The sequence below is a fragment of the Phaeobacter sp. G2 genome (assembly GCA_025163595.1).
In the GTDB taxonomy this organism is placed as follows: domain Bacteria; phylum Pseudomonadota; class Alphaproteobacteria; order Rhodobacterales; family Rhodobacteraceae; genus Pseudophaeobacter.
This window is the reverse complement of sequence record CP104100.1, coordinates 908,200-1,138,885: the sequence shown is the minus strand read 5'-3', so window position 1 is coordinate 1,138,885 and position 230,686 is coordinate 908,200. Positions and strand designations below refer to the sequence as shown.

Annotated in this window: 201 protein-coding genes, 5 tRNA genes, 3 rRNA genes and 3 pseudogenes (2 of these 212 running past the window's edge); 109 read left to right on the top strand and 103 right to left on the bottom strand. The window is 59.5% G+C overall.

The features are described 5' to 3' along the window. Positions 1-616: the 3' portion of a hypothetical protein gene (locus tag N1037_05540; GenBank protein UWS80487.1), read on the top strand. The gene continues 86 nt to the left of window position 1, outside the view; 616 of the gene's 702 nt are visible here — the last part of the coding sequence; its start codon lies off the left edge, out of view; it ends in the stop codon at positions 614-616. Positions 617-697: 81 nt separating this feature from the next. Then, the gene (locus tag N1037_05535) at positions 698-1,213 is read left to right on the top strand and encodes a pyridoxamine 5'-phosphate oxidase family protein (protein UWS80486.1); all 516 of its coding nucleotides are present in this window, start codon (positions 698-700) and stop codon (positions 1,211-1,213) included. 8 nt (positions 1,214-1,221) lie between these two features. Here N1037_05535 and N1037_05530 read toward each other — a convergent pair whose 3' ends face one another. From N1037_05530 to N1037_05520, 3 genes are all read right to left on the bottom strand, one after another. Continuing rightward, positions 1,222-3,507, bottom strand: a complete 2,286-nt coding sequence (locus N1037_05530; protein UWS80485.1) for a right-handed parallel beta-helix repeat-containing protein — start codon at positions 3,505-3,507, stop codon at positions 1,222-1,224. 409 nt (positions 3,508-3,916) lie between these two features. Further along, positions 3,917-5,566, bottom strand: coding sequence for a lysine--tRNA ligase (locus tag N1037_05525; protein ID UWS80484.1), 1,650 nt, complete (start codon positions 5,564-5,566; stop codon positions 3,917-3,919). A 127-nt stretch (positions 5,567-5,693) separates the two neighbouring features. Beyond that, positions 5,694-6,587 (bottom strand): LysR family transcriptional regulator, encoded by an 894-nt coding sequence (locus tag N1037_05520; protein ID UWS80483.1) that lies wholly within the window; start codon positions 6,585-6,587, stop codon positions 5,694-5,696. Positions 6,588-6,736: 149 nt separating this feature from the next. Here N1037_05520 and N1037_05515 point away from each other — a divergent pair, with 149 nt between their 5' ends. The 3 genes from N1037_05515 to N1037_05505 all read left to right on the top strand — a co-directional run bounded on the left by N1037_05515 (position 6,737) and on the right by N1037_05505 (position 10,016). After that, the gene (locus tag N1037_05515; GenBank protein ID UWS80482.1) at positions 6,737-7,213 is read left to right on the top strand and encodes a cupin domain-containing protein; all 477 of its coding nucleotides are present in this window, start codon (positions 6,737-6,739) and stop codon (positions 7,211-7,213) included. A 129-nt stretch (positions 7,214-7,342) separates the two neighbouring features. Continuing rightward, complete coding sequence (locus tag N1037_05510) at positions 7,343-7,765, top strand: tellurite resistance TerB family protein (protein UWS80481.1); 423 nt, start codon at positions 7,343-7,345, stop codon at positions 7,763-7,765. A 196-nt stretch (positions 7,766-7,961) separates the two neighbouring features. Further along, the gene (locus N1037_05505) at positions 7,962-10,016 is read left to right on the top strand and encodes a molybdopterin-dependent oxidoreductase (protein UWS80480.1); all 2,055 of its coding nucleotides are present in this window, start codon (positions 7,962-7,964) and stop codon (positions 10,014-10,016) included. 95 nt (positions 10,017-10,111) lie between these two features. Here N1037_05505 and dacB read toward each other — a convergent pair whose 3' ends face one another. Continuing rightward, positions 10,112-11,623 carry a D-alanyl-D-alanine carboxypeptidase/D-alanyl-D-alanine-endopeptidase gene (dacB, locus tag N1037_05500; GenBank protein ID UWS80479.1) on the bottom strand — a complete coding sequence of 504 codons (1,512 nt, stop codon included), beginning with the start codon at positions 11,621-11,623 and terminating at the stop codon, positions 10,112-10,114. Between the two features lie 225 nt (positions 11,624-11,848). Then, entirely contained in the window at positions 11,849-12,460 is a 612-nt protein-coding gene (locus N1037_05495) for a nicotinate-nucleotide adenylyltransferase (GenBank protein ID UWS80478.1), read from the bottom strand. 200 nt (positions 12,461-12,660) lie between these two features. On the opposite strand from N1037_05495, the gene ettA reads away from it, so the two are divergent. The 4 genes from ettA to N1037_05475 all read left to right on the top strand — a co-directional run bounded on the left by ettA (position 12,661) and on the right by N1037_05475 (position 16,218). Further along, positions 12,661-14,328 (top strand): energy-dependent translational throttle protein EttA, encoded by a 1,668-nt coding sequence (ettA, locus tag N1037_05490; protein ID UWS80477.1) that lies wholly within the window; start codon positions 12,661-12,663, stop codon positions 14,326-14,328. Between the two features lie 12 nt (positions 14,329-14,340). Then, positions 14,341-14,898, top strand: coding sequence for a hypothetical protein (locus tag N1037_05485; GenBank protein UWS80476.1), 558 nt, complete (start codon positions 14,341-14,343; stop codon positions 14,896-14,898). A 537-nt stretch (positions 14,899-15,435) separates the two neighbouring features. Further along, a complete protein-coding gene (locus N1037_05480; protein ID UWS80475.1) occupies positions 15,436-15,807 on the top strand; it encodes a DUF4157 domain-containing protein in 372 nt (123 codons plus the stop codon). A 195-nt stretch (positions 15,808-16,002) separates the two neighbouring features. Then, positions 16,003-16,218 (top strand): hypothetical protein, encoded by a 216-nt coding sequence (locus N1037_05475; protein UWS80474.1) that lies wholly within the window; start codon positions 16,003-16,005, stop codon positions 16,216-16,218. A gap of 29 nt (positions 16,219-16,247) precedes the next feature. Here the strand turns inward: N1037_05475 and N1037_05470 are convergent, their stop codons facing one another. Then, positions 16,248-16,676, bottom strand: a complete 429-nt coding sequence (locus N1037_05470; protein ID UWS81313.1) for a thioredoxin domain-containing protein — start codon at positions 16,674-16,676, stop codon at positions 16,248-16,250. Positions 16,677-16,829: 153 nt separating this feature from the next. Here N1037_05470 and N1037_05465 point away from each other — a divergent pair, with 153 nt between their 5' ends. Together N1037_05465 and N1037_05460 are read left to right on the top strand one after the other, a co-directional pair. After that, positions 16,830-17,411, top strand: a complete 582-nt coding sequence (locus N1037_05465; protein UWS80473.1) for a L,D-transpeptidase — start codon at positions 16,830-16,832, stop codon at positions 17,409-17,411. A gap of 277 nt (positions 17,412-17,688) precedes the next feature. Continuing rightward, a complete protein-coding gene (locus N1037_05460) occupies positions 17,689-17,895 on the top strand; it encodes a cold-shock protein (protein ID UWS80472.1) in 207 nt (68 codons plus the stop codon). A 64-nt stretch (positions 17,896-17,959) separates the two neighbouring features. Here the strand turns inward: N1037_05460 and N1037_05455 are convergent, their stop codons facing one another. Beyond that, a complete protein-coding gene (locus N1037_05455) occupies positions 17,960-18,625 on the bottom strand; it encodes an arylesterase (GenBank protein UWS80471.1) in 666 nt (221 codons plus the stop codon). Positions 18,626-18,675: 50 nt separating this feature from the next. On the opposite strand from N1037_05455, the gene N1037_05450 reads away from it, so the two are divergent. Beyond that, complete coding sequence (locus N1037_05450) at positions 18,676-19,383, top strand: ABC transporter ATP-binding protein (GenBank protein ID UWS80470.1); 708 nt, start codon at positions 18,676-18,678, stop codon at positions 19,381-19,383. Further along, on the top strand, positions 19,380-21,947 hold the full coding sequence (locus N1037_05445) for an FtsX-like permease family protein (GenBank protein ID UWS80469.1): 2,568 nt from the start codon (positions 19,380-19,382) through the stop codon (positions 21,945-21,947). The genes N1037_05450 and N1037_05445 overlap by 4 nt, the downstream gene beginning before the upstream one ends. 107 nt (positions 21,948-22,054) lie before the next feature. On the opposite strand, the gene N1037_05440 is transcribed toward N1037_05445, so the two are convergent. Continuing rightward, a complete protein-coding gene (locus tag N1037_05440) occupies positions 22,055-22,534 on the bottom strand; it encodes an Rrf2 family transcriptional regulator (GenBank protein UWS80468.1) in 480 nt (159 codons plus the stop codon). A gap of 106 nt (positions 22,535-22,640) precedes the next feature. On the opposite strand from N1037_05440, the gene N1037_05435 reads away from it, so the two are divergent. Next, positions 22,641-23,210 (top strand): gamma-glutamylcyclotransferase, encoded by a 570-nt coding sequence (locus N1037_05435; protein UWS80467.1) that lies wholly within the window; start codon positions 22,641-22,643, stop codon positions 23,208-23,210. A gap of 242 nt (positions 23,211-23,452) precedes the next feature. Here N1037_05435 and gltX read toward each other — a convergent pair whose 3' ends face one another. Then, positions 23,453-24,778 carry a glutamate--tRNA ligase gene (gene gltX, locus N1037_05430; GenBank protein UWS80466.1) on the bottom strand — a complete coding sequence of 442 codons (1,326 nt, stop codon included), beginning with the start codon at positions 24,776-24,778 and terminating at the stop codon, positions 23,453-23,455. 353 nt (positions 24,779-25,131) lie between these two features. On the opposite strand from gltX, the gene N1037_05425 reads away from it, so the two are divergent. Further along, on the top strand, positions 25,132-26,064 hold the full coding sequence (locus N1037_05425) for an MBL fold metallo-hydrolase (GenBank protein UWS80465.1): 933 nt from the start codon (positions 25,132-25,134) through the stop codon (positions 26,062-26,064). 63 nt (positions 26,065-26,127) lie between these two features. On the opposite strand, the gene N1037_05420 is transcribed toward N1037_05425, so the two are convergent. Both N1037_05420 and N1037_05415 read right to left on the bottom strand, forming a co-directional pair. Continuing rightward, the gene (locus tag N1037_05420) at positions 26,128-27,438 is read right to left on the bottom strand and encodes an FAD-binding oxidoreductase (protein UWS80464.1); all 1,311 of its coding nucleotides are present in this window, start codon (positions 27,436-27,438) and stop codon (positions 26,128-26,130) included. Between the two features lie 195 nt (positions 27,439-27,633). Next, complete coding sequence (locus N1037_05415; GenBank protein UWS80463.1) at positions 27,634-29,292, bottom strand: NAD+ synthase; 1,659 nt, start codon at positions 29,290-29,292, stop codon at positions 27,634-27,636. 195 nt (positions 29,293-29,487) lie between these two features. Here N1037_05415 and N1037_05410 point away from each other — a divergent pair, with 195 nt between their 5' ends. Continuing rightward, complete coding sequence (locus N1037_05410; protein UWS80462.1) at positions 29,488-30,939, top strand: 2-isopropylmalate synthase; 1,452 nt, start codon at positions 29,488-29,490, stop codon at positions 30,937-30,939. A 425-nt stretch (positions 30,940-31,364) separates the two neighbouring features. Next, positions 31,365-32,939 carry a 2-isopropylmalate synthase gene (locus tag N1037_05405; GenBank protein UWS80461.1) on the top strand — a complete coding sequence of 525 codons (1,575 nt, stop codon included), beginning with the start codon at positions 31,365-31,367 and terminating at the stop codon, positions 32,937-32,939. Positions 32,940-33,034: 95 nt separating this feature from the next. On the opposite strand, the gene rlmJ is transcribed toward N1037_05405, so the two are convergent. Then, a complete protein-coding gene (rlmJ, locus tag N1037_05400; protein UWS80460.1) occupies positions 33,035-33,823 on the bottom strand; it encodes a 23S rRNA (adenine(2030)-N(6))-methyltransferase RlmJ in 789 nt (262 codons plus the stop codon). Positions 33,824-34,103: 280 nt separating this feature from the next. Between rlmJ and N1037_05395 the strand changes: the two genes are divergently transcribed. The 7 genes from N1037_05395 to N1037_05365 all read left to right on the top strand — a co-directional run bounded on the left by N1037_05395 (position 34,104) and on the right by N1037_05365 (position 41,280). Beyond that, positions 34,104-35,153, top strand: coding sequence for a rod shape-determining protein (locus tag N1037_05395; GenBank protein UWS80459.1), 1,050 nt, complete (start codon positions 34,104-34,106; stop codon positions 35,151-35,153). Between the two features lie 64 nt (positions 35,154-35,217). Further along, positions 35,218-36,183, top strand: a complete 966-nt coding sequence (mreC, locus tag N1037_05390; GenBank protein UWS80458.1) for a rod shape-determining protein MreC — start codon at positions 35,218-35,220, stop codon at positions 36,181-36,183. Beyond that, complete coding sequence (locus N1037_05385) at positions 36,176-36,715, top strand: rod shape-determining protein MreD (protein ID UWS80457.1); 540 nt, start codon at positions 36,176-36,178, stop codon at positions 36,713-36,715. Before mreC ends, N1037_05385 begins: the two co-directional genes overlap by 8 nt. Beyond that, a complete protein-coding gene (mrdA, locus tag N1037_05380; protein ID UWS80456.1) occupies positions 36,712-38,658 on the top strand; it encodes a penicillin-binding protein 2 in 1,947 nt (648 codons plus the stop codon). Before N1037_05385 ends, mrdA begins: the two co-directional genes overlap by 4 nt. Further along, positions 38,655-39,794 (top strand): rod shape-determining protein RodA, encoded by a 1,140-nt coding sequence (gene rodA / locus N1037_05375; GenBank protein ID UWS80455.1) that lies wholly within the window; start codon positions 38,655-38,657, stop codon positions 39,792-39,794. Before mrdA ends, rodA begins: the two co-directional genes overlap by 4 nt. 152 nt (positions 39,795-39,946) lie before the next feature. Next, complete coding sequence (locus tag N1037_05370) at positions 39,947-40,357, top strand: VOC family protein (protein ID UWS80454.1); 411 nt, start codon at positions 39,947-39,949, stop codon at positions 40,355-40,357. Next, positions 40,354-41,280 carry a glyoxylate/hydroxypyruvate reductase A gene (locus tag N1037_05365; GenBank protein ID UWS80453.1) on the top strand — a complete coding sequence of 309 codons (927 nt, stop codon included), beginning with the start codon at positions 40,354-40,356 and terminating at the stop codon, positions 41,278-41,280. Before N1037_05370 ends, N1037_05365 begins: the two co-directional genes overlap by 4 nt. A 131-nt stretch (positions 41,281-41,411) precedes the next feature. Here the strand turns inward: N1037_05365 and N1037_05360 are convergent, their stop codons facing one another. From N1037_05360 to N1037_05330, 7 genes are all read right to left on the bottom strand, one after another. Then, positions 41,412-43,427, bottom strand: coding sequence for a M3 family metallopeptidase (locus tag N1037_05360; protein ID UWS80452.1), 2,016 nt, complete (start codon positions 43,425-43,427; stop codon positions 41,412-41,414). Between the two features lie 122 nt (positions 43,428-43,549). Beyond that, positions 43,550-43,900 (bottom strand): hypothetical protein, encoded by a 351-nt coding sequence (locus N1037_05355; protein UWS80451.1) that lies wholly within the window; start codon positions 43,898-43,900, stop codon positions 43,550-43,552. A 19-nt stretch (positions 43,901-43,919) separates the two neighbouring features. Further along, positions 43,920-44,963: a HesA/MoeB/ThiF family protein gene (locus tag N1037_05350; protein UWS80450.1), complete on the bottom strand. Its 1,044-nt coding sequence runs from the start codon at positions 44,961-44,963 to the stop codon at positions 43,920-43,922. Next, a complete protein-coding gene (dut, locus tag N1037_05345; protein ID UWS80449.1) occupies positions 44,963-45,418 on the bottom strand; it encodes a dUTP diphosphatase in 456 nt (151 codons plus the stop codon). Before dut ends, N1037_05350 begins: the two co-directional genes overlap by 1 nt. An 84-nt stretch (positions 45,419-45,502) precedes the next feature. Continuing rightward, complete coding sequence (gene coaBC / locus N1037_05340; protein UWS80448.1) at positions 45,503-46,717, bottom strand: bifunctional phosphopantothenoylcysteine decarboxylase/phosphopantothenate--cysteine ligase CoaBC; 1,215 nt, start codon at positions 46,715-46,717, stop codon at positions 45,503-45,505. A 124-nt stretch (positions 46,718-46,841) separates the two neighbouring features. Further along, positions 46,842-47,708: a ChaN family lipoprotein gene (locus N1037_05335; GenBank protein UWS80447.1), complete on the bottom strand. Its 867-nt coding sequence runs from the start codon at positions 47,706-47,708 to the stop codon at positions 46,842-46,844. Between the two features lie 137 nt (positions 47,709-47,845). Further along, the gene (locus N1037_05330; protein ID UWS80446.1) at positions 47,846-48,724 is read right to left on the bottom strand and encodes an RNA polymerase factor sigma-32; all 879 of its coding nucleotides are present in this window, start codon (positions 48,722-48,724) and stop codon (positions 47,846-47,848) included. A 286-nt stretch (positions 48,725-49,010) separates the two neighbouring features. On the opposite strand from N1037_05330, the gene cobU reads away from it, so the two are divergent. The 4 genes from cobU (at position 49,011) to N1037_05310 (ending at position 52,566) form a co-directional block, all read left to right on the top strand. Next, on the top strand, positions 49,011-49,529 hold the full coding sequence (cobU, locus tag N1037_05325; GenBank protein ID UWS80445.1) for a bifunctional adenosylcobinamide kinase/adenosylcobinamide-phosphate guanylyltransferase: 519 nt from the start codon (positions 49,011-49,013) through the stop codon (positions 49,527-49,529). Continuing rightward, positions 49,526-50,107, top strand: a complete 582-nt coding sequence (locus N1037_05320) for a histidine phosphatase family protein (protein ID UWS80444.1) — start codon at positions 49,526-49,528, stop codon at positions 50,105-50,107. Before cobU ends, N1037_05320 begins: the two co-directional genes overlap by 4 nt. Before the next feature lie 83 nt (positions 50,108-50,190). Then, a complete protein-coding gene (locus N1037_05315; protein ID UWS80443.1) occupies positions 50,191-50,874 on the top strand; it encodes a glutathione S-transferase in 684 nt (227 codons plus the stop codon). A gap of 183 nt (positions 50,875-51,057) precedes the next feature. Beyond that, the gene (locus tag N1037_05310; protein ID UWS80442.1) at positions 51,058-52,566 is read left to right on the top strand and encodes a YifB family Mg chelatase-like AAA ATPase; all 1,509 of its coding nucleotides are present in this window, start codon (positions 51,058-51,060) and stop codon (positions 52,564-52,566) included. Here N1037_05310 and N1037_05305 read toward each other — a convergent pair. From N1037_05305 to rsmI, 4 genes are all read right to left on the bottom strand, one after another. Next, entirely contained in the window at positions 52,555-53,475 is a 921-nt protein-coding gene (locus N1037_05305) for an alpha/beta hydrolase (GenBank protein ID UWS80441.1), read from the bottom strand. The genes N1037_05310 and N1037_05305 overlap by 12 nt on opposite strands. After that, positions 53,475-54,410, bottom strand: coding sequence for a glutathione synthase (gshB, locus tag N1037_05300; protein UWS80440.1), 936 nt, complete (start codon positions 54,408-54,410; stop codon positions 53,475-53,477). Before gshB ends, N1037_05305 begins: the two co-directional genes overlap by 1 nt. A gap of 84 nt (positions 54,411-54,494) precedes the next feature. Continuing rightward, positions 54,495-54,869 (bottom strand): YraN family protein, encoded by a 375-nt coding sequence (locus tag N1037_05295; GenBank protein ID UWS80439.1) that lies wholly within the window; start codon positions 54,867-54,869, stop codon positions 54,495-54,497. Between the two features lies 1 nt (position 54,870). After that, entirely contained in the window at positions 54,871-55,728 is an 858-nt protein-coding gene (gene rsmI, locus N1037_05290) for a 16S rRNA (cytidine(1402)-2'-O)-methyltransferase (protein UWS80438.1), read from the bottom strand. Positions 55,729-55,814: 86 nt separating this feature from the next. On the opposite strand from rsmI, the gene N1037_05285 reads away from it, so the two are divergent. The 3 genes from N1037_05285 to murJ are packed head-to-tail and all read left to right on the top strand — an operon-like array spanning position 55,815 to position 61,367. After that, positions 55,815-56,987: a penicillin-binding protein activator gene (locus N1037_05285; GenBank protein ID UWS80437.1), complete on the top strand. Its 1,173-nt coding sequence runs from the start codon at positions 55,815-55,817 to the stop codon at positions 56,985-56,987. Further along, a complete protein-coding gene (locus N1037_05280) occupies positions 56,947-59,781 on the top strand; it encodes a [protein-PII] uridylyltransferase (protein ID UWS80436.1) in 2,835 nt (944 codons plus the stop codon). The genes N1037_05285 and N1037_05280 overlap by 41 nt, the downstream gene beginning before the upstream one ends. Then, positions 59,778-61,367, top strand: a complete 1,590-nt coding sequence (gene murJ, locus N1037_05275; GenBank protein UWS80435.1) for a murein biosynthesis integral membrane protein MurJ — start codon at positions 59,778-59,780, stop codon at positions 61,365-61,367. The genes N1037_05280 and murJ overlap by 4 nt, the downstream gene beginning before the upstream one ends. 143 nt (positions 61,368-61,510) lie before the next feature. Here murJ and N1037_05270 read toward each other — a convergent pair whose 3' ends face one another. Beyond that, positions 61,511-62,197 (bottom strand): rhomboid family intramembrane serine protease, encoded by a 687-nt coding sequence (locus N1037_05270; protein ID UWS80434.1) that lies wholly within the window; start codon positions 62,195-62,197, stop codon positions 61,511-61,513. Between the two features lie 160 nt (positions 62,198-62,357). Between N1037_05270 and trpS the strand changes: the two genes are divergently transcribed. Both trpS and N1037_05260 read left to right on the top strand, forming a co-directional pair. Next, entirely contained in the window at positions 62,358-63,386 is a 1,029-nt protein-coding gene (gene trpS / locus N1037_05265; protein ID UWS80433.1) for a tryptophan--tRNA ligase, read from the top strand. Between the two features lie 276 nt (positions 63,387-63,662). After that, a complete protein-coding gene (locus N1037_05260) occupies positions 63,663-64,079 on the top strand; it encodes a VOC family protein (protein ID UWS80432.1) in 417 nt (138 codons plus the stop codon). Positions 64,080-64,165: 86 nt separating this feature from the next. Here N1037_05260 and N1037_05255 read toward each other — a convergent pair whose 3' ends face one another. Genes N1037_05255 through paaG form a run of 4 tightly spaced genes read right to left on the bottom strand, consistent with a single transcriptional unit; the run spans position 64,166 to position 67,333 of the window. After that, a complete protein-coding gene (locus tag N1037_05255) occupies positions 64,166-64,762 on the bottom strand; it encodes a TetR/AcrR family transcriptional regulator (protein ID UWS80431.1) in 597 nt (198 codons plus the stop codon). Positions 64,763-64,782: 20 nt separating this feature from the next. Then, the gene (paaF, locus tag N1037_05250) at positions 64,783-66,093 is read right to left on the bottom strand and encodes a phenylacetate--CoA ligase (protein ID UWS80430.1); all 1,311 of its coding nucleotides are present in this window, start codon (positions 66,091-66,093) and stop codon (positions 64,783-64,785) included. 14 nt (positions 66,094-66,107) lie between these two features. Further along, entirely contained in the window at positions 66,108-66,533 is a 426-nt protein-coding gene (gene paaI / locus N1037_05245) for a hydroxyphenylacetyl-CoA thioesterase PaaI (GenBank protein ID UWS81312.1), read from the bottom strand. Between the two features lie 14 nt (positions 66,534-66,547). Beyond that, positions 66,548-67,333 (bottom strand): 2-(1,2-epoxy-1,2-dihydrophenyl)acetyl-CoA isomerase PaaG, encoded by a 786-nt coding sequence (paaG, locus tag N1037_05240; protein ID UWS80429.1) that lies wholly within the window; start codon positions 67,331-67,333, stop codon positions 66,548-66,550. Between the two features lie 186 nt (positions 67,334-67,519). On the opposite strand from paaG, the gene paaZ reads away from it, so the two are divergent. The 6 genes from paaZ (at position 67,520) to nagA (ending at position 73,866) form a co-directional block, all read left to right on the top strand. Next, positions 67,520-69,550, top strand: coding sequence for a phenylacetic acid degradation bifunctional protein PaaZ (paaZ, locus tag N1037_05235; GenBank protein ID UWS80428.1), 2,031 nt, complete (start codon positions 67,520-67,522; stop codon positions 69,548-69,550). Positions 69,551-69,620: 70 nt separating this feature from the next. After that, positions 69,621-70,424, top strand: coding sequence for a PaaX family transcriptional regulator (locus N1037_05230; protein ID UWS80427.1), 804 nt, complete (start codon positions 69,621-69,623; stop codon positions 70,422-70,424). Positions 70,425-70,469: 45 nt separating this feature from the next. Continuing rightward, positions 70,470-71,435 (top strand): alpha/beta hydrolase, encoded by a 966-nt coding sequence (locus N1037_05225; protein UWS80426.1) that lies wholly within the window; start codon positions 70,470-70,472, stop codon positions 71,433-71,435. Positions 71,436-71,559: 124 nt separating this feature from the next. Then, positions 71,560-71,636, top strand: a tRNA-Met gene (locus N1037_05220). 161 nt (positions 71,637-71,797) lie between these two features. Continuing rightward, positions 71,798-72,706, top strand: a complete 909-nt coding sequence (locus tag N1037_05215; protein ID UWS80425.1) for an ATPase — start codon at positions 71,798-71,800, stop codon at positions 72,704-72,706. Continuing rightward, positions 72,703-73,866 carry an N-acetylglucosamine-6-phosphate deacetylase gene (gene nagA, locus N1037_05210; GenBank protein UWS80424.1) on the top strand — a complete coding sequence of 388 codons (1,164 nt, stop codon included), beginning with the start codon at positions 72,703-72,705 and terminating at the stop codon, positions 73,864-73,866. Before N1037_05215 ends, nagA begins: the two co-directional genes overlap by 4 nt. Positions 73,867-73,883: 17 nt before the next feature. Here the strand turns inward: nagA and N1037_05205 are convergent, their stop codons facing one another. Next, positions 73,884-74,792 (bottom strand): LysR family transcriptional regulator, encoded by a 909-nt coding sequence (locus N1037_05205; protein ID UWS80423.1) that lies wholly within the window; start codon positions 74,790-74,792, stop codon positions 73,884-73,886. 192 nt (positions 74,793-74,984) lie between these two features. Here N1037_05205 and N1037_05200 point away from each other — a divergent pair, with 192 nt between their 5' ends. The 3 genes from N1037_05200 to N1037_05190 all read left to right on the top strand — a co-directional run bounded on the left by N1037_05200 (position 74,985) and on the right by N1037_05190 (position 78,373). Beyond that, positions 74,985-75,611, top strand: coding sequence for a glutathione S-transferase (locus tag N1037_05200; protein UWS80422.1), 627 nt, complete (start codon positions 74,985-74,987; stop codon positions 75,609-75,611). Between the two features lie 120 nt (positions 75,612-75,731). Then, on the top strand, positions 75,732-77,864 hold the full coding sequence (locus tag N1037_05195) for a pyridoxamine 5'-phosphate oxidase family protein (GenBank protein UWS80421.1): 2,133 nt from the start codon (positions 75,732-75,734) through the stop codon (positions 77,862-77,864). A 41-nt stretch (positions 77,865-77,905) separates the two neighbouring features. Beyond that, entirely contained in the window at positions 77,906-78,373 is a 468-nt protein-coding gene (locus tag N1037_05190) for a nuclear transport factor 2 family protein (GenBank protein UWS80420.1), read from the top strand. Between the two features lie 62 nt (positions 78,374-78,435). Here N1037_05190 and N1037_05185 read toward each other — a convergent pair whose 3' ends face one another. Both N1037_05185 and N1037_05180 read right to left on the bottom strand, forming a co-directional pair. Next, positions 78,436-81,540 (bottom strand): efflux RND transporter permease subunit, encoded by a 3,105-nt coding sequence (locus N1037_05185; protein ID UWS80419.1) that lies wholly within the window; start codon positions 81,538-81,540, stop codon positions 78,436-78,438. A 1-nt stretch (position 81,541) separates the two neighbouring features. Next, on the bottom strand, positions 81,542-82,891 hold the full coding sequence (locus N1037_05180) for an HlyD family efflux transporter periplasmic adaptor subunit (GenBank protein ID UWS80418.1): 1,350 nt from the start codon (positions 82,889-82,891) through the stop codon (positions 81,542-81,544). A gap of 434 nt (positions 82,892-83,325) precedes the next feature. On the opposite strand from N1037_05180, the gene N1037_05175 reads away from it, so the two are divergent. From N1037_05175 to N1037_05145, 7 genes are all read left to right on the top strand, one after another. Continuing rightward, positions 83,326-84,351, top strand: coding sequence for a BMP family protein (locus tag N1037_05175; GenBank protein UWS80417.1), 1,026 nt, complete (start codon positions 83,326-83,328; stop codon positions 84,349-84,351). Positions 84,352-84,366: 15 nt separating this feature from the next. Continuing rightward, on the top strand, positions 84,367-85,911 hold the full coding sequence (locus N1037_05170) for an ABC transporter ATP-binding protein (protein ID UWS80416.1): 1,545 nt from the start codon (positions 84,367-84,369) through the stop codon (positions 85,909-85,911). Continuing rightward, on the top strand, positions 85,901-86,950 hold the full coding sequence (locus N1037_05165) for an ABC transporter permease (GenBank protein UWS80415.1): 1,050 nt from the start codon (positions 85,901-85,903) through the stop codon (positions 86,948-86,950). Before N1037_05170 ends, N1037_05165 begins: the two co-directional genes overlap by 11 nt. A gap of 1 nt (position 86,951) precedes the next feature. After that, a complete protein-coding gene (locus N1037_05160) occupies positions 86,952-87,896 on the top strand; it encodes an ABC transporter permease (protein UWS80414.1) in 945 nt (314 codons plus the stop codon). After that, complete coding sequence (locus N1037_05155; protein UWS80413.1) at positions 87,896-89,182, top strand: amidohydrolase family protein; 1,287 nt, start codon at positions 87,896-87,898, stop codon at positions 89,180-89,182. Before N1037_05160 ends, N1037_05155 begins: the two co-directional genes overlap by 1 nt. Positions 89,183-89,287: 105 nt before the next feature. Next, positions 89,288-89,860: a hypothetical protein gene (locus N1037_05150; GenBank protein ID UWS80412.1), complete on the top strand. Its 573-nt coding sequence runs from the start codon at positions 89,288-89,290 to the stop codon at positions 89,858-89,860. 314 nt (positions 89,861-90,174) lie between these two features. Continuing rightward, positions 90,175-91,563, top strand: coding sequence for an MATE family efflux transporter (locus N1037_05145; protein UWS80411.1), 1,389 nt, complete (start codon positions 90,175-90,177; stop codon positions 91,561-91,563). A gap of 68 nt (positions 91,564-91,631) precedes the next feature. Here the strand turns inward: N1037_05145 and N1037_05140 are convergent, their stop codons facing one another. The 5 genes from N1037_05140 to N1037_05120 all read right to left on the bottom strand — a co-directional run bounded on the left by N1037_05140 (position 91,632) and on the right by N1037_05120 (position 96,179). After that, entirely contained in the window at positions 91,632-92,321 is a 690-nt protein-coding gene (locus N1037_05140) for an ABC transporter ATP-binding protein (GenBank protein UWS80410.1), read from the bottom strand. Then, positions 92,318-93,082 carry an ABC transporter ATP-binding protein gene (locus tag N1037_05135; GenBank protein ID UWS80409.1) on the bottom strand — a complete coding sequence of 255 codons (765 nt, stop codon included), beginning with the start codon at positions 93,080-93,082 and terminating at the stop codon, positions 92,318-92,320. Before N1037_05135 ends, N1037_05140 begins: the two co-directional genes overlap by 4 nt. Continuing rightward, the gene (locus N1037_05130; GenBank protein UWS80408.1) at positions 93,075-94,058 is read right to left on the bottom strand and encodes a branched-chain amino acid ABC transporter permease; all 984 of its coding nucleotides are present in this window, start codon (positions 94,056-94,058) and stop codon (positions 93,075-93,077) included. The genes N1037_05135 and N1037_05130 overlap by 8 nt, the downstream gene beginning before the upstream one ends. Before the next feature lies 1 nt (position 94,059). Continuing rightward, the gene (locus N1037_05125) at positions 94,060-94,980 is read right to left on the bottom strand and encodes a branched-chain amino acid ABC transporter permease (protein UWS80407.1); all 921 of its coding nucleotides are present in this window, start codon (positions 94,978-94,980) and stop codon (positions 94,060-94,062) included. Positions 94,981-95,042: 62 nt separating this feature from the next. Then, the gene (locus N1037_05120; protein UWS80406.1) at positions 95,043-96,179 is read right to left on the bottom strand and encodes an ABC transporter substrate-binding protein; all 1,137 of its coding nucleotides are present in this window, start codon (positions 96,177-96,179) and stop codon (positions 95,043-95,045) included. A 909-nt stretch (positions 96,180-97,088) separates the two neighbouring features. On the opposite strand from N1037_05120, the gene N1037_05115 reads away from it, so the two are divergent. After that, entirely contained in the window at positions 97,089-97,778 is a 690-nt protein-coding gene (locus N1037_05115; protein ID UWS80405.1) for an NnrU family protein, read from the top strand. Between the two features lie 39 nt (positions 97,779-97,817). On the opposite strand, the gene N1037_05110 is transcribed toward N1037_05115, so the two are convergent. The 3 genes from N1037_05110 to N1037_05100 are packed head-to-tail and all read right to left on the bottom strand — an operon-like array spanning position 97,818 to position 100,879. Beyond that, positions 97,818-98,534, bottom strand: coding sequence for a GntR family transcriptional regulator (locus N1037_05110; GenBank protein UWS80404.1), 717 nt, complete (start codon positions 98,532-98,534; stop codon positions 97,818-97,820). After that, positions 98,535-99,683 (bottom strand): acetylornithine deacetylase, encoded by a 1,149-nt coding sequence (gene argE / locus N1037_05105; protein UWS81311.1) that lies wholly within the window; start codon positions 99,681-99,683, stop codon positions 98,535-98,537. A gap of 11 nt (positions 99,684-99,694) precedes the next feature. Further along, complete coding sequence (locus N1037_05100) at positions 99,695-100,879, bottom strand: M24 family metallopeptidase (GenBank protein UWS80403.1); 1,185 nt, start codon at positions 100,877-100,879, stop codon at positions 99,695-99,697. A gap of 163 nt (positions 100,880-101,042) precedes the next feature. Between N1037_05100 and N1037_05095 the strand changes: the two genes are divergently transcribed. The 3 genes from N1037_05095 (at position 101,043) to N1037_05085 (ending at position 104,108) form a co-directional block, all read left to right on the top strand. Next, positions 101,043-102,419, top strand: coding sequence for an aspartate aminotransferase family protein (locus N1037_05095; GenBank protein ID UWS80402.1), 1,377 nt, complete (start codon positions 101,043-101,045; stop codon positions 102,417-102,419). Positions 102,420-102,631: 212 nt separating this feature from the next. After that, a tRNA-Ser gene (locus N1037_05090) sits at positions 102,632-102,721 on the top strand. A 148-nt stretch (positions 102,722-102,869) separates the two neighbouring features. Then, positions 102,870-104,108, top strand: coding sequence for a tyrosine-type recombinase/integrase (locus N1037_05085; protein ID UWS80401.1), 1,239 nt, complete (start codon positions 102,870-102,872; stop codon positions 104,106-104,108). Here the strand turns inward: N1037_05085 and N1037_05080 are convergent. The 13 genes and pseudogenes from N1037_05080 to dctP all read right to left on the bottom strand — a co-directional run bounded on the left by N1037_05080 (position 104,089) and on the right by dctP (position 115,745). Further along, a complete protein-coding gene (locus N1037_05080) occupies positions 104,089-105,021 on the bottom strand; it encodes an IS5 family transposase (protein ID UWS80400.1) in 933 nt (310 codons plus the stop codon). The genes N1037_05085 and N1037_05080 overlap by 20 nt on opposite strands. Before the next feature lie 12 nt (positions 105,022-105,033). Continuing rightward, a complete protein-coding gene (locus tag N1037_05075) occupies positions 105,034-105,405 on the bottom strand; it encodes a hypothetical protein (protein ID UWS80399.1) in 372 nt (123 codons plus the stop codon). Between the two features lie 10 nt (positions 105,406-105,415). Then, positions 105,416-106,202: pseudogene (locus tag N1037_05070) on the bottom strand (3-hydroxybutyrate dehydrogenase). A 58-nt stretch (positions 106,203-106,260) separates the two neighbouring features. Beyond that, a complete protein-coding gene (locus N1037_05065; GenBank protein ID UWS80398.1) occupies positions 106,261-107,160 on the bottom strand; it encodes a DMT family transporter in 900 nt (299 codons plus the stop codon). A 2-nt stretch (positions 107,161-107,162) separates the two neighbouring features. Then, positions 107,163-108,053 (bottom strand): isocitrate lyase/PEP mutase family protein, encoded by an 891-nt coding sequence (locus N1037_05060; GenBank protein ID UWS80397.1) that lies wholly within the window; start codon positions 108,051-108,053, stop codon positions 107,163-107,165. A gap of 14 nt (positions 108,054-108,067) precedes the next feature. Continuing rightward, on the bottom strand, positions 108,068-109,174 hold the full coding sequence (gene leuB, locus N1037_05055; GenBank protein ID UWS80396.1) for a 3-isopropylmalate dehydrogenase: 1,107 nt from the start codon (positions 109,172-109,174) through the stop codon (positions 108,068-108,070). 15 nt (positions 109,175-109,189) lie between these two features. Next, entirely contained in the window at positions 109,190-109,795 is a 606-nt protein-coding gene (gene leuD, locus N1037_05050) for a 3-isopropylmalate dehydratase small subunit (GenBank protein UWS80395.1), read from the bottom strand. Between the two features lie 13 nt (positions 109,796-109,808). Continuing rightward, a complete protein-coding gene (gene leuC, locus N1037_05045) occupies positions 109,809-111,212 on the bottom strand; it encodes a 3-isopropylmalate dehydratase large subunit (GenBank protein ID UWS80394.1) in 1,404 nt (467 codons plus the stop codon). 16 nt (positions 111,213-111,228) lie between these two features. Beyond that, entirely contained in the window at positions 111,229-112,143 is a 915-nt protein-coding gene (locus N1037_05040) for an FAD-binding protein (GenBank protein UWS80393.1), read from the bottom strand. Position 112,144: 1 nt separating this feature from the next. Beyond that, positions 112,145-112,834, bottom strand: coding sequence for an electron transfer flavoprotein subunit beta/FixA family protein (locus N1037_05035; protein ID UWS80392.1), 690 nt, complete (start codon positions 112,832-112,834; stop codon positions 112,145-112,147). A gap of 52 nt (positions 112,835-112,886) precedes the next feature. Next, on the bottom strand, positions 112,887-114,164 hold the full coding sequence (locus N1037_05030; protein UWS80391.1) for a TRAP transporter large permease: 1,278 nt from the start codon (positions 114,162-114,164) through the stop codon (positions 112,887-112,889). Further along, positions 114,164-114,673, bottom strand: a complete 510-nt coding sequence (locus N1037_05025; GenBank protein ID UWS80390.1) for a TRAP transporter small permease — start codon at positions 114,671-114,673, stop codon at positions 114,164-114,166. The genes N1037_05030 and N1037_05025 overlap by 1 nt, the downstream gene beginning before the upstream one ends. Positions 114,674-114,749: 76 nt before the next feature. Then, a complete protein-coding gene (dctP, locus tag N1037_05020) occupies positions 114,750-115,745 on the bottom strand; it encodes a TRAP transporter substrate-binding protein DctP (GenBank protein ID UWS80389.1) in 996 nt (331 codons plus the stop codon). A 207-nt stretch (positions 115,746-115,952) separates the two neighbouring features. On the opposite strand from dctP, the gene N1037_05015 reads away from it, so the two are divergent. The 3 genes and pseudogenes from N1037_05015 (at position 115,953) to N1037_05005 (ending at position 120,643) form a co-directional block, all read left to right on the top strand. Continuing rightward, positions 115,953-116,405, top strand: coding sequence for an Lrp/AsnC family transcriptional regulator (locus tag N1037_05015; protein ID UWS80388.1), 453 nt, complete (start codon positions 115,953-115,955; stop codon positions 116,403-116,405). A 247-nt stretch (positions 116,406-116,652) separates the two neighbouring features. Beyond that, positions 116,653-120,111 (top strand): indolepyruvate ferredoxin oxidoreductase family protein, encoded by a 3,459-nt coding sequence (locus N1037_05010; GenBank protein ID UWS80387.1) that lies wholly within the window; start codon positions 116,653-116,655, stop codon positions 120,109-120,111. A 13-nt stretch (positions 120,112-120,124) separates the two neighbouring features. Beyond that, positions 120,125-120,643 (top strand): annotated as a pseudogene (locus N1037_05005) (acyl-CoA dehydrogenase family protein). 1 nt (position 120,644) lies between these two features. Here the strand turns inward: N1037_05005 and N1037_05000 are convergent. From N1037_05000 to N1037_04980, 5 genes and pseudogenes are all read right to left on the bottom strand, one after another. Beyond that, positions 120,645-121,139 (bottom strand): annotated as a pseudogene (locus N1037_05000) (IS5 family transposase). Between the two features lie 449 nt (positions 121,140-121,588). Next, the gene (locus N1037_04995; GenBank protein ID UWS80386.1) at positions 121,589-122,623 is read right to left on the bottom strand and encodes an IS110 family transposase; all 1,035 of its coding nucleotides are present in this window, start codon (positions 122,621-122,623) and stop codon (positions 121,589-121,591) included. Between the two features lie 129 nt (positions 122,624-122,752). Further along, positions 122,753-123,085, bottom strand: coding sequence for a DUF1801 domain-containing protein (locus N1037_04990; protein UWS80385.1), 333 nt, complete (start codon positions 123,083-123,085; stop codon positions 122,753-122,755). Position 123,086: 1 nt separating this feature from the next. Continuing rightward, entirely contained in the window at positions 123,087-123,482 is a 396-nt protein-coding gene (locus tag N1037_04985; GenBank protein ID UWS80384.1) for a VOC family protein, read from the bottom strand. Positions 123,483-123,530: 48 nt separating this feature from the next. Further along, positions 123,531-124,244 (bottom strand): AraC family transcriptional regulator, encoded by a 714-nt coding sequence (locus N1037_04980; protein ID UWS80383.1) that lies wholly within the window; start codon positions 124,242-124,244, stop codon positions 123,531-123,533. A gap of 475 nt (positions 124,245-124,719) precedes the next feature. Between N1037_04980 and N1037_04975 the strand changes: the two genes are divergently transcribed. The 15 genes from N1037_04975 (at position 124,720) to N1037_04905 (ending at position 139,171) form a co-directional block, all read left to right on the top strand. Further along, positions 124,720-125,142, top strand: a complete 423-nt coding sequence (locus tag N1037_04975; GenBank protein UWS80382.1) for a MerR family transcriptional regulator — start codon at positions 124,720-124,722, stop codon at positions 125,140-125,142. Then, a complete protein-coding gene (locus N1037_04970; protein UWS80381.1) occupies positions 125,117-125,500 on the top strand; it encodes a carboxymuconolactone decarboxylase family protein in 384 nt (127 codons plus the stop codon). The genes N1037_04975 and N1037_04970 overlap by 26 nt, the downstream gene beginning before the upstream one ends. 575 nt (positions 125,501-126,075) lie before the next feature. Then, positions 126,076-126,390 (top strand): hypothetical protein, encoded by a 315-nt coding sequence (locus N1037_04965; protein ID UWS80380.1) that lies wholly within the window; start codon positions 126,076-126,078, stop codon positions 126,388-126,390. A 375-nt stretch (positions 126,391-126,765) separates the two neighbouring features. Further along, positions 126,766-127,176, top strand: a complete 411-nt coding sequence (locus tag N1037_04960; GenBank protein UWS80379.1) for a GFA family protein — start codon at positions 126,766-126,768, stop codon at positions 127,174-127,176. Between the two features lie 876 nt (positions 127,177-128,052). Continuing rightward, entirely contained in the window at positions 128,053-128,865 is an 813-nt protein-coding gene (locus tag N1037_04955; protein UWS80378.1) for an RNA ligase family protein, read from the top strand. Beyond that, entirely contained in the window at positions 128,858-130,009 is a 1,152-nt protein-coding gene (locus tag N1037_04950) for an AAA family ATPase (protein UWS80377.1), read from the top strand. The genes N1037_04955 and N1037_04950 overlap by 8 nt, the downstream gene beginning before the upstream one ends. A 714-nt stretch (positions 130,010-130,723) precedes the next feature. Next, positions 130,724-131,215 carry an Lrp/AsnC family transcriptional regulator gene (locus tag N1037_04945; GenBank protein ID UWS80376.1) on the top strand — a complete coding sequence of 164 codons (492 nt, stop codon included), beginning with the start codon at positions 130,724-130,726 and terminating at the stop codon, positions 131,213-131,215. Positions 131,216-131,379: 164 nt separating this feature from the next. Next, on the top strand, positions 131,380-132,519 hold the full coding sequence (locus N1037_04940) for a glycine cleavage system protein T (GenBank protein UWS80375.1): 1,140 nt from the start codon (positions 131,380-131,382) through the stop codon (positions 132,517-132,519). A 27-nt stretch (positions 132,520-132,546) separates the two neighbouring features. Beyond that, positions 132,547-132,996 (top strand): OsmC family protein, encoded by a 450-nt coding sequence (locus tag N1037_04935; protein UWS80374.1) that lies wholly within the window; start codon positions 132,547-132,549, stop codon positions 132,994-132,996. A gap of 20 nt (positions 132,997-133,016) precedes the next feature. Then, a complete protein-coding gene (locus N1037_04930; GenBank protein UWS80373.1) occupies positions 133,017-133,817 on the top strand; it encodes an enoyl-CoA hydratase in 801 nt (266 codons plus the stop codon). 3 nt (positions 133,818-133,820) lie between these two features. Beyond that, positions 133,821-135,488, top strand: coding sequence for an acyl-CoA synthetase (locus N1037_04925; protein ID UWS80372.1), 1,668 nt, complete (start codon positions 133,821-133,823; stop codon positions 135,486-135,488). A gap of 558 nt (positions 135,489-136,046) precedes the next feature. Continuing rightward, positions 136,047-136,613: a type II toxin-antitoxin system PemK/MazF family toxin gene (locus tag N1037_04920; protein UWS80371.1), complete on the top strand. Its 567-nt coding sequence runs from the start codon at positions 136,047-136,049 to the stop codon at positions 136,611-136,613. Next, positions 136,610-137,056: a hypothetical protein gene (locus N1037_04915; GenBank protein UWS80370.1), complete on the top strand. Its 447-nt coding sequence runs from the start codon at positions 136,610-136,612 to the stop codon at positions 137,054-137,056. Before N1037_04920 ends, N1037_04915 begins: the two co-directional genes overlap by 4 nt. A 198-nt stretch (positions 137,057-137,254) precedes the next feature. Next, positions 137,255-137,467, top strand: a complete 213-nt coding sequence (locus N1037_04910; GenBank protein ID UWS80369.1) for a hypothetical protein — start codon at positions 137,255-137,257, stop codon at positions 137,465-137,467. Between the two features lie 48 nt (positions 137,468-137,515). Then, positions 137,516-139,171, top strand: coding sequence for a recombinase family protein (locus N1037_04905; protein UWS81310.1), 1,656 nt, complete (start codon positions 137,516-137,518; stop codon positions 139,169-139,171). Here N1037_04905 and N1037_04900 read toward each other — a convergent pair. The 9 genes from N1037_04900 to N1037_04860 form a co-directional block, all read right to left on the bottom strand. Next, positions 139,128-139,204, bottom strand: a tRNA-Met gene (locus N1037_04900). The two genes, N1037_04905 and N1037_04900, sit on opposite strands and share 44 nt — an antisense overlap. A 95-nt stretch (positions 139,205-139,299) precedes the next feature. Next, a 5S ribosomal RNA gene (rrf, locus tag N1037_04895) occupies positions 139,300-139,414 on the bottom strand. Between the two features lie 194 nt (positions 139,415-139,608). Further along, positions 139,609-142,436: ribosomal RNA gene (locus N1037_04890) — 23S ribosomal RNA — on the bottom strand. 449 nt (positions 142,437-142,885) lie between these two features. Further along, a tRNA-Ala gene (locus N1037_04885) sits at positions 142,886-142,961 on the bottom strand. A 21-nt stretch (positions 142,962-142,982) separates the two neighbouring features. Then, positions 142,983-143,059: transfer RNA gene (locus N1037_04880), tRNA-Ile, on the bottom strand. A 259-nt stretch (positions 143,060-143,318) separates the two neighbouring features. Next, positions 143,319-144,778, bottom strand: a 16S ribosomal RNA gene (locus N1037_04875). The 16S, 23S and 5S rRNA genes sit together here with 3 tRNA genes alongside, the layout of an rRNA operon. Before the next feature lie 833 nt (positions 144,779-145,611). Continuing rightward, entirely contained in the window at positions 145,612-145,962 is a 351-nt protein-coding gene (locus tag N1037_04870; protein ID UWS80368.1) for a RidA family protein, read from the bottom strand. 93 nt (positions 145,963-146,055) lie between these two features. Continuing rightward, positions 146,056-146,451, bottom strand: coding sequence for a hypothetical protein (locus N1037_04865; GenBank protein UWS80367.1), 396 nt, complete (start codon positions 146,449-146,451; stop codon positions 146,056-146,058). A gap of 97 nt (positions 146,452-146,548) precedes the next feature. Then, a complete protein-coding gene (locus tag N1037_04860; GenBank protein ID UWS80366.1) occupies positions 146,549-147,421 on the bottom strand; it encodes a MurR/RpiR family transcriptional regulator in 873 nt (290 codons plus the stop codon). Between the two features lie 159 nt (positions 147,422-147,580). Here N1037_04860 and N1037_04855 point away from each other — a divergent pair, with 159 nt between their 5' ends. The 7 genes from N1037_04855 to N1037_04825 all read left to right on the top strand — a co-directional run bounded on the left by N1037_04855 (position 147,581) and on the right by N1037_04825 (position 155,690). Beyond that, positions 147,581-148,366 (top strand): N-formylglutamate amidohydrolase, encoded by a 786-nt coding sequence (locus tag N1037_04855; protein ID UWS80365.1) that lies wholly within the window; start codon positions 147,581-147,583, stop codon positions 148,364-148,366. Further along, positions 148,359-148,955: a TRAP transporter small permease subunit gene (locus N1037_04850; protein UWS80364.1), complete on the top strand. Its 597-nt coding sequence runs from the start codon at positions 148,359-148,361 to the stop codon at positions 148,953-148,955. Before N1037_04855 ends, N1037_04850 begins: the two co-directional genes overlap by 8 nt. Next, positions 148,955-150,457: a TRAP transporter large permease subunit gene (locus N1037_04845; protein ID UWS80363.1), complete on the top strand. Its 1,503-nt coding sequence runs from the start codon at positions 148,955-148,957 to the stop codon at positions 150,455-150,457. The genes N1037_04850 and N1037_04845 overlap by 1 nt, the downstream gene beginning before the upstream one ends. A 78-nt stretch (positions 150,458-150,535) precedes the next feature. Further along, complete coding sequence (locus tag N1037_04840) at positions 150,536-151,570, top strand: TRAP transporter substrate-binding protein (GenBank protein UWS80362.1); 1,035 nt, start codon at positions 150,536-150,538, stop codon at positions 151,568-151,570. A gap of 59 nt (positions 151,571-151,629) precedes the next feature. Beyond that, a complete protein-coding gene (locus tag N1037_04835; GenBank protein ID UWS80361.1) occupies positions 151,630-152,991 on the top strand; it encodes a glutamine synthetase family protein in 1,362 nt (453 codons plus the stop codon). 76 nt (positions 152,992-153,067) lie between these two features. Further along, positions 153,068-154,450: an aldehyde dehydrogenase family protein gene (locus N1037_04830; protein UWS80360.1), complete on the top strand. Its 1,383-nt coding sequence runs from the start codon at positions 153,068-153,070 to the stop codon at positions 154,448-154,450. Between the two features lie 94 nt (positions 154,451-154,544). Further along, positions 154,545-155,690 (top strand): iron-containing alcohol dehydrogenase, encoded by a 1,146-nt coding sequence (locus tag N1037_04825; GenBank protein UWS80359.1) that lies wholly within the window; start codon positions 154,545-154,547, stop codon positions 155,688-155,690. Between the two features lie 101 nt (positions 155,691-155,791). Here the strand turns inward: N1037_04825 and N1037_04820 are convergent, their stop codons facing one another. From N1037_04820 to N1037_04810, 3 genes are all read right to left on the bottom strand, one after another. After that, complete coding sequence (locus N1037_04820; protein ID UWS80358.1) at positions 155,792-156,796, bottom strand: LacI family DNA-binding transcriptional regulator; 1,005 nt, start codon at positions 156,794-156,796, stop codon at positions 155,792-155,794. 296 nt (positions 156,797-157,092) lie between these two features. Continuing rightward, complete coding sequence (locus N1037_04815; protein ID UWS80357.1) at positions 157,093-157,548, bottom strand: SRPBCC domain-containing protein; 456 nt, start codon at positions 157,546-157,548, stop codon at positions 157,093-157,095. Then, complete coding sequence (locus N1037_04810) at positions 157,541-157,876, bottom strand: metalloregulator ArsR/SmtB family transcription factor (protein ID UWS80356.1); 336 nt, start codon at positions 157,874-157,876, stop codon at positions 157,541-157,543. The genes N1037_04815 and N1037_04810 overlap by 8 nt, the downstream gene beginning before the upstream one ends. A 335-nt stretch (positions 157,877-158,211) precedes the next feature. Between N1037_04810 and gap the strand changes: the two genes are divergently transcribed. Both gap and N1037_04800 read left to right on the top strand, forming a co-directional pair. Beyond that, entirely contained in the window at positions 158,212-159,213 is a 1,002-nt protein-coding gene (gene gap, locus N1037_04805; protein UWS80355.1) for a type I glyceraldehyde-3-phosphate dehydrogenase, read from the top strand. Between the two features lie 75 nt (positions 159,214-159,288). Next, entirely contained in the window at positions 159,289-161,349 is a 2,061-nt protein-coding gene (locus N1037_04800) for a cache domain-containing protein (protein UWS80354.1), read from the top strand. Positions 161,350-161,554: 205 nt separating this feature from the next. Here N1037_04800 and N1037_04795 read toward each other — a convergent pair whose 3' ends face one another. From N1037_04795 to N1037_04760, 8 genes are all read right to left on the bottom strand, one after another. Then, positions 161,555-162,931: a sigma-54 dependent transcriptional regulator gene (locus N1037_04795; protein UWS80353.1), complete on the bottom strand. Its 1,377-nt coding sequence runs from the start codon at positions 162,929-162,931 to the stop codon at positions 161,555-161,557. A 68-nt stretch (positions 162,932-162,999) separates the two neighbouring features. Further along, positions 163,000-164,232 (bottom strand): formate dehydrogenase subunit gamma, encoded by a 1,233-nt coding sequence (locus N1037_04790; protein ID UWS80352.1) that lies wholly within the window; start codon positions 164,230-164,232, stop codon positions 163,000-163,002. 99 nt (positions 164,233-164,331) lie between these two features. After that, positions 164,332-164,925, bottom strand: a complete 594-nt coding sequence (fdh3B, locus tag N1037_04785; GenBank protein ID UWS80351.1) for a formate dehydrogenase FDH3 subunit beta — start codon at positions 164,923-164,925, stop codon at positions 164,332-164,334. Between the two features lie 12 nt (positions 164,926-164,937). Beyond that, positions 164,938-167,832, bottom strand: coding sequence for a formate dehydrogenase subunit alpha (locus tag N1037_04780; GenBank protein ID UWS80350.1), 2,895 nt, complete (start codon positions 167,830-167,832; stop codon positions 164,938-164,940). A gap of 133 nt (positions 167,833-167,965) precedes the next feature. Then, positions 167,966-168,157, bottom strand: a complete 192-nt coding sequence (locus N1037_04775; protein ID UWS80349.1) for a twin-arginine translocation signal domain-containing protein — start codon at positions 168,155-168,157, stop codon at positions 167,966-167,968. An 84-nt stretch (positions 168,158-168,241) separates the two neighbouring features. Continuing rightward, positions 168,242-168,871 (bottom strand): molecular chaperone TorD family protein, encoded by a 630-nt coding sequence (locus N1037_04770; protein UWS80348.1) that lies wholly within the window; start codon positions 168,869-168,871, stop codon positions 168,242-168,244. A 35-nt stretch (positions 168,872-168,906) separates the two neighbouring features. Next, positions 168,907-169,590: a DUF3306 domain-containing protein gene (locus N1037_04765; GenBank protein ID UWS80347.1), complete on the bottom strand. Its 684-nt coding sequence runs from the start codon at positions 169,588-169,590 to the stop codon at positions 168,907-168,909. After that, the gene (locus N1037_04760; protein ID UWS81309.1) at positions 169,587-170,126 is read right to left on the bottom strand and encodes a DUF3305 domain-containing protein; all 540 of its coding nucleotides are present in this window, start codon (positions 170,124-170,126) and stop codon (positions 169,587-169,589) included. Before N1037_04760 ends, N1037_04765 begins: the two co-directional genes overlap by 4 nt. 422 nt (positions 170,127-170,548) lie before the next feature. Between N1037_04760 and N1037_04755 the strand changes: the two genes are divergently transcribed. From N1037_04755 to N1037_04740, 4 genes are all read left to right on the top strand, one after another. Further along, positions 170,549-172,522, top strand: coding sequence for a 4Fe-4S binding protein (locus N1037_04755; protein UWS80346.1), 1,974 nt, complete (start codon positions 170,549-170,551; stop codon positions 172,520-172,522). Positions 172,523-172,732: 210 nt separating this feature from the next. Then, positions 172,733-173,800 carry an Mrp/NBP35 family ATP-binding protein gene (locus tag N1037_04750; GenBank protein UWS80345.1) on the top strand — a complete coding sequence of 356 codons (1,068 nt, stop codon included), beginning with the start codon at positions 172,733-172,735 and terminating at the stop codon, positions 173,798-173,800. After that, a complete protein-coding gene (locus N1037_04745) occupies positions 173,797-174,498 on the top strand; it encodes a DUF4444 domain-containing protein (GenBank protein ID UWS80344.1) in 702 nt (233 codons plus the stop codon). Before N1037_04750 ends, N1037_04745 begins: the two co-directional genes overlap by 4 nt. 2 nt (positions 174,499-174,500) lie before the next feature. Then, positions 174,501-174,980, top strand: a complete 480-nt coding sequence (locus N1037_04740; GenBank protein ID UWS81308.1) for a DUF6505 family protein — start codon at positions 174,501-174,503, stop codon at positions 174,978-174,980. Between the two features lie 388 nt (positions 174,981-175,368). Here N1037_04740 and N1037_04735 read toward each other — a convergent pair whose 3' ends face one another. The 5 genes from N1037_04735 to phnC form a co-directional block, all read right to left on the bottom strand. Continuing rightward, positions 175,369-175,983 carry a chloramphenicol acetyltransferase gene (locus tag N1037_04735; GenBank protein ID UWS80343.1) on the bottom strand — a complete coding sequence of 205 codons (615 nt, stop codon included), beginning with the start codon at positions 175,981-175,983 and terminating at the stop codon, positions 175,369-175,371. A 78-nt stretch (positions 175,984-176,061) separates the two neighbouring features. Then, positions 176,062-177,441 (bottom strand): phosphonate ABC transporter, permease protein PhnE, encoded by a 1,380-nt coding sequence (phnE, locus tag N1037_04730; protein UWS80342.1) that lies wholly within the window; start codon positions 177,439-177,441, stop codon positions 176,062-176,064. Next, the gene (gene phnE / locus N1037_04725; protein UWS80341.1) at positions 177,438-178,307 is read right to left on the bottom strand and encodes a phosphonate ABC transporter, permease protein PhnE; all 870 of its coding nucleotides are present in this window, start codon (positions 178,305-178,307) and stop codon (positions 177,438-177,440) included. The genes phnE (N1037_04730) and phnE (N1037_04725) overlap by 4 nt, the downstream gene beginning before the upstream one ends. Positions 178,308-178,424: 117 nt before the next feature. Continuing rightward, entirely contained in the window at positions 178,425-179,327 is a 903-nt protein-coding gene (gene phnD / locus N1037_04720; protein ID UWS80340.1) for a phosphonate ABC transporter substrate-binding protein, read from the bottom strand. 70 nt (positions 179,328-179,397) lie between these two features. Then, positions 179,398-180,210 (bottom strand): phosphonate ABC transporter ATP-binding protein, encoded by an 813-nt coding sequence (phnC, locus tag N1037_04715; GenBank protein UWS80339.1) that lies wholly within the window; start codon positions 180,208-180,210, stop codon positions 179,398-179,400. 183 nt (positions 180,211-180,393) lie between these two features. Here phnC and rpe point away from each other — a divergent pair, with 183 nt between their 5' ends. Further along, entirely contained in the window at positions 180,394-181,083 is a 690-nt protein-coding gene (gene rpe, locus N1037_04710; GenBank protein ID UWS80338.1) for a ribulose-phosphate 3-epimerase, read from the top strand. Between the two features lie 388 nt (positions 181,084-181,471). Continuing rightward, on the top strand, positions 181,472-183,412 hold the full coding sequence (locus N1037_04705; GenBank protein ID UWS80337.1) for a methyl-accepting chemotaxis protein: 1,941 nt from the start codon (positions 181,472-181,474) through the stop codon (positions 183,410-183,412). Positions 183,413-183,474: 62 nt separating this feature from the next. On the opposite strand, the gene N1037_04700 is transcribed toward N1037_04705, so the two are convergent. The 12 genes from N1037_04700 to N1037_04645 form a co-directional block, all read right to left on the bottom strand. Beyond that, positions 183,475-184,968: an acyl--CoA ligase gene (locus tag N1037_04700; protein UWS80336.1), complete on the bottom strand. Its 1,494-nt coding sequence runs from the start codon at positions 184,966-184,968 to the stop codon at positions 183,475-183,477. Between the two features lie 74 nt (positions 184,969-185,042). Beyond that, positions 185,043-185,825 carry an enoyl-CoA hydratase family protein gene (locus tag N1037_04695; protein UWS80335.1) on the bottom strand — a complete coding sequence of 261 codons (783 nt, stop codon included), beginning with the start codon at positions 185,823-185,825 and terminating at the stop codon, positions 185,043-185,045. Beyond that, positions 185,822-186,289, bottom strand: coding sequence for a PaaI family thioesterase (locus tag N1037_04690; GenBank protein UWS80334.1), 468 nt, complete (start codon positions 186,287-186,289; stop codon positions 185,822-185,824). The genes N1037_04695 and N1037_04690 overlap by 4 nt, the downstream gene beginning before the upstream one ends. Next, positions 186,270-187,412: an acyl-CoA dehydrogenase family protein gene (locus tag N1037_04685; protein ID UWS80333.1), complete on the bottom strand. Its 1,143-nt coding sequence runs from the start codon at positions 187,410-187,412 to the stop codon at positions 186,270-186,272. Before N1037_04685 ends, N1037_04690 begins: the two co-directional genes overlap by 20 nt. Next, positions 187,409-188,608: an acyl-CoA dehydrogenase family protein gene (locus tag N1037_04680; GenBank protein UWS80332.1), complete on the bottom strand. Its 1,200-nt coding sequence runs from the start codon at positions 188,606-188,608 to the stop codon at positions 187,409-187,411. Before N1037_04680 ends, N1037_04685 begins: the two co-directional genes overlap by 4 nt. A 108-nt stretch (positions 188,609-188,716) precedes the next feature. Next, positions 188,717-189,892 carry an acetyl-CoA C-acyltransferase gene (locus tag N1037_04675; protein ID UWS80331.1) on the bottom strand — a complete coding sequence of 392 codons (1,176 nt, stop codon included), beginning with the start codon at positions 189,890-189,892 and terminating at the stop codon, positions 188,717-188,719. Positions 189,893-189,897: 5 nt separating this feature from the next. Then, positions 189,898-191,985 (bottom strand): FAD-dependent oxidoreductase, encoded by a 2,088-nt coding sequence (locus tag N1037_04670; GenBank protein UWS80330.1) that lies wholly within the window; start codon positions 191,983-191,985, stop codon positions 189,898-189,900. A 532-nt stretch (positions 191,986-192,517) separates the two neighbouring features. Next, positions 192,518-193,756, bottom strand: coding sequence for a Tm-1-like ATP-binding domain-containing protein (locus N1037_04665; GenBank protein UWS80329.1), 1,239 nt, complete (start codon positions 193,754-193,756; stop codon positions 192,518-192,520). Positions 193,757-193,858: 102 nt separating this feature from the next. Beyond that, a complete protein-coding gene (locus N1037_04660; protein UWS81307.1) occupies positions 193,859-195,226 on the bottom strand; it encodes an aldehyde dehydrogenase family protein in 1,368 nt (455 codons plus the stop codon). Then, a complete protein-coding gene (locus N1037_04655; GenBank protein ID UWS80328.1) occupies positions 195,208-196,827 on the bottom strand; it encodes a tripartite tricarboxylate transporter permease in 1,620 nt (539 codons plus the stop codon). The genes N1037_04660 and N1037_04655 overlap by 19 nt, the downstream gene beginning before the upstream one ends. A 15-nt stretch (positions 196,828-196,842) precedes the next feature. Continuing rightward, a complete protein-coding gene (locus N1037_04650) occupies positions 196,843-197,373 on the bottom strand; it encodes a tripartite tricarboxylate transporter TctB family protein (protein UWS80327.1) in 531 nt (176 codons plus the stop codon). Between the two features lie 69 nt (positions 197,374-197,442). Continuing rightward, on the bottom strand, positions 197,443-198,387 hold the full coding sequence (locus tag N1037_04645) for a tripartite tricarboxylate transporter substrate binding protein (protein ID UWS80326.1): 945 nt from the start codon (positions 198,385-198,387) through the stop codon (positions 197,443-197,445). 173 nt (positions 198,388-198,560) lie between these two features. On the opposite strand from N1037_04645, the gene N1037_04640 reads away from it, so the two are divergent. Both N1037_04640 and N1037_04635 read left to right on the top strand, forming a co-directional pair. After that, the gene (locus N1037_04640; GenBank protein UWS80325.1) at positions 198,561-199,340 is read left to right on the top strand and encodes an IclR family transcriptional regulator; all 780 of its coding nucleotides are present in this window, start codon (positions 198,561-198,563) and stop codon (positions 199,338-199,340) included. Between the two features lie 60 nt (positions 199,341-199,400). After that, complete coding sequence (locus tag N1037_04635) at positions 199,401-200,756, top strand: aspartate aminotransferase family protein (protein UWS80324.1); 1,356 nt, start codon at positions 199,401-199,403, stop codon at positions 200,754-200,756. 198 nt (positions 200,757-200,954) lie between these two features. Here the strand turns inward: N1037_04635 and N1037_04630 are convergent, their stop codons facing one another. Further along, positions 200,955-202,244, bottom strand: coding sequence for a glutamine synthetase family protein (locus N1037_04630; protein UWS80323.1), 1,290 nt, complete (start codon positions 202,242-202,244; stop codon positions 200,955-200,957). A 166-nt stretch (positions 202,245-202,410) separates the two neighbouring features. Then, positions 202,411-203,670, bottom strand: a complete 1,260-nt coding sequence (locus N1037_04625) for a cytochrome P450 (GenBank protein ID UWS80322.1) — start codon at positions 203,668-203,670, stop codon at positions 202,411-202,413. A gap of 79 nt (positions 203,671-203,749) precedes the next feature. Between N1037_04625 and N1037_04620 the strand changes: the two genes are divergently transcribed. Further along, on the top strand, positions 203,750-204,454 hold the full coding sequence (locus N1037_04620; protein ID UWS80321.1) for a type 1 glutamine amidotransferase: 705 nt from the start codon (positions 203,750-203,752) through the stop codon (positions 204,452-204,454). Positions 204,455-204,539: 85 nt separating this feature from the next. On the opposite strand, the gene N1037_04615 is transcribed toward N1037_04620, so the two are convergent. The 5 genes from N1037_04615 to N1037_04595 form a co-directional block, all read right to left on the bottom strand. Beyond that, positions 204,540-205,190 (bottom strand): GntR family transcriptional regulator, encoded by a 651-nt coding sequence (locus N1037_04615; protein ID UWS80320.1) that lies wholly within the window; start codon positions 205,188-205,190, stop codon positions 204,540-204,542. A gap of 122 nt (positions 205,191-205,312) precedes the next feature. Next, positions 205,313-206,449 carry a nitronate monooxygenase gene (locus N1037_04610; protein ID UWS80319.1) on the bottom strand — a complete coding sequence of 379 codons (1,137 nt, stop codon included), beginning with the start codon at positions 206,447-206,449 and terminating at the stop codon, positions 205,313-205,315. Beyond that, positions 206,446-208,428 (bottom strand): ATP-grasp domain-containing protein, encoded by a 1,983-nt coding sequence (locus N1037_04605; GenBank protein UWS80318.1) that lies wholly within the window; start codon positions 208,426-208,428, stop codon positions 206,446-206,448. The genes N1037_04610 and N1037_04605 overlap by 4 nt, the downstream gene beginning before the upstream one ends. Positions 208,429-208,445: 17 nt before the next feature. Continuing rightward, on the bottom strand, positions 208,446-210,062 hold the full coding sequence (locus N1037_04600) for an acyl-CoA carboxylase subunit beta (protein ID UWS81306.1): 1,617 nt from the start codon (positions 210,060-210,062) through the stop codon (positions 208,446-208,448). Between the two features lie 94 nt (positions 210,063-210,156). Further along, positions 210,157-211,962, bottom strand: a complete 1,806-nt coding sequence (locus N1037_04595; protein ID UWS80317.1) for a DUF1446 domain-containing protein — start codon at positions 211,960-211,962, stop codon at positions 210,157-210,159. A 279-nt stretch (positions 211,963-212,241) separates the two neighbouring features. On the opposite strand from N1037_04595, the gene pcaF reads away from it, so the two are divergent. The 20 genes from pcaF to N1037_04495 all read left to right on the top strand — a co-directional run bounded on the left by pcaF (position 212,242) and on the right by N1037_04495 (position 229,374). Next, entirely contained in the window at positions 212,242-213,444 is a 1,203-nt protein-coding gene (gene pcaF / locus N1037_04590) for a 3-oxoadipyl-CoA thiolase (protein UWS80316.1), read from the top strand. Positions 213,445-213,474: 30 nt separating this feature from the next. After that, positions 213,475-214,452: a 1,2-phenylacetyl-CoA epoxidase subunit A gene (gene paaA / locus N1037_04585; protein UWS80315.1), complete on the top strand. Its 978-nt coding sequence runs from the start codon at positions 213,475-213,477 to the stop codon at positions 214,450-214,452. Next, positions 214,449-214,928, top strand: coding sequence for a DUF3291 domain-containing protein (locus N1037_04580; GenBank protein ID UWS80314.1), 480 nt, complete (start codon positions 214,449-214,451; stop codon positions 214,926-214,928). Before paaA ends, N1037_04580 begins: the two co-directional genes overlap by 4 nt. Before the next feature lie 4 nt (positions 214,929-214,932). Beyond that, on the top strand, positions 214,933-215,217 hold the full coding sequence (paaB, locus tag N1037_04575; protein ID UWS80313.1) for a 1,2-phenylacetyl-CoA epoxidase subunit B: 285 nt from the start codon (positions 214,933-214,935) through the stop codon (positions 215,215-215,217). After that, the gene (gene paaC, locus N1037_04570) at positions 215,217-215,990 is read left to right on the top strand and encodes a phenylacetate-CoA oxygenase subunit PaaC (protein ID UWS80312.1); all 774 of its coding nucleotides are present in this window, start codon (positions 215,217-215,219) and stop codon (positions 215,988-215,990) included. Before paaB ends, paaC begins: the two co-directional genes overlap by 1 nt. A 149-nt stretch (positions 215,991-216,139) precedes the next feature. Then, positions 216,140-216,613, top strand: a complete 474-nt coding sequence (gene paaJ, locus N1037_04565; protein UWS80311.1) for a phenylacetate-CoA oxygenase subunit PaaJ — start codon at positions 216,140-216,142, stop codon at positions 216,611-216,613. A gap of 10 nt (positions 216,614-216,623) precedes the next feature. Next, entirely contained in the window at positions 216,624-217,697 is a 1,074-nt protein-coding gene (locus N1037_04560; protein UWS80310.1) for a 2Fe-2S iron-sulfur cluster-binding protein, read from the top strand. 24 nt (positions 217,698-217,721) lie between these two features. Then, the gene (locus N1037_04555; protein UWS80309.1) at positions 217,722-218,483 is read left to right on the top strand and encodes a phenylacetate-CoA oxygenase subunit PaaI; all 762 of its coding nucleotides are present in this window, start codon (positions 217,722-217,724) and stop codon (positions 218,481-218,483) included. 311 nt (positions 218,484-218,794) lie between these two features. After that, entirely contained in the window at positions 218,795-219,658 is an 864-nt protein-coding gene (locus tag N1037_04550; protein ID UWS80308.1) for a branched-chain amino acid aminotransferase, read from the top strand. A gap of 283 nt (positions 219,659-219,941) precedes the next feature. Continuing rightward, positions 219,942-220,397, top strand: coding sequence for a universal stress protein (locus N1037_04545; protein ID UWS80307.1), 456 nt, complete (start codon positions 219,942-219,944; stop codon positions 220,395-220,397). A 233-nt stretch (positions 220,398-220,630) separates the two neighbouring features. Next, positions 220,631-221,194 (top strand): NifU family protein, encoded by a 564-nt coding sequence (locus N1037_04540; protein ID UWS80306.1) that lies wholly within the window; start codon positions 220,631-220,633, stop codon positions 221,192-221,194. Between the two features lie 96 nt (positions 221,195-221,290). Beyond that, complete coding sequence (gene tsaB, locus N1037_04535) at positions 221,291-221,887, top strand: tRNA (adenosine(37)-N6)-threonylcarbamoyltransferase complex dimerization subunit type 1 TsaB (protein ID UWS80305.1); 597 nt, start codon at positions 221,291-221,293, stop codon at positions 221,885-221,887. After that, positions 221,880-222,305 carry a ribosomal protein S18-alanine N-acetyltransferase gene (gene rimI / locus N1037_04530; protein UWS80304.1) on the top strand — a complete coding sequence of 142 codons (426 nt, stop codon included), beginning with the start codon at positions 221,880-221,882 and terminating at the stop codon, positions 222,303-222,305. Before tsaB ends, rimI begins: the two co-directional genes overlap by 8 nt. 171 nt (positions 222,306-222,476) lie before the next feature. Continuing rightward, positions 222,477-223,475, top strand: a complete 999-nt coding sequence (locus N1037_04525; GenBank protein UWS80303.1) for a BMP family ABC transporter substrate-binding protein — start codon at positions 222,477-222,479, stop codon at positions 223,473-223,475. A 17-nt stretch (positions 223,476-223,492) separates the two neighbouring features. Further along, a complete protein-coding gene (locus N1037_04520) occupies positions 223,493-223,846 on the top strand; it encodes a nuclear transport factor 2 family protein (protein ID UWS80302.1) in 354 nt (117 codons plus the stop codon). Continuing rightward, positions 223,843-225,372, top strand: coding sequence for an ABC transporter ATP-binding protein (locus N1037_04515; protein ID UWS80301.1), 1,530 nt, complete (start codon positions 223,843-223,845; stop codon positions 225,370-225,372). Before N1037_04520 ends, N1037_04515 begins: the two co-directional genes overlap by 4 nt. Then, a complete protein-coding gene (locus tag N1037_04510; protein ID UWS80300.1) occupies positions 225,373-226,467 on the top strand; it encodes an ABC transporter permease in 1,095 nt (364 codons plus the stop codon). It begins immediately after the preceding gene. Beyond that, positions 226,467-227,474 carry an ABC transporter permease gene (locus tag N1037_04505; protein ID UWS80299.1) on the top strand — a complete coding sequence of 336 codons (1,008 nt, stop codon included), beginning with the start codon at positions 226,467-226,469 and terminating at the stop codon, positions 227,472-227,474. Before N1037_04510 ends, N1037_04505 begins: the two co-directional genes overlap by 1 nt. A gap of 188 nt (positions 227,475-227,662) precedes the next feature. Continuing rightward, the gene (locus N1037_04500) at positions 227,663-228,583 is read left to right on the top strand and encodes a sulfite exporter TauE/SafE family protein (GenBank protein ID UWS80298.1); all 921 of its coding nucleotides are present in this window, start codon (positions 227,663-227,665) and stop codon (positions 228,581-228,583) included. A gap of 2 nt (positions 228,584-228,585) precedes the next feature. Continuing rightward, positions 228,586-229,374 carry a TIGR02186 family protein gene (locus N1037_04495; GenBank protein UWS80297.1) on the top strand — a complete coding sequence of 263 codons (789 nt, stop codon included), beginning with the start codon at positions 228,586-228,588 and terminating at the stop codon, positions 229,372-229,374. A 376-nt stretch (positions 229,375-229,750) separates the two neighbouring features. Here the strand turns inward: N1037_04495 and N1037_04490 are convergent, their stop codons facing one another. Beyond that, positions 229,751-230,503: an SDR family oxidoreductase gene (locus N1037_04490; protein UWS80296.1), complete on the bottom strand. Its 753-nt coding sequence runs from the start codon at positions 230,501-230,503 to the stop codon at positions 229,751-229,753. Then, positions 230,500-230,686: the 3' portion of an AAA family ATPase gene (locus N1037_04485; protein UWS80295.1), read on the bottom strand. It continues 1,352 nt past the right edge of the window; only the last 187 of its 1,539 coding nucleotides appear in the window; its start codon lies off the right edge, out of view; the stop codon is at positions 230,500-230,502. The genes N1037_04490 and N1037_04485 overlap by 4 nt, the downstream gene beginning before the upstream one ends.

The following is a 230,686-nucleotide window of genomic DNA, read 5'->3' as shown; positions in this document are numbered from 1 at the left end:
GGATACCGGCTTTGCCGCGACCAGCTTTACCCAGCGCAGATCTGACCAGGGGTTGGTAAGCGAGTTTGGCTATTACCGTGATTTTGGCCTCTCCGCGCGATTTGATCTGGGCATTGATCTGAACCAACAGGACAGCCAATCCGGTCATGTCCTGATCTTTGCCCGCCTGCCACTGCGCCAGGGGGCGGACAAAACCCAAATCGCCGCCGAATTCGCACTTGGTGGCAATCACACCAACCTGCAATGGCACCCGATGTACCGGCTCACCCTGTCTGCCGGACGCAGCAAGCCCACCCGGATCGGGACGCTCTGGGGTTCCCTAGATCTGAGTGTTGAACAGCGCGGCGACGCGGCCCACCCCCTGGGGAAACTGGACGCCAGTTTTGGCATAGATACCAACCGCGCTCTCTCACCGCTTTTGCAGATTGAAACCAGCTTTGGCCAGGGGACCGATTTTGCCTACGCCATCACGCCTGGCCTGCGCATCAAGCTTGCTGGCCTGTCCTTTGCCAAGAAACCCATATTCGAAACCAGCGAGCTGACCATCGGGCTTGAATATCGGCGCGCAAACACGCAGAGTCTGGGCCTCAAGATAGCCCTGTGGCAGCGCTTCTGACCCAGGCCCTCGCCAGATTTGGCCCCGCTCCCCCGATCCCAAAATTCCTGACGCAAGTTCCTCAGCCCAAAGACTGGTGCCATGACATCGATCCCCCCACAGGCCACCCCGAACACAAACCCGATCCGCCTGACCGACGATGAGGCCCGCGCCCTGGCGCAAAGCCTGATGAGCCAGGCCCGCTTTGCCGCTCTGGCCACGCTGGATAGCAGCGGCAGCCCGCTGGTAACACGGGTTGCCTTTGGCCTGTGCGCTGCAGGCCAACCAATCAGCCTGATGTCCAGCCTCGCCCAACACAGCCAGAACCTGGCAGCCAACCCCGCCTGTTCACTGCTGGTCGGAGAGCCCGGCCCAAAGGGAGACCCGCTCACCCATCCCCGGCTTAGTCTGGTTGGCACGGCGCAGTTTGTCAGCAACCAAAGCCCGGAACATCAGGAAATGGCCACGCATTACCTGCGCAGCCATCCAAAATCCAAACTCTACATCGGCTTTACGGATTTCTCTTTTGTCCGTTTTTCTGTGCGGCTGGGCAATCTGAACGGCGGTTTTGGTAAGGCTTTCACCCTTACGCCAGACGACCTGTCCCCTCCCAGCTAGGCTCTGGCCTACTTATCGACCCGCACCACCACCTGCACCTCACCACGCAGGGATTCGCCCCAGTTCAACTTGACCTCGTCCCGGTTGCTGCCCTGTTCCAGCTGCACCCAGGGGCGTGGGTATTGATAAGTGCCGCTGGAATTGCGCATGGGCCCAATGGCCACCACCGCATCCACCGCCCGCGCACGCCCCTGGAACGGCATGGCCCCGGCGGTCGAAACTGTCCAAGTGCTGGCAACCGTGGCTTGCTCATGGCGGATCCGCAGCGGGCTGGCCACCGCAGTGGAGATCCCGTGGAAGGTATTGCCTTCAAAAAACACCGATTTGCTACGACTGAAATCAAGATCGGAAAAGCTGGTATCCACCCGGTCAGCCCGGTCAATATTGCCATTGATCGACCGGAACTTATTGCCAGAGATGCTCACCCCATTCAGGAAATGCCCGGTGCCATAGGGTTTGATCACCACATAGCTGAACCAGGGCGCCACATCGCTGGACAGGAACACATTGTCGGTGATCGACAGCGCACTGAACGAAAACCCACCCGTGAAATTCGGGGTTGGATCCTGCTCGTTGGTCCATTCAATAAAGCAGTTGTCGACGTAATTGTCCGAAATGGTGCTGGCACAATAGGTCGAGGCCATAATCAGCCCCGCCGTGCGCACGCCCCCCGCGATACTGTCCCCCTGAAAGAAGTGATTTCCGGTGATGGTGTTATTGGCCCCCGCGAGCAGCGCAAAATGGCGAAACTTGGTCACCCGATTGTTGCGCAGCTTGGCGTCATTGGCATTGACGTTGATCCCAACACTGCTGCGGTTTGGTACAGTTGCGGCCTCTTCCGCCGACAGAAACTGGCAATTGTCCACCAAAATGCCCTGACACCCCGACCCGATCGAGGTAATGCCGCGATCCTTGGGCCGCGAAATAAAGCAATGGTCCAGGCTGAACACCGTCCCAGCCGAGGGCAGGCGCAGCGCGCTGCAGTGGGAGTTGCACTGGATTTCCACCTCAGTCATGCCAAATTTGCTCAGGGCGCTAAAGCCGCTGAAATCGAGCATGTACTTGAAATCCTTGAAGGTGAACACCTGGGTGCCCGCCGCATCATAAAGCGGCGCATTCAGGGTGATCTCACCAGCGCCGGTATTTTTGCTGCGCACGTAGATCTCGCGGCCGACACCAGCGCCCTCCACCAGCGCCCCCACCGGGATATTGGCGATATTGTTGACATTTTTTAGCTTGCGCGGGTCATTGGGATCATAGGTGGCCTGCTCATTCCAGGTCTCAGTATCCCAGGCCGCCCCACCCGAGGCCGCCAGCTGGCCGTTACGGATCACCCGCCGCGTCGAATAGGAGCTGCGATTGGGCACCGCCGCCTGCATATCAATCGGCGCCGTCACCGTCACCATCCGCCCGGCCAGATCCAGCGATTCATGATCCGCAGAATTCAGCAAAGCTTGAAAGGCCTTTTTGAACCCCTCTTCCTCATTGCCAAAAGCCGCCGCATAGGAGGGAAAGTCAAAACTCTTGCGCAGCAGCAGCATCTTATCCACCGGCATCCGCAGGCTGCCTTCAAAAAACACCGGACTATTTAACGAGACGGTCTGCGCCAAAAAGTACTGGCCGGCAGGCACCAGGATCTGCCGACCCGCCGCCGCCGCATCCGCGGCCTCAAAGGCTGCGGTGTTATCCGTCACATCGTCCCCGATGGCGCCAAAATCCGTGACATCCACCACGCTCACCATATCGCGCAGGAAGGCGCTGGTCAGATCGGTGATCTCGATATCGTCGATGCGGACCACGCCACCATTGGGGCCAATCAGATCCAGTCCAAAGTGACCATAGGTGGCCGCCAGCCCCCAGGGCATATCAACGCCCGCGCGGCTGCCGGTGCCGATGATGGCGCTCACCTCCACCACCGTGCCATAGGCGGTAAGCGTGGTGCTGCTGCCCACCTCAATCACCCCTGCAACGTGGCTATCGCTGCTATCCCCGGCCCAGGCGGCAATCCGCACCGTTGGCAGGGCGCCGCTCACCGCCTTGATCCGGGCCTTCACCTGCAAATAGCAACCGGGCAAAAGCGGCGTTTTCCCCATGTAGCGCAGTTTCTGCGTGCTCGCCAGTTTCTGCAACTCTAGACAGCCGGCAAAATCCGCATCCGCCACCACAATCGCCGCATTGGGAACCCCGTCATATGTGTCAGAGCCCGGCGTGCCCTCACCGCTCGACCAGACATCCAACCCCGCTTCAAACTCTGGCGGCATCAGCTCAAGACCCGCAGTAATCACCTTGTTCATCCCAAAACCCTTTCCAAGAGCGCGCATGCATATCGCTGACAAAAGCTAGAGATCCCGGTTTAAAACCGCCCGATCACGGCGCGCGCCACCCCTGCACCCCCCTGATCCCCTGCACCCGGACTTTGCTTTGGAGCCTGTCCCTCGCCTGAGGGCCGCCCGGCAGGGAAAGGTGGCTGCCCCAGACCAAATCGCCGAGGGGCCCCGCCTCTTCAGGCGGGGATGCGGCTATTTTGTTTGGGATGCAGCCGCCGCCCCCTGCCAGGACCTCAGATCAGGTGAGGGGCAGATCTTCAAAGCTTTGCTTGGGTGGGATCCTGAGCCGAAAACACCCCTTCAAAACAAAAAAGAGAGCGCCCAAAGGGCGCTCCCAATTCTTCAAAGCGAGGCGTCACACCAAAAGGGCGTGATCTCAATCCGCCAGGGCCCGGTCCATCAGAGCACGGTCAATCAGCGCAATGGTCTCATCGACGCCATACAGCGCGATAAAGCCACCAAAGCGCGGTCCCTGGCTGGCGCCCAGCAACACCTCGTAAATGGCGGTAAACCAATCGCGCAGCGGCTCAAACCCGTGGATTTTACCAATGGCAAAGACCACCGATTGCAGGAATTCCTCATCGGCAAAATCGGCCTCTGGCAGGGGCTCATCCTTGCCCAGAATGTCGTTCTTCTTGGCAATCGCCGCCAGCGCCGCCTCTGCCGATTTCAATGCTTCCGCCAGATCCTGCAGCGCTACACGTTCCTGATCACTGGGGGCGCGGAACACCTTGGTTGGTTTGACGTAATCGTTGAAATAGGCCACCGCAAAACCCGCCGCCTGATCCATCGTTGGATTGCTCTGCGGCGTCGCATCCGGGGCATATTTATTGATAAAGCCCCACATGGTTTCCTTGTCCTCAGCACTGGAGGCTGAGGCCAGGTTCAGCAACATCGAAAACGGCACCACCATATCCGATTCCGGCACATCGCCGGCGTGGATATGCCAGACCGGGTTGTTGAGCCGGGCCTTGGTGTCCTGGGTCGCATAGGCCCGCAACTGCTGATGATATTCATCAACTGCCTTGGGGATCACGTCAAAATGCATCCGCTTGGCGGTCTTGGGCTTGAGGTACATGAAATAGGACAGGCTCTCGGCGCTGGCATAGGTCAGCCACTCGTCAATCGAGATACCGTTGCCAGAGGTTTTGGAGATCTTCTGCCCATTGGCATCCAGGAACAATTCATAGGTGAAATGGTCCGGCGCCCGGTGCCCCAGGATGCGGCAGATTTTGTCATAGATCGGCGTATTGGTGCTGTGATCCTTGCCGTACATCTCAAAATCAACCCCAAGCGCCGCCCAGCGCGCGCCAAAGTCCGGTTTCCACTGCAGCTTCACATTGCCACCAGTAACCGGCACGGTCCATTCCTTGCCGTCTTCATCGTCAAAGGTGATGGTGTGGGTCTCGGCGCAGACCTTTTTCATCGGCACATAGAGCACCCGTCCGGTTTCCGGGTGAAACGGCAAAAAGATCGAATAGGTCTGGCGCCGCTCTTCGCGCAACGAGGCCAGCATCACCTCCATGATCTCATCATATTTTTCAACGGCGCGTTTCAGCACCTCGTCAAACTGGCCCGAGCCATAAAATTCGGTGGCCGAGTAGAACTCATACTCAAAGCCAAAGGTATCCAGGAACCGGCGCAGCATGGCATTGTTGTGATGGCCAAAGCTCTCATGGGTGCCAAAGGGATCCGGCACCGATGTCAGCGGTTTTTGCAGATGTGGCGTCAGGCTGTCGGCATCGGGCACATTGCCCGGCACCTTGCGCATCCCGTCCAGATCATCGGAAAAACAGATGAGCTTGGTTGGAATATCGCTGATCACCTCAAAGGCGTTTTTGATCATGGTGGTCCGGGCCACCTCGCCAAAGGTGCCGATATGCGGCAGGCCAGAGGGGCCATAGCCGGTTTCGAACAGGACATAGCCCTTTTCTGGCGCGCCCTTGGCATAACGTTTGAGCACCCGGCGGGCTTCTTCAAACGGCCAGGCCTTGCTCTTGAGAGCGGTGTCGCGCAAATCAGACATTGCTGTTCTCCATCAGCGGCCCCTGTGGCCGCCTAAATCCTGTCCCGCTGCCCTATGCAGCAGGTCGGCCCGGTCTATTGCGCAGATGCAGCATGAGTCAATGAACAGAGCCGGGCTTGCCTCGGTTTCAGTCGTTAAATTGCGCCTTTTCGACAATCCAGTCCAGAATTTGTCGCACATCCTGCCGCGCGGCAGCCCCGTCCCGCAGCCCGGCAAAATAGCCGCGCGCCGATATGGTGGTGGGTGCCTGCAAGCGCAACAGGGCGCCGGTCTCGGTGAAACTGTCCAAAATCCCGCCCCAGGCAAGAAAGACCCCCTGCCCCGCCAACCCGGCATTGACCAGCATGGCATAGGAGTTGAAGTCCAGCACCCGCGCCCCACGCGGCATCACCTGACCTGCGGATTTGAACCAACTTGGCCAGTCATGCCACTGGCTGCGCGCCGTCTCCATGGTCAGAAAGGTCATGCGGGAGAAATCATAGCCCTGCGCCGTCATGCCGAGGCGCGCCAGATAGAGCGGACTGGCTGCTGCATAGACCTCATTGCTCAGCAGACGCGCCTCTGCCTCACCGCCGCCACCGGGCAGACCAAAGCGGATGGTCAGGTCCCCGGGGCGCACTGCTTCGCCATACTCCTGGCTTATGATACGAATCGTCACCTCAGGAAAGGCCTGCTCCAGCTCTCCCAGATGTGGAATCAGCCAGAAACCAACAAACCCAGATGGTGCCGTGACCGTCACAATCCGGGTTTCTGCAGCTTTTCTGATTTGTGAGACCGCGTCTTCGATCTGGCCAAACCCACTGTGCAGCGCCTGCAAAAGCTCCTTACCTGCATGGGTTATTCGAGCTGGTTTATGGGTCCTGTCAAACAGGTTACTGCCCAGATCGGCCTCCAGTGTCGCGATCCGACGCGAAACTGCCGGTTGCGAAACATTCAGCTCCTCTGCTGCCGCAGTCAGTGTCCCATGGCGGGCGGCGGCATAGAAAGCTGTGAGCCCTGAAAAGCTGGGTAAACGCTCCATCTAACATAACCTCAACGTATATTACATTGCAGCTTTAGCGCATTGAATGAAACAGAAAAAGCCCCTTATCTGAAACCACTCGCCACCCACTCACACAAACCCTACGGAGGCCTCAGCACATGCAACAGGAATTGCCCCAGGATATTGCAATGGACATTACCACCCTTGCCACTGATCTCAGCGACACCGAACAGCTGCATCAGGCCTCCAATCTGCCCCATCCCCCGCAGGACCACCTGATGGTGGTGGATGCCGCACAGGTGCCTCTGGCAGGCGGCACCGATGCTGCCTTTGGCGAGGTCCGCTGGCGCACCCTGATCAACAGCTGTTCTGAGAAATCCCGTGATATGGTGCTGGGCATTGCCGAGTTTGAACCCCATGGCCGCCTGCTGCCCCATCGCCACGATCCGGCCGAGTTTTATTTGGGCCTCGAAGGTGCCGGCACCGTGACCATCGACGGCACCCCCCATGAGATGCGCCCCGGCATCGCCATCTATGTGCCCGCCAATGCCGAGCACAGCACCCAGGCTGGCCCTGACGGTCTGCGCTTTGCCTATGGTTTTGCCGAAAGCAGCTTTGAACAGATCACCTACCGCTTTACCGGCGCAGAAGAGGCCCAGGCCTAAAATCGACCCGGTTCCGGCTGTTTCTCGCCAGTTTCGCAGCAATTTCACATCAATAGGCCAGAGGCAGGAGTTGAACCCGTCTCTGGCCAAGCCTATCCTTGGGTTTGAAATGCGCACAAAGGATCTGCCATGACCGAGAAAAACGCACAATCCATGTCCCAGCAGGACTGCCTCGTGGCTCTGATGGTGGCGGTCTCTGCTTCGGACGAAAACATCCGCACCGCCGAGCTGATCAAGATCCAGTCTGCCGTGAACATGCTGCCGGTCTTTGCCGATTACGACATTGACCGCATGACCCGGATTTCCAACACCGTGCTGGATCTGTTTGAACAGGAAGACGGTCTGGAGGCCCTGTTTGGCCTGATCCGCGACGACCTGCCGGAACGTCTGTATGAAACCGCCTATGCGCTGGCCTGTGACGTGGCGGCCGCCGATGGAAAACTGGCTGAAACCGAGCTCGAGCTCCTTGCAGAAGTGCGGTATGAGCTCAATATCGACCGACTGCATGCCGCCGCCATCGAACGTGGCGCCCGCGCCCGCCACATGGTCTAACCCAGACAGACGATCTTACCAGATCATCCTGCTGCGTTTGCCCCGGGCTTAAGATCCAGAGCCGCCCCCCGTTTGGCGCCTCTTCGCCGCGCCGGTTTCAACAAAATTGGTCTGGTCAGATTGTGCGGTTTTGGCCCTTAAAGACAGCCCGACTCCACCATTAAACTGGCTCCAACATCGCCTTTGGAGCCAGTTTATGAACAAGCCACTCGACATCCGTACCGTGCCTTCGGTCTGCCCGCTGGACTGCCCCGACACCTGTAGTCTCAACGTCCAGGTCCAGGGAGATACAGTGGTCGCGGTCAAAGGCTCCACCGCGAACCCCTATACCGCCAATGTGATCTGCAACAAGGTGGCGCGCTACTACCCCGCGTTTGTGCATGGAACAGCCCGGCTCACCCATCCGCTCAAACGGGTGGGGCCACGGGGCTCTGGTCAGTTTGAGCGGATCAGCTGGGACGCAGCACTGGATATGGTGCATGCGGGGTTCAGCAAGGCGATCGCGGACCATGGTCCCGAAAGCGTGCTGCCCTTCAACTATGCCGGCCCCCATGGCGAGCTGGCCGGGGGCTCAATGGATCGGCGGTTCTTTTACCATATGGGGGCCAGCCTGCTCAACCGTGGCCCGCTATGCGGCGGGGTGCGCGGGGGCGCCTATGCCAGTCTGTTTGGCGCCGCCCCCGGCATGCCACCGGTACAGATTGAGCATTCCGATCTGGTGCTGGTCTGGGGCAACAATGTCACCGTTTCCAACCTGCATCTGGCGCCACTGCTGAAAAAGCTGCGGGCGCGGGGCGGCACTCTGGTGGTGATCGACCCCAAGCAGATCAAGATCGCCGAACAATGTGATATGTTCCTGCAGATCAAACCCGGCACCGATGTGGTGCTGGCCATGGGGCTTGCCGCCGAGCTGGAGCGGCGCCAGGCGCTGGATGAGGCCTTTATCGCTGAATGGGTTGCAGGCTTTGATCCCTATATGACCCAGGCCCGGCAGTATGGGCTGGCGCGGGTTGTTGAAACCTGCGGTATCAGCGCCGCAGAATTTCATGCCCTCGCCGATGTGATGGTGGCGGCAAGAAATATGGCCTGCGCCTTTGGCAACGGCATTGAGCGTGGCCGGTCCGGCGGGTCAGCCCTGCGCGCCGGCATGGCGCTGCCTGCGCTGCTGGGCCACCATGGGCGGCTGGGCGCCGGCGTCATGGCCAAATCCGGCGGCGCCACCCCAAAGACCCAGGCGCGCCTGCACGGCGACCATTTGATCAAGCCCGGAACCCGGATCCTCAACATTGTTGATCTGGCCAATATCTTGCAGGACGACAGCCTGGAGGTCCCGATCAAAGCCACCATGATCTACAATCACAATCCGGTGGCCACCCACCCGGATCAGAGCAACCTGATGCGCGCTCTGATGCGCGAGGATTTGTTCATCGCTGGCTGTGACGTGGTGATGACCGACAGCATGGCCTATTGCGATGTAATCCTGCCTGCTGCCTCACATTTTGAGTTCGACGACATCTATGGCGCTTACGGTCAAAACTACCTGCAACGGGCCGCACCGGTGATCCCCTGTGTCGGAGAAAGCCTGCCCAACACCGAGATCTTCCGCCGCCTGGCCGCCCGGTTTGGCTATGATGATGCCCTGTTTCAGGCCAGCGACAGCCAGCTGATGGATGAGGCCATCGACGAAACCCACCCGCAGCTAGAAGGCAAACGCCCCAGCGAGATCGCCCTGGATCGCGCCATCGAAATGATGGCCCCCGACGGCGAACCGCTGGTGATGTGCAAAAACGTCACCCCGGCCACCCCGTCGGGCAAGATTGAGCTGTTCAGCCAGGACTATGAGACGCGCTATGGCTTTGGCGTGCCGCGCTATGACCCGGTGCCACAGGCCCTGCCGCTGACACTGATTACCCCCAGCTCAGCCAAGCGGACCAATGCCACCTTTGGCAGTGACCCGGCCTCCGCCGGGCCGGAAATGCTGGAGATGCATCCCAAAGACGCCCAGAAACGGGGCTTGCAGGATGGCGCGCTTGTCTCGGTCTGGAACGCGCTTGGCACTGTCACCCTACAGCTCAAAGTCACCGAGGCCACCCGCCCCGGAGTGCTGTACTCCCCCAAAGGCACCTGGCGCGGCAGCTCGCAGACCGGGTTCACCGTAAATACCCTGATCCCAGCAGATATCCGCACCGATATCGAGGATGGCGCCTGCTATCATGAGACTTTTGTCGAGGTGAAACCTGCCAAGGCATAGGCTTGGGAATAAAGCGCGCAGAACAGGGCTTGGGCTCCATATCCCAAGGGGAATACGGCACTTTTCCTGCCGCCGGTCACCATAGGCGGCAGGCCTCAGGTGCCGTAGCTTTGTCCCCAACGCTCGATCAGCTGTTGCTGCAGACGCTTGGCCCTTTTGTTCCAACTCCGGGCGCCGGCCGGGCGCTCGCGTTCTGCCCGGCTGATGCGCGCCCGCGCCTTGGTATCGGCGGCAAAGATCACAAAGGCCAGAACGGTGCCGCTGGAGGTGGCCAAGAACCCCCCCAACCCAGAGACAAAATTCAGGGTTCCCGTTTTGGCGGTCACCTTGATCGGGTGGTTTTTGACAATCCGGCCATTGCCATCGCGCATCGGGAAGCTCTTGAGCAGCGGCTTGAGCCTGCCAGCTTTGTAGGCGGTGACCAGCACCTTGAGCAGGGCATTGGGGGCGACCCGCGAGGCCTCTCCCAGGCCGGAATGATCCACCATGTGGATCGCGCTCACACCGTATTTGGCACGCACCCAACGCGACATTTCAGCCGCCGAATCCTTCAGCCCTCTGGGGCGCTTGCCGCGTTTCGCTGTGGCCGTCATGCCGATCATTTCAGCCATCAGATTGTTGGAGTATTTCAGCATGGCCTTGAGCATCAAATCCAGCGGTGGGCTGTGATGCTGTGCCAGCAAGGTGGCGGTTGGCAATGATGACACCCTTTTGGCCGCCTTTAGCTTGATGCCATGCGCGCGCGCCATGGTGCGAAACACATCTGCGGCATAGTCCGCAGGGCGGCGCACCGGCAGCCAGCGCGACCCGCCTTTGCCAAGCGCCTGGGAGGCCACGGTCCAGCTGTCCTTCCCGTTGCGATCTGCATAGGTATAGACAGGCAGGGCCCGATTGGCGACTTTCATCCGCGCCATGCTGACCTCGGGACGATACTTTGTAGTGCGGGCGTCCATAGCGACGCTCCAGCTTTTACCAGCCCGTTTCCATTCAAAATGCACCCGGTTAAAATTCAGCGCGATACCAGCAACCGCGGGGCTATAGCCCACATGATCGGGCTGATCTGCATCAATGGTGGAAATGCGCGGCAGCGCCCCGTCCCACACCATGAACCCACCGCGCACTTCGCGAACGCCTGCCTTTTTCAGCGCCGCCGCCAGCTGCGCCAGATGATCGGTGTTCAGCATCGGATCGCCGCCACCGGCCAGGATCAAATCGCCCTTCAGCACCCCGCCCGACAGGGTGCCAGTTGACAAAATCTGCGTGGTGAACCGGTAATCTGCTCCCAGACTGTCGAGCGCATAAAGCGCTGTCAGCGCCTTGGCGACGCTGGCCGGCGGCAGTTCCTCTTCGCCCGCATGAGATTCCAGTTCTTTGCCACTTGTGACCTCGGCAACGGCACAGGCGACCCGTCCGGACAGGTCAGACCGCGCCAAGAAGGTCTCCAGGCTACCCGCGGCACTGGCGCGGCTGGCAGCCGCGCCGCCAGAGCCAAGCCCGGCTGTGGCACGGGCCTGGGGCCGCAACGAGGTTTTTGGCGCATTGGCCAGAGCCGCTGGCGCCGCCAGAGCCGCTGCGGCGGCAGAAAGGAAAAAGCGTCTCGAAAACATGTCAGTCAATATCTAATAAAATTGCTACCAAACGGCAAATGAAGACCATATCTACTATTTGCGCCATATCTCATACCTTATCTGCGGCAAAATCACCTGCAAAAATGCTCCCAGCCTGACGGTCTCTCTGCCAAAGGGAGCCGCAAGTCAGGCCAGTTTGGCACGGCAAAGGGCCGTTAAAAAGGCGGCAATTGGCTCTTTTCGAGTCGATCTCACACCAGATTCTCACCCTTTGGCTGACGACCAGCCCCCCGTTGCCCGGATTGCGGTAGAACTCTCCGCGATCATCGGCACATTGACAAAGCACCAGGCCGGGGCCGTTGATCGGGCCAAAATCTGGCTCTGGCTGTCCTTGACCATCTGGCGGCGGTAGATTCGCGCCGCAGGGGACAGGCGCGCAGAAATCCGGTCTCCGGGACGCGCCAGAACGCCAATCGGCACGGTTTCCATAATCTGCTGCCAGTCCTTCCAATGGTGAAAATGCGCCAGATTATCCGCCCCCATCAGCCAGGTGAACCGCACCTGGGGGTAAAGCCGCCGCAACGCCCGCAGAGTTTCGGCGGTGTAGCGGGTGCCCAGCCGCGCCTCGACATCGCTGATCCGCACCCTTGGGTGATCCATCAGCGCCTGTGCGGCTGCAATGCGGCGTTCCATACTGGCAGGTGCACGGGTTTTCAGCGGATTACCCGGCGAAACCAGCCACCAGAGGCAATCCAGGTCAAACCGCTGCAAGGCGGCCCGACTGATCTGCACATGGCCCTGGTGCGCCGGATCAAACGACCCGCCGAGCAAGCCCACGGTCATGCCGGGGCGCAGATATGGAAACCCCTGCCTCATCTGAGGCTTGATGCACATAAATCACCGGAATTCCAAGCCCCAAGCACAGGGTGATACCTCAGGCGCAGAACAGGCCACTGCATGCCCCAAGAATACTGGATGACCTTTTCCATATCTCATGATCAACGTGACATTGCCCCTTGGCCTGCCATCCGCTATCACACCAGCCAGCACGAATTTCCCCATCATGGAGCAGTCACATGGCCGCCTATCAATACGTCTACCACATGCAGGGTGTCTCCAAGACCTACCCCGGTGGCAAAAAATGCTTTGAAAACATCCACCTCTCCTTCCTCCCCGGCGTGAAAATCGGTGTCGTCGGTGTCAACGGCGCCGGTAAATCGACCCTGATGAAGATCATGGCCGGTCTCGACAAGGATTTCACCGGCGAAGCCTGGGCTGCCGAAGGCGCGCGCGTTGGCTATCTGCCGCAGGAGCCCAAGCTCGACGAGAGCCTGACGGTGCGTGAAAACGTCATGCTGGGTCTGGCCGAGAAAAAGGCCAAGGTGGATCGCTTTAACCAGATCGCGGTTGAGATGGCAGAGAACTACACCGACGAGCTGATGGAAGAGATGACCGCGCTGCAGGACAGCATTGACGCGGAAAACCTCTGGGATCTGGACAGCCAAGTCGATGTTTCGATGGAGGCCCTGCGCTGCCCCCCCGATGATGCCGAGATCGCCAATCTGTCGGGCGGTGAAAAACGCCGGGTAGCCCTGTGCAAACTGCTGCTCGAAGCGCCTGACATGCTGCTGCTCGATGAACCCACCAACCACCTGGATGCGGAAACCATCGCCTGGCTGCAACAGCACCTGATCGACTACAAAGGCACCATCCTCTGCGTCACTCACGACCGTTATTTCCTGGATGACATCACCAGCTGGATCCTGGAACTGGACCGCGGCAAGGGCATCCCCTACGAGGGCAACTATTCCGCATGGCTGGAACAAAAGGCCAAGCGCCTGGAGCAGGAAGCCCGCGAGGACAAGTCCAAGCAGCAGACCCTGCAGCGCGAGCTGGAGTGGATGCGCCAGGGCGCCAAGGCCCGTCAGGCCAAATCAAAGGCCCGGATCAACGCCTATAACGATCTGGCGGAACAGTCCGAACGCGAAAAGCTCACCCGCGCCCAGATCGTCATCCCCAATGGTCCCCGTCTGGGCAGCAAGGTGATCGAGGTCGAGGGCATCTCGAAACACTATGGCGACAAACAGCTGGTGGAGAACCTCTCCTTTGATCTGCCCCCCGGCGGTATTGTCGGTGTGATCGGCCCCAACGGCGCCGGTAAATCCACCCTGTTCCGCATGCTGACCGGCCAGGAACAGCCCGACAGCGGCTCGGTTTCTTATGGCGACACGGTAAAGCTCTCTTATGTGGATCAGTCCCGCGATGACCTGAAAGACAATGAAACCGTCTGGGAAGCCATCTCTGGGGGGGCTGAAATCATTGAACTCGGCGACGCCCAGGTGAACTCCCGCGCCTATTGCTCCTCGTTCAACTTCAAAGGCGGCGATCAGCAAAAACCGCTGAACCTGTTGTCCGGTGGGGAACGTAACCGTGTCCACATGGCGCGCCTGCTGAAAGAGGGCGGCAACGTGCTGCTCCTCGATGAACCGACCAACGATCTGGACGTGGAGACCCTGCGGGCGCTCGAAGACGCCCTGGTAGATTTTGCCGGCTGCGCCGTGGTGATCTCCCACGACCGTTTCTTCCTCGACCGGATCTGCACCCATATGCTGGCCTTTGAAGGCGACGCCCATGTGGAATGGTTCGAGGGCAACTTTGAGGATTACGAGGAAGACAAGAAACGCCGTCTCGGCGCCGATGCCCTGGAGCCAAAGCGGTTGAAGCACAAGAAATTTGTGCGGTAAGGAAACAACTATATGTCTACTGGGAAAGAGAGTGACAACTTCTACGACAATTTTCAACGCAACCTGCGTTCAGTCGAAGAGCGTCTCTCTCTTCCCAAAGGATTTATTGTGGACGCTATAAATAAGGGAGATGATTGGAGCCTCGCCATGAAGGCAGGAGCTATAGTTGAAGGTGCAATTAATTCTGCTCTTGAAGAGTATTGGTCTTCTGCAATTGGGGATTCAAGTGTGAGCACAACTTTAAACCGTTGGATAACCAAGCACTCTGTGAACGGCGCCAACGGCAAACTTGAACTTTCCAAAACACTGGGAATTTTCACGAAATCCCAACTACAGTCTGCTCGCCGCATCTTTACGATTAGAAACGAGTTTGCACACAAAGCTTCGTCAGCAACCAAATCCTTGCATAGCGTTTACCAGGGCCTTGAGAGCGGTCCAAAGTTGGAAATTTTTGATGAGTTCATTGGGAAGGTTGATGTTTTAGGCAGCTTCCCAGTCGAAGTGAAATTTCGCCTCGCTTTCGGCGTGGATTTATTATTATTCATTTCGAATGAAACGGTTACTAGGTAGTCAAGCGACCTATGTAAACACAGTACATTACCAATCAAAAGACCCACGCCTGACCTTGGGGAGGTGCGAAGCGCCTTCCCGGGGGGAAGGTCAGGCGCGGGCCTAGCGGCCCAGGGACAAGCCCGCAACTGTCACCTTCCAAAGTAGCCCACGCTAGCGAAGGGCTCCGCCCGTCCACACTTCAAACAGTGCCCCGCACTGTTTGTCCCTGCGGGAGCCAGTGTGAACTCCACGAGGGGAAGGTCAGGCGCGGGCCGTGCGGCTTGCGCCTCACGTCCCAGGGATATCCTCTAGAGTTCGGGCTTTGGGTTGCGCTGCTGGGTGCGAAGGGCTCCCCCTGTCCCTGCCTCTGTGAGCGGCAGCGCAAACGGGTTGAATTTCATCTTTCCAAAAATATTCTCACAGAAGGCAAAGCGGGGTGGCGTGCGCTCGCCGTCCCGCTCTTCCTTGCATTTTGCCTTTTGCTCCTCTTGCGCTAGGCTGGACAGACCTCACGCCGGTCTGTTGCCGTGTTATTCGTTTGAAAGGGTCCCTCCCATGCCGATCACCGCCGAAGAAATCGCTGCCAAGATCGAGGCCACCAAGGGCAGAAAGGCCAAGCGCAAAAGACTGACCACCGCGCCCGAAGGCACCAAGGGTAAGAAACTGCCCAGCGATCTGCGCAAGGGGCTGGAGGCGCATTTTCGCAGCAAGCTCTCCAAAGTTCAGGTTCATATCGGCGGCAATGCCAAGGACCTGTGCAAGGAGCTGAAAGCCAAGGCCTTTACCATTGGCAACGATGTCTATTTCGCCCGACCCGCCAGCGCTAAAAACACCGACCTTTTGGTCCATGAGCTTGCGCATGTGTTGCAACAGGGCCGTGGCAAGATGCCAAAACCCCGCGATGGTCAGGCCTTGGTTTCAAAATAGACCGCCCAAATACCGTGACCAAGCCCTCGTGAACCCAAACAATTTTTCTTGGTTTTTTGGGGTTTTGGACACAAATCCATTCTTCGAAGCCTTAGATCGCGCAAGGTTTGAACAAAATCTTAACCATTTGTCGCTGTATTGGAGTGGCGGTGCCGCGTTAAGTTCTGGCTGCGGCCTTTGTAGGGGAGAAACGTTTTGGCTTTTGTGAGTATCATGCTCGGCTCTGTCTTTGGGCTGCTGTCTGCCGTCACCGGCTTCGCGCTGTTCGACTTACACGTCTGGCAGAGCCTGCTGCTTTACTCTGGGTCCGGCGTCCTGTTTGCGGTTCTGTCAATCACCATCCTGGCTCTGCGCAGTGGCTTCGCGGCAAAATCGCCCAACCTGGAAAACCAAGCAGCCATTGGCGCCTGATTTTAGGCCCTCGCCCGGACAGGAAATCCCTAGCGGGCCTTAACCCAGCTGACAATCTGACCTTCCCGCAAAGCGCCTGACTGGCGCTTTTTCTCTTTGCCGCGCTCAAAAGCAACCAAGGTCGGGATGCCTTTGATCCGATAGCGCCCGCCAGTGGATTGATGTCTCTGGGTGTCCAGCTTGACCAGACGCGCCTGACCCGCCAGTTTACTGGACGCCTTGGCATATTCCGGCCCCATCATCTTGCAAGGGCCGCACCAGGGGGCCCAAAAGTCCACCACCAAAGGCAGGTCATCGTTCTGTGCTGCCTTCTGCAGCACCGCCGGGTCCACATCCACGGGCCGTTTCGGCAGCAGCGCCGCGCCACAGCCGCCGCATTTTGCCCCGGCCATCAGTTTCGCCTCCGGCACCCGGTTCAGCTGCGCGCAGGACAGGCAGGTCAAGGTTTTCATCGCCATCTGTTGCGCCATCACGTGCTCTCCAGTGTATTGTATCCCCGAGATATAAGCGCTGTCTGGGCTTCTGCAAGCCAAACAACATGGCGACAGGCTTGACCCCACCGTGGGTGACACGCAGACTGGCCAGGACTTGTTCCAACATGTGAGGCCCAGATGATTTCTCGCCGCGCGTTTTCCAGCTCTGCCCTGGCGGGTTTTACCGCCGCAGCGCTGCCCGCTCTGTCCCGACCAAGCCCGGCCCTGGCCAAAGAGGCCCCGGTGTTTGATCCAACACCGCAATATGTGCGGATAAAAAAAGAGTTCCTCCCCGGTGAGATCCTGATCCTGACCCGGTCATTCTACCTGTATTTTGTGACCGAAAAACGCAAAGCCATTCGCTATGGCGTCGGGGTCGGCAAAGCCGGGCTGGAGTTCACCGGCAGCGCCACCATCCAGCGCAAACGAGAATGGCCCAGCTGGCGACCCACCCAGGAAATGATCGAACGCAGTCCGCGCAGCTATGGGCGGTTTGCCGATAACAGTTATGTTCAGCCCGGCGGGCCGGACAATCCCCTGGGGGCACGGGCGCTTTATCTGTATCAAAACGGGGTGGACACCTATTTCCGCATCCATGGCACCACCCAGCCCGAAACCATTGGCTCATCCGCCTCCAATGGCTGCATCCGGATGTTGAACGAACATGTAACCGATCTTTATAATCGGGTCCCTATCGGCACCAAAGTCACGGTTTTATAGCCGCCGCCAGTCCAAACCACGGGATAAAAGCGCCGCCCAAGCGCCTATTTGCCCTCTTGGTGCCCATCACGCGCGCAAGATGCAACGCTTGCTGCAGTCACAGCAAAGACTACAAGATTTTTTCTTGCGTGAGGGCTTCTTCTGTCCAATGCTGTCACCGCGAGGTCATAAAAGGGGTGCAAATGGACCCTGATGGGGGGCGCTCCCCCAGAATGAACGCGCCATACTGCCGCATGCTGCGGGCAGAGCACGTGAGAAGAAACTAGGAGAAGAGACGATGGCAACTGGCACCGTCAAATGGTTCAACACCACAAAAGGCTTCGGCTTTATCGCCCCCGACAGTGGCGGAAGCGATGTATTTGTTCACATTTCTGCGGTTGAACGGTCCGGCCTGACCGGCCTCGCAGACAACCAAAAAGTCAGCTACGAAATGCAGCCCGGCCGCGACGGTCGTGAATCCGCTGTAGATCTCGCGCTGCTTTAAGCCGCCAAAGATGACCCATTCTGGCGGCCCCTGTTTCGGTCGGGGCCGCTTTTGATTCCTGGACCTAGCTCTTGGCTGCGGCAGCTTCAATCCGGGCTGCCAGCTGCAGTACCACAGGGCCCAGCGCCGCCACATTCAAGGCCACCCCCTTGGCATTGGGGTGAATATTATCCCCCTGCATATAGGCCTGCGCCGCCGCCGGATCATCGCCCGCAACCGCGCGAATTCCGGCAAAGGCATCCGGGTGCAGCAGGGCACCAAACTCCTGCGCCAGCTCTGAATAGATGCTGTCAAAACGTGCCTTGTAATCGGGTCCAAAATTCCCCGGCGCCTGCATCCCGATCAACAGCACCTCAACCTCTTGCGCCTGTGCTGCCACCAGGATCTGACGCAGGTTTTCACGCGCCTGCAGCGGCGGCAGACCGCGCAGCAGATCATTGCCCCCCAACAGCACAATCAGGCCCTGCGGCTGATCCGCCAGCGTCCAGTCGATCCGGGCAGCGCCGCCAGCGGTGGTATCGCCGGACACCCCTGCATTGGTCAACCGGACCTCAGCTCCCTGTTCTTGCAGCCAGTGTTGCAATTGCGGCACCAGCCCGTCGCCCTGGGGCAATCCATAGCCCTGGACCAGACTATCTCCAAAGGCCGTGATCCGCAGGTCCTCGGCGCGCGTATCAGAGGCGTAGGTCACGAGAAAAATCATCCCAAACAGGGCTAATACCTTGTGCATTGCAGCAAATGCTCCATATCCGATAGAGTATATTTAACAGGCGCAGCTTCATGACAGAAACAGATAGACCCGTTCTTCACCTTCAAGATGCGTCTTTAACGCTGAATGGCAATACCGGACCGGTGCGAATTCTGCAGGATATCTCTTTGGATGTCGCACGCGGGGAAACCCTGGGCCTGATTGGCCCCTCGGGGTCGGGCAAGTCGTCGCTGTTGATGTTGATGGGCGGGCTGGAGCTGGCGACCGGCGGCCATATTTCTGCGCTGGGGCAGGATCTGACCGCCATGGATGAGGACGCTCTGGCGCGGTTTCGCCGCAATCACATGGGGGTGGTGTTCCAAAGCTTCCATCTGATCCCAACCATGACAGCGCTGGAAAATGTCGCCACCCCGTTGGAGCTGGCAGGACGGCGCGACGCCTTTGACGTCGCCCTGGCTGAGCTTGAAGCCGTGGATCTGGGCCATCGCGCGGGTCATTTCCCGGCGCAGCTGTCGGGCGGGGAGCAACAACGTGTTGCCCTGGCCCGCGCCCTGGCACCGCGCCCTGAGATCCTGCTGGCGGATGAGCCAACCGGCAATCTGGATGAGGCCAATGGCGCCGCTGTGATGGATCTGCTGTTTGACCTGCGCGACCGCTCAGGCGCCACATTGATCATGGTGACCCATGCGCCGGAACTCGCCAGTCGCTGTGATCGGGTGATCCGCCTGCGTGATGGCCGGCTGGCAGACCCCTCAGCCGCAAGTGAGGCGGCAGAATGACGGGCCAGTCCCGCAGCCAGTCCCGCAGCCAGTCCCGCACGCCCGCTTCCTCACTCCGTCTTGCCTGGCGCTTTGCCCTGCGTGAGCTGCGCAGCGGCGTCAAAGGCTTTCGCATCTTTCTCGCTTGTCTGGCCCTTGGGGTGGCGGTGATTGCCGCCATTGGCTCGATCCGCGCCTCGATTGAGGCCGGCTTGACCCAAGAAGGCGCCAGTCTGCTGGGCGGCGACGCTGAACTCACCTTTACCTATCGCTTTGCCAATGACGAAGAGCGCGCCTGGATGGCAACCCACTCCGAGGCGGTCTCGCAAATTGTCGAGTTCCGCTCGATGGCGACCTTAGGCGACGAACGCGCCCTGACCCAGGTCAAAGCGGTTGATAATGCCTATCCGCTGACCGGCAGCCTGACGCTGCAACCCGACATCCCCCTGGCGCAGGCGCTGGCGGGCAATGGCACGCTGCCCGGTGTGGCGATGATGCCGGTTCTGGCGGACCGGCTGGGGCTCAAGCCCGGGGATACGGTCCGCTTTGGCACCCGCGACTTTGTGCTGATGGCCACCATCAAAACCGAGCCAGACGCCGCCGCCTCAGGCTTTGCCCTGGGGCCGCGTACCCTGGTGGCCCGCCCAGCCCTGGAAGGCTCCGGTCTTTTGGCGCCCGGTTCGCTCTATTCCACCAAATACCGGCTGGCGCTGGCCCCGGACACCGATCTCGACGCGCTGCAGGCCGAGGCCCGCGCCCAGTTTGAGGACAACGGCATGCGCTGGCGTGATGCCCGCAACGGCGCCCCCGGCATTGCCACCTTTGTCGACCGTCTGGGCGGGTTTCTGGTGCTGGTCGGGCTCTCTGGTCTGGCGGTGGGCGGCGTTGGCGTATCTGCTGCTGTGCGCGCCTATCTGGCCACCAAGACCGAAACCATCGCCACCCTGCGCACCCTTGGCGCTGAACGGCAGGTGATTTTCCTCACTTATTTCTTGCAGATCGGCGCCCTGACCCTGCTGGGGGTCAGCATCGGGCTGCTGCTCGGCGGGTTGGGGCCAATCCTGCTAGGGCCGATGATTGCGGCGCAACTGCCCTTCCCGGCGGTTTTTGCGGTCTACCCCTCCACCCTGGTTGAGGCGGCGCTTTATGGCTTTCTCACCGCCTTTATCTTTGCCCTGTGGCCCCTGGCCCGGGCCGAGCGCATCCGCGCTGCCTCGCTGTTTCGCGGCGCCTTGGGCGAGGTAAGCCGCCTGCCGGCGCTCCGCTATATTCTGGCAACCGCCCTGGCACTGGTCCTGCTTGTGGGCTCGGCCGCCTGGTTCTCTGGCGCCGCAAAGCTGACGCTCTGGACCGCAGGGGGGCTGATGGGCGCCCTGCTGGTGCTGTTGATTGCCGCCCTGGGTCTGGGTTGGCTGGCACGGCGTGGTTCCCACATCACCCGTGGCCGCCCGGCGCTGCGATGGGCACTGGCCGCGATTGGCACCGCCCGCGATGGCGCCGTGCCTGCGGTCCTGGCGCTGGGTCTGGGGCTGACGGTTCTGGCCGCCATTGGCCAGATCGACGGCAATATGCGCCGCGCCATCGCTGGCAATCTGCCCGATGTGGCGCCCTCTTATTTCTTTGTCGACATTCAGCGCGATCAGATGCCCGCCTTCCTAGAGCGTGTCGAAGGCGACCCGGCTGTCAGCAAGGTTGAAAGCGCGCCAATGTTGCGGGCGGTCATTACCAAGATCAACGGCACCCCCGCACAGGAGGTCGCAGGCGATCACTGGGTGGTGCGCGGCGATCGTGGCGTTACCTATGCAGCAGCACAGCCCAAAGGCACCGAGGTGGTGGCAGGCAGCTGGTGGCCCGAGGATTACACCGGCCCGCCGCAGGTCAGCTTTGCCGCTGAAGAGGCCGAGGAACTGGGCCTGGACCTGGGCGACACCATCACCCTGAACGTGTTGGGCCGTGACATACAGGCCGAAATCACCAGCTTTCGCAATGTCGATTTCTCCACTGCCGGCATGGGCTTTGTGCTGACCCTGAATGAGGCGGCACTGGCCGGTGCGCCGCATAGTTTTATCGCCACGGTCTATGCCGAAACCAGCGCAGAGGCGCAGATCCTGCGGGATCTGGCGCAGGAAATGCCCAATATCACCGCCATCCGGGTCCGCGATGCCATTGACCGGGTCTCTGATATTTTGCGCCAGCTGGCCGCTGCCACCAGCTATGGTGCCGCTGCCACCCTGATCACCGGGTTTCTGGTCCTGCTGGGCACCGCCGCCGCCGGAGAGCCCGCCCGGCGCTACGAGGCAGCCTTGCTCAAGACCCTTGGGGCCTCTCGCCGCAAAATCCTGCTGAGCTTTGCCCTGCGGTCTATCATTCTGGGCGCAGGCGCTGGGGGTGTTGCCCTGCTGGCAGGCGTTGCCGGCGCCTGGGCGGTGAATATCTATGTCTTTGAGACCGCCTATGTGGTGATCTGGCCCAATGCGCTGGCGGTGGTCTCTGGGGGCATCGCAACCACGTTGCTGGCCGGGTTGATCTTTGCCTGGCGCCCACTGGCCGCCCGTCCCGCCCGTATTTTGCGAGCCCGTGAATAAAGCAAGCGCGCGAAAGCGCCTTTTGCCTTCAGGAACAGATACCCCCCAAGCCCATTCCCCCCCAGGCCAAATCAGGCCCGGCTTGGCCAGCCATGTTTTTGCCAGGCTTAGCCCGCTGCAGCCGTCGCGACACCTGTCGTGGAACCTGCGCAGGCAACCGGCTGCAAGATCCGCATCAGGTCGTGATTTTCGCAGATCAGCGCTTCCAGGGTGATGTCGTCCAGCGACGCATAAAAAGCCTGTGCCGCATCCGCAAGCGCCACCTTCAGGCGGCAGGCACTGGAGAGCGGGCAGGTGTTATCAGCATCGGCAAAACACTCCACCATTGGCAGCGCGCCTTCGACATCGCGAAACACCTCGCCAATCTGGATCTGTTCAGGTTGACGCCCCAGGGTCATGCCGCCGTTGCGCCCGCGCTGGGTATGCAGGTAGCCAAGCTGGCTCAGCTGGTTGATGACTTGGGCCAGATGGTTTTCCGAGATATTGCAACACTCGGCGATCTCGGCCTTGGTGACCAAACGATCCGCGTTTGCTGCACAATACATCAGCAGTCGGACGGCGATATTGGTCCTTTTTGTAATGCGCATAATCCTGGCTCCCGCTACTTTCAGCTAGGGGTTTATTGCACAACTCGGCAAAAAGCGGTTTGACATACATCAATTGCCCCGGCTTCAAAAATGGAATGACGATGAAATGATGCCCCACCCTCCTTATTTCTTTGGCTATGGCAGCCTGGTAAACACCGCCACCCACGACTACCTGGATCCACAGCCCGCGCGGCTCCGCGGCTGGCGGCGCAGCTGGTGCCACACCCCCCTGCGTGATGTGGCCTTTCTCACCGTCGAACCCGCGCCGCAGGTTGAAATCGACGGGTTGATCGCCGCCGTCCCGAATGCCGACTGGCAGGCGCTGGACGCGCGCGAGTTTGCCTATGACCGCCTGCCCGCAGATCAACAAGTCCGCCATGCCCTGCCTGATCATACCGAAATTTCCTTCTATGCGGTGCCGACAGAGGCGCAAAACCAAGGCAGCCATCGCCACCCCATCTTGCTGAGCTACCTTGATGTGGTGGTTCAGGGCCATCTGCAGGTCTTTGGTACGGCGGGCGTGGATGCGTTTTTTGCCAGCACTGCGGGCTGGGACGCCCCTATCCTGAACGACCGGCAACAGCCACGCTATCCCCGCCACCAGGTTCTGTCCGCCACCGAGCAGCAGCTGGTAGACCGCCATCTGACCCAGCTGAACGCCCAGGTGCTGAGCTAGCTCTTTTCCCCCGCAGGCCAAGGTTCCGCCACACCCAAAAGGCGCGATACAATCGCTCCGCGCGCCGGGCAAGGCCCGGCGCGCGGCCCAACTGTGTCGTTCCATTCTTTGAATGGGGCTGAACAGGCGGGAGCCCCCCCTTCCCTGTCCCAGCGCACAAAAAAGGCGACCCTCCTTCAGGGTCGCCTGCTGTTTGTTGCGCTGTCGCCAGCCAGGTTGTTTGCCAGGTCGTTTGTCGCGATTTAGCCGCGCGCTTGCACAACCGACATCAGCGCCAACAGCGCGCTCATGTCTGGTCCGCGCTCGCGCCCGGTGACCGCCTTGCGCAGCGGCATGAACAAGCCCTTGCCCTTGCGGCCAGTGGCCTCTTTCACTGCGGTGGTCCAGCTCTTCCAGCTCTCATTATCATAGGGACCTTCCGGCAGCAGTTTCATCGCCTCAGCGATGAATTCCGCATCCTCATCGGCGATCAGCGGTGCGGCACCGTTTTGGCACAGATCCCACCAGCCCTGCAGATCTTTCAGCGTGGTGATGTTTTCCTTGGCCATTGCCCAAAAGCCCTCTTGCTTGTCTGCAGGTACGCCCAGGGCCTCTACATGAGGTTTCACCTGGTCCAGCGTCAGCGACTGCAAATAGCGTGCGGTCAGCGGATACAGATCCTCCACATCAAACTTGGTGGGCGCCGCGCCAAAGCGGTTGATGTCAAAGCCCTCAACCAGCTCCGCCATCTCAGCGCGCACTTCAACCGGATCCGAAGACCCCAACCGGGCCATCAGACTCAGCAATGCCATGGGCTGCACGCCTGCTTCGCGCAGGTCGCGCAGCGCCAGGGTGCCAAGCCGTTTGGACAGCGCTTCGCCCTGGGGGCCGGTCAACAACGAGTGATGAGCAAATTCGGGCACCGCGCCGCCCAGCGCCTTGATGATCTGGATCTGAGTGGCGGTATTGGTCACATGGTCCGATCCCCGCACCACATGGGTGACGCCCATTTCGGTGTCATCCACCACCGATGCCAGGGTATACAGGAACTGACCATCGCCCCGGATCAGTACCGGGTCGGACACCGACGCGGCATCAATCGAGATATCGCCCAGCACGCCGTCTTTCCACTCTATACGCTCATGGTCCAGCTTAAAGCGCCAGACACCATCGCCGCGTTCCGCCCGCAGGGCAGCTTTTTCATCCTCGGACAACGCCAGGGCTGCGCGGTCATAGACCGGTGGCTTGCCCATGTTCAGCTGTTTCTTGCGCTTCAGGTCCAGCTCGGTTGGGGTTTCAAAGGCCTCATAAAAGCGGCCAATGCTGCGCAGCTCATCCGCGGCAGCAACATAGCGTTCCAGCCGTTCGGACTGGCGCTCAACCCGGTCCCAGGTCAGGCCCAGCCATTCCAGGTCCTGTTTGATCGCATCGACATATTCTTCCTTCGAGCGCTCAGGGTCGGTGTCATCAATACGCAGAATGAACTCTCCGCCGGCTTTGCGGGCGATCAAGAAATTCATCAGCGCGGTGCGCAGATTGCCGACGTGGATATATCCAGTGGGCGACGGGGCAAAACGAGTGGTTGTCATTAGATATCTCCTGTTGCCCTGCCCATCTCACATAGGGCTGGCTTTGTCCAGTTTTTGCCACCTGCCGCACCGCATCCTCGCCGCGGCAATCGCCGCAGATATGCGCCATGCTTTGCCCCGACTAAACCCGCCACAGGCCAGCGCCCCGAGCCATAAAACACCCAGCTACAAGGCACCCCCGCTTAAAACGCCGACACACAGTTGCGTGAGGTTTGCCTTAAACCTCTTTGATTTGCGCCATGCTCGGCTAGGCTCTCAGCGACGATCAAGACGCGAACCTTCCAAGTGACCCTTTGAATTCGCCAAACCGGCGACATCCAATCCATCGCCACCTTGGCAGAAAGGACTTCCCTATGACCGTAAAATTCACCCGCCGCACCGCCCTGACCGCCGCCGCAGCCCTGCCGCTGGCCGCAACCGCCCGCAGCGCCAGTGCCAGCGCCGAGCTGGCCAAAGCGCCCGCGTCCCACACGCGCAGCTTCAAACTTGGCGACTTTACCGTCACCACATTGCTGGACGGCAGCCGACCCGTCGAAAACCCGCAGCCGATTTTTGGCGGCGGTGCCAGTGATGCCGAGTTCGCCGCCACCTCGGCCCAGAACTTCATTCCCACCGACGTGGCGCAGTTCTTCTTTACCCCAACACTTGTCGACACTGGTCAAGAGAAGATCCTGTTTGATACCGGCCTGGGCCAGGGCGGCATTCAGATGGCGCTGGCCGAGGTGGGCCTGACCCCGAAGGATATCGACGTGGTTGTGCTCACCCATATGCACCCGGATCATATCGGTGGCATGACCACGGCGGGGGCAGAAACCTTCTCAAAGGCGCGCTATATCACCGGGCGTCAGGAGTTTGATTTCTGGGGCACACAGGCAGAAGGCAACCGCATAGGCGATCTGATGGCCAAGAAAGTGACACCGTTTGCCGAAAAGCTCTCGTTTCTGGAGGATGGCGGCTCGGTTGCTTCCGGGATCAGCGCGGTGGCCAGCTTTGGCCATACCCCCGGCCATATGGGTTACATGCTTGACAGCGGCGGGCAGCAGCTGATGCTGACCGCAGATCTGGCCAATCACTATGTCTGGTCCTTTGCCCACCCGGACTGGGAGGTGAAGTTCGACATGGACAAAGAGGCCGCGACCGGCGCGCGGCGGAAAATCCTCGATATGCTCGCCAGCACCCGCACGCCGATGATCGGCTACCACATGCCCTTTCCGGCGGCCGGCTATGTGGAAACACGCGGCTCCGGTTTCCGCTTTGTGCCTGTCAGCTATCAGATGATGGGCTAAACCCAAACAAAACTCGGATAAAACGAAAGGAGCTGCCGCGCAAACGCCGTGGCAGCTCCTGATCTATTTTTTCCAAAACCGCGACAGGCGGAATTCATACGGGTCCACCACGGGCGCATCCCCGGTGACCAGATCCGCTGTCAGACGTCCCGCCGCCGGACCGATGCCAAACCCATGGCCGCTGTATCCGGTGGAGACAAACAACCCGGGCAGATCATCCACCTGCGAAATCACGGGCACCGCATCCGGGGTGACATCAATCATCCCGCCCCAGCTCTGCACCACATCGGCACCTTGCAATACCGGAAAGGCCCTTTGCGCCGCTTCCCAGCCCTGTTTGATCGCCTTTTGCGACGGTGCAGGATCAAGCACCCGGGCGTTTTCAAATGGCGTGGTCTGTTGTGGCGTCCAGCGCCGGTCCTGTGCAGCCTCTTCGCGCCACCGGCCCGACCCCGTGAGACGCAGCTGAAGCGAGCGCCATTCCTGCAGATAACTGGGAAGGAATTTCAGCCCCAGGCGCAGCGTATCGGGAACAATATCGACGATGTTTTCTGTGCCATTGGCAATGGTATAGCCGCCATCCAGCCGCTTGCGCAGCGAAAAGCCATTGCTCCAGATCGCGGTTCCCGGCCCATCCTGAACCGCCGAGGTCCGCAGCACGGAATTCAAGACCTTGAGCTGCGGCAGAGAGACCCCCGCGTTGCCCAGAAACAGCCGCGACCAGGCGCCGCCCGCGACCACCACAGCCGAACAGGCCACCCGCCCCCGTTCGGTGATCACGCTGCTGACCCGCCCCGCTTCGGTTTCAACCGCGCGCACCGCGCATTCCGTCATCACCTTGGCCCCTGCGGCCTGTGCTGCCCGCGCAATGGCATGGGTGGCCAATTGCGGCTCGGCACGCCCATCAAGCGGGGTGTAGTAGCCGGAGATCACTTTGCCCTGATATCCGGGCATCACCGGCTTCAGCAGATCACCACGCAGCATTTGCCCCGGCAGGTCCAGCGCCGCCAGATGCGGTGCCCAGGCTTCCAGCTTTGCCTCTTCGCGGCCGCTTTCGGCAGTGTAGAGAATACCAGAGCGCTGATAGCCAGTGGGATGGCCAGTGCGGGCCTCCAGCCCCTCCCAGAGTTTCATCGCCTCTGCCATCAGTGGCAGCTCGCGCGGGTCTCGCTGGGAAATCCGCACCCAGCCCCAATTGCGTGAACTCTGCTCGCCTGCAATCTGACCCTTTTCGCACAGCAACACGGAAACCCCGCGCTCGGCCAGTTCAAGTGCCGTCGAGGCACCAATGATCCCCCCCCCAACAACAACCGCATCAACGCGTTTGGGCAGGGCAAGATCGGCTTGGAAATAGGGCAGCTTAGGTCCAGGCATGAGATGGTCTATGCCGCGCCGCTGGCTTTTGGTCCAGAGGACAAAACAGCCCCCCGGCAGGCCGGGAACAAAATGTGATTTTTCGGACGCATGGTTGGCACTCTTGGGACATAGCTTTTTGTGTGAAGCGAATAAAATCAGGCCAAATCAGGTGCCAAAGCACCAAGATCGCGCGGCCTGGTCTCAATATAATAGTTAAGAAGAGTCACGAAAACGATTGACAATAGGGTAGCGCCGATCAAGCCAAAAGGCCCGTGGAGACAGCCGTGCACCCGGGGCCGACTGAAAGCGTTTGTATTCACTGATATAAATCAGATGCTCGACCCGCTTTGCTGTTTCGCGCGCGAAACCTTTGGCCACACAATCCGCGATTGAGCCGTCCTGATCGACCAGAATCTCCAGAATGGCGTCCAGCTCGGGGTAGTCCGGCAGGCTATCGCTGTCTTTCTGGTCGTCGCGCAATTCAGCCGAGGGCGGCTTGTCGATCACATTGGGGCGGATCACCTCACCTGCCGGGCCCATCATCCAGGGCCGGTGATTGCCATTGCGCCAGCGGCAGGTTTCAAACACCCGGGTTTTATAGAGATCCTTGATCGGGTTGTAGCCACCGTTCATGTCGCCATAAATGGTCGCATAGCCAACGGCCACTTCGGATTTGTTGCCGGTGGTGAGCAGCATCTCGCCAAACTTGTTCGACATCGCCATCAGCAACAGCCCCCGCAGGCGGGACTGGATGTTTTCCTCGGTGAGGTCTTCATCGCGCCCGGCAAACAGCGGCGCCAGCGTGTTTGAGATGGCACTGCGGCCTTCGGTAATGGGCACATAATCGTAATGCACCCCCAGGGCTTCGGCCACGGCCTCGGCGTCATCCAGCGATTCCCGGCTGGTGTATTCAGAGGGCAGCATCACACAGCGCACATTTTCGGCGCCAATCGCATCCACGGCAATGGCGGCAACAATGGCGGAATCCACCCCGCCCGACAGCCCCAACAGCGCCTTCTTGAACCCGGTCTTACCCATGTAGTCACGTAAGGATTCGACCATGGTGCGATAGTCCTGCTCCCATTCATCGGGCAGATGGGCCTTTTCGCCCTCAACAGCGCGCCAACCTTCAGGGGTGCGCTGCAGATCCAGCTGGGTTATTGCCTCGTCAAACACCGGCATTTGCAGCGCCAGAGCCCCGCCGGGATTCAACACAAATGTGCCGCCATCAAAGACCTGGTCATCCTGACCGCCAACCAGATTGAGATAGATCACCGGCAGGCCGGTTTCTACCGCGCGGGCCACCATGTGATTCTGCCGCACTTCCATCTTGTTGCGGTAATAGGGCGAGCCATTGGGAATCAGCAGGAATTCTGCGCCGGTCTCTTCCAGGGTTTCCGCCACGTCCTCGTGCCAGCCATCTTCGCAGATCGGCGAGCCAATGCGGGTATCGCCCACCGCATAAGGACCGCCCAGAGGCCCCACATCAAAAATCCGCACCTCGTCAAACACGGTTTCATTGGGCAAATGGTGCTTCAGACACTGCGAAGAAATCTTGCCGTCCTTGAGGATCAAATAGGCATTAAAGAGCTTATCCCCGTCGACCCAGGGGCAGCCAATTGCCAGCGCCGGACCATCAGCGCAGTCCTGTGCCAGCTGTTCGGCGGCGGCCATAGCGGCCTGTTGGAACACTGGCCTCATCACCAGATCCTGGGTGTTATAGCCGGTCAGAAACATCTCCGGCAGCGCCACCAGATCGGCACCGGCCTTGCGCCCCTCGGCCCAGGCCGTCCGCGCCTTTGCAGCATTGCCAACAAGATCCCCGACGGTGGGATTCATTTGCGCCAGTGTCACCCGGAAACGATCAGCCATTCTGCACAAGCCCTTTGCAAAACATGTTCCCAGTCGTTTATCAGATCAGGAGCCAAGGAAAAGGGCCGAGTGCAAAAGACATTGCGACACGCGTGTTGCTCGCTTAGTTTCCTAGCAAGTCGCCCACAAGTCACCCATTGGCAAACGCAAATCCCGCGCTGGTTTCAGACTGGCACAGGTAAGACAGAGGTTTTTATGACCGGTTATAGCAGAACGCTTGCGATCCTTTCCTTTCTGACCCTGGCCAGCGCCACCGGCAGCCCCCTCTGGGCCCAGGATGGCACCATCATCACCAGTGAGGACGAAATCGGCGGGGTCTATGAGGGCACCTTCCGCGGCGGCGTGCAGCATGGCACCGGCACCTACCGTCTGCCCAATGGCTATGAATACTCTGGCGACTGGGTCGATGGGGAAATTCTCGGCCAGGGGGTTGCACGCTTTCCCAATGGCGCCGTCTATGAAGGCGAGTTCGTCAAGGGAAAGCCCGAAGGTCTGGGCAAGATCACGCTCTCGGACGGCGGCACCTATGAGGGCGAATGGATGGCCGGCGTCATCAATGGCCATGGCGTCGCTGTCTATGCCAATGGGGTGCGCTATGAGGGCAGCTTTGTTCAAGGGGAGCACCAGGGCAAAGGGGTAATGCAAAACCCCGGCGGCTATGAATACGACGGGGATTGGATCGAAGGTCGCAAAGAGGGGACCGCCACCATTACCTATCCCGATGGTGCCACCTATCAGGGCGATATTGTCGATGGTTTGCTGCATGGCACCGGCACGTTGCAGATGCCCGACGGGCTGCACTATGAAGGCGAGTGGGTCGACAATCAGATGCACGGCACCGGCACCCTCACCCAGCCCAACGGCGATGTCTACACCGGTCCGCTCGACCAGGGGCGGCGCCAGGGGATTGGCACCCAGACCCATGCCAATGGCGACGTCTATGAAGGCATGTTCCAGGATGACCTGCGCCACGGCACCGGCACCTTTACCAAAACCGATGGCTATACCTATACCGGCGACTGGCTGGCCGGCCAGATCGAGGGCAACGGCCGCGTCACCTATCCCGATGGCTCGGTCTATGTGGGGCAGTTTCAGGATGATCTGTCCCATGGCACCGGCAAAATCACCTATCCGGATGGCTCGACCTATGAAGGCGACTGGATTGCCGGAGTGATCGAAGGCAATGGCACCGCCACCTACCCCAATGGGGTCACCTACACGGGCGCGTTTCAGAATGCCCGCAACCATGGTCAGGGCGTCATGACGGACGCCAGCGGCTATCGCTATGATGGCGGCTGGAAGGATGGGCAGCGCCACGGCGAGGCCCGCGTCACCTATGCGGATGGCTCGATTTACAGCGGTAGCTTCGTGAACAGCCAGCGCCATGGCAAGGGCAAGATCGAGATGCCCAACGGCTTTACCTATGAAGGCGACTGGAGCGAAGGCAAGATCACCGGCTCAGGCACTGCCACCTATGCCACCGGAGATGTCTACGTCGGCAGCTTTGTGAACGGCAAACGCCAGGGGGCCGGCACCATGACCTATGTCAGCGGCCAAACTGTCAGTGGCGAATGGGACAAGGGCGCGCCTCCCAGTGCGGATGGATCGGCAGCCGAGGCCGAGGGAAACACCGCCGACGACACCTAAGCCCCCATCGGGCAAGGCCAAGATCCGTGCCAACGTGCCAATCATGGCCTGCATTCTTGGCCTGACAGTGCGGATACAACAGCAACGCGCTGTTCCCGCATTGCCAAGGCCTGCCCTAAGGCAGCAGTTAGGCAGCAGCACGCCGCTCGGCGTTGCAGCGGTATTGAACGCTTACCGCTGTCCAGAGCAGCAAAATTCTCTCTTTTCATTCACCCCTGCCTCTGTATAAATCACCCCATGACCATTTGCGCAGATATCCCCATGACCAACGCCGCGTCGCGTGCTGTGTCTCTGCGCGCCCTACTACTGCTCCTAGTCCGCCTCTGAGCGTGCCTTTTGGCGCGTCCGCTCAGAGGAGAATGGATTTACGCGTCAGAACACACCCCCAGAAATGGACTTCAGGACAGAGCTAGAAAGATTTCAAAATGACAAATGTTACCGACAAAGGTCGCGTGCTGATCTTCGACACCACCCTGCGTGATGGCGAACAGAGCCCCGGCGCCACCATGACCCATGACGAAAAACTCGAGATTGCCGAGCTGCTGGATGACATGGGCGTCGACATTATCGAAGCCGGCTTTCCCATCGCCTCTGAAGGCGACTTCAAGGCAGTGAGCGAAATCGCAGAGCGGTCAAAGAATTCGGTGATCTGCGGGCTCGCCCGTGCCAATTTTAAAGATATCGACCGCTGCGCCGAAGCCGTGCGCAACGCTGCGCGCCCGCGCATCCATACCTTTATCGGCACCTCGCCGCTGCACCGCGCCATTCCCAACCTTTCCATGGATGAGATGGCCGACAAGATCCACGAAACCGTCACCCATGCGCGCAACCTGGTGGACAATGTGCAGTGGTCACCGATGGACGCCACCCGCACCGAGTGGGACTACCTGTGCCGGGTGATCGAGATCGCCATCAAGGCTGGTGCGACCACCATCAACATCCCCGACACTGTCGGTTATACGGCCCCGGCTGAGAGTGCTGATCTGATCAAACGCCTGATCGAAACAGTTCCCGGCGCCGATGAGGTGATCTTTGCCACCCATTGTCACAATGACCTTGGCATGGCGACGGCAAACTCGCTGGCGGCCGTGGCCGGTGGTGCGCGTCAGATCGAATGCACCATCAATGGCCTGGGTGAACGGGCCGGCAATACCGCGCTCGAAGAGGTGGTGATGGCGCTGAAAGTACGCAGTGACATCATGCCCTGGGTGACCGGCATCGACACCTCCAAGATCATGCATATCTCGCGGCGCGTTGCCACTGTTTCGGGGTTCAACGTGCAGTTCAACAAGGCCATCGTCGGCAAGAACGCCTTTGCCCATGAAAGCGGCATCCACCAGGATGGCATGCTCAAGAACAAGGAAACCTTTGAGATCATGCGCCCCGAAGATGTGGGTCTGGCCGGCACCTCGTTGCCGCTTGGCAAACACTCGGGCCGCGCGGCCCTGCGCGACAAGCTCACCACTCTGGGGTTTGAAGTCGGCGACAACCAGCTGAAAGATCTGTTTGTGCGCTTCAAAGAACTGGCCGACCGCAAGAAGGAAGTCTTTGACGACGATATTGTCGCCCTCATGCGGGTCGGTGAGGATGCCGAAAATGACCATCTGCAGCTGGTCTCGATGAAGGTTGTCTGTGGCACTGGCGGCCCGGCAGAGGCAACGGTTGAGATGGAAATCGACGGCAAAGACCTGACAGCGGTGGAAAGCGGCGACGGCCCTGTGGATGCCACCTTCAAGGCGATCCGAAAGCTCTATCCAAACACCGCCCGCTTGCAGCTGTATCAGGTGAACGCAGTGACCGAAGGCACCGATGCCCAGGCCACTGTTTCGGTCCGGCTGGAAGAGGACGGCATCATCGCCACCGGCGAGAGCGCCAATACCGATACGGTTGTGGCCTCGGCCAAGGCCTATATCAATGCGCTGAACCGGGTGATCGTGCGGCGCGGCAAAGTCGGCGAAGGCGTCGACACCCGCGAGATCTCATACAAAGACGTCACCTGAGGGTAAGCCTTATGGCAGCGAGATAGCATCATGCGCCGCACAGCAATGTGGCGCATGATGTGCAAATACCCGACGACAGGCAAAAGCCCCGCAGCTCAGCTCAGCGCTGCAAAAAGCGCGTCCAGGCGGGCACATTCGGCCTCGGTGCCGAAGGGCGTATTGACCACAAACATGCCAGAGCCAATCATCCGGTGCCCTTCGCGCGCTGGTGGAAACCGCACCTCGTGACGCAGGGCACCGGGCAGGTTCTGGTTTTCCAGCGCCCGCAGCATCGGCCCATGGGCACCATCCTTCAGGATCGGATACCACAGGGCAATAATGCCGACGTTCCACTTGCGATGCAGAGTGGCGATAATGCCGGGGATGCGGCCATAGTCGCTTTTGATTTCATAGCTTGGATCAATCAACAACACGCCACGCCGCGGGGTGGGCGGCGCCAGGGACTGAGCCAGCTCAAACCCGTCCTGCAGATGCACCTTGGCCCGCCCCCGTGGCAGCGCCTTCCGCAGGGCGTCATGTTCGCCGGGATGCAGCTCGGCAAAATGCAGGCTGTCCTGCGGGCGCAGCAGGGTCGAGGCAATCAGCGGCGAGCCGGGATAGGCCATATCGCCATGTACCGCCTGGCAGGCCGCCAGCGCCTGGCGCAGCGGATGCTCGGCTGGCAACAGACCATCGCCCAGGATGCGATCAATACCCGCCGCCGCCTCGCCGGTTTTCACCGCCTCCGGCGCATCCAGATGGTACAGGCCCCGCCCGGCGTGGGTTTCGATATAGCTGACCGGTTTGTCCTTGCGGGTGAGGTAGGACAGAATCACCGCCAGCAGCGCATGTTTCTGCACATCGGCCAGATTTCCGGCGTGATAGATATGTTGATAGGATAGCATAGCACCGGCTTTAGCCTGAAATTGCCCCATACGAAACCTCGAAAGACCCCCGGTGGGATCTCGGTGGGATCTCGGCACCTGCCTGCTTGGGGTGGGGTCTGCCCATTGCCCTGCCCGCGGCAAAGCGCAAGTCCGATGCCCAGAATATCGCCCAGGCCGGCGAAAAGGCGCTAGTTGACCTTAAAACGCCCTTTCGCGGCAGGGCTGCGCTGGTATAAGACCTTGATCTGCGGCCCTCGCGGAGTCGCCCCACGTTGCAGTTCAATAGGATCCTATTTTTATGGCGCTTTTCGGAAATCTTGGCGGTTTGTTCACCACGGACATGGCCATCGACCTCGGCACCGCAAATACGCTGGTCTATGTCAAAGGCCGCGGCGTGATCCTTTCGGAACCCTCTGTGGTGGCCTATCACATCAAAGACGGGGTGAAGAAGGTTCTGGCGGTTGGCGAAGACGCCAAGCTGATGCTGGGCCGGACCCCGGGCAGCATTCAGGCGATCCGCCCCATGCGCGAAGGGGTGATTGCCGATTTTGATACTGCCGAAGAGATGATCAAACATTTCATTCGCAAGGTGCACAAACGTTCGCCCTTCTCCCGCAAGCCAAAGATCATTGTCTGTGTGCCCCATGGTGCCACCCCGGTTGAGAAACGCGCAATTCGCACCTCGGTGCTGTCTGCGGGGGCTGGACGCGCTGGTCTGATCGCCGAACCAATTGCCGCTGCCATTGGCGCTGGCATGCCCATCACCGACCCCACCGGCAACATGGTTGTTGATATCGGCGGCGGCACCACCGAGGTTGCGGTTCTGTCGCTGGGCGACATCGTTTACGCACGCTCGGTACGTGTGGGCGGCGACCGGATGGACGAAGCCATCATCTCTTACCTGCGCCGCCAGCAAAACCTGCTGATCGGCGAAGCCACCGCCGAACGGATCAAGACCTCGATCGGCACCGCACGGATGCCCGACGATGGCCGCGGCCAGTCGATGCAGATCCGCGGGCGCGACCTGCTGAACGGCGTGCCAAAAGAAATCGAAATCAGCCAGGCCCAGGTCGCCGAAGCCCTGGCAGAACCGGTACAGCAGATCTGCGAAGCGGTGATGACCGCATTGGAAACAACACCGCCGGATCTGGCCGCTGACATCGTCGACCGGGGCGTAATGCTCACCGGGGGCGGTGCGCTGCTGGGAGATCTGGATCTGGCGCTGCGCGAACAGACCGGGCTGGCCGTCTCGATTGCCGATGAGTGCCTGAACTGTGTGGCACTTGGTACCGGCAAGGCGCTGGAGTTCGAAAAGCAGCTGCGCCACGCCATCGACTACGACAGCTAAGCCAAAACCTGCCCTGCCCGCGCAGAACCATGCGGGGCAGTGACAGCCGTCGGAAAGGAGCCCCTTGGCCAAAGATCGCTCCCAGCGCGAAGACTATACAACCCCGCTCCGCCGCCTGCTGGTGGTGCTGGCCTGTCTCTGTCTGGCTGCACTGTTTCTGGTCTGGAGGATCGACAGCCCAAGGGTCGAACGGTTTCGCGCACAGCTGATCGACGCGGTGGTGCCTAATATGGACTGGGCCATGGTGCCGGTAACGGGGGCCATCAACCTGTTCCGGGATTTCCAAAGCTACCAGCGTCTGAGCGACCAGAACCGCGAACTGCGCTCTGAGTTGCGGCAGATGCGGGCCTGGAAAGAGGCCGCCCTGCAGCTGGAGCAGGAAAACGCCCGGCTGCTGGATCTGAACAACGTGCGGCTTGATCCAAAACTCACATTTATTACCGGCGTGGTCATGGCTGACAGTGGCTCGCCGTTTCGTCAGTCGGTGATTTTGAACGTGGGCGCCCGCGACGGCATCCAGGATGGCTGGGCCACCATGGATGGCATCGGACTGGTAGGGCGCATTTCCGGCACCGGGCGCAATACGGCCAGGGTGGTGCTGTTGACTGATGCCGCCAGCGCGGTGCCAGTCACCATCCAGCCTTCGGGACAGACAGCGCTGGTGACAGGCGACAACAGTACTGCCCCCCTGCTCACCTTTTTGGAAAATGATGATCTGGTGCGCCCCGGCGACCGGGTGATCACCTCTGGCGATGGCGATGTTTTTCCTGCCGGTCTGCTGGTCGGACAAGCCACGCTGGATCGCAGTGGCCGCATGCGGGTGCGGCTGTCGGCAGATTATGAACGGCTGGAGTTCCTGCGGGTTCTGCGCCACCATGGCACCCAGGTGATCCGCGATCCCGGCGGGCTGATCGTCCCGGCTCCCGGCGCCAACACCCCCAGATCTCGTCCCGGCGATCTCGAGCTTGGCACGGACACCCCCGCCGACGGGGCGGTCGCTCCCGCTGAAAACGGAGCGGACAATGGCTGAGGTCACCCCAGGCAGAATTCAGCTCATGCGGGTTTGTTTTGCAGCGCTTGCCTTTGTAATCATCTTCTTTCATCTGCTGCCCCTGAATTCCCAGGCCCGCAGCTGGGCGCCGCCGGATCTGATTATCTGCCTGGCCATGGCCTGGTCCCTGCGCCGCCCGGACTATGTGCCGGTGTTTATTCTTATTCCGGTGCTGCTGATCGCCGATCTGCTGTTTCAACGCCCACCGGGTCTGCTGACCCTGCTGGTGGTGCTTGGCTGCGAATTCCTGCGGGCACGGGCGCAACCACAGCATGAAACCCCTTTTGTCGCGGAATGGCTCTCGGTTGCCCTGGTGATCATCGCCATCACCCTGCTGAACCGTCTGACCCTGTCTCTCTTTACCATTCCCCGCGCCCCGCTGAGCTTGTCTGTGATCGAAATGTTTGCAACAATTGCCGCCTACCCACTGGTGGCCCTGTTCAGCCAAAGCCTTCTGGGCGTGCGCAAACTCTCTGCCGCCGAAGCCGAAATTCTGGAAGCCCGCAAATGAGACGTTCCCCCAAAGATCAGGAAGGCGCCCACCGCAAGCTGAGCCGCCGCGCCCTGCTGCTGGGGGGGATGCAACTTGGCCTGGTGGGGGCACTGGCCGCACGGATGCGGTATTTGCAAATCGACCAGGCGGACCAGTTTCGCCTGCTGGCCGAAGAAAATCGCATCAATATCCGCCTGCTGGCGCCGGCACGCGGCGAGATCTTTGATCGAAACGGTCGGGTGTTGGCCCATAACTCGCCCTCTTACCGGATTATCATCGTCCCCGAAGATGCCGGCGACGTTGAGCAGGTCATCGGCAAGCTGTCTGAGCTGATCCCCCTGCCGCCCGAGGACATCGAGCGCGCCCGTACTGAAATTCGCCGTGGCCGCCCCTTCCTGCCGATTACCCTGGCCGACCAGCTGAATTGGGAGGACATCTCCAAGGTTGCGGTGAATGCCCCCGCCCTGCCTGGCATCACCCCCGAAGTGGGCCTGACCCGGATCTATCCCCAGCTTGATGATTTTGCCCATGTGGTGGGCTATGTGGGTCCGGTGTCGGATTATGATCTCAGCAAACTGGAAGCGCCTGATCCCATCCTGCGCATTCCGCGCTTTCAGATCGGCAAGGTCGGGTTTGAGGCCAAGCGCGAAGACCTGCTGCGCGGCACCGCCGGGGCCAAGCGCATCGAGGTCAACGCCGGTGGCCGGGTGATGCGCGAGCTGGACCGCAAAGAAGGTCAGGCTGGCGCTGATATGCAGCTGGCAGTGGACACCGAGCTGCAAAATTATGCCCAGGCGCGGCTGGGCAAAGAAAGCGCCGCCGTGGTGGTGATGGATTGTGAAAACGGCGATCTGCGCGCCATTGCCTCAGCGCCGAGTTTTGACCCCAACCAATTTGTGCGCGGCATCTCAGTGGCCGACTACCGCATGCTGACCGACGATCCCTACCGCCCATTGGCCAACAAGACCGTGCAGGGCACCTACCCTCCCGGTTCGACCTTCAAGATGGTGACCTCCCTCGCCGCCCTAGAAGAGGGGTTGATCGGGCCGGAAGACACCGTCTATTGCCCCGGCCACCTAGAGGTCTCCGGACGTAGGTTCCACTGCTGGAAACGCGCTGGTCACGGCCATGTCGACCTCAACACCTCGCTCAAGCAATCCTGCGATGTTTATTACTATGACCTTGCGATCAAGGTCGGCATCGACAAGATCTCGGCCATGGCCAATCGGCTGGGGTTGGGGGTACGTCACGATTTGCCAATGTCAGCGGTGGCCAGCGGGCTGGCCCCCAACCGCGATTGGAAATCACGGGTAAAAGGCCAGGAATGGCTGGTGGGGGATACCGTCAATGCCTCGATCGGCCAGGGCTTTATGCTGGCCTCGCCGCTGCAACTGGCGGTAATGACCGCCAGACTGGCCACCGGGCGCGACCTGTCGCCCCGGCTGATCAAATCCATTGATGGCATTGAGCAACCCTCAGGTGCGGGTGAAAGCCTTGGCCTGAATGAAAACAATCTGCGCATGGTTCGCCGTGGCATGTATTCGGTCAGCAATGACCGGCGCGGCACCGGCTACCGCTCGCGCATCATCGCCGAAGGCATGCGCATGGGGGGCAAGAGCGGCACCAGCCAGGTGCGCAACATCACTGCCGCCGAACGCGCCGCCGGGGTGATCCGCAACAAGGATCTGCCCTGGGAGCGCCGGGACCATGCGCTTTATGTCTGCTTTGCCCCCTTTGACGACCCCAAATTTGCGGTTTCGGTGATTGTCGAACACGGTGGCGGTGGCTCCAGCGTCGCAGCCCCGATTGCCCGCGATGTGATGTTGCAAGCGCTTTATGACGGCACCCCACCGCTGGAAGCCTACCCCAAGGGGGACCGCAAGCGGATCAAGGCGCAGCAGGACAGGTTAGCGCGCGAGCGTGCCAAACGTGCCGAAAACCCGGACAGTGACCGCGCATGAGTTATCTAGAGTATAACGCCAAATCGACACCCTCGGGCCTGCGCAAGATCTTATACCTGAACTGGCCTCTGACCCTGTTGCTGGCCTCGGTGGCCGGGGTCGGCTTTTTAATGCTCTATTCCGTGGCGGGCGGGTCCTTTTCCCCCTGGGCCGAACCGCAGTTCAAACGCTTTTTACTCGGAATGGGCGTGATGCTGGTGGTGGCCCTGATCCCGATCTGGTTCTGGCGAAACATCTCGATTCTGGCCTATCTGACCTCCGTTGTCATGCTCTTGGCGGTTGAGTTCTTTGGTACCGTCGGCATGGGAGCGCAGCGCTGGATCGACCTGGGATTCATGCGATTGCAGCCCTCTGAGCTGATGAAGATCACGCTGGTTATGTTGCTGGCGGCCTATTACGACTGGCTACCAGCAGAACGCAGCTCGCGCCCGGTCTGGGTCTTGGTACCGGTGCTGATGATCCTGTTCCCCACCTTCCTGGTGCTGCGCCAGCCTGACCTCGGGACCTCGATCCTGCTGATGGCAGCCGGCGGTGGCGTAATGTTTCTGGCCGGAGTGCACTGGGCCTATTTCACCGCCGTCATCGCCGCCGGTTTCGGCCTGGTGGCGGCTGTCTTTCAAAGCCGCGGCACCGACTGGCAGCTGCTGAAGAATTATCAATATCTGCGCATCGACACCTTCCTCGACCCGTCACAAGACCCCCTGGGCGCAGGCTATCACATCACACAGTCCAAAATCGCCCTGGGGTCCGGCGGCTGGTCGGGGCGTGGCTACATGCAGGGCACCCAATCGCGGCTGAACTTCCTGCCGGAAAAACACACCGATTTCATCTTTACCACCCTGGCCGAAGAGTTCGGCTTTATCGGCGGGCTCACCCTGCTGAGCCTCTATGTGCTGATCATCGTGTTTTGCGTTGCCACCGCGCTGGCCGCCAAAGATCGCTTCTCCTCTTTGGTGAGCCTCGGCGTCGCGCTGACTTTCTTTTTGTTCTTTGCCGTGAACATGTCGATGGTCATGGGGTTGGCGCCGGTGGTCGGGGTGCCGCTGCCGCTGGTCTCTTATGGCGGCTCGGCGATGCTGGTGCTGCTGGCGGCCTTTGGTCTGGTGCAAAGCGCCAATATTCACCGCCCGCGCTAATCCACCCCGCCGCCCTACAGGATCTGCTGCACACAGTTCAGCGCCTACTCCATCCTGCAGAAACTGCCCCCCGGCAGCAAATTGTAACCCCCAGGTGTCGACTGCATCACCCATCGGCCCGAACCAAAAGCGCCCAATCAGGAGCCCGCGACATGAGCATATTTCACCTCGCCTACCACGTAGATGATCTGGACAAGGCCCGCGCCTTTTACGGCGGCCTGTTGGGATGTACCGAGGGACGCAGCACCGAAACCTGGGTCGATTTCAACTTCTTTGGCCACCAGATCTCCCTGCACCTCGGCCCGGTCTTTGCCACCAGCAAGACCGGAAAAGTTGGCGACCATATGGTGCCCATGCCCCACCTTGGGGTGATCCTGCCGCAAAAGGACTGGCAGGCCCTGGCAGATCATCTGACCGCAGCCGGGCTTGACTTCACCCTGGCGCCAGTGACACGTTTTGCTGGCGCGCCCGGCGAGCAAAGCACCATGTTTTTTCATGACCCTGCTGGCAATCCAATTGAAATCAAGGGCTTCAAGGACATGTCCGGAGTATTTGCCACATGATCAAAGTTCAGTTCGCCGCCCGCTCCGAACGCTGGGAGAGCTACCAGGCCCCACTGAAAGCCGCCTTTTGCCAGGCCGGTCTGCAGGTGGATCTACGCAAGGATCACCCGGCAGCAGAGGTGGACTATGTGATCTATGCGCCCAATTCTGACCTGCAGGATTTTACCAGCTATACCGCCTGCAAGGCTGTGCTCAGCCTCTGGGCCGGGGTAGAGACAATCACCGGCAACCCAACCCTTACCCAGCCGCTGTGCCGCATGGTGGACCCGGGCCTGACCGCTGGGATGGTGGAATGGGTCACAGGCCATGTGCTGCGCTACCACCTGGATCTCGACCGCAGCCTCAATACCCAGGACCGCTGGACCCCCGTGGTCCCGCCCCTGGCGCAGGAACGCCCGGTCACCCTGCTGGGTCTTGGCGCGCTTGGCGCCGCCTGCGCCAGGGCTCTGGCCCAGCTTGGCTTTCCGGTCACCGGCTGGTCACGCTCCGCCAAATCTCTTGCCGGGATCACCTGTGAACATGGCAACGAAGGCTTTCAAAACGCCCTACACCAGGCTCAGATCCTGGTGCTGTTGCTGCCCGATACCCCCGCTACAGACAACATACTCAATGCAAAAACCCTGGCGATGTTGCCCAAAGGTGCTCGCATCCTCAATCCCGGCCGTGGGTCCTTGATCGACGACGCGGCCCTGCTGGCAGCCCTGGACAGTGGACAGCTCGCCCATGCCACCCTTGATGTCTTCCGTCAGGAACCCCTGCCCATGGACCATCCCTTTTGGGCTCACCCGCGGATTACCGTCACGCCCCATATCGCGGCCGAAACACGCCCCCTGACCGCCGCACAGATGATTGCAAAAAACATCCAGCGCGGCGAAGGCGGCCGCCCCTTTCTCAACCAGGTCAATCGCCAGCTCGGCTACTGATCCGCCCAGGCTGCCAGTGCGGGCGACCAGTGCAGGCAACAGCAGGCAGCTCCTTACTTTTCATCTTACCAAAAATACCTCGGGGGAGGTCGCAGACCGGGGGCAGCGCCCCCTCCCCTGACCCAGCCCCCCTAGGCAGCGACCAATCCACGCCCTTTCAGCAAGGCCTCCACCCCAGGCAAGCGCCCCCGAAACGCGGTATACAGCTCTGCCGGATCCACCGATCCACCGGTAGACAGGATATAGGCCTCCAGCGCCTGGGCACGCTCAGGATCAAAGGCCCCGCCCGCCTCTTCAAAGGCGGCAAAGGCATCCGCATCCATGACCTCGGACCACATGTAGCTGTAATACCCCGAAGAATAGCCGTCACCAGAAAAGACATGGGCAAACTGGGGGGTCGCATGGCGCATTTTGATCGCAGGGGGCATGCCAATTTCTGCCAGAACCTCCGCTTGTTTTGCCATCACATCCTCAGGCGCCGCGCCTTCGTGAAAGGCCAGATCAACCAGAGCCGAGGCAACATATTCAACCGTCTGGAACCCCATATCATAGGTCGAGGCACCCAGAACCTTGTTCAGCAACTCAGGTGGCATGGCTTCGCCGGTCTCGGCATGGGTGGCAAATTCACGCAAGACCTCGGGCACTTCCAGCCAATGTTCATAAAGCTGGCTGGGCAGCTCGACAAAATCACGGGCCACCGAGGTTCCGGAAATGCTCTCGTAGCGCACATTCGACAACATCTGATGCAGCGCATGGCCAAACTCATGGAACAGGGTGCGGGCGTCATCCCAGGACAACAGCGCCGTATCAGCCTTGGCAAAGTTGCAGACATTGATCACGATCGGGCTGGTTGCTTTGGGGAAATGAGCCTGGGCGCGCATGGCAGAACACCAGGCCCCAGAGCGTTTGGAGCCACGGGCAAAATAGTCGCCAATAAACACCGCCAGGTGTTTGCCATCGCGGGTGACCTCCCAGGCGCGGCAATCCGCGTGATAAAGCGGCACATCCAGCGGGGTGAACTCCAACCCAAACAACCGGTTGGCGCAGGCGAAGCTGGCCTCGATCATCCGGTCCAGTTGCAGATAGGGCTTTAGTTCCGCCTCATCCAAATCATGCTCCACCTTGCGCCGCTTCTCGGCGTAGTAACGCCAGTCCCAGGGCTCCAACTCGCCGTTGATACCATCCTCATGCATCATCTGCGCCAGAATTTCCGCATCCGCATTTGCCCGCGCCACGGCAGGCTGCCAAACATCCATCAACAGGCCCCGGACCGCGTCCGGGGTTTTGGCCATTTCGGTTTCCAGCTTGTAGTCAGCAAAGCTGTCATAGCCCAGTAGCGCCGCCCGTTCGGCACGCAAGGAAAGGACCTCGGCGGCGATGGCGCGGTTATCCGTCTCGCCCCCGTTGGCCCCGCGCGCTGTGAAGGCTGCAAAGGCCTTTTGCCGCAGATCTCGGCGGGGTGAAAACTGCAGAAATGGCGTAATGATCGAGCGCGACAGGGTCACAACGGGGCCAGCGGCCTCTTTCTCCTGTCCGGCGGCACGTGCGGCATCCACCACAAAATCCGGCAAACCCTCAAGGTCCTCTTCGCCCAGTTCCATGTACCAGTCGCGCTCATCCGCCAAAAGGTTCTGAGTGAACTCGGTGCCCAGGGTGGCCAGCCGTCCCTTGATCTCCTGCATGCGGGTGTCAGCCGCGCCTTCCAGCGCCGCGCCGCCGCGCAAAAAGCCACGATGGGTCAGCATCAAAACCCGCTGCTGCTCAGCGCTGAGATCCAGACTGTCGCGCTGATCCCAAACCTGCTTGATGCGCGCATACAGCGCCTTGTTTGCCGTAATGGACGAAAAATGCGCGGCCAGTTTTGGGGAAAACTGCCGCTGCAGCGCCTGCCGCTCTGGATTGCTGTCTGCGCCCGCCACGGTGTAAAAAACCGACAGAACCTGCTCCAGCGCCTGCACCGGCGTCTCCAAAGCCTCGATCACATTGGCAAATGTGGCCGGCTCTGGGTTCTCTGCGATTTCCTTGATCCAGGCCTGATGCTGCGCCAAAGCCTGATCCAACGCGGGCGCAAAATCCGCGTCGGTAATCTGATCAAAGGGGGCAATTTCAAAAGCGGTGTCCCAGGGGGCCAAGAGGGGGTTGGACATGTCAAAACTCCTTTGGTCGCGACGCTAGCGGCAAACTTGGGCGGCTGCAATCAGGGTCCCAAGCGGTCTGCAAAATCAAATGAGCCGGGCCAGCCACATGAATGCACATGAACAGGGTAAATCTAGCCGCCCACCTCAGGACTGTCGACCAGAGTGGCCGACAAGATGCGGATCGGCACCCCCGCAATATTGGCGGCACGCGCGATGCGCCATTCAAACCGGCCCATGCGCCCATCGGTGTCGATCAGCACCACCACCGCCTCCTTGCCGGTCACCTCGGCGGCAAACAGGGCCTGCTGGATACTGTCCAGGCTGCTACGCTTATCCAAGCCGAACTCAACCACCCGGCGGTCATTCTCGCAATCTATCCGGATTGAGGCGGCGCCGTCGGGATAGGTGAAATCATGCACGGCTTCAGGCGTGCCGCCAAATAGGGCACCACAAAGGGCGGTAATGAAAAAGGCTTCATTCAAATGCAGGGATGCTTTCGTCTTATCTATCGCTGCCGCACACCGGACAATCCTGGCGGGGCGACAGGCGGATCTTGCGGCTTTCGCCATAAAGCCCATCATAGATTAACATTTCACCCTGCAAAGTAGCGCCCGCGCCGGTCAACGCCTTGATCGCCTCCACCGCCATCATTGCGCCAACAACCCCCGGCAGCGGGCCGATCACCCCGGCCTGCGCACAGGAGGGCGCCAGCCCTTCGGCCGGGGCTTCGGGGAAGATACATTGATAGCAGGGGCCGCCTGATTTGGGGTGAAACAGGCTCAGCTGGCCTTCCCACTGCGACAATGCACCGGAAATGAGCGGCTTGCCGAGCTTCACCGCGGTTTCGTTCACCAGATAGCGGGTCTCAAAATTATCGGTTCCATCCAGGATCAGATCAAAATCGGCAAACAGATCCGCGGCAATATCCGCGGTCAGCCTGCGATGAAAGGGACGCACCTCGACATAGGGGTTTTGCGCCTGCATCGCCGCCTCGGCGGAGAAAACCTTGGGCATGCCGATATCCTGATCCCGGTGGATCACCTGACGCTGCAGGTTGGCGTTTTCCACCTCGTCATCGTCGATCACCCCAATGGTGCCAACGCCGGCCGCAGCCAGATATTGCAAGGCAGGCGCCCCAAGCCCGCCGGCACCTATCACCAGCACCCTGGCCTGTTTCAGCTTCTTTTGCCCCGGTCCGCCCAGCTCACGCAGCACGATATGGCGGGCATAGCGGTTCAGCTCAGTGTCGGAAAACAGGGAGGGAGGCTGTGACATGGGGCTGCCTTCTGCATGGGCGCGGGTCTTGAGCTGAGAGATAATCCAGCCATAGCCCGCCGCCAAGAGGCCAAAACCGCCAAGGATCAGCCAGGGTTTTGGTGAACCTCCTGTTGCCGTGCGCAAATCATGGCCCTCGGGGAGGGTTAACTGCAGCAGCAGCACAGCGGCAAACAACACCGAGAGCAGACAGGCCCGCATGGCGCGGCTCCAGCCCAGATAGCCGCCGCCCCACCAGATAAACGCAGCCAAAGCTAGAATGCGCAGCATCAGCCTCTCCCGGTGGAGCCAAAGCCACCGCTGCCGCGTTCGGACCCGGACAGGGTGCTAACTAGGGTGAACTGCGCCTGCAACACCGGAGCCAGTATCATCTGCGCGATGCGATCCCCGTGGGCGATGGTAAAATCTGCCTCTCCGGCGTTCATCACGATCACCCCCAGCGGGCCGCGATAGTCGCTGTCGATGGTGCCGGGGCTGTTTGGCAGGGTAATCCCATGTTTCAGCGCCAACCCTGATCGCGGGCGGATCTGCACCTCATAGCCCTGAGGGATCTCCAACCGCAGCCCTGTGGGGACCAAGGCACGCGCACCCGGCGCCAGAGTCAGGCTGGCGCGATCCGGCAGATTGGCCCGCAGGTCCGCCCCGGCTGCTCCGGCAGTTTCATAGGCGGGCAGGGGCAGGCTCTGATCTGCGCCCGCATCATGGGCTATTTTGATCTCAACCATAGGGGCCTCATTGATTTGGGTTCTGTAACAACAAAAGGGGCCATGCAACGCGGCACGGACTGCTGGGCTTAATATTCACGGGCGTCAGCTTTTGCTGTTGAGCGTTGTGGCAATACGGGCGGCCAGCCGGGTGGCAACCTCTGCCTTGCCCATGCGCGGCCATTCCTCGGCGCCTTGATCGGAAATCAGGATCACCGCGTTCTCATCCCCGCCCATGATACCCGTAGCGGGCGAGACGTCATTGGCGACAATCCAGTCACAGCCCTTGCGCAGGCGCTTGGCGGTGGCGTTCTCCACCACATCATTGGTCTCGGCAGCAAAGCCAACCACCAGGGGTGGCCGCCCCTGCGCCATCCGCGACACCGTTTTTAGGATATCCGGGTTCTCGGCGAACTCCAGCACCGGCAGGCCGTCCTTTGATTTCTTCAGCTTGCGGTCCGAGGCGCTGGCGACACGCCAGTCGGCAACAGCCGCCGCAAAGACCCCTGCATCCACCGGCAAGGCCGCCTGCACTGCGGCCTCCATCTCAAGCGCGCTTTGCACCGCCACAACCTCGACCCCCTCGGGGGGCCGGATCTCTGCAGGGCCCGTGATAAACACCACTTCCGCGCCTTGATCGCGCAGAGCACGGGCCAGCGCTGTCCCCTGCGCCCCGGAGGAACGATTGGCGATATAGCGCACCGGATCAATGGGCTCATGGGTCGGGCCAGAGGTCACCAGGATGCGACGCCCGGCCAGGCTGCCCTGCGGTGCATTCGCCCCCAGCTGCGCCGTGATGGCAGCCACGATTTCATCCGGTTCCGCCAGCCGGCCTGAGCCAAACTCACCACAGGCCATGCCGCCCTCATTGGGGCCGACAAATTGCACCCCGTCGCCGCGCAGGGTTTTGATATTGCGCTGGGTTGCCGCATGCTCCCACATGCGCACATTCATCGCAGGCGCCAACAAAACCTTCGTGTCCGTCGCCAACAGCAGGGTGGAGGCCAGATCATTGGCCAGACCCTGGGCCATTTTTGCCATCAAATCCGCAGTGGCAGGGGCGACCACCACCAGATCCGCGCTGCGCGACAGCTGGATATGGCCCATTTCGGCCTCAGCCGTCAGGTCAAATAGATCCCGATGCACCGCTGTCCCGGCCAGGGCGGAGACCGACAAGGGCGTGACAAATTCTTCACCTGCGCGGGTCAAAACCGGTGTAACGCTGGCACCCTGATCCTGCAGGCGCCGGATCAGCTCCAGTGATTTATAGGCCGCGATGCCGCCGCCAATGATCAGAAGAATTTTCTTTCCTGCCAGCATCTCAACTGCCCTTTGTTAACCGGACTTGGTCACAAGCCCGCGGCAACCCTAGCCGTTACGGGGCAAAGAGTGAAACGCTTTTGCCGCGCGGCGGCGGCCCACATTCAGCGGCACGACAGATGTCTTAATCGGATTTGGCAAAACCCAGGCAGGGATCGGGGCGCTGCACTGCCGGCGCCGACAACACCACATCAAATTGCCCCTGGATTGCCCCCTCTTCCATCTGCCCCAAGGCCCGGATCACCACACCAGGAAGCGCGCGTTGCAGATAGACCGCGAGGCCACGATCCAGCCGCGCATGGCCATTGCCGGTGATCACCACCACCGGGCCGCCGGTCTGCTCCAGCGCCCGTTTTGCCGCGGCAGCAAGACTGGCATCCCGCAGCCGCTGCACATCCACCAGCATAGGCAGGACATGGTCCGGCAAGGCATTGCAATGATTGGCCATCTGCTCCGCTTCCCGCGTAGCCTGCTCCGCCACGGGCAACGGCTGATCCAGCCCAAACTGCTGCGCCTGCGCGCCAAAATGGTTGGCGACCCCAACCTGCAGGGCCTCCTTGGATTGCGCGCGCGGAACCAAGGCGCCGAACTGCATCGCCCGCGCCGCCCGCTTGAACACCGGTGCATAGAGGCCAAAACCAGGCCAGCCTGAAGCCTCCCAGTCCAACACCCGCGCGGTCTCTGCTGGGTTTTGCAGGATCTGCGGTGTCAGCGCCTCGGCCTGTTCCTGAGTGATCATCTCCCAGACTACGGCTCTGGGCTGTAGTGCTGCGACCAATTCGGCCTGCACCTGATGATGCCTTTTGTTGTCATGCACCTCGCCCAGAATGATGACATCCGCCCCGGCCAGAACATCAGCGACCTGCGCCACCGTCTGCGCCTGAAGCCCAGGCGCCGTCGCCTCAGCCCGAACAGCTGATGTCAGACCAATACTGGTCGCGAGACCTGTGGCGAGACCAATTGTCAGAACCGCTGCGGCGCTGATCCGCACAGGTTTTCTGATCGCGGCCCGTAATATCACATCCCGCCTAATTACAGTCCGGACACTTACAGTCCGGCCTGTCCCAACGGCAGCGACCAAGGCGGCCATGCGACCTCGGATGTATCCGACAAAACAACCATGCCTGTTCATAAAAGCAGGTTTTGCACTTCCCCTGAGCGACGATCAAGCGTTTTTCTCATTTTGACAAAGGCCGCCGCCTCCAGCTGACGCACCCGCTCTTTGGACAGGCTCAGCTCGCGCCCAAGGTCCTCGAGCGTGCGCGGCGGGCTGCGTAGTTTACGCGCAATCACGATCCGCCGCTCGCGGCCGGTCAAGCTCTGCATCGCCTGCACCAACCAGCCGCGCAACTTGCGACGATCATGGCGCCTCTCGACCAGCTCTGCGGCCTGAGCGCCGTCATCCTCGAGGATCTCGATCCATTCGCGCCCATCAGGCTCGCTCGACTGCACCGCATTGAGCGAAAAATCATTGCCCGACAAACGGCCATCCATCATTTCAACATCCCGGATAGGCACCCCGATTTCAGAGGCAATTTGCTGATGCAGCTGATGTTTGTCCAGCCGCACCCCCTGCGTGTCGGCCTGTCGTTCGAGCTGGGCCTGCACCCGGCGCTGGTTGAAGAACAGCGATTTCTGCGACGAAGTGGACCCCGTGCGCACCAACGACCAGTTGCGCATCACATAGTCCTGCACCGAGGCCTTGATCCACCAGACCGCATAGGTCGAAAACCGCACGCCACGATCCGGGTCGAACTTATCCGCGGCCTTCATCAGGCCCAGGCCAGCCTCCTGTATCAGGTCATTCATCGGCGCGCCGTAGCGTTTGAATTTCACCGCCATCGAAATGGCCAGCCGCATATAGGCATTGATCAGCCGATGCAGCGCCTCGACATCGCCGTCATCACGCCAGGCATGCGCCAGCCGTTTCTCTGTTTCTGCATCCAGCAGCTCTGCTTTCATCGCCTTTTTGGGCAATGGGTTTTCGGTGATATGGTCAAGCGTCATTGTTCCCTCCGGGCTCAGATCGTCTTGAAAAGCGGCAGACTATGGCGCGGCACTGCCTTGGCCTCAGACATGGCCTAGGATCGGTATCTGCGCCGCGCAATGCCACGGTACAGCCTCGAAAATCTGCGTCTCAGGTCTGTCGTCAGACCCCTGCCCGCCGCGCAGAGTAGCTATCGCGCAAACTGGCAGGCCAGCGCAGCGGCACGGGTGCTGTCTGCCCCTTGTTTTGGGCGCCTCCAGCAGGTACGCACAAAAGCGAAACCGTTCCTGTCCAAGGGTAAAGAACTTGTCTGCACCTGTCACATTCATTCTGGGCGGCGCCGCGTCGGGAAAGTCGAAATTCGCCGAGGATTTGTGTTTTAAATCATCAAAACCAAAGTCTTACATTGCAACATCACAAGTGTTTGATGATGAGATGCAAGCCAAGGTCGCGGCCCATTTACGACAACGCGGCAACGATTGGACCACCTATGAGGAACCTCTGGAAGCCGCCAAGCTGTTGCATCAGCTGCCCCAGGATCACATCTGCCTGCTGGACTGCGCCACCATGTGGCTGACCAACCACCTGTTGGCTGAGCACGATCTGGTAGCGGCCCAGTCAGAGCTGTTGGAGGCCATCGAGGCCTGCCCGGCAGAGCTGGTGATTGTCTCAAATGAGGTTGGTCTTGGCATTGTGCCGGAAAATGCCCTGGCGCGTCGGTTCCGCGAGGCTCAGGGGCGGCTCAACATTGCGCTGGCGGCGCGCGCCGATGCGGTGGTGCAGGTCACCGCTGGGCTGCCACTGGTTTTGAAAGGTCAGCTATGACATCGCGCCTGTTTCTTGTCCGCCATGGTCCCACCCATGCCAAAACCATGGTTGGCTGGTCTGATCTGCCCGCAGATCTTTCGGATACTGCTGCCCTGTCGCGGCTTGAAGCGGCATTACCGCCCGAGGCTCTGGTAGTCTCCTCCGATCTGATCCGCGCGGTTGAAACCGCAACGGCAGTGCAAGGCAACCGCCAGCGCCTGCCCCATATGCCAGCCCTGCGCGAAATCCATTTTGGCGACTGGGAGCTGCGCAGCTGGAAAGAGATCGACGCCGAAGACCCCAGCCGCATTCGGGCCTATTGGGAGACCCCCGGCGACACCACCCCTCCCGGAGGGGAAAGCTGGAATGAAGTCTGTGCCCGGGTCAACGATGCCATTGACAGCCTGCTCGCCACCCATGCCGGGCGTGATCTGGTGGTGGTCGGCCATTTTGGCCAGATCCTGACGCAGATTCAGCGGGCTGCAGGCCTCAGCGCAGAGGCGGCTTTCTCGCACCGTATTGACAACCTGTCGGTTAGTGAGCTGTTCTATGGACCAGAGGGCTGGCGCAGCGGTGCGCTCAACCAGCTTATCTAAGGTCAAAATTCATCAAAATTTGTGATGCATGCTCTCACAAATATTCGATTTGAGAATGCATCTTGCGTTGCTAAGCTGCTGCCATGGCTTATGAACTTTATATTGGTGATCGCATGTATTCCAGTTGGTCGTTGCGCGGCTGGCTCATGCTCGAAAAATTTGCAATTCCGCATAACATCCATCTGGTGGGGCTCTACGCGGGCACCATGGTGCAGGATATGGCCCATCTGGCCCCTGCCCGCCTGGTCCCAGCGCTGGAAACCGATCAGGGGCTGGTGATTGGCGAGAGCCTGGCCATGGGGGAAACTCTGGCTGAACATTTCCCAACAGCCGGGCTTTGGCCCAGGGCTGCAGATCAACGCGCCACAGCGCGCTGGTTGGTGAGCGAAATGGTCGCCGGTTTTGCCGCTCTGCGTGGCGATTGTCCGATGCAGCTGTCCCATGTCTGGCAGGGATTCACCCCCTCCAAGGCGGTGCTGGCAGATCTTGCACGGATTGAGGCGCTTTTTGCCCATGCCCGCAAAATCTCTGGTGCGCCGGATGGCTATCTCTTTGGCAGCTACTCGCTGGCTGAGGTGTTCTACACCCCAGTGGCCGCGCGGATCATTGGCTATGACCTGCCGGTCTCTGCCGCGACGCGCACGTACTGCGAGCTGCTGCTGTCGGATCCGGCGGTTCTGAAATGGCAGAGCCTCGCACGGAAGGTCACCTACGATCCCGAACCCTACCTTCTGGATCTGGAGCGGGCGGCCTGGCCCATCGGCTAGCCCAGCCCAACCGCCTGCCCCCTTTTCCCGCAGGCCCTCTACCTGGTTGCGGCCCAAAGCGGCCAACAGCGTAATGCTTGCGGGAAATCAGCACAAAAAGCGCCATGTTTCCCACCAGACGTGCAGACTCCGATACCACGGAGGCTATGATTTTTCCTTGTTTGATCAAGGGAATGGAGTGGCATGATCAGCCGTGCAAACACAGTTGCCTTTCACGGCATAGATGCACGCCCCGTCGAGGTGCAATGCTCCCTGGTGGCTGGCCTGCCTGCCTTTGCCATCGTCGGCCTGCCGGATAAGGCGGTATCAGAAGCCCGTGAACGGGTGCGCGCTGCCTTTGCTTCCATGTCGATTGCCCTGCCGGCCAAGCGGATAACGGTCAACCTGTCGCCTGCGGATCTACCCAAGGAAGGCAGCCATTTTGATCTTCCCATCGCCCTGGCGCTGCTCGCTGCCATTGGTCTCATCCCGCCGGACGCGGTGGCGCAAACCGTCGCCTTGGGAGAGCTGTCCCTGGATGGCATGCTGATGCCTGTCACCGGTGCCCTGCCCGCCGCAATGGGGGCCGCTGCCACCGACCGGCATCTGCTCTGCCCCAAAGTCTCGGCGGCGGAGGCCGCCTGGGCCGGTGATGCGCTGGTCATAGGCGCGGCCAGCCTGACCGAAGTGGTGCGCCATTTTACCGGCGAGATGCCGCTCGCCCCGGCCCGCCCCGGAGAGATGCGCAGCGATCCCATTCGGCGCGATCTGCGCGACATCAAGGGTCAGGAACAAGCCAAACGCGCCCTGGAAATCGCCGCCGCCGGACGCCATCACCTGCTGCTTGTCGGCCCGCCCGGCTCCGGGAAGTCCATGCTGGCGGCCCGGCTGCCCTCGATCCTGCCGCCGCTCACCCCAGCTGAGGCGCTGGAAACCGCGATGATCCACTCCCTCTGTGGCCTCATCGACGAAGGCGGCATCAATCGCAGCCGCCCCTTTCGTGAACCCCATCATACTGCCTCGATGGCAGCTATCGTTGGTGGCGGCAGGCGGGCGCAACCCGGTGAAATCAGCCTGGCCCACAACGGCGTGTTGTTTCTGGATGAATTGCCCGAGTTCAACCGCGCGGTGCTGGAAACCCTGCGCCAGCCGCTGGAGTCCGGCGAGGTGATGATTGCCAGGGCCAATGCCCATATCCGCTACCCCAGCCGGTTTATGCTGGTGGCGGCGGCCAACCCCTGCAAATGCGGCTATCTGGCCGATGCCGCCCGCGCCTGCGCCCGGGCACCGGGCTGTGGCGAGGACTATCTGGGGCGCATTTCCGGCCCAATGCTGGACCGATTTGACCTGCGTATCGAAGTGCCGCCCGTGGCCTATACAGATCTGGATCTGCCCGCCGCGGATGAGGGCTCCCCCGAAGCGGCGCAGCGGGTGGCCATCGCCCGTGAAATCCAGACGGCGCGCTATCGCGACCTGCCCGAGGTCTGGCTGAATGCGGATGCCGAAGGCGCGGTACTGGAGCAGGCCACCGCATTGACCGACACTAGCCGCCAGCTGTTGCAGCGCGCCGCTGAACAATTCGGCCTCTCGGCGCGTGGCTATCACCGGGTGATGCGCGTTGCCCGCACCATTGCCGACCTTGCCTGTTGTGACCAGGTTGAACGCCCACATCTGGCCGAGGCCCTGAGCTTTCGCCTGCCGTTACTCAGCTGAGGCTGTGGCAAAGGCTGTACGCACAAAAACTGCGGCCTCCTCCAGCGCCGCCTGGCCTTCGGGCAGGATGCCTGCCAAAAACTGCCAGACATGGGGCACATCCTTCCAGACCTTCAAATGCACCTCACCGCCTGCTGCCAGCAGCCGCGCAGCCATGCGATCCGCATCGGATCGCAGCACTTCGCCATCGCCAACCTGGATCAGCACCGGCGGCGGGTTTGGAAAATCGGCAAACAATGGTGAGGCCCGCGCATCTGTCGGTTCGGCACCGCCCAGGTAAAGATCAACCGCCTCCTGCATCCGTGCCGTGGGTATGATGGCATCCCGGTGGCGGTTGCCCTGAACGCTGGCACCGCTCAGGGTTAGATCGCACCAGGGCGAAAACGCCACCAGCCCGGCAGGGCGCTCCTGCTTTGGCTCCTGCTCCGACAGAAGATGCGCAAACAGGGACAGTGCCAGGCCGCCCCCAGCACTATCACCGGCCAATAGGATATCACGGGCAGCATATCCGCTGCGGCGCAGATGGTGCCAACAGGCCAGCGCGTCGTCAAAGGCGGCGGGGAACGGCGCTTGCTGCAGCAGACGATAGTCCGGGACCAGGATCTCTGTCGCAGAGGCACGGGACAGGCGCGACAACATCCCCTGATAGCTGCGCGCACTGCCGGCCAGATAGGCACCGCCATGCAGAAACAGAATAACCCGCCCCGGCTGGCACTTGCCCTGCGAGAGCAAATAAAGCGGCACAGGCCCCGGGCGGCGCTGAAACCGGATCAGCGGCAGCGCCGGGCTGAGCACAGGTGCCAGGCACTCAAAGCTGCGCCGCGCCATATCGGGGTGTCCAGCCCGCTCCAGCACCGGCTTCAACCCATAGCGCATCCATGTATTGATGGCCCGGCGCTGCCAGCTCATCAGCTGATTTTGGCCTCAATGGCCTGCCAGATCTTCTCGGCGATATTCACCCCGTCAAAGCGCTCCAACTCCTGGATGCCGGTGGGGGAGGTCACGTTGATTTCGGTCAGGTAGTCGCCAATCACGTCGATACCGACAAAGATCTGGCCCTTTTCTTTCAACAGCGGCCCGATTGCGGCACAAATTTCCAGATCGCGCTCGGTCAGGCCGACCTTTTCAGGGCGTCCCCCCACATGCATGTTCGAGCGGGTTTCGCCCGCCGCAGGCACCCGGTTGATCGCCCCGACAGGTTCGCCGTCCACCAGGATCACCCGTTTGTCGCCATTGCTGACATCGGGCAGGAACTTCTGCACGATCAGTGGCTCGCGGCTAAAGCCGGTGAACAGCTCATGCAATGAGGTCAGGTTGCGGTCATTGGCATCCAACCGGAACACCCCGGCGCCGCCATTTCCATAAAGCGGTTTCAAGATCACATCGCCATGCTTGGCCTTGAAGGCCTTGATGGTGTCCAGATCCCGGGCAATGGCCGTGGGCGGGGTCAGGTCGGGGAAGTCCAGAACCAGCAGTTTTTCCGGATAGTTACGCACCCAGAAGGGATCATTCACCACCAGGCAGTCGTCTTTCAGCCGGTCCAGAAGATGCGTCAAAGTGATGTAATGCATGTCAAAAGGCGGATCCTGACGCAGCCAGATCACGTCAAACTCGGCCAGATCAACTTCGCGCATCTCCCCCAAGATAGCGGGCGTCCCAGCCACCCGCTGCACGGTCATGTCCTGGCCGCGTGCGGTGATCTTGCCCTCCTGATAGGCCAGTTGATCGGGCAGGTAGAAAAACAGCTCATGGCCCCGCGCCTGGGCCTCTTCCGCCAGGCGAAAGCTGCTGTCAGCGTTGATGTCCACACCCATAATCGGGTCCATCTGGAAGGCAATTTTCATGGCAGGTTCCCTTTTGCTTTCGCCATAGATGGCGCAGCCGGGGGCGAGGTTCAATATGCCTTGTTCAAATTGCTGCGACCAGGATCAGCCCTGACCATAGGCGTTTTCCAGGATCTCGACCTCGCCTGTGCCAAAGACCAGCACCACATCAATGCGCGCCTCGCTCAAGGCGCCCTCAGGTTGCTGATCCAGAAACAAGGCGGCTGAGGCCTGCACCCGACGCATTTGCCGGGGCGTGATTCTCGCAAGTGCCGCCGCATAGCTGGGGCCGGTCTTGACCTCGGCAAAGACCAGCAGCGCGCCCCTGCGCAGGATCAGGTCGATCTCTCCGGCGGCCCCGCGCCAGCGCTGTTCAACCAGCGCATAACCCAGCGCCTCATAGGCGCGCGCCGCCTGGTCCTCTGCCGCAGCCCCCGCAAGATGCGCGCGCAATCCGGTAGAGGCAGGCGGCTTGGGCATCTTAGCTCTCTTTCGCCAGTTTCAGCGCCAACTGGTAGACCTTGCGACGCGGCATTTCATGGGCCTCCGAGACTATGGCGGCGGCATCTTTAACCGAGTTATCGACCAGAGCGGCCCGCAGATCGCTTTCGATGTCACCGTCGCTTACGACCACCTGCGAGGCCCGATCCACCAGCACGACAATTTCGCCCTTCACCGGGTGATCCACCAGGCTGGCGGCCAGATCGGCCAAGGGCAGGCGCCGCACCTCTTCGAATTTCTTGGTCAGCTCGCGGCACAGGGCCGCCGGGCGATTGCCCAGTACTTCCGCCATATCCGCAACCGAGGCGGCGATCCGTTTGGGGGATTCGTAAAAGGCCAGAGTGCCGGGAATCGCCGCGACCTCTTCCAGCCGTTTGCGCCGGGCCCCGCTGGCATTGGGTAAAAAGCCCGCAAAAAAGAACGCATCTGTCGGCAGACCCGCCAGCGCCAGCGCCGTGGTCACAGCTGTGGCTCCGGGCGCAGACGTCACCAGATGTCCCGCCTCCGCGGCGGCTTTGGACAGGCCATATCCAGGATCGGCGATCAGTGGCATGCCCGCTTCGGAGGCATAGGCAACCGATTTTCCGGCCGCCAATGCGGCCAGCAATTTGCCGCGTGCACCCACTCCGCTATGGTCATGGTAGGCAATGACATGGCGCTCACCCAGCGGCACGCCGTGGATTTCCATCAGACGGCGCAGTGACCGGGTGTCTTCGGCGGCGATCAGATCTGCCGAGGCCAGCACATCCAGCGCCCGCAGCGTGATGTCGCGCGCCGTGCCCAGAGGTGTTGCCACAAAATACAGTCCCGGCAACAAATTGACGATCTGATGATTCACGCTGGACCCGCCTTTTTGGTCGTTTATTATCCCCCCGGAACCAACACGGTGCACAAGCGCCGGACAAGGGGAGTTACAAGTCTATTATGTTTGCTGTTTTCAAGCGGGCCCGCAAGGCAACTTTGTCTGCAATCGCCGCGATTTCCACATTTGCACTGGCCGCCTGCGATCCGATTGCGATCGGCGGCGGACCCACAATCAATACGTCTAAACCCGTTCCCGTCGCGCTGCTGGTGCCGCGCGGTTCCGCCCAGTCTGGCGACTCGGTGCTGGCGCAAAGCCTGGAAAACGCTGCCCGTCTGGCGATCGCGGATCTGCAGGGCGTGCAGATTGACCTGCGCATCTATGACACGGCCGGCGATCCGACCCGTGCCGCCGCCGCCGCCACAGAGGCGGTGAATGGTGGCGCCCGGATCATTCTGGGCCCGGTTTATGCCGAAGCCGCCAATGCTGCTGGCATCGCCGCCGCCCGCAAGGGCGTCAATGTTCTGGCCTTTTCCAACACCACCTCGATCGCGGGCGGCAACGTCTTCATTCTGGGGCCAACCTATGACAACACCGCCCGCCGCCTGACCGCCTATGCCAAGTCCCAGGGCAAAAACAATATCCTGATTGCAGGCGGCAACAATGCCTCGGGGCTGGCAGGACAAGCTGCGATCCGCAACGCTGCGGCCCAGTCCGGTGTGAATGTTTCCGGCAGCATTGGCTACGAGCTGTCACAAAAAGGCGTCATCAACGCCATTCCACAAATCCGCTCTGCGACAGGCAGCGGCGGCGTGGATGCGCTGTTCTTGACCGCCACCACGGCCGGCGCCCTGCCACTGCTGACTCAATTGCTGCCCGAAGCCGGGGTCAAACCCACCGACGTGCAATACATTGGCCTGACCCGCTGGGATGTTCCCGCCCAGACCCTGGCGCTGCCGGGGGTTCAGGGCAGCTGGTTCGCCATGCCGGATCCCGGCAAGGCCCGTGGCTTCCGCGATCGCTACGAGGCGACCTATGGCAATGCGCCCCATTCCATTGGTGGGCTGGCTTATGATGGGATCGCCGCAATTGGCGCGCTGGTCGGCGCTGGCAAAGCGGATGCTCTGACAGCGGCAGCGCTGACACAGGGTGCAGGGTTCCACGGCACCGGCGGTATCTTCCGTCTGCGCCCTGATGGCACCAATGACCGCGGCCTGGCCATTGCAACGATTCAAGAACAGAAGGTAGTCATCATTGACGCAGCCCCCAGCAGCTTCCCCGGCGCAGGATCCTGATCCTGCCCGGACGGCCCATCAAGATCAGCCCATAGCTCCCTTTGGCTCTGGGCTGATTTGTGATGCTACCGCTATTTTTGACTTCGCTGAGGTCCAGGCCCAGCTTGCAACCCTTGCCAAAGAGGTTGCGCCAGACGCCCTGCGCGGCGAAGCCGTTGCCCTGCTGCGTGAGGCCAATCAGCAGGGCCGCGCCATCATTGCAGCGGCCTTTGCCGAGGCCCCTTTTTCTGCCCGCGCCCTGACAAAATCCTACAGCTATCTGACCGATGGGCTGGTGCTGACGGCCTTCCATGTGGCCACCACTTATCTGCATCCCGTGGGCACCCCGACATCGGGTGAACGGATCGCCCTCATCGCGGTGGGGGGCTATGGCCGCGGCGAGATGGCACCGTTTTCCGACGTCGATCTGATGTTCCTTACCCCCTACAAGATCACCGCCTGGGCTGAGAGCCTCATTGAATCGATGCTCTATATCCTCTGGGATCTGCGGCTCAAGGTGGGACACTCCAGCCGGACGATAAAGGACTGCATCCGGCTTGGGACGGAAGATTACACCATCCGCACCGCCATGCTGGAGCAGCGATTCCTTACCGGCGACCGCGATCTGGCAGATGAGCTGGAAACCCGTCTGCGCAGCGAGCTGTTTTCCCGCGACGCCCATGATTTCATCGAAGCAAAACTGACCGAGCGCGACGACCGTCATTCCAAACAGGGCCAGCGCTATATGGTTGAGCCCAACGTGAAAGAGGGCAAAGGCGGGTTGCGTGATCTGCAATCGCTCTACTGGATCGCCAAATATGTCTATCAGGTGCAGGACGTCGCTGATCTGGTCCCCCTGGGCCTTTTCTCCCCGGAAGAGCTCGAAACGTTTTCCACTGCGGCCAACTTCCTGTGGGCGGTGCGTTCGCATCTGCATCTGGCCACCAAGCGCCCGACCGAGCAGCTCAACTTTGATTTGCAGGTCGAGGTCGCAAGCCGCATGGGCTACAAGGATCGCGCCGGTCGGCGCGGCGTTGAAATCTTCATGCAGGAGTATTTCCGCCATGCCACAACCGTGGGCGATATCACCCGGATCCTGCTGACCAAGCTTGAGGCCAGTCAGCAAAAAGACGCACCCCTGCTGGAGCGGATCTTCCGCCGACGCCCCAAGGTGAAATCGGATTACAAAGTCATTCACAACCGGCTGGATGTGAATGACCCAGAGGCCTTTCTCAACAACAAGTTGAACCTGTTGAGGATCTTTGAAGAGGCGCTGCGCACCGGCATGTTGATCCACCCGGATGCCATGCGGCTGGTCACCGCCAATCTGGATCTGATCGACGACGATATGCGCAACAACAAGGAAGCCCGGCGGATCTTCCTTGATCTGTTGTTGAAACATGGCAACCCGGAACGCGCCCTGCGCCGGATGAACGAGCTTGGCGTGCTCTCTGCCTTTATCCCCGAATTTGAACCCATCGTGGCGATGATGCAGTTCAACATGTATCACTCCTACACCGTGGATGAGCACACCATTCAGGTGATCTCTAACCTCACCGCCATCGAGAAGGGCGAGCTGGAAGAAGAGCTGCCCCTGTCGTCGGAAGTGATCCACAAGGGGATCAACCGCAAGGTCCTGTTGGTTGCCATGCTGCTGCATGACATCGGTAAGGGACGTGAGCTGGATCATTCCATTCTGGGGGCGCAGATCGCCCGCAAGGTGGCCCCGCGGCTCGGTCTCAACAAGGTGGACAGCGAAACGGTGGAGTGGCTGGTGCGCAATCACCTCTTGATGTCGGATATGGCGCAGAAACGCGATATCGCCGACCCGCGCACCGTGCGGGGCTTTGCCAAGGCGGTGCAATCGGTCAAGCGGCTGGATCTGCTCTTGCTGCTGACGGTCTGCGACATTCGCGGTGTAGGCCCGGACACCTGGAACAACTGGAAAGCCGCGTTGCTGCGTGCGCTCTACAACCAGACCCGCGAAGCGCTGGAAAATGGCATGGAGGCGCTCAACCGCGAGCACCGTGGTGCCGCCGGCAAAAAGGCCCTGCGCGCCGCCCTGTCCGACTGGTCCAAGACCGATCTCAAACGCGAAACCGGGCGCCACTATGACCCCTATTGGCAGGGGCTTCATGTTACCGCCCATGTGGATTTTGCTGAAATGCTGAAAGAGCTTGAGGCAAAAAACGATGCCAGTGAGGTGGGTATTCGCCTGCATCCGGACGATGATCGCGACGCCACCCGTGCCTGTTTTGTCATGGCCGACCATCCCGGGATTTTTGCCCGGTTGTCCGGCGCCCTGGCTTTGGTCGGGGCCAATGTGGTCGATGCCCGCAGCTACACCACCAAGGACGGATATGTGACCGATGCCTTCTGGATCCAGGATGCGGATGAGCATCCGTTTGAGGCCTCGCGGCTGCCGCGACTGACCCAGATGATCCTGAAGACCCTCAATGGAGAGGTGATGACCGGTGAGGCGCTGGAGTCCCGCGCCAAGTTTAAAAAGCGCGAAAAGGCCTTTAAGGTCCCCACCCATATCACCTTTGATAATGAGGGCTCCGAGATCTACACCATCATCGAGGTCGACACCCGCGACCGCACCGGGCTGCTGTATGATCTGACCCGCACACTGGCCGGAGCCAATGTCTATATCGCCAATGCGGTGATCGCGACCTATGGTGAACAGGTGGTGGATACCTTCTACGTCAAGGATATGTTTGGCTTGAAATACCACACAAAATCAAAACAGGATTTCCTGGAACGCAAACTGCGCGAGGCGATCTCCGAAGGGTCTAAACGGGCGCGATCATGAAGCCGGTAAAATTGCTGTCGGGCTTTATGACGGTTGGCTTTTGGACCCTGGCCAGCCGGATCTTGGGCTTTGCCCGCGATATCATGATTGCCAGCTTCCTGGGCACCGGCCCCGTGGCCGAGGCCTTTTTGGTGGCCTTTAGCCTGCCCAATATGTTCCGCCGCTTCTTTGCCGAGGGCGCGTTCAACACCGCCTTTGTGCCGCTGTTTTCCAAAAAGCTGCAAAAGAACGACGATCCCGTCGGCTTTGCCCGCGATGCGCTGACCGGCCTGGCGACGGTTCTGATCGTCTTTACCCTGTTGGCACAGCTGGTAATGCCCTGGCTGGTTCTGGCCATGGCCAGCGGTTTTCGCAATGATGCGCGTTTTGATCTGACGGTTGATTTTGGCCGCATCACCTTTGCCTATATTCTGTTTATCTCGCTGGCGGCGCTGCTCTCGGGGGTGCTCAATGCCTCGGGGCGTTTTGCTGCTGCAGCAGCGGCTCCGGTCTTGCTCAACATCGTGCTGGTTGGCGCGTTGTTACTCGGCGAAAGCGGTCTGCTGGATGCCTACCTTCCTGCCAGCCGCCCTGATTTGCCTGGATTTTCCCAGGGGACGTTACTGGTCTGGGCCACGCTTTTAGCCGGGGTCGCGCAGATGGCCCTGGTCTGGGTCGCTGCCAGTCGGGCGGGCTATCGCCTGACCCCGCGTCGGCCACAACTCACCCCGGACCTGAAACGTCTGGCAGTGATTGCGGCACCTGCAATGCTGGCCGGGGGGGTGGTGCAGATCAACCTGCTGGTCGGGCGTCAGGTCGCCAGCTTCTTTGACGGGGCAATTGCCTGGCTTAGCTATGCGGACCGGCTGTATCAGCTGCCTCTGGGCGTGGTGGGCATTGCAGTGGGTATCGTCCTGCTGCCAGATCTGTCCCGCCGATTGGCCGCCGAGGATGCGGCAGGCGCGCAACACGCCTTCAGCCGCGCCGGTGAGATTTCTCTGGCGCTGACCATTCCCTCTGCCATCGCGCTGGTGGCCATTCCCCTGCCGCTTGTCTCGGTACTGTTTGAGCGCGGCGCCTTTGCCTTCACGGATAGCCAGGCCACGGCCCTTGCGGTCGCCATCTACGGGTTAGGCTTGCCTGCCTTTGTGCTGCAAAAGGTGCTGCAACCGCTCTATTTTGCCCGCGAAGACACCCGAACCCCGTTCCGCTTTGCGCTGAACGCGATGGTGGTCAACGCCCTGGTGGCCATTGCAGGCGCGGCGCTGCTTGGCTTCATCGGGGCCGCCATCGGCACCACGGTTGCGGGCTGGGCCATGGTCTGGCAACTGGCGCGCGGCACCAAAGATATGGGGCAAAGTGCACAGTTTGATGCAAGGTTTAAACAGCGGATCTGGCGGATTCTGGTGGCGGCCCTGCTGATGGGAGGGCTGCTCTGGGGCGCTGCCCAGGCACTGGAGCCCTGGCTGTTCAGCGCCGGCATCCGCTATCCGGCGCTGGCGCTATTGGTCCTGATCGGCATCTGCGGCTATTTTGCGATTGGTGCCAGTATCGGTGCCTTCCGGCTGTCAGATTTCAAATCCAGCCTGCGTCGCAGCAAGGGTTAGGGCCACACGTCCTGCGGCCCCGCTCGCAAGCCGGCCCCTCGCCAGCCACCTGCGCAACCGCGCCGCGCGTCAGCGCGGCGCCCGGCCCAACGGGATGCAGCAACTTGATGCTGCGAGACGGGCGGGAGCCCCCCCTTTGGTTGCTAGTCGCGACGGATATTGCTGCGGATACGCGCCCAGCCGCCAGGGGCCAGAAAGAACGACAATCCAAATCCGGTGGCAAAGCCACATAGATCGGCAACCCAGTCCTTTTGGCCGCCAAACAGCAGGCCAAACAGCAGCTGGATCCCCATCAAAAAGGCAATCAGCGAAAAGGCACGGCTTTGCTGCGCGCCCACAAGGGACAATTGCCGCCACAGAATATAGGTAAAGGCACCGATCAAGCCATAGACCGCCGGGAAGCCCCCGATCAACGGCACCGCGCCATTGATCAGCACCGCATATCCAACCGCACCGCCCACAGCAGAGGCCATAAAGATGATGACCATCACCAGATCGCCCATGACCTCACCCACCATCTTGCCCATCGCCAGCACAAAGACACAGACAAACAGCGCATGGGTAAAGGCGCCATGCACAAAGGTATAAGACAAGAACCGGATCAGATGCTCGGCCGGCCATTGCCCGGTCTCGACCATCCACCAGAAGATTTCTGAAGAAAACGCATAAGACTGAAAGGCCTCCAGCCGCCAGCCAATGGCCTCAGGCCCACCAATGATGCCCCGCATCCCCAGCGAAAACGCCGCCTCGATCCCCATAATCACCAGAACCAGCGCCACCACTGCCGGCGGCAATGGGTTGACGGGAGAGATATTTGGATCGTCACTCATAGCTTGTCGTACTCCTTGGCCTGTTACGTTGGCCTGTCACGGTTCATTTGTGGCAGATACAGCCCCTGCACAGCCCGCCCATGGGCGCTGCCCGGTTGACGCTGCCCTGGCCCATGGGTAAGCGACTAGGGATCATAATTCCAGACGGGAGTTTCGCCCCATGAGCGATACGACATTTACGCCGCGCGTCTTTTCCGGCATTCAGCCTTCCGGCAACCTGCACCTGGGCAACTACCTTGGCGCCCTAAAGCGCTTTGTCGATTGGCAGGACCGCGATGTGGAAAGCATCTACTGCATGGTTGACCTGCACGCGATCACCGTCTGGCAAGATCCCAGCAACCTGCGCCAAGCCACCCGAGAGCTCTGCGCCGGGTTCATTGCTGCAGGTATCGACCCTGAAAAATCCATCCTGATCAACCAAAGCCAGGTGCCCGAACACGCGCAACTGGCCTGGATCTTCAACTGTGTCGCCCGGATGGGCTGGATGCAGCGGATGACCCAGTTCAAGGACAAAGCAGGCAAGAACGCGCAAAACGCCTCCCTTGGCCTGCTCGCCTACCCCTCGCTGATGGCAGCCGACATCCTGATCTACCACGCCACCCATGTGCCGGTTGGTGAGGATCAGAAACAGCACCTTGAACTGACACGCGACATCGCAACCAAATTCAATCACGACTATGGCGTCGATTTTTTCCCGCTCACCGAACCGGTGATCGAAGGCGCTGCCACCCGCGTGATGTCCCTGCGCGATGGCTCCAAAAAGATGTCTAAATCCGACGCCTCGGATGCCAGCCGTATCAACATGACAGACGATGCCGAGGCGATTGCCAAAAAGATCCGCAAGGCCAAGACCGACCCGGATGCGCTGCCCTCCGAGGCCAAGGGCCTGGAAGAACGCCCCGAGGCCCGCAATCTGGTCAATATCTATGCAGCCCTGAACGAACAGAGCGTCGATCAGGTGCTGGCGGATGTCGGCGGCAAACAGTTTTCGGAATTCAAACCCATGCTGGTGGATCTGGCGGTGGCCAAACTGGCACCGATCTCCACCGAGATGGCCCGGCTGATGCAACACCCCGATGAGATCGACAAGATCCTCACCCGCGGCTCTGAGCGCGCCCGCGCCATCACCGCGCCGATCCTGCGCCAGACCTATGACATCGTCGGCTTGATCCCACCGGTTGAAGCCTAAAAACCCAGCCGATCCATTTCCAGAATTGCCCCCGCCCCGAGAAATCAGGGCGGGTTTTTTTATGCCCAATTTATTGACCAAAGGGCGTCCAGGCCGAACGACTGCGCCCCCTGCAGCGACTGCCAGTATGACAATCAGTGCGGCAATCAGTAAGGCAATCAGTAAGGCAATCAGTGCAGCAAACTGGGCGCGCCCAGAGACAGGTTTCTATGGTGACTTTCCATTGCTACAGTGGTTTCGATACATTGGCGACCCCACTGAAAAGGACCACCAAGCATGATTGCCTATGTCACCGTCGGGGCAGATGACATCGCCCGCGCCAAACGGTTTTACGCCGCGATCCTGCCCGCCCTTGGCTACAGACTGACAGAAGGAGCTGAGGGGCTCAGCTACGCGCTACCTGCACCACCCGGCCAAGCTGCTGCGCTGCCGGATTTCTACGTCAAACCAACCTTTGACGGGCGTCCGGCCTCGGCTGGGAACGGTGCCATGACCGCCTTTGAGGCGCGCAGCCAAAGCCAGGTGCGTGACCTATACGCGGCCGCGCTGACGGCAGGGGGCTTTGATGCCGGTCAGCCGGGGTTTCGTGACGCATATGGCGCGCATTTTTATGTGTGCTACCTGCGGGACCCTCAGGGCAATAAAATCGCTCTGTTCTCCAGCGACCCAAACGAGCCAGGGCGCGACGAATAGCGCCGGTCAACACACAGCCCAAGCCTTTTGTGCCCCCGCCAACACACGTGGTGGGGCCAACACGTGACCCGCAAGGGGCGCCGCTCTTATAAGCCCCGCACCCCGTTCAGGGTCAGGGTCGCCACCAGCTCCGCATAGTCCTCGCGCGCGTCTGAGCCCGCGCCGGAATTCCACATGTAGTACCAGTTCAACATGCCAAAAACCGACATGGTAGCAGAGCGCAGTTTCTCGTCGTTTTCTTCAAACACCTCTGGAGCCACTGCCTTTAGGGTGTCGCTGAGGAACTGCACCATCTCGCGCTGATAGGCACGCAGCAATTTTTGCTGCTCTTCCGGCAGCGCGCCCATTGCGCCCGACTGGACTTTGTGTTCGTCGTCAGCCCCCTGATAGGCCAACAGGATCTCTGCCACGACCCGGCGCAGGCGATCATCGGGGGAGACCCCGTTCAAATCCACACCACAGACCCGGTCGCGTAGCTCGCAGAGGTAGGTATCAAGAAGGCCGAACAACACGGCCTCCTTACTGTCGTAATAGTGGTAGATATTGGCCTTGGAGATCCCGCATTGCCGCGCCAGCTGGGTCATCGAGGCGCGATCATAGCCCGCCTCGGCAAAGACCTTGGCGGCAGATTTTAGAATCTGGGCACGCTTTTCATCGTGATCTTTTGCAATGGTGCGGGCCATGGGCTCAACTCACTTTCTGATTAATCGGCGTCGCGGTTGTCGATGACACGCTTGGCCTTGCCCTGGCTGCGCTCGACCTCGCCGGGCTCGCCAACGATGATCTCGGTGGAGACGCCAACCATATCCTTGATCCGTTTGGTCAACATCCGCGCCGCAGCGGTTTTGCTCAGCTCATCGGTGGCGTCCGGGTTCGCCTCGACAAAGACCCGCATCGCATCCATGCGACCGGATTTGTACAGCTCGATCTGATAATGCGGCGCCAGACCACCCGTGGCCATCAGCTGCTCTTCGATCTGGCTGGGGAAGACATTGACCCCGCGCAGGATGATCATATCGTCACTGCGACCAGTGATCTTTTCCATCCGCCGCATGCTGCGCGCGGTGCCGGGCAACAGCCGGGTCAGATCGCGGGTGCGGTAGCGCACCATCGGCAGGCCTTCCTTGGTGAGGGTGGTAAAGACCAGCTCGCCCATTTCGCCATCGGGCAGCACTTCGCCAGTCTTGGGGTCAATGATCTCGGGCAGGAAATGGTCCTCCCAGATCACCGGGCCATCCTTGGTTTCAACGCATTCGCTGGCCACCCCCGGTCCCATGATCTCGGACAACCCATAGATATCAACCGCATGCATATCAAAGGCGGTTTCGACCTCGCGGCGCATGGCATCCGTCCAGGGCTCGGCGCCAAAAATGCCGACCTGCAACGAGCTGTCACGCGGGTCCAGGCCAACCTTGTGAAACTGCTCAAGGATATTGAGCATATAAGAAGGCGTCACCATGATGCCATCAGGCTGGAAATCAGTGATCAACCCCACCTGCTTTTCGGTCTGGCCACCAGACATAGGCACCACAGTCGCGCCCAGGCGTTCAATCCCGTAATGGGCGCCAAGGCCACCCGTGAACAGCCCATAGCCATAGGCATTATGCACCATATTGCCCTTGCGCAGACCCGCGGCACGCAGGGACCGCGCCACCAGATCGGCCCAGTTGGAGATGTCATTGGCGGTATAGCCCACGACCGTGGGCTTGCCCGTGGTCCCAGAGGAGGCATGCAGGCGGATGATCTGTTCGCGCGGGACGGCAAACAGGCCAAAAGGGTAGTTGTCGCGCAGGTCGTTTTTATAGGTGAAGGGGAACTTCGACAGATCCGACAGCTGTTGCAGGTCATCCGGGTGGACGCCCGCCGCATCAAAGCGCTCTTTATACATGGGCACATTGTCATAGGCGTGACGCAGGGACCACTTCAGGCGTTCCAGTTGCAGGGCGCGAATTTCGTCGATCGAGGCAATCTCGATGGCATCGAGGTCGGCCTTGTTGGGGGACAGGTCTTTCATGGTGTTCTCCTCACCTATTCTTCAAACAACTGGCCCTTGATCGCGCGGGAAAGCCCGCGAAAGGCAGCGATCATCTGGCCGGTTTGGGTCTCTACTGTCACGTCATAAATGCCGCTGCGCCCGGTCAAAGAGACCTCTGTGGCGCGGGCAATCAGCCGCTCTCCCAGTTTGCCGGGGGCGGTAAAGGTGATGGAATTGCTCTGCGCCACCGTAGATTGGTTGCGGCTGTTGCAGGCAAAGGCAAAGGCGCTGTCGGCCAGCATGAAGGTCACGCCACCGTGGCAAATGCCATGGCCGTTGCAGTGATGCGGTTCCACCGTCAGCTCCAGGGTGGCGCTGCCCTCATCAATTGCGGTGATTTCCATCCCCGCCCATTTTGAGGCATTGTCGCTGGCCCACATGGAGGCTGCCGATTTCTCGGCCCGTTCTTTCGGGGTCATGGCGGCGGTCATGGTCACTTCCCCTGAAACTTCGGCGCACGTTTTTCCAGGAAGGAAGAAACGCCCTCGGCATAATCTGCGCTTTCGCCGCAGGCCTTCATCGCGTCGGCCTCTTGCTCCAGATGCGCGTCCAAGGTGGCAACGGCGGCATCCTGAATGCAGTGTTTGCTGAGCCCCAGTCCCAGGGTAGGGCCATTGCCCAGCTGCGCGGCCATGGCACGCGCCGTTTCCATCAGATCGCCGTCCGGCAGCGCCTTCCAGATCAGCCCCCAATCTTCGGCCTGTTTGGCGGACAAGGGCTGGGCGGTAAAGGCCAGGCCCTTGGCGCGGGCCTCTCCCAGCAGGCGCGGCAGATGCCAGCTGCCGCCGGTGTCAGGGATCAACCCCACCTTGGAGAAAGACTGGATAAACTTGGCGCTTTCAGCGGCAAAGACCATGTCACAGGCCAGCGCGATATTGGCGCCCGCTCCGGCAGCGACACCATTGACTGCGCAGATAACCGGAAAGTTCAGCGACCGGATCAGTCGCACCAGCGGCGCGTAAAAGGTCCGTACCGTGTTGCCCAGATCCGGCGGGCCATCCATCTTGCTGGGGTCGCGATCCCCCAGATCCTGCCCGGCGCAAAATCCGCGTCCGGCGCCCGTCAGCAGAATCGCCCGCGCGCCACCATCACGTGCGGCCTCAATCGCGGCGCGCAACGCATAGTGCATCTCATCGTTGAAACTGTTGAGCCGATCGGGCCTATTCAGGGTGATCTCCACCCAAGCGCCATGATCCGCAACCAGAATAGACTCGGACATCTCTCTCTCCCTCATACAGCTCCTGCGCCAGTCAGAACCAGCGAGCTGCGAAATCCCTTTGACAAATTTCTTGCATAAACCGACCGGACGGTCAATATATCATTCAAAGCAAATACGAGGCCCCGCCTCAGCCCGTTGTCCGGTCCCGCGCCGACAGCGCCCCATCAGGAAAGAAAAGGACAGAGCATGAGCCTTCTAGACGTATCAAGTTTTGCCGCCGGTGAATGGATCGCCCCCGGCGCCGGTGCCCGCAACATCGCCAGCGCCGTAACCGGCGCGCCGCTGGCGCAGGCCGGCAATGACGCGCTGGATGTGCAGGCCATGCTGGCCTATGCCCGCGACACCGGTGGTCCCGCCCTGCGCGCGCTGACTTTCCATGACCGCGCCCGTATGATCAAAGCGCTGGCGACGCATCTGGGGCAGCACAAACAGGCGCTTTATGATCTGAGCTTTGAAACCGGCGCCACCCAGTCCGATCACATGATCGACATCGACGGCGGCATCGGCACCATGTTTGTCTTTGCCTCCAAGGGGCGGCGCGAAATGCCTGACGCCAAGGTCTACCTGGATGGCGAGGTTGAGCAGCTGTCGCGCAACGGCACCTTCCTGGGCCAGCATATCTGCACGCCTTTGCAGGGTGTTGCGGTGCATATCAACGCCTTCAACTTCCCGGTCTGGGGCATGTTGGAAAAGCTCGCCCCCAGCCTGCTGGCCGGGGTGCCCGCCATAGTGAAACCCGCGACAGCCACCTGCTATGTCACAGAACTGGCGGTGCGGCTGATGCTCGACAGTGGCATCCTGCCCGCCGGTGCGTTGCAGCTGGTGTCTGGTAGTCTCGGCGATATGCTCGACCATCTGACCATGCAGGATGTGGTCAGCTTTACCGGCTCTGCCCAGACCGCGCTGAAGCTGCGTCAAAACCCGGTCATTTTGGAAAACTCGATCCGCTTTGTGGCGGAGCAAGACAGCCTGAACGCCTCCATTCTGGGGCCCGATGCCATCCCCGGCACGCCGGAATTTGATCTCTTCATCAAAGAAGTCAGCCGCGAAATGACCACCAAGGCGGGGCAGAAATGTACCGCCGTGCGCCGCATCATCACACCAGAATCGCAGTCTGAGGCGGTGATTGAGGCCCTGTCGGCCCGTCTGGCCAAAACCACCATTGGGGACCCGCGGCTGGAAAGCACCCGCATGGGTGCTCTGGTTTCCAACAGCCAAAAACGCGATGTTTTGGAAAAGGCGGCGATTCTGGCCACCGAAGCCACCCGCGTTTACGGCAATCCCGACGATTTTACCGTGACTGGCGTCGATGCGGAAAAAGGTGCCTTTGTGCCGCCAATGCTGTTCCACTGTGAAAACCCTGACGCCGCAAGCCGCGTGCATGACACCGAAGCCTTTGGCCCGGTGTCCACCGTCATGGGCTACCGGGATCTGCACCATGCCGTGACCCTGGCCAACCGGGGCGAGGGCTCGCTGGTGGCCTCCTGCATCACCAATGACCCAGAGGTGGCCCGCGAAGTTGCCCTGGGATCGGGCGCCTATCACGGGCGGATCTATTTCAACAACCGCGCCTCGATGAAAGAAAGCACCGGCCATGGTTCGCCGCTACCGCATATGGTGCATGGTGGTCCCGGTCGCGCGGGCGGCGGGGAGGAGCTCGGCGGTATTCGCGGGGTGAAACACTACATGCAGCGCACCGCCATTCAGGGCAGCCCCGACATTCTGGCCGCCATTGGCGAACAATGGGTCCCCGGCGGTAGCGAAGTGGCAGCACCTGCGCATCCCTTCACCCGCAAATTTGGCGAACTGGCGATTGGCGAGACCCTCAACAGCCCGTCACGCCAGGTGACGCTGGAGGATATCGAGCATTTTGCCAAATTCACCGGCGATACCTTCTATGCTCATATGGATGACGCCGCCGCCAAGCGGAACCCCTTCTTCCCCGGTCGCGTCGCCCATGGCTATCTGCTGCTCTCCTTTGCTGCGGGTCTGTTTGTCGAACCCAATGAAGGACCTGTGCTGGCCAATACCGGCCTGGACAACCTGCGCTTTATGAAGCCGGTTTCGGCGGGCGACAGCATCAGGGTTCGCCTCAGCGTCAAGAAAAAGACCCCCCGCAACGATGAATATGGTGAGGTCCGCTGGCATGTGACCCTGACCAATCAAGACGATGAAAAAGTTGCGGAATATGAACTGCTGACCATGAACGCCTTCTAAGGCGCCGAAACAGCCAAAGCCGTACCGCTCCGGGCTGGTCTAACTGGCCCGGAATGCCTATCTTGTTGCCATGACAGCAACACTTTCTCAGAATTACCAGGCGAGCATCGCCCAGCTTACCGACCTGCAAAACCTGCGGGTCTGGTCGATCATCGTCTCGTTGTTTGGCGATCTGGCGCAGAAACCCGGCGATCAGATCAGTGGCACCACCCTCACCCAGATCATCACTCCGATGGGGATCAAACCCGAAGCAATCCGGGTGGCGTTGCACCGCCTGCGCAAAGACGGCTGGATCGAAAGCACCCGTTCGGGGCGCGCCTCGGTGCATTATCTGACCGAGTTTGGCCGCAATCAATCCGCCGCCGTGACCCCACGCATCTACGCCCGCACCCCGCAGCCGCCACAGACCTGGCATCTGCTGATCGCAGAGGACAGCAGCGGCCAGAGCGCGCTGGAAGAAACCCTGCTGCTGCCGCAATACACCCAGGTCAACCGCCGCACTGCGCTTGGCTACGGACCCGCGCCCGACGGGCTTGACGATCTCTTTGTGGCACAGGTCTCCGCGTTTTCGGTGCCCGGCTGGCTGCAGGCCCGGCTGTTCCCGCAGGATCTGATCGAAGCCTGCCAGTCCCTGCTTGACGCGCTGGCCAAAATCCCGCCCCCCGCAGCCGACTTGTCACCAGAGCAGATTGCCACCCTGCGCACCCTAATCGTGCACCACTGGCGCAGAATTGCCCTGCGCCACCCGGTGCTGCCCACAGGGTTCCCCCCCGACGCCTGGGCCGGAGAAACCTGCCGCGCCCGGGTCTTTGCCCTGCTGGACAAATTACCACGCCCACAGCTTCAGGCGCTGGACCAGCGCTCACCAGCCTAGCGATCCCCAGCCTAGTGATCCACGTCCTTATCCCGGAGTATGCCCATGTCCGCCCTTAGCAGTCTTGCCCTGATCGCCCTCGCTGCCCCAGCGGCCCTGATGGGGGCGTCGCATCTCAAAACCCGCAAACTCGCGCGCGAGGCCCGGCAATTGGTGCCGCCCATCGGCCAGTTCTGTAACACCCTGCAGGGAAAAATCCACTATATCGACATCGGCCCGCGCGATGCCCAGCCCCTGGTGCTTATCCATGGGTTAAGCGGCCAATTGCAGCATTTCACCTATGCCCTGGCCGACGCCCTGGCCAAGGATTACCGGGTCATCGCAGTTGACCGGCCCGGATGTGGCTATTCCACCCGCACCAGCGATGCGATGGCGCGTCTGCCGGAACAGGCAAAGACCCTGTTGGACGTGCTGGACAAGCTGCAGGTCCACCAACCGGTTCTGGTGGGGCATTCCCTGGGCGGCGCCGTCTCGCTGGCAATGGCGCTGCAGGCCCCAGAGAAAATTCGCGGTCTGGCCCTGCTGGCACCGCTGACCCATCCTTCAAAACAGGGGGCTGAGGCCTTTAAGGGGCTGATTGTTCATTCCAACCTCATGCGCCACCTGATGGCCCAGACTGTGGCCGTCCCTACCGCACAACGTACCGCAGAACCGGTTCTGCAACAGATCTTTGCGCCCGAACCCTGCCCGGATGATTTCCTGATCAAGGCCGGCGGCGCCCTGGGGCTGCGCCCCGAAAGCTTTGTCGCCGCCTCAGCGGATGCGTCCTTTCTCTACCCGGCGATCGAAGACCAGGCCGCCCGCTACGCCAAAGAGCTCAGCACACCGGGGGCGATTCTTTTTGGAGCCGAGGACGCCATTCTCGGCCCTCAGTCCCAGGGCAAAACAATGGAAACCTATGGTTTGAGCTGCCAAATCGCCCCAGACCTTGGGCATATGTTGCCAATTACCGCCCCGGCGCTGTGTAATGACTTCATTCGCGCCACGGTGCAGGCCCTGCCCAGCGCCTGACAACGGGTTGAAAACCAAGAAAACTGGCGACCCGGGCAAAAAAACATACCCGAAAGCCGGTTTCCTCTGCATTTGCGCCTTGACCCCAGAGGCGCCATTCCGTAAATCGCCCCTCACAGAAGATGGCGCGGTAGCTCAGTTGGTTAGAGCGATCGACTCATAATCGATAGGTCGGGAGTTCAAGTCTCCCCCACGCCACCACTTTTCCTCTGTAAGCCTCCCACAGTTTTACCCCCGAAAATCAATGTGATGCGCCTGCTGTTCTGGCTCAGGGCTACTCCACTTTGTTCAACTGGCATCCACAGTCTGGCGTCAAAAACTGGGGCTGGCTCCCATTTGGTCCCCCCCCTATACCTGTGTGTATGAAACAGAGCCCACTCACCGCAATACTGGCCATAGATGGCGGCGGAACCCGTTGCCGGATCGCACTGGAGCGCGCCGGTGAGGTCATCCGCGTCGACAGCGGGCCTGCAAATGTTTCCAGCGATTTTGACGGGGCCCTGGCGCAGATCCATCTGGGGCTGGAGCGCCTTTGTGCCACCACTGGCCTGCCGCTGGCGCAGCTGGCCGCGCTCCCCGCCTATGTTGGGCTGGCCGGGGTTGTCAGTGCAGACATTGCCCAGCGGCTGCAGCATAACCTGCCCTTAACCCAGAGCCGCATCACAGACGACAGACCCGCTGCTTTGCGTGGGGCGATTGGCGATGGCGAAGGGGCGATTGCCCATTGCGGCACCGGGTCCTTCCTGGCCAGCCAGATCAAGGGCGCGCGCCGTATCATTGGCGGCTGGGGACAGCAGCTGGGCGATCAGGCCTCGGCGCAGTGGCTGGGACGTCTGGCCCTGGCGCGCACCTTGGATATTGTCGACGGTCTCGCGCCCGCCTCCACCTTGACCACACAGCTTTTCGCCCGGTTTTCGGGCTCTGCCGAAATCGTCGCCTTTGCCGCCCAGGCCAGCCCGATGGAATTGGGCGCGCTGGCCCGCGATGTCACTCACCATGCCAGCCAGGGGGATGCCCTGGCCACTGATCTGATGCATCAGGGCGCCCGCTACATTGCCGACACCCTGCCACGGATCGGCTGGGCACCGGGTCATGCGCTCTGCCTCACGGGTGGGTTGGCGCCACAGTATCGCAGCTATCTGCCGCCAGAAATGCAAGACGCGCTGCAACCGCCGCAGGGTGATCCGTTGACCGGGGCGCTGGCGCTGGCACGGGAGTTCGCTGCCAAAGGTCACAGTGAGACGGACACCACCGTCAGGACGCTCCAATGAGCCAGCCAAGCACAGTTTACGGTGGCGGCCCGATCTTTGATGGCCACAGTCTGCAACAGGGCATGAGCGCTCGGTTTGAAGCTGGTCGGCTGGTCAGCCTGATGCCGCACCGCCCCCTCGCAGCGGATGAGACCTATGTGGATCTTGCCGGCGATATCCTCAGCCCCGGTTATCTGGATCTGCAGGTCAATGGCGGCGATGGCATCATGTTGAATGCACAGCCCAACTGCGCCGGGCTGGACCGCATTGCCAGGGCGCACCGACGGCTTGGCGCGGTGCAGATCCTGCCAACGCTGATCACCGATACACCACAGAAAACCGCTCAGGTCATCGCCGCCACCCAGCAGGCCATCAGCGCCGGGGTGCCCGGCATCGCCGGGTTGCATCTGGAGGGCCCACATCTGGCCCAAAGCCGTAAAGGCGCCCATGATGCGGCTTTGATCCGGGCGATGACCCCGGCAGATCTGGACATGCTGCTGGCCGCGGCTGAGGCCCTGCCGGTCCTGATGGTTACGCTGGCGCCAGAAAGCGTCAATCTGGATCAAATCAGAGCACTGCGGCAGGCCGGGGTCATCCTGTCCCTGGGCCACACCGACGCGCCTTATGAACAGGCGATGGACTATGCCGAGGCCGGCGTCACCTGTGTCACCCATCTGTTCAACGCCATGAGCCCCCTTGGCCACCGCGCCCCCGGAGTGCCCGGTGCGGCGCTCAACAATCCGCAGCTATTTGCCGGGCTGATTGCCGATGGCATTCATGTACATCCCGCCGCACTGCGCACCGCCTGGGCTGCCAAGATGGGCAATGCCAGCCCCGAGGGCAAAATCTACCTGGTCAGTGACGCCATGGCCCCGGCCGGCAGTGACCTGACCTCGTTTCAGCTGGAGGGCCGCCAGATCCTGCGCCAGAACGGGCGGCTTACCCTGGCGGATGGTACCCTGGCGGGCGCAGATCTTGACCTCACCACAGCGCTGCGCATCCTCGTCACCCACTGCGATATTGCGCTACAAGACGCCCTGACCGCCGCCGTAACCACACCGCGACAGGTGATCGGCCAATGGGCTCAGGACTGCACGGTGCTTGGCCTTGCGGAACATGACTTTATCCGTATTCAAAGCGACCTTAGTGCAGCACAGCCCATCTGCGAAATCGCCCGCTAGCAAAGCAGACAGCGCGCTCACGGCCCCCAGAGGTTCTGTTCGGTTGACTGGAACCATTTGGCCAGATGTTCGATCAAGGCCCGAATACGCGCTGTCAGGTGACGGCTTGGCGGATAGACCACATAGAGCGGCAGCGGCGCGTCTTCGCGGTCTGCAAACAGCAGCTGCAACCGGCCCGTTTCAATAAAGGGTTTCACGGTGTAATAGGGACAGCGGCCAATGCCCTGGCCACCCGCCGCCATATGGGCCACCGCACGCGGCGAGTTGGCCCGAAAGCTGCCGCTCACCAGGACAGAGGTCACCTTTCCAGCCTCGTTGAACCGCCAGCGCTCCGGCTGCGCTGCGGATTGCAGCAACAGGCAGTTATGAGTCGCCAGGGCCTTGGGGTGTCCCGGCTCGCCGTGACGTGCCAGATAGTCCGGCGCAGCCACCACCACCAGCCGCATGTCGCAGAGCTTACGCGCCACCAGGGTCGAATCCTGCAGTTTGCCAAAGCGGATGGCCAGATCAATGCCCTCTTCGACAATGGGCGCGTGATAATCCGACAGCAGCATTTCGATCTGCACCTTGGGGTGGCTTTGCTGAAACGGCGTCACCGCCTGCACCAGCTCGCGGCTGCCAAACCCCGTGGGCGCGGTGAGCCGAATGGGGCCGGCCAATTCGGATTGGCGCTCCTGAATGACCCCTTCCATCTCGTCGATCTGATCCAACACCGGCAGGCAGCGCTCCAGATAGGCCTGACCGGTATCGGTCAGAGTAACCGATCGGGTGGTGCGGTTAAACAGTTGCGCGCCAAGGCGTTCTTCCAGCCGGGCCACATATTTGCTGGCCAGTTTGGTGCTGATGCCGATCTGGCGCGCCCCGGCAGTAAAGGAATGTTGCGCCGCAACCGCAACAAAAGTCCGCATGCAATCCAATGTGTCCATCGCCTGACCCTCGGCTTCTCTTTCGCCCGGACAAGGTATCTCATTATCGCCAATACGTACATACTTACTCTACAGAATGACATATTATCACCCAGCCGTTCTGAATGTATCTCTTCCTCATCGAAACGGCGGCTCTTACCCAGTCGCTCACCACTCCCGCCGCTCACGCGGTAACCCCATGAGGAACATCCTATGTCCAATACTCTGCGCATCCACAGCTTCCCCCTCTCCGGTCATGGCCACCGGGTTGAACTCTTTGCCAGCCTGGCGGGTATCGCCCATGAGGTCATCACCGTCGATCTGGCTAATGGGGAACACAAAGGAGAGGCCTTTCTGGCGCTGAACCCTGCCGGTCAGGTTCCAGTCCTCGAAGATGGCGATACCGTGATCAGTGATTCCAACGCTATCCTGGTCTATCTAGCGCGCAAATACGCGCCGTCCTATCTGCCCAGCGATGCGGTTGCCGAAGCCGAGGTGCAGAAATTCCTCAGCCTGGCAGCCGGCGAGGTGGCGTTTGGCCCCGCAGCCGCGCGTCTGATCAATGTCTTTAACGCCCCCCTGGATGCGGAGTTCTGCAAAACCGTCGCCGAGCGCCTTTTGGGCAAGCTGGAAGCCCACCTGGACGGGCGGGACTTTCTGGTTGGCACTGCGCCCACCATCGCGGATGTGGCGATCTATTCCTATGTGGCCCATGCCCCAGAAGGCGATGTCTCGCTGGCCGCCTACCCCAATGTGCGCCGCCTGCTGAGCAACATTGAAGGCCTGAAAGGCTTTAAGCCAATGCCCGTCACGCCTGTTGGTCTTTCCGCTGCGGCCTGATCGCTTAGCGTTCAAAACCAACCACCGGGGCGGGTCGCCCGCCCCGGACAGACCGCCATCAATGGCGCCTCCCCAGCCCCCGCCTATTTGTTCAAACTGCATCCCGTGAAGAGGTCCGCCATGCCCCCCGCCATCCCCGCCCAGATTGACGACCCCCAGGCCGCCTCCCCCTTCCATGCCGGCGAACAGCAGCTGCAACGCGCCAACGGCAGCCGCGACATGCTGGAACAATTTGGCCGCAAGGTGATCCGCCCCTATATGCCAGAGCAACACCGGGCCTTTTTTGCCCAACTGCCCTTTGTGGTGGTGGGCGCTGTGGATGCAAAAGGCTGGCCCTGGGCCAGCCTGTTTCCAGGCACCCCCGGGTTTGCCCAAAGCCCGGACAACCGCCACCTGAACATCGCCTTGAACGCCGCACAGGCGGATCCGGTACGGCGCGCCCTGCAGGCTGAAACGCCGATGGCTGTGCTGGGAATTGAGATGCACAGCCGCCGTCGCAACAGGATGAACGGACGCGTCTCCTCCTTAGGGGAAAGCCAGCTCCAGCTGCGAGTTGACCAATCCTTTGGCAATTGCCCGCAGTATATCCAACACCGCGACATCACCTTTCTGCGCCCTGCTGCGGACAGCTCCCCGGCACAGGCTTCGCCGCGTTTCACAGACCTGGGCGCAAAGGCGCGTCGGATGATCGAAGCGGCAGATGTGTTCTTTGTCGCCAGCGCGGTAGAGTCCCGTGACAACCCCACCGTCGAGGGCGTCGATGTCTCCCATCGTGGCGGGCGGCCGGGGTTTGTGCAGGTTGATGGCAATAGCCTGATCATTCCCGATTTTCCCGGCAACAACCACTTCAACACCTTTGGCAATTTCCTGCTGAACCCCAAGGCCGGGCTGGTGTTTCCCGATTTTGCCACCGGCGACCTTTTGATGCTCACTGGCACCACTGAGCTGCTGTCAAAGGAGGCACCGGAAATACGCGGCTTTCACGGTGCCGATCGTGGTTGGCGCTTTACCCTGAATCATGGGCTTTGGCTGCAGGATGCGCTGCCGTTTCGCGCCGAACTGGGCGCCTTTTCACCGCATTCGCTGATGGCCGACACCTGGGCAGACCGCGCCGCACGGTCCAGACAGGAAGAGGGTCGCAATGCCTGGCGCCGGGTCCGGGTCGCCCGGGTGCAGCAAGAAAGCTCGGTCATTCGGTCTTTTTATCTGGAACCTGCCGATAGCGCACCGCTGTTGCCGTTTGAGGCTGGCCAGTTTCTGACACTGCGCGCCAGATCCAAGACACCGACGCAGGAACAAGCCGCAGGCCAAATCCTGAGCCGGAGCTACACTGTCTCCTCTGCCCCTGGTGAGCGCCACTACCGGATTTCGGTCAAACGCGAAGAACAGGGTGCGATGTCGCACCTACTGCATGACCAGATCATGCCCGGCGACATCCTGGAGGTCAAAGCACCCCGTGGTGCCTTTTATATTGATCCTGCCGAAACCCGTCCGGCGGTGCTTTTGGCCGGGGGGGTTGGCATCACGCCGATGGTTGCAATGGCCAACCATGTAATGCGCGAAGGTCTGCGGACCCGGCACCTGCGACCGCTGACTGTGCTACATGCCAGCCGCGACAGCGCCCAGCGCGCCTTTGCGGATGAGTTTCGCGCCCTGCAGCAAGCGACAGAGGGGCAGATCCGCTACCTGTCTCTTTTAGGCACGGCTGCCGAGGGCGAAGAACCCGGCCTGGACTATAACGGCACCGGTCGGATCACTGACGACACCCTGCGGCAGGTGCTGGCGCTGGATGACTATGATTTCTTCCTCTGTGGCCCGCCGCCCTTCATGCAGGGGATCTATGACAGCCTGCGCCGCCTTGGGGTCAGCGATGCCCGGATCTTTGCCGAAAGCTTTGGCCCCGCCGCGCTGCGCCGCGCCCCCGATGTCTCAGCCGGCGCTCAGCCCGCGGATCAGCTGGCGGATCCCTGCGCCGAGGACGAAGCCGAGACCGCCGAAGTGCGCTTTGCCAGTCTTGCGGGGGCAACACAGTGGCGCGCCAAAGACGGGTCTTTGCTGGAGCTGGCAGAGGCCCAGGGGCTGTCGCCCGATTTCAGCTGCCGGTCAGGCTCCTGCGGCAGCTGCGCCACCAAAGTTATCCAAGGCAGCGTCAGCTACCGCTCCCCACCACAAGCCGAGATTCCCCCCGGCGAAGCCCTGCTGTGTTGCGCCCGCCCTGCCAAAGGCAGCGCAGCCTTGGAACTCGATCTTTAACCTCCCCCTCCCCTTCTGATTTGACAAAAAGGAAGCTTACCATGGAAACCCGCCCGCCTCTGCCGCCCTTCACCCGCGACAGCGCCATTGAAAAAGTACGCCTGGCCGAAGATGGCTGGAACAGCCGCGATGCGGCCAAGGTGGCCCTAGCCTATACCCCGGACACCAAATGGCGCAACCGCGCCACCTTTGTCAGCAGCCGCGCCGAGGCCCAGGCCTTTCTCGAGGCAAAATGGATCCGCGAGTTGGACTATCGCCTGATCAAGGAGCTTTGGGCCTTTACCGAAAACCGCATCGCGGTGCGCTATGCCTATGAATGGCATGATGACAGCGGCAACTGGTATCGCTCTTACGGTAATGAAAACTGGGAGTTCGCCGAAAACGGTCTGATGCAGAACCGCTTTGCCTGCATCAATGACCTGCCCATCAAAGAGAGCGATCGCAAGTTTCACTGGCCGCTGGGGCGTCGCCCCGATGATCATCCCGGCCTGTCGGATCTGGGACTGTAACAGATCAAAGGCGGCACCTCCATGCGGGGTGCCGCCTGCCTATGCGTGGTGGGGCCTGCCCGTTAGAACACATTCTCACTGCGCTGGAATTGATCCACCCATTTGCGCACATCAACCACGTCAAAATAGACCGCAATCAGCGCGGGCAGCACCAACAGAACCAAAACCATCGAGGCCAACAGGCCAAAGGCCACCGAGACCACGACCGGCACCAGGGTCTGCACCTGTGGACTGGTCTCAAACAGGATCGGGACCAGACCAGCGATGGTGGTAGAGGTCGACAGCAGAATTGGCCGAAAGCGCGCCCGCACCGCATCCAGCGAGGCGGCAACATAGTCATCCCCATCAAGGTGCGACTGGAAGAACGTCAGAAACAGGATCGCATTGTTGACGACAATCCCGGCAAGCGAGGCAAATCCGATCCAACTGGGCATTGAGATATCCATCCCCAGCCCCCAATGGCCCAGGATGGTGCCAACCAGCGCAAAGGGAATAGACAGCATCACCACAACCGGCAGCGAATAGGACCGGAACTGGAAAGCCAGAACCATAAATACCCCCACAAGGCCCAATAACAGCAGTTTCATCATCGAGGATTGCGACTTGGCCTGTTCGGCACTGGCCCCCGAGATGCCGATCTCAACACCGGGGAAGCTCTTTTGCAGCGCCGGGCCCAGCTCCTTGGTGATCACCGCCGAGATCTGCGCCGAGGTCACAGTGGCGTTGTCGATCTTGCCGCGAATGCGCGCCAGCGCCTTGCCATTCTTGCGGGTGATTGTCGGATAGCCCTGCGATAGGGTCATCTCAGCCACGGTTGACAGCGCCACCAGCTTGCCATCGCCCACCAGGATCGGAAAGCGTTCCAGCTCGACCAGATTGGCCACCGTGTCATCCAGTTTCACCCGCACTGTCATATCTGACTGACTGGAGCGAAAGCTATCCGTCTCGGTGCCCTGAAAGGCGCTGCGCAGCTGATCCGACATCGCCTGGGGTGTCAGCCCAATCAGGTAGCCATATTCATTCAGCGCCAGCTGCACCTCCTGTCGGCCACCATAGAAATCCTGAAACGCTTCCACCACGTCAGAACGCGCCAACAGGGTATTGCGCAGCTCAGCGGAGGCCGCCTCCAGCTCTTCCAGATCATAGCCGGTAAGTTCCACATCCAGGTCAAAGCCTCCCGGACCCATTTCAGCCTGAGAAAACGATGATTGGACGAGATCCGGGATCGGCCCCGCCGCCGATCTCCAGGCCTCCAGCACCGTATCGGCACTCACATTGCGTTCAGAGCTGGTGAGCAGATCCACGGTGATCGTGGCGGTGTTGGAGCCATTGTCATAGACCTCACTATTGACCGCATAGCGCACCAAAACCCGCTCAACCAGAGGCAGCCCCCCCTTGGTTTTGGGGGCAAATTCCGCATCCACCTGGCGCAGCCCTGCCAGCAATTGTTCCACGGTCTCGACAGAGCGCTCACGATTGATCCCGGAGGTCAGCGAAAAGCGGATCGTCAGGGTGTCGCTTTCGGTGGAGGGAAAGCCGATCATCTTGACCGCACCGGAGGCAATCAGGCTGATCGACAGGATCAAGACAGCAAAGACCGACCCCAAGGTCAGATAGCGCCAAGTCACCAGCCAGGTTGCAATTGGCAAGACGCAGCGCTCTTTGATCCAGTCCAGGCCCCGTTCCGCCAAACGGGTCTTGTGAACACTTGTCCGCGCCAGTCTCCCATGGCTGAGATGATGCGGCAGAATGAAAAACCCTTCAAACAGTGAAATTGCCAGGGTGATCAGCAGCACTAGCGGAATGAACCGCAAGATCTGCCCCATGTCGCCGGCAACAAACAGCAAGGGGCCAAAGACGCAGGCGGTTGTCAGAAACGACGACAACACCCCTGGCAGAACCTCCAGCGCCCCACGGGAGGCGGCCTCGGTGGGGCCGACACGGGTCCGCCATTTGTCGATGTTTTCCGCAATCACAATGGAATCGTCCATGATCAGCCCAACCGCCATCAGCAGTGCCACCAGAGTGATCATGTTGATGGTGATGCCCAGCAGGCTCATCACAAACAACGTGCCCAGAAAGGACACCGGCAGTGCCGCGGAAATCCACAGGGCCTCGTTCAGGGAAAAGAACAGCCACATGGTAAAAAACACCAGAACCAGACCAACGGCAATATTCTCCGAAATCAGGTTCAGGCGTTCCTCGACCAGCTCTGTCATGTTGTTGGTGACGGTGATCTGAAACGGATCGGGATAGGCCGCCCGCTCGGCGCTAAGGATCTGATCCACCGCCTCAAACACCCGGATACTGTCGGTGTTCTTGGCTTTGGACACCGAAATGATCGCAGCCTGATCGCCATCAATAAAGGAAGCGATGTTTTCGTCGGCATCCATCCTCCGCACCTCGGCCAGATCGCTGACCCGGACAAAACTGCCCGACTGGTTTTGCAAAACGATCAGATCTTCGAGATCGGCAACCGAGCGGCGGGTGTCGGCGTAGCGCAGCACCAGGCTGTTTTCGTCCAGATCTGCACTGCCCAACGGCTGGCTCAGGCTGCGGGCCTGGATCGCATCAACGATATTGCGCGGTGACAGGCCAAACCGGTGCAGCGCGCCCTGATCAAACACCACCTGCAGCTCACGGTCGGTAATGCCCGAAACCGAAATCTCGGCGACACCGGGCACAGCGCGCAGACGATCCGCCAGCTGATCGGTATATTCGATCAATCCCTGTTTGCCAGACACCCCAGAGACCGCCACCAGCGCCACCAGATCGCTGCGCGCCTGAATTTCCACCGTGGGTGTTTCAGCATTCAGGGGGAAATCATTGATGCTGGAGACCGCTGAAAAAACATCATTGAAAAACAACGTCAGATCGCCGCCCTCCTCCAGCTCGGCGGTGGCAGTTGCCAGACCGTCAACAGAAAGACAGGTGAGTTCGGTCATTCCAGAGGTGCCGGTGAGCGCCGCTTCCAGTGGGGTGCAGATTTCCTCATCCACATCCCGCGCCGAGGCGCCGGCATAGACCACCCGGGCCGCCACGGTGGAGGCGGTGAACTCGGGGAAAGTCTCGCGCTCCAGACTGCTGAGAACACCAAGCCCCAGAAGGCAGAACAGCGCCATGATCAGGTTGGAGGCAACCGGGTGGCGCACAAAATAAGAGATCATATCACTGGCCTTCCACAGCAGCAGAAACCGGCACCAAGGCCAGCTTCATGCCCGGAACAGGCGGGCTGGGCAGGCCCAGCACCAGGGTCTCCCCTCCGGTCAAACCAGAGCGGATGATCACCTCGCCACCAATGACCTGCCCGGGCACCACCTCACGGATGGCCAGTCGCTCTTCTGTGTTGGCCAAGTAGACAAAGGGCGTCCCCTCGTCACTCACATGCAGTGCGCTGCGGGGCACCACGATACTGTCTGGCCTCGGCGCGCTGGAGAAAACCACACGGACAAAACTGCCGGTATGCAGGGGCGGGCGGCGCAGCCCCTGTTGCGCCACCAATGGATCTGCAACTCTGACGACAATGCCCATGGTGCCGGTCTCTGCATCCATGGTACCCCGCAGGCGCACAATTTCGGCCTCCCAGGGCGCAAACTGCTCCGGTGTCGAAAGCTCCACATGAGCACTCACCCCCGCACGGCGAAGGACTTGGGTGAATTGGCTGGTGTCAAAACTGCTGTTTTGCAGAAACGCGTTCTGAGCCCCAGCAAGGACCACGGGACCAAAACTGCTGGGCTGGACCTCTGCTGTCACCTCAGCGGCGGCAGTGCTGTCCAGGGACAAAAGCGTATCCCCCGTCCTGACGAATTGTCCAACTTCGATACTTTTGCTGGCCACACGCCCCCGGAATGGCGCCGTGATGACAGATTTGTCCAGCGCCCGCTCAGCCTCGGCCAATTCGGCCTGACGCACCGCCAGTGTCGCGTGCAGCGCATCGCGCCGCGCGGGGAAAAGCGACAGCGTATTGGTCAGATTGGTCACCGAGGTCTGCTGCGCCAGATAGGATTTTTCTGCTGTATCCACGGTGGCTTGCGTCCCTGCGCCGCGATCCAGCAAAGATGTCACCCGCGCCAGTTCAGCCTGAGCCACCTTGAGGATCCGTTGCTCGACCAAAAGCAGCCGCTGTGCGTTGTCTTCCTCGCGGGCAAGTTCCGCCAGGTCGGCCTCGACGGCGGCGATATTGGCCAGTGTCTTTTGTCGCGACAGTTCATTGTCGGTTTGGTCGATCTCGACCAGTACGGTGCCCTCTTCGACAATGCTGCCAGTGTTCAATCCCGCAGAGACCTCCAGAACACGGCCCTGCACCTCGGAAATAGCCGCCCAGCTGTGTTCGGCCTCAACCCGGCCAAACCCTTCGGCGCTGGCGATGATTTCTCGGCGCACCACCGGCTGAACGCGCACCGCCAATTCAGCCTCGGGCAGCGCGCTCACCTGCGGCTCCGGGCGCGCGGTCATCCAGACAAACCCCAAAATTCCAACTGCAAGGGGCGGCACGACGAGAAGAGGACGGAGGTTCATAACGGGCTACCTTTTTGACAGGCTCTGGACAGGCGCTGGACTGGTTCTGGGCTGGCCCCAAAACGGGCACCAAAATATAAACGGAGAACCGGGTTGTTTCCGTCGTTCCCAGTTTGGCCGTTTCCCGTGGCAAATCCTACCGATAAACCAAACTCGGCTAAAACCCGCCCCGGCTGTCAATCCTGTTCACTTTGGTGCGCGCCACCCGCTGATCCCGGCCCGTGTGACCAGTGCTATTTGACCAGTGCTATCGGCCAGAAACTCATTTTCTAAACGCAAAAACACCAAACTCTGTTCCGAGATGTGCAAAATTTGACCAACCTTCCCAAGATGCTAGCTAATCTGCGAATGCACCCTTGCCAGAGCGCCATGAAATTTTTACCCTTTGGACAAGATCTGCAAAGGATCGACCTTTTCAACACAGGGGAAGTTTTATGACCAAATCCACTTTGGCCGCACCGTCGCGCCGTCGTTTTCTCGCCAGCAGCGCAGCGCTCGCCCTCACAGCCGGTGCCGCTTTGTCCCCTGCAAAACTGATGGCAGCCGAGCCCATCAAAGTGGCCGGCATCTACACCGTCCCGGTTGAACAGCAATGGGTCAGCCGCATCCATGTGGCCGCACTGGCAGCGCAGGATCGCGGTGACATCAGCTACAGCTATTCCGAAAACACCTCCAACTCTGACTACGCCCGGGTGATGCGTGAATATGCCGAAAGCGGCTACACGATGATCATCGGTGAGATTTTTGGCGTCGAGGCCGAGGCCCGTGAAGTCATGGCTGACTACCCGGATGTGGCCTTCCTGATGGGGTCTTCTTTCAAAGAAGACGCCGCCGTGCCCAATCTGTCGGTGTTTGATAACTACATTCAGGACGCCGCCTACCTGTCGGGTATCATCGCCGGGGCGATGTCGAAATCTGGCAATATCGGCATGGTTGGCGGCTTTCCGATCCCGGAAGTGAACCGCCTGATGCATGCCTTCATGGCCGGCGCAAAGGAAATGAACCCGGAGATGAAGTTCCAGGTCTCCTTTATTGGCTCCTGGTTTGATCCACCCAAGGCCAAGGAAACCGCCTTTGCCATGGCTGAAAATGGCGCCGATGTGCTGTATGCTGAACGCTTTGGCGTGTCGGATGCGGCCAAGGAAAAAGGTCTCTTGGCCATCGGCAACGTCATAGACACCCAGTCTGACTACCCGGACACAGTTGTGGCCTCGGCGATCTGGCATTTTGAACCCACCCTGGATGCGGCCATTGCCGCCGTGCAGGCGGGCAGCTTTACTGCCAAAGACTACGGCATCTATTCCTTTATGGCCAAAGGCGGCTGTTCCCTGGCGCCCTATGGCACCTTTGAGGGTAAGATCCCGCAGGCTGCCCTTGATCTCATCGCCACCCGTACTGCGGCGATCAAGGATGGCTCCTATACTGTTGCCATCAACGACGAAGAGCCCAAGTCTTCTTGAGCTGGACCTGATCGTATGAGCACAGAAAACGAGGCGCAGGTTGTCCTGCGCCTTCAAGGCATCACCAAACGCTTTGGTCCGGTCACGGCCAATGAGGAGGTGAGCTTTGATTTGCATCGCGGCGAAGTCATTGCTTTGCTTGGCGAAAACGGCGCGGGCAAGACCACGCTGATGAATATTCTCTTTGGCCAATATACCGCTGATGCCGGATCGGTTGAACTGTTCGGCCAGCCGCTGCCCCCAGGTGCGCCGCGCGCGGCATTGGATGCCGGCGTTGGCATGGTGCATCAGCATTTCACCCTGGCTGACAATCTGACGGTCTGGGAAAATATCGTTCTGGGCGTTGATCATCTGTCCGGGCTGTCGCTGAAACCCCGACAGGTAAAATCCCGCATTCGCGCCCTGTCGCAGCAATTCCATCTCAAGGTCGACCCAGAGGCCAAGGTGGGTCGCCTGACGGTGGGCGAACGCCAGCGGGTCGAGATCCTCAAGGCGCTGTACCGGGATGCCAAAATCCTGATCCTGGATGAACCCACCGCCGTGCTCACCCCGCAAGAGGCCGAGGCGCTGTTTGCCACCCTGCGCGAGGCAATTTCTACCGGCCTGTCGGTGATCTTCATCAGCCACAAACTGCACGAGGTCATGGCGATCTCACACCGTGTTGTGGTGTTGCGCCATGGCAGGTTGGTGGCAGAACGCGCCACCGCTGCCAGCAGTCGCGAAGAGCTGGCAGCGCTGATGGTCGGGGCCGCGGTCACCGCCCCCAGTATCGAAACCGCGCCCCCCGGCGCGCCTTTGCTTGCGCTCCGCCAGGTCTGCACCCCGGATCACGGCGCAGCACCAGGGCTGAAATCGCTTAACCTCACCCTGGCGGCAGGGCAGATCACCGGGCTTGCCGGTGTTTCCGGCAATGGGCAGGCAGCACTGTCTGATCTGCTCTCTGGCTTGATCAGTCCAACGCGGGGCGAGATGCAGCTGGCGGGGGAGCCGGTGAAAAACTGGTCCCCCCGAAGCGCCATCGCCAAAGGCATTGCCCGCATTCCCGAAGACCGGCACAAAACTGGCACAATCGCCGATTTTGACCTCACCGAGAACGCCATCCTGGAAACCTATGCCAGCCGGTTCAGCCGCCGGGGCTGGATGAACTGGGCGGCCGCCCGCGCCTTTACCAAGAATCTTATCAAAACCTATGATGTGCGCTGCCCAGGCCCGGACATTCGCATTCGCCTGCTGTCAGGCGGAAATATGCAAAAGCTGATCCTGGGACGCGTGCTGGAAGAAGCCCCCCAGATCATTCTGGCCAACCAGCCTGTTCGCGGCCTGGATATTGGCGCGGTGAACTATGTACATGGCGAACTGGCCAAGGCCCGCGACCGCGGCGCCGCTGTTTTGCTCATCTCCGAGGATCTGGATGAAATCATGCAGCTTTCCGACGTGATCCATGTAATTTCTGAAGGGCGGCTCAGCCCGAGCTTTGCCCGTGGCAGCATGCGCCCCGAAGAGCTGGGCGCCTGGATGGCTGGCCATGGGTTTGATGCGGAGGCCCCCGATGCGGCTTGAACCTATTGCCTCCCCCAGCCCGGCGCGCCGCATTGTGCCGCCCGCGCTGGCCATGGCTGCGACATTTCTGGTAGCGGCCCTGTTGGCGCTGATTGCCGGGGGTAATCCCTTTGCGGTCTTTGGCCTGATCCTGAACGGCGCCTTTGGTTCCAAATTTGCCCTGCTGGAAACGCTCAACAGCGCCACGCCGCTGATCTTTACCGGGCTGGCCATTGCCGTCGCCTTTCGCGCCAAACTGTGGAACATCGGTGCCGAGGCGCAGCTTTATGCCGGGGCGGTGCTGACCGTGATCCTGGGCACTGGCGCGCTGGGTTTGCCCAGCTATCTGATGCTGCCGCTCTGCGCTCTGTCCGCCATGCTGGCCGGCGCCTTGTTGTTGCTGGGGCCTGCCTTGCTGAAAACCCGACTGGGTGTCGATGAGGTGGTGACAACCCTGTTGTTCAACTTCATCTTCCTGCTGTTTGTCTCCTACCTGCTGGAGGGGCCGCTGAAGGATCCCATGGGCATGGGCTGGCCCAAATCCGCGCGCCTGACATCAGAGGCCCGGCTGCCGCGTATCGTCGACGGCTTGCGGCTGCACTGGGGCTTTGCCCTGGCGCTGGCCGCCGCCTTGCTGGTCTGGGTGATCAACACCCGGACCACACTGGGCTACGAGATGCGCGCGGTGGGCCAAAATGCCGAGGCCGCAGGCTTTGCCGGCATTCCCGTCACCCGCGTCATCCTGAAAACCGCACTGCTGTCTGGCGGCCTCGCCGGGCTTGCCGGTTTCTCCGAGGTCTCCGGGCTCAAGGGCGCGCTGACGCTCGATCTGTCGCCCGGCTTTGGCTACACGGGCATCGTAGTTGCCATGTTGGCGCTGCTGCATCCCCTGGGTGTGGTGGTTGCGGCGCTGTTTGTCGCTGCCATTTTCGTCGGCGCCGACAGTATGAGCCGCGCCGTCGGCGTACCCAGCTATATTGCCGATATCATGCTGGCCTCAGCGCTGTTGTTCATGGTGCTGGCAATCCTGCTGACCAAATTCCGTGTGCGGAGGGACTGATATGGATCTGTTCGATATTCTGCTTTCCGCCAGTTTCTGGGCCGCTGCCATCCGCATTGCCTCGCCGCTGATCTTTGCCACCCTGGGCGAGCTGATCTGTGAGCGCGCCGGGGTGCTGAACCTTGGTATTGAGGGCATCATGGTGGCCGGCGCCTTTGCCGGCTGGATTGCTGTCTGGGCGGGGCTGCCGCTGTGGGGCGGCGTGGCAGTGGCGATGCTTACGGGCATGATGCTGGGATTGGTGCATTCCATCCTCAGCGTGCCCTTTGGTCTCTCGCAACATGTGGTGGGCATTGGCCTCACACTGATGGCCACCTCGCTCACCTTTTACACCTACCGTGTGGTGCTGCCCGAGGTGTCCTCGCCGCCCAAGATCACCGCCTTTCAACCCTATGAAATCCCGCTGCTGTCAGACCTGCCGCTGGTGGGGCCTGCGCTGTTTTCGCAAACCCCGCTGACCTATGCCGGATTTATCCTTGCGGCGCTGACGGCGCTGGTGCTGTACCGCACCCCCCTGGGACTGGCGGTGCGAGCCGCCGGAGAGAACCCCTCGGCGGTGGCTGCACAGGGCCTGTCCGTCACTGCAATCCGCATGGGAGCGGTGATTGTTGGCTCTGGCTTCATGGCTGTGGGGGGGGCGTTTTTGACGCTCTCGGCCTTTGACAGCTTCTTTTTCGACATGGTGAATGGCCGCGGCTGGATCTGCATTGCGCTGGTGGTCTTTGGCGCCTGGAAACCTGGCAAAGCGGTAATGGGCGCCATTCTGTTTGCCGCCTTTGACGCCCTGCAAATCCGCCTGCAACAGACCGGCATTGGTGCCGTGGTGCCCTATCAGGTCTTTCTGATGTTGCCCTATTTCCTATCCATTCTGGCCCTGGTGGTGATGTCCCGCCGCGCCGAGATCCCAGCGGCGCTGATGGTGCCGTTCAACAAGGGAGAGAGATGATGTTTGACCTGCTGATCAAGGGTGGCACCCTGCCCGACGGCACCCAGCGCGATATTGCCATCACAGGCACCCGCATCGCCGCAATCGAGCCAAAGATCGAGGCGCAGGCGCGTGAGGTGATCGACGCGACTGGCGATCTGGTGGCGCCGCCCTTTGTCGATCCACATTTCCATCTGGATGCCACACTGTCTTACGGGCTGCCGCGGGTGAATGCCTCTGGCACCCTGCTGGAAGGCATCTCGCTTTGGGGAGAGCTGCGCGATCAGACATCGGTTGACGAGATGGTCGACCGCGCCCTGACCTATTGTGACTGGGCTGCCAGCCTCGGCCTGTTGACCATCCGCAGCCATGTGGACACCACGCCGGATCACCTCAACACCGTCACCGCTATGCTGGAGGTGCGCGAAAAGGTCAAAGATTACATCGACCTGCAACTTGTCGCCTTCCCCCAGGATGGGCTGTATCGCAGCCCGACAGGGCGCGAGAACCTGCTGCGGGCGCTGGATATGGGTGTCGAGGTTGTTGGTGGCATTCCGCATTTTGAGCGCACCATGGCCGACGGTGCCGCTTCGGTGCGCGATCTCTGCGAGATCGCGGCAGACCGTGGCCTGATGGTGGATTTGCACTGCGACGAGAGCGACGATCCGCATTCGCGCCATATCGAGACCCTCGCCTATGAGGCCCAGCGCCTGGGGCTGCAGGGACGGGTTGCCGGATCGCATCTGACCTCGATGCATTCGATGGACAATTACTATGTCTCCAAACTGCTGCCACTGATCGCCGAGGCCGGGATCTCGGCCATCCCCAACCCGCTGATCAACATCGTGTTGCAGGGTCGCCATGACAGCTACCCCAAACGGCGTGGATTGACACGAGTGAAGGAAATGCAGGCGCTTGGCATCCCGGTTGGCTGGGGGCAGGACTGCGTGCGCGACCCCTGGTACTCTCTGGGCACCGGCGACATGCTGGATGTTGCCTTTATGGGGCTGCATGTGGCGCAGATGACCCACCCGGATGAAATGGCACGCTGTTTCACCATGGTGACCGAAACCAACGCCCAGATCGTTGGCGCGCAGGACTACGGGCTCAAGCCTGGCGCGCAGGCCTCTTTGGTGGTGCTGGACGCCGCCAATCCCACCGAGGCCGTCCGTTTGCGCCCTGCCCGTCTGGCCGTGGTGGCAAAGGGCAAGGTAATCGCCCGCTCTCCCCGTGGCGATGCAGAGCTGTCTTTACCCGGCCGTCCCGACAAGATCAGACGGCGTCATGGCGTAGTCAGCCCAGCTTAAACCGCGCCCTTCGGTCTTGGCCTCTTCAGAGCTTTTTACTTTACAAGCCAATCGCAAAAATCAATCCCTGATTGTGTAGGGAAAAAATTTCAAGCGAGCCATTAAATGAAAAAACTGTTTGTTTGCCTGTGCGCATATTTCTGTTTGGCGGCGCCCGCTTTTGCGGATCTCAAACAATGCCAAACCCTGTATTCTTCCGCCCCCCGGCATCTGGGCGGAATTCCCCTGACCGATAGTCATAATTATGAAAAGGACAGCCGCGGTGCAGGCTATGGGCTGCAATTTGGCGAAATCGGAAAGAGCTGGGCAACCCTGTTTTTCTATGACCAGCGGCGCAGGAAAATCCGCAATGTTCATTTACTCAAAGAAGCCTCGCAAGCGGGAGCCGACGCTATGAAGCAGCGCCTTCTTTCCTTTACTGAGATGGGAGGTGGAACACATATTGCACAAAAGCAGCCGGTCAACATAAAGGAGACAGGAGACTTTCCCTCAGTGATTCAAGTCGAATATGAGATATTCTTTGAACCCCAAGGGGCGCCGGTAACAAATGACTTTCTAACCATGGGCGTGGTCAACAATTGCTATGTAAAGATGCGGTTCTCAAGCTACGGGAACCGCAAATCGAGCATCCGCAAATTCGACGCGATCAAACGGCAGATGCGGGAAGCCTTCGAGTAAGAGGTTTGGCCCCATGCCTGCGCGCCTACGCCCTGCCCGGTTGGGGTGGAGACCAAAGGTCGGGTCCCCCGTGGTGCTGCCAAACTGTCACTGGCTAATCCTCCCGGCTCTGTTCGGCGTCGCCATCGCCCTGGGGCTTGACGCCAAAACAAATGCAGCCTACCCAAAGGGCAGGCTGTAGACGCCTGCCTCCCGCTGACGCTTTGTCTTGGTAAAGTTCTACGACGTCCAATGACGATCTCTTTCCGCCAATCGCGCGGATGGCAACGCGGGTCCCATCTTCATCTAAGCGATTGACTTGAGAGATATGGGATATGACTGACACCCCCACCAATACCTTCACCAATGGCCCATTGGGGGCCATCTATGTTAAAACTGCGCTGCCGATCATTCTGGTGATGGGCATGAACGGCCTGCTGTCGGTGAGTGATGCGCTGTTTCTGGGCATCTATGTCGGACCGGATGCGCTGGCCGCCGTCACCTTGATGTTTCCGATCTATATGCTGATTGTGGCGCTTTCGACGCTGGTTTCAAACGGCATGTCCAGCCTGCTGGCGCGGGCCTTTGGGGCGCAAGACCTTCCCCGCGCGCAGGGTATATTTGCAGGCGCCCATGGGTTGGCCATTGGCCTGGGGCTGGGGCTAATTGCTCTGTTCTTCTTTCTCGGCCAGCCCATGGCGCTGCTGATTGCCGGGGGCTCAGAACACCTGGCCCGGATGGGGGTGATCTATCTGCAAATCACCGTGTTCTTCGCGCCGCTTTTGTTTGTGCTCTCGGTCAATTCGGACGCCCTGCGCAACGAGGGGCGGGTTGGCTTTATGGCACTGATGAGCCTGCTGGTCTCAATCGCCAATATCGGCTTTAACTATGTGCTGATTGCCCTGCTGGATATGGGCGTGGCCGGGTCGGCCTATGGCACGGCAGCGGCGCAGGCGCTTGCCTTTGCCATTATCCTGTGTTTCCGCCTCATCGGCCCGACCGAGCTGCGCCCGGCGGTGCTGCTGCGCAGTTCCATGCTGCGCTATTGGTCCCGAATTCTGGCCCTGGGGGCGCCGCAAAGTCTCAACTTTCTGGGTCTCGCGCTGGGGTCTGCAGCGATCATCACCGCGCTGCAGTGGTTTGGCGGCGCCAACTATCCCGACACGGTATCGGCCTACGGCATCATCACCCGCGTCATCACCTTTGCGTTCCTGCCTCTGTTGGGCCTGTCCTTTGCGATGCAAACCATCACCGGCAACAACTACGGCGCAGAGCTGTGGCAGCGCTCCGATGCCAGCCTGCAGATCGCGCTGGTCGCCGCCTTTGTCTATTGCACCCTGGTCCAGGTGATGGTGATGGCCCTCCCTGCCGAGATCGCCAGCGCCTTTGTCGAAGACCAGGCCGTCATCGCAGAGGTGACCCGCATCCTGCCGGTGATGACCTGTGTGTTCTTCCTGATGGGGCCCCTGATGATGCTGGCCAGCTATTTTCAGGCCATCGGCTCCGCTACCAAGGCCGCCATTCTGGGGCTCAGCAAGACCTATGCCTTTGCCATCCCACTGACGTTTCTACTGCCGCTGCAGTTTGGTGAGATCGGCGTCTGGTATGCTGGTCCCATAGCCGAGGTGATGCTCGGCTGTCTCACCGCGCTGGTTCTGTGGAAACTGGCACAAGGTAGCCCGCTGCGATGGGGGCTGTTTCACCCCAAAAACAGCGCGCCTTAGGCCTGCACAAAAAATATCGGCCGTGGGGACCTATGCCCCACGGCCGTTGTGATCCGTCTGCGAAAGTTTCAGACGCCGAGAAAGCGATCCGTCAGCTCGGGCGTCAACTCGCCCATGCCACCGGACCAAGCTGTTTCGCCCTTATTCAGGATCACGGCCTTATCCGCGACCTGAGCCAGCTCCTTCAATGTCTTGTCCACCACCAGAATCGACATCCCGGTTTGCGATTTCAGCTGTGCAATTGCTTCCCAGATCTCTTGCCGCACCACCGGGGCCAGGCCCTCGGTGGCCTCATCCAGGATCAACAGGCGCGGGTTGGTCATCAGGGCACGCCCGATGGCCAGCATCTGCTGCTCGCCTCCCGACAGCGAGGCGGCCTTTTGATCGCGCCGCTCTGCCAGACGGGGAAACAGACCTGCCACCCGGTCAAAATCCCAGTCCCCCGGACGCGCCGCAGCACTCAGGTTTTCCTCGACCGTCAGGGGCGCAAAGCAGCGACGGCCCTCTGGCACCAGGCCAACCCCCAGCCGGGCAATGCGATGGGATTTCATCTGACGCAGATCGGTCCCAGCAAACTGCAGTTCCCCGGATGTGGCCGCCAGCATGCCACAAATCACCTTGATCGTGGTGCTCTTGCCCATGCCATTGCGCCCCATCAGCGCCAGAACCTGGCCCTCATCAATCGACAGATCGACGCCAAACAAGGCCTGCGACGGACCATAAGAGGCCGTCAGCCCCTGAACTTGCAACAGGCTCATGTCAATTCCTCCTCCCCCAGATAGGCGCGGCGCACCTCTGGGTTATTGCGGATCTCATCGGCGGTCCCGGTGGCGATCACGCTGCCATAGACCAGAACCGAGATCCGGTCAGCCAGGGCAAAGACCGCGTCCATGTCGTGCTCTACCAGCAGGATCGGAGCCTCCTGGCGCAGGCTGTCCAGAAAGGTGGTGAGATCTTTTGACCCGCTGGCGCCAAGTCCTGCCATCGGTTCATCCATCAGGAACAAACGTGGTTTTAGAGTCAGGGCCACTGCCACCTCCAACTGGCGACGCTGGCCATGGGACAGATCGGCGGTGCGCTGCTGCGCCGCCTGCTCCAACCCGACCCGCGACAGGGCCTCCTGCGCGGTGGCGAGCAAATCAGCGTCTTTCATCACATTGCGAAACAGGCCCAACCGACCACCGCGGGCGCGGCGCGCCCCAAGCGCGCCAAGAACCGCATTTTGCAGCACCGAGAATTCCATCGCCAAGGAGGAAATCTGAAAGGTCCGCCCCAGGCCCATCCGCGCCCGTGCCACAGTATCCAGCGCGGTGACATCCTGCCCCAGCACCTCAATGCGGCCGGTATCCGGTTGCAACCCGCCCGAGATCTGTTTGATCAGGGTGGATTTCCCTGCGCCGTTGGGACCGATCAGGGCGTGGATTTCTCCTGGGCGCAGATCCAGTGAGACATCATTGCTGGCTTTCAGCGCGCCAAAGCTTTTGCACAGGTTGTGGACCTGCAGAACCAGATCAGTCATGCGCCACCTCCCGGCCCAACAGGGCACCAATCAAACCGCCGCGCGCAAACAGCACCATGCCCAGCAGCAACAAACCGAGGAAAATTTGCCAGTATTCACTGATCCCCCCCAGAAGATGCTCCAACAGGATATAGACCGCCGCGCCCACAACGGGTCCGTAAAGCCGCCCCACCCCGCCAAGAATGACAAAGATCATGATTTCGCCGCTGGTGTGCCAGCTCAGCATCGTTGGGCTGACAAACCGATTGAGATCGGCAAACAGCGCCCCCGCAAGGCCGGTGATCGCACCAGAGATCACAAAGGCCATGAGCCGCAGCTTGAAAGGCGCCAAACCAACGGTCTGCACCCGGTCCTCTGATTGACGGGCGGCAGAAAGCGCCAGACCAAATGCGGATTGCGCCAGACGCGACGAGATCCAAAGCGTCAGACAAAGGAGCCCAAAGGCGACGGAAAAGAACTGGATCGGGACAAGTGTATTCAGCCCCGGCATTTCGTTGCGGACCCAGATAGACAGGCCATCCTCGCCGCCATAGGCAGACCAGCTGATGGCAAAATAATACAGCATCTGACCAAAGGCCAAGGTAATCATGATGAAATAGACCCCCGAGGTGCGCAGGGACAGTGCGCCGATCACCAGCGCCGCGGTGGCGCTGGCCAGCACCGCCACCAGCCAGATCAGCGGCATCTGATTGCTGCCCTCAAACACAAAGGGCCAGTTGAACAGCGGCTCGTAATTCTGCGCATGTGAGGCCAGAATGCCCATGGCATAGCCGCCGATACCAAAAAACGCCGCATGGCCCAGGCTGACCAGGCCGCCCAGCCCCAGGGCGATGTTCAACCCGACGCCGGCCAGCGCCAGAATGGCGACTTTGGTTGCCAGGGTGATGACAAAGGGTTCATCCATTTGCCAGGCCATCAGCGGCACCGCCAGCAGGGCCAGCAAAATCACCGCATTAAATAGTCTCTCGCGCCCCATCTTATGCGCTCCCCCCAAATAGGCCGGACGGGCGCACCAAAAGCACAGCCGCCATCAGGATATAGATCAACATCGAAGCCAAGGAGGCCCCCAAGGATGCAGCGGCGGCTGGCTCCATCAACAACGCAAACAGCCGTGGCAGGAACACGCCGCCCAGGGTATCCGTCAGCCCCACCAAAAGTGCACCAACCAGCGCCCCCTTGATCGAGCCAATGCCGCCGATGACAATGACCACAAAGGCCAGGATCAGCACCGGCTCTCCCATGCCGACCTGGACCGACTGGATTGCCCCAACCAACGCGCCCGCCAGACCAGCCAGGGCAGCGCCGAGCGCAAAAACCAGCGTGTATAGTTTGGAGATGTCAACGCCCAGGGCTGCGATCATCTCGCGATCCGCCTCGCCAGCGCGGATCTGCACGCCGATGCGCGTCCGCGCAATCAGCCAGAACAAGCCAGCGCCGACCACCAGACCAATGACGATAATCGCCAGACGGTAAAGCGGATACTGAATGCCTCCCGGCAGCGTCACCGGGCCGGACAGATAGCTCGGCACATCCAGAAACAGCGGGAAGGATCCAAACAGCCAGCGGGTGCCCTCGGAAAAGATCAGGATCAGCGCAAAGGTTGCCAGCACCTGATCCAGATGATCGCGATCATACAGGCGGCGAATGACAGTGACCTCCACCAGCGCACCAGCGGCGGCGGCGGCGGCAAGGCTGGCCATCAGCGCCAGCACAAAGGAGCCGGTCCAGCCCGCTACGGCAGCGGCAGCAAAGGCTCCCACCATATACAGCGCACCATGGGCGAGGTTGATCAACCCCATGACGCCAAAGACCAGGGTCAGACCAGCAGCCATCAGGAAGAGCATGACCCCGAACTGTAAACCGTTCAGGACCTGCTCAAGAATGAGAATAAGAGACATGAGGGGATTTCTTTCCTTGGGTTGGGGCCACGACAGCGCGCGGCCCCACCTTTCAAGGTCGTTTACATGTTGCACTCAGACGCATAGGCGTCCGCGTGATCAGACAGACCGGTGGCGATGATCTTGTTGGTGAAGACATCACCTTCCTGGATCACTTCACGCACGTAGATGTTTTGCACCGGGTGGTGGTTGTTGCCAAATTTGAAGTCACCACGCACCGAGTCAAACTCAGCCGCTTCCAGCGCCGCGCGGAAGGCGTCCTGGTCTTTGACATCGGCCTTGTCCAGTGCGCTGAGGATCAGGTTGGCTGTGTCAAACCCCTGGCTGGCATAGAGCGATGGCAGACGACCATATTTCGCCTGGAAGTCAGCAACAAAGGCCGCATTGGCCGCATTGTCGATGTCTTTGTTCCACTGCGATGTGTTCTTGATGCCCAGCGCGGCGGCGCCCACGGCCTGCAGGATACCCTGATCAAAGCTGAAGGCCGGGCCCACAACCGGCAGATCCACACCGCTGTCGGCATATTGTTTGAGGAAGGAAATCCCCATGCCACCGGGCAGGAAGAAATAGACCGAGTCCGCACCAGAAGCCCGGATCTGTGCAATCTCAGCTGCATAATCCGTCTGGCCCAGTTTGGTGTAGATTTCACCGGCCAGCTCCCCGCCATACATGCGTTTGTAACCGGTCAGCGCATCCTTGCCCGCCGGATAGTTCGGCGCCAGAACAAAGCTGTTTGTCAGGCCCGCATCATTGGCATAGGCACCCGCCGCTTCGTGCAGGTTGTCGTTCTGCCAGGCGACGTTGAAATAGTTCTTGTGGCAGCGTTTCCCCGCCAGCGCCGAAGGACCGGCATTGGGAGAAAGGTAAAACACGTCCTGCGCGGTTGCCGCAGGCACCACCGCCATGGCCAGGTTCGACCAGATGATACCGGTCATGATATCAACCTTTTCGGACTGGATCATGCGATCGGCAATCTGCACGGCGCTTTCGGGTTTGCGCTGATCGTCCTCGATCACCACCTCAACATCGTCGCGCCCTGCGGCCTCGATGGCGAGCATAAAGCCATCGCGCACGTCAACGCCCAGCCCAGCGCCGCCGCCCGACAGGGTTGTGATCATGCCAATTTTGGTATCGGCCTGCGCCGAGAGCGCAAGGGTCGACACAGCCGTTGCCATCGCCAGTGATTTCAGAATTTTCATTAGTCACATTCTCCCATAGTACTTCAGTGTGCTTGCCCCGCGTTGGTCGCAGGTGCCATGACGTTACTATCCCCACATCAGGTGAGGGGCGCCAGTTATTCTTGCCCATCCCGGTGCCCCCAGCGCTGAAGACTGACGAAAACCGGGCAGCCCTATGACGATGTTGGGCAGGAGCTGTCTAAAACTGTAAGCAGCAAGTGCTGATTGTTTCAAGGTTAAAATATTGAACCCTAAAGCACCGCCCGTAAAAGCGCCCCCTTTTGGAACGCCCGGTGCCCTTGCGTCTACACCTTTACCAGGTCTGACCTAGGCAGCTTGGAACACGCCCATTTAATCACACAGCCAGCAAAACCTGTCGCCATGATAATGGCAGGCCGCACAGAGCACCATGACTGCCAGGAGAGGGGCTCTCCCGCCGCTTTCCTGTGCTATTATTGTTTTCTGTTAAGGGATTGAAGCTGTTTGCATCGTTGCGTCTGGCCAGCGCTGCGCCTGGATTTTGTGCCGCTACCAAGACAAATCCACCGTGACACCGGGGCACGTGAGCCTCCCCTAAGAGGGTCAGGGCCAACAGGCTTCGCCCTACCCGTCCAGCGATAGAATATCGCCCGCGATGCGCGCTAAAATCGCCAGTCCCAAGCGCACAAATTCTAAGCTCTCCCCCGCCCGGCGATCTGCGCAGGGGCCACCGGGCCCAAGGCGGCAGCTCTCATCACAGCGCAAACCCTGGCACCAACCGCACCGATTCCCAGCAGGTGAAGGGGCAGAGCAGCCGTAGAATCAGCCGAAATGATTCACCGAATTAGGCGTTTTGGTGCCTGGGCGGGTGTTTTCTAGATCCCAGCTATGATCTATCACCATCTAGCGGCACAGAATGCTGCCCCCGCACCTACAGGGAGTTTGACTAAAATGGCCGACTGGCTGAACTTTGCGCTTTCCCTCACTGCCTTTCTGAGCAGCCACATCATCCCGCGCATTGGTGGCCTGCGCGACCGATTGATCACCAAGCTGGGGCGATCGATCTATTTCTCGCTCTATGGCGCAGTGTCGCTGCTCTTGTTTGCCTGGGTGATCGTCGCCGTTGGCGAGGCTCCGCGGGTGGCGATTTGGCCACATTACCCCTGGATGCGTTGGATCCCCAATCTGGCAATGCCGCTGGTCTTTATACTGATTTTTTGCGGCTTGGGACTGCGCAGCCCCAATACACTGGGCTCTAAACAGGAGGCGGAATTTGACGCCACAAATCCCGGAATTGCCGCTGTGAGCCGCCATCCGCTATTACTGGCTCTGTTGATCTGGGCCAGCGCGCATCTGGTGGTCAATGGCGAACTGGCCCATGTTATTCTGTTTGGCACATTTGCCAGCTTCCCGCTGGTGGCCATGTGGGGATTTGACAGAAAATCGGCGCGCCTGATGGGGGTGGAGGCAGAGGCATTTTTTGCCCAGACCTCCTGGCTGTCACTCAGGCCATTGGTGCGCCGCCACTGGTTGCGCCAAAACGCCAGTGCTTTGGCACCACGTTGCCTGCTGGGGCTGTTGTGCTGGGCCGCGCTGTTGCCGCTGCACGAAGCGGTGATTGGTGCCTGGCCGTTTCCCTAGCAGAGACGCGGCTGGCGGGACTGATCTTGCAAGGATACCTTAGCGGCTCTTGAGCTGAAGCCGTTTCAGGCTCATCGAGATATGCGCGCGCTGGATATGCGCCACGGCTTCAACATCTCCGGCACGCAGGGCCAGCTGAATGGCCTCCAATTCGTGCTGAAAGATGCGGAACTCTTCTTCCAGATCCAAATGGGCCTCGCTGGCCGCCCGCAGCCATAGCCGCTTGGTCTGAAAATAGTACCGTTCAAGGGTCTGGCGCAGGGGTTGGTTGGCGGTCAGCTGCAGCAACACCTGAAACACATCTATGTCAAACTGGGTAAAGGCCCGGGCGGTTCCATTGGCGACGATATCCGCGCCGCGCTGCACCAGCTGATCAAACGCAGCGATAAAACCCGCATCCGGCAGAACCGGATCCAGCCGCGCGGTCAGGGCAATCAGCTCGACCCGCAGGCGATAGGCCTGTTCAAGCTCGGTCAGGTCCGCATCGGTGACAACGGTGCCAACGCCATGAACGGACTGTACCAACCCCTCGTCCTCAAGCCGGGCCAGCACCCGACGGATCGGCGTGCGGCTGGTGCCGAACTCCTCTGCCAGGGACACCTCAGAGAGGCGCGTTCCCGGCAGGTAATCCAGCAGGCAAATCCGCTGACGGATCTCGTGATGCATCAAGGCATGACGATCCCGCACCGAAAGCCCCGCATCCTCCAAAGCCTCTTGGGGTGACAAAGCCCCTTGTGGTGACGTCTTATCGCTCACCTATAGATGCTCCTTCAGTCGCTGCAACACCGTCAGGCATTGGTCCAATTGATCCAGGGCCAGATACTCATCCGCCTTATGCGCCTGACTGATCGATCCCGGACCACAGACCACCACATCCATGCCGAGGGCCTGGAAAATACCCGCTTCGGTGCCAAAGGCAACCAGGTCAGCCCCATTGGCGCCTGTCAGCTCTGCCATAATGCGGCGGGCCTCGTTCTGCTCCATAGGGAGCAGCCCGGCGACCTCACCGATGGTTTCCAGGGTGATATCCGCTTCAGGATGGGTCCGACGCATTTCCGGCAACAGTTCATTTTCGCACAGCTGGCGCAGGGCGGTTTTTACAAAATCCGCATCGCTGGCCGTCACCGGGCGCATTTCCCAATCCACCTGCGCCTTTGAGGCGATGACATTATGGGCGACGCCGCCCTGCAGCGCCCCCAAATTTACCGTGGTCCAGGGCGGATCAAACCGGCTCCCCGCCGGGGCCATGCCGCGCAGGCGCTGTTTCAGCTGCAACAGCTCCGCCACATAGCGCACCGCATATTCCACCGCATTGACGCCCAGATCGGGGGCCGAGCCATGGCCTTCGAGTCCGTGAAAATGAGTGCTGTATTCATAGCAGCCCTTGTGACCCTCGATCACCCGCATTTCTGTAGGCTCACCGATGATGGCCACACCCGGCGTCAGCCCGCGCGTTTGCAGATCTGCCGCCAGGTGCTGGGCGCCAAAGCAGCCGACCTCTTCGTCATAGGTAAAGGCAAAATGCAGCGGCCGCGCGCCAACCTGCGCTGCATAGGTCGGCGCCATGGCCAGTGTCGCCGCGATAAAGCCCTTCATATCGCAAGCGCCACGCCCATAAAGCCGCCCATCCCGCTCCGCCATCACAAAGGGGTCCGAGCTCCAGTCCTGATCCGTCACCGGCACCACATCACTATGCCCCGACAGCAAAATGCCACCGTCCACCTCTGGCCCCAAAGTGGCAAAAAGATTGGCCTTGGTCCCACAGGGGGAAGACGTCAGGTCAACCTTGGCGCCGCAGTCCTCCAGCAGCCCCGCCGCATAGGCAATCAGCGCCTGGTTGCTGTCGCTGGACAGGGTGGGAAAGGCGATCAGATCCCCCAGGATCTCGCAGGTGCGATCCCGCAACTCCACCGGCCTCACCCCTTGACGAAGAGCTTGCGCTCAACATCACACAGCGTCTCTGCCGCACCATCTTCGGTGATCAAAATGGTCTCTGTGGTCTCCAGCCCCCAGGTGTCCATCCACAGGGCGGGCATAAAGTGAAAGACCATGCCCGGTTCCAGTACAGTCGTGTCCTCGCTACGGATCGAGGCACTGCGTTCGCCCCAATCTGGTGGGTAGCTGAGCCCGATGGGGTAGCCGCAGCGGCCATTGCGGTCGATGCCATGGCTTTTAAGGACATCAATAAAGGCATTGGCGATGTCACAGGTGCGATTGCCCGCCCGCGCCGCCTGCAACCCGGCCTCGATGCCCTCTAGCTGCGCCGCCTCGGCCCGCAGCACTTCTTCCGGTGGCGTGCCCAGATAGACAGTCCGGCACAGCGGCGCATGATAGCGGCGGTAGCACCCGGAAAGCTCAAAGAAGGTGGCCTCCCCCTCGCGCATCGGCACCCCATTCCAGGTGAGATGCGCCGCTGTTGCGTCCAGACCCGAAGGGGTCAGCGGTACAATGGCCGGGTAATCCCCCCAAAGATCATCCACCCCGGTGATCCCGGCATGATAGATATCCGCCACCAGATCGTTTTTGCGCAGGCCCGGTTCAGCCCGCTCAATCGCGACCTGCATGACCTTTTCGGTGATCCGGGCGGCATTGCGCACAAAGGCAATCTCATCCCCGGATTTCACCAGCCGCTGCCAATTGACCAGGGCCGTGGCATCCAAGATCTGCGCTTGCGGCAGCTCGGCCACCAGCACAGCATGGGCCTTGGCGGAGTAGTAATAATTCTCCATCTCGACACCAATGCGCGCCCCCTCAAAACCAAGAGCGCGAATACGGTCAGCCAAATCCTGCATCGGATGGCGCTCGGTCGATTGCACATAGTGGTCGGCGTAGCCGTGGATATGCTCGGCGGACATCCAGCAGGTGCGCCCTGCCCCGATGCTGTCCATATGCCGCCCCCACCAGACCGGCTCCCCTTCCAGCCCCAAGAGCACCCCCTGATGCACATAAAATGACCAACCATCGTAGCCGGTCAGCCAGGCCTGATTTGACGGATCAGTCACAAACAGCAGCTCGATCCCTGCCTGGTGCATGGCCGCACGGGTCTTGGCGATACGGCGGTCGTATTCAGCGCGGCTGAACGGGGCATTTCCTGGAGCCAATACGGTATCCTTTCTGAGGTATAAGAAGTTGTGATGTGTACAACAGCAAAAACATCATGGAGTTTCTCCCGGATTACTGCCAAGTTTCACCATAAAGGCAAGTGATTCATTTGCCGTTGTACACAAATGCGTAAATTCTACGCGACAGCTACGGGAAAAAATAATGCTGAAGAACGATCAACTAGACAGCTGGGACCGCGATAACTTCTTTCACCCCTCCACCCACCTGGCTCAGCATGCCCGTGGTGAAAGCCCCTCGCGCGTGATCAAAACCGCCAGCGGCGTCCACATCGAAGACCGCGACGGCAACCAGCTGCTGGATGCCTTTGCCGGGCTTTACTGTGTCAATGTCGGCTATGGCCGCCCGGAAATTGCCGAAGCCATTGCCGCCCAGGCCAAGGAGCTGGCCTATTACCACTCCTATGTGGGTCATGGTACCGAGGCCTCCATCACCCTGTCCAAGATGATCCTGGACCGGGCACCGGCTAATATGTCCAAGGTCTATTTTGGCCTCGGCGGCTCGGACGCCAATGAAACCAATGTCAAACTGATCTGGTACTACAACAACATTTTGGGCCGTCCCGAAAAGAAAAAGATCACCTCGCGCTGGCGCGGCTATCACGGCTCCGGGCTGGTTACCGGCTCGCTCACCGGACTTGAGTTGTTTCACAAGAAGTTCGACCTGCCGCTGGCCCAGGTGCTGCACACCGAAGCCCCCTATTACTTCCGCCGCGAAGATCAGAACCAAAGCGAAGAACAATTCGTGGCCCATTGCGTCGCTGAACTGGAAGCCATGATCGAGCGCGAGGGCGCTGACACCATCGCCGCCTTTATTGGTGAGCCGGTGCTGGGCACCGGTGGCATTGTTCCGCCCCCTGCAGGCTATTGGTCCGCAATTCAGGCAGTTCTGAAAAAGCACGACATCCTGCTGGTTGCCGATGAGGTTGTTACCGGATTTGGCCGTCTGGGCACCATGTTTGGCTCTGATCACTATGGGCTGGAGGCCGACATCATCACCATCGCCAAGGGCCTGACCTCAGCCTATGCGCCTCTGTCCGGCTCCATCGTCTCTGACAAGGTCTGGAAAGTGCTGGAGCAAGGCACCGATGAAAACGGCCCCATCGGCCATGGCTGGACCTATTCCGCCCACCCCATCGGCGCGGCGGCCGGGGTTGCCAACCTCAAGCTGATTGATGAGCTGAACCTGATCGAAAATGCCGGCTCAACCGGTGCCTATCTGCAGCAAAGCATGCGCGACGCCCTGGGCGATCACCCCCATGTTGGCGATATCCGTGGCGAAGGCATGCTCTGCGCGGTGGAATTTGTACAGGATCGCGACAGCCGCAGCTTCTTTGATGCCGCTGACAAGATCGGCCCGCAGATCTCTGCCACTTTGCTGGCGCAGGACAGCGTCATCGCCCGTGCCATGCCACAGGGCGACATCCTGGGCTTCGCCCCTCCCTTCTGCCTCAGCCGCAGCGAGGCCGATACCGTGGTCGCCGCAACCAAACGCGCCGTAGAGGCCGTCTTGCCCAGCTGAGACCAACAGGCCCGAGCCAAAGCTCGATCCTGAAAACCGCTGCAGCCTAACGAAAAACACGCCGGCCCGTATCGCTGCGGGCCGTCACCATAGCACCGTCATCAGCTCCACAGCCGGCGCCGCATTACCCAACCAAAGATCTGACAAAAAAATTCTTCAGCCTTCCTTTTTGGGCCTTGTCACCCCCGATCCCCAGACATATACGGGTCAGCGGAGACGTGGCCGAGTGGTCGAAGGCGCTCCCCTGCTAAGGGAGTAGGCCCGGAAGGGTCTCGAGGGTTCGAATCCCTTCGTCTCCGCCACCATACCTTTTTGTTGGCATTGAACAGGTCGCCTTGGGCGGCCTTTTTCGTTTCTTATCCGCCACTTGTGCGCTACTTTCTTTTTGTTGGATTTATTTCGATCTACCTCATATGCTTTCCTTGAGTGGTATAAAATGTGGTATATTGCATGGCGGCGCTCACTGGGAAGCTGACTAAGAAGCTGGTCGAGAACCTCGGACCGGGTCGGCATGGCGACGGCAATGGACTTTATCTGGTGGTTGATCCTTCCGGTGCGCGCCGCTGGATTGTTCGAGTTGTCGTTAAAGGACAGAAAAACAAAAAGGGCGCGCCCCTGCGAACGGATTTTGGACTAGGCGGCGCAGATATCATCTCGCTGCCCCAAGCCCGTGATCGCGCCTTGGAATATCGGCGGATGGCGAAACAGGGGCTAAACCCACGCTTTAACGCCCAGCGCGAAATCCCGACCTTCGAAGAAATTGCGCAACAAGTGCATATTGACCGCATGCCCACCTGGAAGAATGCCAAACATGGGCAGCAATGGATCAACACGCTGCGCGATTATGCCTTCCCTAAGATCGGGCGAATGCCCGTCGATAGCATTGACCAGCCCGAAATTCTCATGTGCCTCTCGCCTATCTGGACCGAAAAACACGAAACGGCACGGCGGCTGGCACAACGGCTCAAGATTGTGCTGGATGTAGCAAAATCAAAAGGCCTTCGATCCGGTGAAAACCCTGTAACAGCGATCAAGGATGCAGGCGTCTTGCCCAAGGTCGTCAAGAAATCGAAACACCATAAAGCTATGCGTTGGCAAGACATCCCGACATTCTATGCTGATCTGTCTGAACGAGACGCGATGGCCGCAAAGGCCCTGATGTTCACCTGCCTGACTGGATCACGCACTGGTGAGGTGCTTGGGATGCGCTGGACCGAACTGGATTTTGAAGCACGGCTTTGGACCTGCCCAGCGGCGCGAATGAAAACCGGCGATGACCACCGCGTGCCGCTGACTGATGAAATGCTAGAGATCATCGAGCCATTAAAGGCGATGGAATCTGATTTTGCGTTTGAGGGTCAGAAAAGGCATAAGCCCCTTTCCAATATGGCGATGCTCATGCTGTTGCGCCGTATGGACGTCGAAGATGCCACCGTCCACGGGTTCCGGTCTACTTTCCGCGACTGGGCCTCTGAGGTGGCTAACGCGCCGCGTGAAGTGGCGGAAATGAGTTTGGCGCATACAGTGGGGTCAAATGTTGAGCGTGCCTATGCGCGATCCGATTTACTGGGCAAGCGGCGTGTGTTGATAGAACGCTGGTCCGGGTATGTATCGGGGCTTTGTTGCACAAATCGGGGTCTGAGCGCATTTCCCCTTTCCCTGGACGAATTTACCCTACGGGCTCTGTGACGGGTATGCCGAGAGCGGTGTAGCGGTTTAGGACCGCGATGCGGACTTGGATTTCCGCTACCTGCCGGTCGAAGTCCCAGGCCATCAGCGATTGGCCGAGCAGCTTCACACAGTGCATCTTGGTTTCAACGCGGCTTCGGCGGTGGTATCCGCTCCATCGTCGCCACAGCGCGCGCCCTAGGTATCGTGAGGCATTGACCGCTTCGTTTCTTGCGATGGCTCCGGCGCTTGTGGGTTTCCACGGTTTGGCGTTCTTGCGCGGCGGAATGACTGCATGAGCCCCCCGTGCTGCAATCACGTCATGGCATCTGCGCGTGTCGTAGGCACCATCGGCGGTCACTGACCCAAGGTCCTGATCTGGTGGGATTTGGTTGAGCAGTTCAGGCAACATGGGCGCATCACCGATGTTGCTGGTGGTGACCTCTACCGCGCGAACCTCCAGCGTTTCCTCATCAATCCCGATATGTATCTTGCGCCAAATACGTCGCTTGGGGCCGCCATGCTTGCGGGCGTTCCATTCACCTTCGCCCTCGGCCTTGATGCCTGTGCTATCGATCAGAAGGTTCAGTGGGCCAGTCCCACCGCGATACGGCAAGCTCACGTTCAGTGTCTTCTGGCGGCGGCACAGCGTACTGAAATCGGGCACGGACCAATCCAGTCCGACCAACCGCAACAGACTCTCAACGAACCCAGCCGTCTGCCTCAGTGGCATACCGAAAAGGACTTTCATGGTCAGACAGGTCTGGATCGCGGCATCGCTGAACTTGCATTGACGACCGCGCCTGCCGGTCGGTGGCGGTGTCCAAACCATCTCGGGATCAAACCAGATCGCAAACGATCCACGCTGCTTCAGCGCGTCATTGTAAGACGACCAATTCGTGGTCTTATACTTCGTAGGGGCCCAACTGCTCATGCATCCCAGCTATCACGCTGGATTCATACAGTGAATCCCCGTCACGATTTGTGCAACAAAGCCCTGTGGAAGGTTCCAACCCTTGATTTTGCCTGTGGTGGCCAGCCTGGCTACTTTGGGGATCAATCCCCAATGCCCGCCTACCACCGAAGATATCAACTCGTCATGCCCCAATCTGTTCAGGCCCCGGTCCTTGCCACCTCCTTGTCCGGCGGCAAAGAACAGTGACAGATCGCGCGGATGGCCGGTTTCGAGAAACCGTTGCTCCACCGCGGCCAGAAGTTCGTCAGGAATGCCGTTCCCAACAAATCCCGATGTGGTCAGCGTATCGCCATCCTTGATCAACGCCGCAGCATCTTTTGCAGAAACGACCTTGTTTTTCATCCGCCTATCCTCAAGCTGCGGTCCAACCGCCATCTACCGGGAGCGCAACACCGGTGATGTTTTCTGCCGCATCCGAGCACAGAAACAGCGCCACACCTGCCAATTGTTCAACCGTCACGAATTTCTTGGTCCATTGCGCAGCCAGCAAGACATCGCGTTTAACTTCGTCTTCCGTCATGCCACGGGCCTTGGCCGTGTCTGGGATCTGTTTCTCAACCAGCGGCGTCAAGACATAGCCGGGGCAGATGGCATTGCTGGTGATCCCATCCTCTGCCACTTCAAGTGCAATGGTTTTGGTCATGCCGACCAAACCATGCTTGGCGGTGACATAGGCCGATTTGAAGGGCGAGGCGACAAGCCCATGCGCTGACGCGATGTTGATGATCCGACCCCAACCACTGTCCTTCATGACGGGGATCGCAGCCCGGCTGGTGTGGAAGGCCGAATTCATGTTGATGTCGATGATCATATCCCAGCGATCACTTGGGAAGTCTTCGACCGGGGACACAAGTTGAATACCGGCATTGTTGAACACCACATCAACACAACCAAAGCTGTCGGCCGCATTGGACACCAGACGTTCGATTTCGTCGGGCATTGTCATGTCCGCGCCGTCATAGGCGATTTGTCCCTCGGAGCGTGCGTCAAGGTCGGCGGGGATTTGTTCAATCTCGTTAGGGTCACCGAACCCATTGTACGACGTTTGCCCCTGCCTCTGCGAAACCCGTCGCGAGGCCCAAACCAATTCCGGATGTGGATCCGGTTACGATGGCTGTCTTGCCTTTCACGACGTTCATCTCCTTGTCCTAGATTTGGGGTGATGTTGCCCTGTTAGTGGCTGCTGTGTGTGGTCGTTCATTTGCGTTCGCGCCACCAGATATAGATCCCTGACATCACGATCACGCCGCAGCCGACGTAGGTGACCATGTCGAGCTGTTCCCCGAATACCGTGACGCCCACCACCGTTGCGGTGATAATCTGGGCATAGCTAAAGGGCGCGAGAATGGATGCTTCTGCGACCCGATGCGCGGCGGTGCTGGCTATGTGGCTGAGCGCACCGAAGAGGCCCATGGACACCACAACCAGATAACCAACCGTAGCGTCAGGCCAGATCCAGACGGGGATGCTGAAAGGGAGGAAACACAATGTCGCAAGCCCTGATGACCACAGCTGGATCGATGCATTGCTGTCCACCCCAGCCAGTTTCCGTGTCATGATGTAATACAGCGAAGCGGCTATGACCGCGCCAACGGAAAACAGGGCTGCTGGTTGAAACGCGGCGCTACCGGGCTGAACGACAACCAGCACCCCGATGAACCCGGCAATCACCGCCACAATCCGGTGGCCCCCGATCCGTTCGCCCAGCATCGGGACGGCCAAAACGTTGATCACGATCGGTCCGGCAAACATGATTGTCGTGGTCAATGTCAGGGGCAGGAACTTCAGCGCGAGAAAGTTCAGTATGGTTGCCATCACCAGAAACATGGACCTGAGAAGCAGTTGGCCCGGCGCATTCGAGCGAAAGACACCAGGGCCATGGCGCGGCACGAACAACACGACCGCCATTGTGAAATGCACTGCGTAGCGCAGCGCGACCACCTGAAAAAGCGGCATCGCGATTTCTGTCAACAGCCATTTGGCCGAGGCCGAAAGTCCGGTCGAAAGTCCGGCGGCAAGCACCATCAAAAGGATACCAAGTCCGATATTTTGTTCTACCGGTGGGGAGGTGGCATCCTTATTGACGGGACCAGCCATGTTCAGGACCGGTACTTTGCCGAGGTTTCATAGTAGTCGTCAAACCCGATGCGTGCGCGAACGTCCTTGAAGGACATCAGGCTTTCCTGATCCACGCGATCCTCGCGAAGTTCGCCCAACGTCTGGATCATCTGGTTCATCACCGCCGCCAATAGCGTCAGAGGATAGGCGGCCAGGTTGAAACCCATGTCACGCAGCTCTGCTTGTGGCAGGATCGGGGTCGCGCCTCCTTCGAGCATATTTGTCATCAATAGGCCCGGAACTTCTGCGCCTATCTGCTGCATCTCCGCGACGCTTTCGGGGGCTTCGATAAAGATGATATCGGCCCCCAGTTCATAGAACGTCTGCGCCCGTGTGATGGCCTCGGACAAGCCATGACCCGTGCGCGCATCCGTGCGGGCAAGAAGCATCACGTCTTCTTCTGCGCGCGCGTCAACGGCCGCTTTGATCCGGTCAAATGCGATGTCGCGCTCGACGACCTCTTTGCCAGTGGTATGGCCGCAGCGTTTGGGGGCGACTTGATCTTCGATCATCACCGCCGCCGCGCCTGCGCGGGCCAGCCCTTTGACCGTTCGGATCACGTTCATCGCGTTGCCATAGCCGGTGTCCCCGTCGGCGACGAAGGGCAGAGATGTCGCCTCCGCGATATTGCGGGTCTGATCGACAACCTCGCCATAGCTCATCAGGCCCAGATCAGGTTGGCCGATACGCGACGCCGAAGCCGAGAATCCGGACATGAACGTCATCTCAAACCCCGCCTGTTCGATCAGGCGGGCCGAGAGCGCGTCGTAGCAACAGGGGGCAACAAGAAGATCGTTTTGCTCGAATAAGGCCCGCAGTCGAGACGCCAGCAGGTTTCGACCTTCGTTCGGAGCGGTTCTGATACCGTTCATCATGCCATCCCTTTTCAGTTTGCCGCATTGAGCGCGGCAACGATCGCGTCGCCCATTTCCGAAGTGGATACCGGCTTTTGTCCGTCAGATTGCAGCAGATCGCCGGTGCGCACACCTTGCGCCAGAACGTCTTCCACGGCGCGTTCCAACACGTCTGCCGCCGTGCCCTGGTCAAAGCTATAGCGCAGCGCCATGGCGAAGCTCAGGATACAGGCGATCGGGTTGGCCTTGCCTTGACCGGCAATGTCGGGGGCCGAGCCGTGTACGGGTTCGTACATGGCTTTGGGACGACCATTTTCCCTCGGAGCGCCAAGGCTGGCCGAGGGCAGCATGCCCAGTGATCCGGTCAGCATCGCCGCGCAGTCCGACAGCAGATCGCCAAAGAGGTTGTCGGTCAGGATAACATCAAACTGTTTGGGCGCGCGCACCAGCTGCATGCAGCAATTGTCGGCATACATATGGCTCAGCTCGACGTCGGGGTATTCGGTGTCGCGGATATGCTGGGCCTCTTCGCGCCACAGGATGCCGGATTCCATCACATTGGCTTTTTCGACCGAAACCACCCGGTTGCCCCGCCGTCGCGCCAGCTCGAATGCCGAGCGGGCGACGCGGCGCACCTCTTCGGTGGTGTAGCGCTGCGTGTTGATGCCCACACGGTCATCACCCTCGCCAGTAATGCCGCGCGGTTCGCCAAAATAGACGCCTGAGGTCAGCTCGCGCACGATCATGATGTCCAGACCGCCGATCAGATCGGGTTTCAGCGACGAGAAATCCTTGAGCGCGTCGAAGCACTGCGCAGGGCGCAGGTTGGCGTAAAGGTCCATCTCCTTGCGCAGGCGCAGTAGCCCGCGTTCGGGTTTCACCGCGAAATCGAGCACATCGTATGTCGGCCCACCGACAGCGCCCAGCAGCACCGCGTCAACCTCTTGCGCCTTGGCCATGGTGGCGTCGTCACAGGGGGTGCCATACTTGTCATAGGCCGCGCCGCCGATCACGTCTTCGAAGATGTCGAAGGTGATGCCGCGGTTCTCGGCAAACCAATCGATGACCTTGCGGGTTTCGGCCATGATCTCGGGTCCGATCCCGTCGCCGGGCAGGATAAGCAGAGAGAGTTTCGTCATGTCTGGTCTCCGTCGCTAGACCCAGCTGCGCTCGGCAGCCAGGGTGAATTCAAAGCTGTTGATCTTGTCGGATTTCTGCAGGGTCAGCCCGATGTCATCGAGACCGTTCAGCAGGCAATGCTTGCGGAAGGGATCGACATCAAAGGCGATCGTCTCACCGTTGGGGCGGGTGATGGTCTGCGCCTCCAGATCAATGGTCAGCCGGGCGTTTGCGCCGTTCTCGGCGTCCGACATCAATGCATCAACCTGGTCTTGCGGCAGCTCGATTGGCAGGATGCCGTTCTTGAAGCAGTTGTTGAAGAAGATGTCGGCAAAGCTGGTCGAGATCACGCAGCGGATGCCGAAATCCAGCAGCGCCCAGGGCGCATGCTCGCGGCTGGAGCCGCAGCCGAAATTGTCGCCTGTCACCAGAATGCTGGCAGCGCGGTAAGCGGGCTTGTTCAGGATGAAATCGGGCAACTCGTTGCCATCGGTGTCATAGCGCAGCTCCATAAAGGCCGAAACGCCAAGCCCCGATCGTTTGATCGTCTTCAGGAACTGCTTGGGGATGATCATGTCGGTGTCGATATTGACCAGCGGCATGGGGGCTGCGACAGCGTCAAGTTTGGTGAATTTGTCCATCTTTCAAATCTCCTTACAGGTCGCGAACATCGGTCAGACGACCGGTCAGCGCGGCCGCAGCGGCCATGGCGGGTGACATCAGGTGGGTGCGGCCTTTGTAGCCCTGCCGCCCTTCGAAATTCCGGTTTGACGTCGAAGCACAGCGTTCGCCGGGGCTCAGTTGGTCAGGGTTCATGCCAAGGCACATCGAACACCCGGCCATGCGCCATTCGAAACCCGCGTCAATGAAAATCTCGGCCAGGCCCTCTTCCTCGGCCTGCGCGCGCACAAGGCCCGAGCCGGGCACCACCATGGCGCGGATGCCATCTTTCTTGATCTTCCCTTTCAGGATTTCGGCAGCAGCACGCAGATCCTCGATCCGACCGTTGGTGCACGACCCGATAAAAACGGTGTCGATCTCGACATCCAGCAGGGCGGTGCCGGGTTCCAGCCCCATGTAATCCAGCGCACGCGCGACGGCGTCGGCCTTGCCGCCCTCGAAATCAGACGGCTTGGGAACGCGGCCCGTGATCGGCGCGGTGTCCTCGGGCGAGGTGCCCCAGGTCACGGTTGGCGCGATATTTTCGCCCTGCAGGGTAACAACCTTGTCGAAATACGCGCCTTGGTCGGTGAAAAGGGTCTTCCACCACGCCACGGCGCGATCAAACTCTTCCCCCTTGGGCGCTCGCGGGCGGCCTTTGACATAGTCGAAGGTGGTCTCATCCGGCGCGATCAGACCGGCGCGAGCGCCGCCCTCGATCGCCATGTTGCACACGGTCATCCGGCCTTCCATCGACAGCGCTTTGATGGACTCCCCGCAGTATTCGATCACATACCCGGTGCCGCCACCAGTGCCGGTCTCGCCAATGATCGACAGCACGATGTCCTTGGCCGTGACGCCGGGGGCCACCTTGCCGGTCACCTCGACCTTCATGTTTTTCGATTTCTTCTGGATTAGCGTTTGGGTAGCCAATACGTGTTCCACCTCGGAGGTGCCGATGCCATGCGCCAGCGAGCCAAATGCGCCATGGGTGGCGGTGTGGCTGTCGCCGCAGACCACGGTCATGCCCGGCAGTGTGAGGCCCTGTTCGGGACCAACGATGTGCACGATGCCTTGCCGCTGGTCCTGAATGCCGAAATGTTCAACGCCGAATTCCGCAGCGTTTTTTGCCAAAGCCTCGACCTGGATTCGGCTTTCCTCGTTCTCGATGGCCTTCAGGCGGGCCTCATCGGTGGGAACGTTGTGGTCGGGGGTGGCAATCGTGCGCTCGGGTGCGTGCACCGGGCGGCCTGCGGTGCGTAGCCCTTCAAAGGCCTGCGGCGAGGTCACTTCATGCACCAGGTGGCGGTCGATGTAGAGAAGGCAGGTGCCATCCTCGGCCTCATCGACGACATGGGCGTCCCAGATCTTGTCATAGAGTGTCTTGGCTTGGGTCATGGCTGAGTGTCCTCTGTCAGAGTTTTTCGGTGAGTTCCGGGACGGCGTCGAAAAGGTCTGCGACGAGGCAGAAGTCAGCGACCTGGAAGATCGGGGCTTCTTCGTCCTTGTTGATCGCGACGATGATCTTGCTGTCTTTCATGTCGGTGAGGTGCTGGATGGCGCCGGAGATGCCCACGGCGACGTAGAGCTCGGGCGCGACGACCTTGCCGGCCTGGCCGACCTGCAGGTCATTCGGGGCAAAGCCGCTGTCGACCGCGGCACGCGATGCGCCCACGGCGGCGTTCAGCTTGTCGGCCAGCTTTTCGATCAGCGCAAAGTCTTCTTCGGAGCCGACGCCACGACCACCGGAGACAACAACGCCGGCCGAGGTCAGCTCGGGGCGATCGCTTTCGGCAACCTTGTCTTCGACCCAGGACGACAGGTCATTCGATGCTCCTGCGATGTTTTCCACCGCGGCGGAGCCACCCGTGCCTGCCGCGTCAAACGTATAGGTCCGGAAGGTCACAACCTTGGTCGCGTCCGCAGATTTGACCGTCTGGATCGCATCACCGGCATAGATCGGACGTTCGAACGTATCGGCATCGACAACGGCGGACAGCACCATCACATCCAGCAGCGCCGCAACGCGGGGCAGGATGTTCTTGGCGTCGGTGGTCGCGGGTGCCACGATGTGACTGTAATCACCGGCCAGACCCACGATCAGGTCGGCGGTGGCTTCGGCGAGGCGGTGGCTCAGGCCAGCGTCCTCGGCGCACAGCACCTTGGCCACACCGTCGATGGTGCCGGCTTCGGCGGCAGCGTCGGCAGCGGATGCACCGGCGCAGAGCACCGTCACATCACCAAGTGCCTTGGCCGCGGTCACCGCCTTGGCGGTCGCATCCATGGCCAACGCGCCATCATTCACTTCGGCAAGCAGAAGAACAGCCATCTTACAAAGCCCCCGTTTCTTTGAGTTTCTCGATCCGCTCGTCAACCGAGCCTACCTTGATCCCGGCGGCGAACTTTTCATCCAGCGGCTTTTTCTTTGCCTTCATGATGTTGGGCAGAGACGTGTAGCGTGGTTCGTTCAGGCGCAGGTCAACGGTCACCACGGCGGGCATCTTGACGTCGATGGTCTGCAGGCCGCCATCCACGTCGCGTGTCACCTGGGCGCTGTCGCCGTTGATGTCCAGTTCCGAGGCAAAGGTCGCCTGGGACCAGCACAGTAGGTCCGACAGCATCTGGCCGGTGGCGTTCAGGTCATTGTCGATCGCTTGTTTGCCACAGAGCACTAGGCCGGGCTGCTCTTCGTCGACCACAGCCTTGAGAATCTTGGCAACGGCCAGCGGCTCGATGTCGGTGTGCACGTCATCTGCTGCCACCACGAGGATCGCCCGGTCAGCACCCATGGCCAAAGCCGTCCGCAGGGTTTCCTGGGCCTGTTTGACACCGATGGAAACGGCGACGGTCTCTTCAGCCTTGCCAGCCTCTTTCAGGCGGATGGCCTCTTCGACGGCGATTTCGTCGAATGGGTTCATCGACATCTTCACGTTGGCGAGATCGACACCCGATCCGTCCGCCTTGACGCGGACCCTCACGTTGGAGTCAATAACCCGCTTATGGGGCACAAGCACCTTCATGGTGGCCCTCCATCAGTTTCGTTAGATTGCGCGGATCAGAACATTTGCTGGCTTACCGCGCCAACTGGTACGGAATGTACAAGGCTAGGTCTGGCCAGAACCACAGCAGCACGGCGGTGGCCAACATTATGATCGCGAAAGGCATGGCACCCTTGGCGACTTCTTGCAGACGCGCCCTTGCTACAGCCTGGATCACGAACAGGTTCATGCCGACCGGCGGTGTGATCAGCGCGGTTTCAATCAGCACCACGAAGAAGATACCGAACCAGATCGGGTCGATCCCAGTGTTGAGCACCGCAGGCAGCAGCACCGGCACCATGATCAGGAGCATAGACAGGCTTTCCAGAAAGAAGCCCATGAACAGAAGAACCAGTCCGACCGCCAGGATAAACAGGCTCGGGTTAGAGATGTTTTCGGTCAGGAAGGCGCTGATCGACTGCGGGATCAGGTACAGTGTGATTGCGTAGGAAAAGACCTTGGCACCCGCCACGATGATCAGAACCATCACGGACGTCTTCAATGACCCTTCTACAGCTTCCTTCAGCTTGGCGAAGTTCATGCGCCCCATCGCAATGGTCATGATCAGCGCGATGACAAAGCCCAGGCCAGCGCTCTCCGAAGGCGTTGCGATGCCGGTGTAGATCGATCCAACGATTGCAACGGCCAGAGCGATGGTTGGCAGTGCCATCAGGGACGAACGCGCACGCTCACCCCAAGTGGCTTTGGGCATGGGTTGGTACGCGCCCGAGAAGCGTGAAAACAGGATGCCGTACACAATAAACGCCGAGGCAAGGAACAGACCAGGACCAACACCCGCAAGGAACAATGTCGGGATCGAGCTTTCGGTAATGACACCATAAAGGATCAACGGGATCGAGGGCGGGATCAGAATGCCGAGCGTGCCGCCAGCGGCCAGCATGCCGTAGACGAAGGGCTTGTCATAGCCGCGCTTAGACATCTCGGGGATGGCAACGGTACCGATTGTGGCGGCGGTGGCCACGGACGACCCGGAAATCGCGGAAAACAGGGTGCATGACAAGATGGTCGCCACACCAAGTCCGCCAGGCCAGTGACCAACCCAGCTTTGCACGGCGGCGTAAAGGTCACGCCCGACGCCACCTTTCAGCAACACGCTGGACATCAAGAGGAACATCGGCACAGCCAGCAGTTCGAAACTGTCCATAGAGCCATGCAAACGCTGCGGAACGGCGACCAACGGCAGGCCTTTCAGGCCCAAGAGGATTACGCCAAGACCGCCGAGCGCGAAGGCAACAGGGGTGCGCAGCAGCAGCAGAGCCATAAGCGCAACGAGAATGAGTACAGCTTCCATTAGTGCGCTCCATCCATTACGTCATCTTCGGGGAGGTCTTCGGTCCAAACGCGATATAGTTGAACGAGCCCTTGGAGCATTAGCAGCGCGCTACCGACCCAAACGGGTGCATGTGTGATCATTTTCGGGGGTGCCAGATAGGTATCGGTTGTGTGTCCAGCCAGAGTTGACTTCAGCCAGATTTGAAATCCGAAATAGCACGCGGTTCCTGCGAAGACGAAAAGAATGACGATTGCGAAGCTCTCAGCATAGCGGCGCCAGATGGAGCGCGGATTGCTTAGGATAAGTTCGATCGTCACCATCTCGCGATGCTTCAGCACGTAGGCCGCAGCAAGATAAACGACCCATACCTGCAGCACGCGGCTGATTTCATCGACCCAAATTGTGGGCGCGTTAAAAACGTAACGCATGACGACTTCGAAAGTGATGAAGAATCCGATGGCAAAAAGCGTCCAAGCACACAGCTTGCCCGCGAACTCTGAAATGCCGTCGATAAGGCGTAACAACATTGTCCCCTCCCTTGGGTTCAGTCCCCCTGAAAAGGGAACGGTAGGAGCGAACCTAAAACGCTCCTACCCTTAGTTATCAGTTAGTCATTGCAGCTTTAACCGCAGCAACCGAAGCGTCACCGGTGTCACCGGTTTCTTCAACAAAACGGTCGACCACACCGGCAGTCGCGGCAACCCATTCGGCGCGCTGTTCAGCGGTCAGTTCGACAACGGTCATGTTGCCCTTCATCTCTTCGACAATCTGTGCTTCCTCTGCGTAGATTTGATCGCGAAGCTTCTGCTCGACCTCGGCAGCAGCCGCATCGATGATGGCTTTGTGCTCATCCGACAGACCTTCGTAGAAGTCGTTGTTGATCACGGCCACGAATTCGATGGCGCTGTCGAAGGTCAGGGTCATGTGATCCATAACTTCGTGCAGCTTGCGCGATTTCACGGCAGACACGCCGGTCATGCCCACGTCAACGGCGCCCTGCTGGTAGGCCAGGAACTGCTTGGAGCCCGACATAAGCGTCGGCGCACCACCCAAAGCCTGAACGGTCCAGCCGTGGACTTTACCGTAGGTGCGGACCTTTTGGTCTGCGATGTCCGCAGGAACGGCGATGGCCGAGCCATTGTTCAGATAGATATTCCGGCCAAACGCCTGCCACCACAGAATGCGGTTGTTGGTTTCCTTAAGGATCGCCGAGTCGATGGTTGCGCGCAGGTCCGAGCCAGGGGCCACGGCAGCGCGAATGTGCGCCTCGTCCGAGAAGATGAACGGGATTGCCACAACGTCCACGGCGGGAACCGAGCCGGCAAAGCGGCCAATGAAGGCAGATCCTGCCTCAACCGCACCGGAGCCAACAGCGCCCGGAACTTCCTTGTCCTTGAAAAGCTGCGCCGAGGGGAATAGCTGAATCTTCAGATCGCCGCCTGACTTTTCTTCGACAATGCTGGCGAAGTCCTGCCAGTTCTGACCCAGAGAATGGGTTTCGGGCAGCTGCAGCGTGACCCGGATGGTTTCGGCCGCCGCCACAATTGGGGTAGCAGCCAAAGCAAGTGCGGTCGCCGCACCCATCAGCAAGTGTTTCATGTTTTCCTCCCATGAAGATCCAGTATGGTGATTAGACCATAATGAAATGTTCTGGGAATTGGTAACGATTTAGCGCTCAAAATCGCCCCTGATAGTGACACTGTTCCATCGAATCGTCTTATGGTAGGATGGATATGTCAATTCTTCACCAAGGGCGTATAACAGTCACTCCGAGCACGCAGTTTGCGAAGAACAGTAGGAGCAACGATGGACGATGCCGACAAACGGATCCTAAGAACCATTCAAAAGCAACCCGAGCTCACGATGCGCGAACTGGGTGAAGCAACAGGATTAAGCCACACCCCTTGCTGGCGGCGCTTGAACCGCCTCAAAGACGAAGGTTACATCGCTGAAAAGCGCTATGTTCTCGATGCCAAAAAACTTGGCTTTGAAATCGTTGCCTTCTGCCTCGTCCAGCTAAAAGCGCATTCGAGGGAAAGCCTGGAAGAGTTTGAGAGCCAGGCCAACAAGGTGCCGGAAGTCGTGCAATGCTACTCTGCAACGGGTGACCAGGATTACATTCTCAAGGTCTTGGCGCGCAGTGTTCAGGATTATGAAGAGACCATTAAGCACAAGCTTTTGGAACTGCCAAATGTCGGCGCCATACGAACCAGCCTTGCCTTGAAGGAAGTCAAGAACTCCCCTGACGTTCCGGTGTAAAGCCGAGTTCTCAACAAAGGGGACAGTTCTTTGCCCTATGGAAAACTAGTGGTGACATCGTTTCACCAAAACGAAAGTTCTTAGGATGGCAGCCTAAGAACACCCTAAAGTGACGCAAAACTCGCGACAAGGTCACCCCCCGCTTCCCCTACCATTTTGCGAAACTGAACGGATCAAGCACTGGCTGGTTTCGTTCAAACATCGTTTGGCCGACGACTGTTGTCTCGCGCTTTTGGGGGGGAGTCCATTGAGCATCGAAATCTCACTAAATGACAAATACACGGCAACCGATGGACGTGTCTTCCTGTCAGGCACCCAGGCGCTTGTGCGTCTGCCGATGGTTCAGATGCGTCGGGACCGCGACGCAGGGCTAAATACCGCTACGTTCATTTCGGGGTATCGCGGCTCACCCCTTGGAAGCTATGACCTGCAGCTTATGCGCGCTAAGAAGTTTCTTGATCCGCTCAACATCGATTTCCAACCTGGGCTGAACGAAGACCTTGCGGCCACCGCAATTTGGGGATCACAGCAGGTTCACCTGTCCGAAGGAGCGAAGAGGGACGGTGTTCTTGGTCTATGGTACGGGAAAGGTCCGGGTGTCGATCGGTCCGGCGACGCGCTGAAACACGGTAACGCCGCGGGCAGTTCGGCCCATGGCGGGGTTCTGGCCTTTGCCGGGGATGACCATACCTGCAAATCCTCTTCGATCCCGCACCAGTCCGACCACGCCTTCATCTCGGCCTTGATGCCGATGCTCTACCCATCTTCGATCCACGAGTTTATCGAGATAGGCCTTTTGGGCATCGCCATGTCGCGCTATTCGGGGTGCTGGATCGGATACAAGGTGATCTCCGAGACGGTCGAAACAACCTCTGTGGTCGACCTGAGTCAAGAGAGCCGCCAGTTTGTGCTCCCGCAAGATTTTGAGATGCCCCAAGACGGGCTGAACCTGCGCTGGCCCGATGCGCCGTTGGCTCAGGACGAACGGCTTCAAGAGCAAAAAGGATATGCAGCCATCGCCTTTGCCCGCGCGAATGGTGTTGACCTTGTAACGATGGATAGCCCGAAGGCGCGGTTTGGCATTGTTGCCTCGGGCAAGGCCTACGAAGACGTCGTTCAGGCGCTGATCGATCTGGGGATTGGGGAAACCGAGCGCGAGGTCATTGGCCTACGGCTCTACAAGGTACGGATGCCCTGGCCGCTGGAGCCGGAAGGCATTCGCCGTTTCTCGGAAGGTTTGGAAGAGGTGTTGATCGTCGAGGAACGGCGCGAGATCATCGAAAATCAGATCAAGCAGCAACTGTTTAATTGGCGCTCAGACGTGCGGCCTCGCATTGTGGGCAAGTTCGACGAAGAAGACCGTCCCTTTCTGGCCCTGTCAGCAGGCCTGAATGTGAGCTCGGTCGCGCGCGCCTTGGCTGACCGCCTGCTACGGCTGGACCTGCCCGAAGGACTGGCGAACCGGATCAGTCAGAAGCTCAACGTTCTTGAGCACCTTCAGGCTGAAGGTCAGAAACATCAGGCCCCTGTGTCGCGCTTGCCGCATTTTTGCGCCGGTTGCCCGCATAACACTTCGACCCGCGTGCCCGAAGGCTCCAAGGCCATGGCCGGGATCGGATGCCATTTCATGTCGCAATGGATGGATCGGAACACCGAAACCTTTACCCATATGGGCGCCGAGGGTGTCCCGTGGAGCGCGATCGGACGGTACACAGAGGAAAAACACCGTTTCGTTAATCTTGGCGACGGCACCTATTTCCATTCGGGTACCCTCGCCATCCGCGCCTCTGTCGCTGCCAAGTCGAACATCACCTACAAAGTGCTGTACAACGATGCCGTGGCGATGACGGGCGGGCAGCCCCACGACGGCGAGCTGACGCCGCAGCAGATCACACACCAGCTGCACCACGAGAACGTCCACAAGATCTATCTTCTGTCGGACAAGCCTGAGCTTTATCCGGCTGCTGACCTCGCGCCCGGCGTGATCGTCAAACACCGCGATCATATCGACGCGGTGATGGAAGAGCTGCGCGAAATCCCTGGTGTCACCGCTATCGTCTTTGTCCAAACCTGTGCTGCTGAGCTCCGCCGCCGCCGCAAGCGCAAGCTGGCCGATGATCCGGACATGCGCCTGTTCATCAATCCGGCGGTTTGCGAAGGCTGTGGTGATTGCTCCAAGCAGTCGAACTGCGTCGCCATCGAGCCTAAGGAAACGGAATTCGGCCGCAAGCGTCAGATCAACCAATCGGCCTGCAACAAGGATTTTTCCTGCCTCAAAGGCTTTTGTCCGTCGTTTGTTACCGTGCGCGGCGGCAAGCTGAAAAGGCGCGCTCCGGTGGAAACCCCGGATTTCTCGGGCTTGCCGCAACCGCAATTGCCGGATCTCGACCAGCCCTGGAACATCGCGGTCACGGGTGTTGGCGGGACAGGCGTTCTGACCATTGGCGCGTTGCTTGGCATGGCCGCGCATATCGAGGGCAAGAACCCCCTGATCATGGACATGGCCGGACTGGCCCAGAAGGGCGGCGCGGTGCTGAGCCATATCCGTATCGCGGCAAAGGACCATCCCGTGCGGTCTCCGCGGATCGCCAATGGCGGTGCGGATGTGTTGATTGCGGCGGATGCGGTCGTCGCGGCGTCCAGTGACGGGATCACCCTGTGTTGCTCTGAGCGCACCCATGCTGTCTTCAACGCCAGGGTCACGCCCGTGTCGGATTTCGTCCGCATCCGCGATTTCGATTTCCAGGCCGCCGCGGTGGAACGCACCGTTGAAAAGTCGGTGCGGTCAAACGAGCATTTCCACAATTTCTCGGAAATTGCCCTGGCTGTGGCAGGCGACGAGATCGCCGCCAACATCATGATGCTGGGCTATGCGTGGCAGAAGGGCCTTGTGCCGCTTGGTCTTGACGCCATCGAACAGGCGATCCGACTGAACGGCGTCGCAATCGAAGCGAACCTGACGGCGCTGAACTGGGGGCGGATGCTGGCCCATGATCCGGAGTTCGTGGGCTCCAAGCTTCAACCTGAACCGGTAGTGACCCAGTCGAGCATGAGCCTTGAGGACCTGGTCGAACATCGCAGCGCCCATTTGGCTAAGTACCAGAACGCCGGTCTGGCATCTCGGTACCGGGCACTGGTCGGGAAGGTACAAACCGCAACTGGCGACCATCCGGACGGTGACGCCCTGACGCGGGCCGTGGCGCAGAACTATGCCAAGCTGTTGGCTTATAAGGACGAATACGAGGTCGCACGTCTTTACTGTGATCCGGCGTTCAAGGCGGCGCTGACCGATCAGTTCGATGGGAACTACCGTATCGCCTTCAACCTCGCGCCACCGCTTCTGTCCGGCACCGCTCCGAATGGACGCCCCAAGAAACGTGAATTCGGGCCCATTGCCCTGCGCTTATTTGGTCTGTTGGCAAATCTGAAAGGACTGCGCGGCACTGCGTTTGACCTGTTTGGAAAGACAGCGGAACGCCGGGCAGAACGCGCCTTGATCGAAGAATTCGAAACAGATGTGGCCCTTGTGCTGGATCGCCTGACCACGCTGCCTGCCGGTCTGGCGCTGAAGCTGCTGTCATCCGCTGACGAAATCCGTGGCTTCGGCCCCGTCAAGGAAGAGGCAATGGAGGCCCACGCCACGCGGCGCACTGAACTGATCAAGCAAATCGAAACTCAATCCCAAAAAACCATCGCCGCCGAGTGAGGAGGACTAGCCAATGTTTAATGCATCCATGAATTTCGACCTCGGAGAAGACGCAAACGCGCTTCGGAAAATGGTTCACCGCTGGGCACAGGAACGGGTCAAACCGATGGCTGCCGAGATCGATGAGAAGAATTAATTTCCTGCTGAACTTTGGGAGGAAATGGGCGAACTTGGCCTTCTCGGGATTACCGTCCCCGAACAGGATGGCGGCGCAGGGATGGGCTATTTGGCGCATGTTGTTGAGGTGGAAGAGATTGCGCGGGCCTCGGCCTCTGTGTCGCTAAGCTACGGCGCGCACTCCAACCTTTGCATCAACCAGATCAAGCTGAATGCCAATCCAGAGCAGAAAGCAAAATACCTGCCCGATCTGATCTCGGGCAAATCTGTTGGGGCTCTGGCGATGTCCGAGGCGGGCGCAGGCTCGGATGTTGTTGGCATGAAGCTTCGGGCCGAGAAAAAGAACGACCGTTTTGTTCTGAACGGCAACAAGTTCTGGATCACCAATGGCGGAGAAGCAAACACGCTGGTGGTCTAACCTCGACCGCTCGAACCTCCAACGTTTCCTCGTCGACCCCTATGTGTATCTTACGCCAGATGCGTCGTTTGGGGCCGCCATGCTTGCGGGCGTTCCATTCGCCTTCACCCTCAGCTTTGATGCCTGTGCTATCAACCAGAAGGTTCAGCGGGCCGGTGCTGCCACGATACGACAGGTCCACGTTCAGCGTCCTCTGGCGGCGGCACAGCGTGCTGAAATCGGGAACTGCCCAGTCCAGCCCGACCAACTGCAACAAGCTTTCCACAAAGCCTGTGGTCTGTCGGAGCGGCAGGTCAAACAGCACCTTGATCGTCAGGCAGGTTTGGATCGCAGCATCGCTAAAGCTGTGTCGTCGGCCGCGCTTGCCGCTCGGTGGCGGAACCCAGACCATATCAGGGTCGAACCAAATCGACAGCGACCCTCGCCGTCTCAACGACTCATTGTAAGATGACCAATTCCTGGTCTTGTATTTCGTGGGGGCCCAACTGCTCATGGCGCACAGCTATCACGCTGGATTCACACAGTGAATCCGTCAACCGATTTGTGCAACAAAGCCCCACAAGCCTCTTTTTGGCTTTGGCAAAAGTTCTGCTTGTGAGTTTGTGGGACCGCTTTGCTTTGCCTACTGTTAATTTTTTGCCCAGTTTTTCTGATCAAACCTGTACAAGATCATCAGGTAGAAGGACCGCTTCTCTAATTGGGTGTTTGGGTCAAGCTCGTTTTCCTTGTTTATTTTGGTTCATTGTCGCTCATCCGAGTCACGCTTCTCTTCGCAGTCTTGTTGATGCCGCGATAGCACCGCTGCACGCATATGTCGGATCGGCAGTGGAGAGCCTTGCTTAGAGACGCGCTTCAAGGTGCGCAGCAGCCATTTTCGGCTTCTTCCACAGACCTCGTCCGGTGAGGGACGACCCCGTCAGGTTAGGTGGTTGGCGTATCAAATCATGCTGTGCCCTCCACCTGTGCCGGACGGAATTCTGTGCCATCTGCCCACATCCGGTGGAGCAAAACGGCGAGTTTGCGGGCGACAGCAACGACAGCACGACGGCGGCCTTTGGTGCGGATCAGCCTCATGCCCCAGGATTTGATCTGCGGCCCGGCCATCGTGCGCATCAGAAGCGCATTGGCCGCTGCGTAGAGCGTCGCACGGACATCTCGGTCGCCTGCCTTCGATATGCGGCCAGGATTGTCGTGTTCACCCGACTGATATCGTCGCGGTGTCAGTCCAAAATGCGCGGCAACCGTGCGGGAGCGCTTGAAGCGAGCAGGATCATCGACAGCAGCCTTGAAGGTCAAAGCGGCAATAGGGCCGACACCCGGCACAGTCATCATGCGCATGCATACGTCATCGTGGCTTGCCGCGCGTTTGACCCGCCGGTCAAGTTCCAGAAAGTGCTGATACAAGATGAGCCGCGCATCAAGGAGTGGCACCAGCGCATGTGCCAAAACATCGTCCATTTCGATCATAGGTCTGACAATGCCGTCAAAACTGCCATGCTTCACAGTCTTGGGCAGGCGGATCCCGAAGATCTTCAGCAGCCCCCGTACCTCATTGGCAAGATCAATCGTTTTGTTCAGCAGCGCTTTGCGAGTACTAAGCAATGCCCGAACACCATGGGCTTCACGGCTCTTCATGTGGACTGGGCTGAACCAGCCAGTGCGCAGGATTTGCGCAATACCACGCGCATCGTTCTTATCCGTCTTGTTGCGCATGGCCGACAGCGCGGCGTTCACTTGACGCGCTTCCATGCATACAACGTCAAAACCTTCTGCTTTGAGGCCGAAGTACAAATGCTGACTCATGGTGCCTGCTTCAAAGCCGACCCGTTCAATCGGATATGGAAAAACGGCAAGGCACTCTGCGATTTCTTTGACCTGACAAAGCAGTTCCCGCTCCAACAGCACCGCCCCTTTGGTATCGACGATACAAACCGCACACGACCGCAGCGACACATCTAAACCAGCATAGTATTCCATCATCTATCTCCCTTGTTCACAGCTATGCTGTGATCCTATCGGGAGCTCGACCTCAGAACAGAGGGCAGCCCAATTACGCATGCTCAGAGCCCAACTTTCACAGATGCTGCGCGGTGTTCGAAGGTCGGCTTAGCTAGTTTGGGACAGCGCGACAGCTTGATCTAGAAAGCTCTTGCAGGTTCTGGTCTTTATATCGTCAGCACTGTGAAGTTTAACGTGCCGTCTAAACTTTCCAGTCCCTTCCAGCACACCGTCCGGGTCTTCGAATTGGACACCATTGGCAAACTCAAATGACACGTAATCGGCATAGACGTAGAAACCGCCAATGCGGCTTTTTGGGTTGTCTGTTTCAAGTTCGACCACTGTACCGCCATACATCGGTCGCAGGCTAGCATCAGGTGCCAGCTCAATTATCATTTCTTCCAAGCTGTCGGTGATCTTCGCTTTCGTCGCGTCGTCCATATCACGCCGAACCTTGGATGGGAGAGGCAATCTCGACGATACAGCCGTCCAGATCGCGGACATAGGATACTGTCTGCCCCCATGGCTTTTCGCTAGGAGCGCTGACTGGCTGGCAACCCTCTGACAGTGCTCGCTCATAAGCGGTTGCCACATCATCCGTGACAAAACAGATTTCCCATGCAGCGGCGGGTCCTCCTGGGTTATTCGGCAAGATGGCCAGACCGTTCATCTCGGCGGCTTCGGTCCCTGCAAAAGCTAGGATTGTATCACCTGTTTGCATCTCTCCATAGAGATTGCTTTCGTGAATAAAGCGTTGTTTGAGCCCGAAGGCGGCTTCGTAGAATGCGACCGTTTTGGGCACATCTGCTACATAAATTATTGTGTATCCGAGTTTCATCAGATGATCGTATCCCACCCCAACATGTGGGTCTTGAATAAATCGGACCTATTTGGAGGGGATGTCTGGCAATGACAAGTCTGTTGGAATCCCGCTTGGTGTGAACCCGCCAAAACGGCGAAAGGTACGGGCCATATGCGCATGATCTGAATACCCACCTTCGAACGCGGCGGCGCTGATCGGAACATTACCATTAGTGACCAATTTGAGTGTGCGATGGAACTGTATAAGCTGTGCGTAGGTCTTGGCAGAAAGACCAATATTGCGGCGAAAGAGACGGTTCAGATGCCGGGCAGTACATGAAACGAATTGCGCCAATGCATCAATGCGAAGCCGTCCGCCAGACGCGTGAAGTATGTCAATTGCACGCGTAAGTCGCTGCTCGACATCAGGCCAATTTTGGGAGGGGATAATCTGCGCCAAAGCATCGAGCGTCAGGGCTGCCCCATGAAGCGCGGCGAGGGAAGGTAAGCGATCCAGCGCTTCCGGTCCCCTCAAGACGCTGTCAGGCGCATTGCGCAAATCATCTTGCCACAATGCCGCGCCATGTTCTGGGCGTAGGCGGATGCCAAACCACTGGTCGCCTGTATCGTAATCAACACGATAAGGCTGTGTCGCGGGTCCAGTGATGATCGGCGTAACTTCATCCGGTGTGCTGGCATGGTTGCGCACAATGATATCGCAACGCCCATCCGGCAGAATGACGGCACTGCCGGAAGTGCATGCAGAAAACGACCATATCGCCTCAATGCGACGGGCCATTTTAGGCGTATCTAGTGCTTCATTGTAACCAATGGGTATCGGAATGAGAGACGTTCCTCAATGTGAGCTGTCTCAGTAGTGTTACTCATTCCTTACAGCCCTGCCAGTAACAATTAAGCAGCCATTAGCGCAGTTGCAGCGAAAGAGCGTTTTGTCCCGCTCTGCCGACCTTGACCTCCTGCCTCAGTACCGGTTTGCTGTGCTGGTGCGGAGAACGGCGGCAGAGAGCCCTCAGTAACGGATGCTGCAGTTTGCATGAATGTCGGCTGACGAAGGGCAACCAAAAACCTTCAACAACCACTTGGGTTTTGAACTGGGTTTTTGGCAGCGGAAAACTGGTCCCTTTTCAGCCGTTCCAAAAAGGAGCGATTTTGGAACCCTCAAGCGAGGCAGTGGCAACCAATGAAAAGGGCCTTGACTTAGAGTGCGCTCAAACACTTAGGGTAGTGAGCGTCTGGATGAGATACAGAATGCTATGAAAATCGGTGAGCTTGCAAAACGCACAGGACTTACGGCCCATACGCTCCGCTATTACGAACGGCTTGGGCTTTTGCCATTTGCTGATCGCGATGCAGGTGGACAACGTGATTATGACGAATCCATCCTTGTTTGGATTGGATTTCTCAAACGCCTGAAAACCACCGGAATGCCAATACGGGAAATGATGCGTTACTCAGAGCTTCGCGCGATGGGGAGCCAAACCAGCCCTGAGCGGTGCGTGCTTCTAAAACTGCATCGCGAACGGGTGCGCACGCATCTGGCCGAACTGGAAGCCTCTCTTCTCGTCCTCGACACCAAAATCGACACTTATGTCGATGCGGACAAAAGGACGCAAAACAATGACAAATCAACCCAAACCTCAAGAAACCAGATTGGAGCGCGGGCAGCGCGCTCTTGATGCCATCGACGGTAAAGCCGGACAAAATGTGATTGACGCGCTGGCCGATATTTCGCCTGATTTCGCCACCTATCTGTTCGAATTTCCTTTCGGAGATATCTATTCCCGCCCAGGGCTTTCACTACGCGACCGGGAGATTGCTACCATAGCGGCGCTGGCCGCTATGGGGACGGCGCAGCCGCAGCTCAAAGTGCATATCGAAGCGGGGATGAACGTGGGGCTTTCGCAGGAAGAGATCACCGAGATTTTGATGCAGATGGCGGTTTATGCTGGCTTTCCCGCAGCGCTGAACGGGCTGTTTGCTGCGAAAGAGGTTTACGCCGCACGCGCCGCAGTGGTTACAGAGGGCGAGGCCTGAGAATGATGCTGCGCCAAGGAGACTTGGCGCAGCCGTCCGACCTCCCAAAAACCACCGTTTGTTGAACTGTTCACCGAACCGGACATTGATGCACGTGCAGTGAAGGTCGGGAAAGTCCGCACACCACCAGTTCGCTGCCACCTTGATTTCGCGCTCGCAGCTAACGTCGGCAATGCGGGATGCGACCGCAGCATCTTGACCGGTCGGTGAAAGGCAGCTCCGGGCCGGTCCTGCCAAGTGTCACCGTTGCCATGCCAATGATGCTGCGATGCATCCGAAGTCTGCTCGCGGCCGCTATGCAGAAAGCCCTTATGAAACTGGTTTCTCTATGCTGCTCATGGCGCGCAGCATATCAAGCTTATTGACTTTTCAGGCTATGGCGACGACCGTCGCGTTGCAGGGTTGTAATCATCTTGTCACTTTGAGCGAGTGGAACACGGACTGTGGAAGACGCACGAAACATCACACAGAATTTTCTGGATTGCCAAGGAGAGGCAACGATATCGGGGGACATCGAGGCCACCTTGGGTTGGTGCAACCTACCTTGTACGCTCGAGAGTTCTCAGGGTCGAACCGTGGCGACGACAGAGGCGGAAATGCGTGCCATTTGCACTATGTTCATCGATAACCTGAAGGCAAAACGGCTGACACACATGGTTCGTCGCTGTATTGAGGCGATGTTCAATGATGACGACACCATCTGCGCGGCCTATGAGACACGATACATCAGAGACGGGCATCAGCTGGCAGAAGAACCCTATACCGGATTTGTCATTCTGCGCCGTAACCATGACCGATGGAAAATCAGTAACATGCAATTTGCAGGCGGCAACGATAGCCCTGTTGAACTCACGCTGCGGGACTGGGCGCGCGTTAAGGTCAACAATTAGGAATACGAATTACGCCGGCGAACTTTTCGAACCAGCCGCTGAACCAATCTATGGTACCTTGAGCTGTTCGCAAAGCTTGCGGCGCATCTGAAACTACGAACATGTTCTGCATTCAACGGAGCCACGGCGCATGCATTGCTGCGAGCAGCGGGAATGGCAGCAATGCGGGTGCTGCATCGCGGCGTGACCCAAGTAAATGTACGTCCGGAATGGGCCGTGAACGACGGAAAGCATGGTTTTCAATTCGCTGATGTTCTGCGACGCCGAGACTGTCTCTCTTTGAGCCCCTTTTGACCGGAATCCAGCACGGGGATACAAGGGATTAATGAAATGCATTCGACTGGCGGCAGAGCTTGCCGGTCGCGAGGAGTGTGAATGGACAAGAAACCGACAACGGGACAATGCCTTTGTGGCGCTGTGAAATTTCGCATATCAGGCGAGTTCGAGAGCTTTTTCCTGTGCCACTGTTCCCGCTGCCGCAAGGACAGCGGTTCGGCCCATTCGGCAAACCTGTTTTCGTCCAGAGCCAAACTCATCTGGGTTTCAGGCGAGGCAAACATTAAGACGTTTCATCTCCCTGGTTCACGCCACATGAAAAGCTTTTGCTCCGACTGCGGATCCGCACTGCCTATTTCCCAGCCGGAGTTTGGTTTGATTGTGGTGCCGACAGGGTCGCTTGACAGCCCGATCGACATGCTACCCAACGCGCATATCTGCTGTTTCAGTCGCGCGAACTGGGACAACGACCTGACCTCCATCGAAAGGATCGACGGACTTCCCGGCTGAACGCTCGCGCCGATGATGTATGTCAGACAACCAACAGAGATACGGACACGACCATCGGCTTCGTAAGGCGTTGCTGTCATTCGAGGGACAGAGATGCTGCGTGATGCACGAATGTCCAAAATGGCGGGCCGCACCGCAGCATCTGGGTCGGTCGTCGAGAGTCCGCTCTGGGCCGAAAGCGACTTGTTTAGCAACTCATAACGCGGGTCATTTACTCACTAAGCAGCTCGCACTCCGGCCCTTCGGCTCTGCGTTCGAGCTGCGCGTTCGCCAGGGGCGCGCCCCTGGACCCTGGCCGCCTACGGCGACCTTGGGAGACGTCCAACTCTCCCAAACCCTCACGGGGCTTTCAGCCCGAGAAAGGGAGGTTTCGCCCTCCCCTTTCATCCCCACTCGCAGATGGGCACTCGCCGAGCCCCCCTGCACCCCCTGGCAGCCTATCCAGCTGGGACCAAAGAGGGGGCCTTCCCCTCTCTGGACACTCCACGGCAAGGACCATTCGCCATCTGTCCCTGCACCCTTTCCGGCGTCTCCGACGACTAATCCAAGATTGCCGTGGCACACGCTTGCGGCCCTAACCTGCCTTTAAGCCCCTGGCCGACCGCCGCGGTGCAGCTTCACCAGACCGGCCATTCGTCCTTCGCGCAGCATTTGGGGGGGTGAAGGTCGGCGATGCGGACTTTGCCGCCGTTGACCGCATGCATGGCAATGTCTGCTATTGATTTTGAATTGCCCAATCGCTACTAGCAGGCTCCATGTCTCACCCCTGAACCCCACGGAAGTCCGATGTAATCGTTGCACACATATCTCAACCAATTCCCTGGCATTCTATGTCGGGTAGTTTTGTGCGACCAATCGATACATCGTGAGACAGTTATGAATATCTACAAATACCCGCGTACGCGGCACATTGAAGGTTCGCGCCTTCAAGTGGGCGATATGGCGGATGATAAACCGATTAAAGACCTCAAGGGGCAACACCTTGTCGTCGAGGAAAAGCTCGACGGGGCGAACTCAGCTGTGTCGTTTGACACGGACGGAACACTGTTGTTGCAAAGCCGTGGTCATTATTTGACCGGTGGCGGTCGTGAGCGCCACTTTGCTTTGCTCAAAACTTGGGCTGCGGCACATGCCCATGTCCTGCACCCGGTGCTGGGCCATCGCTTCATCATGTACGGTGAATGGATGTATGCCAAGCACACAGTCTTCTACGACCGTTTGCCCCACTACTTCATGGAGTTCGACGTGTTGGACCGTGATACCGGTCAATTCCTCAGCACCATCGCGCGCCGTTCATTGCTCACGGGGTTGCCGATCATGCCGGTGCCTGTGGTGCATGAAGGTGAGGTTACATCCGTTGATCACATGAACGGCATGGTGCGGCCTTCACCGTACAAGTCTGATGCTTGGAGAGATGTTCTGGGGTTTGTAGCGGAGCGGTCGGCGAGTCGTCCGGATATGGTTGATCAGCAAACCGAAGATAGCGATTTGGCTGAGGGGCTGTACCTGAAACAGGAAGATGCGGATCACGTGCAGGATCGGTTCAAGTTTGTGCGGGCCGACTTTTTGCAAGCCATCCAAGCCGCCGATGGTCATTGGCATGATCGTCCGATCTTGCCGAATGCCTTGGCGGATGGTGTTGATATCTTCGCCCCGGTGCTGGGTATTGAGGGTGCGTACGATGCGTAAAACAATGAAGCCGCGCGTCACCCATGATCAACTTTTGTCGCTTGTACCAACCGGCCCGCTTTGGCGGGTCGATTGGGCTGCGATCTGGTCGTTATGGCCTGAATTGACGAAGTTGGACACATGCCCCCAGGACCCAATCCACCATGCAGAAGGCGACGCGGGCACACATACGCGCATGGTAGTTGAGGCACTGGTGGATGATCATGAATGGCAAACACTGCCAAAAGACGATCAGGATTATCTGTTTTGGGCGGCGGTCCTGCATGATGTTGGCAAACCTGCTGTTACCAAACATGAAGACGATGGCCGCATCTCTTCTCGTGGTCATTCAAGGGTTGGGGCCTCCATCGCACGTCAGTTGTTGTGGCATGCTGGATCACCTTATGCTTGGCGCGAAGCCGTGTGCGGGATCATCACACATCACCAACTGCCGTTTTGGTTGATCGAACGCCCTGACCCAAACCGGCTGGCGATTGAAACGTCGTGGCGATGCCGCCCTGACCACTTATGTCTTCACGCTAAGGCCGATGCCTTGGGGCGGGTTTGCGAAGATCAGCAGGCCATTTTGGAGAACGTCAGCCTAGCCGCTTTGACGTTCCAAGACGCGGGGTGCTTGAGCGGCCGTTTCACCTTTGCAAATGACGAAAGCCGCGTTTCTTTTTTCGATCTTGAAGACCGTGATCCGTATTATGCAGCTCATGAGGACTTCCGATGTACAGTCACTGTGATGTCTGGCCTACCGGGTGCTGGCAAAGATACGTGGATAGCTAAGCATCAACCAGATCATCCCGTCGTCAGCCTTGATCTGATCCGCAATGAACTGGGCGTCGCAGCCACCGACAATCAAGGGCGGGTTATCCAAGCCGCCCATGAACGGGCCAGAGAGCATCTGCGGGCAGGCACGGACTTTGTTTGGAACGCCACAAACGTGACCCGGTTGAACCGGTCAAAGGTGTTGCGATTGTTGCGTGACTACGGCGCGAAGATCGTGATCGTCTACGTGGAAGTTGTTCCAGACCAACTTAGGCGACAAAACAAGGATCGGCCGAACGCTGTACCAGAAGGCGTGCTTGATCATCTGGCTCGAAAGCTGGAGCCACCCGAAGCGTGGGAAGCACACCAAGTTTTGGCAACATCTACGTAGGTGGTTATTCCCAGAAGCCGACTTTCGCTGCGACGTAACATCAATGTAGTTTGGGCTCGGAGCGGACCTGCGGCGGCGCACAGAGAGCCGCTGCTCAGGAAGACACCAAGCCATCGGCACTCCCGGCCCTTTGCTGCCTTTCACTTCGTGTGTCTGATGCCGCGGCGCGGCCCGTCAGACCAGCCATTCGCTGCACCTGCAAAAGCCGCACCGGTCTGAACTGGCTAGGTGCGGGACAAAGCACTATTTCGCTGCATATGCATGATCGGTTTCTTTGATGCTTATTGCGGACTTTCGCACAAGAATTTGCGCATCTAGTGGCCGCAATCTTGAAAGTGAACAAAGAGTTCATTGAGAAAACAGTTGGACCACACACGGTCCTAGAGAATGTGATGAAACCAATACCTGCTACGACCCGAAATTTTAGCAGTTGAGAATTGCGCCAATACTCAACTCAGGCCTGATATCTGCATGCTGGCGTTTGGAATGCATTGGTTTTGTGAAAATAGGAGCGTAGCGAAAAATTGATGTCCTACTAAGATGTCCTACTAAAATGGCCGCTAATTGGCGGGCGACTTGGTTGCCAGACGTAGATTTGCTAGTTTTGGTCGCAGAAACGGCGTCCTGATGGAAGACTTTCAGGTAGGTAGATGCTAATCTGGCTTGAAGTCATGCGAACTTTTGCCGTGCATTGACTATGAAAGGGTTAACTGAATGAAAAGACTTGCCCTTGATGCAGCGGACATTCGGATTCTAAGTGCGCTGCAGCAGCATGGGCAATTGAGCAAAGCCAAGCTTGCCGAGATTAGCGGTCTTTCTGCGACACCGTGCTGGGCGCGCCTGGGTAGATTAAAAGCCGGCGGATATATTCGGGGCTATCACGCCGATATTGAGCTGGGTCGACTGGCTGATTTCGCCCAAGTGATTGTGACAGTCTCCTTGAGCCGTCATAGAAAGGCGGATTTTGAACGCTTTGAGGCCTTCATCAACAGTCGCGACGAGATCATAGATTGTATCGCCACCGGTGGCGGGGTCGATTACATCATGAAGGTCATCAGCCCGAGCCTTGCTGCGTTTCAAGACTTGATGGAAGATTTTCATGCCGAAGATCTTGGGATTGACCGCTACATGACTCACTTTGCCACTCGACAGGTAAAATCGGGCTTGCCGAACGTCACAAAATTGGCCGCCGCAAACCCGAAATAGTCAAATCGGCCCAAACGGTTCTGTTATGGCCAGAAAAACGGCCCGCATGGTCCGAGAATTCGGAATCTTCAGACCACATTCGCGGCCTATCCTGGACTACATCTCGCAAAGGTTTTGACAGTCTTTGATCATGAAGATCACGGACAAAACGGGAGGACCTTCCAATGCAAGCAGATGATTTCGGTTTCGGCACACAGATCCGCAAGTCGCCTTATTTTGACGCGACTGTGCGTTGGGGCGCGCAAGGATTTTCTGTCTACAACCACATGTATATCCCGCGTGATTTCGGGGACCCGGAGCAAAACTTCTGGAACCTCGTGAATGAGGCGATCCTGTGTGATGTGGCTGTTGAGCGTCAGGTTGAGATCACCGGTCCAGATGCTGCCAAGTTCATCCAGATGCTGACCTGCCGGGACCTGTCCAAGATGGCCGTGGGCCAGTGCAAGTACATCCTGATCACGAACGCCGATGGCGGCCTTCTGAATGATCCGATCCTGCTACGTCTTGCAGAGAACCATTTCTGGATTTCGCTGGCAGACAGCGACATCCTGCTTTGGGCGCAGGGGGTTGCGATCAATTCTGGCCTTGATGTCACGATTGGCGAGCCTGATGTATCGCCGTTGCAGTTGCAGGGCCCCAAGTCCGGCGAGATCATGCGTGTGCTCTTTGGCGACGACATCATGGACCTGCGCTATTACTGGCTGCGCGAAGTTGAATTGAACGGCATCCCGCTGATCGTGTCCCGGACCGGTTGGTCGAGCGAGCTGGGGTATGAAATCTACCTGCGTGACGGCTCCAAAGGCGACCTGCTGTGGGAAACCATCATGGCCGCGGGTCTGGAATACGGCCTCAAGCCAGGGCACACTTCCTCCATTCGCCGCATTGAAGGTGGGATGCTGTCCTATCATGCCGATGCCGACATGAGCACCAACCCGTTCGAGCTGGGCTTTGACCGGCTTGTCAATCTGGACATGGATGCCGATTTCATCGGTAAGGCTGCGCTGCGCCGCATCAAGGACGAAGGCGTTAGCCGTAAGCAGATCGGTCTGATCATCGACTGTGACCCTCTCGGCGGACCGAACACGACGTTCTGGGAAATCAATTCGGACGGTGAAGCAATCGGTAAAGTCACATCCGCAGTTTACTCCCCACGTTTGGAACAGAACATCGCTCTGGCAATGGTTGCAGCGGAACACGCTAACATCGGTGCTCAGGTCGAGGTCGTCACACAGTCCGGCCCCGTCCGCGCGATCATCTGTGAGCGTCCGTTCTATGATCCGAAAAAACAAATCGCGGCCGCTTGACGCCCTCCCAAACGAAAGAAGACTGACATGTCAGACCTCGCGATCGAGCTGCATTGGCAGCGCGCCACCCCTGTATTGCAAACTGGTGCTTATTCAAACGAACACACCGTGCAATATAACAACCGCTACGACCTGCTTGTGGATTCCGCCCCCGATTGGGGCGGAAATCCGGACAATACAAACCCGGAACAAGCCCTCGCCTCGGCCCTGTCCAGTTGCCACATGATGACCTTTCTCGCTCTGGCCGCCAAAGCAGGTTGGCCCGTGGCCAGTTACCACGACTATGCCGAGGCCCATTTGGGCAAGAACCCCAAAGGTCAGATGTCGGTGACGCGGATTGACCTGCATCCGGTGGTGCGTTTTGACACCGGCTTTTCAGTCAGCGATGAGGACCTGGCACTGATGCAGGACCGCGCGCACCGCTACTGCTTTATTGCGAATACTTTGGCTGACAGTGTCGAAATCAACATTCTTTAGAACCCAAAAGGATTAGCCCCGTGACCACATCCGCCATCCTGCTCAGCAATTTGGACGTAAACGGCATACTGCGCCTGACCTTGAACGATGTAGCGCGCCGCAATGCCTTGTCCGAGGCGATGCTGGCGGAACTTGGCACCGCATTTGCCGATGTAGGGGCTGATCCAAAAGTGAGGGTCATTGTTCTGGCGGCCAATGGCCCTGCGTTTTGCGCGGGTCACGACCTCAAGGAAATGACCGCAGGGCGCGCGCAAGAGGATGGTGGAAAAGCCTATTTTGCACATGTCATGGCGATGTGCGCAGGCGTGATGCAAGGCATCGTGAATTGCCCCAAACCCGTGATCGCGGAAGTGACTGGCGTGGCCACGGCCGCAGGCTGCCAGCTGGTTGCAAGCTGTGATCTGGCGATAGCTGCCGACACGGCGCAGTTCAGCACACCAGGCGTGCATATCGGACTGTTTTGCTCCACCCCCATGGTGGCCCTGTCGCGAAATGTCGCTGATAAACACGCGATGGAGATGCTGCTGACGGGCGATATGACTTCCGCTGTGCGGGCCGCAGAGATAGGTCTTGTGAACCGCGTTGTCGCCCCCGAAGCGCTGCAAGAGGCCACGATGGAAATGGCGCGCAAGATTGCGTCGAAATCCAGCATGACGCTCGCAACGGGCAAACGCGCCTACTATGCGCAACGTGAAATGACGCTACCGGACGCCTACGAATACGCCTCAGGTGTGATGGTCGATAACATGCTGGCGCAAGACGCCGAAGAAGGCATCGGAGCTTTCATCGAGAAGCGCGCGCCCCAATGGCAGGATGTCTGAGCCATGACAACGAACCCCTACAACACGGATCTGGACCGAAACCCGGCAAACCACCAGCCGCTGACGCCACTGACATTTCTGGAACGGGCGGCCTCGGTTTTTCCTGATCACACAGCGATCGTGCATGGCGCGTTGCGGCGCAATTATGGTGCATTCTACGCACGGTCGCGTCAGCTGGCTTCCGCTTTGGCGCAACAAGGCGTCGGGCGCGGTGATACGGTATCAGCCTTGCTGGCCAATACGCCTGCGATGTTGGAATGCCACTACGGGGTGCCCATGTGCGGCGGTGTTTTGCACTCTGTAAACACCCGCCTCGATGCATCGGTGATCGCGTTTCAACTGGACCATGCGATGTCCAAAATCGTCATCGTCGACCGCGAATTCATGCCCTTGATGCAAGACGCGCTTGCGCTGGCAACGGTGAAACCGCTTGTGATCCAATACGACGATGCCGAATTCACGGCGCCTGCAACTGCGACTGATGCGCAGGATTATGAGACCTTCTTGTCGACGGGTGATTCCGACTTCGACTGGCTGATGCCGCTGGACGAATGGGACGCCATTTCGATCAACTACACTTCGGGTACAACGGGCGATCCAAAAGGGGTCGTTTCGCACCATCGCGGCGCCTATTTGTTGGCGCAGGGCAATGCGCTGACGACATCGATGGCCAAGCACGGGGTCTACCTCTGGACGCTGCCGATGTTTCACTGCAACGGATGGTGTTTCCCGTGGACCCTGTCGGCGATCATCGGGACCCATGTCTGCCTGCGTCAGGTGCGGGCAGAACCGATCTGGGCCGCTTTGGCGGATGAGGGCGTCACACACTTGTGCGGCGCGCCCATTGTGATGTCTCTGATGATCTCTGCCCTCGAGGAAGAGAAACGCAAGCTCGATCAAACAGTGCAGTTCTTCACGGCTGCCGCCCCACCACCGGAAAAACTGCTGGCCGATATGAAAACCGCAGGTTTTGATGTGACACATTTGTACGGGCTGACCGAAACCTACGGTCCCGCCGTGGTGAATGACTGGCATCAGGACTGGTCTGATCTGCCGCTTGACGAACAAGCCAAGTTGAAATCGCGCCAAGGCGTGCGCTATCTGCCGCTTGAGGGGCTTGATGTGCTGGACCCCGAAACCATGCTGCCCGTACCACGCGACGGCAAAACCATGGGCGAGGTTATGTTTCGCGGCAACGTCGTCATGAAGGGCTATTTCCGTAATCCCAAAGCCACACAAGAGGCCTTTGCTGGTGGCTGGTTCCATTCCGGCGATCTGGGCGTCCGGCATCCAGACGGCTATATCCAGCTCAAGGACCGTTCCAAGGACATCATCATTTCTGGCGGCGAAAACATTTCGTCCATCGAGGTGGAAGAAGCGCTTTATGGCCACCCTGCGGTCGAGATCGCCGCTGTGGTTGCCATGCCGCATGAGAAATGGGGCGAAACGCCCTGTGCCTTTGTGGAATTGGCCAAGGGCCAAACCGTGGATGCCGCCAGTTTGCGCGCATGGTGCAAAGAGCAGCTTGCACCCTACAAGGTGCCCGGGCAGTTCGAATTCATGCCGATCCCGCGCACGTCTACCGGCAAGATCCAGAAATTTATCTTGCGCGAACAAGCCAGAGATATCGCACAGAACGCAACTGCAGATCACATGTCTCCGGCTCAATAAGCCGGAGCTTTTCTGAGCCTGTCAGGATGGCAAACCCTCGAATTCTGCACTTACAGGCTAGGAACACCCAAAAGCACACTCCCACCGCAACGCAGATTTTGTTGGGGGGCTGACCCATCGCGCACTGAATAGCTGCGAGATTCGCTTATCAGACATTCGAGCAGGTTGCAGCATTTGGTAACTCAGGGCTCTCTACCGCCGTTCGCTGCATCTTTCACCAATGGCGGCTCTGACGCAACGGCCAAACTTTGCAAAGTGTGCAATCTGCGCATTGCTGCCCTTGATGGGGGCCGCAGCACCGAGAGGCGGCTGTTTGGCAGCTGAATGGCTGCTTTCGCCTTCCCGATGCATGACCCGAGCACTTGCAGCTAAGGTCCGTTTTCCGCCCTCCTCCCCGTCGCGTGCCAAATTTGACGAGAGGGTTTCCCTCTCGCCGCTCTCCCTGTTCTTTTAGCCTCCCGTTTTGCTGCGCGTTTTTTGTGACGCGCAGCAAAACGGGAGGCCTTTTAGGTTTCCAAAGCTGGTGTCGATTTTCAATCACATCAATGGAGACCCCAGATGTATTACTCCCCCCAATCCTTCGTGCCGGACTTCGACTGGAAAGGCCTCGTCGAGCGCGGTGACGTTGTTCTGTTCGCATTTCCGATCAGTGAGGACCCCACAACCCCAGCGGCATCCCCCAAACTGCGCCCCTGCCTGGTTCTCGATGTCTTTGAGCTGAATGGCATCAAATTTGTCGAACTCGCCTACGGCACCTCCGCCCGCACCAAGGCCAACAGAGGATATGAGGTCCGCGTTGGACACACTGCCTCCTGCCACGCGGCGGGGCTGGATCGGCCCTCCCGCTTTGTCTGCGCGCGCCGTGTGATCGTCAGCGTCAACCACCCCGGCTTTGAGGGCAGCGAGGAGCGCGGCACCCTGATCGGCCGACTTGATGCGCCGCTGGTGGACCGTATGAACGACGTGCGCGCCCGCCTGCAGGCCAAGGCAGACATCCAGGCCGAGACCCGGCGGGAGCGTTGGGAGGAACAGGCGCGAAGGCTACGCGAAGAGCGCGGTTTCCTGGAGCGGAACCGCGCATCTCGCGCAGCCATCACCCTCAAATCCAAAGGAGGTCTCGTATGACCCACCAGTTTCTGCCCATTACATATGACAATATCGAAGCCATCGCCGCGGCAGGTTTCGCAAAATCCCGTGACTGCATCACAGCGATCCGGATGGACGTGCTGCACAACATCCAACCGCTGGAACGTGTCGGCTTTGAGCGGCTGATCAAGCTGATTGAGGCCCGCCAGATCTTCAAGCCAGAGATCCTGGAGGAACTGGACGTGCAGATGGATTTCCTCACCCGGGAGATCGACAAGGGCACGACCGTGCATCAGCACCGCGACTATGATGAGTGCAACGTTTCCGAACCAGCCTGCTGGCAGGAGACGCGCACAACGGCGCGCGCGGATGAACTGGGCCGCGCGATGATCATGTTCTTCGAGCTCTACGAGACCTTGCAAGCCGTGCATGACCTGATGCACGCGCAGGAGGCGCTGGACGCGTTGTGTCAGAGCCTCTGATTTACAGAGACACGCGGGCTTAGACACCCCGCGTCAGGCGCGCTGGCGAACCTTCTGCTGCTACAGATGTCGGCGCGCCGCCCAAACAGAGACGCCCGCACAGATCATCTCTGTACGGGCGTAAACGACCAACCGTAGCAGGCCACCGATCTCATCGTGTTGTTGGTTCTTGTGTGTCCACAACCGAAGGAGAAGCGAATGACCCTCACAAATCTGATCGACCTGATTGCCGAAGTCGCCGCCAAGCGGGCCACCCAGGAGGGCGGAACGAAGGAAGAAACACCGAACGCAGTGATCTTTATCATAGAGCCGATTTTGACGGGATTAAGGCAAGCCGCACCACAGATCACTAAACTTGTATTTGTATCATCTTTCTGGCCACGGCAGTTTTGCGACTCAAGGAGATTCTGAATGACTGACAAACCCCGCGTCGCGATTTATGCGCGCTACTCCTCGGACATGCAAAACCCCAAGTCCGTCGATGACCAGTTCAGTGAATGCCGCAAACACGCAGAACGCAGCGGATATGAAGTGGTCAAAGAATACGCCGATGCCGGTTTGTCCGGCGCGCTGCGGGATCGCCCGGGGTTTCAGGAGCTACTTGCCGCGGTCCACGCGCGATCCTTTGACATTGTCTTGTTCGAACACGTCGACCGCCTCGGGCGCGACCTGGAACGGGCCTCAAACTTCTACAAAGCGACCACCTTCGCAGACATTGAGCTTCATCAGTTGGGCAAAGGTAAGCTCGGTCTGCTCGACATTGGCATTATGTCCACGATGGCACAGATATTTCTTGAAGACCTCGCCCTCAAAACCCGGCGCGGACTGCGCGGGAAGTTTGAACGTGGCCAGAGCGCAGGCGGCAGATCATATGGATACGCCCTGAGCATTGGGCCGGACGGCATAGCCAAAAAAGGCCAGCTCACAATCGACGACAACGAAGCGGCGATCATTCGCCGGATCTTCACTGACTATGCGTCAGGTGCCTCACCGATCAAAATCGCTGCGCAACTCAATGCAGACGGCATCCCCTCACCGGCCGCCAATACCAAACGCATAACCCGTGGACATTGGAAGCAAAACACCATCAACGGCAACCCCACCCGGGGGACAGGAATCCTGAACAACGAGCTCTATATTGGTCGCCGGATTTGGAACCGCCTACGCTATTCCAAACACCCCGAGACCGGCAAACGGGTCTCACGCCTAAATCCCGTGGAAGACTGGGAGATCCAAGAAGTCCCCGACCTGCGGATCATCGACCAAGAGCTATGGGACGCCGTCAAAGCTGTGCAAGCGGGGCACAGAAAGGTGCGCAGCACCACACCCGCCACGGACAAGAAAGGCCTCTCTGTTGGGCAATCATTACGGCGGCGCAAATACTTGCTGTCCGGGTTAATGACCTGCGGCCAGTGCGGCGGCAATCTCACCGTGGCAGGCAGCGGCAAGGCGCGACGCTATTATTGCGCCAACGCCAAGGAGAAAGGCGCATCAGTTTGTAGCGGTATGCGCGGCCTCAAAGAAGAAGACGCAGCCACCTCCATCCTCTCGGGCCTCAAATCTGGTCTGATGCGGGACGAAGCCTATGCAGAGTTTCGGGAGAAGTTTCTGGCGCGCAAGAAAGGTGAAGAGAAAGAACGCGATGATTTGCTCCGGCTCCATAGTCAGGCTGTGCGCCAGCTGGAGTCCCGGCACGCAAACCTGATGAAGGCGGTTGAGGATGGGGACTATTCTGCCCCTGTCATCGCCCAGCTCAACAAGGTGGATGCTGAACTGACCCAAGCACGGGCCAAACGGGACGCCGCAGCCCCAGAACCCATCTTCTTGCCCCAGGACCTCCCTGCCCTTTACCGCGCGCATATTGATGATCTGGTGGGCACCCTATCAGACGAGGGCGTCTCTGGGCGTGCCAGCGAAGAACTCCACCAAATCATTGATACTGTTGTTGTGACCTGGGACGCGGATGCGAAGCATCACGCGCTTGAGCTTCGTGGTAAGCTATTGGAGATGCTGAACATAACAAAGCCCGCCTTAGGGGCGGGCTTGGATATTAGCGAGTGTTCGCTGAATTTGGTTGCGGGAGTAGGATTTGAACCTACGACCTTCAGGTTATGAGCCTGACGAGCTACCGGGCTGCTCCATCCCGCGACAGTTATGATGTCCTATCGCTTTTCTACTTGAGGACGATTTGTCCTAGTAGTTAGCGTTAATGTTATCGTTTTTGAGATTTTGGATTTTACTAGGTTTGGCAGTGACCTACTCTCCCACGCCTTAAGACGCAGTACCATTGGCGCAAAGGCACTTAACTTCCGGGTTCGGGATGGGACCGGGTGTTTTGCTCTCGCTATCGCCACCAAACCAAGAAAAATCCAAATCCGATATCTTTGCGAAGCAAAGTATCGCGCGGCAGGCAGCGGTTTTGATTTTAAAACCGCATTGCCGCACGTCAGTTATGTCACCTGGTGGTTTCACAACTGATATCGGAAGAAACAATCAACATTAAGTCCAAGTCCTGTGGTGCTTATTTGGTTCTTGGCTGTCTATTACTAGATCAGATCAAGCCAATCGGGCGATTAGTACCAGTCAACTGAACGTGTTACCACGCTTACATCTCTGGCCTATTGACGAGGTGGTCTACCTCGGCCCTCAGGGATACCTTGTTTTGAGGGGGGCTTCCCGCTTAGATGCCTTCAGCGGTTATCCTGTCCGAACATAGCTACCCAGCACTGCCGTTGGCACGACAACTGGTCCACCAGTGGTTCGTTCACCCCGGTCCTCTCGTACTAGGGGCAACTCCTCTCAAGTATCCTACACCCACGGCAGATAGGGACCGAACTGTCTCACGACGTTCTAAACCCAGCTCACGTACCTCTTTAAACGGCGAACAGCCGTACCCTTGGGACCTGCTCCAGCCCCAGGATGAGATGAGCCGACATCGAGGTGCCAAACACTGCCGTCGATATGGACTCTTGGGCAGTATCAGCCTGTTATCCCCGGCGTACCTTTTATCCGTTGAGCGATGGCCCTTCCACTCGGGACCACCGGATCACTATGGCCGACTTTCGTCTCTGCTCGACTTGTCAGTCTCGCAGTCAGGCTGGCTTTTGCCATTGCACTCAACGAGCGATTTCCGACCGCTCTGAGCCAACCTTCGCGCGCCTCCGTTACGCTTTAGGAGGCGACCGCCCCAGTCAAACTACCCGCCACGCAGGGTCCCGGATCCGGATAACGGACCGCGGTTAGACATCAAGAGTGCGAAGGGTGGTATCTCAAGGGAGGCTCCACCGAGACTAGCGTCTCGGTTTCGATGCCTACCACCTATCCTGCACGTCACAATCCTGATGCCAGTGCGAAGCTGTAGTAAAGGTGCACGGGGTCTTTCCGTCTAACCGCGGGAAGCCTGCATCTTGACAGGCAATTCAATTTCGCTGAGTCGATGTTGGAGACAGCGGGGAAGTCGTTACGCCATTCGTGCAGGTCGGAACTTACCCGACAAGGAATTTCGCTACCTTAGGACCGTTATAGTTACGGCCGCCGTTTACCTGGGCTTCAATTCAGAGCTCTCACCCCTCCTTTTAACCTTCAGGCACCGGGCAGGCGTCAGACCCTATACGTCGTCTTGCGACTTCGCAGAGCCCTGTGTTTTTAATAAACAGTCGCCACCCCCTGGTTTGTGCCCCCGGATTCCACTTGCGTAGGACCCGGGCCTCCTTCTCGCGAACTTACGGAGGTATTTTGCCGAGTTCCTTCAACATCGTTCTCTCAAGCGCCTTGGTATTCTCTACCAGTCCACCTGTGTCGGTTTAGGGTACGATCTTATAGAGGGGCTATTTCCAGGAACCGCTCAGCTGCTCATTCAATCCAATAAGGATGAACAACACCTGCGATCCGTCACCACCTCATGGCCCAGGAATATTAACCTGGTTCCCATCGACTACGCCTTTCGGCCTCGCCTTAGGGGTCGGCTTACCCTGCTCAGATTAGCTTTAAGCAGGAACCCTTGGACTTTCGGCGAGAGTGTCTCTCACACTCTTTGTCGCTACTCATGTCATCATTCTCGCTAGTGATCTCTCCACGGGATCGCTCACGCGCCCGCTTCATCGAAAGCTCCGTGTCTCCAATCCTACCGAAGTAGGTAAGGAGACATGGAACTATGTCACACTACGCTCTGCTACCATGCACTATGTGCATCCTCAGCTTCGGCTCATGGCTTGAGCCCCGTTACATCTTCGCCGCAGGACGTCTTAATTAGACCAGTGAGCTGTTACGCTATCTTTAAAAGATGGCTGCTTCTAAGCCAACTTCCTGGTTGTTTTGGACATCCCACCTGCTTTCCCACTTAGCCATGAATTAGGGGCCTTAGCTGGAGGTCAGGGTTGTTTCCCTCTCCACTACGGACGTTAGCATCCGCAGTGTGTCTGCCGTATAGTACTCCCGGGTATTCGGAGTTTGGTTAGGATCAGTAAGACGGTGAGTCCCCATTACCCATCCAGTGCTCTACCCCCCGGGGTATTCGTACGACGCTCTACCTAAATAGATTTCGCAGAGAACCAGCTATCTCCGAGTTTGATTGGCCTTTCACCCCTAGGCACAGCTCATCCCGATCTTTTTCAACAGATGTGGGTTCGGTCCTCCAGTGCATGTTACTGCACCTTCAACCTGGCCATGCCTAGATCACTCGGTTTCGGGTCTGATCCCACGAACTCATTCGCCCTATTAAGACTCGCTTTCGCTGCGCCTACACCTAACGGTTTAAGCTTGCTCGTGAGACCAAGTCGATGACCCATTATACAAAAGGTACGCTGTCAGGCCGCAAGGGCCCTCCAACTGATTGTAGGCGTTCGGTTTCAGGTACTGTTTCACTCCCCTCGTCGGGGTGCTTTTCACCTTTCCCTCACGGTACTGGTTCACTATCGGTCAGTAAGGAGTACTTAGCCTTCGAAGGTGGTCCTCCGATCTTCAGACAGAATTTCACGTGTTCCGCCCTACTTAATACGTCCTATCATGTTTCGAATACGGGACTATCACCCGCTATGGTCCTGCTTCCCAACAGGTTCTTCTCACACTCAAGGCTCGGCTGGTCCCCGTTCGCTCGCCGCTACTAGGGGAGTATCAATTGATTTCCTTTCCTCCGGGTACTTAGATGTTTCAGTTCCCCGGGTTTGCTCTTATAAACCTATGTATTCAGTTCATAAGTACCTGGTTAAGAACATTATTGGCTACCGAAGTAACAATAATGAACTTTCAGGTGGGTTGCCCCATTCAGAAATTCATGGATCAAAGCTTATTCTCAGCTCCCCATGACTTATCGCAGAGTATCACGTCTTTCATCGCCTCTTACTGCCAAGGCATTCACCAAACGCCCTTCTCGCGCTTGATCTGATCCAGAAATAGATAGCCTAAACCATCAGGATCCAGCCGCTGGTAAGTAGCCGGACCACAATCTCTGAACCAAAAAGCATACTTTCCCGCATTTATGATGCGAAAGTCGTTTCACTACTAAGGCTGTGATGTCGGTCGCAGCCCCTTCGCAAAACAAACATCATAAATACAATTGGTTCCAAAACCTTGCGGAATTAGAACCGGGTTAGTGTACTTGACTTGGACAACTCTGTCGTTTCAAACCGGCAGACCCATGGACGTCCGAGGAAACAGACGTGTTCATAAGCTCGCATCATAAACCCGAAGGTCTAATCAGCACCAATCTGAGATCATCCCCACACTCGGGGCGATCAACAGTGTTGTTGATTGTTTCTCTCTTTACGATATCAATTCGTCCAATTGGACGGTTAAGAACTGCGCACAGTGCTTAACGATCTAATTGTTTAATGGTGGAGCCTAGGAGGATCGAACTCCTGACCTCCTGAATGCAAATCAGGCGCTCTCCCAGCTGAGCTAAGGCCCCATCTTAATCCCGAAGGATGAGTGGTGGGTCGAGGAGGACTTGAACCTCCGACCTCACGCTTATCAGGCGTGCGCTCTAACCACCTGAGCTACCGACCCGGTTTTCGATTTGCAAAGCAAATCAAAACCCGTGTGCGACAGGGTATTGCAAAGCAATGCCCGAGAGCAGCACTCAGTGGTTATGTCACCAGGCAGCGCCAGATAACGGCTGCTGCCGCGACTTGTCTGAAGAGATATGAGGACGGCTCGGTCCAAAGGACATCCAGTAGATGCCCCGATGTTGAACAGTTTTGATTACTGTTCATTGCTAAGTGTATCACGAGGAAGAACAAGTTCTTCTTGCTAGATACATCCTTAGAAAGGAGGTGATCCAGCCGCAGGTTCCCCTACGGCTACCTTGTTACGACTTCACCCCAGTCGCTGAACCCACCGTGGTCCGCTGCCTCAAAAGTTAGCGCACGGCCTTCGGGTAGATCCAACTCCCATGGTGTGACGGGCGGTGTGTACAAGGCCCGGGAACGTATTCACCGCGTCATGCTGTTACGCGATTACTAGCGATTCCGACTTCATGGGGTCGAGTTGCAGACCCCAATCCGAACTGAGACATCTTTTGGGGATTAACCCATTGTTGATGCCATTGTAGCACGTGTGTAGCCCAACCCGTAAGGGCCATGAGGACTTGACGTCATCCACACCTTCCTCCCGCTTATCACGGGCAGTTTCCCTAGAGTGCCCAGCCGAACTGCTGGCAACTAAGGATGTGGGTTGCGCTCGTTGCCGGACTTAACCGAACATCTCACGACACGAGCTGACGACAGCCATGCAGCACCTGTCACTTGGTCTCTTGCGAGAAAGCTAGATCTCTCTAGCGGTCCAAGGATGTCAAGGGTTGGTAAGGTTCTGCGCGTTGCTTCGAATTAAACCACATGCTCCACCGCTTGTGCGGGCCCCCGTCAATTCCTTTGAGTTTTAATCTTGCGACCGTACTCCCCAGGCGGAATGCTTAATCCGTTAGGTGTGACACCAACAAGCATGCTTGCTGACGTCTGGCATTCATCGTTTACGGTGTGGACTACCAGGGTATCTAATCCTGTTTGCTCCCCACACTTTCGCACCTCAGCGTCAGTATCGAGCCAGTGAGCCGCCTTCGCCACTGGTGTTCCTCCGAATATCTACGAATTTCACCTCTACACTCGGAATTCCACTCACCTCTCTCGAACTCAAGACCAGGAGTTTACAAGGCAGTTCCAGGGTTGAGCCCTGGGATTTCACCCTATACTTTCTGATCCGCCTACGTGCGCTTTACGCCCAGTAATTCCGAACAACGCTAACCCCCTCCGTATTACCGCGGCTGCTGGCACGGAGTTAGCCGGGGTTTCTTTACCAGATACTGTCATTATCATCTCTGGCGAAAGAGCTTTACGACCCTAAGGCCTTCATCACTCACGCGGCATGGCTGGATCAGGCTTGCGCCCATTGTCCAAGATTCCCCACTGCTGCCTCCCGTAGGAGTCTGGGCCGTGTCTCAGTCCCAGTGTTGCTGATCATCCTCTAAAACCAGCTATAGATCGTAGACTTGGTAGGCCATTACCCCACCAACTATCTAATCTAACGCGGGCCGATCCTTCTCCGATAAATCTTTCCCCCGAAGGGCGTATAAGGTATTACTCACCGTTTCCAGTGGCTATTCCTTAGAGAAGGGCACGTTCCCACGCGTTACTAACCCGTCCGCCGCTCACTCCGAAGAGTGCGCTCGACTTGCATGTGTTAAGCCTGCCGCCAGCGTTCGTTCTGAGCCAGGATCAAACTCTCAAGTTGAAAGCATCTCGCGATGCTATCCTTGACGTTCGAACCTCTGCACATCTCCAATACTCAGGACCGCTTTTGGGGGCAGATCCCTATGTCCACCCGGCTAAGGATTGGACACGTATCGGAAGTCATCTGTTTGATTGTGCTTCAGTTTACAAAAGTAAACAAAAGTCCGTCAAACAGTGAAGCTGACACTAGATCATCGAACAGACCAAATGGCCCACCCTACTAGCGTTGATATACAGACGTTGATCCATCGAAACGAACCAAACCGCCCACATATCTCTTCAGTTATCATCAATGTCAAAGAGCAACACCTAAAGGCCAAAAACAAGGCCACCGCGCCAATTCCTTAGCGCAACCGCCTCATAACATCCTCCAGATGCCCCAGTCTCTCCTGAGCGTCCAGCAGCCTTTCCTGCCAGTCAGCGACCTCTCAGCCGCCCCACCGTGCCGCGTCTCCGCCGCCGGTAGAGGGGGTTCTAAGTATAACCCAGAGAACCCGCAACCCAAAAACCAATCAAATCACAACTTTCTGCAAAAGAAATGTGAAGTAAAAACAAAATCAACCACTTACCACACAAACCACCCCTACACCCACACCCCAAACACCCTCAAAAACAGCCCCCAAAATCCACAAAACAACCAAAATCCAACTTACCCACAACATTACCCACAGACTCACCAAAGGGAATCAAGACAAACAACACAAAGCCCCAGAGAAAAACCCGAAAGAGCTGCACCGGAAAACCAAATGCCTTGTGCGGGAATACAAAAAGAGGCCCGGCTAACAGCCGAACCTCTCAGAGCTTTTGGAAGGACAGCCGCCCCAGGCAGAGACATCAAGCCTTGGCGGCGGTCACCAGGAACTCTACCAGAAACTCTGGCAGGGCCAGTTTGGCCTCACCACAGGCGCGGGCCGGCGCATTGCCCTCGGGGACCCAAGCGTCCCAAACCGCATTCATTTCCTCAAAGTCGGCCATATCGGCCAGCCAGATGGTGGTCTGCAGGATGCGGGTCTTGTCAGACCCGACCTCAGCCAGCAGGGCGTCGATCTTATCCAGGCAGTCCTGGGTCTGCTGGGCCACGCTGGCGCCTTTGGTACCGACCTGCCCGGCGAGATAGATGGTATCGCCATGCACTACGATCTGGCTCATGCGGGCGCCGGTGTGGAGACGGGTGATTTCAGTCATGATTGTATTCCTGGTTGAAAAGAAAAAGCTACGATCGGAGAAGCCCCCGACGCATATCGAAGAGAGGCACCTTCGCAGGAGGTCAGGTCTCGATTATTGCGACAACAGCCACTTACCACTGGCCTGCCGACAGAAGCGACGAGAGGCGTTTACCGTCGCAGCTCCGCCATTGGGGTGAGCCACGTGTTTCAGCGAAACGCAGGCGCCCTGCTTTGCTGTCACGTTGACCACACCATGGGAGCCCGTTTGCGGATTGCTCCACTTGACCGAGCTGCCTACTTTTACCCTCGCATGCTCATACAGCGCGGATTCGGCCGCGCGCATCGTGTCAAAATCGACAGGCGACAGCGGCGATTGGGCTAAAATTCGGCTCAGTGGCTTGGCCGTTGCCGGGACAGAGGCAAATACAACAGATGCGGCAACAACAAGCGCAGGGAAGAAAGCAGCAGATTTGATCATGAGTGTCTTAACCTGAAAGGAAATGTTCAAAACAGCCCCTAAGACCTACGACAAGGCAAGAGCTGACGGGCCCAACATGACGCAAGCCGCCTGCCCTGTCCATCCACCACAGCGCATGGCCAGCGCCTCAGGAGAACTTGCGAAACAGCCGCGTGGTGTCAAAGAGCTCATCAAGGCGATCATAGCGCTCTTTGGTCTTGTCCCAGCTTTCCTCCTGGGTGGCGGCAATCATCGCCTCTAGCAACATCATGGTCGAGATATTCGAATCCCAAGCCGAGGGGATTTCAACCCAGCAATTGAAGGCATGTTCAGCCACCGCAGTCACCGGACTGGCCCATTGATCGGTGATCAGCACCACTTTGACACCCCGCTCGGCAGCCAGCTCAGCAAGCCGTTGCAGGTTGGTCTCGTAGCGGCGCACGTCAAACATCAGCAGGGTATCCCCCGGCTCCATGTCCAACACATAGTGCGGCCAGGTGGCGGAGGAAGAGGTCATATGTGTCACCCGCTGCCGGATCGCCTGAAAATGGGTAAAGGCATAGTCAGCCAGCGCCCGGGTGATCCGACCGCCAACCACATAGAGCCGCGCCTCGGTATTGGCGAGCTGCCGCACAGCCGCATCAAACTGGCCGGTGTCTACATTGGAAAAGGTTTGACTGAGGTTATCGGTCACCGCCTGGGAAAACCGGTTGAGCAAATGCCCCTCTGGCGCCTCGGCAGCCCAGTTTTCGCGCCGCTGTGTCGGCCCCGAAACCTTGGCCTCGAGTTCCTTGAGCAAGGCTTGGTGAAACTGCGGGTAGCCTTTGAACCCCAGCTTTTGCACCATTCGCGCCACAGTCGGCGTGGAGACATCGGCGTTGGAGGCCACAATAGTGATCGAGGCCAATCCAGCCACTGGATAATTCTCCAGCAGCGAATTGGCAAATTTGCGCTCTGACTGGGTCAGCGTTTTATATTGATCCCGGATCAACTCTCGCACGGTGAGCGGCGGTTTGGTCACAGTGGCATCCCTCCTCGGGGTGATCAAAAAACAGGCGGCAAGAGGCACAGTATACCCGAAATACCGCCGCGGTTACCAGTATCGCAGAAATCCCTTCTGAAATAATATTGACAGAAATATTGCTTCGTGAAAAGATTTTTTCAAAACGAGGAGAGATGAATGACGTTGAGCGATTCCCACGCTCCCTGTGCGGCTTACGAAGTGTTCAACGGCACCGGCCGTGGTGAGGCTTTGATCCTGTGCGAGCACGCCAGTCATCACATCCCGGATCGCTACGGCGATTTGGGTTTGGTGGGGGCCGATCGCCAGAGCCACGCAGCCTGGGACCCCGGCGCATTGGCCGTGGCAAAGGCTCTATCTGACGCCCTGGACGCGCCTCTGATTGCCTCGTGCATTTCCCGACTTGTCTATGACTGCAACCGCCCCCCAGAGGCGGCTTCGGCGATGCCGGAGAAATCTGAACTGATTGAAGTCCCCGGCAATGTCGCGCTGACGGATGCGCAGCGTGCGGAACGCGTTGACACGGTTTATCAGCCTTTCATCACTGCGGTTGACCAGATGATCGACCGACGCAAGGCCGAAGGGCTGCAGACCGCGCTGATCACCATTCACAGCTTTACACCAGTGTACTACGGCACCCCCCGCGCAGTGGAAATCGGCATCTTGCACGACAGTGACACGCGGCTTGCCGATGCCATGTTGGCGCAGGCCTCTGCCCTGCCCCAGCGCCAGGTGGACCGCAATGAGCCCTACGGGCCAGAAGACGGTGTGACCCATTCCCTGCAAATTCACGGGCTGGAAAACGGGCTCCCCAATGTGATGATCGAAGTCCGCAACGACCTGCTGCGCACCCCTCAGCAAGAAACCCAGATGGCGGATGAGCTGTTGGCCCTGCTGCGCCCGGCGCTGGCAGCCCTAAAGGCCGAAGGAGGCACCAGTGCCTAAACTTATCCTGCGCTACATTCGCGCCGTGGAGGCGATGAACAGGGTGATTGGCCGTTTTGCCATGTATCTGATCTTTGCCCTTATCGCGGTTCTTTTGTGGTCCTCGGTCTCCAAGACCTTTTTCAACCCGTCGCTTTGGACGCTGGAGATGGCTCAGTTCATCATGGTGGCCTACTACATTCTAGGCGGACCCTATTCGATGCAGATGGGATCAAACGTGCGGATGGATCTGTTCTATGGTGGCTGGACCACCCGGACCAAGGCCTTTGTCGATGCCTTTACCGTCTTGTTCCTCATGACCTACCTGGGCATCCTGCTTTATGGCGCGGTCAGCTCGATGGCCTATAGCCTGGGCTATTTTGGGCTAGAGCCGTTCTCCTTCTTTGGCGATATCATCGTGACCTTCTTTACCGAGGGTCCAAGCGCCGCCTGGGGCAAGATCGGCTATATCGAGCGCAGCTCCACCGCCTGGCGCCCCTATCTGTGGCCGGTGAAATCTATCCTCTGCTTCGGTGTCTTTCTGATGCTGTTGCAATGCCTTGCCGAATTGTTCCGCGATATCGGACGTCTTCGCGGAGTTGAAATCTGATGCCTTATGAATTGATCGCCGTTGTCATGTTTGCCGGCATGATGCTGATGCTGATGACCGGACAGCGGGTGTTTGGCGCCATCGGATTTGTTGGCGCTGTGGCGGGGATGCTGCTTTGGGGCACCGGCGGGGTCGAGATCCCCTTTGCCGCCTCGATGAAGCTGATGAAATGGTATCCGCTGCTGACCCTGCCGATGTTCATCTTCATGGGTTATGTGCTGTCTGAATCCAAAATTGCCGATGATCTTTACCGGATGTTCCACGTCTGGATGGGTCCGGTACAGGGCGGTCTGGCCATTGGCACCATCGGGCTGATGGTGCTGGTTTCCGCGATGAATGGCCTGTCGGTGGCAGGTATGGCCATTGGCGCCACCATCGCCCTGCCCGAATTGCTGCGCCGGGGCTATGACAAGATCCTGGTCACCGGCACCATTCAGGCCGGGTCCTCTCTGGGCATTCTGGTGCCGCCTTCGGTGGTTCTGGTGCTCTATGCGATGATTGCGCGTCAACCCGTGGGGCAGCTCTGGCTGGCTGGTGTCGTCCCCGGCCTGCTGATGGCCACCATGTTCATCATCTACATCTATATCCGCGCCAAAATGCAGCCTGACCTTGGCCCCGCAATGAGCCACGAAGAACTGGCCGAATATGATGAGATCAGCACCCATCCGCTGCGACTGAACTTCATCGTGCTGACCGGGATCGTGCTGGTGCCGCTCTTGGTGAAACTGGACGTGATCGCGCCCAAATCTGCCATTGGTTTTGCCCTCGGTGCGGCCGTGCTGGGCTTTGCCACCCGCGCCATGCCGCTGTTCTACCGGGATGTCTTCCTCAAGGAAAAACACCGGCTGCTGTTTTCCGGCGTGCTGCCCCTGGCGATTTTTGCCACCATGATGGTGCCCTTTGTAAATGGCTGGACCTCACTGGTCGAAAGCTCTGCCATTGGCGCCATGACCGCCTTTATCGCCGCCATCCTCAAAGGTCGGATGAACAAGGCGGTGTTTGAAACCACTGTTCGGTCTACCCTGGGGATTTCCTGCATGTTCATGTGGATCATCCTGGCAGCCCTGGGCTTTGGCGCCATCTTTGACGGGCTGGGCGCGGTAAAGGCCATCGAGGATCTGTTCACCGCACAACTGGGGCTAAGCCCCTGGATGATCCTGATCCTGATGCAGCTGAGCTTTATCGTGATGGGAACCTTCCTGGACGACACCGCCATGCTGGTGATTGTTGCGCCGCTTTATGTGCCACTGGTGGGCGCCCTTGGATTTGATCTGATCTGGTACGGGGTGCTGTATACCATCACCACGCAGATCGCCTATATGACGCCCCCCTTTGGCTATAACCTGTTCCTGATGCGCGCCATGGCCCCGCCAGAGATTGGCCTGAAGGATATCTATATCTCCATCATCCCCTTTGCCGCCGTCATGGTGGTGGCACTGGCCCTGATCATGGCCTTCCCACAGATAGCCCTGTGGCTGCCAGACCTGGTCTACGGCAGGTGATGGCCCCCCGAATAAACCAAAAAGAGCCCCGCGCGGGGGCCTGATTTCACAACCGAGAGTCAACAAGGAGTGAGTGTAATGACAACAAGACGTAAGTTTCTGCAAACCGCTGGTGTGGGGGCAATGGCCGCCCCGCTGGCGACACCAGCCCTGGCACAATCCACCATCAAATGGCGGATGCAGACCTATGCCGGCACAGCCCTGGCCGAGCACGTGGTGAAACCCGCCATCGACATGTTCAACCAGATCGCAGGCGACCGCATGCAGATCGAGCTATTCTACGCCGATCAACTGGTCCCCACAGGTGAGCTGTTCCGCGCCATGCAGCGCGGCACAATTGACGCCGTGCAGTCGGATGATGACTCGATGGCCTCGCCCACCGAGGTCACCGTTTTTGGCGGCTACTTCCCCTTCGGCTCGCGCTACTCGCTCGACGTGCCTGTACTGTTCAACCAGTATGGCCTGAACGAGATCTGGGACGAGGAATATTCCAAGGTTGGCGTCAAACACATCTCCGCCGGTGCATGGGATCCCTGCCACTTTGCCACCAAAGACCCAATCCGCAGCCTCGCTGACCTCAAAGGCAAGCGCGTCTTCACCTTCCCAACTGCGGGTCGTTTCCTCAGCCAGTTTGGCGTCGTGCCGGTCACCCTGCCCTGGGAAGACATCGAAGTCGCCCTGCAAACCGGCGAACTGGACGGGGTTGCCTGGTCCGGCATCACCGAAGACTACACTGTTGGCTGGGCCGATGTGACCAACTACTTCCTGACCAACAACATCTCTGGTGCCTGGGCGGGATCCTTCTTTGCCAACCAGGGTCGCTGGAACGAGCTGCCCGAAGATCTGCAGACCCTGTTCCGGGTCTGCTGTGACCAGTCGCACTACTACCGTCAGTGGTGGTATTGGGGTGGCGAAGCCTCCCTGCGGGTCAATGGCCCCAAGATGGAGCTGACCTCTATTCCAGACGCGGAATGGAAAACCGTCGAAGATGCAGCGGTCAAATTCTGGGATGAAATCGCCGCCGAAAGCCCCACCAAGGCCAAGGTTGTCGAGATCTTCAAGAAGTATAATGCTGACATGCAAAAGGCCGGTCGCCCCTACCGCTACGGCTAACCCCATCTGTCCCGGCGCCGCTGGTGCCGGGACACTCTATCTAGACAGGAAAATGCCCCATGACTGGTGTTCTGAGTTTTGACGATCTGAAAGCCCAAGTTGCCGCTGGCGAGGTGGATACCGTGCTGGTTTGCCTTGTGGATATGCAGGGCCGCCTGATGGGCAAACGCTTTCACGCCGGGCATTTTGTTGCTGGCGCCTGGGAAGAGACCCATTGCTGCAACTATCTGCTGGCCACCGACCTGGAGATGGCAACGCCCGATGGCTTCGCCTCGACCAGCTGGGAATCCGGCTATGGCGACTATGTGATGAAACCCGATCTTGCCACCCTGCGCCCCCTGCCCTGGCTCGAGGGTACGGTGATGGTGCTGTGTGATGTGCTGGATCACCACAGCCACGAAGAGATCCCCCATAGTCCCCGCGCCATTTTGAAGAAACAGATCCGCCGCCTTGACGCGCTTGGCTTTGACGCCATGACCGCGACCGAACTGGAATTTTTCCTGTTCGAGAAAAGCTTTGACGAGATCCGCAAATCGGACTTCCGCGATCTGCAGCCTATTTCAGGCTACAACGAGGACTACCACATCCTGCAGACCACCAAGGAAGAGCACGTGATGCGCCCCCTGCGCAATCACCTGTGGAACGCCGGGATCCCGGTGGAATGCACCAAAGGCGAGGCCGAAACCGGCCAGGAAGAGCTGAACATCAAATATGGCCGGGCCCAGGACACCGCCGATTTCCACACCATCGCCAAGCACGCCACCAAGGAGATCGCCTGGCAGCAGGGCCACGCGGTGACCTTCCTGCCCAAATGGCGTCACGACAAAGTGGGCTCCTCCAGCCATGTGCACCAGTCCCTGTGGAAAGATGGCAAGCCCGCCTTTTATGACGCGCAAGATGCGCTTGGCATGTCCGATCTGATGAAGAACTATATGGCTGGCCTGCTGAAGTACGCACCGGATTATACCTATTTCATGGCGCCCTACATCAACAGCTACAAGCGCTTCATGAAGGGCACTTTTGCCCCCACCCGCATCATCTGGTCGGTGGACAACCGCACCGCCGGCTATCGTCTTTGTGGTGTTGGCAGCAAATCAATCCGCGTCGAATGCCGCATTCCGGGGTCGGATATGAACCCCTACCTGGCGATGGCAGCCATGTTGGCTGCCGGTATTGCGGGTATCGAAGAAGGGCTGCAGCTGCAGGCGCCCGCAACGGGCGATGTCTATCAGGGCGACAGCGGGATGATCCCGGAAACCCTGCGCGACGCCCGTCTCAGCCTCAACGACTCTGCCATGCTGCGCGCTGCCATGGGCGATGATGTGGTGGACCACTACACCCGCGCCGCCGAAGTTGAGATCGAAGATTTTGACCGCGTGGTCACCGACTATGAAATCGCCCGTGGGTTTGAGCGCGTCTAACGACGCGCGGCCTTCGGCGAAGGTATTTTTAGCAAGATGAAGGGGGGCTCCCCTTTCAAACGAGATGAGGATGAACATGGGCCAGACCCTGAAATGTATCTCTCCGATTGACGGATCGGTTTATGCAGAGCGCCAGACCCTGTCCCGCGAAGAGGGATTTGCTGTCGCCACTGCGGCGCGCGCGGCGCAAAAGGCCTGGGCTGCACGCCCAGTGCAGGAACGCATCAAGCTGGTCATGGCAGGCGTAGCAGCTGTTGGCGCGATGAACGATGAAATCGTGCCCGAGCTGGCCCATATGATGGGGCGTCCGGTGCGCTATGGTGGCGAGTTTGGCGGCTTTAACGAGCGCAGTTCCTACATGGCAGAGATTGCCGAAACTGCGCTGGCAGATATCGAAGTTGGCGATGATGCTGACTTTAAACGCTACATCAAGCGTGTTCCACATGGGGTTGTCTTCATCGTGGCCCCCTGGAACTATCCCTATATGACGGCGATCAACACGCTGGCACCAGCCCTGATTGCCGGCAATACCGTGGTGCTGAAACATGCTACCCAGACGCTTCTGGTCGGAGAACGCATGGCAGCGGCCTTCCAGGCTGCTGGGGTTCCTGCCGAGGTGTTCCAGAACGTATTCCTGGACCATGACACCACTTCGGCCCTGATTGCGGACCGCGCCTTTGACTTTGTCAATTTCACCGGGTCAGTTGGCGGCGGCCAGGCAATGGAACGCGCGGCAGCTGGTACATTTACCGGCGTCGGCACCGAACTAGGCGGCAAAGATCCTGGTTATGTGATGGAAGATGCCGATCTAGATGCAGCCGTCGACACATTGATTGACGGCGCCATGTTCAACGCCGGCCAGTGCTGCTGCGGTATTGAACGCATCTATGTGCACGAAAGCCTTTATGATGATTTTGTCGCCAAGGCGGTCGAGATCGTCAAAGGCTACAAACTGGGCAATCCACTGCAGGAGACAACCACCATGGGCCCAATGGCCAATGTGCGTTTTGCCGCTGAAGTGCGCGCCCAGATTGACGAGGCCATCGCCGCGGGCGCCGTGGCGCATATCCCCACCATGGCCGAAGACGATGGTGGTGCCTATCTGACGCCGCAAATCCTGACAAATGTCACCCATGAGATGCGGGTGATGCGGGATGAAAGCTTTGGGCCCGTGGTTGGCATCATGAAAGTGTCTTCCGACGCTGAGGCTATCGCGCTGATGAACGACAGCGAATTTGGCCTCACCGCCTCGCTCTGGACCCAAGATCTGGACCGCGCTGCCCGCATTGGTGATGAGATCGAAACCGGCACCGTGTTCCTGAACCGTGCGGATTACCTTGATCCCAGCCTGTGCTGGACTGGTTGCAAGAACACTGGCCGCGGGGGAGGTTTGTCCGTCATCGGCTATCAGAACCTCACCCGCCCCAAAAGCTATCACCTGAAGAAACGCACCGCCTAGCAGCCTTCATCTTACTACAAATATCTCGGGGGAGCTTGCCGCAAGGCAAGCGGGGGCAGCGCCCCTTCTCCCGCTCCATCACAGGAAAACGCATATGAACCTCGTTGGAAACTGGTCCTATCCGACCGCAATCAAATTCGGCGCCGGCCGGATTAAGGAACTGGGTGAGGCCTGTGCCTCTGCCGGGATCAAAAAGCCACTGCTGGTCACCGACAAGGGACTGGCGGATTTGCCGGTCACCAAAAGCACCCTCGACATCATGGAGGCCGCTGGCCTGGGTCGGGGGATCTTTTTTGAAGTCGACCCCAACCCAAATGAGAAAAATCTAGAGGCCGGTGTCGCGGCCTATAACGCAGGTGGCCATGATGGCGTCATCGCGTTTGGCGGCGGCTCGGGTCTGGATCTGGGCAAAATGGTCGCCTTTATGGCGGGTCAGACCCGGCCAATATGGGATTTTGAAGACATTGGCGATTGGTGGACTCGCGCCGATGCAGATGCCATTGCCCCGATCATTGCAGTGCCCACCACCGCAGGCACCGGGTCCGAAGTCGGGCGCGCCTCGGTAATTACCGATTCTGTCAGCCATGTGAAAAAGATCATCTTTCACCCAAAAGTGCTGCCCACCGTGGTAATCTGTGACCCAGAGCTCACCGTTGGGATGCCAAAGTTCATCACCGCCGGCACCGGTCTGGACGCTTTTGCCCATTGTGTTGAGGCCTTTTCCTCACCGCATTACCACCCAATGTCGCAGGGCATTGCACTGGAAGGCATGCGTCTGGTCAAAGACTACCTGCCCCGCGCCTATGCCGATGGCAGCGACATCGAGGCCCGCGCGCAGATGATGTCAGCCGCCGCCATGGGGGCCACTGGTTTCCAGAAAGGTCTCGGCGCCATCCACGCCATGAGCCACCCAATCGGAGCCCATTTCAACACCCACCATGGCACCACCAATGCCGTCTGTATGCCGGCGGTGCTTGAGTTCAACGCCCCTGAAATTGCCGACCGGTTCAATATGGCGGCCGCATATCTGGGGATTGAGGGCGGCTTTGACGGCTTCCGCGCTTACGTGCAGGAGCTGAACGACAGCATGGGCATTCCGCGCGGCCTGTCGGATCTCGGCGTTACCGAGGCCTCGATCCCCGATCTGGTCAAAGGCGCACTCATTGACCCGTCTTGCGGCGGCAACCCCATTGAGCTGACAGAAGAAAACCTGACGCAGCTGTTCAAAGCCGCACTGTAAACCATACGAAAACCATACGATCCTTCACGGTTCCTGCTCCCCGGTCCATGGCCGGGGAGTTTTTGGTTGAAAGACGGACCGCGCGGATCTGACCATTGCGCCTACAAGGACTGGCCCAGACTGATACGCGGGCTCAGCGCTTCGCATATGGGCGCCAGTTCTTCTGCGCTGTCGCGCGCCTGCAGCAGAATTTCTGCGGCCCGCTCGCCAATGTCGCGGCGGCAGGCATCGGTGGTCGCCAATTGCAGCGGCAGTCCCGATAGAATCTGTAGATTATTGAACCCCGCCAAGGCCACATCCCCGGGCACCGACAGCCCAGTGGCAAGGCAGTGCATATAGCCGCCGACGCTCATCACATCGCTGGAATAGTAAATACAGTCCAGATCCGGTTGGCGCGCCAGCATATTGGCGGTCAGCGCACGCCCGGTTTCTATCGAGCTGTCGCCGGCGTAGTGCTCCAGATCCACCAGTGATACCCCCTGCGCAGCGAGCCCCTCGGCAAAGCCATCAAAGCGTTTGCGGGCGCGAAAATCCTGCGGCATCTTGGTGCCGATAAAACCGATGCGCCGATAGCCCCGCGCTAGGATTTGCGCCGCCATATCCCGTCCCGCCTGCAAATGCGAAATACCAACGCAGTGGCGCAGTGGCGTGCCATCAACATCCATTACCTCGACCACCGGACAATCCGCCTGCAAGAGCATCCGCCGGGTGGCATCGTTGTGCTCCAACCCGGCCACGATCAGGCCAGAGGGTCGCCAGCTCAGCATCTCGCGGATGACCTCCTCTTCCTCATTCAGCTCATAGCCGGAAATACCAACAACGGGCTTTAGCGGGCTTTGTTTCAACACCGAAGAAATCCCGGACAGCACTTCGGGAAAGACAAAACTGTTGAGCGAGGGGACCACCACAGCCACCAGGTTCACCGATTGCGACGACAGAGAGCCGGCAATGCGATTGGGCACATAGCCATGGGCGCGGGCTATCTCCTCGACCTTGGCGCGGGTTGATTTTGAAACATCCCGGGCGCCACGCAGCGCGCGACTGGCGGTCATTTCGCTGACACCGGCAAGCCGGGCAACATCCTTCAGGAGCATTTTTTTTGTCATGCGCACATGGTCTTGTACTTCGTGCTCCACCGCAAGTGCTGCTGAGCAAAACTGCAAGATTGAGGATCTTCCGAACGCATTGGAGACGCCGGACGTTCTGCATCCCCTCAGTGGTCCGCGTCAGGCAGTCCTGCTTCAAACCACAAACATTAGCCCCAGACCGGTCCCTCGACGCAGAGCACACGAAGGTTCAAAACGCGGACGGAACTGCCGTTCACGCAAAGCAAATTAACGTCCGCTGGTGCGGGAAACCTGCCATTATGTCGGATGATACCGGGAAACCGTGAGCCGGTTTGTCAGGACTGATCAAGGTTCGCGGCCAGCGCCGCGAGGTTGTCGAGGGAAGCAGACCATCCACCGCGATAGTCGTTAAACAAATCCGCCCCGACGAGGCTCGTGATCTGTAATATGACGCGCAGGGTGCTGCCCGCATCGCTCTTTGAGATTTCGTGACTACAAAGCGAGATCGACATCATCTGACCGCCCACGATCAGCGTTTCCGTGAAAGATAGAAATTCTGGCGTGACGACGTGAAAGAGGCCGGTGGTGTTGAACTCGGGGGCATCCTTCGGGCCGCAACGGATTTCCTCGCGTCCTCCGGGCCGACAGTCATACTGGTCGATGATGACAACGCTTTCGTCATTCGGTGCTGCCCATTTCTGACGCAGATCGCGGTCGATAATGACATGGAAAAGCCGGTCGGGCGCACACGCAATTTCGCGTTCCAGGGTCAAGGTCTCGTAGTCAGCCATTGTTGCTTTCCTTCTCGATGTGCTCGGCGAGAGCGGATAGGCGGTCGAGACGCCTTTCCCAGATGCGCCGTTGCTGTTTCAGCCATTCCTCGGCCTCGGCTATCGCGACCGCTTCGATATGAACCGTCCGAACGCGGCCAATTTTCTCGGAGCGGATCATTCCTGCGGATTCGAGCTTGCCGAGATGCTTCAGAAAGGACGGCAGGGCCATATCGTGAGGCTCATGCAATTCCGATACCGGCGCGGGGCCGGTCATCAGACGCGCGACCACAGCGCGCCTGGTGGGATCGGCAAGTGCAGAGAAAAAACCGTCAAGATTGCTAGCCATGTGGCTAACTAAACTGGTCCGGTGTTTTGGTCAACAGAAAAGGTAGCAAAAAGGCTAAGTGTTCTTGCCCAAGCTGCGCCGTGAATAGCGAGCAAGGTCAGCGCTGCGTGCTTTTTGGTCGTTTGCAGGAAGCGCAGCTTCGGTAAGTCCGGGCTCGTTCCCGCCATACGCTGGGATCTGCGCGAGGGGCCGGTTTCTATTGTGGGGTCAGTTCAAAACCTGAAGATCACAGTCACCTGATCTTCAACAGGGTTGCTTTTCGATTTCGTTAGCGATAACGGTTCGAGCAACGTTATCGCTAACAATAGAACTCATCCACGAAACGGAGCCTCCATATGACCCTCAAAATCGCAATCAATGGATTTGGCCGCATTGGCCGTGGCGTGATGCGCGCGCTTTTGGAAAATGGCACCAGGGATATGGAAGTGGTGGCGATCAATGATCTGGCCTCGGTAGAAACACTGGCGCATCTGCTGAAATATGACTCGGTGCACGGGCGCCTGAAAACACCGGTTGAAACGGGCACAGACCACATCGTCCTGGCCGGAAAGACCATTCGCCTAACCGCAATACGCGACCCCAAAGACCTGCCCTGGTCGGATGTGGACATTGCCCTGGAATGCACCGGGCATTTCACCAGCCGCAACGCAGCTGCCGCCCATTTGGCCAATGGCTCCAAACGGGTGCTGCTGTCGGCACCGGGCAAGGACATGGACCGGACCGTGGTTTACGGCGTCAACCACACCGCGCTTACCGCGGAAGATCTGATTGTCTCCAATGCCTCCTGCACCACCAATTGCCTGGCGCCACTGGCCCAGGTGCTGGATCAGAGCTTTGGCATTCAGACCGGGTACATGACCACCATTCACGCTTACACTGGCGACCAGCCCACCCATGACAGCCCCCATAGCGATCTCTACCGGGGGCGCGCGGCCGCCCTGTCGATGGTGCCCACCTCCACCGGGGCAGCCCGCGCCATTGCCGAGGTTTTACCGCAGCTCAAAGGCCGCCTCGAAGGCTCCGCCATCCGGGTCCCCACCCCCAATGTCTCCATGGTGGATTTGAGCTTCATGCCTGAGCGCCCCGCAACGCCGGAAGCAATCAATGCCGCTGTCCAGGCCGCAGCTGAAGGGCCACTAAAAGGCGTGCTCTCCTATGAGCAAGACCCGATGGTGTCGGTTGATTTCAACCATGATCCCCATTCCTCCTGCTTTGCTCCCGCTCAAACCACGGTAACGGCTGGGGGCCTGGTTCGGGTGGTGAGCTGGTATGACAATGAATGGGGATTTTCCAATCGGATGCTGGACACCGCGCGGCATATGGGCAGCCTGATCTAGACCACCTAGCACCCGGACCGAGATCCAGTCAGGCGTCTCAGCGCCTGGCTTTTCCTTGCAATTTTGCATCAAGAAATGGCACTCTGGCAGTATGCAAACAGAGGGCTGGATCGCCCCACCAGGGGAGAGAAGCAACTGAAATCCGTCCGTCTCAGATTGCTCCTGCTGGCTCTGTTGCCCCTCGCCGTGCTGATGCCATTGCTGCTGACACTGGCGATGGCCCGGTGGAATGCCGATTACGATGCGGTGCTCATCGCCAAGGTCGAAAGCGATTTGCGCATTGCCGAGCAATATCTGGGCCATTTGCAGATTGGCAGCGCAGAAAGCCTGCGCAGCATTGCCAATTCCACTGCCTTTCATCAGGCACTGGCCAAAGGCCCCGCAGAGGTGCAGGCCCACCTGCAGGCGCTGCGCGATGACCTGCAACTGGATTTTCTGGACTATCTCACCCTCTCTGATCTGACACCTGACTTGGGGGACTGGCCGGTCATTCAGGCCGCATCCAGGGGCCAGCGCGCGTCGCAGATTGATATTTTCTCCGCGGATGACCTTACCGATGTCGCCCCCCATCTGGCAGACCAAGCCCGAATTTCCCTGATCGAGACCGAAGCCGCCGCGCCGACCTCGCGCCAGGTCGAAGATCGCGGCATGGTGCTGCATACCGCCGCTCCGGTTGCCACCCTCGGCCATCACGGTGTGCTGCGCGGCGGTCGGTTGCTCAATCGCAACCTTGGCTTTATCGACACGCTCAATGCGCTGGTCTATCTCGGCGGCCCGGCTGAACAGAACCGTCAGGGCACTGCCACCCTGTTTCTGGACGATACCCGCATCTCAACCAATGTGCGCCTGTTCGAGGACGTGCGCGCCCTTGGCACCCGCGTTTCAGCGGTGGTGCGCAACAAGGTGCTGGGAGAGGGGCTGACTTGGCTGAACCGCGCCTTTGTGGTCAATGACTGGTATATTTCCGGCTATCTGCCCCTGACCGACAGCTATGGCACCCGGGTGGGCATGCTCTATGTCGGGTTTCTCGAAGCGCCTTATACCGCCGCCAAGAAAGAGGCCTACTGGACAATTGTTGCGGTATTTCTGGCTGTCTTGGCCTTGTCCGCCCCGCTTTTTTTATGGCTGGCCAAGGGGATCTTTTCGCCCTTGGAACGGATGAGCCTGACCATGAAGCGGGTGGAACGTGGCGACCTGACAGCGCGCAATGGCAGCACCGGGCGACAGGATGAAATTGGCCAGGTGGCAGGGCATCTCGACAGTCTTCTGGATCAGATCCAGGAGCGTGACCAACGCCTGCGCGATTGGGCTGGAGAGCTGAACCAGCGGGTAGATCGGCGCACTGTCGAACTGCGCGCGGCGAACAAGAAACTGGAAGAGACCTTTCAACAACTGGTGATGAGTGAAAAGCTCGCCTCGATCGGAGAAATCACCGCCGGGGTCGCCCATGAGATCAACAACCCGGTAGCGGTAATCCAGGGCAATGTGGATGTGATCCGCATGACCCTGGGCCCAGAGGAGGCACAGGAGGTGGGGACCGAACTGGATCTCATCGACAATCAAGTGATGCGTATTGGCGCCATCGTCAGCAAGCTGTTGCAATTTGCCCGGCCCTCGGAATTTGGCACCTTTGAGGAGAGCCTGGATCTAGCGCCGCTGGTCACTGATTGCCTGGTGTTGGTGGATCATGTGATCGCGCGACAGGCAATCCAGGTGGAAAAACGGTTCGATCAGGAAACGCGCCCAGCCCCTCCGGTCCGCATCGACCCGGGCGAGCTGCAACAGGTGGTGATCAACCTGATCCTCAACGCCGCCCAAGCCATGGAGGGCGACGGCACTTTGACCCTATCCCTGCAGGGCGCTGAGCGCGACGACCGCTACGGTGCCCTGCTCACGGTTGCCGACAGCGGCTGCGGCATCCCCGAAGACCATCTCGCGGCGGTGTTCAATCCGTTTTACACCACAAAACTTGGCGAGGGCACGGGCCTGGGGCTCTCGATCAGTCAAACCCTGATCCAGCGCGCCGGCGGTATTATATCCGCGCGAAACCGCAAGGCCGGCGGAGCCGCCTTCTCCATTTGGCTTCCCGCCGCAGAAGCTTCACAAGACGCTGAAACCACATCCGCCGCCCAATAACCGACAGATCAATACCCTGTCTTAGTATCCTGTCGCGCAATTGGCTGAAAACCTGCGGTCTAGCCCCCCGCACTGTGCCCCGCATGGCGCGCCCGGTCCAAGGCCATTGGCGCGGTTCTGGCCTCGCCAGAACAGAGCTCACCAGAACAAAGACTGGGCGCGGGAGAGCCACCTTCTGCAACAAATGCTATGGACGCAAGCACGGTCAGACTTCCCAGCTGGAACACTTCCGGTCAACTGTTTTGCGCGACACCCCCAAACGGCGGGCTGCCTCGGCCCGGTTGCCATCACAGGCATCCAGCACATGCATAATATGACGCTGAGTGACCAGGTCCAGGGATTCAACCGCCGCCACACCGGTAATGCCGCCCTTGCCAGCAAACTCCTCGGGAAATTCCCCCAGGATCACCGAGCGTTCGATAAGATTTCGCAGCTCCCGCACATTTCCAGGCCAGTCATAGCGTGAAAACTTCAGCAATGTATCTTCATTCAGCTCCAAGGCCGCCATACCAAGACTGCTGGCAAATTGCTCCATGAACAGGGCGGCCAGCTCGACAATGTCTTCGACCCGATCCTTCAGCGGCGGCATCTGGATCTCAACCACATTGATCCGATGATAGAGATCAGCACGGAACCGCCCGTCTGCCACGGCCTGTTGCAGATCCGCGTTGGTGGCAAAAAGAAAACGCAGGTTGAGCGGGATATCCCGTTCCGCCCCGACGGGACGCACCCGCTGATCCTCCAGCACCCGCAGCAGTGCCGCCTGAACCTGATCCGGCATCTGCGCCACTTCATCCAGAAACAGCGTGCCGCCATCCGCATGCAAAAACAGACCATCCCTGCGCCGGTTCTGATCGTCAATCTGCCCAAACAGCTCATGGGCAATGCGGTCCGGCGCGATCGCCGCGCAGTTCACCGCCACAAAGGGTTTTTCCGCACGGTCCGACAGCGAATGCAGGGTCCGCGCCGCGATCTCCTTGCCGGTGCCGCTGGCTCCGGTGAACAAGACCGGTGTCGGCAGCGGCGCCAGGCGGTGCAGCATATCGCGGGCCTGGCTGATGGCTGCGGATTTGCCCAACAACCGGCCCCGCCCCGTCGCGCCCTCAGCCGAGAGTTCGTGTTTCAGCAGATAGTTTTCCCGCCGCAGGTATTTGCGGTCCAGCGCCCGGGCGATCGAGTTTAAGATCTGATTGGCCCGAAACGGTTTGAGCACAAAATCTGCCACCCCAGCCCGCAGGGCCAGGATCGCGGTTTCCAGATCGGCATAGGCGGTGACCAGAATAGTGTCGGCAAACAATCCCACCCGGCGTTGTTCCTGCACCCATTCCAGGCCGGTTTTTCCGGGCATGAGATTATCCAAAATGATCAGATCAAAATGCGCCTGATCCAATATGGCCGAGGCCGCAGCCGCCGAAGCCGCCTGCTCCACTCGTTTGCAACGCGGCGCCAGGATTTTGGTGAGGAAGTTGCGCATGCCCGGCTCATCATCAATCACCAGGATCGAGGCCCCGGCGAGGTTCTCACCATATTCATCGCTCGTGCTGTCAGCCGGACGCATTGCCGTTCCTATCCCGTCTCTCATCCCGGTCTCCCCCACCTGAGCCTGACGCCTTTACCCGCAAAAATCAAACCTCTGACTTTGCAGCCCACCTACTCGGCGGGCGTGGCAGAGCTGTTTTTAGGGGCCTGAGCTTGCTCGCGCTGCACCTCTTCCAGCCAGATCGAGTGGTGCTGTTTGGCCCAGGCCTCGTCTACCTCGCCCGACCCCATGGCATCATAAGCGCCTTCCATGCCCACCGAGCCGATGTAGATATGGGCAATGATGATCGCCATCAGCACAAAGCCCAGAATGGCATGCCACGCCTGCGCCAGCTGCATTTCTTCCTGTGGCGCCAGCTCAACCGGCAACAGGCCCAATCCCAACAGCTCGGACAGGCCCGAGGCATTCAGCAGGCCAAATGTCTTGGCAAAGAGCGGCAATTCATAGGGGAACAGCAAAGACACCCCCGACAGCGAGATTGAGGTGCCAAACAGCACCACGGACCAAAAGATCATCTTTTGTCCGGCGTTGAATTTCTTGGCAGGTGGGTGGGCTGAACCGATGATGCCGCCAAACTGGCGCAGCCAGACCAGATCCGTACGATTGGGAATATTGTGCACCGCCCACATCACAAAGATCATCACCAACCCGAGAATAAACCCCCAAGCCACCGTGTTATGCAGCCATTTGCTCAGGTCCAACAGCGCCGCATTGGGCGCTTTGCCCAAATATGGCGCAATGACCAGCCGACCAAACAGGGACAATAGCCCGGTCACACCCAGCACGATAAATGACCCTGCCAACAGCCAGTGACCAATGCGTTCGATGGCTTTGAACCGCGTCACGGTGCGCCCGGTTTTTTCACCATCAATGCGAATTCTGCCGCGCAACACAAAGAACACCAAAAGCACACCAATGGTGCCCAGCAACAGCCAGCCACCATACTGGCGCAAGGGACCTTCACGGAACGCAAGCCAGCGCATGCCGCCGTCCTGCACCAGCACCTTGGCAACCTCGCCGCCGCTGGAGACCTTCACATCGGCAGTACCGTAGCGCAGCTGCCGCCACAGTTCAGGGTCGGAAACCCCGCCCAGGGTGCCCAGCTGGGCGCTTATCGCCGCTGCGGATTCGGGATCCCCAGTGTTGTCTTTGCGAAAACTGTCATCCAGCGCCTGCCCCCGTTGCCGCGCCAGGATATCATCCAGGGTCTGCGCGCCACCGGTTGCACTGCGATCCACTGCCCCCGGTGTGTCTGTCGTGACCGCCTGCGCCACCGCTACGTCGGAGATCAGGAAGAAACACAGCGTAAGCTGCACGAAAAATAGAGATGCCAGGCGCAGCATGGGCCACACTCCTTTGCAGGTCACAAATTTGAATACAAGAGATCGCGGACGGCCCACATCACGCAGGCCGCCCCCGTATCACGCGAACGTCAAAGGCGGTTAACCGCCCTTTTGTTCATAGGCTGTACCCCAGCCCCAAGCACCGGAGCCAAAGCCACGTGCCACGATACGTTCCCGGTAGATCGCCGAAACAGTATCGCCGTCACCAGCCAGCAGAGCCTTGGTGGAACACATCTCGGCGCAGATGGGCAGCTTGCCTTCGGCAATCCGGTTGCGGCCATATTTGGAGAACTCTGCATTGGAATTGTTCTCCTCGGGGCCACCGGCGCAGAAGGTGCATTTGTCCATCTTGCCACGGCTGCCAAAGCTGCCAGCCTGTGGATATTGCGGCGCGCCAAAAGGACACGCATAGAAGCAATAGCCGCAGCCAATACAGAGATCTTTGGAGTGCAGCACTACACCGTCATCGGTCTGGTAGAAGCAGTCCACCGGGCAAACGGCCATGCAGGGCGCATCGGAACAATGCATACAGGCCACCGAGATCGAACGTTCACCGGGTTTGCCATCATTGATGGTGACAACGCGGCGACGGTTGATCCCCCAGGGAACTTCGTGCTCGTTTTTACAGGCGGTTACGCAGGCATTACATTCAATGCAGCGTTCGGCGTCGCAGAGGAACTTTGCTCTTGCCATGTTTCTCTCTCCTTATGCTGCAGTGATTTTGCAAAGAGTGCATTTGCTCTCTTGCATTTGCGTGACGCTGTCATAGCCATAGGTAAAGGCCACGTTGGCGCTTTCACCCAGGACGTAGGGGTCTGATCCTTCGGGATATTTGTCCCGCAGATCCTTGCCCTGGAAATGGCCGCCAAAGTGGAAGGGCATAAAGGCAACGCCCGCCCCCACCCGTTCGGTGACCATGGCCATGACCTTGACCTTGCCGCCCTCTGGGCCTTCGACCCAACACTGTTCGCCGTCACGTACGCCCAGATTATTGGCGTCGCGTGTGTTGATTTCGACAAACATGTCCTGCTGCAATTCTGCCAGCCAAGGGTTCGAGCGCGTCTCTTCACCGCCGCCCTCATATTCCACCAATCGCCCAGAGGTGAGGATGATCGGATAGTCCTTGGAGACATCGTTTTTCTGGATCGACGCATACAGGGTCGGCAGACGATAAGACTGACGGTCCTCATATGTTGGGTAGTCTGCAACCAGATCACGACGGTTGGTATACAGCGGCTCGCGGTGAATTGGCACCGGATCCGGGAAGGTCCAGACCACGGCGCGGGCCTTGGCATTGCCAAAGGGCGCACATTCGTGCTTGATCGCCACCCGCTGGATCCCGCCGGACAGGTCGGTTTTCCAGTTGGTCTTGGGACCTGCCACGGCCTCAATCGAGGCGCGCTCTGCGTCCGTCAGGTCGCCGTCCCAGCCCAGATCCATCAGCATCTGCATGGTGAATTCAGGGTATCCGTCCTGGATTTCCGAATTCTTGCTGTAGACGCCTTCGGCCAGCAGGTTGTCGCCATCACGTTCAACGCCAAAACGGGCACGGAAGGTAAGACCACCCTCAGAGACCGGCCGCGACATATCATAGAGATTTGGCGTGCCGGGGTGGTTCATCTCGGGCGTGCCCCAGCAAGGCCAAGGCAGACCATAGAAATCGCCATCCGCAGGACCGCCCACAGCCCGCAACGTGGTGCGGTCAAAGGTGTGCTGGTTGGCCATATGCAGTTTCAGCCGTTCCGGGCTTTGACCGGTATAACCAATGGTCCAGAGACCCTTGTTGAACTCCCGGGTGATGCTTTCCACCACAGGTGTCTCGGGGTCTTCCATTTCGATATTGCGGAACAGACGGTCCGCCCAGCCGAACTTGTTGGCGAACTTGGCCATGATGACCTCATCCGGCAGGCTTTCAAACAGCGGTTCCACAACGCGGTCACGCCACTGGAACGAGCGGTTTGACGCGGTGACAGAGCCACGGGTTTCAAACTGGGTACAGGCCGGCAGCAAATAGACGCCATCGGTACGATCCTGCAAAACAGCTGAAACCGTTGGATAGGGGTCGATCACGACCAGCATATCCAGCTTTTCCATCGCCGTTTTCATTTCCGTCATCCGGGTCTGCGAATTGGGCGCATGCCCCCACAGAACCATCGCCCGCACGTTGTTGGGCTGATCGATGTTGTCCTTATCTTCAAGGATGCCATCAATCCAGCGGCTGACAGGAATGCCTTTGAGGTTCTGCAGGCTCTTGTCCTTGCCGTCGGCGCCTTTCAGCATGTCGAACTGATTGGCAAGCCACTCGGGATCTTCTTCCCAGACCCGCGCCCAATGGGCCCAGGCCCCTTTGGACAGACCATAATAGCCGGGCAGCGTGTGCGAAAGCACGCCAAGATCGGTGGCGCCCTGCACGTTGTCGTGGCCACGGAAGATATTGGTGCCGCCGCCAGAGGCGCCCATGTTGCCCAGCGCCAGCTGCAGGATGCAATAGGCACGGGTGTTGTTGTTGCCGGTGGTGTGCTGCGTACCACCCATACACCAGATCACCGTACCTGGACGGTTGTTGGCCAGGGTGCGCGCAACGCGCTGCAACTGCTCACCCGGCGCGCCGGTGACGCGCTCGACCTCTTCAGGAGTCCAGTGTTTCACCTCATCGCGGATCTGTTCCATACCCCAGACACGGGTGCGGATGAACTCTTTGTCCTCCCAACCGTTCTCAAAGATATGCCACAGAATACCCCAGACCAGCGCCACATCGGTGCCGGGACGGAAACGGACATATTCATCCGCATGGGCCGCGGTGCGGGTAAAGCGTGGATCACACACGATAACCGGCGCGTTGTTTTGCTCCTTGGCTTTCAAGAGGTGCAACAGCGACACGGGGTGTGCCTCAGCCGGGTTGCCACCGATGATGAAGATCGATTTGGAGTTATGGATGTCGTTGTAGGAGTTGGTCATGGCGCCGTAGCCCCATGTATTTGCCACACCTGCCACAGTTGTCGAGTGACAGATCCGCGCCTGGTGGTCGACGTTATTGGTGCCCCAGTATGCGGCAAATTTGCGGAACAGATAGGCCTGTTCGTTGTTGTGCTTGGCAGAGCCCAGCCAGTAAACGCTGTCGGGGCCGCTTTCTTCGCGGATGTCCATCATGCCGCCGCCGATCTCGTCGATGGCCTGATCCCAAGAGATGCGCTTCCATTCACCGCCCTCTTTTTTCATTGGGTACTTCAGACGGCGCTCGCCATGGGCGTGTTCGCGCACCGAGGCGCCTTTGGCGCAATGTGCCCCAAGGTTGAAGGGGCTGTCCCAACCGGGTTCCTGCCCGACCCAGACACCGCTTTGCACTTCGGCAACAACCGTGCAGCCAACGGAACAATGGGTACAGATGGATTTGATCGTGTCGACAGCGCCTTGGGCTGCAGTGGCCGCCGTGGCCTGCGTGACCGTGCCGCCGGTGGCGCTAATCGCTGCCAATCCGCCAATGGCCAGGCCAGAGCCGCGTAAAAACGAGCGGCGGTCAACGGATGTTTCCGCGACCTTATTGAGGATCGAGCTCCGCTGGGGGCGTCTCGCAACCCCGTTGGTCTTTTTCCTAAGCATATAAACCTCCCTTGCTAACCCCTTCACAGTGGAAAGAGCGCGCTTGGTTCAAGGAAACCACGTGGCGGTCGGGCGTCTCGCAACCAGTTGCCGTGTGGTCAATGAATAGTCTTTTGTGTGCGACCGGTGCTGGTTAGAACCGGGTGCTTTCGTAATAGGCGCGGGTATGCGCCGTATCTTGCATCTTGTCGGATGCCAGATCAGGTGCTGCGGCTGCGGCCTCTGACCCGCTGGTGGCAACCGCCACTGCAGCCAGCGGCGCAGTTGTCGCCGCCATTTTCAGAAAGTCGCGGCGGCTGCTGGCCCCCTCATCTTTCTTGCTCATGTGAACTCCTCCTCCTGGCGCAAAATGCCAGGTTTTGTTTCACGGGTTACAGCGCAGGGCCAAAGCCCAGCGCCCTTTTGCGGATTACTCCGCGCTCATCCGAAAGGCTTCAGCTTCGATCTCCATGAACTGCCGCCCGACGGCACCGAGCGCGGCATAGAGAACCGAAGATTTGGCACCTTCGAGATCCGAAAAGAAATGTCCGGCCCAGGGGCCGATGTGTTTGCCAAAGAACTGTTTTTGCTGGACCAGATCCGAGGCCGTGCCAAAACGCCCGGCAATCATCGCGCCCATCATCTCCATCAAAGAGGCGATGTTGTCCTCAGGCTCATAGGCGTTGGGGGCACGGGTCAGCCCGCCTGCCGCCATGTCCTGGCGCAGCTGTGCCAGTGGCTTTTCGTTTAGAAAGCCCGTCAGGTAGTAGCTGGCATAGGGCAGCAGCTCGCCCCGCCCCAAACCGATGAACAGCTTGTTGAACTCCCGCTCCGCCGAGGCAGGTTTGCTGTGGCGCGCCAGTTTGGCCAGGGCATTGATGGCCTCGCCCAGGGGACTGTCATCGCCCACCAACCCGGATGTCTGCGCCAGCAGCATTTCATCCGGGGGGCCAGCCAGCATAACGCCAAGATAGTTGTAGAGATCTGCGCGCATTTGGTCCTCTGCCCGGATGGGAGCAGATGGCGCAGGTGCCGCTGGCATGGTCTCTAGGTCTGTCATTATTTTTGGCTCCTTGCGGGTGGTCTCGCTGCTGCTCATGTCTGCGCCTCTGTTTCTGCAAATGAGAAACGCATGCGCCGGGGGGCCGCTGGGATCAAGGCCTCACCTGGGAGCGCAGCCTCTTCGTCCAGATCGGCCTGGGCTGCTGCCAGTTCATTTGCACGCTGGCCGACCTGTTGCGACGCGGCGGCAGCAACTGATGGCGCCTCCCCGGTGGCTGCGACCTCGGCCGCCGAAGACGCCTGCGGGTCGTCCGACTCGGCCTCGGCAGCGATCCGCTCGGCCTCAGCTTGCTCTGTTGCGGCATCCCGTGCCGCAGCCTCCTGGGCCAGCGCTTCGACATGTTTGGTCATGCCTTTGCCCACCTGATAGGCGGTTTGCAGCCCCTCAATGACACAGGCCGCATCGGTAAAGTCCTCGCCATAATCCACCAGCCCATCGACGCAGGCAAGCACTGGATTGGCGCGCCACAGATGCCGCAGGGCGCGGGTCTTGATGCGCGCGGGAACCTGATCGGTCAGAAAGATCTTGAAATCATCCCCGTCCTTAAGGCTCTCGGGAGCAGGCAGATCCAGCGCGGAAAGGATTTCGTCGTCGCTTTGCTCAGCAAGTTCCGCTTCCCGTGCCGCAGCCTCTGCCGCGACCTCGGCCCGCTGTTCTGCCTCTGCCTCGGCGGCCACGGCGGCCTGTCGGCGGGACCAGAAATCACCCCTGCTCATTGCATGCGCCCCTTTTTAGCCAAGGAGGGCGAGCGGTACACATCCGTAAGCTGGGCAATGCGCGGATCGCCAATGCCATCTTCACTGCCGCCGATATCTTTGTTGTCCCGGCGCCGTTTCTTGAACTCTTCTTCCTGGAAATGCGCCAGGGTGAATTCACGCAGCCAGGCCACCAGCCCCGAGGGCATCGCCACCTTCTCCACCAGCTCTTCGCCACTGTCGGCATAGTCCTGCGCCTCAAACGGTGAGGCGGTGATCAGGGTGACCTCCAGCGGAAACTCCCCCTCGCTGGCCTCGCGCAGGATCACATAGACACTCGGGGGATTGGTGGTCAGCGCCTGCATGTAGGCCTCTGCTTCGGCGCGGTGCAGTTCCAGTGGCAGGGTCGCGGCATGGTATTCTCTGACACCGCCCTCGCTGCGCAACAGCTGCCAATCGGCCGCCGACGCGGCAGGCAAGAGCCCCGAGACCGTCCAATTCCATTTGGCCCAGCGGGTAACACCCGGAGAGCGGCGCAAAACCACGCCCACCGGCATCACGTCAGTTTTCTGTGTGGTTTGACTCACCCTGTCACGAAACCCTTTGTCATTTCCCACTGTCACGGCTGCAGTCCAATCGCAAAACGCCGGACCGTCACTGGTTGCAGCAAGATTGCGCCGACAACGCCGCGTCACGAAAGCCCAAAAAGCAGGCAGCTGGAGAAAACCTCTGCAGCGGGACAAATTGGGGTGCTGCACATTGACCACCACCGCCCTGCGGTCGAAATGTCTATTTCGACAAAAAAGATCAGGAACCCACTGTGTCGGCAAATGGCGAATCACCTGTTCTCCAAACCTGCCTGCGGGGCGGCTGTTGCAACTGAAACCCGGTTTACCTCGACAAAGAAACAGAGCTAGTCTGACCTCCCAGCAAGCCGTCGATCCAACAGGATTTTACCGGAAAATTCGCGAGGCAAAGAATGACCAAGCAATTGATTTTATGTGATTGTTCAGGGACACAGACCCTCAACGCTGATGCCCTCTCCAAGGCAACGGGCCTGGGGTGCAGCCGCGTTCATACTGCCCTGTGCACCACCCAGGTCGAGACCACTGCGGCGGCAATTTCAGGCGGCGATTCGGTGATTTGCTGCACCCAGGAAAAAAGATTCTTCGCCGATCTGGCGGCGGAATTGGACCAGCCAGAGCCGCCTTTGCTTGACCTGCGGGACAGGGCAGGCTGGACCGCTGATAACGGTGATTTACTACCCAAAATGTCCGCCCTCATCGCTGAGGCCTGCTTGGATGTCTCCCCGGGGAAATCCGTGGATGTGACCAGCGAGGGGCTCTGCCTGATCCTGGGGCCAGCTGACCTGGCCCTGGCCGCCGCTGAACGTCTGCAAGACGTGCTGGGGGTCACCGTGCTGCTGGATACAGATAAAAATGCCCCCCCCCTGGAGCCGATGAACCTTGCCCCAGGGCGCGAATTTGATGTGATCCGAGGCAAGTTACGGCGCGCACAGGGCGCTTTGGGGCAGTTTCAAGTCAGCATTGATGCGCTACAACAGCTGGATGTGGCGGGACGCCAGTGGAGCTGGACAGCCGCGCGTGACGGCGCCCTGTCGGACTGCGATCTCATCCTGGATCTGCGCGGCGACACCCCCCTGTTTCCGGCCCCGGACAAACGCGAAGGCTATCTGCGCGCAGATCCCAAGAACCCGCAGGCGGTTGCCGATGTCATTCTGGCAGCCTCGCAGATGGTGGGAACCTTTGAAAAACCGCTGTACCTGCGCCATGAGGCGCTGCTGTGCGCCCATTCCCGCGCTGCCCAGTCCGGCTGTAGCAAATGCCTGGACCATTGCCCCACCTCGGCGATCAGCTCTGCCGGGGATCAGGTCAGCATTGATCCGATGATCTGCGCCGGCTGCGGCGCCTGCGCCGCGCTCTGCCCCTCTGGGGCGATCACCTACGATGCGCCGGCCACTGATGACCAATTCCGCCGCATCCAGACCCTGGCCAAGGCCTACCTCGATGCCGGAGGTCAAAGCCCCCGTTTGCTGGTGGTGGCCCCCCATGGCAGTGAGATGATCAGCCTCGCGGCACGCTTTGGCCGTGGCTTGCCTGCGGATGTGGTGCCGCTGGAGGTGACAGCGCTCAATGCCTTTGGCCATGCAGAAATCCTTGCGGCGCTGGCCGCCGGTTTTGCTGATGTCTCACTGCTGCTGAGCCCCGGCATTGACCATGAGGTACAGCAAACCGAGCTGGACCTGGCGCTGGCAATTAGCGGCGCGGGCAAGGCGCGGCTGCTGGATATCGCAGACCCCGACCTGCTGAGCGATGCGCTGTATGATGCGCAGGTCTCCCAACCGCTGGCGACGCCGATCCGCCCCATGGGGTCACGCCGCCAGATCACCCGTCAGGCCGCCATGGCGCTGCAGCCAAAGGCGCAGCAGCTGCCCCTGCCCGCGCAGGCCCCCTATGGCGCTGTTCTGGTTGACCAGGACAGCTGCACCCTGTGCCTGTCTTGTGTCTCTCTGTGTCCTTCGGGGGCCCTGGGGGACAATCCCGACCTGCCACAGCTCAGATTTCAGGAAGAGGCCTGTCTGCAATGTGGGATCTGTGCCAGCGCCTGCCCCGAGGATGCGATCTCTTTTGAGCCACGTCTCAACCTTGACCCTACTGCGCTGTCGCAGGTGGTGCTGCACGAAGAAGAGCCCTTTGCCTGCGTCGAGTGTGGCAGCCTGTTTGGGGTGAAATCCACCATCGAAAAAATCACCGAGAAACTGGCCGGGAAACACGCAATGTTCGCTCGCCCCGAAATGGCCCGGATGATTCAGATGTGCGACGACTGCCGGGTGCAGGCCCAGTTCCACCAAAAAGACAGCCCATTTGCCGGAGCAGACCGCCCCAAGGTGCGCACGACAGAGGACTACCTCAGCAAACGCCGGGACCATTGAGATCCCACATGAGATCACAGGTCCGTCCGTTGGAACCAGGAGAGGCTACAGCAATTTCACTCCCCAGCGCAGTTGGCGGATGCAACAAAGCTGCAAGTCAGATAGATAAAACAAAATGAAAGAGACCCGAGCAGGCAAAGCCAGCTTGGCCTCCCATAGCCAGACAGCCAGAGCCCCCTGCCGGGCCACCATCAAAGGAGCAAGTCCCGCGTGTCCATAACCCGAGAATCCGTCCTCGCGGCGCTAAAGAACATTTCCGACCCCGTCAGCGGCCAGGACATTGTCGCCGCAGGCATCACACGCGGCCTGTCTGTTGAGGCAGGAACCGTGTTGTTTGTGTTGGAAATCGACCCTGCTAAATCAGAGCTTTATGGCCCGGTCCGGGATCAGGCTGAGGCCGTTGTCAAAGACCTTGATGGCGCGGAAAAGGTCTCGGTGATGCTGACCGGCCATGCTGCCAAGGCGCCGCCCCCGGATTTGAAGCCGTCAAAACCAGCCACGCCGCAGGGGCCACAAAAGATCCCCGGTGTAGATCGCATTCTCGCGGTGGCCTCGGGCAAGGGTGGCGTGGGAAAATCCACCGTCTCTGCCAATCTCGCCTGCGCGCTGGCCGCTCAGGGACGCCGTGTTGGCTTGCTGGACGCTGATGTCTATGGCCCCTCGCAACCCCGGATGCTGGGCGTCTCTGGCCGCCCCGCCAGCCCCGACGGCAAAACCATCCTGCCGCTGCGCAATCACGGCGTCACCATGATGTCCATTGGCCTGATGACCAATGACGATCAGGCGGTGGTCTGGCGCGGGCCGATGCTGATGGGGGCGCTGCAGCAGATGATGATGCAGGTACAATGGGGCGCTTTGGATGTGCTGATTGTTGATCTGCCGCCGGGCACCGGCGATGTGCAGATGACCCTGGCGCAAAAGGCCCAGGTGGATGGCGCTGTTATCGTCTCCACCCCGCAGGACGTGGCGCTGATTGATGCCCGCAAAGGCATTGATATGTTCAACAAGCTGAACGTGCCGATCCTGGGCATGATTGAAAACATGTCGACCCATATCTGCTCCAACTGCGGCCACGAGGAACATGTCTTTGGTCACGGTGGTGTGGCAGCTGAAGCGGCCAAGCTGAACGTGCCGCTGCTGGCAGAAATCCCGCTGCACCTGGACGTCCGTCTGGCCGCAGACAGCGGCGCGCCCATCGTGGCTGCCAAACCCGACAGCGCCCAGGCAAAAGCCTTTATCGACGTTGCAGCGGCCCTGGTGGAGCGCGGCGCCGCATGAGCCAGCTCTCCTTCCCGCCCTTGATGTCTGGCCACGCACTGACCGGACAGGAAGACCCATTTGAAACCGCCTGCCAGCGGGCGATCCTGGGCTGTGACGCGGGATTGGTGACCTATAATCTGGGCGCGGACCTGCTGCGGGCCGCCCTGGTTTTTGCCCCAGAGGTGCCCCTGCACAAGGCCATGGCCATGTTGCCCACATGTGGGATCGGCTTGCAGAACGCTCTGGGAGCACTGGCCCCGCCCGAGGTCGCGGTGCATCTGGAATGGGGCGGAGGTCTGCGCATCAACGGCGGTCGTTGTGGCAGACTGCGCATCGCTGCCAGCAGCGATGAGCCGGACACCATACCAGACTGGCTGGTGGTGGGGCTGGAAATGCCCCTGTGGCCGGGTCGCGATGACACCGGAGAAACCCCCGACCAAACCGCGCTTTATGCCGAGGGCTGCGCTGATGTGCAGGCCCCGGCTCTGGTTGAAAGCTGGGCGCGCCATGCTCTGCATTGGATCAACCGCTGGGAGCAAGACGGGCTAGCGCCCCTGCATGCCGAATGGCGCGGGCTGGCCCATGGGGTTGGCGAAGAGACGCAGTTGAATGGCGTCTCCGGTACCTTCCTCGGCGTCGATGAAGACTTTGGCATGCTGCTGCGCGATGCCGACACAACCCGGCTTATTCCTCTGACCACACAACTGGAGACTTGATGATGTATCTCGCCCGCGCCATCCATTTTGACGAGAGCGATCAGAATGTCTTTGCCAATCCGGCCCGCACTGGGGAATGGTGTATTTCCGGCGGCTTTGAATTCTCCAACTGGGTAGAGGACGACCTGACCGGCAAACAACGCCAGGCCTTTGCCAATGGCTGGCTTGGGCTGGAAACCTCTGGCCGGGTGACCTTTGTCGCCGTTACCCAGATTGAGGAGGCTGAGCTGGAGGAGCTGACTGATGTTCTGGCTCAGCATTTTGTAGACTTCTATGGCGCCCCGGATCTTGCCAGCGCCCGCCCTGTGGCCACTGAAGAGCTGACACAAATGCGCGATCTCTGCGCTGAAAACCCGCCCAACACGCTGCTCACCGTCGCACGCGAGCTCAGCGACGCCGGTGTGAGAGAGAGCTTCCGCAGCATCGAGTCGCAATCAGCAGGGCTCGAACAGTTCGCCATTCATGTCACCCCGGAAGACTGACCTCCCCCGCAAGGCAGCTCTCCCGCCCGTCGATAGATCCTTGCAGGATCTTCTCCCGTTGGGCCCAGCGCCGCTGACGCGGCGCCGAACTCTTTTTTTTCAGAAGAGACAGATCAAGGGCCGCAACGCGGCCCTGCCAAAAGGCAGGGTTTACCCTTGAGGTGTCTCTGATCCAATAAAATAGATAGGGTCCTTGCGGGGCAAACCTGCCCCTTAAGGACCTCTCAGCAGATCTTGTTTTTTTGCGCCGCGTAGCGGCGCCGGGCCCAAGGCCGCCAAGGGGTCGCTGGCAAAGCCAGCTGCCCCTGCGGGGGCGGGAGCCCCCCCTTGGTCCGTTTAGCAGGAGATATCTGCGCGACACGGGTTTGCCAAAAAACCGGCGCAGCCCTCAGGCATATTTTTCCAGAAAAGCCTCTGCGGTGAGCTTACGGAAATCTGGCAGGCAAGTGCGCAGGCGGGCGTGGTCCCAGTCCCACCAGGCCAGCTGCATCATTTGATCAGCCACCAGCGCTGGATAGCGACGCCGGATCAGCCGCGCCGTGTTGCCACCAACAATCGTATACGGCGCCACATCCTTGGTCACCACCGAGCCGGAAGCAACAACAGCCCCATGACCAATGGTCACCTCTGGCTTGATCAAAGCACCATGGCCAATCCAGGTATCATGGCCAATCTGCGCCCGCCGACTGGCGCGATGGGCAAACCAATCCGCATCATCGGTGACATCATCCCAATACGATGCAGACCGATAATGGAAGTGGTGCAGCGAGGCCTTTTCCATCGGATGATCCGTGGCCCCGATCCGGGTGGCGCTGGCAATATTGGAGAATTTCCCCACCTGCGCATTGGCGATATCGCAGTTACGGTCACAATAGGAATAGTCGCCAATATCACTATTGGCCACGCGACTGCCTGCGCCAATCTCAACATAGGCACCAAAACGACTGTCGCTGATCTGGCACTCGGGGTGAATAAACGGGGTCTCTGAGGAGAGTTTCGGCATCGGGGCACTTTCCAATATTGGCCCTTGCCACTCCGATGGAATGGCAAGGGGTGTTACGTCAAGACGGGGTCTCTCGCTTTAGGGCAGCAGGAAGGCCTTGCCATCAGCGCGTGCCTTGCGCTTGGTCTTGCCCCCCTCGCCCTTGATCAGACGACGGCGTAGCCAGCCAGAGAGCCAATCCATCATCATCACCATCAGGATGATCAGCACGATGTAATAGGCCACTTCTTCCCAGTCCTTTTGGGTGATGATCGCCTGGGTCAGCAGCAAGCCGATACCGCCCCCGGTAATTGCCCCAATGATGGTGGCAGAGCGGGTGTTGGATTCCAGGAAATACAACAGCTGGCTCAGCAGCACCGGAGTGATCTGCGGGATCACTCCAAAACGATAGCGCTGCGCCGGTTTTGCCCCAGTGGAGGCAATGCCTTCGATCTGTTTCTCATCGACATTTTCCAGGGCTTCCGAAAAAATCTTGCCGAAGGTGCCGGTATCCGTCACCAGAATGGCCAGGGCACCCGTCAAAGGACCAGGGCCAAAGGCGCGTGCCAGGACCACGGTCCAGATCAGCGAGTCCACGCCGCGCAAAAAGTCAAAGAACCGGCGTGCAACAAACCTGAGCGGGCCAAAGGGCGAGAAGTTGCGCGCGGCAATAAAGGCCAACGGCAGGGCAATGATACCCGCACCAATGGTGCCGAGGAAGGCCATCAGCAGTGTCTCGGCGATGGCCCAGGCAACATCCCTATGGCGCCACATCTTGTTGTTCCAGAAATCATTCAGGATTGCCCCGGCTTCGCCTGTTGCCGCGCGGGTCAGCACCTCGCCTATGCTCAGCCCATGATAGGGGCTGTCGAGAGTGAAAAAGAACAGCTCCCAGCCGTTGAAATACCGAAAGACCTCAGCGCGGTTGCGGGTGACAGTGAGGCGACCGGCATCGGTTTTGATCGCCAGACGGTTCTTGGACACACTGATCCAGTCTGGCACATCGCCAGCGGGCAATTCTGCCTGGACACCTTTGGCGCGGGTCGGGGTCGCGCGGACCAGACCATAGCCCGGAATGTCATATTCAATGCTTTCAGCACCAAAGCGCACCAGATGACCGTTTTCCAGGTCAATCGCAGTCTCAACCCCTGCGGTCTCACCCAGAGAAACCCAGGCTGGGCTGTCACCTTCGGGATAGGCACCTTTGCGTTCGCCCTCAATGGCCACCGAGACCGAGCCATCGCGGTTGTCCCGCGTCACATGGGTTTTGTAACTATAGGTGTCGCTCACCAGGGTCTGGGCGTTCTGCCAGCTGACCCGCTGCCACAGACCTGCCATGTCAAAGGCCACAAAGACATACCCCATATAGACCAGGATCAGGGCGGGCACGGCAAAATTCAGCAGTTTCTTTTTGAAAAACAGGCGGTCCATGTCCTGTTTCAATGTCGCGGGGGTCAGGTCGGCCTCTAGAATGGTCATGCCTTGGCTCCATGGATCAAACGGTCACGCATGCCGCTCGAGATCTGATCGACCACGACGATGGTGATAAACAACAACAGGAAAATGGCGGCGGCCTCATCGTAGCGGCCCTGGCCCCAGGACATGGCGTTTTTCAGCTCGTAGCCAATGCCGCCAGCGCCGACAAAACCCAGAATGGCCGAGGCGCGAATGTTGATTTCAAACCGCAACAGGGCGTAGCTCACATAGTTTGGCCCCACCTGCGGGATGACGCCCAGCCACATGCGCTGCCCCCAGCTGCTGCCAACGGATTCAAGCCCCTCGACAGGTTTCAGCGAGGCGTTTTCATTCACTTCGGAGAACAGCTTGCCCAGGGCGCCAGCGGTGTGGATTGCAATGGCAATCATCGCAGGCACCGGCCCGCCACCAAGCAGGAAAATCAGGACCAGGGCGATGACAATTTCAGGAATGGCGCGACAGATATCCATGATCCGGCGAAACAACGGGATAAGGCGCGGCCAGGGCGCCATGCCACGGGTCGACAACAGCGACAACAGGGTGCCAAAGACCAGCCCCACAAGGGTAGAGGCAGCGGCGATATTCAGCGTCTCGATCAGGGCTGGAAAAAAGTTGACCAGATGACCGGGAAGCTCTGTAACTTTCTCGCTGGCTTCCGCCAGAACTTCGTTCGGGTAGTCAAAAACATGGGTGATACCGTCATAAAACGAGCCAGCATTGCGGCCGTCAGCAGTACGGAACCCTGCCATCATCAAGGCGACAAACACCACCAAAATTATGCCGCCATAAAGACGCTTGCGCCGGGTCATCTCGCCATATTGGGCGCGAATATCGGCCGTCGTTAGGGGCGCTGCGGTCAGATCTGCCATCGTTGCCGTCCTGATTTGGGAAACTGTGATCCAGGGCCGCTCCGGGCCGGTCGATCACTGGGAAACGGGGTCCGGACATTGCTGCCCGGACCCCGAAGAAAGAACCACGTGGAAGTCTTAGTTGGACTTCAGCTTGCGGGCTTCGATGATTGCCTGGTAGGCGTCGTGACCGATTGGCATAACGCCTTTGGCCTCACCGGAGAGCACACCATAGGCGCACTCAGGATCCATTGAGGGCAGCGAGGCCATCAGGGCGGTGAATTTGACTTTGACGTCTTCTGGCAGGTCTTTGCGCAGAACGATTGGACCTTCTGGGATTGGCTTGGACTGCCAGATCTGAACCAGGTCGTTCATGTCAACCAGGCCTGCATCCACAGCGCGACGCAGGGCGCCAGAGTTGTAGCCGTCTTCCCAGTTGCCCAGACCGTCAGCCCAGGTCACACCGCCGTCAAAATCGCCATTGTTGACGCCAACGATGGTCTGCTCGTGACCGCCGGAGAATTTGACTTCGCCAAAGTAATCGCCCGAAGTCATGGTGGCACCGGTGATTTCAGGGATCTCGATCGACGGGATCAGGAAGCCTGAGGTCGAGTTAGGGTCGCCAAAGCCAAAAACTTTGCCCTGCATGTCTTCCAGCGAGGTGATGCCGCTGTCGGCGCGCGCAAAGCCTACCGAGTAGTAGCCGTAGCCGCCGTCCTCGTTGACTTTAACCAGGATTGGCTCAACCGCTTCCGGGTCGGACAGGTAAGTTTTTGCATAACCGGAGGCACCCAGCCACGCCATGTCGAGGGTGCCGCCCAGCAGACCCTGGATAACACCGTTATAGTCGGCAGGGGCAAACAGCTTGGTTTCAACACCCAGCAGCTCTTCGGTTTTGGCGCGCAGGCATTCGTTGTTGTTCAAACGGTCCTGAGCGTTCTCGCCGCCCAGGAGACCAATGCGGAACTGAGTGATTTCTTCGGCCATGACGGGTGTGGTCAGGGCAGTCGAGGCCAGAGCGGCCAGCAGCAGTTTTTTCATCTTTTTTCTCCGGTTAAGTTTTCCCGCCCCCCCATCGGGTACGGGTGATGAAATTGGATGGTTCGGTTGTTCAGGCTTGCGCCATCTCAGCCCGGATGGTGGCATCCAGGGTGTCGATCTCGGTCGAGGTCGCCGCTTCCGAGAAACTGGCATCAGCGCCATAGATCTCACGGGCGACACCTGTGGTCAGCTGTTCCGGCAGCCCGTCAAAGACGATGCGCCCATCGCGCATACCGATGACCCGGTCGCAGTAGCGCCGTGCCGTATCCAGCGTGTGCAGGTTAGCAATCACCGTGCGTCCGTCTTCTTCATGGATGCGGCGCAGCGCCTCCATCACGGTCTGTGCGTTCATCGGATCCAGCGAGGCAATCGGCTCATCCGCCAGAATGATCTTGGGGTCTTGCATCAGCGCACGAGCAATGGCGACACGTTGTTGTTGCCCCCCAGACAGGGCTTCGGCCCGTTTGGCGGCATGTTCGGCGATGCCGAGACGGTCCAGAATGTCGATCGCCCGGTGGATGTCATCCATCGGGAACAGATTGAACATGGTGGCAAAGGTGGAGCGGCGATTGAGCGTGCCGTGCAGCACGTTGGAGACCACATCCATACGAGGCACCAGATTGAACTGCTGAAAGATCATCGCGCAGTCCGACTGCCAGGCGCGCTTCGCATTCCCCCGCAGGCCGGTAATTTCGCGGTCTTCAAACAGGATGCGGCCTTCGCTGGCATCGGACAGGCGGTTGATCATCCGCAACAGGGTCGATTTGCCGGCACCTGACCGCCCGATCACCCCGATCATGCAAGGTTTGTCGATGTCCAATGTCGCGGCATCCACCGCAATCTTGTCACCAAAACGTTTCGTCAATTTATCGATGCGCAGCACAGTCGGTCCCTCTCGTTTCGGGCATTGACTAAGGCTGGCACTCAAACGATTTGTGTCAAAGGAATGAAGCTTTTGTAAATGTCATTGATTTGACTCGGCAAACAGCCCCTGTGCAGAGCGCCAGCAAGCAGCTATATGGCGGCTGAACACTCCTCTATTGTCTTTCCAAAAGGAAACCGCCCGATGTCCTTTGACCGCAAGATCAAGATTGCCCCCTCGATCCTCTCTGCTGACTTTGCCAATTTTGGCCAGGAAATTCAGGCCATCGAGGCCCAGGGCGCTGACTGGGTGCATGTGGATGTGATGGATGGCCATTTTGTGCCCAACCTCACCTTTGGCCCCATGGCGGTCAAAGCCTTCCGCCCGCATGTAAAAACCGTGATGGATGTGCATCTGATGATCTCTCCGGTCGATGCCTATATCGACGCCTACGCCGATGCTGGTGCCGATGTGCTCACCGCCCATATCGAGGCAGGTCCGCATATCCACCGCACCCTGCAGGCGATCCGTGCCGCAGGCATGAAAGCAGGTGTGGCGCTGAACCCCGGCACCCCCGCCGAAGCGGTTGCCCATCTGCTGGATATCACCGACCTGATCTGTGTGATGACGGTAAACCCAGGATTTGGTGGGCAGAAATTCATCGACATGACGGCCAAGGTTCGTCAATTGCGCCAGATGATCGGTGACCGCCCGGTACATATCGAAATCGACGGCGGCGTAGACCCCAAGACCGCGCCACTGGTTGTTGAGGCCGGCGCTGATGTTCTGGTTGCAGGCTCGGCTGTGTTCAAGGGCGGCTCGGTGTCTAACCCCGAGGTCTATGGCGAAAACATGCGTCTAATCCGCGCCGCAGCCGAGGGTCACTGGGCCTGACCGCACCGCGCAGGACAAGAGACCACATGTGACGCAGTCCCAGCTTTGTGGCACCGGACATCGTTGCCCTTGGTCTGTTGTTTACGGTATCAGAGCGGTCCTTTTGGGCCGCTCTTTTTGATTTAGCAAAACCGGCTTGAAGATCGCAGGCTAACCTGCCCCTGTGACAGGCCCCGGGTCGCCCCAGCGTTTGCGCGTCTGCACCGGCCTCCCCCCCTGGTTGCAGGAGGGTCGTGGCAATACAAATTCAATTTTCAGGAAAATTAACCGAATCAAGTCACCTTGAACCTGTCGTTTAAGGTTTGGCAGTGTTTCGCCGTCTGTTTTGCAACCGCCGAATACCGGTTGCTCCGCTGGAAGCACCCTAGAGAATAGAAGGTTCGTTTAGGTGAATAAAGACTCTCTCTTGTTCAAGTTGGTTGTGCCCATCCCCCTGTGCCTGTGCCTGGGTCTTCTGCTCGCGGGGCTGCTCCTTCCCTCCGCCATGCGCAATAATGCAATTTCAGCTGCAACCGAGGCCGCTGTTGAAACCGCAGGCCAGGTCAAGACACTGCGCAGCTACTATACAAAATTCGTGGTGAGCGACGCAAAGGCCTCCGGCAACCTGTCTTTGGGAATTGATCACCAAAACGACCCAAACGTCATTCCTCTGCCAGCCACAATGGTGCACGACGTCAGCGAACTGATTGCTGGGGAACAGATCAATTTCTCCCTTTACAGTCCCTTTCCCTTTGAAAATCGGGCCGACCGCCCATCAGACGCTTTCATGGAGGAGGCTTGGGACGCCCTGTCAAACGACCCCGCGCGCAGTATTGAACAGACCGAAGTGGTCAATGGCAGCACCTTTCTGCGAGTGGCGGTTGCCGATCAGATGACCTCGGAAGTCTGTGTCGCCTGTCACAACACGGTGGCAGGCTCGCCCAAAACCGACTGGCAGCTGGGCGATCTGCGCGGCGTCATCGAAGTCCGCAGAAATCTTGATCCCATACTGGCCAATACACAGGCCTTGTCGCGAAACATACTCATCGGTTTGGCTGTGATGAGTGCCGTTCTTCTTGCGGTCTGCATTTCGGTTGCCCGCTCGGTAATCCGGCCAATTGAGCGGGTTTGCACAGACATTGCTGCGGTGTCTTCCGGCGACCTGGAGACCGAGGTCGCATCGGCAAACCGCAGGGATGAAATCGGCAAGATCGGCAAGGCGCTGGTCGAATTGCAAACCGACCTGCAACAGGCCCGCGTCGGCGAAGAACGCCGCGCCGCGCTGCAACAGGAACAACACGATGTAGTACAGCATCTCAGCTCCGGGCTGGTCAGGCTATCGCGCGGTGATTTTTCCCAGCCCATTTCCGTAGAGTTTTCCGGGGCCCATGAAAAACTCCGCCAGAACTTCAACCAGACCATTGATACCCTCTCGGTCACTGTTGCTCAGGTGATCGAAGCCTCGGAATCCATCGGCAATGGCGCCACCGAAATCAGCCAGGCCTCTGATGATCTGTCACACCGCACCGAAAGCCAGGCAGCAACCCTGGAACAGACCGCTGCAGCGCTGGACCAGATGACCGCCTCGGTCAAGGCGGCAGCTGATGGGGCCCGCAGTGTCGAGGCAACAATGGATGAGGCCAAGAATGAGGCCCGTAGCAGCGGTGAAGTGGTCGCCAATGCCGTCGCCGCCATGACAGAGATTTCCGACTCCTCCAGCCATATCGGCCAGATTATCACCGTGATTGATGACATCGCCTTTCAGACCAACCTATTGGCGCTGAATGCAGGGGTTGAAGCCGCCCGCGCTGGCGAAGCCGGACGGGGCTTTGCAGTGGTTGCCGCCGAGGTCCGGGGGCTGGCGCAGCGCTCCTCTGAGGCGGCGATGGAGATCAAAGCGCTGATTGGCTCCAGCGCCGAACAGGTTGGCCGCGGCGTTGATCTGGTTGGCAAAGCAGGCCAGGCGCTCAATTCCATTGTCGGGCGGGTCAACGAGATTTCCGAGCTGGTCTCCGGTATTACCGAAGGCGCGGTTGAGCAATCCACCGGCCTGGCCGAGATCAACATTGGCGTCACCCAGCTGGATCAGGTGACCCAGCAAAACGCCGCCATGGTTGAAGAATCCACCGCAGCGGGCCATCTGCTCAAGGCAGACGCGCTCAAACTCACCGAAGTGGTTGCTGGGTTTCAGACCCTGGGCGCGCCGCGAACTGCCAAACCACCGCTGGCCAAGGCTGCAACCGCAGAACCCGTCATTGCCCATGACTATCTGGACTGGGGGGAAGAGGTGATGCAACAACAGGTCAATGGGCCGACCGACAGCGACGACGGTAAATGGCAAGACTTCTAACCACCATGATCAAAGGCGAGGGCAATGCCCCTCGCCTTTCCTTTTAAAGCCGTCGCGCGACATTACCGAAGCTGCTGGGCAAAATGCTCCAACAGCTTATGTTTCAGAATTTTCCCGGTAGGCGCCGCCGGCAGGGCTTCTGTCAAAACGATCTGCGCCGGGCATTTGTATCCAGCCAGCTGCCCCCGCACGAATTGCATCAGGTCGGCCACATCAGGCTGGTCGTCTTGTGAAACCTGCACAAAGGCCAGAACCTCCTCATCGCCCTTGCCGCGCCGCCCGACCACTGCGGATTGCACCACTTGCGGATGGGCATTCAACGCGGCTTCGACCTCTGGTGGGAATACATTGAAGCCACCATGGATGATCAACTCTTTCGAGCGACCCTCGATATGCAAAAAACCCTGGGCGTCCAGCCGTCCCAGATCGCCACTGCGCAGCCAGCCGTCCTGATCCAGCACCAGCGCCGTCTCTTCCGGATTGCGGTAGTACCCCAGCATTACATTATCACCGCGTATCAGCACCTCGCCGATGCCCTCGCCGCCACCCGCAACGCTTTCATCAATGCGCACCTCGACACCAGGCAGGGGCGGCCCAACCGAGATATCCGGATTTCCGGGGCTGCTGTTCTTGGTGGCGCACACCCCGGCCGTGGCTTCTGTCATGCCATAGCCGTTTTGCAGGGCCACACCATAAAAGGCCTCGGCCCGTCGCTTCCAATCCGGGTCGAGCGGCGCCGCCCCGGAGGACACATATTGCAACACCGGACTATCAAGCCGGTCCAGCCCCTGTTCCTTGGCAAATTGCATCACCAGAGCATGCATCTGCGGCACCGCCGACAACCGGGTCACCCCCCGACGCAGTGCCTGATAGAGCTTTTCAGCCGAGAACCGCGCCTCCAGCAAAACCTCCGCGCCGATATAAAGCGAGGCTGTCATCACTGATGCCAGACCAAAAACATGGGTCATCGGCAAAACCCCATAAATCACATCCCCCGGCACCATATCGCGCAGCTCTGCAGAGGCCTTGCCACCATAAAGCAGGTTCTTATGGGTCAGCATCACGCCTTTGGGGGCGCCAGTGGTGCCCGTGGTATAGAGCAGCACAGCAGCATCTGCGGGCGCATCGCCAGAACTTGGGTAAGGGCAGGCCATATGCATTGCGCCAAAAGAGCCGGTAATTTCCTCTGCACCCAATCGGGTTGCATGGGTCTGCGCACTGCCTTCGATCTGGGTCGAGATCAACACCACCACAGGGCGGGCATGATCCAGGATACGGTCCACTTCTCCGCTGCTCATCCGGGCATTCACCGGAACCGCCACGGCGCCACATTGAGAGCTTGCCAAAAGCGCCGCCACCACCGCACAGCAGTTTTCTGCCAGCACCACCACCCGGTCGCCGGGCCGAACGCCCGCCTGCGTGATCACCTGTGACAGCTCTGCCACAGCCGTTGCCAGCGCCCCATAACTCCAGCTCACGCCGACACTGTCGGAAAATCCTGCAGCCTCAGGACGCGCCTTTGCCTGCGCTGCCAATAGATCATGCCAGTACTTCATCACCGCAGCTCCCCACCTGTTATTGTTTGTGTGTCTTCCGCCCTGTCCTGCCGCACAGCAGTTCCAGCCCAGGGCTATGTCGCGCCAAATTCCGGCGCGCGTTTTTCCAAAAATGCCGCAATCCCCTCGCCAGCCTCGGCTGCGCCAGCCGCCTCTGCCATAGCGTTGCGCTCGCGGTCCAGCTGCGCTGACTCGCTGGTCTCATAGGCCTCAGACATCATGTGACGGATCATCCGTTGTGCCTGAGGTGGTCCCTTGGCCAGAGTATCTGCCAGCGCCTGTGCCGAGGCCAGAACCTGATCGCCGGGCACCACCAAGTTCACCGCCCCCAGCGCCTGCATCCGTTCCGCCGTCACCGGACGTGCCAATAGGCACATCTCCATTGCCAGCGGACGCGGCAGCATGCGTGCCAAAGCAGAGGTCAGGCCCCCATCCGGCACCAGCCCCGCCTTGACATAGGCCGCGGTGAACTTGATGCCTGCCTCAGCTACGATGAGATCCGCCGCCAGGGCCAGCGACAGGCCAGCGCCTGCGGCGCCACCCTCAACGGCGGCAATCACCGGCACCGGGGCTGCGCGCAGCCCCCGGATCATCCCGTGCAGCTCATCCACCTTGTCGCGCCGCTGCGCCTCAGTCAGGGTGCGCCGTTCGATCAAGACGTTCAGATCCCCGCCCGCACAGAAAAAGCCGCCTTCGGATGTCAGCAAAATGGCGCGAATGCGCGGCTCTTGCGCCAGGGCCACCGCGTCATTGATCGCAGCATAGAGATCTGGCGACAGGGCGCCGCGACGGGTGGCATTCATGTTCACCACAACAGCGCGATCGCCCTGGTCTTCCAGTCGGGCCAAAACAGTCATTTGCGAATCCTTTTGAACACGCCCGTTGCAGAGGCCAAAAGCCGACCTTCCTCGTCGTGCAGTTCGCCCAAGAGATGCGCAATGGAGGCGCCACCGCCGGTGACACGTGCCGTGGCGGTAATCCGCCCCTGACGCACCGCCGCCACATAGGACAGCGTCAGCGATACAGTGACCAGAGCGGCATGGTTTTCAGGGTCAAAAAACTGCGAGGCGGTATTGCCGCAGACCACGTCAAGAACCGTCGCAACGATACCGCCGTGCAGGATGCCATGGCGGTTCAGGTGAGGTGGCTGCAAATCCAAAGTCACCCGGCAGGACCCATCCCGCCGGTCGATTGTCGTTTTGTACCCCACCAGTTGCTGAACGCCCGGGTCTTCGATCTGAAAAGTCAGGTCGGTTTCTGACGGGCCAGCGTCACACTGGCCCGTTTCAGCTTGATCTGCCTCAGGCCGCGCTTTGGTCAATAAAACGCTCCAGCTGAGTATCGGTGTCACCAAACCGGTGGTCCGCCATCACGATGCGCTTGGCGATATGGGCCAGCTCATACTCTTCGGTCATGGCAATACCACCATGCAGCTGAATGCTTTCCTCAGCGACCAAACGGCCGGCGCGGCCAATCAGGTTGCGTGCCGCTGAAATCTGCAAGGCCTGTTCTGCAGCAGAAGAGTCCAGGTACCCCGCAGCATTGATCACCGCAGAGCGGGCCTGTTCCAGCTCGATCAGCAGGGTGGCCATCCGGTGTTGCAAGGCCTGGAACGTGCCAATTGGCCGCCCAAACTGTTGCCGTGTCAGCAGGTATTCCCGCGTCAACTCGGTTGCCGCTTCCATCGCGCCCAGCGTTTCGGCAGCCAGCGCCACCTCGGCGCGGTTGCTTGCCCGTTTCAGCGCCCCATAAGCAGAGCCCGCTGCGCCCAGTCGCGCATCCGCAGAAAGACGCAACCCGTCGATATCGACCTCAGCCGCCCGGCCACCGGCCAGCAGCGCATAGCCGCGCAGCGACAGGCCAGCGCTGTCACGTGGCACCAGGAACAAAGAGATCCCCTCCTCGTCTGCGGCAGCACCGGACTCGCGCGCCGAGACAATCAGGTAGTCGGCGGCTTCAGCATTGATCACAACGGCCTTGCGCCCGGTGAGAACGATGTCGTCGCCCTCAACCTTTGCGGTGGTTTCCACCTGCGCCAGATCATAGCGGCTGTTGGGTTCACCATGGGCCAGGGCCAGGTGCAATTCGCCACCAATCACCTGCTCCACCAGTTCTTTTTGTGTCTCATTGCCCAGGGCCGCGATCAAGCCACCGCCCAGAATGGCTGTGTCCAGCAGCGGCTCTACCGCACCGGCGCGCCCCAGCTCTTCAAACACGGTGGTGAGGTCAAAACCCGCGCCGGCAAAACCGCCGTCTTCTTCGCTGAACAGGGCACCGATGACGCCCAGCTCAGCCAGTTTGCCCCAGATCCCGGCATCAAACCCGAGAGCGTTTTCTGCATCCCCCAAACGCGTGCTGGCGCGCAGCCCGTCCTGGTTGTCCCGCAGGAACCGACGCAGGCTGTCCTGCAGCATTTGACGTTCTTCTGTCAGATCAAAGTTCATGCCCCGCCTCCCAGTTTGACTTTGGCAATGATGTTCTTCTGGACCTCGTTGGAGCCCCCAAAGATCGAAAGTTTGCGATTGTTGAAATACTGCGGAGCGGCAGCGGCGCTGCCTTCCGGCCCCATGTCGGGCTCATTGCCGCCTTCCAGCGCCTCCGAAACAAATGGCATCGCATAGGCACCCGCTGCGCGACGTGCCAGGTCGTTGATTTCCTGACGGATTTCTGTGCCCTTCACCTTTAGCATCGAGCTTTCAACCCCTGGCGCCTGACCAGAGGCGGCGCGCGAAATGATCCGCAGGTTGGTGGTGGACATGGCCATCAGATCAATCTCGGCCCGCGCCACACGGGCGGCAAAATGCGGGTTCTCACTCAGAGGCCGGCCGCGATGCATCTGGCTGCGAGCCATGCGTTTCACCGCCTCCAGGCCAGCACTGCTAAAGCCAACACCGGCGATATTGGTCCGCTCATGGGTCAGCAGATATTTGGCATAGGTCCAGCCTTTGTTTTCCTCACCCACCAGATTTTCCACCGGAACTTTGACGTCCGTAAACCAGACTTCGTTCACTTCGTGGGTGCCATCCAGCAGGATAATCGGACGTACTTCGATACCGGGTGTGTCCATGTCGATCAGCAGGAAAGAGATCCCGGATTGCTGTTTCGCATCCGGATCCGTGCGCACCAGACAGAAAATCCAATTGGCGTATTGGCCCAGGGTGGTCCAGGTTTTCTGGCCGTTGACCACATAGTGGTCCCCCTCACGCACAGCGCGGGTCTTCAGGCTGGCCAGATCCGATCCGGCACCGGGCTCGGAATAGCCCTGACACCACCAGTCTTCGCCAGACAGAATGCGGGGCAGATAGTGATCTTGCTGTTCCTTGGAGCCAAACTTCTGCAACACCGGCGCCAGCATCGCCAAGCCAAAAGGCACGATGCGGGGCGCATTGGCGCGGCAGCATTCTTCCTCAAAGATATGGCGCTGTACCGCGTTCCACTCGCAGCCGCCAAATTCCTTGGGCCAGTTCGGCGCCAGCCAGCCCTGGTCGTTCAGGATACCATGCCATTTCTCATGGCCTTCTTTGCCAAGCTCACGCCCGACGCGAATGGCGTCAGACATTTCCTTTGGCAATTTCTGTGCCAGAAACTCTTGCACTTCGGCGCGAAACGCCTGCTCTTCAACTGAGTAATTCAGATCCATTTGGTGCTTCCTCCCAGAAAGCCGCCCCCCGGCCCGCAGGCCGGGGCGCGCCCATATGGCCCTCGATGGGGCATATGGGCGCTCCTTTGCTAGATTAAACGCTTTAGATCAGTAGATCTCAAACAGGCCTGCGGCACCCATGCCGCCACCCACACACATGGTGACAACGCCCAGTTTGGCCCCGCGACGTTTGCCTTCACGCAGGATATGGCCGGTCATCCGCGCACCGGTCATGCCAAAGGGGTGGCCAATGGCGATCGAGCCGCCGTTGACGTTGCATTTCTCGTCATCAATGCCCAGGCGATTGCGGCAATAGAGCGCCTGGCTGGCGAAGGCTTCGTTCAGCTCCCAGATGTCGATGTCGTCCACGGTCAGGCCGTGGCGCTCCAGCAGACGTGGCACAGCAAAGACCGGACCAATTCCCATCTCGTCTGGCTCACAGCCTGCAACCGCAAAGCCTTTAAAGGCGCCCATGGCCTCGAGCCCGCGCTTCTCGGCCTCTTTGGAGTCCATCAGGACCACCGCAGCGGCACCATCAGACAGCTGGCTGGCGTTGCCTGCGGTGACAAAGTTGCCGTCACCGCGAACCGGCGCCAAGCTGCCCAGACCATCCAGCGTGGTGGTGGGGCGGTTGCATTCGTCCCGATCCACCAGCGCCTCTTTCATCGAGATTTCGCCGGTTTCCTTGTCCTTGACCGCCATGGTGGTGGTCATTGGCACGATCTCATCGGCAAAAAGACCTGCCTCCTGCGCCGCAGCGATGCGCTGCTGGCTGCGCAGACCATAAGCATCCTGCTCTTCGCGGCTGATACCATAGCGCTGCGCCACGATATCGGCGGTCTCGATCATGGTCATATAGACAGCGGGCTTGTGTTCCTGCAGCCAGGCCTCAGGAGCCGCGCGCACCTTTGGTTGCACCATCGAGATGCTTTCGACCCCGCCGGCCACCATGGGACCGGCGCCTTCGCAAATAATCTGCTGAGCCGCCAGCGCGATGGTCTGCAAACCGGACGAGCAGAACCGGTTCACGGTCATGCCCGATACGGTTACCGGCAGGCCTGCACGCAGGGCGATCTGACGCGCGATGTTGGATCCGGTTTCCCCTTCGGGAGCGCCACAGCCCATGATGCAGTCTTCGATTTCCGCGCCCTCGATCCCGGCGCGTGCCATGGCGGCCTCAACCGCGGCCCCCCCCATGGTGGCCCCATGGGTCATGTTGAAGGATCCCCGGAAGGACTTAGCCAACCCGGTACGGGCGGCCGAGACAATAACGACTTGTTTCATTTGCTTTATTCCTTGTTGAGATCATCAAAGGAGCGGCCTTCAGCCACTAGTTTTTCGAGCAGGGGCGCAGGCTCCCAGAAATAGTCATCTTCCTGCGCACCATTTTTGATCGTGGCCAGAACCTTGTCCAAGCCTTCCATATCGGCCCATTTCAGCGGCCCACCCCGGTAACGCGGGAAGCCATAGCCAAACAGCAGGGTCATATCGACATCCAGCGGGCGGCGGGCGATGCCTTCGCCCACAACCTTGGCGGCCTCATTGACCATCGCCGCCATATAACGAGTGACAATTTCGTCGTCGGTAAAGGCCCGGGGCGTGATGCCCTTTGCCGCCCGTTCCGCCGCAATCAGATCGGTGACTTCTGGGTTTGGCGTGCCGCCGCGCTTACCGGCCTCATAGATGTAATAGCCCTTGCCGGTCTTTTGGCCAAAGTTGCCAGCTTCGCAGACCTTATCCATATATTCGCTGTCACGATCGCGCGGGTCCATGCCTTCGGCCCGTTTGCGTTTGCGCACCGCCCAACCAATGTCGAGCCCAGCCAGATCCGCCACGGCAAAGGGCCCCATGGCAAAGCCAAAATCAGTCAGCGCCTTGTCGATCTGATAGGGCGAGGCCCCATCCAGCACCATATGGTCAGCCGCCTTGCGATAGGTGGCCAAAATGCGGTTGCCGATAAAGCCATCGCAAACGCCAGCGCGCACCGAGATCTTTTTCAGCCGCTGCCCCAGGGCAAAGCCAGTGGCAACCACGTCCAGTGCAGTCTTGTCTGCCACAACAATTTCCAGCAGCTTCATCACATGCGCGGGCGAGAAGAAGTGCAGCCCGATCACATCCTCAGGACGCGAGGTGCAGGCGGCAATTTCATTCACATCCAGATAAGAGGTGTTGGAGGCGAGGATCGCGCCTTTCTTGCAGACCGCATCCAGCTTGCCAAACACCACTTTCTTGACGCTCATCTCTTCAAAGACCGCCTCGATCACCAGATCCACATCGCTCAAGGCGTCATAGTCGGTGGCCAGGGTCAGCGCCTCTTCGGTGAGCTGGGTGAATTGCGCCTCGGAAATCTTGCCGCGCTTCAAAGCGCCCTGCAAATTGCCCGCGATGCGGCCTTTTGCGGCCTCTGCCGCCTCGTCGCTCATCTCCAGCATCACCACCGGAAGGCCGGCAAGCAGTGCTGCGGTAGCAATACCTGCCCCCATGGTGCCACCACCGATCACGCCAATCGAAGCAAGCGCACGGGGGGCAATGCCTTTCAGCTCAGGCAGCTTGCTGACAGCGCGCTCCGAGAAGAAAGCATGGATCATGCCCTGACGCTGATCGGTATCCATCAGCTCCATGAACAATTCGCGCTCGCGCTTCATGCCCGCGTCAAAAGGCAGCTCACAGCAGGCCTGAATACCGCGCACCGCAACCGCAGGCGCCAGCAGGCCACGGCCCTTTTTCAGAACCTTGTCATAGAGCGCATCGAAATCAACCGCCTCTGGTGCTGGCATTTCGCTCACGGGGCGACGGGTGGCGCCGCTATCAAGCAATTCCTGGGTATAGGCCAGACCGATCTCGCGCGGCTCACCCTCTTCGATGCGATCCAGAATACCCAGTGCCAGCGCTTCTTTGGCACCAACCTGACGACCCGAGGTGATGACATCCACAGAGGCCTCAACACCGATCAAACGTGGCAGACGCTGGGTACCACCGGCACCGGGCATCACCCCAATCAACACTTCGGGCAGACCCACCCGCGCCGATGGAACTGCAATGCGGTAATGCGAGGCCAATGCAACCTCCAGCCCGCCGCCCAAAGCGGTCCCGTGCAGCGCAGAGACCACCACCAAAGGAGAGGCCTCGATGCGTGCGCAGAGGTCGGGCAAAAAGATGCCGCGTGGGGGTTTGCCAAATTCAGTAATGTCAGCCCCGGCAAAATAGGTGCGGCCATCACCATAGATCAAAACCGCTTTTACACCGTCCTTTTCAGCCCGTTCGATCCCAGCCAGCAGGCCTTCGCGAATATCAAAGCCCAGCGCGTTCACCGGAGGATTCTGCGCTTTCAGAACCGCAATTTCCCCAATGCGCTCGTATGCGATGGCATCTGTCATTCGAATTTCCTCTCCTCTTTAGGTCTACCAAACAATCGTCCGGTCTAGCCCTAAGTCCTTTTTCATTCTCAGCACAAGCCAAGTCCCCATGCCAGCCCCGGCTCGATACCGCGATCCAGAACCCTGCGTCACGACCCCGGCTCACCCGCTACAACTTGGAGGTGGAGCGGCTTGTGCAAAAATTCCACTATGCAGAACCTAGTTCCACAGAATTGCAGGCACATTAGGCAAGAGCATCGCGGTGATCAAGCAATAAACCTGCGCGACGCTGGGGAAATGCTGCACTGCGGAGAAATCCAGGCCGCCAACAGAAAAAGGACAGCTGCTCTAAACAGATGCCCTCCTTGCCTTTTCCGCCGATGCCCCTGCGACTGTCAGGGCCACGCCAGGCAACATTCTAAAGCCCGTTGCCACAGCTCCGCCCGCGCAAAAATCGTCTCTGTCCAGTTCAGACAGGAGTTCAGATGGGCCCGTTCAGATGGCCAGCTCAGATGGCCAGTTCGGGCGACTCCGTCAGCCAGTCCTGCCCACCCTACGCCGTCGCGCGCACCAGGCCGCTTGCCATCCACCCGTCAAAGATCTCCAACACCCGGTCACAAAATGCCGCATCGTTGATGTGGCAATCCAGCTCATGCAGCGCCACGGTGTCAGGACAGAGGCTGCGGATCTCATCACAAAAAGCCGCAAGCCCCTCAGCATCATGCAGTTCGCCGCCCGGACGATCCCATTCGTTACAGCCCTGGTTTGGCAGCACAAACGCCACCGGAGCTTGCGCCTGCGACAGCTTATCGCACAGGCTCTTCGCCACAGCGCGACGCTCCCCCGGTTCGAGCACCGCAGAAGACAACAGCCGGTTATGCGCATGGGTCGGACGCCCCTCAATCTGCGGGGGAACGGCCTGCCATCCGACAAAATCCACCAGATCGTAACAGCCCGGAGCCACCAATTGCGGAGTACCCGACTGGCCTGCATTGGTCAGCCGGTCCGCCCCCGCCGAGAGCCCGCCAAACATGTGGTTAGAAACCTCCTGTGGCGCAAAATCCATTACCGCCGCAAAAGCCCCCTCACGGGACAGGCTTTCAAAGGCGCGCCCCCCCATACCGGTGGCATGAAAGACCGCCACCTCAAAGCCTCGGGCCTCCAATGCAGGTTTCAACGTCACCATGTAACGCAGTACCGTTTTCCCAAAGGAGGTCATGCCAATCAACGGCCGCTCCCGGCGCGGCGCTTCGACAGCGCGCGCCGCCCCCAAGACCGCCCCGGCAGCCTGGCTCAGCGCCGCCTTGCAGATCGAATTCAATCCATAAAGACCGCCTGACCAGAGAATCATCTGCACATCCGCCGGGATCCGCTCCGGCGGCAGGAGCGGCGAAAACGCAACCGTAGAGACCACATATTTGGGCACCCCCAGGGGCAGGGCAGCGCAGAGATCCAGCGCCAGATCCGTCCCCATAGTCCCCCCCAAGACCACAACCCCGTGAATGCTTCCCGCACGGTACAGTTCCAACGCCTTAGCCGCCGCACCGCTGCCCATGATCTGCATCGCGGTATTCTCATCACCCGCGCCAATTGCCGCCTCAATTGAGCTGCCCCCTGCCTCGGCCACTTGATGCTTGCTGACATCTGTAGGCCGGCTGGGATCCCCCAGGACGCTCACGTCCATCGACAAGACCCGACCGCCCTGGCCATGAATAATCTCCGCCAGATAATGCAGCTCATCATCTTTGGTATCATAGGTCCCTGCGACCAGAATTGTTTTTACAGCCACCATCTCACCCTCCCAACGCCCAAGGCGCCCCCGCTTTCATCTTACTCCAAATACCTCCGCCGGAGGCCACAGGTTTTGCACTGCAAAACCTGTTCACAACATCCCTCACAACTGAATCCAGGCCGTCTTCAGATCAACATATTTATCAAGCGCATGCAGGGATTTGTCATGGCCATTGCCAGATTGCCCAACACCGCCCAAAGGCACCGTATTATCCGCCCCCCCATAGGTGTTCACATGCACAACCCCGGCCCGGATAGCCGCGACCATACGATGGGCCCGCGACAGATCCGCAGTCCAGACCCCAGCGGCGAGGCCAAAATCCGTGGCATTTGCCAGGCTCACGGCCTCGGCCTCGGTCTCAAACTTTGTGACCGACAATACCGGGCCAAAAACCTCGCGCTGGAACAGGGCATGATCGCGTGCCACATGAGTGACGATGGTTGGCGCCATATAGCTGCCTCCGGTCTCTGCCAGAATGCGCGCGCCTCCGGTGATCACCTGACCGCCCTCCGCGCGGGCCATATCCATAAAGGACAGATTGCGCCGCAGCTGTTCTTCCGAGTTCACCGCGCCAATCTGATTGCCCAGATCCAGTGGATCGCCCACCCGCAGGGCCTCGGCCTCGGCCTTTAGCAGGGCGACAAACTCATCATGTACCGAGGCCTCAACCAGCAGACGCGATCCCGCCACACAGACCTGGCCAGAGTTGCGGAAAATTCCCATGGCGGAAACCCGGGCCGCCTTTTGCAAATCCGGCGCGTCGCCAAAGACGATATTGGGGGATTTCCCGCCCAGTTCCAAATAGCAGCGTTTCAGATTGGACTGCGCCGAGGCCTCCAGCAGTTTGCGCCCGGTGCCGCCCGATCCGGTAAAGGTCAGCACATCGACGCCCATGGACATCGCCAAGGCGGCGCCGGTCTCGGCGCCGCTGCCTGTGACCACGTTGAACACCCCATCCGGCAGGCCACATTCGACGCAGATCTGCGCCAGGCGCAACAGCGTCAACGAGGCTGTTTCCGCCGGTTTCAGCACCACCGAATTGCCCATCGCCAAAGCCGGTGCCAGCTTCCAGGCGCCAATCATCAGCGGAAAGTTCCAGGGCACAATGGCGCCCACTACCCCGACAGGCGTGCGATGCACCAGCCCCAGCACATCCGGCTGCGTCGGTGCTACCTCGCCCGCAACCTTATCCAGGGCTTCGGCGTAATAGCGAAAGGTGCCGGCAGCCGAACCTGGTTCGGCCTTCAGCGCCATGTTGAATTCGGTGCCATTGTCGCGCACACCCAGCACCGCCAGCTCCACCGCTTCGGCCTCAATACGGTCAGCGATGCGGTGCAACACTTTCTTGCGTGCGGCGGGGGACTGCCCCGCCCAGCGGCCATCGTCATAGGCCCGCCGCGCCGAAGCGACAGCGCGTTCAACATCTGATGCAGAGGCGCCCTCAAGCGTGGTTAGAACAGCCCCTTCAATCGGCGAAGTAACTTCGAGTGGCGTCCCCGAACCTCTTTCCCACGATCCTTCAAGAAAGAGTTTTTGCGGCGCGACATCAGCTTTCCGAAGCTGGTTGATGCGGTTTTGTTCTGCCATTCGGCCTCCTTCAGTTCTTTGCGGTCGCGCCAGACGCGCAGGATATGACTCGCCAGAACCAAGATGATGATGATGAAAAGAATGAACGATATCGGTCGGTCGATGAAATCCAGCGGCTCCTTGACCCGGGCCATACCCGAACGCAGCTTGACCTCCATAATGCCACCCAGAACCATGCCTAGGATGATCGGCACCGCCGGTAGGGACAGGCGTTTGAGGATAAAGCCAAAGAGACCAAAGCCCGCCGCGATCAGGCAATCGGTGGCGGAATTGCGCAGCGAATACACCCCCACAAAGCTCAGCGTCAGGATGCAGACGCCCAGAAAGCGATTGGGGATCTTCACCACCTGCACCAAGGCGCGAGTGGCAAAGAGCAGAAAGCCCAGAACCAGCACATTCAGGATCAGCAACGCCAAATACAGCGCCACGACAAAATCCATGTCGTTCTGAAACAGCCCCGGCCCCGGCACCACGTTATGCACGTAAAACACGCTGAGCATCATCGCTGTCAGCGCCTCGCCGGGAATACCCAGGGCCAAAAGCGGCACCATCGCGGCGGCGGGCACGGCGTTATTGGCGGTTTCGGCAGCGATCAGCCCCTCAGAGGAGCCCTTGCCAAAATCCTGCGGCCGTTTTGATGACTTTTGCGCATAGGTGTAGGACATGAATTGAGCGGTGAATTCACCAACCCCGGGGATCATTCCCATCAAAACGCCAAAGCTGGCTGAAACGGCAGTGACCCGAGGATGCCGCGCCAACTCGCGCAGCCCCTGAAACATGCCGCCGCGCAGCTTGGTGATATGAACTTTTTCGTCCTCATCCATCAGCAACACAAAGGCCTGGCTTAGCGCAAATAATCCCAGAACCACCACGATCAGGTTCACGCCGCTGCCCAGGAAATCCTGATCAAAGGTGTAGCGTTGGGTGTATTTTACCGGCTCCATGCCGATGGTGTTGAGAAAAACCCCCAGACAGGCCAGTGCACCTGCGATCAGCGCCTGGCCCCGATGGGCCACCACCACCAGGATCAACCCCAGCAGGGCCGCCAAAAAGATCTCGCGGCTGCCAAACATCGGCGCCACCTTGGCCAGCAGCGGCGCAAACAAGATCAGACAGATCACCGAGAAGACACCGCCAAAAAAGCTGGCAGAATAGGCCAGGCTCAGCGCCCGACGCGGCTCACCGCGTGCGGTCATCGGATAGCCATCATAGGTGGTCAGCGCATTCACCGCGGTGCCCGGTGTATTGATCAGGATCGCCGGGATGGCACCGCCATACATCGAGGAGCCATAGATCCCCAATAGCACCGTCAGGCCCACAATCGGGTCCATCGAAAAGGTCGCCGGCAGCAGGATGGCAATTGCCACCGCCGGGCCAACGCCGGGTATGGCGCCAATCAGCACCCCACCAACAGAGCCCGCAAGCAGCGCCAACGCCACATCCCAGCGCATCAGGATTTCGATTGCAGAGAGGATAAGATCCATCAAAAACCCCGAGGACTAGAAGTAGAGAATAAAGAAGTTGCGCAGGGCCCCCGGCAGATACTCATAGAGCAGTGCACCAGGGATCCGGACAGACAGGACGCCCTTGAACAGCAGCACAACTGCCAGGGCAAAGCAGAGACTAATTCCCATCATGAACCTACTGCGATAGCCCATACGGCGCGCCAGCAACGGGACAAAAATCAGGGTTACGGGCAGATAGCCAATGATGGGAACCAAAAGCACATAGCCCATAAACCAGAGCGCATATTCCGCGCTGCGCCCCCATTGCCGCGTCTCCCACAGGTCATAGCGCGAGGCCCGCCGCCAGGGCAGGTGGTAAAAATGCAAACCCCCAAGCAGCACCATTCCGCCCAGGCTCACGGCTGGCCAGAACCGGGGCTGGGCAAAGAGTTTGGCCTTTTTGACCCAGGTGGTCTGTTCACCAATCAGCGCCAAAAGCAGCACCGAGAGGGTAAGAAACACAAGGGCAAATACCAGCTGCCCGCGCCGGGGGCCGACAAAGCGGCGTTCTCGTTCCGTGGTCATTGGGAGGATCTTTTTCGCGCTGAAACGGGAACCGGGGCCAGTTCTGGCCCCGGCAAAAGGTGCGGAGTATTACTCTAGGATCGAGCCGATTTTTGCCATGGTGGCAATGTCAGTCGCCACGCGGGCGGCGCTGTCGGGGGCGCTTTGCCAATAGACCAGCGCTCCGGTTTCCGCTGCCACGGCCTGCGCCCGTTCGCTCATCATGGTTTTCTGCGCCACGGCAATGATTTTTTCACGCACATCTTGCGGCGTGTCCTTGGTGACAAACAGACCGTTCCACAGGGCAATATTGAGACCAGCGTCCAGCTCACCAATGGCGGGCGCGTCGGGCACCAGCGGGATACGTTCATCGGTGATTGAGACCAGAACCTTGACCTGATCCAGACAGGGCAGGATCAGCTGCAGGGTGGTGTTGATCACATCTGCATCGCCAGAGGCCAGGGTATTGCAGTCCAGCGCATCAAAAGCCGCATCCGAGCCCCACTCAAAGCCTGCGTTCTTGGCAAAGGCTTTGGTCACCTGCGTCGGCGTCAGCACATCGCCAAAATGGCCCAGGGCCACGTCGTTGTCCTTGGCATAGGCGGCCAGCTCTTCCATCGAGGAATAGGGCGCATCCGCCGAGGTGGCGATGACAAAGGGATAGGTTAGGAAGATCCCCAGCGGGTCGAACTTTTCCGGTGTCAGCGGCGGGATATCAATCTGATGACCCATCACCGGCACGCCGATCACAAAAGAGCCAACCGTGTAGCCATCCGCAGGCGCATTGGCCACTTCGATTGCCCCAGGGAAGGGACCACCGCCACCGCCGGGTTTGTTCACCACAGCAGCAGCCACACCGTATTCGGCCTGAAAATCATCTGCGATCATGCGGGTCAGCACATCCTCCAGATCACCAGGAGGCCAGGGCACAATAAAGCTTACAGGTTTTTCTGGATATTCCGCCTGCGCAGCCACAGCGCTGAGGCCAAGAGCGGCAGCAGCAGCGGCGCCTTTCACGAGATGGGTCAGTTTCATTTCAGTCTCCCGGTTGGTGCTGAGGTTTCAGCAAGATTGGTTCATTATTTGAACCGTTGGTTTGAATTTAGATTGACAGGCCGCTTGCTTATCTGTCAACAAAATATCAACGCAGGAGTTTTCTTTTCCAAACTCTCGCCGCGCAATTGGCCAAACGGAGCTCGGACCGGCATATGGGAACTGTCAGCAAAGCCCTTTCATTGTTAAGTTTTTTCGCTCCCGACCGAACCGAAATCGGCCTGAGCGACCTCACTCGCCTCTCGGGCATCAACAAGGCGACGGCCTATCGCCTTATGGGTGAGCTGCAAGAATCGGGTTTTGTTGAACAGGGGGAAAACGATCGCGCCTATCGGCTGGGGCCACAGGTTTTGCACCTGGCAGCGCTGCGCGAAGCCTCAACCCCGATCCTATCGGTGTCCCGCCGTGTCCTGCGCGAGTTGAGCGATGAAACCGGCGAGACGACCCATGTGTCCTTGGGGCATGAAACCTGGGTGCAGACCCTCAGCCACGCTTATTCGCCGCGCCATGCCACCAAGGTCACCATGGATGACGCCCAGACCGTGACCTATCATGCTACCAGCTCTGGCCTCGCGATCCTGGCCTATGCCGATCCGGACTTTGTCGAACAGGTGCTGGCGCAGCCGCTGAAAGTGCATACCAGCAAGACGCTGGTCGATCCTGATGAGATCCGCACCAAACTGACCCAGATCCGCGAGACTGGCATCGCGGACACCCTGGGCAGCTTTGAGCTGGAAGTGCACTCCCATGCGGTGCCGATCTTTGGTGCAGACCATAAGGCGCTCGGGGCGCTTGCCGTGGCCGCCCCTGCCTCACGGATGTCTCCGCAACAACAGGATACTATTCGCACCGCCCTGCGCAGGGCCGGGGCCTCCCTCACCCATCGCATCGGAGGCAGCCCTCCCGCCGATTATCCGCAGGATGCGGCTCTGTAACCACTGCCCTTTTTCAAGATACCCCCGGTCCCCCGCTGGACCCGATCAGGAGTTTAGCCAATGAAAGATTCAAATTTCCTCAAGGAACATAACGCCAAATCGCTCTGGCATCCCATGGCGCATCCCGCCGATAGCCAGGCCAACCCGCCCACCATCATCACCGGCGCCTCCGGCGTGCGGATCAGCGATGTGGATGGTCACGAAGTGATTGATGCCGTGGGCGGGCTGTGGAACGTTAACCTTGGGTTTTCCTGTCAACCGGTCAAGGACGCCATTGCCGCCCAGCTGGATGTACTGCCCTATTATTCCACCTTTCGCGGCACCAGTAATGATCAGGTGATCCAGCTGGCCGAGGTGCTGAAGGATTTTTTTGCTGCCGATGGGCTGACCCGTGCCTTTTTCACCTCTGGCGGTTCGGATTCGGTGGAAACCGCCCTGCGGCTGGCACGGCAGTATCACAAAATCCGGGGCGAGGCCGGGCGGACCAAATTCCTCAGCCTGAAAAAAGGCTACCATGGCACCCACATGGGCGGGGCTTCGGTCAACGGCAATGCCAATTTCCGTACCCAGTATGAACCACTGCTGCCCGGCTGCTACCATATCCCGGCCCCTTATACCTATCGCAACCCTTTTCACGAGAGCGATCCCGCAAAGCTGGCGCAGCTCTGCCTGCAGGCCCTGGAAGACGAGATCGCCTTTCAGGGGGCGGGCACCATCGCGGCCTTTATCATGGAGCCGATCCTGGGCGCTGGCGGAGTGATCCCGCCCCATGAAAGCTTCATGCCTGGGGTGCGTGAGATCTGCAGCAAGCACGGCATCCTGCTGATTGCTGATGAGGTCATCACCGCCTTTGGTCGCACAGGCTCTTGGACCGGGTCGCGGCATTGGGGAGTGCAGCCTGATTTCATGTGCACCGCCAAGGCCATCACCAATGGCTATTTTCCCTTTGGTGCGGTGATGATCGCGGATGCGGTGGCAGAGGTGTTTGAGCAGGACAAAACCGGGCGGGCGGCCATTGGCCATGGCTATACCTATTCCGGCCACCCGGTCGGCGCCGCCGCCGCGCTTGCCTGTCTGCAGGAAACCCTGCGCCTGAATGTGGCCGAGAACGCAGCGGCCCGTGGCCAGGAGTTGCATCAGGGGCTGCTCGCTCTGCAAGAGAAACACACGCTGATCGGCGATGTCCGTGGCGGCCATGGATTGATGTGCGCCATGGAGCTGGTGGCAGATCGCGCCAGTAAGAGCCCAATCGACAAACAGACCACTGCCACCTTGCAGGAAGTGACCTACCAGAACGGTGCCATGGTGCGCGTTTCCGGCCCCAATATCATCCTTTCGCCCCCGCTGGTTCTCACCGCGCAAGACGTCCAGAGCATCCTTTCCGCCCTGGACGCAGGCTTTTCGGCGGTGCGCTAACGCAGACACAAGCGCCGCCGCAGCCGACCATAGGTCGGCTGCCACCAGATGCCATGGCGGGCCCGAAGCATATGCTTCGGGCCCGCTGCTTCTCGTAGCGCCGCTACCGCGGCGCGGCTGTTCTATATGGTGAGCTAGGCTGCTTTTGCAAAAGCAGCCCTGCCATCAAGCCCAGTCTCGCCCGTGCCGTACAAAGCGCTAGACAAAGTGAACGTAGAAATCCCGCATTCCATCGCCTTCAAGGTCCCGGGTTTTGCGAACTTCTTTGCGCTTCATAAAGACATGGTTCGCGACCAGCTCGGCGCCAACGGCCTCTGCCAGCACCGTATCACGTTCCAGATCATTCACCGCGCCTTTCAGGTCAATCGCTGTCCCCTCACGCGCATCGGTGCGGTCAAAGCCATCGCCCGTCTCCATCGGCGGCAATTCATAGCCCTTCTCCACCCCAAGCAATGAGGCCTGCAAAACTGCTGCTACCGAAGTGTAAGGATTGGAGGAGGCATCCGCCATCCGGTGCTCCAAGCGCGCCTTGGCGCCCCCCTCCGAGCTGATCCGCGTGGTCACATTGCGATGATCGCCGCCCCAGTTCTGCCAATAGCCCGACAGCGATCCCGGCTGCAGCCGCATATAGCTGTTCGCGGTGGGCGCAATCAGCCCGGCCAGGCCTTTGTGATGCTGCAAGACCCCTGCCAGACAGCCCCGCGCCAGGTCATTCATATGCTCCGGCCCGCCCCGTGGCCCAGACGAGAGCGCATTGCCCCCGGCCTCATCCACAAAGGAAAAGTTAATATGCATGCCAGATCCGCCCGCCTCGGCTACCGGCTTGGGCATGAAGGTCAGCACAATGCCATATTCCAGCGCGATCTCCCGCGCCATCAGGCGGAACAAGACAATATCATCCACCGCCTTCACCGCGTCATCAAAGGTCAGCGTGTATTCAAACTGCGGCGAGTCGAACTCTGCCGTGATCATATCCAGCGAAAATCCCATCTCATCCGCCATCGCCCAGATCCGGTCATTGAACCGCAAGGGATCCGCAAAAGGCCCGGTGCCATAGACCACGCCACCAGGCGCATCATAGGGCATCAACCGGCCCCGATCATCCGCCTGCAGCGCATAGGCTTCCAGCTCGATCCCCACCTTCGGGGTCAAGCCCCGCGCCTTCCAGGCCGAAACCGCGCGTTTCAGTGCCCCCCGCGGGCACAGCGACAAAGGCACGCCCTCGACATCAAAGAGGTCGCCCAGAACCACTTTGGTCGAGGCATGCCAGCTGTCGCGAATATCGTCATGCTGCCAGCGCAGCTCCATATCCGGCATCCCCTGCTTGACCAGGGATCCCGGCGCATCCAGCAAATCGCGATCATAATGGGTGCCAAAGACAGAGCGGCAAAACCGGGTGTCCCCATCGCCAATCTTGGAATTGGGCAGGTACTTCCCCCGCATGATGCTGAGGTGGTCGCAAAACATCGCACGCAAGCGGGTCTTCATGAGGGGAATCCTTCCGGGTTGGAGACATCAAATTGGGTTGGTCGCGCCTGTTCTGCCGCAGCGCTTGCCAGATATTTACTTAACATATTTAGCGCCTAACAGGGACCCATTTTTGCCTGAGCTCCGCAAAAAGACACCCTAGGATAAACGCAGGATCAGCACAGGATCAGCGCCGGGTGACGCGCACCGGCAGCTCCTTGATGCCGCCGACAAAATTCGACCGCAGGAATTTCTGCGGCCCACTGGCTTCGATATGGCTGATCCGCTTTGCCAGCTCCTGAAACAGCACCGTGACCTCCAACCGGGCCAACCACATACCCAGGCAAACATGGGGGCCAAACTGGCCAAAGGACAGATGGCGATTGGGGCTGCGCATCAGGTTCACCCGAAGGGGATCGTCAAAATAGCTCTCATCGCGATTGGCCGAGATGAACCAGTAAAGCACCTTGTCACCCGCTCGGATCAGCTTGTCATGCATCTCGACATCCCGCGTCGCAGTGCGCCGAAAATACAGCGCAGGCGTGGCCCAGCGGATGATCTCATCCGCTGCAGTCTCCCAAACCGCGCCCCCCGCCTGCATCTGCGCCAACAGCTCAGGCTGATGACACAGGGCCTGAATCCCTGCCGCAATAGAGTAACGGGTGGTATCATTGCCCGCCGCTACCAATAGGCAAAAGAAATTACGGAACTCGGTCTCGGTTATGGTGGAGCCATCCTTGGCGGGCTGCAAAATCATATTGAGCACCCCTGCGGTATCCCCCGCCTTTGCCTTTGCCGCCATCAGCTCCTTGGCGTAGACGTACAGCTCGGCCCCGGCGGGCGAGTTAAACGGCATCATCCGGTATTCATCCGTTTGCAGCTTATCCATCACATGGGCGGTGAAATCGGGGTCGGTATTGGCAATCAGAGCATCGCCCTTTTCCACCAGCCAGGGCAGATCCGCCTCTGGCAGGCCCACGACGCGGCCGAGCATCCGCATCGGCAATTGCCGGGCGATGTCCTTGGTGGCGTCAAAGCTGCCCTTCTCCAGCACCGGGTCCAGGATCTCGGCGCAGATATCGCGGATTTCCTGCTCATACTGCGCCATCGAGGTCTTGGAAAAGGCCTTCATCAGCTTCATCCGCACCTTGGAATGCTCCGGCGGATCGGTCTCCTGAAAGGTGCGTCGCGCCAGATACTCCTCATAGCTCTGATCTTCCATGCGGATGCCCCGCGCCGAAGAGAACACCTCAGTGTTCTTGTTCATCTGGGTGATGTCCTCGTAGCGGGTGACCGACCAAAAATCCTCGCCGCCGGCATAGGCGGTCCAATGCAGCGGATCCTCGCGGCGCAGACGGGCAAAGGTGTTATGCGGCGCCCCATTGGCAAAGGTGTCGTGGCTGCTCAGGTCGGCATAGCCGTCGTCCTGTGGTGTCCAGATGGTCATATTGGGCTTCCCGAATGGCTTCTTTATGTATATTATTTAACATCATAAATATGTAAACATAAAACTCACGAGCCAGAACATGCACTTAGCGATTATGGTCACCAACACAGACAAAAGCAGCTTTGCTGCGCAGCACCCCCTGGACGCTGAGAAATTCACCCGGCTCGTCCATTTGGCGCGACCAGACTGGCAGGTAACAGCCTTTCAGATTCACGAGGGTCAGTTCCCGATGGATCTGGATGCATTTGACGGCGTTTTGATCACCGGCAGCCCGGCGTCGACCCGCAGCGGATTGCCCTGGATCGCCCCATTGCTAGAGTTGATACAACAGATCGAGACAGCGCAACTGCCACTGTTTGGCGCCTGTTTTGGGCATCAGGCCATCGCCCTGGCTCTGGGCGGAAGTGTTGGAAAAAACCCAAATGGCTGGGTCCACGGGCTAATCCCCAACCAGATGCGGGCCCGGCCGACTTGGACGCAGCCGCTGCCCGCAGACTTCAAACTCTATGGGTCACACAGCGAGTGTGTCACACAGCTGCCAGCCCAGGCCCGGGAAAGCACGACCAGCACCGGGTTGAACGCAGGCTTTCACATTGGCAATCACATCTGGACCAGCCAACACCACCCGGAAATGAGCCCTGATTTCATCGCTGCGCTCACCCAGGAGATGCGCGATGATCTCGGCCCCGAACACTATGCCCAGGCCCAAAACAGCCTCTCCCAGCCTGCAGATCAGGCCGCCTTTGCCGAAAGCCTGGCGCGGTTCTTTGAACAAGCGCAATAGGCAAAAGCCCAGCCAAACCAGCAAAGGACAGCCTCCGACCCGCCTTCATCTTCTCTAACACCTCCTGCCGGAGGCTGCCCCGCTTTCAGCCAAGCGCCGCCAGCAAATCCATCACCGTGACCTGATCAAACTGCACATGTTGTATCATCCGCCGCTCTGCCGCGGCCTGATCATGGGCATAGATCAACTCGGCAATTTCGCGGTGCTCTTTTGCCGATTGCGCAATCGAGCCCGGATACCGATAGCGCGCCCGGTAATAGGCCATCAGCTTGCGCGCGTTGGTCTTGATCATCTCAACCAGGAACGGGTTTCCGGCCCCGAGGGCCACGCCTGCATGAAACTGCAGGTTCAGCTGGTAATAGCCATTGGGGTCGCCATCTCCCTTTTCGGCAGCATGGGCTTCACAGGCCTGGACAATCTCTTCCAGCTCTGCGGCCTGGACCGCCGTCATTCGCCGCGCCGCCAGGCCAGCCGCCTGACCTTCCAGATTGGCATGCACTTCCAGGATCGCCAGAAACTCTTCCAATGTGGGCTTGAACAGCACCGCGCCCTTACGCGGCAAACGACGAATAAGCCCCGCAGCCTCCAGCTGGATAAAGACTTCCCGGATCGGCGTGCGAGACACCAGATGACGCGCCGCCAAACCGGCTTCGTCCAGCACATCGCCCGGATTCAACTGCCCCGCGTCAATATCCGCAAGGATCGCGGTCAATAGCCCTTCACTCTGTCCTGCCACTGCTGCTGCCCTGCCCTCTGTTGTCGACTGATCTGGCTGACCATAGGTGGCAGACCCAGACAAGGCAACAAAGCCGCCGCACGGCAATCCCTCTGGCAACCGTTCTGGCAAAAGGTCTGGCGTCACTCCTCCAACAGGGTGCCAAGGCGCTCATAGGCTGTCAAAAACTCTTCCTTGAACTGCTGCACCACAGTCCCGGCGGACATTGTCTGGTTCATCAGGCCAACCCCCTGCCCGACCCAATAGGTCGCCAGATCCTGCGCTCCGGCGTGGCCGGTTTGCGAGATCTGATCTATCCGGTGCAACGCCGGTTCCGACACCAGGGTCTGCAAGGGCATCGGCAGCGGAGTGGGTGCCGTCTTGCCCTCCCAGGCCTCGGTCCAGGCGCTGACCAGTTGGCGCGAGGGCTTACCCGTGCGAGAGCGCGAGCGCACCGTGTCGCGACTGCTGGCCGCCAGCATCTTTTCCTTCACCACCGGGTTGGTTTCTGCCTCTGCGGTCGTCAGCCAGACCGAGCCACACCAGGCCCCCGCTGCGCCCATCGCCATGGCGGCCGCCATCTGGCCCCCGGTGGCAATGCCGCCCGCCGCCAGCACCGGCACGCCGGATCCGGCGATGGCCTGCACCACCTCGGGCACCAGAACCATGGTTGATACCTCACCGGTGTGGCCACCGGCCTCACCCCCTGCAGCGATGATCACATCTACCCCGGCTGCCACCTGCGCCCGAGCGTGCTGGGCCGTGCCCACCAGCGCACCAACCGCCACCCCCAGGGCCTTGCCGCGCTCCAGCATATCTTGGGGTGGCAACCCCAGCGCATTGGCGATCAACGCAATCGGGTGGGAAAAGGCCACATCCAGACTGCGCCGCGCCCCCTCAGCGCTGATGTTTTTACGAAACACCAGCCGGTCGGCCCGTGCGGGCTCCAGATCGCCCGGCTCCAGCCCGTGCTGTTGCAGCAGCGCACTGGCGAAATCCTTATGCCCCTCGGGGACCATGGCCAGAATCTCCGCATCCGAAAGACCCTCGCCCTTGGCCTCAAATTTGTTCGGCACGATAAGGTCAACACCATAGGGTTTGCCCTTCACCTGGGCATCAATCCAAGACAGCTCTTCTTCCAGCTCTTCGGGTGACATCATCGCGGCGCCAAACACCCCCATACCACCCGCATTGGTGACGGCGGCCACCACGTCGCGACAATGGGAAAAGGCAAAAAGCGGAAACTCAATGCCAAGCCGCTTGCAAAGGTCCGAGTTCATGTTGTGCCCTCCTGTTTCGCGTTATCCTGATTGATCTGCACCAGCAAATCGCCTGCCTTCACCTGGTTTGGAGCCGTGACTGCGACCTCGCTCACCGTGCCTGCAACCTCGGCCAGGATCTCGTGCTGCATTTTCATCGCCTCCAGCACCGCCAGCCGGGTGCCAATCTCAACCCGGTCGCCAGGGCTGACGCTGAGATCCAGCAGGTTGCCATGCATCGGCGCCCGGGTCGCGCCGCCCCCCGCAGCAGCTGCAGCGCCCTGGTCCGCCAGCACCCGGGTCACCTTCAAAATCCGCGCCCCGGTCGCCAGATAAAGATCATCCCCCACCATCAGATGGCGGCGCAGATCCAGTCGCAGCCCATCCAACCGCAGGCAATCGCCCTGGTGATCCAAATGATGCTCCGCCGCGCCGACCAGCACGCGGATGCCATCACGACCCTGGCGTAGCTGCACCGTCACAGGATCGCCTCCGGCCTCCAGTACCATTCGCGCCTGCAACGCCCCCTGACTGGACCAGCCAAGCAGATCTGCCGGGATGGTGGCCTGTTGAGCCATTGCCGCCTGATCGGCGCGATAGATCAGCCCCGCTGCCAGCGCCAGATCGGCGCTGGTGACCTCGGGCGGCAGAAGTGGATCAAAGTGGTCACTGATAAAACCAGTGGTGGCCGCCCCTGTGGCAAATTCCCCATGGCTGAGAACATCAATCAGAAAATCACGGTTGCAGGCAGGCCCAAAAATCACCGTATCGCGCAGCGCCGCAATCAAGCGCTCCAGCGCCTCGCCGCGCGTGGATCCATGGGCGATGAGTTTGGCCAGCATAGGGTCATAAAAAGCAGAGACTTCCTGCCCGGAGGTAATCCCCGCATCCACCCGGATGCCCGGCCCGCTGGGCGGCTGCCAGAGACTGATCCCGCCGGATTGAGGCAAAAACCCCTGGCTGGCGTCTTCGGCGTAGAGCCGCACCTCGATGGCATGGCCGGTCAGCGCCACGTCGTGTTGCGCCAGCCCCAGCGCCTGACCACGCGCCGCGCGGATCTGCAGCGCCACCAGATCGAGCCCCGTGACCATCTCCGTTACCGGGTGTTCCACCTGCAGGCGGGTGTTCATCTCCAGAAAGTAAAAAGCCCCATCGGCATCCAGCAGGAACTCCACCGTTCCGGCCCCCAGATAGCTGACAGCGCGGGCCGCAGCCACCGCAGCCGCACCCATTTCGGCGCGCAGCTCAGGCGTCATCACCGGACAGGGGGCCTCTTCCACCACCTTCTGATGGCGGCGCTGCACCGAGCAGTCGCGCTCGCCCAGGTGGATGGTATTGCCACTGGCATCAGCAAAGATCTGGATCTCCACGTGACGCGGGCGCATCACCGCCTTTTCCAGGATCATCTCATCCGAGCCAAAGGCCGACAGGGCTTCGCTTTTGGCCAGATCCAAAGCCGGTGCAAAACCTTCGGGGGCGGTGACCAGCCGCATGCCACGGCCGCCGCCCCCTGCCGCCGCCTTGATCATTACCGGATAGCCAATCCCTGCCGCCTCTGCCGCCAGCACAGCCGGTGACTGATCTGCCCCCTCATAGCCGGGAACGCAGGGAACCCCTGCTTCGATCATGCGCCGTTTGGCGGCTGCTTTGTTGCCCATCAGAGCAATGGACTCAGCGCTGGGGCCAATAAACGTAAGGCCAGCCGCAGTGCAGGCGCGGGCAAATTCGGCATTCTCCGACAAGAAGCCATAGCCGGGGTGCACCGCCTGCGCGCCTGCCTCCTGTGCCGCGGCCAGAACCTTGGATGCATCCAGATAGCTGTCGCCCACCGGGCCGGTGCCAATGCAGATGGCGCGATCAGCAAAACCCACATGCGGGCTCCCTGCGTCGGCTTCGGTATACACCGCCACGCAAGTCATCCCCATCGCGCGCGCCGTGCGCATGATACGCAGGGCGATCTCGCCACGATTGGCCACCAGGATTGAATTAAACTCGGTCATATTCTGCTCCTCTCCCATCAGGCCCGCCCCACGCCAAAGGCATTGGGGTTGAGATCACGGCGGCGCGCCTCCCTGCAGGTGGCGAGACAAAAACCAATCACCTCCCGGCTGTCGCGCGGATCAATCATGCCCATGTCCAGCATCCGCCCGGAGGTGAAAAACGCATCCGACTGACTATCAAAATGCGCCGCGATCCCGGCGCTTTGCTTGGCCAGGCGGGCTTCGTCCACCGGGATGCCTTTGCGCGCAGCGGTGCGCCGCGCCACCTGTTCCATGGTCAGAGCCGCCTGTTCGCCCCCCATCACCCCGGTCATGGCATTGGGCCAGGTGAACAGGAAATCCGCGCCAAAGGCATGACCACACATGCCATAGTTGCCGGCGCCAAAACTGGCCCCGGTATAGAGCGAGATCTTGGGCACCCGCAGGTTGGTCACCGCCTGGATCATCTTGGAGCCATGTTTGATCATGCCCGCGCGCTCATAGGCGGTACCAACCATATAGCCGGTGGTATTGCCCAGAAAGATCACCGGGGTGCCCGCCTGATCCATCACCTGCAGGAAATGCGTTGCCTTGGTGGCACCGTCAGGATCAATGGGGCCGTTATTGCCAAGAATGCCGACGGGCTGGCCCATGATATGCGCCTGCAGGCAGACCAGCGCCGGGCCATAATCCGGCTTGAAATCCCGCAGCCGAGAGCCATCCACCAGCCGCGCGGCCAGCTCGCGCATGTCATAGGGTTTGCGGTAGTCCGCCGGGATGGCCCCGGCCAACTCCTCGCTGTCATATTTGGGCGGATCATAGGCGACGGCGGGGTCGGCGCAGTTTTGCCAGCCCAGACCGGCCACCACATCGCGGGCAATCTCCAGACCATGGGCATCATCCTCGGCGAGGTATTCCACCAGGCCGGTGACCTCTGCGTGCATCTCGGCGCCGCCCAGGTCGGCATCCTCGGCGATTTCTCCGGTTGCGGCCTGAACCAGCGCCGCCCCGGCCAGCATCGCCATACCGTTGCCCTTAACCCCGATCACATAGTCCGACAGCCCCGGCTGATAGGCGCCGCCAGCGGTCGAGGCCCCGTGCAGAACGGTGATCACCGGATTGCCCGCCGCCGAGAGCCGCGCCAGACCGGCAAACATGCCGCCGCCATGGGCCCAGAGCTCAACCGTGTAGCGGGTCAGATCTGCACCGGCGCTTTCAACCAGATGCACAAAGGGCAGCTTTTGCTTCAACGCGATATCAATGGCGCCCAGCGCCTTATCCACCGATTTGCCGGTCATTGCCCCGGCATTGATGCCGGCATCATCCACAAAGACCATGCAACGCACCCCAGCCACATAGCCAATCCCCAGAATGATCGAGGCCCCGGGGATCGAGGTCTCAGGATCCGGGTCGTCCACCAGATAGGAGGCCATGTTGTAGAGCTCAAGAAATGGCAAGCCCGGGTCGAGCAAGGCCGCCAGACGTTCCCGTGGCGACAGCTGGCCGCGTTTATCAAACACCGGGCGACGCTGCTCTGATTTTGCTGCAGCACGGGCTTCCAAGCTGCGCATCCGGTCCACCTGCGCCAGCATATCGGCGCGGTTCTGGGCATAGCTGTCGCTGGCGGTATTGATCCTGCTTTGAAAAGCCTTCATCCACATGTCCTCATCGGGTTGATCGTAGAAATCGCAGCCCCAAAGCCGCGACCAGCGCACCAGAGATCCTGCTGCATCTTTTTATTGTGATACATCATTCCCCCCGCAGCCGTGCCAGCAGATCCGCATCGACTGCGATAGGTGCCGCCAGCAGCAGCTGGGCATAGCCCTTGGCCTGCGGGTCATTGCGCAGGGACGAGGTGCCGCCACCGCCTAGCGCGCCGTGCAAAAGGATATTCATCGAGGCAGAGCCAGGCAGGTAGAACCGCTCTATCGCCTCCGCCCCGGCCCCTTCCAGGAAATGGTCAAACACCTGGTGCAAATGCGCTGGCGTCAGACCCGCCCAGATCCAGGGCATCCAGGCGGGATCGCGTGCCATCACGCCGATATTGGCGATATCGCCCTTGTCGCCGCTGCGGGCCCAGGCCAGGTCGACCAGGGGCACCTGGACATAGGTTGCCGCCTGCGGGGCCTGCGGCAGGTTTGGCCGCGGTGTCACAGCCACAGCAGGACCTTTGACCTCCGGGCACTGCACCTCGCCCGCCTCGTCCAGCAGGCGCTGCTGAACCTGCGGCTTGGGGGTAAGGTAGGAGAACAGCGCCAGCACCGGCGAGGGCTTGGGCCGCGCCCCCGCAAAGCCGCTCAACCCCGGCGGTGTTGCCAGACCCAGACCGGTGGCCTCTTTCAGAAACAGGGCCACGGCGCGGGCCTCCTGGTGGCGTACCGCAATCTTGACCGCCACCTCACGCTGGGGGGGCAGGTCGCGCTTGTTGCCAAACTGGCTTTCAGTGCCCAGCAGTTCCACACTGACATCGGTGTAATCCGGCGCCTGCATGCGCTGCAGCGCCGCGCGGCAGCGCTTTAACACCGTATCGGCAAAGAGCTGAGCCTTCTCTTCGGCTTCCAGACCATAGAAGGTGAAAATATGTCCCGAGCGAAAGCCATCGGCCCAGGTCAGGCAGGTCTTGTAACTGTCTGGCACTCCCAGCCCCCGCGCACCTGAGACCAGAACCCGGTCCGGCGCGACCTCCTGCAACACCACCTCAGAGAAATCACAAGCCACATCCGGCAACAGATAGGCCTGTGGATCGCCGATTTCATAGAGCATCTGTTCGCCGACGGTCCCGCGTGAAACCAACCCGCCTGTGCCTTCCGGCTTGCTCACCTCAAAGCTGCCATCCCGGCGGATCTCAGCGATGGGATAGCCGATCTCTGCCAGGTTTTCTGCCACCAAGCGCCAGTCGGTGAAATTGCCACCGGTGGCCTGCGGGCCGCATTCCAGAATATGCCCGGCCAGGCTACCGCCGGCCAAGGCATCCAGATCAGTGGCGGTCCAGCCAAAATGATGAATTGCCGCGCCCAGAGTCACCGCACTGTCGACACAGCGCCCGGTCACCACAATATCGGCGCCGCGATCCAGCGCGGCGGCAATGGGAAAGGCGCCAAGATAGGCGTTGATACTGGCAATCTTGTCCACCGGTGGCAAAGATGTGCCCCGAAACATGTCCCGTGGTGCGGCCTCGACGATCTGCTCTGCCTGGGCCAATAGATCATCGCCGGTGACGACAGCAACCTTTAGCGTGACCCCCTGCTTTTTGATCTCGGCCTCCAGAGCCGCCGCGCAGGCCTTTGGGTTCATACCACCGGCGTTAGACACAATTCGCACGCCTTGCTTGGCAATCTCGGCAAGGTTTGGTGCCATAGCCGCGCTGACAAAATCTGTGGCATAGCCCGTCTCGGGGTCTTTGGCCCGCGCCCGCGCCAGGATCGCCATGGTGATTTCGGCAAGGTAGTCATAGACAATAAAATCGAGCCCCGGAGAGGCCAAAAGCTGCGCCGTCGCAACGCTTGAATCTCCCCAGAAACCACTGGCACCACCAATGCGCAAATGCTGTGACATTCTCTCCCCCTTCTGGCAGGTTACAGGACAATACCGACCTGAAAGCCCTGAACAGACCGATCGTTCTGTTTTAATCTGGGCTAAGCATGTCCCTGCCTGCAACCTAAATCTGCCCGTGGCTCTTGACGACGTTAAGTCACTAAGCTCCCACCAATACGTTACAGGATTACGGATCTATGCGATAAATCGTTACGTTTTACTTGCCACGAATCACCAAGAGGCATAACACCGACCCCACGGTCGGCTTATTTTGCCGATAATTCAGGAGACGCGAACACCATGGATGCATTCATCTGCGATGCCACCCGAACCCCAATTGGCCGCTATGGCGGTGCCTTGTCTCAGGTGCGTACCGATGACTTGGCAGCCTCACCCATTGCGGCCCTTGCGGCGCGCAATCCGCAGGTTGACTGGGCCAGCATTGACGACGTGATCTTTGGCGACGCCAACCAGGCCGGCGAAAGCAACCGCAACGTGGCCCGCATGGCGGCCCTGTTGGCGGGTCTGCCTGTAGATGTGCCCGGCACCACCATCAACCGGCTCTGTGCCTCTGGAATGGACGCCGTGGGAATGGCCTCACGGGGGATCCGCGCGGGTGACTATGACATGGCCATCGCTGGCGGTGTCGAAAGCATGAGCCGCGCGCCTTTTGTAATGCCCAAGGCGACTTCGGCTTTTACCCGCGCCAATGCGGTCTATGACACCACCATCGGCTGGCGCTTTGTGAACAAGAAGATGCAGGCAATGTATGGCACCGACTCGATGCCACAGACTGCCGACAATGTTGCCACCGATTATGGCATCAGCCGCGAAGACCAGGATGCCTTTGCCGCCCGCAGCCAGGCCCGCTGGGCCGCCGCCCATGAGGCTGGCATCTTTAACGATGAAATCACGCCCGTATCCGTGCCCCAGCGCAAAGGGGATCCGCTGATTGTCGACACCGACGAGCACCCCCGCCCCGGCACCGGCGCCGACAAACTGGCCAAGCTGAAAGGCGTCAATGGCCCTGACCTGACCGTGACCGCCGGCAATGCCTCTGGCGTCAATGACGGTGCCGCCGCCATCCTGATGGCAAACGAGGCCGCAGCCGCCAAAAACGGCCTAAAGCCAATGGCGCGCATCGTCGGCATGGCCGCCGCCGGGGTTGAGCCCCGCGTCATGGGCATTGGCCCGGTGCCTGCCACCCGCAAAGTGCTGGCCCGCACCGGCCTGACCATTGATCAGATGGATGTGATCGAGCTGAACGAGGCCTTTGCCTCGCAGGGGATTGCGACACTGCGTGAACTGGGCGTCGCCGATGACGCGGCCCATGTGAACCCCAACGGTGGCGCCATTGCCATCGGTCACCCTCTTGGCATGTCCGGCGCCCGTTTGGTGCTGACAGCCGCCTATCAACTGCAACGCACCGGTGGGCGCTATGCGCTGTGCACCATGTGTGTCGGCGTTGGTCAGGGCACCGCCCTGATCCTGGAACGCGTTTAAGCCAGCAACCCAATACGGGAGGAGCAAGTCATGTATGCACAGATGGTACAATCCGAAGCGAGCACCGATGATCCGGAAAAGCTGGCCGCTTTTCAGGCCCGCATTGATGCCGGTGAAAAGATCGAACCAAAGGATTGGATGCCTGCGGGATACCGCAAGACCCTGATCCGCCAGATCGGTCAGCATGCCCATTCGGAAATCGTCGGCCAGCTGCCTGAGGGCAACTGGATCACCCGCGCGCCCACCCTGGAGCGCAAGGCGATCCTCCTGGCCAAGGTACAGGATGAAGCCGGTCACGGTCTCTACCTTTACTGTGCCGCCGAAACCCTGGGGGTGAGCCGCGATGAGCTGACCGAGATGCTGCTGGATGGGCGGATGAAATATTCCTCCATCTTCAACTACCCAACCCTGAACTGGGCCGATATGGGCGCGGTGGGCTGGCTGGTGGATGGCGCTGCCATCATGAACCAGGTGCCATTGCAGCGGACTTCGTTTGGTCCCTATTCCCGCGCCATGATCCGGGTCTGCAAGGAAGAGAGCTTTCACGCGCGTCAGGGGTTTGACGCTATCCGCAAGATGGCTACCGGCACCCCTGCGCAAAAGAAGATGGCCCAGGATGCGGTCAATCGCCTGTGGTTCCCGGCACTGATGATGTTTGGTCCCTCGGATGCAGATTCCGTGCATTCGACCCAGTCGATGGCCTGGAAGATCAAGATGAACACCAATGACGAGCTGCGCCAAAAATTTGTCGATCAGACCGTGCCGCAGATCGAATATCTCGGGCTCGACCTGCCTGACGAAGGCATCAAATGGAACGAAGAGCGCGGTCACTATGACTACTCTGACCCCGACTGGTCCGAGTTCTTTGACGTGATCAAGGGCAATGGCCCCTGTAACACTGATCGGCTGGCGGCCCGCAACAAGGCCTGGAAAGACGGCCAATGGGTGCGGGATGGCCTGCTGGCCCATGCCCGCAAGAAAGCCGCGGCCAAGGTTGCCGCAGAATGAAACACCTGGCTGAAATCAATATCGCCCGGTTGAAACACGATTCTGATGATCAGCGTGTTGCGCCTTTCATGAACGCTTTGGACAAGATAAACGGCATTGCGGAACGTTCCGACGGGTTTCAGTGGCGCTATACCGATGACAGCGGCAATGCCACTGACACGCTGGTGATGAATGACCCACGCGTCATCGTGAATGTTTCGACCTGGGACCGGGTTGAAAACCTGGAGACATTTGTCTGGGGCACCATCCATCGGCAGTTTTACCAACGCCGCGACGAATGGTTCAACATGCTGGATTCCATGCATTTTGCCATGTGGTGGGTAGACCCCGGAACAACTCCCAGTGTTGAGGAAGCCATGGATCGGCTTGCCCATCTCGATGCCCATGGCAACAGTGATCACGCCTTTGGCTGGTCACATCTCCCCCAAGCCACGCGCTGGCGCAGCGCACAATGCAGCACCGTAGCAGCGGAGTAATCACATGAAAAACGAATGGCCCCTCTGGGAAATCTTTATCCGTGGTCAGCATGGCATGAGCCACCGTCACGTCGGCTCCTTGCATGCGCCGGACGCAGAAATGGCAATCAAAAACGCCCGCGACGTCTACACCCGCCGCAATGAGGGCGTGTCGATCTGGGTGGTTGAAGCCAACCATATCGCCGCCTCCTCGCCCAGCGACAAAGGCCCGCTCTATGAGCCTTCTGAAAGCAAGGTCTATCGTCATCCGACCTTCTTTGACATCCCCGACGAAGTGGGGGCGATGTAATGGCGGCCCCTCTCACAGATAATGAGGCCCTGTTTCAGTTCCTGCTGCGCATGGGCGACAATACCCTGATCCTTGGCCATCGGGTCAGCGAATGGTGTGGCCACGCGCCGGTGCTGGAAGAAGACATTGCCCTGGCAAATACCGCGCTGGATCTGATTGGTCAGACCCAGATGTGGCTGGGTCTCGCCGGTGAAGTTCAGGGCGAGGGAAAATCCGCTGACGATCTGGCGTTTCTGCGCGATGTCTGGGATTTCCGCAACCTGCTGCTGGTTGAAGTCCCAAACGAGGATTTTGGCCGCACCCTGATGCGCCAGTTCCTGTTTGACGCCTGGCATTCGATCCAGTTGGGGCATCTGATGAAATCCTCGGATGACCGCATTGCCGCGATCGCTGCCAAGACCAGCAAAGAGGTGACCTATCACCTGGAACGCTCTGCCGATACGGTTGTGGGCCTGGGCGACGGCACGGCGCAAAGCCATGATTTCATGCAGACAGCGCTGGATTATCTTTGGCCCTATGTCGGCGAGATGTTCACCTCTGACCCGGTCGATGCTGCCATGGTCAAGGCTGGTATCGCCCCGGATCCGGCCTCGCTGCGCGCCGATTATGACGTGCTGATCAAGCGGGTTCTGACAGAGGCCACCCTGACCATTCCGGACAGCGACTTTGCCCACAAAGGTGGCCGCACTGGCGCCATGCATACCGAGCACCTAGGCCATCTGTTGACCCATATGCAATGGCTGCAACGGGCCTATCCCGGCGCCAGCTGGTAAGTCTGAAAGCAATAATCTGAGGGCAGCTCCCGACCTCGGGTGGGGGGAAAACCCCCTTCCCTTTGCCAGAGACACATCTCTGGTTTGTCGGGGAGGGCCGGGGCTACCCAGCCTATCGTCCGGGCAAGCGTGCCAAAGAGGATAACCGCATGAGCCAAGTTACTACTCAGCCAAGCGTGGACCAGATCTGGGAATGGCTCGACGCTGTGCCCGATCCGGAAATTCCGGTGATCAGCCTGGTGGATCTGGGCATCATTCGCGGCGTGGAATGGCAGGGGGACACCCTGGTGGTCTCGGTCACGCCCACCTATTCCGGCTGCCCCGCCACCGCGATCATCAACCTGGATATTGAGACAGCGCTGCGCGATCACGGCCTGGATAAGATCCAGCTCAAAACCCAGATCTCGCCGCCCTGGACCACCGATTGGATGTCTGAAAAGGGCCGCGCAAAACTGGAAGAATTTGGCATTGCCCCACCGCAGGCCGCTGGCGGCCCGGAACGCTGCCCCAATTGCCAAAGCAAGAATGTCACCCGTGTGAGCCAGTTTGGCTCCACCCCCTGTAAGGCTCACTGGCGCTGCCAGGACTGTCTTGAACCCTTTGATTATTTCAAGTGCATCTGAGGAGAGCTCCATGGCGCGCTTCCACCAACTCGAAGTTACCGATGTCCGCAAAACCATCCGCGATGCGGTTGTGGTTTCCCTGAAGCCCGTCAATGGCGCGGCTGCGGAGTTTGATTTCACCCAAGGGCAGTACCTGACCTTCCGTCGCGATTTTGATGGCGAAGAGCTGCGCCGCAGCTATTCGATCTGTGCCGGCAAGGGCGATGGCATGTTGCAGGTGGGCATCAAACGGGTCGATGGCGGAGCCTTCTCCACCTGGGCCAATACCGAGCTGCAACCCGGTGACATGCTGGATGCAATGCCCCCCATGGGCAGCTTTTTCACCCCACTGGATGCCGCAACAGCAAAAAACTATCTGGGTTTTGCCGGCGGTTCCGGCGTCACCCCGGTGCTGTCGATCCTCAAGACCACCCTGGAGGCAGAGCCCGAGTCGACCTTTACGCTGGTCTATGCCAACAAAGGCGTCAACACGATCATGTTCCGCGAGGAGCTGGAAGATCTGAAAAACATCTATATGGGCCGCTTCAACGTGATCCATATCCTGGAATCCGACGCCCAGGAAATCGACCTGTTTACCGGTCTGGTCACCCAGGAAAAATGCGCTCAGCTGTTTGAACACTGGATTGATATCAAATCCGTAGACACCGCCTTTATCTGCGGACCAGAGCCAATGATGCTGGGCATCGCTGCCGCCCTGCGCAACGCAGGGCTGGAGGATGCGCAGATCAAATTCGAACTGTTCGCCAGTGCCCAGCCCGGGCGCGCCAAACGCAAACAAGGCGCCGCAGATGCCGCCAGTGCCGGCAATCAGGCCACCGCAGCGATCACCCTGGATGGCTCGACCCAGACGGTGCAGATGGGCAAGGACATGACCATCCTGGACGCCGCTTTGGAAAACGCCATGGATGCGCCCTATGCCTGCAAGGCCGGGGTCTGCTCCACCTGTCGCTGCAAGGTGATCGAGGGCGAAGTGGAGATGGTCGCCAATCACGCCCTTGAGGACTACGAGGTCGAAAAAGGCTATGTCCTGTCCTGTCAGGCCTTTCCGGTGACCGACAGGGTTGTTGTCGATTACGATCAGTAACGCGTTTAAAAGGAAGGCTATTTCATGACCGAGGACATGAGCATCAAAAGCTATCTCGCCCAGGGAGGCATGTTGAGCAATCCCGCCAATGTGCCACCGCGCTACCGCGCCGCCCTGCTGAAACTGATGGCCACCTTTGTCGACAGCGAACTGGCGGGTGCCGCTGGTTTTGCCGAGATCATCAACGAAGGCCCCGGCATCAAGGCCCGTATTGCCGCTGCCAAAATCGTGCTGGAGAAGAGCGACAACGCCGATCGCGTGCTGCGGATCATGGGGGAATTTGGCGCCGATACTGAACGCTATGCAGATCACCACCCCTGGACCGCGCGCCTGGGGCGCGATGCTGATATCGGCCAACAGCGCTCGGACCATGACATGCGGCTGGCGGTGTTCAACTACCCGCTGGAAGGCTGGGCGGATGCAGTGGTGATGAACCTGTTGATGGGCCGGGCCGTCGCCGTACAGCTGGCTGAATTCTCGCTGATCTCCTATCAGCCTCTGGCCGAGGTGTTTCGCGCTCTGGCTCCGATCGAAGCCCGCCATGCGGAATTGGCGGAGGAAGGTCTGGAACGGCTGATAGAAGATTCCGGCAAGGGCGATTTACAGGCCTCGGTTGACTACTGGTGGCCACGTGTTGCCGTCAGCTTTGGCAGTGAAGACTCAGCCAAGTTTGAAGAGCTGAAGGCTCTGGGCCTGCGTCGCACCCCCAACGGCGAGCTCAAAACCCGCTGGCAGGCAGAAGCAGGCGCCAAACTGGCAAGACTGGGCCTGACACGGCCCTCCTGACAGGCAGCTTCACTTGCGGCAGCTCACAGGTGGGACAGCTCACTTGGCGCAGCGCCGGCTGCCGCGAGAGGGGCAGAGCCAAATGCTCCCGCCAGGGGACATGGTGCATCACAGATGCCCCGCCCCTGTTGGGCCCCGCGCGCCTATCGGCGCGCGGTTTCGCTTGGGGCACGGTACCTGCAAGAGCGTCTCAGAGCCTGGCGCAATTGCCGAATAAATGTGAGCAAGCGCGAAGGCTGCCCAACAAAAAGGTCTGGCCCTATGACCCTTTTCCTCCTAGATTCGCCGCACGTGAAACGCAGGGGGACATCATGGCTGCAGGCACAAATATTCGCACCTATTTTCAAGGTCGCTGGCATGATGGCAATATTGCCCTGCTGAAAGCCGCAGACCACGCAATGTGGTTGGGGTCTTCCGTGTTTGATGGCGCCCGCTTCTTTGAGGGCATGACCCCCGATCTGGACCTGCATTGCGCCCGCACCAATGCCTCGGCTGAGGCCTTGATGATGCGCCCCACGGTGAAAACCGCTGAAATGGTCGACATCGCGCTGGAAGGCCTGAAGGGCTTTGCACCCGGATCTGCGGTCTATATCCGCCCAATGTATTGGGCCACCGACGGCGATCCGACGACCATTGCCCCAGCGCCAGAGAGCACTGAATTTGCCCTCTGCCTGGAAGAAATCCCCATGGCACCGGCAGAGGCCAGCGCAACCCTGACACGCACCCGGTTTCGCCGCCCGGTGATGGAGAATGCGGTTGTCAATGCAAAGGCCGGATGCCTGTATCCCAACAATGCGCGGATGCTGCGCGAGGCCCGCAGCAAAGGCTTCAGCAATGCCCTGGCGCTGGACGCGATGGGCAATGTGGCAGAAACAGCAACGGCCAACCTCTTTATGGTCCGCGACGGAGAGGTCTTTACCCCGATCCCAAACGGGACTTTCTTGGCCGGAATTACCCGTGCGCGCCATATCGCCAACCTGCGTGCGGATGGGGTCACCGTACATGAAACCGTGCTGAGCGTGCAGGATTTTGAAGCCGCCGACGAGGTCTTCATGTCGGGCAACATGAGCAAAGTGACCCCCGTTACCGGTTTTGACGCGTGCACATACCAGATTGGGCCAGTCACAAAACGCGTTCGGGAGCTGTATTGGGACTGGGCCTCGAGCCAGTCGTAACCTGTCTCTCCTGCGCCCCGGTGCAACCTGCCCGAAATCAGTCGGCCGAAATCAACCGCCTGTTACTAATGGCCCTCAAAGGCCACCTTGATCTCGTTTAGGGAGCGCGCAGCGCCAGCGGCGCCAGGCCCAACTGTGAGTGGGATCGCAGATCACATGGAACAGGCGGGAGCACGCCCTTTGCAGGCCAAGACAGCAGGGCTTGGCCTGCAACTGTGCCATTTCTATTGTTGCGCGCGCACTATTGCGTCATGATCCTTGGTGGAGCAACCAGAGGCCACACATGCGCAAATTCCTAGTTGTACTAGACGACAGCCGTGAATGTCTGAATGCAATGCGATTTGCCGCGATGCGCGCGGCAAAAACCGGCGGCGGTGTCGCCATTCTTTCGGTCATCCCACCGGATGAATTTAATCATTGGATTGGCGTCGGCGAAGTCATGCGGGAAGAAGCCCGCGAACGTATCCATGCCCATTTTGAAGTTTTTGCAAAATGGATGCGGGATCGCCAAGGGGTCGATCCGGAACTGATCATTCGCGAAGGCAAGGCCGTGCCCGAGATAATGGCCCAGATCGAAGCGGATGCAGAGATTGGCGTCTTGGTTCTGGGCGCAGGCGATGATCGAAAGGGCCCAGGCCCGCTGGTCAGCCAGCTGAGCAAATCTTCCGGCAACCTGCCTGTGCCAATCACTATTGTGCCCGGAGATCTGTCCAAGGAACGCCTGGATGCCATTACCTGAAGGTGACAAACGGTCCAAGATCCGGGCCAAGGCAGAACGAAGGGTTTCCCAGCCTGGCGCTGGCTGTGCAGAGATGCCAAGCCAGACGGCCTAGGGAACGCTGCGAAACAAAGAGCCGGAAGACACCCGCAAAAGGGATTGCACTGCCCGGCAATCCAATTTAGAATTATTCTAAACCTTGACTTGATGCCCCTTCGGGCGCATATCCCTCAGACGCTTTTTGGAGGCCCGAGATGTTCATTCAGACTGAATCCACACCGAACCCGGCAACGCTGAAATTCCTGCCAGGGCAGACTGTTCTGGACGCTGGGACCGCTGATTTCCCCAGTGCCGATTCGGCCGGAAGCTCGCCGCTGGCCAGCCGCATTTTTGCAGTCTCTGGCGTCGCTGGTGTTTTCTTTGGCAATGATTTTGTCACCGTCACCAAATCAGAAACAACCGAGTGGGACCACATAAAGCCTGCCATTCTCGGCGCCATTATGGAACACTATCAATCTGGTCAGCCCATCGTCAGTGCTGGCGAGGAACAGGCCTCGGGCCATGCGGAACACAGCGGTGAAAACAGTGAGATTGTCGACCAGATCAAAGATCTGCTGGACAGCCGTGTACGCCCTGCGGTGGCGCAAGATGGTGGCGACATCACCTTCCACGGCTTTGACCGTGGAGTTGTCTACCTGCATATGCAGGGGGCCTGTGCTGGCTGCCCCTCTTCGACTCTGACTCTGAAGATGGGGATCGAAAACCTGCTGCGCCACTATATCCCGGAAGTCACCGAAGTTCGCCCCGTCGCGGTCTGACCCGACCTGATGCCGTCTGGCGCCGCCACCCTCCGCCGTGCCAGCTGCCCGACACCGGCGGGTGTGGCGGGGAGAGCCTGTTAAAGTGGAGACCTAATGAATACCTCTCCCCTGGTTCTAGGTTTTGACACCTCGGCCGCGCATTGCGCGGCCGCATTGCTGCGTGGCGATCGCCTGTTGGCGGAACGGTTTGAAGTACACAGCCGTGGACAGGCAGAACGGCTGATGCCGCTTCTCGAAGAAATCCTGGCAGAGGCAGGACTGACCTGGTCCGATCTGGATGCCATTGGGGTTGGTATTGGGCCGGGGAATTTTACCGGCATACGGATTGCCGTGGCCGCAGCCCGGGGGCTGTCCCTGGGGCTTGGCGTTCCAGCAGTTGGGATTGATGGGTTTGACGCCCGCGAAAAACACGGGGCTTTGGCCGCCGTTCCCGCGCCCCGCGCCCAGGTTTACGCCAGCCTTGACGGGCAAGCGCCGCGTCTGATGCCCGAAAGTGAGGCCAGCGATGCCGCGCGCAGCGCCGGGCTGATCTTTGCGCCTGAGGCCTCTCCGGTGGATTTGGCACAGCGCATCGCAGAACTGGCGGGTAAGCGCTACCTGGACAGCCCTGCCCCCCCTGCGCCGCTGTATCTGCGTGCGGCAGACGCCGCCCCGGCACGAGATCTGCCGCCACAATTGATAGATGGGTAACGCCCCCTCCCCAATGGTTCTGGCGCAAATTCATGCCGCCGCCTTCACCCAGTCTCGCCCGTGGTCACAAGACGAGTTCACCGCTCTTCTGGACAGTCCGCTGTGCTTTGCCTGCGGCGATGGCCGCAGCTTTGCCCTGGTGCGGGTTATCGCCGATGAGGCCGAATTGTTGACCATCGCCACCGATCCCGCCTGTCAACGCCAAGGCCTGGCCCGCGCCCTGATGCAAGACTGGCAAACGCAGGCCCGGTTACGGGGCGCACAGACCTGTTTTTTGGAGGTTGCAGCAGACAATGACGCCGCCATTGGCCTGTATCTGTCACAAGGATTCGCCCGCTGCGGCTGCCGACGCGGCTACTATGCCCGTAAAAACGCCGCATCCGTCGATGCAATCGTCATGCGAAAAGAGTTACCTTAGGCAACCTGCACGGAATTCGCGCCAATGGGGCAAAAAGCGGTTGACCCCCTCCCCGGCCAAAGGGCTAAATTGCCACACCTATTAATAACAATCCCTGCTGGGCCAAGGTGATCCCTTTTGACGGATCATGTCTGACCAAAGCGCGGAAAAACAAAAACCGGGAGTATCCTAATGACGCTGATGAAATCCCTGATGGGCGCCGCAGCCACGCTGGCCCTTTCTGCTGGTGCGGCCCTGGCCGAGCCTGCGCTGATCTTTGACCTGGGCGGCAAATTCGACAAGAGCTTCAATGAGGCTGCCTTTGGCGGAGCCCAACGCTGGGCCGAAGAAACCGGCGGCACCTTCCGCGAGATCGAACTGCAATCCGAAGCCCAGCGTGAGCAGGCCCTGCGCCGTTTTGCTGAAGCCGGTGCCAACCCCATCGTCACCATGGGTTTTGCCATGGCTGATCCGCTTAGCTCGGTTGCGCCCGACTATCCCGATACCAAATTTGTTGTGATCGACGTCACCTGGCTGGACGCGCCAAATATCCGTCAGGTTGGCTTTGCCGAGCACGAGGGCTCTTACCTGGTTGGCATGATGGCGGCGATGGCCTCCAAATCCGACACCGTCGGTTTTGTCGGCGGTATGGACGTGCCACTGATCCGTCACTTTGGCTGCGGCTATGCCCAGGGCGTCAAAGCGGTGAACCCTGATGCAACGGTCATCGCCAATATGACCGGCACCACGCCTTCGGCCTGGAATGACCCGGTAAAAGGCTCTGAGCTGACCAAAGCCCAGATCAGCCAGGGTGCTGATGTGGTCTATGCCGCAGCAGGCGGCACCGGCGTTGGTGTGCTGCAGACCGCAGCCGACGAAGGCATCCTGTCGATCGGCGTCGACAGCAACCAGAACCACCTGCACCCGGGCAAGGTCCTGACCTCGATGCTGAAACGCGTTGACGTCGCGGTTTATGACGCCATGTCGGCAGGCGACGCAGTCGAAGCCGGTGTGTTCTCCATGGGGCTGGCCGAAGAAGGTGTTGGCTATGCGCTTGATGACAACAACGCCGCCCTGGTCACCGATGACATGAAAGCGGCAGTCGATAAGGCCCGCCAGCAGATCATCGACGGCGAGATCGAAGTTGTGTCTTACTATGCGGACAACAGCTGCCCTGCGCTGAAGTTCTAAACAGAAAGTCCCAGGCCATGACAACGTGTCTTCATACTTTGTTTTTGGCCTGGGCTGCCCCATCGCCCGAGCAGCGTGCTGCCATAACAGATGCAGCCATCGGGCCGAATTTTTATTCCTCCAATCCAAACGCACCAGACCCGGTCCTGGGTCGTCAGGCCTATCTGGGCCATATTGCCCAGATGTCGGCGACGCTGCCCGGTGCCACTGCCGCAGGCTGTATCGCCAGCGTACATAACGGCCACCTGCGTGCCATTCTCGATTTTGTCAAAGCCGGTCAACGCATGCTGCGCGACCAGTCTTTTGTGGAACTGGCACAGCACAGACTGCTGCGTGTGATTGGATTTTCAGGCATGGGAGAGCCCGATTGACCGCCCCCGCCATTGAACTCAAAGGCATCTCTAAATCCTTTGGACCGGTTCAAGCAAACAAAGACATCTCGATCAGCGTCGCCCCCGGCACCATACACGGTATCATTGGTGAAAACGGCGCTGGAAAATCCACCCTGATGAGCATCCTTTACGGGTTCTACAAGGCCGACAAGGGTGAGATCTGGATCAACGGCAAACAGACCGAGATCCCCGACAGTCAGGCCGCCATTGTGGCCGGTATCGGCATGGTTTTTCAGCATTTCAAACTGGTGGAGAATTTCACCGTTCTGGAAAACATCGTGCTGGGCGCCGAAGACGGCGGCCTGCTGATGCCCTCGCTGACCAAGGCCCGCAAGATCCTCAAGGAGCTGGCCGCGGAATATGAGCTGAACGTCGACCCGGATAAACGCATTGATGAGATCGGCGTTGGCATGCAACAGCGGGTAGAGATCCTCAAGGCACTCTACCGGCAAGCGGATATTCTGATCCTGGATGAACCCACCGGGGTGCTGACGCCGCCAGAGGCCGACCAGCTGTTCCGCATCCTTGGTCGGCTGCGCGCCGAAGGCAAAACCATCATCCTGATCACCCACAAGCTGCGCGAAATCATGGAGGCCACCGATACGGTCTCGGTTATGCGCCGGGGGCAAATGACCGCTACGGTCAAGACCTCTGAGACCAGCCCCGAACATCTGGCAGAGCTGATGGTGGGGCGTAAGGTTTTGTTACGGGTTGATAAACTGCCTGCCAAACCTGGCAAGCCAGTCCTGGAAATCGAACAGCTGCGCATCGTGGACGGCGCCGGGGTTGAGCGCCTAAAAGGCATCGACCTGACCGTGCACGCCGGGGAGATCCTCGGCATTGCGGGCGTGGCGGGCAATGGCCAGTCTGAGCTTATGGAAGTCTTGGGCGGTATGCGTAGCGGCGAGGGTTCGATCAGGCTCAATGGCGCTGCGCTGCCATTGCACGGCGCAGGCTCTGATGCCCGTGCCCGACGCGCGGCCCACGTGGCTCATGTGCCCGAGGACCGCCAGCGCGAAGGGTTGATCATGGATTTCCACGCCTGGGAAAACACCGCCTTTGGCTATCACCACGCGCCTGAGTATCAGCGCGGCCTGTTGATGAACAACGCCGCAATCCGCGCCGATACCGAAGCCAAGATGAAAAAGTTCGATGTCCGCCCGCCGGACCCCTTGCTGGCGGCCAAGAATTTCTCGGGAGGCAATCAACAAAAAATCGTGGTCGCCCGCGAGATCGAGCGCAACCCGGATCTGCTGCTGATCGGCCAACCCACCCGGGGCGTTGATATCGGCGCCATTGAGTTCATCCATAAACAAATTGTCGACCTGCGCGACCAGGGCAAGGCAATCCTACTGGTTTCAGTCGAACTGGAAGAGATCCTGTCGCTGGCCGACCGTGTGGCGGTGATGTTTGACGGAATGATCATGGGCGAACGCATCGTGGCTGAAACAGATGAAAAAGAGCTGGGCCTGATGATGGCCGGCGTCGCGGGGGAGGCGGCGTAAATGGAAAAAATGCCAAAATGGGCCGATGTCGTTCTGATCCCACTGATCAGTCTGATGCTTGCTGCGGGCCTCTCGGCGCTGGTGATCCTTGCCATTGGCGAAGACCCGGTTGCAGCGGTCAAGCTGATGGTCGACGGGGCGCTCGGCTCCAGCTATGGCTGGGGTTATACGCTGTATTACGCCACCAATTTCATGTTCACCGGCCTTGCGGTGGCGGTTGCCGCCCATGCCGGGCTGTTCAACATCGGCGGCGAAGGCCAGGCGATGCTGGGGGGCCTGGGGGTTGCGGTGATCTGCCTGTTCATTCCCTGGCCACATTGGACCCTGGCGCTGTTGTTTGCCTGCCTTGGCGCGGGCCTGTTCGGCGCAGCCTGGGCCGCCATTCCGGCCTATCTGCAGGCCAAACGCGGCAGCCACATCGTCATCACCACCATCATGTTCAACTTTATCGCCGCAGCGGTGCTGAACTATGTGCTGGTCAATGTGCTGAAACCCGCCAGCTCGATGGATCCGGCCTCTGCCAGGTTCAGCGAGACCGTACATCTGCCCACCCTGCATGAGCTGCTGGCGCCGCTAGGCATCGCCTTTTCCAAATCCGCCCCCGCCAATGTCAGCCTGCTCGTGGCGGTTTTTGCCTGCCTCGCTGTCTGGCTGCTGATCTGGCGGACTTCGCTGGGGTTTGAGATCCGCGCCTTTGGACGATCCGAAGCCGGTGCTCGCTATGCCGGCATCTCGCCCGTCAAAATCACCATCATCGCCATGATGATCTCTGGTGCCCTGGCGGGCATGATGGCCACCAACAACGTCATGGGCGAGGCAGAGCGCCTGGTGCTGAACGCCACCGAAGGCGCTGGTTTCATCGGCATCGCCGTGGCCCTGATGGGGCGCAACCATCCCTTTGGCGTCTTTCTGGCAGCGATCCTTTTTGGCTTTCTCTATCAGGGCGGCGCCGAGCTGGCGCTTTGGACCAAGATCCCGCGCGAGCTGATCGTGGTCATTCAGGCTCTGGTAATCCTCTTTACCGGGGCGCTGGACAATATGGTGCGGATCCCGCTTGAGAAGATCTTCCTCGCCTTCCGCAAGGAGCCAAGCTGATGGATTTTCTCACTCTGATCCAGGTGCTGGACAGCACCGTGCGTCTGGCGACACCGCTGTTGCTCGCCTGTCTGGCCGGGCTCTATTCGGAACGTGCAGGCATTTTTGACATCGGCCTTGAGGGCAAGATGCTGATGGCGGCCTTTTTCTCTGCGGCCATTGCTGCCGTGACGGGCAATGTCTGGCTGGGGCTGCTGGCGGGTATTGCCTCTTCCTTGCTGCTCTCTGGTTTGCACGGGCTGGCCTCGATCACCTTCCGTGGCAACCAGCTGATCTCTGGCGTTGCCATCAACTTCCTTGCAGCTGGCCTGACCGTGCTGATTGCCCAGGATTGGTTCAAACAGGGCGGCCGCACCCCCTCTTTGCTCAGTGGTGGCCGTTTTGAAGGTCTGGAATGGCCCTTTGCCATCGGCCCAGAGGATGCGGCGGCAACCGGCAGGCCGGTGTCCCAGCTGATGAAGGAAGCCGGCCCTGTGCAGCAGGTCTATTCCGAGCTGCTCTCCGGCCACTCCATCCTGGTCTATCTTGCCTTTCTGGCGGTGCCTGCAACCTGGTGGATCCTGTATCGCACCCGGTTTGGCCTGCGTCTGCGGGCGGTGGGGGAAAACCCTGCGGCGGTGGACACGGCTGGCGTTTCGGTTGTGGGGCTGCGATTTGCCGCTGTCGCCATCTGCGGGGTGCTCTGTGGCATCGCTGGCGCCTATCTGGCCACCGCGCTCCAGGCCGGTTTTGTGAAAGACATGACCGCCGGGCGTGGTTTTATCGCACTTGCCGCGCTTATCTTTGCCAAATGGCGCCCCTGGCAAGCCATGGGAGCCTGCCTGCTCTTTGGCCTGCTGCAAGCCATCGCCCTGCGGTTCCAGAACATCGAGCTTGGCCCGATCGTGGTGCCAGTGCAGGCGATGGATGCCCTGCCCTATATCCTGACCGTGGTGATTCTTGCGGGGTTTGTCGGCAAGGCCGTGCCGCCCCGCGCAGGCGGTGAGCCCTACGTGAAAGAACGATAGGTCCCACTCCTGCCGGAAACACATACAGGCCCGCCCAGCTAACATCTGAGCGGGCCTTTTTGGTTGGGCTTTGCCCCCTGTGATCCCAGTGTCACGATTAGGTCCAGTTTTGCTTTCAAGATCAATCCTGCGTGCTGCACAGCGGCATCCTAGTTGCTTTTCTTGCACCGCTGCGGTCTAACTTATTTATGCAAGTTTACCTTCCCATTGCCGAGGTATCGGTCGACGCCTTCCTGCTGCTGGGCCTCGGAGGCCTTGTCGGCATTATGTCCGGCATGTTCGGGGTTGGTGGGGGCTTCCTGATGACCCCCTTATTGTTCTTCATAGGCATTCCACCCGTTGTCGCGGTGGCTACCGGCGCAACCCAGCTTGTTGCGTCGTCCTTTTCGGGCGTCCTGGCCCATTTTCGGCGACGCACGGTCGATATCAAAATGGGGCTGGTCCTGCAGGCGGGGGGCCTCATCGGCGCTGGCTTGGGGGTGATTGTATTCAACTACCTCAAAAGCCTGGGTCAGGTCGATTTGCTGGTCACCCTTTTTTATGTGGTCTTCCTGGGCATTGTTGGCACGTTGATGTTCATCGAAAGCCTGAACGCTATTTTCAAATCCAGACGCGCAGGCGGGGCTCCCGCGCCCCGGCGGCAACGTGGCTGGGTTCATGCCCTGCCATTCAAAATGCGCTTTCGCACCTCGGGTCTGTATATCTCGGTGATTCCGCCCCTCATGGTTGGGGTCGTGGTGGGCATCCTGGCCGCGATCATGGGGGTCGGCGGCGGTTTTATCATGGTGCCGGCAATGATCTATATTCTCGGCATGCCCACCAAGGTGGTCGTTGGCACCTCGCTGTTCCAGATCATCCTGGTCACCGCCTTTACCACCATGCTGCATGCCACCACCAACTACACCGTGGATATCGTGCTGGCGGTTCTACTCTTGGTTGGCGGCGTCATCGGCGCCCAGATCGGCACCCGCGTTGGGGTCTTTCTCAAAGCTGAGCAACTGCGTATTTTGCTGGCTTTGATGGTCATGCTGGTCTGCACCAAACTGGGCCTTGATCTTCTGCTCATGCCTAATGAGCTCTACTCCCTTGGCGCAGCAGGAGGGCATTGACCATGGTCCGTTCCGCTTTCCTCGCCGCCTTTCTGGCACTGTCCACGCTTATCTGCCTGCCCTCCCCCGGTCAGGCCGTTGAGGAAGAAGTCGTGCTTGGCCTGAGCCAGGACCGTGTTGCCATTACAGCAGATTTTGACGGATCAGAGATTCTGATCTTTGGCGCCGTGAAACGGCAATCGCCAATCCCGGAAGGCCCGCCGCTGGAGGTCATCGTTGCGGTCTCTGGCCCCAATTCGCCAGTGACAGTGCGGCGCAAGGCAAAACGCATGGGCATCTGGGTCAATACCGAAAGCGTCATCGTTGACTCCGCCCCCAGCTTTTACGCCATTGCCACCAGCGCCCCCTTCTCCGAGGTGATCTCAGACACCGAGGATCTGCGCTACCGGGTGTCCATTGCCCGCGCCATCCGCTCGGTCGGGGCCGCAATGAACATCGCCGACGCCCAGGACTTTGCCGATGCCGTTGTGCGCATTCGCGAAGACGAAGGGCTGTATTCCCTGCGTGAAAACACCGTGGCCGTTGACCAGCAAACCCTGTTTCGCAGCGCCATAGACATGCCTGCGGATGTCACCGAAGGACACTACGCCGCCCGGATCTTCCTTACCCGTGCAGGCCGCGTTGTCTCCAGTTTTGAAACCGAAATCGACGTGCGCAAGGTTGGTCTTGAGAGGTTTCTCTACGGTCTGTCACGGGAACAACCCTTTCTCTATGGGCTGATGTCTCTGGCCATCGCAGTCGCGGCCGGCTGGGGAGCCTCAGCTGCTTTTCGCCTGCTGCGCAACAACTAACTGACCAAAGCTCAGCCTCTTTTTGTTTGACCAGCGGTCAGTCTCTTTCGTTTGACCAGAGGCCTGTTTTCTTTCGTTTGACCAGAGGTCAGTCCTTTTCGTTTGACCAGAGGTCAAGGGCCGCTTAGCGGCCGCGCCCCAGCGCGGTTCACCCTTGAGGTCAGGTCAAACAGAATACTCTGGAACTGGCTCTGATCGGGCATACTGCCAGATCAGAGCCTCTCAGCAGATTTTCTGTTGCGCCGCGCGTCAGCGCGGCGCCGGGCCCAACGGGATTTGCGGCGCGCAAGCGCAGCGCATCCGGGCGGGAGCCCCCCTTGCACTGGTCTGGTGCACAGATCTGATACACAGATCTGACCTGAGCATTCCAAAGCAATCAGCCGCGGCCGATATAGGGCATCTTGGTTGCCATCACCGTCATAAACTGAACATTGGCCTCTGGCGGCAATTCAGCCATATGCAGCACCGATTTGGCCGCATCTTCCACCGCAAAACTTGGCATCGGCGCCGCCTCGGGGGCAGCCTCGGCCTGGCGGGCGCTCAGGTCTTCGACCATCGGTGTGCGGGCATTGCCGATATCAATCTGGCCACAGGCGATATCAAAGGCCCGCCCATCCAGAGACAGGCTGCGGGTGAGGCCGGTAATGGCGGATTTGGTCGCTGAATAAGGCACCGATCCCGGCCGTGGTACATGGGCGGCGATAGAGCCATTGTTGATGATGCGCCCGCCCTGCGGTGTCTGGCGGCGCATCTGGCGAAAGCTTGCCCGGGCGGCAAGGAACATACCATTGAGGTTCACATTCACCGAGGCATACCAATCCTCCAGGGCAATTTCGTCGATACTGCCACCGGGGGTAAAGATCCCGGCATTGTTGAACAAAACATCCAACCGGCCGGTGGCCATGACAAATTGATTGACCGCATGATCCACGGCGGTGGCATCGGTCACATCCGCCGGCAGAACCGTGGCATTCACATGCCCCATGGCGATTTCTTCCAGCACCTCCTGGCGGCGCGCCAAAAGACCAACCTGCCAGCCTCTGGACAGGCAGAGCTCCGCCACGGCCCGGCCAATGCCAGAACTCGCCCCGGTGATCAGAATGGTTTTTGCACTGTCAAAACTGCTCATAACAGCGATGCCTCCTCTTGCATTTCCAACGTCAGAGCCGCCGCCGGGGCAGCCTTCAAATCGTCCACCCGCAGCGGTCCCGTTGGTTTGGACAGCCGGTTGCGCACCACCCAGATCAGGCGCTCCTGCGCCCGGGTGATGGCCACATAGGCCAGGCGTTTCCACAGCGGCTGCCCCGCCTCC

Bases quoted from the DNA above. Each gene is read 5' to 3' on its own strand.
- N1037_04815 (UWS80357.1), bottom strand. From the start codon at position 157,548: ATGGCTGACTACGAGACCTTGACCCTGGAACGCGAAATTGCGTGTGCG.
- N1037_04935 (UWS80374.1), top strand. From the start codon at position 132,547: ATGTCAGACCTCGCGATCGAGCTGCATTGGCAGCGCGCCACCCCTGTA.
- N1037_04760 (UWS81309.1), bottom strand. From the start codon at position 170,126: ATGCCGGTGGGCGTGGTTTTGCGCCGCTCTCCGGGTGTTACCCGCTGG.
- paaC (UWS80312.1), top strand. From the start codon at position 215,217: ATGGCGGCCCCTCTCACAGATAATGAGGCCCTGTTTCAGTTCCTGCTG.
- N1037_05270 (UWS80434.1), bottom strand. From the start codon at position 62,197: ATGAGTGACGATCCAAATATCTCTCCCGTCAACCCATTGCCGCCGGCA.
- N1037_04680 (UWS80332.1), bottom strand. From the start codon at position 188,608: ATGGATCTGAATTACTCAGTTGAAGAGCAGGCGTTTCGCGCCGAAGTG.
- N1037_05410 (UWS80462.1), top strand. From the start codon at position 29,488: ATGACCGGTTATAGCAGAACGCTTGCGATCCTTTCCTTTCTGACCCTG.
- N1037_05175 (UWS80417.1), top strand. From the start codon at position 83,326: ATGACCAAATCCACTTTGGCCGCACCGTCGCGCCGTCGTTTTCTCGCC.
- N1037_04825 (UWS80359.1), top strand. From the start codon at position 154,545: ATGAACCTCGTTGGAAACTGGTCCTATCCGACCGCAATCAAATTCGGC.
- N1037_04990 (UWS80385.1), bottom strand. From the start codon at position 123,085: ATGGACGACGCGACGAAAGCGAAGATCACCGACAGCTTGGAAGAAATG.
- paaB (UWS80313.1), top strand. From the start codon at position 214,933: ATGAAAAACGAATGGCCCCTCTGGGAAATCTTTATCCGTGGTCAGCAT.
- N1037_04745 (UWS80344.1), top strand. From the start codon at position 173,797: ATGAGCCAGCTCTCCTTCCCGCCCTTGATGTCTGGCCACGCACTGACC.
- gshB (UWS80440.1), bottom strand. From the start codon at position 54,410: ATGAAAATTGCCTTCCAGATGGACCCGATTATGGGTGTGGACATCAAC.
- N1037_04790 (UWS80352.1), bottom strand. From the start codon at position 164,232: ATGCTGCGCCTGGCATCTCTATTTTTCGTGCAGCTTACGCTGTGTTTC.
- N1037_04600 (UWS81306.1), bottom strand. From the start codon at position 210,062: ATGAAGGCTTTTCAAAGCAGGATCAATACCGCCAGCGACAGCTATGCC.
- mrdA (UWS80456.1), top strand. From the start codon at position 36,712: ATGAGACGTTCCCCCAAAGATCAGGAAGGCGCCCACCGCAAGCTGAGC.
- paaJ (UWS80311.1), top strand. From the start codon at position 216,140: ATGAGCCAAGTTACTACTCAGCCAAGCGTGGACCAGATCTGGGAATGG.
- N1037_05425 (UWS80465.1), top strand. From the start codon at position 25,132: ATGACCGTAAAATTCACCCGCCGCACCGCCCTGACCGCCGCCGCAGCC.
- N1037_04630 (UWS80323.1), bottom strand. From the start codon at position 202,244: ATGAAGACCCGCTTGCGTGCGATGTTTTGCGACCACCTCAGCATCATG.
- N1037_05505 (UWS80480.1), top strand. From the start codon at position 7,962: ATGAACAAGCCACTCGACATCCGTACCGTGCCTTCGGTCTGCCCGCTG.
- N1037_04940 (UWS80375.1), top strand. From the start codon at position 131,380: ATGCAAGCAGATGATTTCGGTTTCGGCACACAGATCCGCAAGTCGCCT.
- N1037_05155 (UWS80413.1), top strand. From the start codon at position 87,896: ATGTTTGACCTGCTGATCAAGGGTGGCACCCTGCCCGACGGCACCCAG.
- N1037_04580 (UWS80314.1), top strand. From the start codon at position 214,449: ATGAAACACCTGGCTGAAATCAATATCGCCCGGTTGAAACACGATTCT.
- N1037_04550 (UWS80308.1), top strand. From the start codon at position 218,795: ATGGCTGCAGGCACAAATATTCGCACCTATTTTCAAGGTCGCTGGCAT.
- paaI (UWS81312.1), bottom strand. From the start codon at position 66,533: ATGACCCCGAAAGAACGGGCCGAGAAATCGGCAGCCTCCATGTGGGCC.
- N1037_04490 (UWS80296.1), bottom strand. From the start codon at position 230,503: ATGAGCAGTTTTGACAGTGCAAAAACCATTCTGATCACCGGGGCGAGT.
- N1037_05075 (UWS80399.1), bottom strand. From the start codon at position 105,405: ATGAAAAACAAGGTCGTTTCTGCAAAAGATGCTGCGGCGTTGATCAAG.
- N1037_05180 (UWS80418.1), bottom strand. From the start codon at position 82,891: ATGAACCTCCGTCCTCTTCTCGTCGTGCCGCCCCTTGCAGTTGGAATT.
- N1037_04960 (UWS80379.1), top strand. From the start codon at position 126,766: ATGGACAAGAAACCGACAACGGGACAATGCCTTTGTGGCGCTGTGAAA.
- N1037_05520 (UWS80483.1), bottom strand. From the start codon at position 6,587: ATGGAGCGTTTACCCAGCTTTTCAGGGCTCACAGCTTTCTATGCCGCC.
- N1037_04840 (UWS80362.1), top strand. From the start codon at position 150,536: ATGACAACAAGACGTAAGTTTCTGCAAACCGCTGGTGTGGGGGCAATG.
- N1037_05205 (UWS80423.1), bottom strand. From the start codon at position 74,792: ATGGACACATTGGATTGCATGCGGACTTTTGTTGCGGTTGCGGCGCAA.
- N1037_04915 (UWS80370.1), top strand. From the start codon at position 136,610: ATGACCCACCAGTTTCTGCCCATTACATATGACAATATCGAAGCCATC.
- N1037_05515 (UWS80482.1), top strand. From the start codon at position 6,737: ATGGACATTACCACCCTTGCCACTGATCTCAGCGACACCGAACAGCTG.
- fdh3B (UWS80351.1), bottom strand. From the start codon at position 164,925: ATGGCAAGAGCAAAGTTCCTCTGCGACGCCGAACGCTGCATTGAATGT.
- N1037_05320 (UWS80444.1), top strand. From the start codon at position 49,526: ATGACATCGCGCCTGTTTCTTGTCCGCCATGGTCCCACCCATGCCAAA.
- paaZ (UWS80428.1), top strand. From the start codon at position 67,520: ATGAGCCTTCTAGACGTATCAAGTTTTGCCGCCGGTGAATGGATCGCC.
- N1037_05030 (UWS80391.1), bottom strand. From the start codon at position 114,164: ATGGAAGCTGTACTCATTCTCGTTGCGCTTATGGCTCTGCTGCTGCTG.
- N1037_04735 (UWS80343.1), bottom strand. From the start codon at position 175,983: ATGCCGAAACTCTCCTCAGAGACCCCGTTTATTCACCCCGAGTGCCAG.
- rimI (UWS80304.1), top strand. From the start codon at position 221,880: ATGGGTAACGCCCCCTCCCCAATGGTTCTGGCGCAAATTCATGCCGCC.
- N1037_05395 (UWS80459.1), top strand. From the start codon at position 34,104: ATGGCGCTTTTCGGAAATCTTGGCGGTTTGTTCACCACGGACATGGCC.
- N1037_04925 (UWS80372.1), top strand. From the start codon at position 133,821: ATGACAACGAACCCCTACAACACGGATCTGGACCGAAACCCGGCAAAC.
- N1037_04905 (UWS81310.1), top strand. From the start codon at position 137,516: ATGCAAAACCCCAAGTCCGTCGATGACCAGTTCAGTGAATGCCGCAAA.
- N1037_04695 (UWS80335.1), bottom strand. From the start codon at position 185,825: ATGACTGTTTTGGCCCGACTGGAAGACCAGGGCGATCGCGCTGTTGTG.
- N1037_04510 (UWS80300.1), top strand. From the start codon at position 225,373: ATGGAAAAAATGCCAAAATGGGCCGATGTCGTTCTGATCCCACTGATC.
- N1037_05285 (UWS80437.1), top strand. From the start codon at position 55,815: ATGTTTGCTGTTTTCAAGCGGGCCCGCAAGGCAACTTTGTCTGCAATC.
- N1037_04665 (UWS80329.1), bottom strand. From the start codon at position 193,756: ATGGTGGCTGTAAAAACAATTCTGGTCGCAGGGACCTATGATACCAAA.
- N1037_04945 (UWS80376.1), top strand. From the start codon at position 130,724: ATGAAAAGACTTGCCCTTGATGCAGCGGACATTCGGATTCTAAGTGCG.
- N1037_04830 (UWS80360.1), top strand. From the start codon at position 153,068: ATGGGCCAGACCCTGAAATGTATCTCTCCGATTGACGGATCGGTTTAT.
- N1037_04770 (UWS80348.1), bottom strand. From the start codon at position 168,871: ATGACAGACCTAGAGACCATGCCAGCGGCACCTGCGCCATCTGCTCCC.
- N1037_04670 (UWS80330.1), bottom strand. From the start codon at position 191,985: ATGACAGATGCCATCGCATACGAGCGCATTGGGGAAATTGCGGTTCTG.
- N1037_05420 (UWS80464.1), bottom strand. From the start codon at position 27,438: ATGCCTGGACCTAAGCTGCCCTATTTCCAAGCCGATCTTGCCCTGCCC.
- nagA (UWS80424.1), top strand. From the start codon at position 72,703: ATGAGCCAGCCAAGCACAGTTTACGGTGGCGGCCCGATCTTTGATGGC.
- N1037_04645 (UWS80326.1), bottom strand. From the start codon at position 198,387: ATGAAACTGACCCATCTCGTGAAAGGCGCCGCTGCTGCTGCCGCTCTT.
- murJ (UWS80435.1), top strand. From the start codon at position 59,778: ATGAAGCCGGTAAAATTGCTGTCGGGCTTTATGACGGTTGGCTTTTGG.
- rodA (UWS80455.1), top strand. From the start codon at position 38,655: ATGAGTTATCTAGAGTATAACGCCAAATCGACACCCTCGGGCCTGCGC.
- N1037_05025 (UWS80390.1), bottom strand. From the start codon at position 114,673: ATGTTGTTACGCCTTATCGACGGCATTTCAGAGTTCGCGGGCAAGCTG.
- paaG (UWS80429.1), bottom strand. From the start codon at position 67,333: ATGTCCGAGTCTATTCTGGTTGCGGATCATGGCGCTTGGGTGGAGATC.
- trpS (UWS80433.1), top strand. From the start codon at position 62,358: ATGAGCGATACGACATTTACGCCGCGCGTCTTTTCCGGCATTCAGCCT.
- pcaF (UWS80316.1), top strand. From the start codon at position 212,242: ATGGATGCATTCATCTGCGATGCCACCCGAACCCCAATTGGCCGCTAT.
- N1037_04540 (UWS80306.1), top strand. From the start codon at position 220,631: ATGTTCATTCAGACTGAATCCACACCGAACCCGGCAACGCTGAAATTC.
- N1037_05465 (UWS80473.1), top strand. From the start codon at position 16,830: ATGATTTCTCGCCGCGCGTTTTCCAGCTCTGCCCTGGCGGGTTTTACC.
- N1037_05485 (UWS80476.1), top strand. From the start codon at position 14,341: ATGTCTACTGGGAAAGAGAGTGACAACTTCTACGACAATTTTCAACGC.
- N1037_04595 (UWS80317.1), bottom strand. From the start codon at position 211,962: ATGTCACAGCATTTGCGCATTGGTGGTGCCAGTGGTTTCTGGGGAGAT.
- N1037_05095 (UWS80402.1), top strand. From the start codon at position 101,043: ATGCTGAAGAACGATCAACTAGACAGCTGGGACCGCGATAACTTCTTT.
- N1037_05315 (UWS80443.1), top strand. From the start codon at position 50,191: ATGGCTTATGAACTTTATATTGGTGATCGCATGTATTCCAGTTGGTCG.
- N1037_05225 (UWS80426.1), top strand. From the start codon at position 70,470: ATGTCCGCCCTTAGCAGTCTTGCCCTGATCGCCCTCGCTGCCCCAGCG.
- dut (UWS80449.1), bottom strand. From the start codon at position 45,418: ATGGTTGAGATCAAAATAGCCCATGATGCGGGCGCAGATCAGAGCCTG.
- N1037_04820 (UWS80358.1), bottom strand. From the start codon at position 156,796: ATGACAAAAAAAATGCTCCTGAAGGATGTTGCCCGGCTTGCCGGTGTC.
- N1037_04775 (UWS80349.1), bottom strand. From the start codon at position 168,157: ATGAGCAAGAAAGATGAGGGGGCCAGCAGCCGCCGCGACTTTCTGAAA.
- N1037_05215 (UWS80425.1), top strand. From the start codon at position 71,798: ATGAAACAGAGCCCACTCACCGCAATACTGGCCATAGATGGCGGCGGA.
- gltX (UWS80466.1), bottom strand. From the start codon at position 24,778: ATGACAACCACTCGTTTTGCCCCGTCGCCCACTGGATATATCCACGTC.
- N1037_05370 (UWS80454.1), top strand. From the start codon at position 39,947: ATGAGCATATTTCACCTCGCCTACCACGTAGATGATCTGGACAAGGCC.
- gap (UWS80355.1), top strand. From the start codon at position 158,212: ATGACCCTCAAAATCGCAATCAATGGATTTGGCCGCATTGGCCGTGGC.
- N1037_04980 (UWS80383.1), bottom strand. From the start codon at position 124,244: ATGGCCCGTCGCATTGAGGCGATATGGTCGTTTTCTGCATGCACTTCC.
- N1037_04800 (UWS80354.1), top strand. From the start codon at position 159,289: ATGGCACTCTGGCAGTATGCAAACAGAGGGCTGGATCGCCCCACCAGG.
- N1037_04605 (UWS80318.1), bottom strand. From the start codon at position 208,428: ATGACCGAGTTTAATTCAATCCTGGTGGCCAATCGTGGCGAGATCGCC.
- N1037_05150 (UWS80412.1), top strand. From the start codon at position 89,288: ATGAAAAAACTGTTTGTTTGCCTGTGCGCATATTTCTGTTTGGCGGCG.
- N1037_05115 (UWS80405.1), top strand. From the start codon at position 97,089: ATGGCCGACTGGCTGAACTTTGCGCTTTCCCTCACTGCCTTTCTGAGC.
- N1037_04870 (UWS80368.1), bottom strand. From the start codon at position 145,962: ATGACTGAAATCACCCGTCTCCACACCGGCGCCCGCATGAGCCAGATC.
- N1037_05445 (UWS80469.1), top strand. From the start codon at position 19,380: ATGACGGGCCAGTCCCGCAGCCAGTCCCGCAGCCAGTCCCGCACGCCC.
- N1037_04955 (UWS80378.1), top strand. From the start codon at position 128,053: ATGAATATCTACAAATACCCGCGTACGCGGCACATTGAAGGTTCGCGC.
- N1037_05350 (UWS80450.1), bottom strand. From the start codon at position 44,963: ATGCTGCGCATTCTAGCTTTGGCTGCGTTTATCTGGTGGGGCGGCGGC.
- N1037_05065 (UWS80398.1), bottom strand. From the start codon at position 107,160: ATGGCTGGTCCCGTCAATAAGGATGCCACCTCCCCACCGGTAGAACAA.
- N1037_04740 (UWS81308.1), top strand. From the start codon at position 174,501: ATGTATCTCGCCCGCGCCATCCATTTTGACGAGAGCGATCAGAATGTC.
- N1037_05435 (UWS80467.1), top strand. From the start codon at position 22,641: ATGATGCCCCACCCTCCTTATTTCTTTGGCTATGGCAGCCTGGTAAAC.
- rlmJ (UWS80460.1), bottom strand. From the start codon at position 33,823: ATGCTATCCTATCAACATATCTATCACGCCGGAAATCTGGCCGATGTG.
- N1037_05170 (UWS80416.1), top strand. From the start codon at position 84,367: ATGAGCACAGAAAACGAGGCGCAGGTTGTCCTGCGCCTTCAAGGCATC.
- N1037_05405 (UWS80461.1), top strand. From the start codon at position 31,365: ATGACAAATGTTACCGACAAAGGTCGCGTGCTGATCTTCGACACCACC.
- N1037_05305 (UWS80441.1), bottom strand. From the start codon at position 53,475: ATGAGCTGGCAGCGCCGGGCCATCAATACATGGATGCGCTATGGGTTG.
- N1037_04610 (UWS80319.1), bottom strand. From the start codon at position 206,449: ATGAACTCGGACCTTTGCAAGCGGCTTGGCATTGAGTTTCCGCTTTTT.
- N1037_05295 (UWS80439.1), bottom strand. From the start codon at position 54,869: ATGCCCAAGCCGCCTGCCTCTACCGGATTGCGCGCGCATCTTGCGGGG.
- N1037_05440 (UWS80468.1), bottom strand. From the start codon at position 22,534: ATGCGCATTACAAAAAGGACCAATATCGCCGTCCGACTGCTGATGTAT.
- N1037_05195 (UWS80421.1), top strand. From the start codon at position 75,732: ATGCCCCCCGCCATCCCCGCCCAGATTGACGACCCCCAGGCCGCCTCC.
- phnD (UWS80340.1), bottom strand. From the start codon at position 179,327: ATGAAAAAACTGCTGCTGGCCGCTCTGGCCTCGACTGCCCTGACCACA.
- N1037_05165 (UWS80415.1), top strand. From the start codon at position 85,901: ATGCGGCTTGAACCTATTGCCTCCCCCAGCCCGGCGCGCCGCATTGTG.
- N1037_04625 (UWS80322.1), bottom strand. From the start codon at position 203,670: ATGACCATCTGGACACCACAGGACGACGGCTATGCCGACCTGAGCAGC.
- N1037_05535 (UWS80486.1), top strand. From the start codon at position 698: ATGACATCGATCCCCCCACAGGCCACCCCGAACACAAACCCGATCCGC.
- N1037_04795 (UWS80353.1), bottom strand. From the start codon at position 162,931: ATGAGAGACGGGATAGGAACGGCAATGCGTCCGGCTGACAGCACGAGC.
- phnE (UWS80341.1), bottom strand. From the start codon at position 178,307: ATGGCAGATCTGACCGCAGCGCCCCTAACGACGGCCGATATTCGCGCC.
- N1037_04995 (UWS80386.1), bottom strand. From the start codon at position 122,623: ATGGAATACTATGCTGGTTTAGATGTGTCGCTGCGGTCGTGTGCGGTT.
- N1037_04635 (UWS80324.1), top strand. From the start codon at position 199,401: ATGAAAGATTCAAATTTCCTCAAGGAACATAACGCCAAATCGCTCTGG.
- paaA (UWS80315.1), top strand. From the start codon at position 213,475: ATGTATGCACAGATGGTACAATCCGAAGCGAGCACCGATGATCCGGAA.
- N1037_04845 (UWS80363.1), top strand. From the start codon at position 148,955: ATGCCTTATGAATTGATCGCCGTTGTCATGTTTGCCGGCATGATGCTG.
- N1037_05015 (UWS80388.1), top strand. From the start codon at position 115,953: ATGGACGATGCCGACAAACGGATCCTAAGAACCATTCAAAAGCAACCC.
- N1037_04765 (UWS80347.1), bottom strand. From the start codon at position 169,590: ATGAGCAGGGGTGATTTCTGGTCCCGCCGACAGGCCGCCGTGGCCGCC.
- N1037_05120 (UWS80406.1), bottom strand. From the start codon at position 96,179: ATGAAAATTCTGAAATCACTGGCGATGGCAACGGCTGTGTCGACCCTT.
- N1037_05495 (UWS80478.1), bottom strand. From the start codon at position 12,460: ATGAGGCAGGGGTTTCCATATCTGCGCCCCGGCATGACCGTGGGCTTG.
- paaF (UWS80430.1), bottom strand. From the start codon at position 66,093: ATGAAAGACCTGTCCCCCAACAAGGCCGACCTCGATGCCATCGAGATT.
- N1037_05450 (UWS80470.1), top strand. From the start codon at position 18,676: ATGACAGAAACAGATAGACCCGTTCTTCACCTTCAAGATGCGTCTTTA.
- N1037_05125 (UWS80407.1), bottom strand. From the start codon at position 94,980: ATGTCTCTTATTCTCATTCTTGAGCAGGTCCTGAACGGTTTACAGTTC.
- N1037_04975 (UWS80382.1), top strand. From the start codon at position 124,720: ATGAAAATCGGTGAGCTTGCAAAACGCACAGGACTTACGGCCCATACG.
- N1037_04525 (UWS80303.1), top strand. From the start codon at position 222,477: ATGACGCTGATGAAATCCCTGATGGGCGCCGCAGCCACGCTGGCCCTT.
- phnE (UWS80342.1), bottom strand. From the start codon at position 177,441: ATGACCATTCTAGAGGCCGACCTGACCCCCGCGACATTGAAACAGGAC.
- N1037_05140 (UWS80410.1), bottom strand. From the start codon at position 92,321: ATGAGCCTGTTGCAAGTTCAGGGGCTGACGGCCTCTTATGGTCCGTCG.
- N1037_04700 (UWS80336.1), bottom strand. From the start codon at position 184,968: ATGAAGTACTGGCATGATCTATTGGCAGCGCAGGCAAAGGCGCGTCCT.
- N1037_04555 (UWS80309.1), top strand. From the start codon at position 217,722: ATGACCGAGGACATGAGCATCAAAAGCTATCTCGCCCAGGGAGGCATG.
- N1037_04675 (UWS80331.1), bottom strand. From the start codon at position 189,892: ATGAAACAAGTCGTTATTGTCTCGGCCGCCCGTACCGGGTTGGCTAAG.
- N1037_04640 (UWS80325.1), top strand. From the start codon at position 198,561: ATGGGAACTGTCAGCAAAGCCCTTTCATTGTTAAGTTTTTTCGCTCCC.
- N1037_05160 (UWS80414.1), top strand. From the start codon at position 86,952: ATGGATCTGTTCGATATTCTGCTTTCCGCCAGTTTCTGGGCCGCTGCC.
- N1037_04560 (UWS80310.1), top strand. From the start codon at position 216,624: ATGGCGCGCTTCCACCAACTCGAAGTTACCGATGTCCGCAAAACCATC.
- N1037_05255 (UWS80431.1), bottom strand. From the start codon at position 64,762: ATGGCCCGCACCATTGCAAAAGATCACGATGAAAAGCGTGCCCAGATT.
- N1037_04650 (UWS80327.1), bottom strand. From the start codon at position 197,373: ATGACCACGGAACGAGAACGCCGCTTTGTCGGCCCCCGGCGCGGGCAG.
- N1037_04855 (UWS80365.1), top strand. From the start codon at position 147,581: ATGACGTTGAGCGATTCCCACGCTCCCTGTGCGGCTTACGAAGTGTTC.
- leuD (UWS80395.1), bottom strand. From the start codon at position 109,795: ATGGACAAATTCACCAAACTTGACGCTGTCGCAGCCCCCATGCCGCTG.
- N1037_04520 (UWS80302.1), top strand. From the start codon at position 223,493: ATGACAACGTGTCTTCATACTTTGTTTTTGGCCTGGGCTGCCCCATCG.
- N1037_05035 (UWS80392.1), bottom strand. From the start codon at position 112,834: ATGAAGGTGCTTGTGCCCCATAAGCGGGTTATTGACTCCAACGTGAGG.
- N1037_05185 (UWS80419.1), bottom strand. From the start codon at position 81,540: ATGATCTCTTATTTTGTGCGCCACCCGGTTGCCTCCAACCTGATCATG.
- N1037_05060 (UWS80397.1), bottom strand. From the start codon at position 108,053: ATGAACGGTATCAGAACCGCTCCGAACGAAGGTCGAAACCTGCTGGCG.
- N1037_05330 (UWS80446.1), bottom strand. From the start codon at position 48,724: ATGACGCTTGACCATATCACCGAAAACCCATTGCCCAAAAAGGCGATG.
- N1037_04835 (UWS80361.1), top strand. From the start codon at position 151,630: ATGACTGGTGTTCTGAGTTTTGACGATCTGAAAGCCCAAGTTGCCGCT.
- N1037_05415 (UWS80463.1), bottom strand. From the start codon at position 29,292: ATGGCTGATCGTTTCCGGGTGACACTGGCGCAAATGAATCCCACCGTC.
- N1037_04950 (UWS80377.1), top strand. From the start codon at position 128,858: ATGCGTAAAACAATGAAGCCGCGCGTCACCCATGATCAACTTTTGTCG.
- N1037_05040 (UWS80393.1), bottom strand. From the start codon at position 112,143: ATGGCTGTTCTTCTGCTTGCCGAAGTGAATGATGGCGCGTTGGCCATG.
- N1037_04985 (UWS80384.1), bottom strand. From the start codon at position 123,482: ATGAAACTCGGATACACAATAATTTATGTAGCAGATGTGCCCAAAACG.
- N1037_04655 (UWS80328.1), bottom strand. From the start codon at position 196,827: ATGGATCTTATCCTCTCTGCAATCGAAATCCTGATGCGCTGGGATGTG.
- N1037_05135 (UWS80409.1), bottom strand. From the start codon at position 93,082: ATGACTGATCTGGTTCTGCAGGTCCACAACCTGTGCAAAAGCTTTGGC.
- N1037_05470 (UWS81313.1), bottom strand. From the start codon at position 16,676: ATGGCGATGAAAACCTTGACCTGCCTGTCCTGCGCGCAGCTGAACCGG.
- N1037_04620 (UWS80321.1), top strand. From the start codon at position 203,750: ATGCACTTAGCGATTATGGTCACCAACACAGACAAAAGCAGCTTTGCT.
- N1037_04505 (UWS80299.1), top strand. From the start codon at position 226,467: ATGGATTTTCTCACTCTGATCCAGGTGCTGGACAGCACCGTGCGTCTG.
- N1037_04810 (UWS80356.1), bottom strand. From the start codon at position 157,876: ATGGCTAGCAATCTTGACGGTTTTTTCTCTGCACTTGCCGATCCCACC.
- N1037_05145 (UWS80411.1), top strand. From the start codon at position 90,175: ATGACTGACACCCCCACCAATACCTTCACCAATGGCCCATTGGGGGCC.
- N1037_05510 (UWS80481.1), top strand. From the start codon at position 7,343: ATGACCGAGAAAAACGCACAATCCATGTCCCAGCAGGACTGCCTCGTG.
- N1037_05480 (UWS80475.1), top strand. From the start codon at position 15,436: ATGCCGATCACCGCCGAAGAAATCGCTGCCAAGATCGAGGCCACCAAG.
- leuC (UWS80394.1), bottom strand. From the start codon at position 111,212: ATGACCCAAGCCAAGACACTCTATGACAAGATCTGGGACGCCCATGTC.
- N1037_05460 (UWS80472.1), top strand. From the start codon at position 17,689: ATGGCAACTGGCACCGTCAAATGGTTCAACACCACAAAAGGCTTCGGC.
- N1037_05260 (UWS80432.1), top strand. From the start codon at position 63,663: ATGATTGCCTATGTCACCGTCGGGGCAGATGACATCGCCCGCGCCAAA.
- N1037_05455 (UWS80471.1), bottom strand. From the start codon at position 18,625: ATGCACAAGGTATTAGCCCTGTTTGGGATGATTTTTCTCGTGACCTAC.
- N1037_05200 (UWS80422.1), top strand. From the start codon at position 74,985: ATGTCCAATACTCTGCGCATCCACAGCTTCCCCCTCTCCGGTCATGGC.
- N1037_04755 (UWS80346.1), top strand. From the start codon at position 170,549: ATGACCAAGCAATTGATTTTATGTGATTGTTCAGGGACACAGACCCTC.
- dacB (UWS80479.1), bottom strand. From the start codon at position 11,623: ATGTTTTCGAGACGCTTTTTCCTTTCTGCCGCCGCAGCGGCTCTGGCG.
- coaBC (UWS80448.1), bottom strand. From the start codon at position 46,717: ATGCTGGCAGGAAAGAAAATTCTTCTGATCATTGGCGGCGGCATCGCG.
- rpe (UWS80338.1), top strand. From the start codon at position 180,394: ATGTCCTTTGACCGCAAGATCAAGATTGCCCCCTCGATCCTCTCTGCT.
- N1037_05085 (UWS80401.1), top strand. From the start codon at position 102,870: ATGGCGGCGCTCACTGGGAAGCTGACTAAGAAGCTGGTCGAGAACCTC.
- N1037_04495 (UWS80297.1), top strand. From the start codon at position 228,586: ATGGTCCGTTCCGCTTTCCTCGCCGCCTTTCTGGCACTGTCCACGCTT.
- N1037_04780 (UWS80350.1), bottom strand. From the start codon at position 167,832: ATGCTTAGGAAAAAGACCAACGGGGTTGCGAGACGCCCCCAGCGGAGC.
- N1037_05365 (UWS80453.1), top strand. From the start codon at position 40,354: ATGATCAAAGTTCAGTTCGCCGCCCGCTCCGAACGCTGGGAGAGCTAC.
- N1037_04545 (UWS80307.1), top strand. From the start codon at position 219,942: ATGCGCAAATTCCTAGTTGTACTAGACGACAGCCGTGAATGTCTGAAT.
- N1037_05130 (UWS80408.1), bottom strand. From the start codon at position 94,058: ATGGGGCGCGAGAGACTATTTAATGCGGTGATTTTGCTGGCCCTGCTG.
- N1037_05530 (UWS80485.1), bottom strand. From the start codon at position 3,507: ATGAACAAGGTGATTACTGCGGGTCTTGAGCTGATGCCGCCAGAGTTT.
- N1037_05360 (UWS80452.1), bottom strand. From the start codon at position 43,427: ATGTCCAACCCCCTCTTGGCCCCCTGGGACACCGCTTTTGAAATTGCC.
- N1037_05525 (UWS80484.1), bottom strand. From the start codon at position 5,566: ATGTCTGATTTGCGCGACACCGCTCTCAAGAGCAAGGCCTGGCCGTTT.
- N1037_04920 (UWS80371.1), top strand. From the start codon at position 136,047: ATGTATTACTCCCCCCAATCCTTCGTGCCGGACTTCGACTGGAAAGGC.
- N1037_05385 (UWS80457.1), top strand. From the start codon at position 36,176: ATGGCTGAGGTCACCCCAGGCAGAATTCAGCTCATGCGGGTTTGTTTT.
- N1037_05310 (UWS80442.1), top strand. From the start codon at position 51,058: ATGATCAGCCGTGCAAACACAGTTGCCTTTCACGGCATAGATGCACGC.
- tsaB (UWS80305.1), top strand. From the start codon at position 221,291: ATGAATACCTCTCCCCTGGTTCTAGGTTTTGACACCTCGGCCGCGCAT.
- leuB (UWS80396.1), bottom strand. From the start codon at position 109,174: ATGACGAAACTCTCTCTGCTTATCCTGCCCGGCGACGGGATCGGACCC.
- N1037_04500 (UWS80298.1), top strand. From the start codon at position 227,663: ATGCAAGTTTACCTTCCCATTGCCGAGGTATCGGTCGACGCCTTCCTG.
- N1037_04685 (UWS80333.1), bottom strand. From the start codon at position 187,412: ATGAACTTTGATCTGACAGAAGAACGTCAAATGCTGCAGGACAGCCTG.
- N1037_04910 (UWS80369.1), top strand. From the start codon at position 137,255: ATGACCCTCACAAATCTGATCGACCTGATTGCCGAAGTCGCCGCCAAG.
- ettA (UWS80477.1), top strand. From the start codon at position 12,661: ATGGCCGCCTATCAATACGTCTACCACATGCAGGGTGTCTCCAAGACC.
- N1037_05190 (UWS80420.1), top strand. From the start codon at position 77,906: ATGGAAACCCGCCCGCCTCTGCCGCCCTTCACCCGCGACAGCGCCATT.
- dctP (UWS80389.1), bottom strand. From the start codon at position 115,745: ATGAAACACTTGCTGATGGGTGCGGCGACCGCACTTGCTTTGGCTGCT.
- N1037_05230 (UWS80427.1), top strand. From the start codon at position 69,621: ATGACAGCAACACTTTCTCAGAATTACCAGGCGAGCATCGCCCAGCTT.
- N1037_05080 (UWS80400.1), bottom strand. From the start codon at position 105,021: ATGAGCAGTTGGGCCCCTACGAAGTATAAGACCACGAATTGGTCGTCT.